Annotated in this window: 189 protein-coding genes, 4 tRNA genes, 1 pseudogene and 1 riboswitch (1 of these 195 running past the window's edge); of the genes and pseudogenes, 113 read left to right on the top strand and 81 right to left on the bottom strand. The window is 39.9% G+C overall.

What is annotated here, in order from left to right:
* Positions 1-1,091: 1,091 nt before the first annotated feature.
* The 3 genes from uvrB (at position 1,092) to C9J45_RS03865 (ending at position 5,324) form a co-directional block, all read left to right on the top strand.
* A complete protein-coding gene (gene uvrB, locus C9J45_RS03875; protein WP_107206153.1) occupies positions 1,092-3,119 on the top strand; it encodes an excinuclease ABC subunit UvrB in 2,028 nt (675 codons plus the stop codon).
* Positions 3,120-3,521: 402 nt separating this feature from the next.
* Positions 3,522-4,964, top strand: coding sequence for a quorum-sensing sigma-54 dependent transcriptional regulator LuxO (gene luxO / locus C9J45_RS03870; RefSeq protein WP_107206154.1), 1,443 nt, complete (start codon positions 3,522-3,524; stop codon positions 4,962-4,964).
* Positions 4,965-5,324, top strand: coding sequence for an Hpt domain-containing protein (locus C9J45_RS03865; RefSeq protein WP_107206155.1), 360 nt, complete (start codon positions 4,965-4,967; stop codon positions 5,322-5,324).
* Here C9J45_RS03865 and yvcK read toward each other — a convergent pair.
* The 3 genes from yvcK to C9J45_RS03850 form a co-directional block, all read right to left on the bottom strand.
* Positions 5,286-6,182, bottom strand: coding sequence for a uridine diphosphate-N-acetylglucosamine-binding protein YvcK (gene yvcK / locus C9J45_RS03860; protein WP_107245893.1), 897 nt, complete (start codon positions 6,180-6,182; stop codon positions 5,286-5,288). The genes C9J45_RS03865 and yvcK overlap by 39 nt on opposite strands.
* A gap of 106 nt (positions 6,183-6,288) precedes the next feature.
* Positions 6,289-6,864 (bottom strand): LON peptidase substrate-binding domain-containing protein, encoded by a 576-nt coding sequence (locus C9J45_RS03855; protein ID WP_107206157.1) that lies wholly within the window; start codon positions 6,862-6,864, stop codon positions 6,289-6,291.
* Between the two features lie 212 nt (positions 6,865-7,076).
* A complete protein-coding gene (locus C9J45_RS03850) occupies positions 7,077-7,304 on the bottom strand; it encodes a hypothetical protein (protein ID WP_107206158.1) in 228 nt (75 codons plus the stop codon).
* Positions 7,305-7,488: 184 nt separating this feature from the next.
* A riboswitch (molybdenum cofactor riboswitch) is annotated at positions 7,489-7,657 on the top strand.
* Between C9J45_RS03850 and moaA the strand changes: the two genes are divergently transcribed.
* From moaA to C9J45_RS21715, 11 genes are all read left to right on the top strand, one after another.
* Positions 7,631-8,635, top strand: coding sequence for a GTP 3',8-cyclase MoaA (gene moaA, locus C9J45_RS03845; RefSeq protein ID WP_158259265.1), 1,005 nt, complete (start codon positions 7,631-7,633; stop codon positions 8,633-8,635). Its footprint overlaps the riboswitch before it by 27 nt.
* A gap of 90 nt (positions 8,636-8,725) precedes the next feature.
* The gene (gene moaC / locus C9J45_RS03840) at positions 8,726-9,205 is read left to right on the top strand and encodes a cyclic pyranopterin monophosphate synthase MoaC (protein ID WP_005368821.1); all 480 of its coding nucleotides are present in this window, start codon (positions 8,726-8,728) and stop codon (positions 9,203-9,205) included.
* On the top strand, positions 9,202-9,447 hold the full coding sequence (gene moaD / locus C9J45_RS03835) for a molybdopterin synthase sulfur carrier subunit (RefSeq protein WP_107206160.1): 246 nt from the start codon (positions 9,202-9,204) through the stop codon (positions 9,445-9,447). Before moaC ends, moaD begins: the two co-directional genes overlap by 4 nt.
* Before the next feature lie 3 nt (positions 9,448-9,450).
* Positions 9,451-9,894 carry a molybdopterin synthase catalytic subunit MoaE gene (gene moaE, locus C9J45_RS03830; RefSeq protein ID WP_105059821.1) on the top strand — a complete coding sequence of 148 codons (444 nt, stop codon included), beginning with the start codon at positions 9,451-9,453 and terminating at the stop codon, positions 9,892-9,894.
* 529 nt (positions 9,895-10,423) lie between these two features.
* Positions 10,424-10,588, top strand: a complete 165-nt coding sequence (locus C9J45_RS03825) for a hypothetical protein (protein ID WP_199187014.1) — start codon at positions 10,424-10,426, stop codon at positions 10,586-10,588.
* A 458-nt stretch (positions 10,589-11,046) separates the two neighbouring features.
* Positions 11,047-12,678: an ABC transporter substrate-binding protein gene (locus C9J45_RS03820; protein ID WP_107206162.1), complete on the top strand. Its 1,632-nt coding sequence runs from the start codon at positions 11,047-11,049 to the stop codon at positions 12,676-12,678.
* A gap of 84 nt (positions 12,679-12,762) precedes the next feature.
* Positions 12,763-13,683, top strand: coding sequence for an oligopeptide ABC transporter permease OppB (gene oppB / locus C9J45_RS03815; RefSeq protein ID WP_107206163.1), 921 nt, complete (start codon positions 12,763-12,765; stop codon positions 13,681-13,683).
* Positions 13,684-13,699: 16 nt separating this feature from the next.
* Entirely contained in the window at positions 13,700-14,611 is a 912-nt protein-coding gene (gene oppC, locus C9J45_RS03810) for an oligopeptide ABC transporter permease OppC (protein ID WP_107246055.1), read from the top strand.
* Positions 14,612-14,687: 76 nt separating this feature from the next.
* The gene (locus C9J45_RS03805; RefSeq protein WP_107206164.1) at positions 14,688-15,653 is read left to right on the top strand and encodes an ABC transporter ATP-binding protein; all 966 of its coding nucleotides are present in this window, start codon (positions 14,688-14,690) and stop codon (positions 15,651-15,653) included.
* A complete protein-coding gene (gene oppF, locus C9J45_RS03800; protein WP_107206165.1) occupies positions 15,653-16,642 on the top strand; it encodes a murein tripeptide/oligopeptide ABC transporter ATP binding protein OppF in 990 nt (329 codons plus the stop codon). Before C9J45_RS03805 ends, oppF begins: the two co-directional genes overlap by 1 nt.
* A 375-nt stretch (positions 16,643-17,017) precedes the next feature.
* Entirely contained in the window at positions 17,018-17,245 is a 228-nt protein-coding gene (locus C9J45_RS21715) for an OmpA family protein (protein ID WP_370445777.1), read from the top strand.
* A gap of 74 nt (positions 17,246-17,319) precedes the next feature.
* On the opposite strand, the gene purB is transcribed toward C9J45_RS21715, so the two are convergent.
* The 4 genes from purB to C9J45_RS03775 all read right to left on the bottom strand — a co-directional run bounded on the left by purB (position 17,320) and on the right by C9J45_RS03775 (position 21,543).
* Complete coding sequence (gene purB, locus C9J45_RS03790) at positions 17,320-18,687, bottom strand: adenylosuccinate lyase (protein WP_107206166.1); 1,368 nt, start codon at positions 18,685-18,687, stop codon at positions 17,320-17,322.
* A gap of 97 nt (positions 18,688-18,784) precedes the next feature.
* Entirely contained in the window at positions 18,785-19,402 is a 618-nt protein-coding gene (gene hflD / locus C9J45_RS03785) for a high frequency lysogenization protein HflD (protein ID WP_005368793.1), read from the bottom strand.
* A 12-nt stretch (positions 19,403-19,414) separates the two neighbouring features.
* Positions 19,415-20,530, bottom strand: coding sequence for a tRNA 2-thiouridine(34) synthase MnmA (mnmA, locus tag C9J45_RS03780; RefSeq protein ID WP_107206167.1), 1,116 nt, complete (start codon positions 20,528-20,530; stop codon positions 19,415-19,417).
* 362 nt (positions 20,531-20,892) lie between these two features.
* Complete coding sequence (locus tag C9J45_RS03775; RefSeq protein ID WP_107206168.1) at positions 20,893-21,543, bottom strand: pseudouridine synthase; 651 nt, start codon at positions 21,541-21,543, stop codon at positions 20,893-20,895.
* A 140-nt stretch (positions 21,544-21,683) separates the two neighbouring features.
* On the opposite strand from C9J45_RS03775, the gene icd reads away from it, so the two are divergent.
* The gene (icd, locus tag C9J45_RS03770) at positions 21,684-22,937 is read left to right on the top strand and encodes an NADP-dependent isocitrate dehydrogenase (protein WP_107206169.1); all 1,254 of its coding nucleotides are present in this window, start codon (positions 21,684-21,686) and stop codon (positions 22,935-22,937) included.
* Positions 22,938-23,407: 470 nt separating this feature from the next.
* On the opposite strand, the gene cspD is transcribed toward icd, so the two are convergent.
* Positions 23,408-23,629 carry a cold shock domain-containing protein CspD gene (cspD, locus tag C9J45_RS03765; protein WP_005368784.1) on the bottom strand — a complete coding sequence of 74 codons (222 nt, stop codon included), beginning with the start codon at positions 23,627-23,629 and terminating at the stop codon, positions 23,408-23,410.
* 224 nt (positions 23,630-23,853) lie between these two features.
* On the opposite strand from cspD, the gene clpS reads away from it, so the two are divergent.
* On the top strand, positions 23,854-24,174 hold the full coding sequence (gene clpS, locus C9J45_RS03760; RefSeq protein WP_006646582.1) for an ATP-dependent Clp protease adapter ClpS: 321 nt from the start codon (positions 23,854-23,856) through the stop codon (positions 24,172-24,174).
* Between the two features lie 47 nt (positions 24,175-24,221).
* Positions 24,222-26,489 (top strand): ATP-dependent Clp protease ATP-binding subunit ClpA, encoded by a 2,268-nt coding sequence (gene clpA, locus C9J45_RS03755; protein WP_105059833.1) that lies wholly within the window; start codon positions 24,222-24,224, stop codon positions 26,487-26,489.
* Positions 26,490-26,630: 141 nt separating this feature from the next.
* Here clpA and infA read toward each other — a convergent pair whose 3' ends face one another.
* The 6 genes from infA to trxB form a co-directional block, all read right to left on the bottom strand.
* Positions 26,631-26,849 (bottom strand): translation initiation factor IF-1, encoded by a 219-nt coding sequence (infA, locus tag C9J45_RS03750; RefSeq protein WP_005368778.1) that lies wholly within the window; start codon positions 26,847-26,849, stop codon positions 26,631-26,633.
* A 200-nt stretch (positions 26,850-27,049) separates the two neighbouring features.
* Positions 27,050-27,739: an arginyltransferase gene (locus tag C9J45_RS03745; RefSeq protein WP_107206170.1), complete on the bottom strand. Its 690-nt coding sequence runs from the start codon at positions 27,737-27,739 to the stop codon at positions 27,050-27,052.
* Between the two features lie 3 nt (positions 27,740-27,742).
* Positions 27,743-28,456 (bottom strand): leucyl/phenylalanyl-tRNA--protein transferase, encoded by a 714-nt coding sequence (gene aat / locus C9J45_RS03740; RefSeq protein ID WP_107292155.1) that lies wholly within the window; start codon positions 28,454-28,456, stop codon positions 27,743-27,745.
* A gap of 122 nt (positions 28,457-28,578) precedes the next feature.
* Positions 28,579-30,300 (bottom strand): cysteine/glutathione ABC transporter ATP-binding protein/permease CydC, encoded by a 1,722-nt coding sequence (cydC, locus tag C9J45_RS03735; protein WP_107292154.1) that lies wholly within the window; start codon positions 30,298-30,300, stop codon positions 28,579-28,581.
* On the bottom strand, positions 30,293-32,065 hold the full coding sequence (gene cydD / locus C9J45_RS03730; protein WP_107259657.1) for a cysteine/glutathione ABC transporter permease/ATP-binding protein CydD: 1,773 nt from the start codon (positions 32,063-32,065) through the stop codon (positions 30,293-30,295). Before cydD ends, cydC begins: the two co-directional genes overlap by 8 nt.
* A 117-nt stretch (positions 32,066-32,182) precedes the next feature.
* Positions 32,183-33,133 carry a thioredoxin-disulfide reductase gene (trxB, locus tag C9J45_RS03725; RefSeq protein ID WP_107292153.1) on the bottom strand — a complete coding sequence of 317 codons (951 nt, stop codon included), beginning with the start codon at positions 33,131-33,133 and terminating at the stop codon, positions 32,183-32,185.
* Positions 33,134-34,018: 885 nt separating this feature from the next.
* On the opposite strand from trxB, the gene lrp reads away from it, so the two are divergent.
* The 5 genes from lrp (at position 34,019) to serS (ending at position 41,656) form a co-directional block, all read left to right on the top strand.
* Entirely contained in the window at positions 34,019-34,513 is a 495-nt protein-coding gene (gene lrp / locus C9J45_RS03720) for a leucine-responsive transcriptional regulator Lrp (protein ID WP_005368765.1), read from the top strand.
* A 427-nt stretch (positions 34,514-34,940) separates the two neighbouring features.
* Positions 34,941-38,060, top strand: coding sequence for a DNA translocase FtsK 4TM domain-containing protein (locus C9J45_RS03715; protein ID WP_107245904.1), 3,120 nt, complete (start codon positions 34,941-34,943; stop codon positions 38,058-38,060).
* A gap of 98 nt (positions 38,061-38,158) precedes the next feature.
* On the top strand, positions 38,159-38,776 hold the full coding sequence (gene lolA / locus C9J45_RS03710) for an outer membrane lipoprotein chaperone LolA (protein ID WP_107206176.1): 618 nt from the start codon (positions 38,159-38,161) through the stop codon (positions 38,774-38,776).
* Positions 38,777-38,864: 88 nt separating this feature from the next.
* Positions 38,865-40,220, top strand: coding sequence for a replication-associated recombination protein A (locus C9J45_RS03705; RefSeq protein WP_279615362.1), 1,356 nt, complete (start codon positions 38,865-38,867; stop codon positions 40,218-40,220).
* Between the two features lie 128 nt (positions 40,221-40,348).
* A complete protein-coding gene (gene serS / locus C9J45_RS03700) occupies positions 40,349-41,656 on the top strand; it encodes a serine--tRNA ligase (RefSeq protein WP_107206177.1) in 1,308 nt (435 codons plus the stop codon).
* Between the two features lie 45 nt (positions 41,657-41,701).
* On the opposite strand, the gene C9J45_RS03695 is transcribed toward serS, so the two are convergent.
* The 3 genes from C9J45_RS03695 to metG all read right to left on the bottom strand — a co-directional run bounded on the left by C9J45_RS03695 (position 41,702) and on the right by metG (position 46,556).
* Positions 41,702-42,595, bottom strand: a complete 894-nt coding sequence (locus tag C9J45_RS03695) for a hypothetical protein (RefSeq protein WP_233217624.1) — start codon at positions 42,593-42,595, stop codon at positions 41,702-41,704.
* A 150-nt stretch (positions 42,596-42,745) separates the two neighbouring features.
* Positions 42,746-44,059, bottom strand: a complete 1,314-nt coding sequence (locus C9J45_RS03690) for a dicarboxylate/amino acid:cation symporter (RefSeq protein ID WP_107292152.1) — start codon at positions 44,057-44,059, stop codon at positions 42,746-42,748.
* 451 nt (positions 44,060-44,510) lie between these two features.
* Positions 44,511-46,556, bottom strand: coding sequence for a methionine--tRNA ligase (metG, locus tag C9J45_RS03685; RefSeq protein WP_107245905.1), 2,046 nt, complete (start codon positions 46,554-46,556; stop codon positions 44,511-44,513).
* 243 nt (positions 46,557-46,799) lie between these two features.
* Here metG and apbC point away from each other — a divergent pair, with 243 nt between their 5' ends.
* The 5 genes from apbC (at position 46,800) to yhjD (ending at position 52,948) form a co-directional block, all read left to right on the top strand.
* The gene (apbC, locus tag C9J45_RS03680) at positions 46,800-47,891 is read left to right on the top strand and encodes an iron-sulfur cluster carrier protein ApbC (protein WP_107292151.1); all 1,092 of its coding nucleotides are present in this window, start codon (positions 46,800-46,802) and stop codon (positions 47,889-47,891) included.
* 143 nt (positions 47,892-48,034) lie between these two features.
* Positions 48,035-48,679, top strand: a complete 645-nt coding sequence (udk, locus tag C9J45_RS03675) for a uridine kinase (RefSeq protein WP_107206182.1) — start codon at positions 48,035-48,037, stop codon at positions 48,677-48,679.
* Between the two features lie 124 nt (positions 48,680-48,803).
* On the top strand, positions 48,804-49,397 hold the full coding sequence (gene dcd, locus C9J45_RS03670) for a dCTP deaminase (protein WP_107206183.1): 594 nt from the start codon (positions 48,804-48,806) through the stop codon (positions 49,395-49,397).
* A gap of 230 nt (positions 49,398-49,627) precedes the next feature.
* The gene (locus C9J45_RS03665; RefSeq protein WP_107292150.1) at positions 49,628-51,820 is read left to right on the top strand and encodes an AsmA family protein; all 2,193 of its coding nucleotides are present in this window, start codon (positions 49,628-49,630) and stop codon (positions 51,818-51,820) included.
* Positions 51,821-51,988: 168 nt separating this feature from the next.
* Positions 51,989-52,948, top strand: coding sequence for an inner membrane protein YhjD (yhjD, locus tag C9J45_RS03660; RefSeq protein ID WP_107206185.1), 960 nt, complete (start codon positions 51,989-51,991; stop codon positions 52,946-52,948).
* A 42-nt stretch (positions 52,949-52,990) separates the two neighbouring features.
* Here yhjD and C9J45_RS03655 read toward each other — a convergent pair whose 3' ends face one another.
* Positions 52,991-53,317, bottom strand: coding sequence for a hypothetical protein (locus C9J45_RS03655; protein WP_107206186.1), 327 nt, complete (start codon positions 53,315-53,317; stop codon positions 52,991-52,993).
* A 206-nt stretch (positions 53,318-53,523) separates the two neighbouring features.
* On the opposite strand from C9J45_RS03655, the gene C9J45_RS03650 reads away from it, so the two are divergent.
* From C9J45_RS03650 to C9J45_RS03635, 4 genes and pseudogenes are all read left to right on the top strand, one after another.
* The gene (locus C9J45_RS03650; RefSeq protein WP_107292149.1) at positions 53,524-54,567 is read left to right on the top strand and encodes a metal-dependent hydrolase; all 1,044 of its coding nucleotides are present in this window, start codon (positions 53,524-53,526) and stop codon (positions 54,565-54,567) included.
* A gap of 59 nt (positions 54,568-54,626) precedes the next feature.
* Positions 54,627-55,038 (top strand): annotated as a pseudogene (locus tag C9J45_RS03645) (anaerobic C4-dicarboxylate transporter family protein); the annotation flags it as partial.
* A 385-nt stretch (positions 55,039-55,423) separates the two neighbouring features.
* Positions 55,424-56,665: a cytosine permease gene (gene codB / locus C9J45_RS03640; RefSeq protein ID WP_107206188.1), complete on the top strand. Its 1,242-nt coding sequence runs from the start codon at positions 55,424-55,426 to the stop codon at positions 56,663-56,665.
* Between the two features lie 9 nt (positions 56,666-56,674).
* Positions 56,675-57,952: a cytosine deaminase gene (locus C9J45_RS03635; RefSeq protein WP_107206189.1), complete on the top strand. Its 1,278-nt coding sequence runs from the start codon at positions 56,675-56,677 to the stop codon at positions 57,950-57,952.
* Between the two features lie 67 nt (positions 57,953-58,019).
* Here C9J45_RS03635 and C9J45_RS03630 read toward each other — a convergent pair whose 3' ends face one another.
* The 6 genes from C9J45_RS03630 to rne all read right to left on the bottom strand — a co-directional run bounded on the left by C9J45_RS03630 (position 58,020) and on the right by rne (position 66,328).
* Positions 58,020-58,454, bottom strand: coding sequence for a phosphate-starvation-inducible protein PsiE (locus tag C9J45_RS03630; RefSeq protein ID WP_107206190.1), 435 nt, complete (start codon positions 58,452-58,454; stop codon positions 58,020-58,022).
* Between the two features lie 154 nt (positions 58,455-58,608).
* Complete coding sequence (cobO, locus tag C9J45_RS03625; protein WP_107206191.1) at positions 58,609-59,214, bottom strand: cob(I)yrinic acid a,c-diamide adenosyltransferase; 606 nt, start codon at positions 59,212-59,214, stop codon at positions 58,609-58,611.
* Positions 59,215-59,223: 9 nt separating this feature from the next.
* Positions 59,224-60,051: an adenosylcobinamide-GDP ribazoletransferase gene (locus tag C9J45_RS03620; RefSeq protein ID WP_107245916.1), complete on the bottom strand. Its 828-nt coding sequence runs from the start codon at positions 60,049-60,051 to the stop codon at positions 59,224-59,226.
* Positions 60,048-61,076, bottom strand: coding sequence for a nicotinate-nucleotide--dimethylbenzimidazole phosphoribosyltransferase (cobT, locus tag C9J45_RS03615; RefSeq protein WP_107206193.1), 1,029 nt, complete (start codon positions 61,074-61,076; stop codon positions 60,048-60,050). Before cobT ends, C9J45_RS03620 begins: the two co-directional genes overlap by 4 nt.
* Positions 61,077-61,236: 160 nt before the next feature.
* A complete protein-coding gene (locus C9J45_RS03610) occupies positions 61,237-62,793 on the bottom strand; it encodes a SulP family inorganic anion transporter (RefSeq protein WP_107292148.1) in 1,557 nt (518 codons plus the stop codon).
* Between the two features lie 241 nt (positions 62,794-63,034).
* On the bottom strand, positions 63,035-66,328 hold the full coding sequence (gene rne, locus C9J45_RS03605) for a ribonuclease E (protein ID WP_107245919.1): 3,294 nt from the start codon (positions 66,326-66,328) through the stop codon (positions 63,035-63,037).
* 436 nt (positions 66,329-66,764) lie between these two features.
* On the opposite strand from rne, the gene rluC reads away from it, so the two are divergent.
* Positions 66,765-67,709 carry a 23S rRNA pseudouridine(955/2504/2580) synthase RluC gene (rluC, locus tag C9J45_RS03600; protein ID WP_107206469.1) on the top strand — a complete coding sequence of 315 codons (945 nt, stop codon included), beginning with the start codon at positions 66,765-66,767 and terminating at the stop codon, positions 67,707-67,709.
* A gap of 77 nt (positions 67,710-67,786) precedes the next feature.
* Here the strand turns inward: rluC and C9J45_RS03595 are convergent, their stop codons facing one another.
* A complete protein-coding gene (locus C9J45_RS03595; protein WP_107206196.1) occupies positions 67,787-68,368 on the bottom strand; it encodes a nucleoside triphosphate pyrophosphatase in 582 nt (193 codons plus the stop codon).
* A gap of 459 nt (positions 68,369-68,827) precedes the next feature.
* Here C9J45_RS03595 and yceD point away from each other — a divergent pair, with 459 nt between their 5' ends.
* The 16 genes from yceD to C9J45_RS03515 all read left to right on the top strand — a co-directional run bounded on the left by yceD (position 68,828) and on the right by C9J45_RS03515 (position 84,474).
* Complete coding sequence (gene yceD / locus C9J45_RS03590; protein ID WP_005368721.1) at positions 68,828-69,346, top strand: 23S rRNA accumulation protein YceD; 519 nt, start codon at positions 68,828-68,830, stop codon at positions 69,344-69,346.
* Between the two features lie 20 nt (positions 69,347-69,366).
* Complete coding sequence (gene rpmF, locus C9J45_RS03585; RefSeq protein WP_005368719.1) at positions 69,367-69,537, top strand: 50S ribosomal protein L32; 171 nt, start codon at positions 69,367-69,369, stop codon at positions 69,535-69,537.
* 9 nt (positions 69,538-69,546) lie between these two features.
* Positions 69,547-70,572 (top strand): phosphate acyltransferase PlsX, encoded by a 1,026-nt coding sequence (gene plsX, locus C9J45_RS03580; protein ID WP_199187011.1) that lies wholly within the window; start codon positions 69,547-69,549, stop codon positions 70,570-70,572.
* A 5-nt stretch (positions 70,573-70,577) separates the two neighbouring features.
* Positions 70,578-71,534 carry a beta-ketoacyl-ACP synthase III gene (locus C9J45_RS03575; RefSeq protein ID WP_107206198.1) on the top strand — a complete coding sequence of 319 codons (957 nt, stop codon included), beginning with the start codon at positions 70,578-70,580 and terminating at the stop codon, positions 71,532-71,534.
* Between the two features lie 120 nt (positions 71,535-71,654).
* On the top strand, positions 71,655-72,584 hold the full coding sequence (gene fabD / locus C9J45_RS03570; protein WP_107259653.1) for an ACP S-malonyltransferase: 930 nt from the start codon (positions 71,655-71,657) through the stop codon (positions 72,582-72,584).
* 26 nt (positions 72,585-72,610) lie between these two features.
* Positions 72,611-73,345, top strand: coding sequence for a 3-oxoacyl-ACP reductase FabG (gene fabG / locus C9J45_RS03565; RefSeq protein ID WP_107206200.1), 735 nt, complete (start codon positions 72,611-72,613; stop codon positions 73,343-73,345).
* A 157-nt stretch (positions 73,346-73,502) separates the two neighbouring features.
* Positions 73,503-73,736: an acyl carrier protein gene (gene acpP / locus C9J45_RS03560; protein ID WP_005368712.1), complete on the top strand. Its 234-nt coding sequence runs from the start codon at positions 73,503-73,505 to the stop codon at positions 73,734-73,736.
* Between the two features lie 89 nt (positions 73,737-73,825).
* Positions 73,826-75,064 carry a beta-ketoacyl-ACP synthase II gene (fabF, locus tag C9J45_RS03555; RefSeq protein ID WP_107259651.1) on the top strand — a complete coding sequence of 413 codons (1,239 nt, stop codon included), beginning with the start codon at positions 73,826-73,828 and terminating at the stop codon, positions 75,062-75,064.
* A 111-nt stretch (positions 75,065-75,175) separates the two neighbouring features.
* Complete coding sequence (gene pabC, locus C9J45_RS03550; RefSeq protein WP_107206202.1) at positions 75,176-75,985, top strand: aminodeoxychorismate lyase; 810 nt, start codon at positions 75,176-75,178, stop codon at positions 75,983-75,985.
* Positions 75,979-76,998: an endolytic transglycosylase MltG gene (gene mltG / locus C9J45_RS03545; protein WP_107245924.1), complete on the top strand. Its 1,020-nt coding sequence runs from the start codon at positions 75,979-75,981 to the stop codon at positions 76,996-76,998. The genes pabC and mltG overlap by 7 nt, the downstream gene beginning before the upstream one ends.
* A complete protein-coding gene (tmk, locus tag C9J45_RS03540) occupies positions 76,995-77,624 on the top strand; it encodes a dTMP kinase (RefSeq protein ID WP_107245926.1) in 630 nt (209 codons plus the stop codon). The genes mltG and tmk overlap by 4 nt, the downstream gene beginning before the upstream one ends.
* Before the next feature lies 1 nt (position 77,625).
* Positions 77,626-78,588, top strand: coding sequence for a DNA polymerase III subunit delta' (holB, locus tag C9J45_RS03535; RefSeq protein ID WP_107206205.1), 963 nt, complete (start codon positions 77,626-77,628; stop codon positions 78,586-78,588).
* A gap of 56 nt (positions 78,589-78,644) precedes the next feature.
* Complete coding sequence (locus tag C9J45_RS03530; protein WP_107206206.1) at positions 78,645-79,421, top strand: TatD family hydrolase; 777 nt, start codon at positions 78,645-78,647, stop codon at positions 79,419-79,421.
* A 618-nt stretch (positions 79,422-80,039) separates the two neighbouring features.
* A complete protein-coding gene (locus tag C9J45_RS03525) occupies positions 80,040-81,548 on the top strand; it encodes a PTS transporter subunit EIIC (protein WP_107206207.1) in 1,509 nt (502 codons plus the stop codon).
* 831 nt (positions 81,549-82,379) lie between these two features.
* Positions 82,380-83,996, top strand: coding sequence for a PTS transporter subunit EIIC (locus tag C9J45_RS03520; RefSeq protein WP_107206208.1), 1,617 nt, complete (start codon positions 82,380-82,382; stop codon positions 83,994-83,996).
* Between the two features lie 7 nt (positions 83,997-84,003).
* A complete protein-coding gene (locus tag C9J45_RS03515; protein ID WP_107245931.1) occupies positions 84,004-84,474 on the top strand; it encodes an RDD family protein in 471 nt (156 codons plus the stop codon).
* Positions 84,475-84,515: 41 nt separating this feature from the next.
* On the opposite strand, the gene C9J45_RS03510 is transcribed toward C9J45_RS03515, so the two are convergent.
* The 3 genes from C9J45_RS03510 to C9J45_RS03500 all read right to left on the bottom strand — a co-directional run bounded on the left by C9J45_RS03510 (position 84,516) and on the right by C9J45_RS03500 (position 87,273).
* A complete protein-coding gene (locus C9J45_RS03510) occupies positions 84,516-85,415 on the bottom strand; it encodes a lysine exporter LysO family protein (protein WP_107245933.1) in 900 nt (299 codons plus the stop codon).
* Positions 85,416-85,637: 222 nt separating this feature from the next.
* A complete protein-coding gene (locus tag C9J45_RS03505) occupies positions 85,638-86,561 on the bottom strand; it encodes an HDOD domain-containing protein (protein WP_107206211.1) in 924 nt (307 codons plus the stop codon).
* A 124-nt stretch (positions 86,562-86,685) separates the two neighbouring features.
* Positions 86,686-87,273 carry an LON peptidase substrate-binding domain-containing protein gene (locus tag C9J45_RS03500; protein WP_107292147.1) on the bottom strand — a complete coding sequence of 196 codons (588 nt, stop codon included), beginning with the start codon at positions 87,271-87,273 and terminating at the stop codon, positions 86,686-86,688.
* A 305-nt stretch (positions 87,274-87,578) separates the two neighbouring features.
* On the opposite strand from C9J45_RS03500, the gene C9J45_RS03495 reads away from it, so the two are divergent.
* On the top strand, positions 87,579-88,178 hold the full coding sequence (locus tag C9J45_RS03495) for a TfoX/Sxy family DNA transformation protein (protein WP_107206213.1): 600 nt from the start codon (positions 87,579-87,581) through the stop codon (positions 88,176-88,178).
* Positions 88,179-88,266: 88 nt separating this feature from the next.
* A complete protein-coding gene (dsdC, locus tag C9J45_RS03490; protein WP_107206214.1) occupies positions 88,267-89,172 on the top strand; it encodes a DNA-binding transcriptional regulator DsdC in 906 nt (301 codons plus the stop codon).
* 80 nt (positions 89,173-89,252) lie between these two features.
* On the opposite strand, the gene C9J45_RS03485 is transcribed toward dsdC, so the two are convergent.
* A complete protein-coding gene (locus C9J45_RS03485; RefSeq protein WP_107206215.1) occupies positions 89,253-90,245 on the bottom strand; it encodes a 2-hydroxyacid dehydrogenase in 993 nt (330 codons plus the stop codon).
* A gap of 213 nt (positions 90,246-90,458) precedes the next feature.
* Here C9J45_RS03485 and C9J45_RS03480 point away from each other — a divergent pair, with 213 nt between their 5' ends.
* From C9J45_RS03480 to udp, 8 genes are all read left to right on the top strand, one after another.
* On the top strand, positions 90,459-91,775 hold the full coding sequence (locus C9J45_RS03480) for a DUF945 family protein (RefSeq protein ID WP_107292146.1): 1,317 nt from the start codon (positions 90,459-90,461) through the stop codon (positions 91,773-91,775).
* 226 nt (positions 91,776-92,001) lie between these two features.
* On the top strand, positions 92,002-92,418 hold the full coding sequence (locus tag C9J45_RS03475; protein WP_105059872.1) for a CBS domain-containing protein: 417 nt from the start codon (positions 92,002-92,004) through the stop codon (positions 92,416-92,418).
* Positions 92,419-92,528: 110 nt separating this feature from the next.
* Complete coding sequence (locus C9J45_RS03470; protein WP_107206217.1) at positions 92,529-94,046, top strand: MATE family efflux transporter; 1,518 nt, start codon at positions 92,529-92,531, stop codon at positions 94,044-94,046.
* A gap of 337 nt (positions 94,047-94,383) precedes the next feature.
* On the top strand, positions 94,384-95,799 hold the full coding sequence (locus tag C9J45_RS03465; protein WP_107292145.1) for a DASS family sodium-coupled anion symporter: 1,416 nt from the start codon (positions 94,384-94,386) through the stop codon (positions 95,797-95,799).
* A gap of 36 nt (positions 95,800-95,835) precedes the next feature.
* A complete protein-coding gene (locus tag C9J45_RS03460; RefSeq protein WP_107292144.1) occupies positions 95,836-97,161 on the top strand; it encodes an ATP-binding protein in 1,326 nt (441 codons plus the stop codon).
* Between the two features lie 10 nt (positions 97,162-97,171).
* A complete protein-coding gene (locus C9J45_RS03455; protein WP_107206220.1) occupies positions 97,172-97,645 on the top strand; it encodes a response regulator in 474 nt (157 codons plus the stop codon).
* A 130-nt stretch (positions 97,646-97,775) separates the two neighbouring features.
* Positions 97,776-100,355, top strand: coding sequence for a zinc/cadmium/mercury/lead-transporting ATPase (locus C9J45_RS03450; protein WP_107292143.1), 2,580 nt, complete (start codon positions 97,776-97,778; stop codon positions 100,353-100,355).
* Positions 100,356-100,750: 395 nt separating this feature from the next.
* Positions 100,751-101,518: a uridine phosphorylase gene (gene udp / locus C9J45_RS03445; protein WP_005368660.1), complete on the top strand. Its 768-nt coding sequence runs from the start codon at positions 100,751-100,753 to the stop codon at positions 101,516-101,518.
* Positions 101,519-101,645: 127 nt separating this feature from the next.
* On the opposite strand, the gene C9J45_RS03440 is transcribed toward udp, so the two are convergent.
* Complete coding sequence (locus C9J45_RS03440; RefSeq protein ID WP_107206222.1) at positions 101,646-102,125, bottom strand: hypothetical protein; 480 nt, start codon at positions 102,123-102,125, stop codon at positions 101,646-101,648.
* Between the two features lie 282 nt (positions 102,126-102,407).
* Here C9J45_RS03440 and C9J45_RS03435 point away from each other — a divergent pair, with 282 nt between their 5' ends.
* The 4 genes from C9J45_RS03435 (at position 102,408) to C9J45_RS03420 (ending at position 105,480) form a co-directional block, all read left to right on the top strand.
* Positions 102,408-103,271 carry a hypothetical protein gene (locus C9J45_RS03435; RefSeq protein ID WP_107206223.1) on the top strand — a complete coding sequence of 288 codons (864 nt, stop codon included), beginning with the start codon at positions 102,408-102,410 and terminating at the stop codon, positions 103,269-103,271.
* 102 nt (positions 103,272-103,373) lie between these two features.
* Positions 103,374-103,628, top strand: coding sequence for a hypothetical protein (locus C9J45_RS03430; protein ID WP_107206224.1), 255 nt, complete (start codon positions 103,374-103,376; stop codon positions 103,626-103,628).
* Positions 103,629-103,741: 113 nt separating this feature from the next.
* A complete protein-coding gene (locus C9J45_RS03425) occupies positions 103,742-104,401 on the top strand; it encodes a hypothetical protein (protein WP_107292142.1) in 660 nt (219 codons plus the stop codon).
* A 170-nt stretch (positions 104,402-104,571) separates the two neighbouring features.
* Positions 104,572-105,480, top strand: coding sequence for an aldo/keto reductase family oxidoreductase (locus tag C9J45_RS03420; protein WP_107206226.1), 909 nt, complete (start codon positions 104,572-104,574; stop codon positions 105,478-105,480).
* A gap of 65 nt (positions 105,481-105,545) precedes the next feature.
* Here C9J45_RS03420 and C9J45_RS03415 read toward each other — a convergent pair whose 3' ends face one another.
* Both C9J45_RS03415 and C9J45_RS03410 read right to left on the bottom strand, forming a co-directional pair.
* Positions 105,546-106,718 carry a Card1-like endonuclease domain-containing protein gene (locus tag C9J45_RS03415; RefSeq protein ID WP_107206227.1) on the bottom strand — a complete coding sequence of 391 codons (1,173 nt, stop codon included), beginning with the start codon at positions 106,716-106,718 and terminating at the stop codon, positions 105,546-105,548.
* Between the two features lie 276 nt (positions 106,719-106,994).
* Positions 106,995-107,645, bottom strand: a complete 651-nt coding sequence (locus C9J45_RS03410) for a LysE family translocator (protein ID WP_107206228.1) — start codon at positions 107,643-107,645, stop codon at positions 106,995-106,997.
* 278 nt (positions 107,646-107,923) lie between these two features.
* Between C9J45_RS03410 and C9J45_RS03405 the strand changes: the two genes are divergently transcribed.
* Positions 107,924-121,039 (top strand): retention module-containing protein, encoded by a 13,116-nt coding sequence (locus C9J45_RS03405; RefSeq protein ID WP_107292141.1) that lies wholly within the window; start codon positions 107,924-107,926, stop codon positions 121,037-121,039.
* 86 nt (positions 121,040-121,125) lie between these two features.
* Here the strand turns inward: C9J45_RS03405 and C9J45_RS03400 are convergent, their stop codons facing one another.
* Positions 121,126-121,320, bottom strand: coding sequence for a hypothetical protein (locus C9J45_RS03400; RefSeq protein WP_107206230.1), 195 nt, complete (start codon positions 121,318-121,320; stop codon positions 121,126-121,128).
* Between the two features lie 260 nt (positions 121,321-121,580).
* Here C9J45_RS03400 and C9J45_RS03395 point away from each other — a divergent pair, with 260 nt between their 5' ends.
* Both C9J45_RS03395 and C9J45_RS03390 read left to right on the top strand, forming a co-directional pair.
* Positions 121,581-123,854: a peptidase U32 family protein gene (locus C9J45_RS03395; protein WP_107245947.1), complete on the top strand. Its 2,274-nt coding sequence runs from the start codon at positions 121,581-121,583 to the stop codon at positions 123,852-123,854.
* A gap of 21 nt (positions 123,855-123,875) precedes the next feature.
* A complete protein-coding gene (locus C9J45_RS03390; protein WP_107206232.1) occupies positions 123,876-124,304 on the top strand; it encodes a GNAT family N-acetyltransferase in 429 nt (142 codons plus the stop codon).
* Positions 124,305-124,374: 70 nt separating this feature from the next.
* Here C9J45_RS03390 and C9J45_RS03385 read toward each other — a convergent pair whose 3' ends face one another.
* Positions 124,375-125,145: a hypothetical protein gene (locus C9J45_RS03385; protein ID WP_107206233.1), complete on the bottom strand. Its 771-nt coding sequence runs from the start codon at positions 125,143-125,145 to the stop codon at positions 124,375-124,377.
* An 11-nt stretch (positions 125,146-125,156) separates the two neighbouring features.
* Positions 125,157-125,453: a hypothetical protein gene (locus C9J45_RS03380; RefSeq protein ID WP_107206234.1), complete on the bottom strand. Its 297-nt coding sequence runs from the start codon at positions 125,451-125,453 to the stop codon at positions 125,157-125,159.
* A gap of 332 nt (positions 125,454-125,785) precedes the next feature.
* Between C9J45_RS03380 and C9J45_RS03375 the strand changes: the two genes are divergently transcribed.
* Entirely contained in the window at positions 125,786-126,880 is a 1,095-nt protein-coding gene (locus C9J45_RS03375) for an efflux RND transporter periplasmic adaptor subunit (RefSeq protein WP_107245952.1), read from the top strand.
* Complete coding sequence (locus C9J45_RS03370) at positions 126,877-129,954, top strand: efflux RND transporter permease subunit (RefSeq protein ID WP_107206236.1); 3,078 nt, start codon at positions 126,877-126,879, stop codon at positions 129,952-129,954. The genes C9J45_RS03375 and C9J45_RS03370 overlap by 4 nt, the downstream gene beginning before the upstream one ends.
* 110 nt (positions 129,955-130,064) lie before the next feature.
* Here C9J45_RS03370 and C9J45_RS03365 read toward each other — a convergent pair whose 3' ends face one another.
* Positions 130,065-132,707 (bottom strand): molybdopterin-dependent oxidoreductase, encoded by a 2,643-nt coding sequence (locus C9J45_RS03365; RefSeq protein ID WP_107206237.1) that lies wholly within the window; start codon positions 132,705-132,707, stop codon positions 130,065-130,067.
* 575 nt (positions 132,708-133,282) lie between these two features.
* Between C9J45_RS03365 and torC the strand changes: the two genes are divergently transcribed.
* The gene (torC, locus tag C9J45_RS03360) at positions 133,283-134,461 is read left to right on the top strand and encodes a pentaheme c-type cytochrome TorC (RefSeq protein ID WP_107206238.1); all 1,179 of its coding nucleotides are present in this window, start codon (positions 133,283-133,285) and stop codon (positions 134,459-134,461) included.
* A gap of 311 nt (positions 134,462-134,772) precedes the next feature.
* On the opposite strand, the gene yccS is transcribed toward torC, so the two are convergent.
* Positions 134,773-136,956, bottom strand: coding sequence for a YccS family putative transporter (gene yccS, locus C9J45_RS03355; protein WP_107206239.1), 2,184 nt, complete (start codon positions 136,954-136,956; stop codon positions 134,773-134,775).
* A 470-nt stretch (positions 136,957-137,426) separates the two neighbouring features.
* Between yccS and helD the strand changes: the two genes are divergently transcribed.
* The gene (gene helD / locus C9J45_RS03350) at positions 137,427-139,508 is read left to right on the top strand and encodes a DNA helicase IV (protein ID WP_107287127.1); all 2,082 of its coding nucleotides are present in this window, start codon (positions 137,427-137,429) and stop codon (positions 139,506-139,508) included.
* 80 nt (positions 139,509-139,588) lie between these two features.
* Here the strand turns inward: helD and glpD are convergent, their stop codons facing one another.
* From glpD to torT, 7 genes are all read right to left on the bottom strand, one after another.
* On the bottom strand, positions 139,589-141,133 hold the full coding sequence (gene glpD / locus C9J45_RS03345; RefSeq protein ID WP_107287126.1) for a glycerol-3-phosphate dehydrogenase: 1,545 nt from the start codon (positions 141,131-141,133) through the stop codon (positions 139,589-139,591).
* A 175-nt stretch (positions 141,134-141,308) separates the two neighbouring features.
* Positions 141,309-142,091, bottom strand: coding sequence for a DeoR/GlpR family transcriptional regulator (locus tag C9J45_RS03340; RefSeq protein ID WP_107206242.1), 783 nt, complete (start codon positions 142,089-142,091; stop codon positions 141,309-141,311).
* Between the two features lie 173 nt (positions 142,092-142,264).
* Positions 142,265-143,782, bottom strand: coding sequence for a glycerol kinase GlpK (gene glpK / locus C9J45_RS03335; protein ID WP_107206243.1), 1,518 nt, complete (start codon positions 143,780-143,782; stop codon positions 142,265-142,267).
* Positions 143,783-143,831: 49 nt separating this feature from the next.
* Complete coding sequence (locus C9J45_RS03330; RefSeq protein ID WP_107245958.1) at positions 143,832-144,689, bottom strand: MIP/aquaporin family protein; 858 nt, start codon at positions 144,687-144,689, stop codon at positions 143,832-143,834.
* Between the two features lie 312 nt (positions 144,690-145,001).
* The gene (locus C9J45_RS03325) at positions 145,002-145,982 is read right to left on the bottom strand and encodes a zinc-binding dehydrogenase (protein ID WP_107206245.1); all 981 of its coding nucleotides are present in this window, start codon (positions 145,980-145,982) and stop codon (positions 145,002-145,004) included.
* 182 nt (positions 145,983-146,164) lie between these two features.
* On the bottom strand, positions 146,165-146,623 hold the full coding sequence (locus C9J45_RS03320; RefSeq protein ID WP_107206246.1) for a methylglyoxal synthase: 459 nt from the start codon (positions 146,621-146,623) through the stop codon (positions 146,165-146,167).
* A 164-nt stretch (positions 146,624-146,787) separates the two neighbouring features.
* Positions 146,788-147,858 (bottom strand): TMAO reductase system periplasmic protein TorT, encoded by a 1,071-nt coding sequence (gene torT, locus C9J45_RS03315; RefSeq protein WP_107206247.1) that lies wholly within the window; start codon positions 147,856-147,858, stop codon positions 146,788-146,790.
* A gap of 221 nt (positions 147,859-148,079) precedes the next feature.
* Here torT and torS point away from each other — a divergent pair, with 221 nt between their 5' ends.
* Complete coding sequence (gene torS, locus C9J45_RS03310; protein ID WP_107287125.1) at positions 148,080-150,995, top strand: TMAO reductase system sensor histidine kinase/response regulator TorS; 2,916 nt, start codon at positions 148,080-148,082, stop codon at positions 150,993-150,995.
* A 466-nt stretch (positions 150,996-151,461) separates the two neighbouring features.
* On the opposite strand, the gene fusA is transcribed toward torS, so the two are convergent.
* The gene (gene fusA, locus C9J45_RS03305; RefSeq protein ID WP_107206249.1) at positions 151,462-153,549 is read right to left on the bottom strand and encodes an elongation factor G; all 2,088 of its coding nucleotides are present in this window, start codon (positions 153,547-153,549) and stop codon (positions 151,462-151,464) included.
* Between the two features lie 416 nt (positions 153,550-153,965).
* Here fusA and C9J45_RS03300 point away from each other — a divergent pair, with 416 nt between their 5' ends.
* Both C9J45_RS03300 and C9J45_RS03295 read left to right on the top strand, forming a co-directional pair.
* Positions 153,966-154,415 (top strand): RNA-binding S4 domain-containing protein, encoded by a 450-nt coding sequence (locus C9J45_RS03300; RefSeq protein ID WP_107259619.1) that lies wholly within the window; start codon positions 153,966-153,968, stop codon positions 154,413-154,415.
* Between the two features lie 67 nt (positions 154,416-154,482).
* Positions 154,483-155,403 carry a M15 family metallopeptidase gene (locus tag C9J45_RS03295; RefSeq protein ID WP_107259617.1) on the top strand — a complete coding sequence of 307 codons (921 nt, stop codon included), beginning with the start codon at positions 154,483-154,485 and terminating at the stop codon, positions 155,401-155,403.
* Here the strand turns inward: C9J45_RS03295 and C9J45_RS03290 are convergent.
* The 3 genes from C9J45_RS03290 to C9J45_RS03280 form a co-directional block, all read right to left on the bottom strand.
* On the bottom strand, positions 155,393-155,611 hold the full coding sequence (locus tag C9J45_RS03290) for a hypothetical protein (protein ID WP_107259612.1): 219 nt from the start codon (positions 155,609-155,611) through the stop codon (positions 155,393-155,395). The two genes, C9J45_RS03295 and C9J45_RS03290, sit on opposite strands and share 11 nt — an antisense overlap.
* 220 nt (positions 155,612-155,831) lie before the next feature.
* Complete coding sequence (locus C9J45_RS03285) at positions 155,832-157,100, bottom strand: rhodanese-like domain-containing protein (protein WP_233217627.1); 1,269 nt, start codon at positions 157,098-157,100, stop codon at positions 155,832-155,834.
* A 243-nt stretch (positions 157,101-157,343) separates the two neighbouring features.
* Complete coding sequence (locus tag C9J45_RS03280; RefSeq protein ID WP_107292139.1) at positions 157,344-159,134, bottom strand: amidohydrolase; 1,791 nt, start codon at positions 159,132-159,134, stop codon at positions 157,344-157,346.
* 231 nt (positions 159,135-159,365) lie between these two features.
* Between C9J45_RS03280 and C9J45_RS03275 the strand changes: the two genes are divergently transcribed.
* The gene (locus C9J45_RS03275) at positions 159,366-160,565 is read left to right on the top strand and encodes an META domain-containing protein (RefSeq protein ID WP_233217623.1); all 1,200 of its coding nucleotides are present in this window, start codon (positions 159,366-159,368) and stop codon (positions 160,563-160,565) included.
* A 62-nt stretch (positions 160,566-160,627) separates the two neighbouring features.
* Here the strand turns inward: C9J45_RS03275 and C9J45_RS03270 are convergent, their stop codons facing one another.
* Together C9J45_RS03270 and mobB are read right to left on the bottom strand one after the other, a co-directional pair.
* On the bottom strand, positions 160,628-161,140 hold the full coding sequence (locus C9J45_RS03270) for an NUDIX domain-containing protein (protein ID WP_107290528.1): 513 nt from the start codon (positions 161,138-161,140) through the stop codon (positions 160,628-160,630).
* 4 nt (positions 161,141-161,144) lie between these two features.
* Complete coding sequence (gene mobB, locus C9J45_RS03265; protein WP_107245969.1) at positions 161,145-161,675, bottom strand: molybdopterin-guanine dinucleotide biosynthesis protein B; 531 nt, start codon at positions 161,673-161,675, stop codon at positions 161,145-161,147.
* 279 nt (positions 161,676-161,954) lie between these two features.
* On the opposite strand from mobB, the gene C9J45_RS03260 reads away from it, so the two are divergent.
* From C9J45_RS03260 to C9J45_RS03250, 3 genes are all read left to right on the top strand, one after another.
* The gene (locus C9J45_RS03260; protein ID WP_107292137.1) at positions 161,955-162,446 is read left to right on the top strand and encodes a hypothetical protein; all 492 of its coding nucleotides are present in this window, start codon (positions 161,955-161,957) and stop codon (positions 162,444-162,446) included.
* A gap of 103 nt (positions 162,447-162,549) precedes the next feature.
* Positions 162,550-163,689 (top strand): endonuclease/exonuclease/phosphatase family protein, encoded by a 1,140-nt coding sequence (locus tag C9J45_RS03255; RefSeq protein ID WP_107292136.1) that lies wholly within the window; start codon positions 162,550-162,552, stop codon positions 163,687-163,689.
* Positions 163,690-163,809: 120 nt separating this feature from the next.
* Positions 163,810-164,889, top strand: coding sequence for a DUF3541 domain-containing protein (locus C9J45_RS03250; protein WP_107287121.1), 1,080 nt, complete (start codon positions 163,810-163,812; stop codon positions 164,887-164,889).
* 136 nt (positions 164,890-165,025) lie between these two features.
* Here the strand turns inward: C9J45_RS03250 and amrA are convergent, their stop codons facing one another.
* Positions 165,026-165,643 carry an AmmeMemoRadiSam system protein A gene (amrA, locus tag C9J45_RS03245; protein ID WP_107206261.1) on the bottom strand — a complete coding sequence of 206 codons (618 nt, stop codon included), beginning with the start codon at positions 165,641-165,643 and terminating at the stop codon, positions 165,026-165,028.
* A 445-nt stretch (positions 165,644-166,088) separates the two neighbouring features.
* Here amrA and C9J45_RS03240 point away from each other — a divergent pair, with 445 nt between their 5' ends.
* The 3 genes from C9J45_RS03240 (at position 166,089) to C9J45_RS03230 (ending at position 168,796) form a co-directional block, all read left to right on the top strand.
* A complete protein-coding gene (locus C9J45_RS03240; RefSeq protein WP_107206262.1) occupies positions 166,089-166,406 on the top strand; it encodes a glutaredoxin domain-containing protein in 318 nt (105 codons plus the stop codon).
* Between the two features lie 58 nt (positions 166,407-166,464).
* Positions 166,465-166,671 carry a hypothetical protein gene (locus C9J45_RS03235; protein ID WP_105059910.1) on the top strand — a complete coding sequence of 69 codons (207 nt, stop codon included), beginning with the start codon at positions 166,465-166,467 and terminating at the stop codon, positions 166,669-166,671.
* A gap of 550 nt (positions 166,672-167,221) precedes the next feature.
* Positions 167,222-168,796 (top strand): BCCT family transporter, encoded by a 1,575-nt coding sequence (locus C9J45_RS03230; protein ID WP_107206263.1) that lies wholly within the window; start codon positions 167,222-167,224, stop codon positions 168,794-168,796.
* Between the two features lie 64 nt (positions 168,797-168,860).
* Here C9J45_RS03230 and C9J45_RS03225 read toward each other — a convergent pair whose 3' ends face one another.
* A complete protein-coding gene (locus tag C9J45_RS03225; protein ID WP_107206264.1) occupies positions 168,861-169,610 on the bottom strand; it encodes a 3'-5' exonuclease in 750 nt (249 codons plus the stop codon).
* Positions 169,611-169,622: 12 nt separating this feature from the next.
* Entirely contained in the window at positions 169,623-171,500 is a 1,878-nt protein-coding gene (locus C9J45_RS03220; protein WP_107206265.1) for a DUF294 nucleotidyltransferase-like domain-containing protein, read from the bottom strand.
* Positions 171,501-172,234: 734 nt separating this feature from the next.
* Between C9J45_RS03220 and C9J45_RS03215 the strand changes: the two genes are divergently transcribed.
* The 5 genes from C9J45_RS03215 (at position 172,235) to C9J45_RS03195 (ending at position 173,835) form a co-directional block, all read left to right on the top strand.
* Complete coding sequence (locus tag C9J45_RS03215; RefSeq protein WP_107206266.1) at positions 172,235-173,149, top strand: PfkB family carbohydrate kinase; 915 nt, start codon at positions 172,235-172,237, stop codon at positions 173,147-173,149.
* Positions 173,150-173,322: 173 nt separating this feature from the next.
* Positions 173,323-173,396: transfer RNA gene (locus C9J45_RS03210), tRNA-Cys, on the top strand.
* A 20-nt stretch (positions 173,397-173,416) separates the two neighbouring features.
* Positions 173,417-173,492 (top strand) — tRNA-Gly (locus C9J45_RS03205).
* Between the two features lie 66 nt (positions 173,493-173,558).
* Positions 173,559-173,645 (top strand) — tRNA-Leu (locus tag C9J45_RS03200).
* 103 nt (positions 173,646-173,748) lie between these two features.
* Positions 173,749-173,835, top strand: a tRNA-Leu gene (locus C9J45_RS03195).
* 90 nt (positions 173,836-173,925) lie between these two features.
* Here the strand turns inward: C9J45_RS03195 and C9J45_RS03190 are convergent.
* Positions 173,926-174,108: a DUF3012 domain-containing protein gene (locus tag C9J45_RS03190; RefSeq protein ID WP_005368573.1), complete on the bottom strand. Its 183-nt coding sequence runs from the start codon at positions 174,106-174,108 to the stop codon at positions 173,926-173,928.
* 246 nt (positions 174,109-174,354) lie between these two features.
* On the opposite strand from C9J45_RS03190, the gene C9J45_RS03185 reads away from it, so the two are divergent.
* The 5 genes from C9J45_RS03185 to C9J45_RS03165 are packed head-to-tail and all read left to right on the top strand — an operon-like array spanning position 174,355 to position 177,631.
* Positions 174,355-175,110, top strand: a complete 756-nt coding sequence (locus C9J45_RS03185; RefSeq protein ID WP_107292135.1) for a 5-oxoprolinase subunit PxpA — start codon at positions 174,355-174,357, stop codon at positions 175,108-175,110.
* Positions 175,111-175,119: 9 nt separating this feature from the next.
* Complete coding sequence (gene pxpB, locus C9J45_RS03180; protein WP_107206268.1) at positions 175,120-175,818, top strand: 5-oxoprolinase subunit PxpB; 699 nt, start codon at positions 175,120-175,122, stop codon at positions 175,816-175,818.
* Positions 175,806-176,771, top strand: coding sequence for a biotin-dependent carboxyltransferase family protein (locus tag C9J45_RS03175; RefSeq protein ID WP_107287119.1), 966 nt, complete (start codon positions 175,806-175,808; stop codon positions 176,769-176,771). Before pxpB ends, C9J45_RS03175 begins: the two co-directional genes overlap by 13 nt.
* A gap of 4 nt (positions 176,772-176,775) precedes the next feature.
* A complete protein-coding gene (locus C9J45_RS03170) occupies positions 176,776-177,342 on the top strand; it encodes a gamma-glutamylcyclotransferase family protein (protein ID WP_107206270.1) in 567 nt (188 codons plus the stop codon).
* A 37-nt stretch (positions 177,343-177,379) separates the two neighbouring features.
* Positions 177,380-177,631, top strand: coding sequence for a hypothetical protein (locus C9J45_RS03165; protein WP_107259608.1), 252 nt, complete (start codon positions 177,380-177,382; stop codon positions 177,629-177,631).
* 49 nt (positions 177,632-177,680) lie between these two features.
* Here C9J45_RS03165 and C9J45_RS03160 read toward each other — a convergent pair whose 3' ends face one another.
* On the bottom strand, positions 177,681-178,475 hold the full coding sequence (locus C9J45_RS03160) for a DUF3108 domain-containing protein (protein WP_107206272.1): 795 nt from the start codon (positions 178,473-178,475) through the stop codon (positions 177,681-177,683).
* A gap of 400 nt (positions 178,476-178,875) precedes the next feature.
* Between C9J45_RS03160 and C9J45_RS03155 the strand changes: the two genes are divergently transcribed.
* Together C9J45_RS03155 and C9J45_RS03150 are read left to right on the top strand one after the other, a co-directional pair.
* Entirely contained in the window at positions 178,876-179,097 is a 222-nt protein-coding gene (locus tag C9J45_RS03155; protein WP_107206273.1) for a hypothetical protein, read from the top strand.
* A gap of 168 nt (positions 179,098-179,265) precedes the next feature.
* Complete coding sequence (locus tag C9J45_RS03150) at positions 179,266-179,742, top strand: DUF2947 domain-containing protein (RefSeq protein ID WP_107206274.1); 477 nt, start codon at positions 179,266-179,268, stop codon at positions 179,740-179,742.
* Between the two features lie 53 nt (positions 179,743-179,795).
* Here the strand turns inward: C9J45_RS03150 and C9J45_RS03145 are convergent, their stop codons facing one another.
* Positions 179,796-180,635, bottom strand: a complete 840-nt coding sequence (locus C9J45_RS03145; RefSeq protein ID WP_107259606.1) for a pirin family protein — start codon at positions 180,633-180,635, stop codon at positions 179,796-179,798.
* A 239-nt stretch (positions 180,636-180,874) separates the two neighbouring features.
* Here C9J45_RS03145 and C9J45_RS03140 point away from each other — a divergent pair, with 239 nt between their 5' ends.
* The 3 genes from C9J45_RS03140 to C9J45_RS03130 all read left to right on the top strand — a co-directional run bounded on the left by C9J45_RS03140 (position 180,875) and on the right by C9J45_RS03130 (position 187,209).
* Positions 180,875-182,323 (top strand): NAD-dependent succinate-semialdehyde dehydrogenase, encoded by a 1,449-nt coding sequence (locus C9J45_RS03140; protein WP_107245986.1) that lies wholly within the window; start codon positions 180,875-180,877, stop codon positions 182,321-182,323.
* Between the two features lie 94 nt (positions 182,324-182,417).
* Positions 182,418-183,932, top strand: a complete 1,515-nt coding sequence (locus C9J45_RS03135; protein ID WP_107292134.1) for a phosphatase PAP2 family protein — start codon at positions 182,418-182,420, stop codon at positions 183,930-183,932.
* Positions 183,933-184,146: 214 nt separating this feature from the next.
* Positions 184,147-187,209 (top strand): FAD-binding and (Fe-S)-binding domain-containing protein, encoded by a 3,063-nt coding sequence (locus tag C9J45_RS03130; RefSeq protein WP_107292133.1) that lies wholly within the window; start codon positions 184,147-184,149, stop codon positions 187,207-187,209.
* A gap of 72 nt (positions 187,210-187,281) precedes the next feature.
* Here the strand turns inward: C9J45_RS03130 and aqpZ are convergent, their stop codons facing one another.
* The 3 genes from aqpZ to C9J45_RS03115 form a co-directional block, all read right to left on the bottom strand.
* Positions 187,282-187,971: an aquaporin Z gene (gene aqpZ / locus C9J45_RS03125; protein WP_199188050.1), complete on the bottom strand. Its 690-nt coding sequence runs from the start codon at positions 187,969-187,971 to the stop codon at positions 187,282-187,284.
* A gap of 362 nt (positions 187,972-188,333) precedes the next feature.
* On the bottom strand, positions 188,334-188,858 hold the full coding sequence (locus tag C9J45_RS21710) for a UDP-2,3-diacylglucosamine diphosphatase (RefSeq protein ID WP_233217622.1): 525 nt from the start codon (positions 188,856-188,858) through the stop codon (positions 188,334-188,336).
* 211 nt (positions 188,859-189,069) lie between these two features.
* A complete protein-coding gene (locus tag C9J45_RS03115) occupies positions 189,070-189,954 on the bottom strand; it encodes a LysR family transcriptional regulator (RefSeq protein WP_107206280.1) in 885 nt (294 codons plus the stop codon).
* 158 nt (positions 189,955-190,112) lie between these two features.
* On the opposite strand from C9J45_RS03115, the gene C9J45_RS03110 reads away from it, so the two are divergent.
* Positions 190,113-190,793 carry a cation transporter gene (locus C9J45_RS03110; protein ID WP_107206281.1) on the top strand — a complete coding sequence of 227 codons (681 nt, stop codon included), beginning with the start codon at positions 190,113-190,115 and terminating at the stop codon, positions 190,791-190,793.
* Positions 190,794-190,864: 71 nt separating this feature from the next.
* Here C9J45_RS03110 and C9J45_RS03105 read toward each other — a convergent pair whose 3' ends face one another.
* Positions 190,865-191,344: an NYN domain-containing protein gene (locus C9J45_RS03105; RefSeq protein WP_005368538.1), complete on the bottom strand. Its 480-nt coding sequence runs from the start codon at positions 191,342-191,344 to the stop codon at positions 190,865-190,867.
* Between the two features lie 221 nt (positions 191,345-191,565).
* Between C9J45_RS03105 and C9J45_RS03100 the strand changes: the two genes are divergently transcribed.
* Positions 191,566-192,309 (top strand): YggN family protein, encoded by a 744-nt coding sequence (locus tag C9J45_RS03100; protein WP_233217620.1) that lies wholly within the window; start codon positions 191,566-191,568, stop codon positions 192,307-192,309.
* Between the two features lie 176 nt (positions 192,310-192,485).
* A complete protein-coding gene (locus tag C9J45_RS21620) occupies positions 192,486-192,641 on the top strand; it encodes a hypothetical protein (RefSeq protein WP_198038405.1) in 156 nt (51 codons plus the stop codon).
* A gap of 61 nt (positions 192,642-192,702) precedes the next feature.
* On the opposite strand, the gene C9J45_RS03095 is transcribed toward C9J45_RS21620, so the two are convergent.
* Together C9J45_RS03095 and C9J45_RS03090 are read right to left on the bottom strand one after the other, a co-directional pair.
* On the bottom strand, positions 192,703-193,668 hold the full coding sequence (locus tag C9J45_RS03095; protein ID WP_107206471.1) for a phospholipase A: 966 nt from the start codon (positions 193,666-193,668) through the stop codon (positions 192,703-192,705).
* Positions 193,669-193,879: 211 nt separating this feature from the next.
* A complete protein-coding gene (locus C9J45_RS03090; protein WP_107287112.1) occupies positions 193,880-196,246 on the bottom strand; it encodes a YgiQ family radical SAM protein in 2,367 nt (788 codons plus the stop codon).
* 236 nt (positions 196,247-196,482) lie between these two features.
* On the opposite strand from C9J45_RS03090, the gene C9J45_RS03085 reads away from it, so the two are divergent.
* Together C9J45_RS03085 and C9J45_RS03080 are read left to right on the top strand one after the other, a co-directional pair.
* Positions 196,483-196,707, top strand: coding sequence for a YhfG family protein (locus C9J45_RS03085; protein WP_233217621.1), 225 nt, complete (start codon positions 196,483-196,485; stop codon positions 196,705-196,707).
* Between the two features lie 2 nt (positions 196,708-196,709).
* Positions 196,710-197,300: a putative adenosine monophosphate-protein transferase Fic gene (locus C9J45_RS03080; RefSeq protein WP_107292132.1), complete on the top strand. Its 591-nt coding sequence runs from the start codon at positions 196,710-196,712 to the stop codon at positions 197,298-197,300.
* 86 nt (positions 197,301-197,386) lie between these two features.
* Here the strand turns inward: C9J45_RS03080 and C9J45_RS03075 are convergent, their stop codons facing one another.
* Positions 197,387-198,646, bottom strand: coding sequence for a mechanosensitive ion channel family protein (locus C9J45_RS03075; RefSeq protein WP_107206284.1), 1,260 nt, complete (start codon positions 198,644-198,646; stop codon positions 197,387-197,389).
* A gap of 118 nt (positions 198,647-198,764) precedes the next feature.
* Here C9J45_RS03075 and C9J45_RS03070 point away from each other — a divergent pair, with 118 nt between their 5' ends.
* Entirely contained in the window at positions 198,765-199,532 is a 768-nt protein-coding gene (locus C9J45_RS03070) for a ribonuclease H family protein (RefSeq protein WP_107245992.1), read from the top strand.
* A 13-nt stretch (positions 199,533-199,545) separates the two neighbouring features.
* On the opposite strand, the gene C9J45_RS03065 is transcribed toward C9J45_RS03070, so the two are convergent.
* The 3 genes from C9J45_RS03065 to C9J45_RS03055 form a co-directional block, all read right to left on the bottom strand.
* Entirely contained in the window at positions 199,546-199,884 is a 339-nt protein-coding gene (locus tag C9J45_RS03065) for a hypothetical protein (protein ID WP_107292131.1), read from the bottom strand.
* Positions 199,885-199,993: 109 nt separating this feature from the next.
* Positions 199,994-201,361, bottom strand: a complete 1,368-nt coding sequence (gene dcuC, locus C9J45_RS03060) for an anaerobic C4-dicarboxylate transporter DcuC (protein WP_107206287.1) — start codon at positions 201,359-201,361, stop codon at positions 199,994-199,996.
* Between the two features lie 320 nt (positions 201,362-201,681).
* Positions 201,682-202,560 (bottom strand): LysR family transcriptional regulator, encoded by an 879-nt coding sequence (locus C9J45_RS03055; protein ID WP_107206288.1) that lies wholly within the window; start codon positions 202,558-202,560, stop codon positions 201,682-201,684.
* A gap of 158 nt (positions 202,561-202,718) precedes the next feature.
* Here C9J45_RS03055 and C9J45_RS03050 point away from each other — a divergent pair, with 158 nt between their 5' ends.
* Positions 202,719-203,927 (top strand): MFS transporter, encoded by a 1,209-nt coding sequence (locus C9J45_RS03050; RefSeq protein ID WP_107206289.1) that lies wholly within the window; start codon positions 202,719-202,721, stop codon positions 203,925-203,927.
* Between the two features lie 54 nt (positions 203,928-203,981).
* Here the strand turns inward: C9J45_RS03050 and C9J45_RS03045 are convergent, their stop codons facing one another.
* Complete coding sequence (locus C9J45_RS03045; protein ID WP_107206290.1) at positions 203,982-204,398, bottom strand: hypothetical protein; 417 nt, start codon at positions 204,396-204,398, stop codon at positions 203,982-203,984.
* 183 nt (positions 204,399-204,581) lie between these two features.
* Between C9J45_RS03045 and C9J45_RS03040 the strand changes: the two genes are divergently transcribed.
* The gene (locus C9J45_RS03040) at positions 204,582-204,764 is read left to right on the top strand and encodes a hypothetical protein (RefSeq protein WP_107206473.1); all 183 of its coding nucleotides are present in this window, start codon (positions 204,582-204,584) and stop codon (positions 204,762-204,764) included.
* A 6-nt stretch (positions 204,765-204,770) separates the two neighbouring features.
* Here C9J45_RS03040 and C9J45_RS03035 read toward each other — a convergent pair whose 3' ends face one another.
* Positions 204,771-205,127: a hypothetical protein gene (locus C9J45_RS03035; RefSeq protein ID WP_107206291.1), complete on the bottom strand. Its 357-nt coding sequence runs from the start codon at positions 205,125-205,127 to the stop codon at positions 204,771-204,773.
* A 289-nt stretch (positions 205,128-205,416) separates the two neighbouring features.
* On the opposite strand from C9J45_RS03035, the gene C9J45_RS03030 reads away from it, so the two are divergent.
* Together C9J45_RS03030 and C9J45_RS03025 are read left to right on the top strand one after the other, a co-directional pair.
* A complete protein-coding gene (locus C9J45_RS03030; protein WP_107292130.1) occupies positions 205,417-206,085 on the top strand; it encodes a hypothetical protein in 669 nt (222 codons plus the stop codon).
* Positions 206,086-206,219: 134 nt separating this feature from the next.
* Positions 206,220-206,408, top strand: coding sequence for a DUF4250 domain-containing protein (locus C9J45_RS03025; RefSeq protein WP_005368511.1), 189 nt, complete (start codon positions 206,220-206,222; stop codon positions 206,406-206,408).
* Between the two features lie 51 nt (positions 206,409-206,459).
* On the opposite strand, the gene metR is transcribed toward C9J45_RS03025, so the two are convergent.
* The 9 genes from metR to C9J45_RS02980 all read right to left on the bottom strand — a co-directional run bounded on the left by metR (position 206,460) and on the right by C9J45_RS02980 (position 215,086).
* Positions 206,460-207,371 carry an HTH-type transcriptional regulator MetR gene (gene metR, locus C9J45_RS03020; RefSeq protein WP_107206293.1) on the bottom strand — a complete coding sequence of 304 codons (912 nt, stop codon included), beginning with the start codon at positions 207,369-207,371 and terminating at the stop codon, positions 206,460-206,462.
* Positions 207,372-207,751: 380 nt separating this feature from the next.
* Positions 207,752-208,201: an META domain-containing protein gene (locus C9J45_RS03015; protein ID WP_107206294.1), complete on the bottom strand. Its 450-nt coding sequence runs from the start codon at positions 208,199-208,201 to the stop codon at positions 207,752-207,754.
* A gap of 335 nt (positions 208,202-208,536) precedes the next feature.
* Positions 208,537-210,189, bottom strand: coding sequence for a mechanosensitive ion channel family protein (locus tag C9J45_RS03010; protein ID WP_107290539.1), 1,653 nt, complete (start codon positions 210,187-210,189; stop codon positions 208,537-208,539).
* Positions 210,190-210,433: 244 nt separating this feature from the next.
* Positions 210,434-210,769 carry a DUF1971 domain-containing protein gene (locus tag C9J45_RS03005; RefSeq protein WP_045084364.1) on the bottom strand — a complete coding sequence of 112 codons (336 nt, stop codon included), beginning with the start codon at positions 210,767-210,769 and terminating at the stop codon, positions 210,434-210,436.
* Between the two features lie 25 nt (positions 210,770-210,794).
* The gene (locus C9J45_RS03000) at positions 210,795-211,430 is read right to left on the bottom strand and encodes an alternative oxidase (RefSeq protein ID WP_105059943.1); all 636 of its coding nucleotides are present in this window, start codon (positions 211,428-211,430) and stop codon (positions 210,795-210,797) included.
* 177 nt (positions 211,431-211,607) lie between these two features.
* Complete coding sequence (gene pstB, locus C9J45_RS02995) at positions 211,608-212,357, bottom strand: phosphate ABC transporter ATP-binding protein PstB (RefSeq protein WP_107206297.1); 750 nt, start codon at positions 212,355-212,357, stop codon at positions 211,608-211,610.
* Between the two features lie 16 nt (positions 212,358-212,373).
* A complete protein-coding gene (gene pstA / locus C9J45_RS02990) occupies positions 212,374-213,261 on the bottom strand; it encodes a phosphate ABC transporter permease PstA (protein ID WP_107206298.1) in 888 nt (295 codons plus the stop codon).
* Between the two features lie 5 nt (positions 213,262-213,266).
* Complete coding sequence (pstC, locus tag C9J45_RS02985) at positions 213,267-214,178, bottom strand: phosphate ABC transporter permease subunit PstC (protein WP_107206299.1); 912 nt, start codon at positions 214,176-214,178, stop codon at positions 213,267-213,269.
* 86 nt (positions 214,179-214,264) lie between these two features.
* The gene (locus C9J45_RS02980) at positions 214,265-215,086 is read right to left on the bottom strand and encodes a phosphate ABC transporter substrate-binding protein (protein WP_107206300.1); all 822 of its coding nucleotides are present in this window, start codon (positions 215,084-215,086) and stop codon (positions 214,265-214,267) included.
* 450 nt (positions 215,087-215,536) lie between these two features.
* Here C9J45_RS02980 and C9J45_RS02975 point away from each other — a divergent pair, with 450 nt between their 5' ends.
* From C9J45_RS02975 to C9J45_RS02965, 3 genes are all read left to right on the top strand, one after another.
* Positions 215,537-216,451, top strand: coding sequence for a LysR family transcriptional regulator (locus C9J45_RS02975; protein WP_107206301.1), 915 nt, complete (start codon positions 215,537-215,539; stop codon positions 216,449-216,451).
* A gap of 310 nt (positions 216,452-216,761) precedes the next feature.
* The gene (locus C9J45_RS02970; protein WP_107292129.1) at positions 216,762-218,027 is read left to right on the top strand and encodes a NupC/NupG family nucleoside CNT transporter; all 1,266 of its coding nucleotides are present in this window, start codon (positions 216,762-216,764) and stop codon (positions 218,025-218,027) included.
* Positions 218,028-218,128: 101 nt separating this feature from the next.
* Positions 218,129-218,404, top strand: coding sequence for a hypothetical protein (locus C9J45_RS02965; RefSeq protein ID WP_107287107.1), 276 nt, complete (start codon positions 218,129-218,131; stop codon positions 218,402-218,404).
* A gap of 82 nt (positions 218,405-218,486) precedes the next feature.
* On the opposite strand, the gene C9J45_RS02960 is transcribed toward C9J45_RS02965, so the two are convergent.
* The gene (locus C9J45_RS02960; RefSeq protein WP_107292128.1) at positions 218,487-221,027 is read right to left on the bottom strand and encodes an Ig-like domain-containing protein; all 2,541 of its coding nucleotides are present in this window, start codon (positions 221,025-221,027) and stop codon (positions 218,487-218,489) included.
* A 270-nt stretch (positions 221,028-221,297) separates the two neighbouring features.
* Here C9J45_RS02960 and C9J45_RS02955 point away from each other — a divergent pair, with 270 nt between their 5' ends.
* From C9J45_RS02955 to C9J45_RS02945, 3 genes are all read left to right on the top strand, one after another.
* Positions 221,298-221,681, top strand: coding sequence for a DUF805 domain-containing protein (locus C9J45_RS02955; protein WP_107206305.1), 384 nt, complete (start codon positions 221,298-221,300; stop codon positions 221,679-221,681).
* A 186-nt stretch (positions 221,682-221,867) separates the two neighbouring features.
* The gene (locus C9J45_RS02950) at positions 221,868-222,110 is read left to right on the top strand and encodes a hypothetical protein (protein ID WP_107206306.1); all 243 of its coding nucleotides are present in this window, start codon (positions 221,868-221,870) and stop codon (positions 222,108-222,110) included.
* 416 nt (positions 222,111-222,526) lie between these two features.
* Positions 222,527-223,702 (top strand): amino acid permease, encoded by a 1,176-nt coding sequence (locus C9J45_RS02945; protein ID WP_107206307.1) that lies wholly within the window; start codon positions 222,527-222,529, stop codon positions 223,700-223,702.
* A 286-nt stretch (positions 223,703-223,988) separates the two neighbouring features.
* Here the strand turns inward: C9J45_RS02945 and C9J45_RS02940 are convergent, their stop codons facing one another.
* Positions 223,989-224,555, bottom strand: coding sequence for a C40 family peptidase (locus C9J45_RS02940; RefSeq protein ID WP_107287105.1), 567 nt, complete (start codon positions 224,553-224,555; stop codon positions 223,989-223,991).
* 371 nt (positions 224,556-224,926) lie between these two features.
* On the opposite strand from C9J45_RS02940, the gene C9J45_RS02935 reads away from it, so the two are divergent.
* Positions 224,927-226,102 carry an extracellular solute-binding protein gene (locus C9J45_RS02935; RefSeq protein ID WP_233217619.1) on the top strand — a complete coding sequence of 392 codons (1,176 nt, stop codon included), beginning with the start codon at positions 224,927-224,929 and terminating at the stop codon, positions 226,100-226,102.
* Positions 226,099-228,165, top strand: a complete 2,067-nt coding sequence (locus C9J45_RS02930; RefSeq protein WP_107206309.1) for a GGDEF domain-containing protein — start codon at positions 226,099-226,101, stop codon at positions 228,163-228,165. The genes C9J45_RS02935 and C9J45_RS02930 overlap by 4 nt, the downstream gene beginning before the upstream one ends.
* A gap of 122 nt (positions 228,166-228,287) precedes the next feature.
* Here the strand turns inward: C9J45_RS02930 and C9J45_RS02925 are convergent, their stop codons facing one another.
* Together C9J45_RS02925 and C9J45_RS02920 are read right to left on the bottom strand one after the other, a co-directional pair.
* On the bottom strand, positions 228,288-228,755 hold the full coding sequence (locus C9J45_RS02925; RefSeq protein ID WP_005368466.1) for an RNA methyltransferase: 468 nt from the start codon (positions 228,753-228,755) through the stop codon (positions 228,288-228,290).
* A 111-nt stretch (positions 228,756-228,866) separates the two neighbouring features.
* Entirely contained in the window at positions 228,867-229,202 is a 336-nt protein-coding gene (locus C9J45_RS02920) for a PBPRA1643 family SWIM/SEC-C metal-binding motif protein (RefSeq protein ID WP_107259588.1), read from the bottom strand.
* A gap of 603 nt (positions 229,203-229,805) precedes the next feature.
* Here C9J45_RS02920 and zwf point away from each other — a divergent pair.
* Positions 229,806-230,686: the 5' portion of a glucose-6-phosphate dehydrogenase gene (gene zwf, locus C9J45_RS02915; protein ID WP_107206311.1), read on the top strand. 619 nt of this gene lie beyond the right edge of the window; the window shows 881 of its 1,500 coding nt (coding positions 1-881); the start codon lies at positions 229,806-229,808; its stop codon lies beyond the right edge, outside the window.

Genomic DNA, 230,686 nt, shown 5'->3' with positions numbered 1-230,686 from the left:
GCTTTCATTTTACAAAATTGCTCCCAGATGCTTATAAAATAATGCTTGATTTTTAGAATAGTAGATTTGACCAGTGTTTAACTTAGTTATCCACAAAAACTGTGGATAAGTGTGTTGATTTCATCTTGTAAACGTATTGGAGAGTGGTAGTTTGCATTCATCACTTTGTTATGTTTGAGAGGGATGATGATAAAAAGGTACTAATTTCAAATACTATTATTGACTAGATGCATATCTATAAGAGCCATTGTTAAGCAGACAGATATTACTGATGGTTGCTTTTCATTGAGCTAAAAAATTGAACAGAATAGGTATAAGCTGTGGATGTAAACGTTAATGTTTAATTGTTTTTTAAAGGTTAACGGTATGAAGCTTAGATGTTTCTTTGAAGGGGAGAGCATAATACGTGTTACAACATGGTCGGTCAATTGATCTGGATTCATTTTTCTGCTTTATATTAATATTTAGGTAATAATTTCATAAAAAGAGATAAAAAAAATCATATATTTTTTAATTTTTTTGCTCATTGTGAAATTCACCATTTAATAATATTAAATACAATATTGTTATTAATTAATGAGTTATGGTTTTATTTCTGCGGTGGTAAACATCAATATTCTGAAATTCAGAACGACATATAACCCTGGCTTATTTATCCTTCATTTATATTCACGTGGTAACTTTTACCTTGCCTGCCCTTCGCTTTATGATTCATTCCACATTAAGTTCCTGGATTCGAGTCAGGCATTTAAACTTATGATTTAAGATAAGGGTACTTAATGCCTACACGTCAAATTTAGCTTAACGTTTTGCTTATAAGTTGAGTTAGCTTTTTACAATATAATGTTGTTTGCTTCAATATTAGTTAGTTAAGACCCAAAGGGGGCTATTTACAGACTGTTGTAAATAGTTGTGGTCTTTTATTCTGTGAGTCATGTTTGGTGTTCAAACTCTTAGTATTCACTTAACTAATATTGAAGCTATTTTTTTATCTGCAATTTAGTTTCTTCATCGCAAGTATTTCCAGTAGTTGACATTACTAATGGTCTATCCACAATGTAAACAGTAATTTATTGCTGGATATGTAATTTATGAGCGACTTATTTTCTCTTGCTTCTGAATATTCACCATCAGGCGATCAACCTACCGCTATTGCTCAATTGGTTGATGGTTTAGATTCAGGACTAGCGCACCAAACGTTACTTGGCGTAACAGGTTCAGGTAAAACTTTTACCGTGGCTAATGTTATTGCCCAAGCTAATCGACCGACTTTGATCCTTGCACCAAATAAAACGTTGGCAGCACAGTTATATGGTGAGATGAAAGAGTTCTTTCCAAATAGTGCTGTAGAATACTTTGTATCCTACTATGACTATTACCAGCCCGAAGCGTATGTGCCTACAACGGACACATTCATTGAAAAGGATGCGTCGGTTAATGCGCATATTGAGCAGATGCGACTATCAGCAACCAAAGCATTAATGGAACGACGCGATGTTATTATTATCGCTTCTGTGTCTGCGATCTATGGTTTGGGTGATCCTGATTCTTACCTAAAAATGATGCTACATGTTCGGCGTGGTGATTTTCTTGATCAGCGTGACATTCTTCGTCGTCTGGCTGAGTTGCAATATACCCGTAATGATATGGCCTTTGAGCGCGGTACTTTTCGAGTTCGTGGGGAAGTGATTGATATTTTCCCTGCAGAGTCAGAAAAAGAAGCGATTCGTCTTGAGTTATTTGATGATGAAGTGGAATGTATTTCATCCTTTGATCCCCTGACTGGCAGTATCACGCATCGTGATATGCCGCGTACTACTATTTACCCTAAAACACACTATGTGACGCCACGAGAGAAAATCTTAGACGCGATTGAAGGGATAAAAAAAGAACTGGTTTTGCGCAAAGAGCAGTTTTTAGGAAACAATAAACTCGTCGAAGAGCAGAGAATTAGTCAGCGCACACAATTCGATATTGAGATGATGAATGAGCTAGGTTTTTGCTCTGGTATTGAAAACTACTCACGTTATCTTAGTGGGCGTGCTGAGGGTGAGCCACCACCAACATTGTTTGATTACTTACCTGCTGATGGCTTACTGATCATTGATGAATCACACGTAACTGTGTCGCAAATTGGCGCGATGTACCGTGGTGATCGCTCTCGTAAGGAAAACTTAGTTGAATATGGATTCCGTCTTCCTTCTGCGCTTGATAACCGACCGATGAAGTTTGAAGAGTTTGAATCGTTAGCGCCTCAAACGATTTATGTGTCAGCCACACCGGGTAATTATGAGATTGAAAAGTCGGGTAATGATATAGCAGAGCAGGTGGTACGCCCAACGGGATTACTTGATCCTGAAATTGAAGTACGCCCTGTTGGTACACAAGTGGATGATTTGCTTTCTGAAATACATATTAGAGAGAAAAAAGGTGAGCGAGTATTAGTTACAACCCTTACTAAGCGTATGGCAGAAGATCTCACTGAGTACCTTACAGAGCATGGTGTGAAGGTGCGTTACTTACACTCTGATATTGATACCGTAGAGCGGGTGGAAATTATTCGCGATTTACGATTAGGTGAGTTTGATGTGCTAGTGGGCATTAACTTATTGCGCGAAGGGTTAGACATGCCCGAAGTGTCATTAGTTGCGATTCTAGACGCTGATAAAGAAGGTTTTTTGCGATCTGAACGTTCATTAATACAGACGATTGGTCGAGCTGCTCGTAATATAGAGGGTAGAGCGATTCTGTATGGTGACCGTATTACAGGTTCAATGGCGCGTGCAATTAACGAAACCCAGCGACGTCGTGAAAAGCAAATTGAATATAACCTTGAGCACGGTATTACACCTCAAAAGTTGAATAAGAAAATTGGTGACATTCTTGAATTAGGCGCTCCAAGTTCACGAGGAAAGTCGCGAAATAGAGCGGCAGATCTTCACAAAGTGGCAGAAAGCAAAGGAACGTATTCAGCGCTTTCGCCACAAGAGCTCGAATCACAAATTCAAGTACTGGAAAAACAAATGTACGACTTTGCACAAAATCTTGAATTTGAACAAGCGGCAGAAACACGCGATAAGATCCATAAACTAAGGCAGCAATTTATCGCCAATAGTTAATTGGTTATTGGCTATTTTTCTTGTGGATCTTGAATTTTGGGTAAAAAAAAGCCAACCGATAAAAAAGGTTCGGTTGGCGTCATTGTTTTAGTGAAAAAAATCCACAAACAACGTCAGTTGGCTAGGTTGACTCTTAAATTAAGAGTCACGTTATATAAAGCATGTAGTGTGCCAACTTTTAAAAGTCGTATTTTTTTATACAATCCAGCGTGTTTTCTGTCTTTGGGTAGCACTTATTTGCTTGTGCTACAGCACAAATAAAAACAAATATTCGCAATTTGCGAATCAATTTGCGAGTCAATATGAGATAATTGAAAAAAAAGAAATCTATCCCCCATATTTTTTTCTATTGATTACAATTAGTTTAAGGGGCTTGTTTTAGGAGGAGCAATGGAGAGCAGAATGCAGCAACGCCAAGTATTAATGGTTGAAGATACAGCGTCAGTTGCGGCCTTGTACAAATCTTACTTAAACCCTCTTGGACTTAATGTAAGCATTGTTGGTACAGGGAAGGAAGCACTGAGCTTTATTCAAGATATAATTCCTGATCTAATTTTATTAGATCTCCGTTTACCTGATATGACGGGAATGGAAGTGCTTGAACGTGTGAGAAAAGAGCACGGTAATGTTCCTGTTGTAATAATGACTGCACATGGTTCGATTGATATAGCGGTTGAAGCTATTCGTTATGGCGCACAAGACTTTTTAATTAAACCTTGTGAGGCTGATCGATTACGAATTACGGTAAACAAAGCGCTTAAAGCCGAAAGTAAATCGAATACCAGTACTCAATCCAAGCAATCAGATGGAGCACAATACCAAGGATTTATTGGTAATAGTTTACCAATGCAGGCGGTATATCGCGTTATTGAATCTGCAGCTTCAAGTAAAGCGACGGTATTTATCACGGGTGAAAGTGGTACGGGTAAAGAAGTGTGTGCAGAAGCGATTCATGCAGCCAGCCCACGTCATGATAAACCGTTTATTGCTCTAAACTGTGCTGCTATACCTAAAGATCTCATTGAAAGTGAATTGTTTGGCCATGTAAAAGGTGCCTTTACAGGAGCTTCAACGGAGCGACAAGGTGCCGTTGAAATGGCACATCATGGTACGCTAATGCTTGATGAGCTATGCGAAATGGATCTTGATTTGCAAAGTAAATTGCTACGATTTATTCAAACTGGAACCTATCAAAAAGTCGGCTCATCAAAAATGAGTAGTGTTGATGTCCGTTTTGTTTGTGCAACTAACCGAAACCCTTGGGAGGAAGTGCAAGAAGGCAGATTTCGAGAAGATCTTTACTACCGTTTACATGTTATTCCTATCTCTTTACCGCCGTTACGGGAGCGTGGCGGAGATATTATAGAGATTGCTCATGCATTATTAGGTTTGATGTCGTTGGAAGAAGGTAAAAGCTTTAGTCGTTTTTCTGAGCCAGTTTTACGGTTATTTGAGTCCTACTCTTGGCCTGGTAATGTACGTGAATTACAAAATGTGATCCGTAATATTGTGGTTTTAAATACTGATGATGAAGTCAAACTTGAAATGGTTCCGCCGCCTATTAATTCAATTAACGGTGTAGAAATTGCATCTTATCCTAAGGCTCTACCTGAGAAAGTACAGAGAGAAAGCCTTGCTGATGAATCTATTTATTCACATGATCATCATAAAAATAAAATTGAGCCGCTCTGGGTTGTAGAAAAAAGAGCGATACAATGGGCGATTGATGCTTGCGATGGCAATATTCCAAGAGCCGCAGGCTTACTAGAAGTCAGTCCATCAACGATATATCGTAAATTGCAATCTTGGCAAGACACTAATACCAGTGCTAGGGAGATGGATTAAATGCCAACAACGATAAATTCTGAGACAATTAAACGCCTTGCTGATGAAGTTGGTGAGGACACCGTGTCATTGCTATTAAATGTTTTCAGTGATGAATTAGAACAGTATTCAAAGCAATTATCGGCACATCCTTCCGTTGATCAAATTGGCGAAATTAGCCATGCAATAAAAAGTAGCGCCGCAAGTTTTGGCGCGGACGATTTAGCATTAATGGCACAAGAATGTGAATATCGAGTAAAACAAGGACAAGATGATTGGATGATTGACCATTTGCCTGAATTTAGACAAATGGTCGAAGGTATGGTGGTTGAATATAAGCAACTAGCAGGAAACAATGAGCTTATCAACCGCATGCTTTAACTTGTCTCGGTCATGTCTCCACTCATGATTACTGGATGCAAGATCTTCAATTTGCAGATTAAATTTATTGTTTAAATCTGTATGAAGTTTATCGGTCAAGATTGTATCTATCTTGCGTCCATTCATTGCTCTTTCACACCAATGTAACATGGTCTCTAGTGACATTTTCCCAGCAGGGCCATGTTCCTTATCTAGGTTAGTAATAAACACGATTTGTGCGTTACTGTTTTTTAACGCGATACCTAAATCACGTAACAGTAAGATAGGCATAACGCTTGTTAAGAAACTACCAGGGCCGAGTAATATCAAATCAGCTTGATTGATTGCGTTTAAAGCTTCTTTTGTTGCCGGCACTGCGGGCTCAAGATAAAGACGTTTAGGTACTTCTTGTAATTCATCAACACTGGTTTCACCATTTATAATCTCGCCACTGTAGGTAATGGCAGCGAGATCTGATGGGTGTTCTGACATTGGAATGATCTGAGTTTCAACATTTAGCATATCTCGGATCAGATTAATGGCATCAAGTGGGCGAATTGAGAGGTTATCTAATGCTGTAAGCATTAAGTTACCGAGGTTATGACCATTCAACTCACCATTACCTTTAAAACGGTATTCAAAAATCATCGAACCAATCGATGGCTCTGTAATTAATTGATTAATACAGTTACGCATATCGCCCCAAGCAATACCGCCTTGGCAAGCTCTAATACGACCCGTTGAACCACCATTATCGGTTGTTGCGACAATACCCGTTACTTTTGAACCGTAACAAGAAAGCGAGGATAAGATCCGTCCTAGGCCATGACCGCCACCGATGGCAACAATATTCTTTTTCAATTTATCTGCCTTAAGTATAGTGTTGGCTTTTTAATATTGCTTATAAGCGTTCAGGTTATCAAAAAATGTATTGTATTGCATTTTTTGCTGTGTAAATTACCTGTGGTATCTCACTTAAAATAGATTAGTGGCTTGTTTTAATCATACTCATTAAATAATCGTAAGTATTCAAACAGGTTGGCTTATTGAGTAAATGCTGCTTATCGATAGTAGGTAACGGTAATATTTCTAACCAACGTTGACATAACCAGCTGAGGTTATTGAAGTCTTTGGATTTGTATAGCTCATCAAGATCAGGGAATTTTTCAAACATTTTCTTCAGCCGAATCGCAAGTAATTGTTGCTCTTTATTGATTGCGATTTCTTCCCAGCAGGGTAAAGGCGTCGTTTCTCCCCAAAAAACACCATCGGTTGTTTGTTTTATCGACTGGATCTTAAAGTTATTATGACCTGAAACGGTGAGTTTTATAAACGGGGAGCCTTGCTCTTGGTTGAAATCATCAATCGTGACACGAGTACCGATATGAAATAAATGTTGAGCTTCCTTTCGATTGCTATACATACAAATACCTAACCCATCTTTTGAAGCGAGTGCCGCTTTCAAGGTAGGTGTTTGATCGACTGGCGAGATATAGATTTGCATCCGACCAGTAGGAAGAACATGGCGCTTTTGAAAAAGTAGCGGTAATACTTTAGCCATAAGGAACTCCATAGTAAGATTAGCAATGCCTAGCTATGTAGACAATGCAAAACTAATGCCGACTAAAAGTTAAGGCGTTCACGTGGCTTTATCATTGAGTTCATGAGCTTTTAATCAAAGTGTGTCTGCTTTTGACTTAATTTTAAGTTAATCAAGCTTAATGTTGATTGCAGTTTGAAAATCAACATTTGCAAAATAACATTAGTTCAGTGTTATTTTTGACGCTCAATTATTGATAATGCCGTGTCGGTAGGAAGCAGTTCTAAATGCCCTAACTCATCAAAATACCAACCTTTTATGAGCCCTTTATCACGCATATCTATAAAACCATCAATGACTTGCTGAGCAGCATTTTGTGCTGACTCTGCATCAATACCGTCTTCTCGCTGTAAATAGAGAGCGATATCTTCGATTGAAGCCGATTCCATTATATTTGCCATAATACCCTCACTTTTATTGGTAAATTGTGGCTTAAATTATTAACTAGTATTGTCGTGATCTTACTCGAAAGGTAGAATACAGAGTGTTTTTTTCCAATATTTGTCAAATACGGAAAAACTCTGATACTTTTATATTAAGAAATGCTGTTGTGTAATATTATTTCAAGGAATGATTTGCTTTGCATAACTGCCATAACTCCGAGCATTTTTCACTAAGTTACTAAGTGATGTTGGACATTATATATACGTCCAAAAGTTGATAGGTGATTAATGCCAGTGACGATTTGTCACCAGGGTTTATTTAGAAATGAATTGACCTCCCGTATTTGGAAAGGTGTTCCGTGGCGAAACAATTAGAAGATAGTTTCCATCGTAAGTTTTACTACTTGCGACTCTCTGTTACAGATGTCTGTAACTTCAAATGTACCTATTGCTTGCCAGATGGCTATCATCCAACAGAAAAGAAAAAACCTTCTTTTCTAACATTGGATGAGATTCAGCGAGTTGCATCAGCGTTTGCTGAGTGTGGCACCAGTAAAATACGTATCACAGGTGGTGAGCCGAGTTTACGTCGTGATTTTACTGATATCATCAAAACGGTAGCTGAAATTCCTGGGATCAATAAAGTAGCGACAACCACTAATGGTTATCGTATGGCTAAGCACGTCCACGAATGGCGCGATGCTGGCTTAACGCATATCAATGTGAGTGTTGATAGTCTTGATCCTAAAATGTTTTATCAAATTACCGGTGAGAATATGTTCCATCAGGTAATGGATGGCATTGATGCGGCTTTTGATGCTGGCTTTGAGCAAGTTAAAATCAATACGGTACTTCTTAAAGACCTTAATTCACAAGAGTTACCTAAGTTTTTAGAGTGGATTAAAACTCGTCCAATTCAATTACGTTTTATTGAATTGATGCAAACTGGCGAAATGGACAGTCTTTTTCAAAATCATCACCTTTCAGGGGTGAGTATTCGTAATCATTTGATCGCTAATGGTTGGCTACTGAAAATAAAAGGTAGTAATGACGGCCCAGCACAAGTTTTTTGTCACCCCGATTATATGGGCGAAATTGGCTTGATCATGCCTTACGAAAAGAATTTCTGTCAAAGCTGCAACCGTTTACGAATTTCTGCGAAAGGTAAATTACATCTTTGTTTGTTTGGTGAACAAGGTGTTGAGTTGCGTGATTTACTGGCAAGTGATGATCAAAAAGAATTATTAATTGCACGTATTCAAGCAGGGCTAGGTGAAAAAGCGGTAAGCCATTTCTTGGATGAAGGCAAAACAGGTATGACGCCAAACCTAGCATCCATTGGCGGTTAATTCTGTCTACTTTTCCTAATTTTAGAGAACCTAGTTGAGATAAATATCTCTACTAGGCTTCGTATCGCTTCGTTGAGGAACGATTAAATAATGAATCAATTTACACACATTAATGCATCAGGTGAAGCCAACATGGTTGATGTTTCTGCTAAAGCGGAAACCGTTCGTGAAGCACGTGCAGAAGCTTTTGTTCATATGGCAGCAGAAACGTTAGAGCTGATTGTGTCAGGTCAGCATCATAAAGGTGATGTGTTCGCAACAGCGCGCATTGCTGGCATTCAAGCGGCCAAAAAAACATGGGATCTGATCCCACTTTGTCATCCGTTGCTACTTTCGAAAGTTGAAGTACAGTTAGAAGCGATTCCAGCTGAAAACAAAGTCCGTATTGAGTCTTGCTGTAAGCTAGCAGGTAAAACGGGTGTAGAGATGGAAGCATTAACTGCTGCTTCTGTTGCTGCATTAACGATTTATGATATGTGTAAAGCGGTACAAAAAGATATGGTGATTAGCCAAGTGCGTCTGCTAGAAAAAACAGGCGGTAAATCAGGTCACTTTAAGGTAGAAGCATGATTAAGGTTCTCTTTTTTGCTCAAGTAAAAGAGCTTGTAGGTACAGATAGCCTTGAAATTGATATGGTTTATTCTACAGCTGATGCGCTACGTGAAGCATTGGCAACACGTGGCGATAAATGGCAATTGGCATTAGAATCAGGCAAGTTACTTGTTGCTGTCAATCAAACTATTTGTTCACTAGATACGCCATTAACTGATGGTGATGAAGTCGCATTTTTTCCACCAGTAACAGGGGGATAAGTGATGATTTCTGTTCAGTTTGATGATTTCTCGGTTGCTGATGAATACGAAAAGTTAGCAGAAGGCACAGAAGCTGGTGCCGTTGTAACTTTTATCGGTAAAGTACGTGATTTTAATCAAGGTGATGCTGTGACGGGACTATCTTTAGAGCATTATCCTGGAATGACGGAAAAATCGCTTCAAGAGATCGTTGATCAAGCACACCAACGTTGGCCATTGCTTAAAACACGTGTCATTCACCGTGTAGGTGATTTGGCATTAGGTGATCAGATTGTGTTTGTGGGTGTAACAAGTGCCCACCGTGGCGCAGCTTTTGAAGCGTGTGAGTTCATCATGGATTTTTTAAAAACCCGTGCACCTTTTTGGAAAAAAGAACAAACACCAGAGCAAAGCCGTTGGGTGGATGCTCGAGAAACGGATACATCAGCCGCTGATCGCTGGAAATAGCAAATGAATAAAAGAAAGGAGCCGCAAGGCTCCTTTTTTTTACTTATAAAGCAGTAGATGGTTCTAGGTTATTGCGATTGATCATTCTTCTTGTTTTTATCACGTGTTATCACGCTAGATGGTACGTAATTAGGGCGAAAACGTGATGGGCTTGGGCGTGACGCACAACCTACTGGTCTCATAGAATACTCTTTAAAATGGAATTAAGTGGGTTATTCTTTAATATTTTTTAAATAAAGCATAAATACTTTACATTAATAATATTACCCCTCTTTTTTATGTTTTGTATGTAAAATCATGGATAAACATGTCGATATAATAAAACTATCTATCAGTGAAATTGTTAATCATTTTTAGTTATTTAAAAATAAGAAATAAAGTTTTATGGCAGATTAGAGGCGAACTGTGTAGATGTGTGCCATATTTTAAATGCGGTTAGTTATTAAATAGAAATTAGTTGCTGGTGTTAGACCAAGCAGGATAAGTGGTAATTGAGGTCTACTGGCATAGCTTGACAGCGGAGGGTTCAATGAAGCACAGACGCGTATCTAATAAAAAAATGAAACAAATTATGCATGATATTGGTATGACAGATCAGCCAGAGGATAATGAGTCGCAATTGTTATTAGAGCAAAGAGAGCAATCAGTAAGTGACGATAAACAATTGATTCAGTTAGATAGCGAAAATAAGTAATTTCCCCATATTTCCTATAATAGTTGAATAAAAAAGCATCGATAGTATCGATGCTTTTTTGTGCGTGAAACAAAAATGTAAATATAATGTTGCTTTAGTGTTTAGTTTTTTAGGTTTCATAAGCTGCATTTTGGGTTTTTATTGAGTTTATTTACTGCTTATTTGGTTATATGTTGGTTTTATATAGTGTTATTTTCTATTTTTTGAGTGTTTATAGAAATGAAACGTTAATTACATTGTTATTAATAGTATTAAAAACTGATGAATAGTGATCTTATTAGCATAAAGAAGCTTTTAATTGTTAAAATATGGTAAATATATTTATATTCTGGTAACGTTTTGAATAATTCTTCGGTTTGATCGGCCTGTTTTAGGATAAAAACTAGCCAATAAAGCTATTTAGAGTAGCCAAATGAAGAACGTCACGGACGTAATAAACTGATGTATTGGAGTAATGCATGTACAAGAATAAAATCACTCAAGCACTCATGATGAGTGCAAGTTTTGCCGTAGCCGCCACTTCTTTTTCTTCTTTTGCGGCACAAGTACCCTCTGATGTAAAACTTGCTGATAAGCAAGAGCTTGTTCGCGGTAATGGAACCGAGCCAGAATCGCTAGATCCGCAAAAAGTATCAGGTGTACCTGAATCAAATGTTATTCGTGATTTACTTGAAGGGTTAGTAAACCAAGATAGTAAAGGTAACTTAGTACCAGGTGCCGCTAAGTCGTGGGATACAACAGATAATAAAACTTGGATCTTCCACCTTCGTGAAGATGCAAAATGGTCTAATGGTGATCCTGTTACGGCGGATGATTTTGTTTATACATGGCGCCGTTTAGCGGATCCAAAAACAGCATCTCCTTACGCGTCATATATTCAAATGACAACAATGGCAAACGCTGAAGATATCATTGCAGGGAAAAAACCAGCAGATACATTAGGCGTTGAAGCGGTTGATACACATACTTTAAAAGTAACATTGGATAAGCCAGTGTCTTACTTCGCATCCATGCTTGTTCATACTTCAATGAAACCTGTAAATCAAAAAGCAGTGGAAAAGTTTGGCGATGATTGGACGAAAGTAGGTAACTATGTATCTAACGGTGCATACAAGTTAGATAAGTGGGTGGTTAACGAGCGTATTGTACTGACTCGTAATGAGAATTACTGGGATAACAAAGATACCGTTATTAACAAAGTAACGTTCTTACCGATTGAAAACCAAGTTGCTGCAATGAACCGCTTCTTAGCGGGTGAGCTAGATATGACGTACGAAATGCCAAACGAGCACTTTAAACGTCTGCAAAAAGAATACCCACAAAATGTGAAAGTTACGCCATATCTATGTTCGTACTACTACGAATTTAATATGACACGTAAACCTTTTGATGATGCAAACGTACGTAAAGCACTGTCATATGCCATTGATCGTGATGTATTGGCGAAATTTATCGTAGGTAAAGGAGAAACGCCGGCTTACAACTTTACACCATTGGCAACCAATGGCTTAGACGTTGATATGCCTGAGTACTCGAAGCTTGATCCCAAGCAACGCTTAGCGAAAGCAAAAGAGTTATTGAAAGCGGCGGGTTACGACCAAAATAATCCTCTGAAATTTAGCCTGCTTTACAATACATCTGAAAACCACAAGAAAGTGGCTGTTGCGATAGCTTCAATGTGGAAAAAAGGCTTAGGCGTTAGTGCAACGCTAGAAAACCAAGAGTGGAAGAGCTACCTCGATGCTAAACGTCAGGGGAACTTTGATGTTTCACGTGCAGGCTGGTGTGGTGACTACAATGAAGCATCAACATTCCTAGCTATTATGCGAAGTGATCATTCACAAAACTACCCGAAATATTCAAGTGCTGATTACGATAAAGCGATTGATGATGCGGTACTAGCAACAACAGATGCACAGCGTTCTGCTGATTATAAACAAGCTGAAGCAAAACTTGCTGCAGATATGCCTATCATGCCTATCTACCATTATGTCAATGCGCGCTTGGTTAACCCTCAATTAGGCGGTTACCCAATGGAAAACCCAGAAGATAATATCTACTCAAAAGATATGTACTTCACAGCGAAATAATTCGCGCTAAATAAAAATAATAATATGCAGCCTTCGGGGAATGAAGGCTGCTTTTGCACTCACAGCAATTACACGGTAGCGTTTATGTTTAAATTCATAGCTAAACGGATTTTAGAAGCCATACCGACTTTATTGGTATTGATCACAATTTCTTTCTTCTTGATGCGCTTTGCACCAGGTAATCCTTTTTCAAGTGATCGTCCTCTTCCACCTGAGGTTATGGCAAATATCGAAGCGAAATACGGCTTAGATAAACCAGTTTTAGAGCAATACACCACCTATCTTGGCAATATTGTCCAAGGTGATTTTGGTCCGTCTTTTAAATACAAAGATTTCACTGTTAACGAGTTGGTGGCAAAAGCCTTACCTGTATCGGCAAAAATTGGCTTCTTCGCCTTTATTTTTGCGTTAGTGATGGGGGTAGCTGTTGGCACTATTGCGGCGTTGAAACAAAATACCTGGCTCGATTATACAATTATGTCGACAGCGATGGCGGGGGTGGTTATGCCGTCCTTCATTCTCGCACCGGTTCTTATCTACATATTCTCGATTAAGCTGCAGTGGCTACCTGCGGGTGGTTGGCAAGACGGCTCTACAAAATTTGTATTGCTACCGATGTTTGGTATGGCGCTTCTCTACGTCGCCACGTTTGCCCGTATTACTCGTGGTAGCATGATTGAAACGTTAAACAGTAACTTCATTCGTACTGCGCGTGCGAAAGGGTTAAGTTACCCTTACATCGTCATTAAACACGCTTTAAGGCCTGCACTTCTTCCTGTTGTTTCTTATATGGGGCCTGCTTTCGTTGGCATCATTACGGGTTCTGTCGTTATCGAAACCATTTTTGGTTTACCGGGTATTGGTAAGCTATTCGTAAATGCAGCGTTTAACCGTGATTATTCGTTAGTACTTGGTATTACTATTTTGATTGGTTCATTAACCATTATCTTTAACGCCATTGTGGATATTGTTCTCGCAACAATTGACCCTAAGATCCGTTACTAAGAGGCTAATAATTATGATGTTAATGAAAAAAGATAGTGTAGAAGCCTTAGAGAACTTTTCAGAAAACTTGGAAATTGAAGGCCGTAGTCTTTGGCAAGATGCGCGTGTGCGTTTCATGCGAAATAAAGCGGCAATGATTTCTTTAGCGATTTTATTGTTAATTACCTTTGCTGTTATTTTCGGTCCAATGTTTAGCCAGTATGCGTTTGATGATACTGACTGGTATGCGCTACATGCCGCGCCATCACTCGGTGCTGAAGGGCACTTTTTTGGTACTGATAGTTTAGGCCGTGACTTATATACTCGAACCCTGATTGGTGGGCGGATCTCACTGATGGTCGGTATTTTAGGTGCATTAGTCGCGGTGGTGATTGGTACGCTATATGGTGCCGCATCGGGATTCATAGGCGGTCGAACTGACCGTGTGATGATGCGTATTCTAGAGATTTTATATTCAATCCCATTTATGTTCTTCGTGATTGTTTTAGTGACGTTTTTTGGTCGTAACATCATGTTGATATTTATTGCGATTGGTGCCATTTCATGGCTCGACATGGCCCGTATTGTTCGCGGTCAAACCCTGTCTTTACGTGGTAAAGAGTTTATTGAAGCAGCCCATGTTTGTGGCGTGAGTCGCTGGCGTATTATCACTCGCCATATTGTGCCTAACGTCTTAGGTATTGTGGCGGTTTACTCAACGTTACTTGTTCCGTCAATGATTCTGACTGAATCTTTCCTTAGCTTCCTAGGCTTAGGGGTACAGGAACCAATGACAAGTTGGGGTGCTTTACTACAAGAAGGTTCACAAACAATGGAAGTGGCTATTTGGCAGTTGATATTCCCTGCAAGTTTCATGGTTGTGACACTGTTCTGTTTTAACTACGTGGGTGACGGCCTACGTGACGCATTGGATCCAAAAGATAGATAACTGGATGAAGCTGGTTGGCAACACATGCTGCTAGAACAATAAAGTTGATCAGCTTGCTTCATTATAAGGACGTAATATGAGCTTATTAGATGTAAAAGATCTGCGTGTCGAATTTACCACGCCTGACGGTATTGTTACTGCGGTTAACGATCTTAATTTCTCGCTGAACCTTGGAGAAACCTTGGGTATTGTAGGTGAATCAGGTTCAGGTAAAAGCCAAACCGTTTTTGCCATCATGGGGTTACTGGCGAAGAACGGTAAGATCAGTGGTAGTGCTAAATTTGAAGGTAATGAAATTTTAAATATGCCTGAAAAGGCGCTGAATAAAATTCGAGCAGAACAAATCGCGATGATTTTTCAAGACCCGATGACATCGCTAAATCCCTATATGAAAGTGAGCGATCAGCTCATGGAAGTATTAATGCTGCACAAAAACATGAGTAAGTCTGAAGCGTTTGAAGAGTCTGTTCGCATGTTGGATGCGGTTAAGATCCCAGAAGCACGTAAACGGATTGGCATGTACCCGCATGAATTTTCAGGCGGTATGCGCCAGCGTGTGATGATCGCAATGGCGTTATTGTGTCGTCCTAAGTTGTTGATTGCTGATGAGCCGACAACAGCACTTGATGTAACCGTTCAAGCACAGATCATGGAATTACTGAATGATTTGAAGAAAGATTTTAATACTTCAATCATAATGATCACTCACGATCTTGGTGTCGTCGCGGGGAGCTGTGACAAAGTACTTGTGATGTATGCCGGTCGAACGATGGAATACGGTAAGATCAATGATATCTACTATCAACCAAGCCATCCTTATACCGAAGGTTTATTGCGTGCTATCCCTCGTTTAGATACTGAAGGGGAGGAGTTACCAACTATTCCTGGAAATCCGCCGAATTTATTACGTTTACCTACGGGGTGTCCATATCAAGATCGATGTCATCGTGTATCAGCACGTTGTAAACAAGAGTCGCCGATCTTAACTCCGTTCGATGATGGTCGTTTACGCGCGTGTTTTTCTGATATGAGGGCATGGTAATGAGCACAGAAAAGAAATTATTATTAGATGTAAATGATCTTAAAGTTCACTTCAACATTGCAGCAAAATCTGCTTGGCCATGGACACCGCCACTTAAATTAAAAGCCGTTGATGGCATTAATATCCGTATTTATGAAGGTGAAACACTCGGTGTAGTGGGTGAGTCTGGCTGTGGTAAATCCACTTTTGCTCGTGCTGTTATTGGTTTAGTTGAAGCAACGGATGGGCAAGTGGTCTGGCTTGGTCAAGATTTGACAAAGTTGAAGCGTGAAGCTTTGCGAGAGAAGCGTAAAGAAATTCAAATGATCTTTCAAGATCCATTAGCATCATTAAACCCACGTATGACGGTGGGTGAAATTATTGCAGAGCCATTAAAAGCGTTTTATCCAAAGCTTTCAGCTGATGATGTAAAGCAGCAAGTACAAGCGATGATGACTAAAGTGGGTTTATTACCTAACGTGATTAACCGTTATCCTCATGAATTTTCTGGCGGGCAGTGTCAACGTATTGGTATTGCGCGGGCATTGATCTTAAAACCTAAAATGATCATTTGTGATGAGCCGGTATCAGCACTTGATGTATCGATTCAGGCTCAGGTAGTTAATCTACTTAAATCGTTACAAAAAGAGATGGGTCTTAGTTTGATTTTTATTGCTCATGATCTTTCGGTTGTGAAGCATATCTCTGATCGTGTGTTGGTGATGTACTTAGGTAATGCGGTTGAGATGGGGGAAAGTGAAGCCCTGTTTGCCGAGCCTCAGCACCCTTATACCAAGGCATTAATGTCTGCTGTGCCAATCCCAGATCCAGAATTGGAACGTAACAAGCATATCGAATTGCTTGAAGGGGATTTACCGTCACCAATGAACCCCCCTTCAGGCTGCGTATTTAGAACCCGTTGCCCAAATGCCACATCATTGTGTGCAGAGCAACAGCCGCAACTAAAAGGTAACGATGTTCATGCGGTGTCATGCTTACATGTAGCGTAAATTGTGTTTAATTACAAAAAGCGGCTTTCTATATAGAAACCGCTTTTTTATTGGTAATTTTTCAGTTGCTCTGTGATGTTCTTATTTTGATACAGAATATACACAGCGCGTTTTAACGCATTGCTTAAGCTTTCATTCATTGTGACTTCAATGCAATCTGCCGTGATATTCTTCTGTACATTATGCTCGCAAACACGACGTTGATTGATAGTAATGAAAACCGATTGGCCATTAAATTTCAGTACTTAAACCGCAAGCAATAGCGGAAGATAAGAAAATATATTTGTCTTTGATCTCGCTAAAGCGGTTTTAAAATCAGAAGACATTAAATAGTTAGATGTTTTTTTTACTAAAATTCAGTCACTTTAAGAAGATATCTTAATTACAGGTCATACCGATTATCAAGGGAGTGATAGCTATAATGAAGCTTTATCGCTGCCTCGTTCACATGCGATTGAAAGCTATATAAAAGTGCGAATTGATGAAAGTCATTATCAGTTTGAAGTGAAATATTTTGGTGAGAAGAATCCCATCGTGAAAGGACACTGTTTAAAAGCTAATGTATTGAACCGACGTGGTTTGGTGATGTTCACGGAAGTCTAATGGATAAATTCGAGATAAAGAAAAGGCGAGAAAGGTCACCCTTCTCGCCTTTTTTAATCCCGTTTAGAACGACATTATAGCTTGTCAGTTAGCTTAACAGCATCACCAATGTAGTTTGCTGGTGTTAGCTCTTTTAGACGTGCTTTTTCATGCTCAGGTAGGTCAAGACCATCGATGAATACACGCATACCTTCGCCATCAACACGCTTACCACGAGTTAGCTCTTTTAGCTTCTCGTATGGCTTTTCGATACCGTAACGACGCATTACTGTTTGTACAGGCTCTGCCAATACTTCCCAGTTCTTATCAAGCTCTGCTGCTAACGCATCAGCGTTAACTTCTAGCTTGCTAATGCCTTTCAGTGTTGATGTGTAAGCAATAATTGCATAACCACAACCTACCCCTAGGTTACGAAGTACTGTTGAGTCAGTTAGGTCGCGCTGCCAGCGAGAAACAGGCAGTTTTTGTGCTAGGTGACCGAAGATAGCATTCGCTAGGCCAAGGTTACCTTCAGAGTTTTCAAAGTCGATTGGGTTAACTTTGTGCGGCATGGTTGATGAGCCGATTTCACCTGCAATCGTCTTCTGCTTGAAGTGACCTAGTGCAATGTAGCCCCAAACGTCACGGTCAAAGTCTAGAAGAATTGTGTTGAATCGTGCGAATGCATCAAATAGCTCTGCGATGTAATCGTGTGGTTCAATCTGTGTTGTGTAAGGGTTCCAAGTGATACCTAGAGAGGTCACGAACTCTTCACTGTATTGGTGCCAATCGATTTCAGGGTAAGCTGAAAGGTGAGCGTTGTAGTTACCTACAGCGCCGTTGATCTTACCAAGAATTTCAACGTTTTCGATTTGCTTGTATTGACGTTCCATACGATACGCCACGTTAGCCATTTCTTTACCCATTGTAGATGGAGAAGCTGGCTGACCGTGAGTACGAGTAAGCATTGGAATATCACGGAATTGATTTGCTAGATCTTTGATCGCATCAATCACGTTACGTACTTCTGGTAGCATCACTTTTTCACGTGCTTCTGTCAGCATAAGCGCGTGAGAAAGGTTGTTAATATCTTCAGAAGTACATGCAAAGTGGATGAATTCGTTAACAGCGTGAAGCTCTGGCACTTCAGCTACTTTTTCTTTTAAGAAGTATTCAACCGCTTTAACATCGTGGTTTGTTGTACGCTCAATCGTTTTAATGCGTAATGCATCTTCTTCACTAAACTCAGCGGCAACACGATCTAAGAATGCGTTAGCTTCAGGGCTGAATGCAGGAACTTCCACAATAGCGTCAGTAGCGGCTAATTTTTGTAACCAACGGATTTCAACGATTGTGCGGTACTTTAGCAGACCAAATTCACTGAAAATGCTGCGTAGTGCGCTTGTTTTACTTCCGTATCGGCCATCTACTGGGGAAACAGCAGTCAATGCTGACAGTTCCATATTGGGTCTCTCCTGATTTATAAGGGTTAAAACAATTTGTTCATCTAGCTAAGGGATTAGCCAAAGCTAGATGTTATGAATATTTACATCGTCGCTTTTAGTTTCGCGCAAGCAAGATTTTTGCTTGCTCGATCATTTGTTTACGACCAAACAATAGGTGGCGACGTTTGCCGCCGACTTGACGCCACAGTACCGCACCACGAACAGCCGCTAGTAATAATGCACGGACTTTATGCTGTACGTGAGATTGTTGTAATTGCGCAGGTGTGCCTGATACTTGGATACGAGGGCCAAGTGGGCTAATAATATCGAGGTAAACACTCGCGATATTACTGAGCATTTGCTCGTCAAGTAGCTCGAAGTGATCACGCTGGCGTTTAAGCATATCAATGCGATCACCAAGCTGAGACATACTATCTCGACGACTTTCCAACTTACGTTCTAATGCCATCACACTGACTAAGTAGCGAGTAATTTCACTACCTGACGTGCTATTGTCGATATCACGCACCATGGACTCTAAGCCCATGCGTAGGTTTTCTTCATTTCCATAGACAGCAATAGTATTGTTTGGTGTTGTTTCAACAATACTATTTAATGTTGCGGCTAGAATATCGTTGTCACAGCTACCATTCTTGGCAACTTCCTGAACCAGTTTTACCGCTTGGCAAATACCAGCAAAGGCGATTGTTCGATCATAAACAGTGTAAGCCACGGTGAAACTCCTTTAAATTCGCTCTTCAATAATGCCGCCACCTAGGCAGATTTCACCGTTGTAAAATACCGCGGATTGACCTGGAGTAACTGCAATTTGAGGCTCATCAAAAATCACTTTAATGGTTTCATCATCCACAGGAATGATGGTGCAAGGAATGTCTTGCTGGCGGTAACGTGTTTTCACCGTACAAGCCATTGTTTCACGAATTGGTTGACGATCAACCCAGTGCAATTGCTTCGCAATTAAACCGTTTGACTTTAGGCGCGGGTGATCTTTGCCTTGGCCAACAATCAATAGGTTGTTTTTAACATCTTTATCAACCACATACCATGCATCTTCGTGACCATTACCACCTTTTTGACCACCAATATGTAAGCCTTTACGTTGGCCTAGGGTGTGGTACATCAAGCCTTGGTGTTCACCAATTTCTTTCCCTTCGTCAGCGGTAACAATTTTACCTGGCTGAGCGGGTAGATATTTGCCTAAGAACTCAGTGAATTTACGCTCACCGATAAAACAGATACCTGTTGAATCTTTTTTCTTCGCTGTAATTAAGCCTTGCTCTTCTGCAATGCGACGAACTTCTGGTTTCTCGAGTTCACCAACAGGGAATAAGCTACGTGCGATCTGCTCGTGACTTAAGGTGTACAAGAAGTAGCTTTGGTCTTTGTTGTTATCTACACCACGTAACATTTGTGGTTTATCGCCTTCCGCTGTCGGGAAGCTACGACGGGTGTAGTGACCCATAGCAATGTAATCAGCTTCAAGTACTTCGTCTGCAAATTCAAGGAATGCCTTAAATTTGATTTCCTTATTACATAGAATATCTGGGTTTGGTGTACGACCGGCTTTGTATTCAGCTAGGAAGTACTCGAAAACGTTATCCCAGTATTCTGCTGCAAAGTTAATGGTGTGCAGAGGAATACCCAGCTTGTCACATACAGCTTGTGCATCAGCGAGATCTTCTGCAGCAGAGCAGTATTCGTCGTTATCGTCTTCTTCCCAGTTTTTCATAAATAAGCCTTCAACTTGATAACCCTGTTGAAGGAGTAGGTAAGCGGATACCGATGAATCTACGCCGCCGGACATGCCGACAATGACTTTCTTTTGGCTGTTATCTGACATATTTCTCTTCAGTCGCTAATTTAGTGTTAAGAGCGTAATTCTAACAGAAAGCATTGAGCTGAAACAGATCGAGAGCAGAATCACACTTCAATAAATAAGTGACATAGCGCAATGCGCTGTCTTGTATCATTGCTGAAATTAAAAAATCACTACTAATACAATGGGTAATAGCCAAATAAGCCGTGAATATAAAGTATAAGTAGACTGTTTTTCTAGTTGCGCAAACGTTTGCTATTTAGGTCGATAATAATAGATATAGTGATGAATGTGTAGTTTTTTTGAAGAGAAAGAGTGTTTTACATTTTAGTTGGTAATCTGTGTGATTTGAGAGAAGAAACAATCACACAGATAAATAGCAGCGTTTACAATTGTTCACTGGTGGCTAATGTGACCTCTCGCCACTCACCAGGTGCAAGATCATTGACCGTCCATTGTGCCATTTGATGGCGAATTAGGCGTAATGTTGGATGGCCGATATGCGCGGTCATACGGCGAACTTGGCGATTACGCCCTTCTTTTAGTGTAATAGCAAGCCATGTCGTTGGAATGTTTTTACGTTCGCGAATGGGGGGATTACGATCCCATACCATTGGTGATTCAATGACTTCAACACCTGCAGGCAGTGTCATGCCGTCTTTTAATTCTACGCCATCACGTAAAGCTTGCAGATTAGCTTCTGTTGGTGCGCCTTCAACTTGTACCCAATACACTTTTGCTTGCTTTGATTTGGGCTGCGTTAACCTAGCTTGTAACACACCATCATTGGTTAAAACTAACAAACCTTCACTGTCTTTATCTAAGCGTCCAGCAGGGTAAACATCTTTTACTGGAATAAAGTCTGCAAGTGTACTGTCACCCGGTTCACCAGAAAACTGGGTCAAAGTGTTAAAGGGTTTGTTAAATAAAATGATCTTTTGTGGACCGCGAGCTCGCTTCGGTTTATTTAATTTTCTTGATGCCCTGCGCTCATTATTGGCACGTTTAGGTTGACGAATCATGGTATTTGGCTTCATAAATACTGCCGTAATGGAGATTTGTAGTATAGACAGGTCTATTATACGTGAAAATAACACAATTGGCGTACCGTTAAAATTTCAAGTATGATTTGCTCGCATCTTACAAAAAGATAACAAATGGACGCTAGGAGATTAAAATGGATAGTAAAGTAGTTGTACCAGTTGAAGGTCAGAAAATTACCCTAGATTCTGATGGTAAATTGGTCGTTCCTAACAACCCAGTCATTCCTTACATTGAAGGTGATGGTATTGGTGTTGATGTAAGCCCTGCAATGATTAAAGTTGTCGATGCAGCTGTAAAGAAAGCCTACGCTGGCGATCGTAAAATTGAGTGGATGGAAATCTACACAGGTGAAAAGTCTACACAGATTTACGGTGAAGATGCTTGGTTACCTCAAGAAACATTAGACTTTATCCGTGAATATAAAGTAGCGATCAAAGGCCCACTGACAACACCTGTCGGCGGTGGTATTCGCTCACTGAATGTAGCATTACGTCAAGAGCTAGATTTATACATCTGTGCTCGTCCTGTTCGTTACTTTGATGGTGTTCCAAGCCCACTTAAGCAACCAGAGCTAACTGACATGGTTATTTACCGTGAAAACTCTGAAGATATCTATGCGGGTGTTGAATTCCAAGCGGGCACTGCTGAAGCGGATAAAGTAATTAAATTCCTACAAGAAGAAATGGGTGCAACTAAAATCCGTTTCCCACAACAATGTGGTGTAGGTATCAAGCCTGTATCTGAAGAAGGCACTAAGCGTTTAGTTCGTGCTGCAATTCAATACACAATCGATAACGATCGTGACTCACTAACGTTGGTACACAAAGGTAACATCATGAAGTTCACCGAAGGTGCCTTCAAAGATTGGGGTTACGAAGTTGCGCTACAAGAGTTCGGTGCTGAACTACTTGATGGTGGCCCATGGATGACTCTAAAGAATCCAAATACGGGTAAAGAAATCATCGTTAAAGATTGTATTGCTGATGCATTCTTGCAACAAATCCTACTTCGCCCTGCTGAATACGATGTTATTGCAACGATGAACCTAAACGGTGATTACGTTTCTGATGCACTTGCAGCACAGGTTGGTGGTATTGGTATCGCACCTGGCGCAAACATTGGTGATGGCATTGCATTATTTGAAGCAACGCACGGTACTGCACCTAAGTACGCAGGTCAGGATAAAGTAAACCCTGGTTCACTTATCCTTTCTGCAGAAATGATGCTGCGTCACCTAGGTTGGGTTGAAGCTGCAGATCTAATTATTAGTTCAATGGAAGCTGCGATTAGCAACAAAACAGTGACTTATGATTTCGAGCGTCTAATGGATGGCGCAACATTACGTAAGTGTTCTGAATTTGCTGATGATATGATTGAACAAATGTAATTTAATCATTACATATAGATATGAGCCCAGCACTGCTGGGCTTTTTTGTATGCAAAAAACACAGTTTGTCTGCTTGTTAGGCATTCAGAGTAATGGTTCGTGCTTAACTTCTCAAAGGTGATATTTGGCTATGAGTCAATGGTTTTCATCGCTGATTATTTCGCATATGATGAAAACAGAGCAGGAAAATTGTTAAAAATATGTTTGTATTTGAGCGGTAGGGAGTGCTTTTTTAGTCATGCACTTTTTATTCATAATATGTTGGTATATTTCTCTGGTACAGAACAAGATTAGCGAATAACCATGTGGTGGGTGTACTTTTAATGTCCATTGAGGCATTGGATCATAGACAAGTAAACACATTATTATTATTGTCTGTTAATAATGCGGTAGATGTTGAGATAGAAGGGACTAAAAATTAAAGGCGAGAGAAACTCACCTTTATTATACACAATGTGGTAGATACAAGATTACTTAGCTTCATCACCTTCAGCGAGGATGATTTCGCTAGCATGATAGCCTTTGGGGCCTGTTTGCACTTCATAGTTAACTTGTTGTCCCGCCTTAAGTGTTCTATATCCTTCCATCTGGATTGTAGAGTAGTGGGCGAAGATATCATCTTCTCCATCCTCAGGGCAGATGAAACCAAAGCCTTTGGCGTTATTGAACCATTTCACTGTACCTGTTGCCATGCTATTACATCCCTCTTGCATTCAACTTCCATTTGGCATTAGCTATATACCAATACATTTGAATATTTGCATACTAATGCGTTTTGATGCAGATTATATCTACTACAGGTAACACTTTAGTAAAAAGAGCAAGTCAGTCAAGTGTTCTTTGTAACATTTTGATAAAATCTTTTTTGTTGGCTTCTCTATAGCCAGCTTGTGAACTAATGAACTAAGATGAAACTATGAGTAAGTTATACGAATGGATTAGCCCTGACTCCGATATTTTAGAAGAGGAAGAGATTCAGGTTAAGCCACCATCGATGTACAAAGTAATTTTGAATAATGATGATTACACACCGATGGATTTTGTGATAGAAGTGTTACAAACTTTCTTCTCCATGGATCTGGAGAAAGCTGCTCAGTTAATGCTAGCTGTACATTATGAAGGCAAAGCTATTTGCGGAACTTTCACGGCAGAGGTAGCAGAAACAAAAGTAGCGCAAGTAATGATGTACGCACGCGAACATGAACATCCGCTGTTGTGTACTATGGAAAAAGCATAATCTTTTTCCGGCACGCCATTTTTAGTGGTTTTTAGGGGAGGTGCCTTATGCTAAACAAAGAACTTGAAGCGAGCCTAAACGGTGCATTCGCCCGTGCGCGAGAAAAGCGCCATGAGTTTATGACTGTAGAACATCTATTGATGGCTCTATTAGAAAATGTAGCAGCTCAAGAGGCTTTATTAGCGTGCCGCGCTGATTTAGACCAATTGCGTCGTGAACTTGATTCCTTTATTGAACAAACTACGCCATTAATTCCGGTTGATGACGAAAGCCGTGAAACACAACCTACGCTAAGTTTCCAGCGTGTCTTACAACGTGCAGTTTTCCATGTTCAATCATCCGGACGTAGTGAAGTTACGGGTGCTAATGTTCTTGTTGCTATTTTTAGTGAGCAAGAATCTCACGCCGCTTACTTACTTAAGAAAAGTGATATTAGTCGTCTAGATGTCGTTAACTTTATCTCTCACGGCACTGTAAAAGACAGTGACAACGATGATGTTAATTCATCAGATATGGGAAATAACGAAGAGCAGCGCGCAGAAGCAAATTCTGAAGATAAGCTTGAGAACTTTGCAACTAACCTTAATCAGCTTGCAAAAGCGGGCGGTATTGATCCATTGATCGGGCGAGATAAAGAGCTGGAACGCACCGTTCAAGTGTTATGCCGTCGTCGTAAAAATAACCCATTACTGGTTGGTGAAGCTGGGGTCGGTAAAACAGCGATAGCAGAAGGGTTAGCATGGCGTATTGTTGAAGGACAGGTGCCAGAAATTATCAAAGATTGCGTGATCTATTCCCTGGATATTGGCTCGCTACTCGCGGGAACTAAGTATCGTGGTGACTTTGAAAAACGTTTTAAAGGAATTTTAAAGCAGTTAGAAAAAGAAGATCATGCAGTGCTATTTATCGATGAGATCCACACTATTATCGGTGCGGGTGCGGCATCAGGTGGTCAAGTTGATGCTGCAAATTTAATTAAGCCGTTGCTAAGTAGTGGCAAGTTACGTTGTATGGGATCAACCACGTACCAAGAGTACAGTAATATTTTTGAGAAAGAGCGTGCACTTTCACGCCGCTTCCAAAAGATTGATGTGATTGAACCATCTCTTGATGATACAACCAAGATATTAATGGGCTTGAAGCCGAAATATGAAGCGCACCATGAAGTACGTTTTACCAATAAAGCAATTCGTGCAGCGGTAGAGCTTTCAGCTAAATACATCAATGAGCGCCATTTACCAGATAAGGCGATTGATGTGATTGATGAAGCGGGAGCTCGTTGTCGTCTCGCTCCAGCTAATCGCCGTAAGAAAACGGTGAACGTGGGTGATATTGAAGCCATGATTGCAAAGATGGCACGTATCCCTGAGAAGTCGATTTCATCAAGCGATCGAGATGTACTTCAGCATCTTGATGACAAACTGAAGATGCTAGTCTTTGGTCAAGATAACGCCATTGATGTACTCACAGAGGCCATTAAGCTCAGTCGTGCAGGCTTAGGTGCTGAGAATAAACCTGTTGGTTCTTTCTTGTTTGCAGGCCCTACAGGTGTTGGTAAAACAGAAGTGACCGTACAACTTGCACGTACGCTAGGCATTGAACTATTACGTTTTGATATGTCAGAGTACATGGAGCGTCATACTGTTAGCCGTTTAATCGGTGCTCCTCCTGGTTATGTGGGTTATGACCAAGGTGGTTTATTAACGGACGCTGTGATCAAAAATCCACATTCAGTAGTGCTACTGGATGAGATTGAAAAAGCGCACCCTGATGTATTTAATCTACTACTACAAGTAATGGATAACGGTACGTTAACAGATAACAATGGTCGTAAAGCGGATTTCCGTAACGTGATTTTTGTTATGACGACCAATGCGGGTGTGACCGAGACAGTACGTAAATCGATTGGCCTTATTCAACAAGATCATAGCCATGATGCGATGACTGAAATCAAACGTGTATTTACACCGGAATTCAGAAACCGTTTAGACAATATCATTTGGTTTAACCACCTAGAGAAAGATGTTATTGGTCAAGTGGTAGATAAGTTTATTGTTGAACTGCAAGCCCAACTTGATGCGCGTGGTGTATCGATGGAAGTCTCTGAGCGTGCACGTAACTGGATGTCAGATAAAGGTTACGATAAATCAATGGGTGCTCGTCCGATGGCGCGTGTAATTCAAGATAACTTGAAAAAGCCGCTGGCGAATGAATTACTGTTTGGTTGTTTAGTGAATGGTGGTTCTGTACGTGTTGACTTTATCAATGATGAGCTTGATTTCCAATTCAGTAGTGAGATGGAACCTGCGCATTAGTGATGAAATGCGATAAAACTAGAACGCCGCAGGCTACTAAGTCTGCGGCGTTTTTTTATCTACGCAAAAAGATTATTTGATAGATAAAATAAAACCCAGCATTTAGCTGGGTTTCACTGCATCGTTAATTTTGAAAGAAAATTAACGTGCGCGGAAGACGATGCGACCTTTAGTTAGATCGTAAGGAGTCAGTTCCACAGTTACTTTGTCACCAGTAAGAATACGAATGTAGTTTTTACGCATTTTACCAGAGATGTGAGCAGTAACAACGTGACCGTTTTCCAGCTCAACACGGAACATTGTATTAGGTAGTGTATCTAGTACAGTACCTGCCATTTCAATTACGTCTTCTTTTGCCATTGAATCCTCTTAGGCTACCAGCCATTCATCTTGATCGGGCTGGATAATGCCTCGAAACTGTTTAAGTGTAAAGTTTAGGTGCTAATTTTACCCTTGCCAGTTGTCTTTGTCAGCTTTTGTTCGCGATTAATACGTATTTTCTACGTAAATTGACTTTTGTTTGATGTGTTCAGTTTGTATTGCTTTAGATTTAAGCAAACTTATTGCCATATACCATCGATAAGTTTTTGATGAGGGACAAAACGTGTTTTGTAATTCATTGCCTTACAAGCATCGATTTGAAATCCAGGATATAGCCATTGACGTTTTGATTGACGACAGAATGCTATTTGAAAAAGTACACATAAGGTTCCGAGTGAGAGAGAGTGCTCTGGTTCAAAAAAGCTATACACTGCGCTCAATGCGTCAGGAAATACATCCGTTACAGCAATGGCGATAAGTTTTTCATCTTCATAAACATGCAAAAACGCGGTTGCCATCCAAGGTGCTGTTACAAATTCAAAAAATTGTTCTTTATTGGCTGGAAACATGGATCCTGTGGAATGACGAAGACGGATGTATTTTTCATATAATACAAACCAGTTTTCATCTAGCTCTGTTTTAAATTCAAAGCGCAGCTTTCGCATTTGAGCTTGCTGACGCTTTTGACTTCTTGATGGTGTGAACCTTTGGCAATCAATACGTAAAGGTGTACAAGCTGAGCAAGCAGCACACATAGGTTTGTAAATGGCACGACTACTGCGACGGTAACCTGAGGCTATTAATACGTCGTAGCCTTCGGGTGATAGCCACTGTGGCTCTATTACTACCCCTAAGCGTTCTGTTTGATTAGGTAAGTAACTGCAATTAGATTCTGGTGTTAGACCGATTTGTAGTGATAACTGATCCATTGGTTAGGCCTGTGCAATCGGTAAAACGTGAGAAAGATAGGTTTCTACTGGCAGTATAATATCTCGCTGCTGGTAAAGATGGTCTAAAAATAGCGAACGCTCAAAGGTTTCTGCGCCTAAGGATTCAAGGTGTGGATTCATCATCTGGCAATCAATTAATGTACCGCCAAGCTCAGAGAAATAACGACAAAACTGCCATAATGCAATTTTAGATGCATTATCCGCCAATGAAAACATCGACTCACCACAAAAAACAGTTCCTATTGCAACACCATAAAAACCACCTATAAGTTTTTCATTAAACCAGACTTCCACGGAATGACAAATACCTAATGTATGTAGTTTTTGATAGGCTGAAATCATTTCTTCGGTGATCCATGTTTGTTCAGGCCCTCGGCAACTTGCACAGTGGCGAATCACATCATGGCATGCCTTGTTAATCGTGACGGTATAGCCTGATTTACGGAAAAACTTTTTCAGGCTCTTACTTGGTATAAAGGCATGTGGATGAAAAACGCCACGAGGGGTAGGACTCCACCAGAGAAGAGGTTCACCTTCCGAAAACCAAGGGAAAATACCTTCACGATAGGCGGTTTGTAAGCGTTTGGGGCTGAGATCTCCTCCCATTGCCAATAACCCATTAGGTTCTGATAAGGCGTTTGACGGGTGAGGAAACTGGTAAGTGCTGCTATCGATCTCTGGTAAATAAATAGTCATACTTTACTGATAGTAGTGGTAAATCTTAAATGATTATATCGCAGTTGATGGTGAGATGAGACAGATAATAAAAAGGCGATATAGTCAGATATCGCCTTTATTTATTTTAGCTATTACAGTACTTAGATACGATTACACAATTCTGCATAACGACCGTTTTGTGCCAGTAATGCTTGGTGTTTACCGCGTTCGATGATCTCACCTTCATCCATTAAACAGATTTGATCCATTTGATCGAGTCCCACTAATCGGTGGGTGATAAAGAGTACGGTTTTATCTTTTGCATGTTCGAGTAACAAGGCTAATATTTGCTGCTCAGTTCGGCGATCAAGACCTTCTGTTGGCTCATCCATTAGTAGGATAGGCGCATCATGAAGTAGTGCGCGAGCGATACCTAAGCGGCGTCTTTCACCACCAGAGATTTGACGTCCACCTTCACCTAACCAAGTATCTAATCCTTTCTCTTCAAGTAGGGTTGATAGGCCGACTTGAATTAATGCCTCGGTAAATTCAGCATCAGTGCCGTTGGGTTTTGCTAACACAAGGTTTTCACGCAATGAACCATTGAAGATATCAACACGTTGGCTAACCACGGTAATTGCTTTACGTAGAGCACTTTCACTCCATGTTGGAAGTGGTTTGCCATCAATGGAAATTTGACCTTGTTGAGGATCCCAACTACGCGTGAGCAGTTGAAGTAAGGTTGATTTACCACAACCTGTTCGCCCTAGTAATGCCAGTTTTTCACCTTGTTTTAAGTCTATTGATACATTCTTCACAACAGTCTGAGTGCTACCGTAATAGGTGTAGCTGACATTTTCAATCTTTAGCTCACCTTGTGCATCACCGTGGTAACCGTTTGGATCAAAGATCGTATCAGGTGTCGCTTCAATGATTTCATTTAAGCGTTTTGCTGACGTTATGGTTTGCCCTAGGTATTGGAAAGCACCAGCAACTGGTATCATCATCTCAAAGCTTGCCATGGTTGCAAATGCGACCATAGCTACAAATGGATCGGGCGCATGGCCACCAATACCATCAGCAGCAATCCACAGAATGACCACTAAGGTCCAGCCTGTGGCTGCCATCAACATACCATTCGCTAAGCCTGTTAAACTCGCCATTTTGCGTTGAGCTGCAAGCAGTTGGTCTTGCTCTGCTTCTGCTTGTTGGCGGTAACGAGGTTCTGCATTAAACAGCAAGAGTTCTGCATGGCCTTGCAACCAATCGAGTAGTTTTACACGGTAGTTCGCTTTTGCAACTGTCAGTTGCTCACCGTTACGTTTACCTAAGTGGTAAAACAAAATAGGCAATATAAACATTAATGAGAGCAATATCCCACCAAGCGTTAAGCCAATCGTTGGATCAAACCATGATAAAAATGCGGTAATTGCAGCGATACCTAATACGCCAATCACTAAAGGACTAACCAATCTTAGATAGATGTGATCCATCGCATCAACATCAGCAACTAAACGGTTCAGCAAATCAGCATCACGTAGGTTCGCTTGACGGCCAGGGATCAGTGGTGTGAGTTTCCTAAAGAAAAATAAACGTAGATCAGCAAGGAGCTTAAACGTTGCGTTGTGGCTAACAACGCGTTCCCCCCAGCGCCCTGCGGTACGAGCCATAGAGAAACCACGAACCCCAGCCCCTGGTAACATGTAGTTGAATGTTTCTCTCGCTATGGTTAAACCCGCAACAGCAGAAGCGGCAATAAACCAGCCGGATAGGGTTAATAGACTAATAGCGGCAAGAATTGTAGCTAAACCTAAGAGCATACCGAGTGTTAAGCCAAACCAGTGCTTACGGTAAAGTTTTAGGTAAGGGATTAAATCACGCATCGAGATCCCTCTTATCTGTATGGCTTAGCATATCTGCCAGTAAGCCATGTTGACTGATTTCTACGAACGAACCGTTTTGAACAAGTTTGCCATTCTCCATTACAAGAACACGATCCATAGCATGTAGTTGATCTAAACGGTGGCTAACCATCAATGTGGTGTGTTGCTCAACAGCACGACCTAAACTTTCAAGGACTAAGCGTTCACTGTTAGCATCAAGGCTGGCTGTGGGCTCATCTAAAATCCAAAACGCACCTTGTTGTAACATGGCGCGAGCAACAGCAATACGCTGCGCTTGACCTACAGATAAACCACCGGAACGATCACCGACATGATGTTGATAACCTTTTTCTAAGCGATTAATGAATTCGTCAGCGTAAGCTTCTTTTGCTACTTGAGTCACTTTGGCTTGTTCCGCGAATTGATCACCTAATGTGATGTTTTCATAAATCGTACCGTGAACAAGTAACGGGTTTTGACCAACCCAGCTAATCGCTTGACGCCATTCACTGTGGTTAAGCTCTTTCAATTCAATCCCATTAACTTTTATACTGCCGCGATAGGGTAGGAACCCCAATAAGGCGTTTAATAAACTGGTTTTACCTGCACCACTAGGGCCAACCAATGCCACATGCTCATTGGCATTAATATCAAATGTCAGTGGACCTGCAAGCTTTTGACCTTCAGGACTTAATACTTCTAATTCGGTCACTGATATTTGTATTTTCTCTGGCGTTGTTAATGTTTTAGTGCCATCCGTCATTTCGTCTGCTTCAATATTTAGAAACTCAACGATAGATTCTGCCGCACCAATAGCTTGTGCCTTGGCATGATAGAAAGTACCAAGATCACGTAGCGGTTGGTAAAACTCGGGTGCAAGAACCAGAATGAACAAACCAGTAAATAAAGTAATAGGGATACCGTAGTTACCGAAATTTAATTCACCGATAAAAGCAAAACCGAAGTAAACCGCAACAATAGCAACAGAAATAGCAGAGAAGAACTCTAATACTGCTGAAGATAAGAAAGCAAGACGAAGGACTTCCATTGTTCGTTTACGAAGTACGTGTGAAGCGGCATTCAGGTTCTCTGCTTCAGCCTCTGCACGATCAAATAAACGCAGGGTAGATAGCCCTTGAAGACGGTCGTAAAAGTGACCAGATAAGCGTTGTAATGCCTTAAAATTTCGGCGGTTAGCATCTGCAGCACCTAAGCCAACCAGTGCCATAAATAAAGGAACAAGTGGTGCGGTGAGTAAGAATATTAACCCCGCTGCCCAGTTTAAGGGGAAAACGACAAATAAAATAACGACAGGAATAAGAACGGATAGTGACATCTGGGGTAGATAGCGAGCAAAGAAATCTTGCATTTCTTCTACTTGCTCAAGAACAAGACTTGCCCATGTGCCAGCAGGTTTCCCTTTAATATAAGCGGGGCCTAAGTTTTGTAAGCGGTTAAGAATTAATTGGCGTATATGTAACCGTATTTGTTCGCCGCAACGGTAACCAAAAATTTCTCTTCCCCAACTACATAGGGAACGCAAACCGATAATAACAAATAAACCAATAAATTGATTAATAAGAGAGTATTTATCAGTATGTTCAATAATCAGTTGATGCAGAATACTTGCAAGTAATGCTGCTTGTCCAACAAGCAGTAAACCAGACAAAAAGCCTAATCCAATACTTAGCATAAGCCAGCGTTTTGCTAACTTGCTTTGGGATTTAAGCCATTTGGTTAAATCGCGATGTAATTGTTTATCCATATAAGGGTTTCATTACGGTATTAACGGTGGGTAGCTCATAGTTAAATGGTGAGCATACATTTAACTATGAGATAAACAAACCGCGACTTCATGAGTGGCGGTTTGGACGTTTACTGATTATTGGGCGTCAAGGTAACGTTCTGCATCAAGCGCAGCCATACAACCAGTTCCTGCAGAGGTAATTGCTTGGCGGTAGTTATGATCCATCACATCACCAGCGGCAAAAATACCTTCAATGCTTGTCTGTGTTGCATTACCATTTAAGCCTGACTTCACTTTAATATAGCCATTTTCCATGTCTAATTGACCTTCAAAAATAGCGGTATTTGGCTGGTGGCCAATTGCAATGAACACACCCATAACCTCTAACTCTTCAGTGGCGTTAGAATGAGTATCTTTAAGACGAAGACCAGTAACCCCCATATCATCACCAAGTACTTCGTCTAAAGTACGATCTGTATGCAGTATGATATTGCCATTAGCGACTTTATCCATGAGACGATCAATCAGAATTTTTTCTGAGCGGAAAGAATCACGACGGTGGATAAGGTGAACTTCAGAGGCGATATTTGATAGATAAAGCGCCTCTTCAACAGCTGTATTACCGCCACCGACAACTGCTACTTTTTGACTGCGATAAAAGAAACCGTCACAAGTCGCACATGCAGAAACGCCACGGCCTTTAAATGCTTCCTCTGATTCTAAGCCAATGTATTTTGCTGAAGCGCCTGTTGAGATAATTAGCGCATTACACGTGTAAGTATTGCTTTCACCTTTTAATAAAAAAGGACGTTGGCTGAAATCCGTTTCAACAATGTAGTCGGTAATAATTTCCGTATTGAATTTTTCTGCGTGTGCTTTCATGCGATCCATTAGCGCAGGACCGGTGAGATCATCAGCATCTCCAGGCCAGTTTTCTACTTCTGTCGTCGTAGTTAATTGACCGCCTTGCTGCATACCAGTGATCATCACAGGGTTTAAATTTGCACGTGCTGCATATACTGCAGCGGTGTAGCCCGCAGGACCAGAACCAAGGATGAGCAGTTCACAATGTTTTACGTTACTCATTTCTTCTCCAGGCTGAATGAGATTATTGTTATTGAGAATTGATTGTAGGTAAATTGCAGACGTAAAGGAAGAGTCGAATTAAGAATAGGTTATTGCTAATTTGTCGTTATATATGAAAAAAAAACGTTAAGTAAAGACAAAGAGGTTAATAAATAAAACGTTACATAGGTCACAAAAAAATACGAAAGAAAATGAATAAGTAAAAAACATAAAATTGAAAAATCAGATTATATTTTTATCGCGTCATTTTTTTATTATCAATTGTTTTATATTTAACCGCGTTAGCTATGTCGAATGTACAGGTTGATGCATAATTTGTTTTTAATTATTTGATTTTTAATGATAATTTTATTGTTTTTTATTGAGAATAAAAGAAAGAACGTTAGCAAAGAAACCTTGATTAAAAAATGGTCGACTAGATATTAGGTGTTTTTATATGGTTAATTATTCATATGATAATGCTCTTTGTCGCAAATAGAATGGAGTCAAAGATACATGTTTTAGGTGTTTTTTATGCGTTTTCGTAGTGATTAATACGAATTTTACTGCTGTTTTACTTTGACAATCATTTCTTATCTGGTAAAAATTTCTATAACTACATAATGATGCGCACCTGAAATTATAGGATAGGCGGGTGATAAATATTCAATTTTTAGCATGCGGCAAGACTGTAGCTGGCAATATTGTGCAAGGAACATGAGCGGGTAGTGAATTATAAAGATCAAACTGCCATGAAAATAATGTTAAGCAGTCAATTTGTCTAGGTTACATGTCAATTTATAGGTGATTATTGATCATTAATTTTGACTTTTGGCTTATTTGATTCTAAAAATAGATAAAATGTAGTATATTTTTTTGCAAGGAAGTAAGAAGGTGGAATAAAAAATGGTAGATACCAAAAAGAAACCATCCAAGGAATTGGATCGCATTGACCGTAATATTTTGAATGAACTTCAAAAAGACGGCAGAATTTCAAATGTTGAGCTATCAAAGCGTGTTGGTTTATCCCCAACACCTTGTCTTGAGCGTGTACGTCGTTTAGAGCGTCAAGGTTATATCAGTGGTTATACTGCATTGCTTAACCCACAGTTTCTTGATGCTTCATTATTAGTGTTTGTAGAAATCACACTAAATCGCGGTGCACCAGATGTATTTGAACAGTTCAATAAATCAGTTCAAGAGCTTGAAGATATTCAAGAATGTCATCTTGTTTCTGGTGATTTTGACTACTTATTAAAAACACGTGTATCTGATATGTCAGCATACCGTAAGCTCCTTGGTGAAACCTTGTTGCGTCTACCGGGTGTAAATGACACGCGTACGTACGTTGTAATGGAAGAAGTTAAACAGTCAAATAATCTAGTGATTAAAACACGATAAGTGTATTTCTGAGTATAAGCAGAATAAATAAACGAGCGGCTATTTAGCCGCTCGTTTTGTTTGTACGATATGTTAATTTATTCATAGTGGTGGTTAATTGGACAAAAAGTGAATCAAATTGACATAGTGATGAATTTTTTTATCTATTGGGCGTCTAAAATAGCTATCTGTACCTTATTATCTGGGGCGAGAGAAAATTTTTCACTAAAAGCTTTTTCGGTACACAGACAATGCACGCATTTAGTATAGAATAGTGGCATTGAGACAATGACATTGTATTTCTTATATTTAGCTAAACTTTATAGCGCATTTGGCTATAGATATTAGTATTATTCGATGAATGTCTTAGATTTCTGGCAAAATTTTGAGTTTTATAGAGACATCGGAGTTATCCTTGAGGAAAATTAAAGGTAAAAAACTGTCCCAGATGCGTTTGTCAGGTACACAACGCATTGTTGAAGGTTTTTTAATCATCAGTATTTTAGCTGCTATTTATATTATGGTGGCATTGGTAACATTTAACCCTGCAGATCCATCATGGTCACAAACTGCTTGGGAAGGGGTTGTTCAGAATAAAGCTGGCGCGTTTGGCGCTTTAGTCGCTGATACATTCTTCTTCAGTTTTGGTTCATTAGCCTATGTTTTTCCTGCCTTAATAGTCTTACTTGGCTATTATTTATTTCGTCGCCGTTCAAAAAGTTTATCTCACGATTATATGGTTTACGGCACTCGTCTTTTAGGTCTAATTTTATTGCTATTAACTAGCTGTGGTCTTGCTGATTTAAACTTTGACGATATTTGGTACTTTTCATCGGGTGGAGTCGTGGGAGATGTTGTTTCAAACATCTCTATGCCATTGCTTAATGTGCTTGGTACAACATTAGTATTAATGTTTATTTGGGCTATTGGCTTTACATTGTTCTCGGGTATTTCATGGATATCAATTGTTGATACATTAGGTGAGAAGACGCTTGCTTCGTTAACATGGTTTTTAAATAAATTCCGCTCAGATAAACATGAGGTTATGCGACCTTTTGCAACCGAAATCCCTGATGAATCAGAAATGCCTTACATGGCACACATAAGTGACGTTGATGATGAAGATGACCCGTTATTATCATCTTATGTTAATAACGAACCATTAGATAATAATGCAAAAGAAGTCGAATCTTCACCTTATAAGATTGTTCGACCGAATTCTGATGTGACACGTGACCCGTTGTTAGAAACGAGTGAACCTGTTGTCAGCCCGCCCGCGGCACAACCGCAACCAGCTGTTCAACAACCTGTTGTAAGTCAGCCAGTGGTACAACCGCAAACTGCTGTTCAACAACCTGTTGTAAGTCAGCCCGCGGCACAACCGCAACCAGCTGTTCAACAACCTGTTGTAAGTCAGCCAGTGGCACAACCGCAAACTGCTGTTCAACAACCTGTTGTAAGTCAGCCAGTGGTACAACCACAAGCAGCTGTTCAACAACCTGTTGTAAGTCAGCCAGTGGTACAACCGCAAGCTGCTGTTCAACAACCTGTGGTAAGTCAGCCTGTTCAACAGCAACAAGAGACAGTTCAGCAGCCAGCTACTCAGCCTCGTGGTCTTTCGATTGAGGATTTAGAACGTGAACTGGATAAAAATGAAGATTTTACTGTTCCAGTGGATGAGTATACGCAAAGTGCAATTGAAGCGGCTGAATCAGCAGTAACTGCTGCTCCTGCTTATCATTCTTCACAGCAGAATGTTGCTGAACTAAGTCAAGCTGAAGAATCTATGGCTGTTCAACAGACAACACCAGTAGCGTCGCAAGTTGTCGCTCCACAACCAACAACATCACAGCCAGTTCCTGGAAGTGATATTGAAATTGGTGTGCAAGATGGTATGTCTGAACTAGAGCGTGGTGAAGCGGTAGCGTTAACACCAGAACAAAAAGAAAAAGCCGATCAGGAAGCGTTTTTACAAAATATTCGTGATTTACAAAAAGAACAAGCGCATTTGGCTGGATTAGATAATCCGTTTTTAATGCAAACAGAAGTTGATCTTCCGGCGCCAACGTCACCAATGCCGACATTAGATTTATTGCAACCAGCGCGTCGCACTGTGGAGCCTGCTTCTGAAGAAGAGCTGCAAGCGACAGCTGCGTTAATTGAATCTAAGTTAGTTGATTATAAAATTAAAGCGCAGGTGAAAGGGATTTATCCGGGGCCAGTTATTACCCGCTTTGAATTAGATTTAGCGCCAGGTGTGAAAGTCAGTCGCATCTCTGGTTTAGCAAAAGACTTAGCGCGTGCGTTGTCTGTGATGGCTGTACGTGTCGTTGAGGCTATTCCGGGTAAACCATATATTGGTTTAGAGCTGCCGAACAAAGGTCGAGAAACGGTATACATGTCTGAAGTGGTCGCCAGTGAGCGTTTTCAGAATATGGATGGTCCATTACCGATTGTTTTAGGTAGCGATATCGCTGGTGAAGCTGTTGTGGCTGATCTAAGTAAAATGCCTCACTTACTGGTCGCGGGTACGACGGGATCGGGTAAATCAGTTGGTGTAAACGTCATGATCTTGAGCTTACTATACAAGTGTAAGCCTGAAGATTGTCGCTTTATTATGATCGATCCAAAGATGTTGGAATTATCTATTTATGAAGGTATACCGCATCTATTAACGGAAGTCGTAACTGACATGAAAGATGCCGGCAATGCCTTGCGTTGGTGTGTTGGGGAAATGGAACGTCGTTATAAGCTCATGGCGAAATGTGGAGTACGTAACCTAGCGGGCTTCAACGATAAGTTAGAGGAAGCGGCAGCGGCGGGTTTCCCTATTCATGATCCATTATGGCAGCCAGGCGATACCATGGATGAATACCCACCATTACTTGAAAAAATGCCGAGTATTGTGGTTATCATCGATGAATTTGCTGACTTAATGATGGTTGTTGGTAAGAAAGTTGAAGAGCTTATCGCGCGTCTCGCTCAAAAAGCACGTGCGGCAGGTATCCACTTAGTACTTGCTACTCAGCGCCCATCTGTAGATGTTATTACCGGCTTAATTAAAGCAAATATTCCTACGCGTATGGCATTTACGGTATCGACCAAAACAGATTCACGTACCATTCTTGATCAAGGTGGTGCAGAATCCTTGCTTGGTATGGGTGATATGCTGTACTTACCACCAGGTCAAAGCCATACAACACGTGTTCACGGTGCATTTGCATCGGATGATGATGTACATAACGTGGTGAATGATTGGAAAGCGCGTGGTAAACCACAATATATAGATAGTATTCTAAGCTCAGACCAAGGTTCAGAAAGTCTATTGCCGGGTGAAACATCCACTGGTGGTGATGATGATATCGATCAACTGTTTGATGAAGTAGCTGCATTTGTCACTGAAACGCGTCGCGCATCAGTATCGGGTGTTCAGCGCCGCTTTAAAATTGGTTATAACCGCGCAGCGCGAATTGTTGAGCAATTAGAAGCGCATGGCATTGTTAGTCCGCCGGGGCACAATTCAAACCGAGAAGTACTAGCACCTGCGCCAGTACAGATCCACGATTAATGAATAAACCGACACCTTGCTGTCAGTAAATTTATAGCGTAATTTAAACCGCTGCGCATAGTATGTTCGGCGGTTTACTTTAATAGAGGTAAGCGAATATGATGAAAAAGTTATGGCTAAGTATATTAGTTGCCGTTCCAATGCTTGCAACAACAAGTGCTTGGGCTACGCCACAACAAGCATTAAGTAGCCGACTTGATAAAGTTAATGCCTTTAGTGCTAACTTTACTCAGAAAGTGATAAGTCCTGACGGTGAAATATTGGTTGATGGGACTGGCGATTTATCCATTAAGCGCCCTAATTTATTCCGTTGGGATACTAAAACACCGGATGCAAGCTTGTTAGTCTCCGATGGTAAAACAGTATGGTATTACAGCCCATTCGTTGAACAGGTCACGGCAATGTGGCTAAAAGATGCAACAGAACAAACACCGTTTGTTTTGTTAACACGTAATAATGAAAAAGACTGGTCGCGTTATAATGTGAAGCAATTAGTAGATACTTTTACCTTAACGCCGAAAGATAAAACTTCTTCGATGAAAGAGTTTATCGTGACAGTATCTAAAGATGGTCAAGTGCGTAATTTCTCTGTAGTTGAGAGTGACGGGCAACGCAGTAACTACACATTATCTAAATTTACACGTACTACACCAGCGGCAGACTTATTTAAGTTTACGCCACCGAAAGGGGTAGAACTGGATGACCAACGTCAATGAAAAAACAATCGATATGATGCTATGAGTTAGCGTGTATGTATTGTTTATCTAAATTGTATAGGTGGCTGTTAGCCACCTTTTTCTGTTTATGGGAGTGGTTATTTTGAATAACTTCAGCCTTGATTTTTCTTCTGATTTCAGGCCGCTAGCCGCAAGAATGCGACCTCGAACAGTAGAAGAATATATCGGTCAGCAACATATTTTGGGACAAGGAAAACCCTTACGTCGAGCCTTAGAAGGCGGGCAGCTACATTCAATGATTTTGTGGGGGCCACCGGGTACAGGAAAAACGACATTAGCAGAAGTCGCTGCACATTATGCCAACGCTGAAGTAGAGCGTGTGTCTGCTGTAACATCCGGTATTAAAGATATTCGAGCTGCAATTGATAAGGCTCGTGACAATAAAATGGCGGGACGTCGCACTATTTTATTTGTTGATGAGGTGCATCGTTTTAATAAAAGTCAGCAAGATGCGTTTTTACCGCATATTGAAGACGGTACTGTAACATTTATTGGTGCAACGACGGAAAACCCATCGTTTGAGCTTAATAATGCATTACTCTCTCGCGCTCGAGTTTATAAGTTAAAGTCACTTGAGGATGATGAGATCTTGCAAGTGATTGAACAAGCATTAACGGATAAAGAGCGAGGGGTAACTGAAACGAATTTACACTTTGCGGATGATATTAAAGAAAAATTAGCTGAGTTTGTTCGTGGTGACGCGCGTATGTCTTTAAATTATCTTGAGCAGCTTATTGATATGGCTGAAGAAGATGATGAAGGCATTAAGCAAATAACGGTCGAATTATTGGCGGAAGTCACAGGCGAAAAGGTTGCGCGCTTTGATAACAAAGGTGATCTTTGGTACGACATGATCTCAGCGGTGCATAAATCAATTCGAGGTTCTAATCCTGATGGTGCTTTGTATTGGTTTGCACGTATGCTCCAAGCAGGCTGTGATCCGCTATATGTGGCTCGTCGCCTATTAGCTATTGCTTCAGAAGATATTGGTAATGCTGATCCTCGTGCGATGCAAGTCGCGGTTTCTGCGTGGGACTGTTACACCCGTGTTGGCGCTTATGAAGGTGAGCGAGCCATAGCACAAGCGATTGTGTACTTAGCTTGTGCGGCGAAAAGTAATGCGGTTTATGTGGCGTTTAATCTTGCCAAAGCTGATGCGCGCGAATTTCCCGATTTTGAAGTCCCTCATCATTTACGTAATGCGCCGACCAAGTTAATGAAAGAATTAGGTTATGGTGAAGGATATCGTTATGCCCATGATGAAGCAGGGGCTTATGCGGCAGGTGAAGTGTATCTACCGCGTGAAATCCGTGATCGGGTTTATTACCAACCATCAAACCGTGGTTTAGAAATGAAAATATCCGAAAAGTTGGATTATCTTGCTTCATTAGATGCAAAAAGCCCGTTAAAGCGCTACCAATAATAAGGCTTTTTGGGTATCGTTAAACGACTGGCAGTTCCATGTGAGAACTGCCTTCCTAATTACAGACTATTTTGATAAAAATCGTCTAAATAACGTGCATTTCAGAATATTAAGAGCACAGGATTAGCATGCTAGATTCTAAATTACTTCGAACAGAGCTGGATGAAACAGCTGAAAAACTCGCGCGTCGTGGTTTTAACCTTGATGTAGAAACTTTACGTAACCTTGAAGAGAAGCGTAAATCCCTTCAAGTGAAGACAGAAGAGCTTCAAGCTCAACGTAACTCGCGATCGAAGTCGATTGGTCAGGCAAAAGCGAAAGGTGATCACGAAGAAGCCGAGCGTATTATGGCTGAAGTGGGTAACCTAGGTTCTGAGCTTGATGACGCGAAAAAAGCGTTAGCTGAGTTACAAGCGGAGCTTGATGTTATTACACAATCTGTACCAAACATCCCAGATGATTCTGTACCTGTTGGTAAAGACGAGTCTGAAAACGTAGAAATTTCTCGTTGGGGTGAACCAAAAGCTTATGACTTCGATGTGAAAGATCACGTAGATCTGGGTGAAATGGCGGGTGGTCTTGATTTTGCGAGTGCTGTAAAAATTACCGGCGCACGCTTTATCGTTATGAAAGGTCAATTTGCGCGCTTACACCGTGCAATTGCACAGTTTATGCTTGATCTTCATACCGAAGAGCACGGCTACACAGAAATGTATGTACCGTACCTAGTAAATGCAGATAGCTTATTTGGCACAGGTCAGCTTCCGAAGTTCGGTGAAGACTTGTTCCATACACAGCCTTTAACTGAAAAAGTAAATGATGAAGAACCTCGCGTTCTATCATTGATCCCAACAGCTGAAGTACCTGTAACAAACATGATGCGTGATACCATCACTGATGAAGCGGATCTTCCTGTTAAGATGACGGCACATACACCATGTTTCCGTTCTGAAGCAGGTTCTTACGGTCGTGATACTCGTGGCCTTATTCGTATGCACCAGTTCGATAAAGTTGAGCTTGTACAAATTACGAAACCTGAAGATTCAATGGCTGCACTAGAAGAGTTAACAGGTCACGCTGAGAAAGTACTACAGCTTCTAGAGCTTCCATACCGTAAAGTGGTTCTTTGTACTGGCGATATGGGCTTTGGCTCATGTAAAACCTATGATCTTGAAGTATGGGTTCCTGCTCAAGAAACGTACCGTGAAATTTCTTCTTGTTCTAACATGTGGGATTTCCAAGCTCGTCGTATGCAAGCACGTTTCCGTCGTAAAGGTGAGAAGAAGCCTGAGCTTCTACACACATTAAACGGTTCTGGTCTTGCTGTTGGTCGTACAATGGTTGCTATTTTAGAAAATAATCAGCAGGCTGACGGTCGTATCGAGATCCCTGAAGTACTTCGTAAGTACATGAACGGTATGACTCACATCGGTTAATCACTGATTTGTCGTTTGAAAACCCAGCCATCGTGCTGGGTTTTTTTATGTCTGCTTGTTGTGATCAAAATTAATGGCACATGTCGTTATGTTTGGAACTGTTATAGCAAGATCATCAGCAATATCATTGATAATAAGATCGAAGAACTGGAAAATAGTGTCTGAGATCTGAATTGAATAAAGATAAAGCTCTTCTTTAAGTTTATTTTTATCTTGGTTATGAAATTGTATTTCATGAAATTTTTGTAGGAGCTTTTCAATAGGCCAAACAGGTGGCGTCTGTTGGCTTATCATCGATATCTGCCCAAGCCTTCGTTGGATCATTTTTACATGCATTTCTAACTCGCGCGCATAGCTTTTGCTTTCTAAAGGACAGTGTTCAATCGTCCAGCGGAATCTATTTAAACTATCCAGTGAATTTAATGTAATAGGCCAAGCGGTTTGATAATGTTCGAAAGTGGTGTCTTTTTCGGCTGTAAGCAAGCTAGAACTAATAACATCATCAATCAGATACATAATGTGTCGAATAATTCTGCCATGTACGGCTTGGCTGCGCTGTAAAGAGTAGTGAGGACAATCTGTAAATAAACGCTGTATTTCTTGTCTCAATATCCGAAACATCGGTTTGTGATTGGTGTCAGCTTGATAAATTAATATTGAGAGTGTTTGCTTTAAAGCATGCCTTTTACGCTTAACAGATTCATGGATCTTATTATCCATATTGTTACTTATAATTTTTTGATGGCAATAGCGGCGGTGATAACGAATGAATTGTATCAGTTCTCTGAGCTGCATTATTTGATCAAATTGTAGTTGTAATTGGGTGTTATTTTTATTTGTTTTCCAAGTGATATATCCAATCGTTAATAGTGAAATAATGGCAGCTATGATCAACCACATAAATAGCCCTTTAATTACTCTTATTCTTTTAGTAAGCAAGCAATCGTCATGCCGTTAATATATTTTAATTAAAACAACAAGTTAAATATGGTGTAACGGTGTCTTGTGAGCTAACTTGGTTCAAGTGCACCAAAATAGTGAAATAAAAAAGGCGCCATAAAGGCGCCTTATACAATGAGAATTACCGAATTATGAGCTTTGCTTTAGAGGATGAAATTTAACTTCTTCATCTTTAACTGCAGCAGCAGGATCATTGAAGCGTTCAATATCAATCTCGTTTTCACTCTTAGCAACAATACATGTTACTACAGAGTCACCAGTAATATTGACAGCGGTACGGATCATATCAAGTAGGCGGTCAACACCCATGATGATTGCAATACCTTCAACCGGAAGACCGACTTGGTTTAGTACCATGGCCAGCATGATCAAGCCGACACCAGGAACACCCGCAGTACCAATAGAGGCTAGTGTTGCAGTTACAATAACGGCAATGTAGTCACCCATGCTTAGGTCAATGTTGAACGCTTGAGCAATAAATACTGTCGCGACACCTTGCATGATAGCCGTGCCATCCATATTAATGGTTGCACCTAGCGGTACTGTAAATGAAGCAATCTTATTATTTACGCCAAGACGTTTGGTTGCTGTTTCCATGGTAACTGGAATCGTTGCATTTGATGATGCCGTTGAGAAAGCAAACATCACCACATCTTCCATTTTCTTTAGGAAAGTAATAGGGCTTAGACCGGTAAAGATCTTTAGCATCGCACTGTATGTTACTAAACCGTGGATAAGTAGCGCTGCAACAAGGACTAAGAAGTAGTTAATTAGGTTAAAGATTGCATCTAGACCTAATCCTGTAAATAGCTTAGCCATTAGGAAGAACACACCGAATGGTGCAATGTTCATTAGCAACGCTACAAGCTTCATGATCACTTCATTAAGATCTTTGAAAACTTCAGCAATACGTTCACCTGGTTTACCCGCAGCGCTAATTGCGATACCGAATAATACGGCAAAGACAATAATTTGCAGAGTATTACCATTTGCCATAGAGCTTATTGGGTTAGTTGGGAACATACCGACAATAACGCTACCTAGCGTTGGTGCTTCTTTTGCGGCAAATGTTGTTGCTGCGCTTAAATCTGCACCAGCGCCTGGTTGGAAAACATTAGCAAGGAAAAGCGCTAGGGTAATAGCAATGGCAGTTGTTGCAAGATAGAACAAGACTGTTTTACCACCAAGGCGGCCTAATGTTGCAATATCTTTTAATGAGCTAGTACCACAAACCAGTGATACAAAGACAAGAGGTACTACAAGCATCTTTAAGCTGGCAATGAAAATTTTGCCACCTACATCAAACAAACCGTTAACGATGTATTCGTGGATAAAAGAGATATCAGCTAAAAAGGTGCGAATTAAAAATCCTGTTAGAATACCCAGTACCATACCGAGGATCACTCGGGAGGTGAGGGACATTTTTTTCTTTGTCGTTGACATTGAATTTTCCTTATAATTATTCACTCTGTCCATCTATATATCAGAGCCACAAAGAGACTATCAGCACTTCAATGTTTCAACCAAAGCAAAAATACGATCAAATATTAACTATATGGCTTGAGTCACGTTTTTTATATTTATTTAAAGTTAAATAAGGGTAATATTAACTATATTTTAACATTTGAGTGGTTTTTATATCGGGTTGGTCACGCTTTTATCTTATATATAACTCTACCTAGTGGGCGTTGTTTACTCTCATTCTGTAAGAAAATAGTACTACTTCAGAGGATTAAGCTATTTCACTAATATTTATTTTATAAAATTAAAATGTTTTATTGGCTCTTGTTTGAATTTTTATTCTAAAAATATGAGTTTATATCCGGTAGTAATGGGGCGGCGACAATAAAAAAGGGCACATACAGTGCCCTTCTATATATAGGTGAGGTGTAAATTACATTACACGCATACCTGGCTGCGCACCTTCATGTGGCTCTAGGATCCAAAGATCTTTACCACCAGGGCCCGCTGCTAGGATCATGCCTTCAGACATGCCGAATTTCATTTTGCGAGGCTTCAGGTTAGCTACCATAACAGTCATTTTGCCCACTAACTCTTCTGGTGTGTAAGCTGACTTAATACCAGAGAATACTTGGCGCATTTCACCGCCAATATCTAATTGGAATTTAAGCAGTTTGTTTGCCTTTGGTACTTCTTCACAAGATACAATCTTAGCGATACGCATATCAACTTTAGCAAAATCGTCAAATTCGATTTCAGCTTCAATTGGTTCATCAGCTAAAGGGCTTGCTGGCTTTGCAGCGGCTTCAGCAGCGGCTTTATCTGCTGCAGCTTCTTCTTTCGATGATTCAACCATTGCTGCAACGTGTGCAGGATCGATACGATTAAATAGAGCTTTAAACTTCGTTACTTCGTGAGCTGTTAGCGGCTTGGCAATTGTTTCCCAAGTTAGTGTTTCGTTTAGGAATGCTTCACTACGCTCAGTCAGTTTTGGCATGACGGGCTTCAGATAAGCCATTAGCACGCGGAATAGGTTGATACCCACAGTACAAATTTCTTGTAACTCTTGGTCTTTACCTTCTTGTTTCGCAACAACCCAAGGTGCTTTTTCATCAACATATTGGTTTGCTTTATCAGCAAGTGCTGTGATTTCACGAATTGCACGACCGTATTCACGGCTTTCGTATAACTCACCGATACGATCAGCGGCTTCAACGAATTCTGCATATAGCTCAGGTTCAACGAAATTATCAGATAACTTGCCATCGAAACGTTTAGCGATGAAGCCTGCATTACGAGATGCAAGGTTAACAATCTTGTTTACTACATCACTGTTAACACGCTGTGTGAAGTCTTCTAGATTTAAATCCAGATCATCAATACGGCTGTTTAGTTTGGCTGCGTAATAGTAGCGTAGGCATTCTGGATCTAGGTGTTTTAGATAAGTGCCGGCTTTGATGAACGTGCCTTTAGACTTAGACATTTTCGCACCGTTTACTGTTACGTAGCCGTGTACGAATACATTGTTTGGTTTACGGAACCCTGCACCATCTAGCATCGCAGGCCAGAATAGGCTGTGGAAGTAAACAATGTCTTTACCGATGAAGTGGTATAGCTCTGTTGAGCTATCTTTATTCCAGAACTCATCGAAGTTTAGATCGTCGCGCTTGTCACATAGGTTTTTAAATGAACCCATATAGCCAATTGGTGCGTCCAGCCATACATAGAAGTATTTGCCGGTCTCACCTGGAATTTCAAAGCCGAAGTAAGGAGCGTCACGAGAAATATCCCACTGTTGCAGTCCTGACTCGAACCACTCTTGCATCTTGTTCGATGTTTCTTCTTGAAGAGCACCAGATTTAGTCCATTCTTTTAACATGCTTTCAAATTGAGGCAGGTCGAAGAAGAAGTGCTCAGAATCTTTCATGACTGGTGTAGCACCAGAAACGGCTGATTTTGGATTGATTAAATCTGTTGGGCTGTATGTTTCACCACAGTTATCGCAGTTGTCACCGTATTGGTCTTCGGCTTTACACTTAGGGCATGTACCTTTTACGAAACGATCAGGGAGGAACATTTCTTTCTCAGGATCAAAAAGCTGAGAAATAGTACGGCTAGTAATAAAGCCATTGTCTTTTAGCTGGGTATATACAAAAGATGCTAACTCACGGTTTTCTGGTGAGTGTGTGCTGTGGTAGTTGCTAAAATCAATATCAAAGCCAGCAAAATCAGCTTGGTGCTCTTTGCTCACTTCGGCAATCATTTGCTCAGGTTCCATACCCATCTGCTGGGCCTTAAGCATGATTGGAGTTCCGTGTGCATCGTCGGCACAAATGAAATGAACTTCGTTGCCGCGTAGGCGCTGATAGCGAACCCAAATATCCGCTTGTACATGCTCAAGCATGTGACCTAAGTGGATAGAACCGTTAGCATACGGTAGGGCACAGGTAACCAGAATTTTTCTTGGATTGGCAGCCATAATTACTTATTTCGCTCATGATGGGTAAAAAACGTAGCTGTAAATACTACCTGATGGTTGTCGTTATTCCTAGCATCAGATACGGTTTTATCTGCTTAAAAGCTTGTGAAATCGGGCAGTTTTTATGCTTTGGTGGTAGCATTAAGTAAAACAAGTAAAATTAGCGCAGCAACAAGCTCTTAAATGACTAACTAAAGGTTAAATTGTTGCTCGTTTGATAATAATTATGTGGAGCGTTAACTTATGACTAACGATGTAACTCATCGTTTTCAGAATGTTGCTGATATATGCCAATGGCTAAATCATTTTGAGCATTCTCTTTTGAATTCAGAGTGGGCGGATATGCCCAATGTTGTCTCTATCTCTGCAGATGGTTTAATTACCATCACGATTCCTTTTGCTGCGGCTACATTGGTTAATGAGCTTGAACAGTGGATTGCCAGCGAGCAACATACTAGTGTTATTCCTTCAAATGCGACGTTTAATGTACGCGCAAAAGTGGCTACCTTGGCTGTTGAAAATAAACAACCATTACGTGGTGTGAAAAATATTATCGTAGTAAGTTCGGCGAAAGGTGGTGTGGGTAAATCAACAACGTCAGTTAATTTAGCTTTAGGTCTTCAGCAACAAGGAGCTAAAGTTGGATTACTTGATGCAGATATCTATGGCCCATCTGTTCCTATGATGTTAGGCACCATGGATCAAAAGCCACAATCGCCAGATGGCAAAATGATGCTGCCAATTGAATCATGCGGGTTATATACCAATTCAGTGGGGTATTTGGTGCCAGCAGAAAGTGCAACGATTTGGCGTGGTCCTATGGCCTCAAAAGCGTTAGCACAAATTATTAATGAGACATGGTGGCCTGATCTTGATTATCTTGTGATTGATATGCCACCGGGTACTGGTGATATTCAACTGACGTTATCTCAGCAAATTCCTGTTACAGGGGCGTTAGTGGTTACTACACCACAAGATTTAGCCCTAGCTGATGCCATTAAAGGTATTAGTATGTTCAATAAAGTGGATGTGCCAGTACTGGGTATTGTTGAGAATATGAGTTACCACGTTTGTAGTAACTGTGGTCATCAAGAGCATATTTTCGGTACTGGTGGTGCAGCAAAAATGGCACAAGAATATTCAGTGCCATTATTAGCGCAGCTACCACTTGATATTAAGGTACGTCAAGATATTGATAACGGTAAACCAACTGTGGCAGTATCTCCTAACTCTGAGCAAGCGATGGCTTATATTGAATTAGCCGCGACTGTTGCGAGTCGTTTGTACTGGCAAGGTGAAACGGCGGTAGAGCAGATTACAATTCGTACTATGTAACAAAAATATGAGACGATCTTTGTCCGTTCTCTGTTCAAACGTGCTAGATGTCTCATTTTTGTTGGCATCTGGCATAACAACGGCTTATAATCAGGCGGTTTAATTATTTATCTCGCCACGTGGTCTAACAGGTGCCTTCTGATATGTCTGAAAATTCACACCAATGCGTTATTATTGGTATTGCAGGTGCTTCTGCATCCGGTAAAAGTCTGATTGCCAGTACTGTATACAAAGAGCTAAAAGAAAAAGTAGGCGATCATCAGATCGGTGTTATTACGGAAGATTGTTATTATAACGATCAAAGCCACCTGACCATGGATGAGCGGGTCAAAACTAACTATGATCATCCGAATGCGCTTGATCATGATTTACTTTGTGATCACCTAGAGCAATTAATAAAGGGTGAAGCAGTAGAAGTACCTCAGTATAGCTATAGCGAACATACTCGCCTGAAAGAAACCACGCAAATGACACCAAAGAAGGTGATCATTTTAGAAGGTATCTTACTGCTTACAGATCCACGCCTTCGTGAGATCATGCACGCTAGCGTATTTATGGATACACCACTTGATATCTGTCTACTTCGTCGTCTACAGCGTGATGTTGCAGAGCGTGGTCGTACTATGGAATCAGTACTCGTTCAGTATCAAAAGACGGTACGCCCTATGTTCATGCAATTTATTGAACCGTCAAAACAATATGCTGATATCATCGTTCCTCGCGGTGGTAAAAACCGAATTGCTATCGACGTACTTAAAGCGCATATAGCGAAGTTGTTACGTTCTTAATTTTTTATAAGGCTGGCCTTTGCCAGCCTTATTTTTATCTTTCGGGAAACCCTGTTAAGATTTGCCTACACAGGTATTATTTTATTGATAATACGTGTGTTTTGTTATTCAGGAGAAAGCTCAAATGAGACTTTGTGACAAGGATATCAAGGCGTACCTTGATGAAGGAAAAATCAATATCGAGCCACGTCCAGCAGATGACTGTATTAGTGGTTTAACGGTTGATGTGACCCTTGGTAATAACTTCCGTATTTTTAATGATCATGGTGCACCCTTTATCGACCTTTCTGGAAAGAAAGAAGATGTAGCAACGCAACTTGATAAAGTTATGAGTGATGAAATTGTTGTTGAGGAAGGAGAAGCCTTTTTCCTTCATCCAGGACAACTCGCTTTAGCTGTAACGCATGAATCAGTGACATTACCTGCCAATATCGTAGGTTGGTTGGATGGACGATCATCATTAGCACGTTTAGGTCTAATGGTACACGTTACTGCACACCGTATCGATCCAGGTTGGTCTGGTCGTATCGTACTTGAATTTTATAATTCAGGACGCTTACCACTGGCATTGCGTCCACATATGCCAATTGGTGCGTTAAGTTTTGAAACCTTATCTGGTGAAGCTGAAAAACCGTATAATAAACGTGTTGACGCTAAATATAAATATCAGCAAGGTGCAGTAGCTAGTCGTATTAATGAAGATGATAAAGAGAGTTAATTTCAATCATCAATAATCTATATTTTAAGAGGCAATCCATAGTGATTGCCTTTTTGTTATGTGTGATATTTTATCGCCTGATGGTATTACTATGATGTTTAGGGCGAAACTATCATTATAAATCATTGTCATAACGCAGAGCTTAATAACATTAAGCTTATATTTTAATTGTTTATATTTCTTATGCAGATTCCTCATAGTGATAATGGGTGCAAGGGAAAGAGGGTAGTATGAAAAAATTACTGTATGTTTTAATCGGTATTATTATCGTCGTTGTACTTGGGATCACAGCCCTTGTCACGTTAGTCAATCCCAATCAGTTTAAAACTGTGATTGCAGAGCAAGTAAAAAAGCAAACTGGGCGTGAATTGGATATTCGCGGCGATATTAACTGGCGTTTTTTCCCAACATTAGGCTTAAGTGTGGGGGAAACAACGTTAAATAACCCTCAAGGCTTTGCTCAGCCAAACCTGATTCAATTTAAGCAAGCTGAGTTGTCTGTTTCCGTATTACCGCTTTTATCTCATGAGCTTGATATTGGTAAAGTGCGTTTAGATGGTGCGCATGTTTTTGTGCAAACATTGAAAGATGGTCGTAGTAATTTAGATGGCTTAACTGAAAAGTCATCAACTAAAGAAGTGAATGACTCTACATCATCAAAAGCTAATAAAGATGCTGTTAGTAATGTTCAGGATGAGAAGTCAACGGCATCAAAGGTAACGACACAACCGTGGAAAATATCTCTTGCTGGGGTTGAACTTATCAATGCTAGTGTTGATATTATAAATGACAAAACCGGTTCGAATATCGCGTTAAATAAGGTGAATTTCACCTTAGATAAACTGACACCAAATACATGGACGAAAGCGACATTTGATATTTCGGGCAGTGCAAATGCGCTAAAATTTGCAGCTAAAGGCAGTACCGAGTTGAATCTGTCTTCTGCATATCAATTGGCTGAATTAAAAAATCTAGATGTATCTCTGACGGCCCAAGATGGAAAAACAGAGATAAAACATGCTCAAGTAACGCTGGATCATTTTCAGTATGGTCAATGGGCAACGGTTAATTTAAATATAGATGGTCAATTACCTGAGTTGGCTTTTGTTACCAAAGGGCAGACCCAGTTTAAATTGTCGTCGGATAGAAATATTCTAACGTTAGAGAATCTTTCAATAGATAATGCATTGTCAGGAAAAGCGTTACCTCGCCCTAAGATGCAGGTAAACATAAAAACCAATGCTAGTTATGATATAACGACAAAAACAGCGACGTTATCAAAACTCAATGCAAATGCAGATGAACTAGCGTTAATGGGAGATGTATCTTTTATCAACCGTGATGTTCCTGTGATCCGTTTTAATTTATCTAGCGATAATATTAATCTTGATAACTGGCTAAACAAGCAGCACGGCCAGGTTTCATCGGAAAAGCCTGCAGTATCAGATCAAGCTGCGAATAACACATCAACCGAAGTTGCTTCGTCAACGTCACAACAAACCTCTTCACCATCGGTATCAAATACTTCCTCTGCAATACAAGAGCCGGATCTTTCAGTACTAAAAGGTATTGATGTTGACGGAACGATAATGGCGAAAAAGTTCACTATCTCACATGCACACTTGTCTGATGTGAAACTGTCGGTTGTGATTCAAAATGGGATTGCAAAGTTAAATTCGTTCACGGCAAATTTATATAAAGGCACTGTGAGTGGAACAGCACAATTGAACGTTAATACACCTTTGGCTAGCTATCAATTACATAATCAAATAAAAGGCGTTGAAATCCAGCCATTATTGGAAGATGTTGCTAATAATAAGCAGTTAGCAGGACGTGCAAATATTATCGCCAATCTTGCAGGTAAAGGCTTATCTTCACAACATTTGAAAAATAACAGTACAGGTACGATTAATGTGAATTTAACCGATGGCGCTGTTTATGGAGTGAATATATCAGAGATGATCCGTTCAGCAAAAGCCCGTCTAAAAGGTGAAAAGTTATCTGATAGTCAGAAGCAAAAGAAAACAGATTTTTCTTCTTTAACGGCATTGTTGCAATTAGGGCAAGGCCAAGCAAAGATCGACAATCTTCACCTTGTTTCACCATTACTTGATATCAATGGTCGTGGTACGACTAATTTAAATAATGAGTCATTAAACTTTTCTGTTGATACTGCTATTGTAGCAAGTGGTAAAGGGTTAGATGAATTGAAAGGGATTACTGTTCCTATTAAAATAAAAGGCACATGGCAGCAGCCTAAATACCAATTAGATTTAAAAAATCTCTTTAAGCAAAATAGCGAATTAGAGCAAAAAGCGAAGAAAGAGCTAAACCGAGGTCTTGAAAAGCTATTGGGTGATAAAGCCAAAGACGAGAAGATTAAAAATGTAGCGGATCAATTGCTTAAAGGTTTGTTTAATTAACAATATTTTTATATTGGTCACGTTATTATTGAAAAGGTTTGCTTATTAAGGCAAGCCTTTTCTATTTTATATGTATTTGATACTAAAAAGTAAATGGCGACTTTATAGTAAGACGGTGAGCAGTGATTACTGTCACTTGATAAATGAATGACGCCATGATGATGAATTATGATAGATAAACCGACGTCGACAGATGAAAAAACAACCTTGATGTCAAAAGTAATGGCGATTGTTACTTTTGTGGTCGATAAAATAAAAGCCTTGCCTCCTATTGATCACTTGATCCGTGCTGCGGATCGCTTTAATGATCGTTTGGGGAGTCAGTTTGGTGCAGCAATCACTTATTTCTCTTTTTTATCCCTTATCCCTATTTTAATGGTGTTGTTTGCAGCAGCGGGTTTTATATTGGCCTCTAATGCCTCATTACTAAATAGCATTATTGATAAAATAGTTGCAGGTGTTACTGATCCAAGCTTAGCAACGACATTAAAAAACACTGTTAATATTGCTATTAGTCAGCGTACAACTGTCGGTTTAAGTGGTTTAGCCATTGCTTTGTATTCTGGTATTAGTTGGATGGGGAATTTACGTGAAGCCATTCGAGCACAAACCCGTGATGTATGGGAACGCAAACCTGAAGATAAAGATCATTTTTTACTGCAATATGTGAAAGATTTTGTCGCACTGACAGGGTTAGTGGGCGCATTAATTTTTACTGTTGTACTAACGTCAGTGGCAGGCTCTGCACAAGCAACAATTGTTAATGCGCTAGGTTTAGAAAATATTACTTGGTTACGCCCTGCTCTTACCGCAACAGCTTTAACAATATCGATCTGTGCTAACTATCTTATGTTTTTATGGATCTTTTGGATGTTACCTAAGCGTCGTTTTAATCGTAGGGCACTGATGAAAGGAACATTACTTGCCGCGATAGGCTTTGAAGCAATTAAGTTTGCTATGACATTCATGTTACCTAAACTGGCAAGCTCACCATCAGGTGCCGCGTTTGGTTCAATTATAGGCTTAATGGCATTTTTCTATTTCTTTGCGCGTTTGACATTATTTTGTGCCGCTTGGATTGCGACAGCGAATGAACATCGTATTACGCCGATCACTGATGAAGAATAACGGCTTTATTCTGTGATGAATACAAGAAAGGATGACGCTATATCATCCTTTTTTATTACATTGTGCAATATTGAGTTGTTTTAGGAAATGACTGATTTGGCTAACTTGAAGACCAATTCTTGGTTCAATGAACTTACGGCGGATCATGGCATAGCTGACTGTTGCAGTAGCGATGGCAATAAAGGCATTGATATTGAGTATAAGTAAAACAAGGCTAACAATACCAATATATGCGATGCTATAGCCGAACACTTGGTTTTCATTATGTTGTAGATGGATGCCACAGCTCTCACAGGTAAAAGAGAGGGTATCTTGGTTGAGTGTTGGTACTGAGGTTTTATGCTGACAGCAAGGACAAGTTTTTTTCATTTTATTACCTTTAATAGACTGACAACGCCAGATATGCGAACTACATCCCTGTCTATATCAGTAGTGTCATATTACTGAAGGTAGAAGTACCGTTTGACTGCGTAATGTAATAACTTTGTCATGGTATAGTTAACTGATTAATATATTAATAATGATTATGTATTTATATTTCATGCTAGATATGAAGCTAAATACAAGGAGTGTATGTGGATTCAATAACTCAAGCTGCACTAGGGGCATCTGTTGCAGCAGGACGCCACTGTAAGCCTAAAACATTATTGATTGGTGCTGCGTTAGGGACGTTACCTGATTTAGATGTTTTTATTGATTATGGTGATCCTATTTCAGATACGGTGAAGCATCGTGGCTTTAGCCATTCACTTTTTGTGTTGTTACCGTTCTCTTTATTACTCACTACATTATGGCATCACTATCGACCTACGGTATTATCATTTGGTCGATTATGGCTCTTAGTTGCCGCATGTTTGATCACTCATCCATTACTTGATTCATTTACTACCTATGGCACGCAACTGTTTTGGCCTTTAGATAACAGCGTTGCGGTATCGAGTCTCTTTATTATCGATCCACTCTATACATTGCCTTTGCTTATCATGCTGATTGCAAGCTTGATGTGGCGAGAGAAAATGGCAAAACTCTGTAGTATTGGACTAATCGTTTCAACGATTTACTTAGCATGGTCAGTTGTTGCTTATAAGGTTATTGAGCACCGTATTGAACAAGAGTTAAAGCACACACCGTTAGCCAATCAGCCCATGTTTATCAGCCCAACCCCGTTTAATACGGTACTTTGGCGGTTTATTATTCTTGATGATGATAAATATTATGAGGGCTTTTCATCTTTGCTCGATCCAAAAGATGATGATGGTTACCCTATACAATGGGTGCAACGAGAGCGAGGCAGGTTACCGTTAAAACAGCCCTCAGAGCATGTTGCAATGCTAACTAAGTTTGCTAGTGATTTTGTTCAGTATCAAACGATTGATGATCAATTAGTGGTGACAGATCTGCGGTTAGGATTAATCGAATATTTGCCATTTCGTTTTATCGTTGCCAAGCAGTCACCGCAGCAAGGTTGGCAATTAATAGCACCGATAAAAATGGAGGAGCGAAAAGTGCAACCCAAACACCTTTCTGCATTATGGTTACGGCTATTAGGCAGCCAAGATGTGAATGCCGATCTATGCCAGATCAATGAATGCCCCAGTAACATTGTTATAAAAACGTAACTATAACGTTTCTTTCACTGTTTTCTTATGTGTTGATGTAGTAATGCTAATCGGCTTTTTTCGCTGTGCGAGTTACAGAGCGTATTCTACGTAGCAATCCATAGCGTGTGACTATCGTAGGTCTATTAGTCTCTTACGTGATGACATTCATGCTAGGTATTGGTTACGCAGTGTACTCATTATGCCAATCATTGGTGATGTTGCCTTGAAAGATGGCATTCGTCCTGAGCGACCTTGGTCGATACGTTATTACTGTCACTGCATAGCTTGCGTCGAGGTAAAGAAATCGCTGATGATCCTGAGTATCAACGTCGTTTAAACGATCCTGTTTGGCGCGATCAAATTCTTCATACGACTTCAACATCATTAAATGAAGAGTTACCTAAAACTGCAATGCATGCGGTGATACTTTTAATTTTAGTGTTAATCATGATTGTCATTGTCGCGATGGTGTCGGAAATTCGTACTATTGGTGTTGTATCAGCTTGCTGTATTGGTTATGCCATTGCACAAGTGCTTATTTAATAAGAGGTTATGATATTTTAAAGGTATCCGATGGGTCCCTTTTTTTATTAAAGATTGCCTTAAAATATTACCGCTGAATTATAGATTCCCATAAGGCATGATTAATTTGTAAATTGAATAATTAATGTTGAGCTGATAATTAAGTGTTTCAAATTGTACGATCTAATTCTTATGTTTTGTATTTAACTTTTTGTATTTAAATGTTTTTATTGTTTATTAGTTATTTTTCGATTGTTTGTTTGAATTTATTGTTCTTGATTGCTTTTTTATTATCAGCATAATGCGCGCCGTTTAACTTGGATTTACGAATTTATTCATATCGGAGATGAAAATGGCTGCTGATAATAATTACAGTTTAGGGCCTGTACCCCTTACTGCTCGAAAGGGTGTCGCTTCACTGACAATGGTCATGTTAGGTCTCACTTTTTTCTCCGCCAGTATGTGGACAGGTGGTTCACTTGGTACTGGACTTTCATTTGACGACTTCTTCCTTGCTGTTCTCATCGGCAATCTTATCCTCGGTATTTACACTTCTTTTCTTGGCTATATCGGTGCTTCCACCGGACTCTCTACTCATCTTCTTGCTCGTTTTTCTTTTGGTACTAAAGGCTCATGGCTACCGTCTGCATTGCTTGGCGGTACACAAGTTGGCTGGTTCGGTGTGGGGGTTGCAATGTTTGCGATCCCTGTTCATAAAGCCACTGGCATTGATACCAATGTATTAATTGTCGTATCCGGTATATTGATGACGGTTACTGTGTACTTTGGTATGTCGGCATTAATGATCCTATCAGCCATTGCTGTACCTGCAATTGCAGTGTTAGGTAGTTATTCTGTAGCTGGGGCTGTTGAAAGTATTGGTGGTGTTGATCAATTAAAGATGATGAAGCCTGTCGATCCTATCGATTTTCCGGTTGCACTGGCGATGGTTGTTGGCTCGTTTGTGAGTGCGGGAACGTTAACCGCAGATTTTGTTCGCTTTGGTAAGAAGCCTAAATCAGCAGTACTCGTGACCATGGTTGCTTTCTTCTTAGGTAATTCTCTGATGTTTATCTTTGGCGCAGCAGGTGCTGCAGTAACAGGGCATTCTGATATTTCTGAAGTGATGATTGCACAAGGGTTGTTGATCCCTGCCATTATCGTATTAGGTCTTAATATTTGGACGACTAATGATAATGCGCTTTATGCTTCAGGCTTAGGCTTTGCAAATATCACTGGATTGCCGAGTAAGTATTTGTCAGTCGTGAATGGTTTGATCGGCACACTTTGTGCGCTATGGCTTTATAACAATTTTGTGGGTTGGCTAACATTCCTATCCTTAGCGATTCCACCGATTGGCGGCGTGATCATTGCGGATTTCTTTATCAATCGTAAGCGCTACCAAGATTTTACTAAAGCAGAGTTTAAAACGGTTAATTGGGCTGGCATGTTAGCGATTACTGTCGGTGTTGCGGCAGGGCATTTCTTGCCAGGTATCGTACCTGTGAATGCGGTGTTAGGTGGTGCGATAAGCTACGTGCTATTAAACACAGTAATGAATAAAAAGACACATGCAGTAAAGCAAGTGGCGTAAGGGAAAATGATGACAAGTTTATTGATTAATAATGCGACGTTGCAAAATGAAGCAGGCTTAAAGCAAATTCTGATTGAGAATGGTGTTTTTACACAAATTGTAGATAACCATACCATCACAGATCACCAAGGTGAGACGCTAGATGCTGCTGGTGGCTTAGTGGTAACGCCATTTTGTGAGCCACATATTCATTTAGATACCACGCAAACAGCAGGTGAGCCGAGCTGGAATATTTCAGGCACCTTATTCGAGGGCATTGAGCGTTGGGCTGAGCGTAAGCAGTTACTTTCGATTGAAGATGTAAAAACACGTGCTAAGCAGACCTTGAAGTGGCAAATCGCTAACGGTGTTCAGCATGTACGTACTCATGTGGATGTTTCCGATCCGACGTTGATTGCATTAAAAGCGATGCTTGAAGTTCGTGAAGAAATGAAGCCTTGGGTGGATATTCAGATTGTCGCTTTCCCACAAGAAGGGATTTTGTCTTACCCCAACGGTAAAGAGCTACTTGAACAAGCAGTACAACTTGGTGCTGATGTTATCGGTGCTATTCCACACTTTGAATTTACTCGTGAATACGGTGTGGAATCGCTGCATTACGTGTTTGAATTAGCACGTAAGTATGATCGATTGATCGATGTGCATTGTGATGAAATTGATGATGAACAGTCACGTTTTGTTGAAACAGTAGCCGCACTGGCACATAAATATAATATGGGCGAGAAAGTCACAGCAAGCCATACCACTGCAATGGGATCTTATAATGGTGCTTACGCATCACGCTTGTTCCGCTTATTACGTATGTCAGGGATTAACTTTGTTGCTAACCCATTAGTGAATATTCACCTACAAGGGCGTTTTGATGATTATCCTAAACGTCGTGGTGTAACACGTGTTAAAGAGATGCTAGGGGCTGATATCAACGTATGCTTTGGTCATGATGATGTGTTTGATCCTTGGTATCCGCTAGGTACAGCCAACATGCTACAAGTGCTTCACATGGGTCTGCATGTATGCCAAGTGATGGGTTATGATCAAATCAATCAATCGTTAGATTTGATCAGCAAAAACTCAGCACGTACCTTAAACATTCAAGATAATTACGGCATTGAAGTGGGTAAGCCGGGCAGTTTATTGGTTTTACCTGCAGAGAATGGTTTTGATGCGGTGCGTCGCCAAGTGCCAGTTCAATACTCAGTGCGTCACGGTAAAGTGATCGCCCAAACTCAACCTGCAGAAACGCAAATTCATTTAGATGAAACAGAACGTGTTACCTTTAAACGCTAATTAGTTTAAAAGATAGCAATAGAGAAAAGGCACGATAGAGTGCCTTTTTGATATTTAAATCATAATATTAGCTATCTGCTTGTTTTTTGCTTGGATCCTCTGGCGTGTCATAAGGCCAGTAATGATGACCGATACGAATAAGTACTGTTGCTGCAGCTAAAACAAATGCAGCTAACGATAGCCAAATAATAACCGTGCCATCTAACTCTTTCATTCCCAGGGTGATGTAGCGAGCAATCGCCATTATTGCAATATAGATAGGATAACGAACTGGAATTTTACCATTAACAACAAATTGTTGAACCATGGCTAATATTTCCAAATAGATGAACATTAAAAGAATGTCCGTTAGTAGAATATTTCTCTCTACGATGACATGTATAAATTCATTAAACATGGCAACGACGGTAGAAAGTGTTATCCCCACCAAAAGAATGGCTTCTAAGGTATGAAATATTTTAAGAAAAGGTTTGCTAAACGCTTTTGGTAAATGGGACGGCATAATTGCTCCAAAAATAGCATTACTGGCTGATAAGCATGTGGCTATTATATGAAGCTATAGACTCTGTGATAGTAATAAATGTAAAAAATTAATTGGTTGTTGGTTATTTAGCCATTAAAAGTAAGGTTTATTACTTTTAATGGCTTATTCGCATTTACCAATCAATCCCTTTTCGCGCTTTTATTCCGCTTTCAAAGGCATGCTTAACATTACGCACTTCTGAGACAGTATCGGCAATTTCGAGTAATTGTCGGTGTGCAGCTCGTCCTGTAATGATCACCGATTGTGTTGTAGGACGCTTTTCTATAGCCTCAATTACGTCATCTAACGCAATATAATCATAGGTAATCATATAGGTCAGCTCATCGAGTAATACAACATCATAGCTATCATCAGCTAGCATTGCTTTACATTGTTGCCATGTTTCTTTTGCAGCGGCGGTATCGGCTGCTTTATTTTGGGTTTCCCATGTAAATCCAGTCGCCATGACTGCAAAGTTGACACCGTGTTGCGCTAGTAAATTACGCTCACCACAATCCCATGTGCCTTTTATAAATTGTCCGACACCACAGCGCTGACCATGACCGACGGCTCGCGCAATCATGCCAAACCCTGAAGTAGATTTTCCTTTACCATTGCCAGTGATTACCAGAACCAGTCCTTTTTCGTGTTGGGCGGCATCAATACGAGCATCGACTTGCTCTTTTAATTTTTGCTGACGCGCCTTATGGCGATCATCCTTGTTGGTTGTATCTATCATCTGAAATCCTTAAAAATGATAATGGTTCGCAAAGGTTAATAATGTCAGGTATCCGGCTATCTCTGCAAGTTGTTGTGTCGCTCCTAAACAATCACCGGTATATCCACCGAGTTGATGGTTGAACCAATAGCCACAACTTTGGCGAATCAAGATGGTTGTTATAAGACAACTTAATGCGAGAGATAGCGGTAATATTGAAAGTACTAGTATTGCTGTTGTTAGTAAGATCCCAATATCGAGTAAAGATTGCTGATTGGCTAAAGGTTTAACCTTACTATCCTGATCTGCGCGAACATAAGGGTAAGAGAAGATAATACTTGCTGCAGCGACTCGGCTTATACAATGAATAACAATGAAGGCATAAACAGGGAAGTAGAGGTTTATATCAGCCAATGAGACCAGTGCAATCCATTTTAAACCCAATGCCATGACTAGTGCAGAAGCGCCATATGTACCTAGGCGAGAATCTTTCATTATGTTGAGCTTTGATTCAACCGTCCAACCACCACCAAAGCCGTCAAATACATCAGCCAGTCCATCTTCATGGAAAGCTCCCGTGATTAACAGACCTGAAATCATTGCAATACCAATCGCAATTGTAGGGGGAAAAAGCAGAATAAATAATAGGTATATTAAGCTACATATTGCTCCCACAATAAGACCAATAACACCAAAGTAGCGATTGGCATGATTTAATCGCTCAGTACTAAATGGAGTACTGGTTGGTATAGGAATACGAGTGAAAAAGGCTAATGCGACTAAAAAGAGTTGCCATTGATATCGATAGCCACTTTCCGTTAGTGATGCTTTGCTCTGTGTTTGATGATCGGTGCTCACACAGTAACTCCTGCATCATCAAAACTCGCCATATCATTGTAAAAGGCACACGCAGCTTTAATTAAAGGCAATGCTAATACAGCACCAGTCCCTTCACCTAAACGTAAGCCTAAGTTAAGTAATGGCGAGGCATTAAGATGTTGAAGCATACGATGATGTCCGGCTTCCTCTGAATGATGACAGAAAACAAGGTAATCGATAACATTAGGGTTAATTGCAACAGCCAGCAAGGCTGCTGCTGTTACAATGAAGCCATCAACCAATACAATCATTCGGTTTTCAGCCGCTTGTAGTATACCGCCTGTGATTTGTGCAACTTCAAACCCACCAACAGCGGATAACACTTTTAACGGATCGCCTGTCGCACTATAGTGATGTTTGCAGGCAAGACGAATAAGCGCTAATTTTTTTTGATATTGGCTGTCATCAATACCTGTACCATGTCCTGTGCATGCATCAGCAGGAAGATTAAGCAGCAATGCCATAATTGCGGCAGCACTACTGGTATTGCCTATCCCCATTTCCCCAAACGCAACAAGGTTGGTACCTGATTGATGCAGCGAATCAACAACGCTCGCTCCTGCGGATATTCCTTGTTTCACGGTATCAAGCGACATTGCATTCTGAGTGGTAAAATCTTGAGTGCCTTTGCCTAATGGCTGTCTGATTAAATCTGGATGGTCATTAACATCGCCTAAAATCCCAGCGTCAACAATTTTAAGCGCCATATTATTGCTATGACAAAAACAGTTCGCTGCCGCACCGCCGGCTAAAAAATTATGGACCATTTGGGTGGTGACTTCTGCGGGCGCAATACTTATTCCATGTTGTGAAATGCCATGATCTGCCGCGAAAATAAGTAGATGAGGATTATCGATGGTCAGTCTATCGCTTTGTTGTATTAATGCGAGTTGTTCAGCAAGTGGTTCTAATTGGCCTAACGCACCAATGGGCTTCGTTTTATTATCAATGCGTTTTTTAATGTGGACAGATTGAGTTTTATCTACAGGATAAATGGTAAACACAGTGCGAATCCTTTGCCGAATGTTTGAAATATTAATCACTTAATACAGTGATTGTTTCAGAAAACCTGACATAAGGGGAGCCGGAATGAGAAAAACAAACGTAAAATATGATCTACAGGTAGAAAAAAGCCCACCTTGTCAGTGGGCTTGTTAATATCTCTTAGCCGAGTACGTCAGAAGCAACTTTATAGGTTGGATCTTCAAGAACGTTCACTTCAACCAACGTTCCTGCTTTTTTCAGCAGCTTACTGCACTCAGGGCTTAAGTGACGCAAATGAATGGTTTTATTACGATTAGCATAACGTTCTGCAATCGTATCTATCGCTTCGATAGCGGAATGATCGGCAACACGTGATTTAGCAAAATCAATGATCACTTCTTTTGGATCATTTTGAGCATCAAATAACTCAAGAAAATGTGATACTGAACCAAAGAAAAGTGGACCATTTACTTGGTAAACTTTTGCACCATTATCATCAATGTGGCTTGCGGCATAAATTTCTTTAGCGTGATTCCAAGCAAATACGAGTGCAGAGTAAATAACACCGACAAGTACAGCAACCGCGAGATCTGCAATTACCGTCACGCAAGTTACTAAGATAATGGTAAAGAAATCGTGCTTTGGCACTTTACGCATCATTTTGAAACTTGCCCATTCAAACGTCCCGATCACAACCATAAACATTACGCCAACAAGCGCAGCAAGTGGGATCATTTCAATAAATGATGAACCGAATAAGATGAACAGTAGAAGGCCAATGGCTGCTGTAATACCGGATAAACGACCACGACCACCTGAGTTAATATTGATCATGGATTGACCAATCATGGCACAACCGCCCATCGCACCGAATACTGAACAAGTAACGTTTGCAACACCTTGACCAACACACTCACGGTTACCATGACCACGTGTATTTGTCATTTCATCAATCACAGTTAGCGTTAGTAATGATTCGATTAAACCAACCGCAGCAAGGATTAATGAGTAAGGCAAAATAATTTTTAGGGTTTCGAGGTTAAAGCCAACATCCGGTAAAGCGAATGTTGGTAAAGAGCCTGCCAGTGTTGCATTTGCGTCACCACTCATGGTACGAACAAAATCGACGACAGTGCGAGAGTCTAAACCTAAGATATGAACTAATGCTGTAACAGTTAAAATGGCAACAAGTGAAGAGGGAACTGCTTTAGTTAGTTTTGGTAAAAAATGAATGATAAACATGGTTAACGCAACCAAGCCTAACATGATGTAAAGCTGTGTGCCGTGCATCCATTCTAAGCCACCATTAAGAGCCGGAACTTTGAACTGACCTAACTGAGCTAAGAAAATTACAATCGCAAGACCGTTAACAAAACCGATCATGACAGGGTGAGGCACCATTCGAATAAATTTACCAAGACGGAACACCCCCGCTAGGATCTGAAGTAAACCTGCAAGCATGACGGCAGCAAAAAGATATTGAATACCGTGCTGGGCAACAAGGCTAACCATCACAACGGCCATTGCACCTGTAGCACCAGAAATCATACCTGGGCGACCACCGAAAACGGCAGTAATTAAACCGACAATGAAGGCTGCGTATAAGCCAACCATCGGGTCAACGCCAGCAACGAATGCGAAAGCAACGGCTTCAGGAACCAGTGCAAGTGCAACGGTTAAACCTGAAAGTACGTCGTTCTTGACGGATTGATGAGTTTTTTGGGGAAAATCTAACATGTTAGTTGAGGATTCTTCTATTATTTGCTGTATTTAAAGCGCATTTTGGTTAACAGAATGCTACAGAAAGTTGTAATTAGCTTCAACTTTTGTTGGCTAATAACGGCATTTACTCCGCTTACAAGTGAAAAATTAGAGCTATATGTAATTATTAAACATAAAGTGCGCTGGTTTTGACTCATAATTAGATAATAAAAAAAGCCATGCAAGAGCATGGCTTTTTCATTGCTAAACTTAACTTTTAGTCAAAAGAGGGTTTAGTCATTGGTGCTGTAGCACTGTTTGTTGCTGTTTGGCTACCCGCTGCGCGTGTATTGGTACGCTCGCGTAATGGTGCCGCTTGAACAACAGAGCCTGAAACATGCTCTTCAGGTGCTGGCGCTTTTGTCATTGCAGAAGCAGCATGGAAACCACGAGGTGAGGTTGCCATTACCGCCGTTGCTACAGCAGGTAAATCAACAACTGGAGTTACAGGTGATTTCATTTCAACTGTCTCTTCTGTTTTGATCACCGGAGCTGCGACTTCTTCGACAATAATAGGTTGCTCGATCACTTGTTCTTCAGCAGGCTCAGACTTTATTTCTACTGTTGTTTCTTCTGCTGTAAAGCGTGGGAAGACTTTACCCATCGCCATTTCAGGAATAGCAACACCAGAAAGTGTCGTTGTTTCAACTGCAACTACTTCAGATTTAGCTTCTACTACTGGTGCATTAATGATGATGTCATTTGTTTCAACTTCATCAATCACATCTGCAGCATCGACTTTCTCTTCTGTGATGTTTTTCTCAACAGGTGCTTCAACGGCTGGTTTGATACGAGACCAAACTTTGCCCATTGCCATTTCAGGAATTGCAACCCCTGAAGTAGGACGCATTGTTTTTGGTTTCTCAACGATAGAAACAACATTGACCATCTCGCTAATACTATCAGCAGCATCAATAGCTGCCTGCTCAATAGCATTTGCTTCTTCATTGGTAACAAAGTCAGATTTCTCTACGCGTGTATCACGCATACGGCGACGGCGTTGACCACTTGCACGTAAGTGACGTGGTGAGCGGCGATTACGGCGTTGAGTGCCTTCTTGCTCTTCATTATCAGCTTGCTCGTCAGTCACACCCTGAGTTTGTTCAGGTTTGTCTTGTGCTTCTTTAGCAATGCTAGTTCCCAATGCCATTAATGGTGATGGTGTTTGCTCTACAGCAGTTTCAACAGCTTCAACTTTTTCGACAGCATCAACGGTTGCATTTTGTTGTTCAACTGATTTTTCAACATTATCTGTGATACGTACTTTTTTACGAAGTTGACGACGCTGGCGGCGTTGTTTCACTTTTACCGCTTTTTCTTCGCTATCACGTTGTGCATCAACAGGCTGTTCAGTTGTTGCTTTTGCTGTTTGCTCGTCTTGTTGTTGACGTTGCTGTTTTTGCGCTTGAATTTCTTCTTTACGAGACTGACGCTTCTGCTCTTTCACTTCATCGTTATTACGGTTTTGGCGAGGAGCTTTGGCAGCCTTATCGTTTTGCTGTTGACGGTTTTTGTCATTACGGTCATTGCGGCGACGATTTTGGCGTTGCTCGTTATTACGTTCTTGACGCTCGTCATTGTTCTCAACATCGTTGTTATCACGACTGTTGTCACGGTTATTACGACGGTTGTTATCACGACTGTTGTCACGGTTATTACGACGGTTGTCAGAACGATCGTTGCGACGATTATTGTTGCGACGATTATTTTGATTGTTGTTTTGTTCTGTTTTTGCTTCAACAGGTTTCTCTTGTTGCTGTTCAGGGCTACCAGAGAAGAATGACGCTAATACAGAGAAGAAGCGGCTCAACAGACCAGGTTTATTGGCTGATGCAGTGGCAGGCTTAGCCGTTACTTTTGGTGTCGGCTTAGTCGCAGGCGTTGCAACAGGTGCTGGTTGTTTTGGTGCAGTGAACCCTTGAAGTATTGGCTCTTCACGCTTTTTGATGACGCGCTCAGGTTGTGGTGCTTCAATGGCTTCTGCTTCTTTTAACGCTTCTAACGTTTTCGGAATATGGTAAGAAAGGGTGTCTTGCTCTTCACCTTCACGAATACGCAGAACTTCAAAGTGCGGCGTTTCCATATCAGAGTTAGGAACGATAACAACACGTACACCATGATACTTTTCAATGTGTTGAACTGATCGACGCTTCTCGTTTAAAAGGTACGAGGCAACAGGTACAGGTACAATAGCAAGTACTTGTGAGCTGTTATCTTTAAGCGCTTCTTCTTCAATCAGTCGTAAGATTGATAGTGATAGTGATTCATTGTCACGTACAACACCAGTACCTGAACAACGAGGACAAACATGGTGGCTTGCTTCTGCAAGAGAAGGGCTTAAACGTTGACGAGACATTTCAAGTAGACCAAAACGTGAGATTCGACCGATTTGAACTCGTGCGCGATCCATACGAACAGCTTCACGTAAACGGTTTTCAACTTCACGTTGGTGGCGAACAGGTGTCATATCAATAAAATCGATAACAACCAGACCACCTAAGTCACGTAGACGTAATTGACGCGCAATTTCATCAGCAGCTTCTAAGTTTGTCTGTAATGCTGTTTCTTCAATATCGCCGCCCTTCGTTGCGCGAGCAGAGTTGATATCGATAGACGTTAATGCTTCTGTTGGATCAATAACAACAGAGCCACCTGAAGGTAAACGAACTTCGCGCTGGAACGCAGAGTCAATTTGGCTTTCAATTTGGTAGTGGCTAAATAGTGGAACTTCCCCCTCGTAACGCTTCACGCGAGACAAGAAATCAGGACGAATTAATTTAATATGATCACGTGCGCGGTCAAAAATTTTCGGGCTATCGATAAGAATTTCACCGATGTCACGACGTAAATAATCGCGGATTGCACGAACAATCACATTACTTTCTTGGTGAATAAGAAACGGAGCTGATTGTGAATCGGCTGCTTCTTTTACTGCATTCCAGTGGTTTAGTAGAACGTTTAAATCCCACTCAAGCTCTTCACCTGATTTACCCACACCAGCTGTACGTACAATCAGACCCATACCTTGGGGTAAGTCTAATGTGCTTAATGCAGCTTTAAGTTGGGTACGCTCTTCACCTTCGATACGGCGAGAAATACCGCCAGCACGAGGGTTGTTAGGCATTAAAACAAGATAACTGCCAGCTAGAGAGATAAAAGTAGTAAGGGCTGCGCCTTTGTTTCCGCGTTCTTCTTTATCAACTTGAACGATAACTTCTTGGCCTTCTTTTAGGACTTCCTTGATATTAGGACGACCTTGGTAAGAATAATTGGCAGGGAAGTAATCTTTCGCAACTTCTTTAAGAGGAAGGAAACCATGACGCTCAGCACCATAATCAACGAACGCTGCTTCCAGACTTGGTTCGATGCGTGTGATGCGGCCTTTGTAGATATTTGCTTTTTTAGATTCGTGACCAGGGCTTTCGATATCAAGATCAAATAGCTTTTGGCCATCAACTAATGCGACGCGCAACTCTTCCTTCTGAGTTGCGTTAATCAACATTCTTTTCATTATATTGTACTCATTTATTGTCGTTGTATTAGTACGCTAGTTACATCTGTTTTTTGATGGCGCCGGACTCCAAGTCTGATGTACGGTTGCAACCTCACGGTTGGAATGCAGGAGTGCTTTCTGGCCACACTTATCAGCCAACTGTATGTGAGATGGTTAGATCTAAAAAATACAGCTGGTATCACCACATTGAAGTGGTTGTATCTGTCACATCAAAAAAAAATGTAATTTGACGCACTAAAAAAAACTCCGATAACCCTAACGTCTTACGCCATTTGCTGCGTTGATTATCTGAGTTGTATAAAAAATAGCCATAAAGATGATTATATGCTCATCTTGTCAATGAAGTAGACAAAAAAACCTACCTCAGCACACAATGATAGCAGGCTCACTTTTTTGCGGCAATCTGCTTTATTTGCATGATACAATCAAACCTATGACAGAAGATAAACCTAAAGTGCAATTCATCGACATTAGCGATGACTTTGCAGGCCAGCGGATTGATAATTTTCTCCGCGCTAGGCTTAAAAACGTACCAAAAAGTATGATTTACCGCATTTTGCGTAAAGGCGAGGTGCGAGTAAACAAAAAACGTATTAAACCTGAATATAAATTGCAGGATGGTGATCTAGTACGCGTACCGCCGGTTTTTGTTCCTGAAAAAGAAGAACAAGCGCCAGTCAGTACCAAGTTGAATAAAGTCGCTGAATTAGAGCATTGCATCATCTATGAAGATGATCATATGTTAATTCTGAATAAACCATCAGGGACAGCAGTTCATGGCGGCAGTGGCTTAAAATTTGGTGCTATTGAAGCATTACGAGCGTTACGCCCTGATGCGCGATTTTTGGAACTCGTTCACCGAATTGACCGTGATACCTCGGGCATTTTGTTAGTGGCAAAGAAGCGTTCAGCTCTTCGTCAATTGCAAGAGCAATTTAGAAATAAAACGGTGCAGAAATATTACTTCGCTTTAGTAATGGGGGAATGGAAAGCGAATTGCCGAAAAGTCACTGCACCTTTGTTAAAAAATGAAGTAAACAGCATTGTACGTGTTAACCCACAAGGTAAAGCATCCGATACGCGTTTTAAAGTATTAGAGCGATTCTCACAGGCAACATTGGTACAAGCTAGCCCTGTAACGGGTCGTACGCATCAGATCCGTGTGCATTGTCAGTATGAAGGCCATCCTATTGCTTGGGATGATCGATATGGTGATCCACGTTTTGATGCTTACACTAAAAAAACAGGTTTAGGGCGTTTGTTCCTTCATGCTGCAAATATCAAATTTACGCATCCAAGTACGGATGAAGCGATGGATATTAGCGCGCCAATGGAACCGGTTTTAGAACGTTGTTTGGAAAAGCTACGTCAAATGTAACCAAAGTGAAAGGCGAGGAAATCGTCTCGCCTTTTGTTTTGCACGACTTTTTTTTCACGAATGTTAGTGAGTAAGTCTTATAAGACCGAAACGCCCTCATTAGCTAACATCTCAGTTAATGCAATTAAAGGTAATCCTACGAGCGTGTTAGGGTCACGCCCTTCAAGTTTATCAAATAGTGCAATTCCTAAACCTTCACTTTTAAAACTCCCTGCACAATACAAAGGTTGCTCTTTTCTCACGTAATTTTCAATTTGTTGTGGCGTAAGTGTTTTAAAGTGAACATGAAAAGGTTCACAAATGACTTGTGTTGATTGTGTTTTTGCATTGTAAACACATAGCCCTGTGTAAAAGGTAATGGTTTTTCCACTTGCGGCTTGTAATTGCTTACAAGCATTTTCTTCAGTATGGGGTTTGCCTAAGATTTTCCCATCAATCACACAAACTTGATCTGATCCTATAATAAGAGAATCTGGGTAAGTGCTGGCGCAAGCTTTGGCTTTTAATTGTGCAAGTCGACAGACTAACTCTTGGGCAGATTCTGTGGCTAATGCCGTCTCATCAGTTTCAGGGCTTGCTGTTTCAAAAGGGATCGCTAACTTTTCGAGTAGCATTTTTCGGTAAGGGGAGGTTGATGCCAGTAATAATGGTTGTGTCATAACAATGTTCTACACATCTAGAATGAATTTTAATACAGCAATGATATAGCAAGTTTCACTATGATTGCTGCAACTTTTATTAGGATTATATTGAATTGAGATTGTTGTATTACGGTTGTTTCATTCCACAATTCGGTGTATGTTCCGCATAATTTGTTAGATCCCCAATGTGGCCAATGACGAGACTTATATTGTTCAAAATATATGAGAGTTATTGACAGCGACTGCATATGATCATACGGCTATGTTAGTTGCTTTGTGCGTTATATTGGGTGTTATTTCATCGATTGTTCCGACACGATCAAGTGATTGAGTAGCAGACATTTAAACTTTTATTACTGAGATGTGGTGTCGAAGCGTTTTGTAATTTTCATCACAGCATGAGAATTGGTCAAAAGCTGTTAAATCACACACATTTCCTTTGACTCAAACAGACTATAAGGCTAATATTCGCGCCCTATGCAAAAGGTAAAATTGCCGCTAAAGGTAGATCCAGTACGTACAGCACAAAAAAGACTCGATTATGATGGCATCATCAAAGCCGATCTTTTGTCTCGCCTAGCTGAATCAACCCAGAGCGTAATAAGTGATGCAAACGTCAACTTGTCTTTTGACCTTGACCAACGTCGTATTCCTTTCATCCGCGGTATCGCAGATGTAGACGTGATGTTGACCTGCCAGCGATGTCAGGGAGAATTTCCACACCATATTCATGTGGAATTCTGTTATAGTCCGGTTCGCAACGAAGAAGCCGTAGATGAGTTACCGGAAGCCTATGAGCCGACAATCGTCGACGAAAATGGCGAGATCAACCTGATTCAACTTGTTGAAGACGAATTGATTCTGGAATTACCACAAGTCGCAATGCACGACGATGCTGATTGTAAAATTGGCTCGAAGAACATGTCTTTTGGTGAGATCCCCGTTGCTGATGAGCGTCCGAATCCGTTTGCAGTATTGAAAAATCTTAAGAGTTAAATTTAACAGGAGTAGGGTTAATGGCCGTACAAAAGAGCAAAAAATCACGTGCAGCACGTGGTATGCGTCGTTCACACGATGCCCTAACTACAGCAGCAGTTTCTGTAGATAAAGCATCTGGTGAGACTCACCTACGTCACCACGTGACAGCTGACGGTTTCTACCGTGGCCGCAAGGTTATCAACAAGTAAGGTTGAACCTTGATGGGTCTTACCGTTGCACTTGATGCAATGGGCGGGGATTTCGGTCCTCAAGTAACAGTGCCTGCCGCCGTGCAGGCACTGTTGCATTCGCCTGAGCTCAAACTTATTCTTTTTGGTGATCTAAGTGCAATCACTGCGCAGTTAACTCTCCTTAATAAGCTTAACCATCCTAGGCTAACGATCGTGCATTGCGATACCGTTATCGCTAACGAAACACGCCCATCACAAGCCCTTCGACATAGTAAAGGCTCATCTATGCGTATGGCATTAGATGCAGTTGCAGCAGGCCAAGCAGATGCATGTGTCAGTGCCGGTAATACTGGCGCACTCATGGCATTATCACGCTTTGTGTTGAAACAACTTCCGGGGGTTGAGCGTCCTGCATTAATTTCAGCGATACCCAATCGTGGTGCAAATCCAACTTGGCTCCTTGATCTTGGCGCGAATGTGTCTTGTGATGCTGATACTTTATTCCAGTTTGCAGTTATGGGCTCTGTTCTTGCTGAACAAACCTTAGGTACTACACCACGTGTCGCATTATTAAATATTGGTGAAGAAGAGATCAAAGGTAATGATTTGGTTAAACGTTGTGCTGAAATGTTGATTCAATCTCCGGATATCAATTATGTTGGCTACGTTGAAGGTCACCAACTTTATTCAGATAAAGCCGATGTTATTGTGTGTGATGGTTTCGTTGGAAATGTGAGTTTAAAGACCAGTGAAGGGGTCGCAAACTTATTTATTGAACGGATAAAACATGCAATAGGTCGTAACCCTATTCGACGCATTATTGCTAAATGGCTGTTTAGTGAGCTCTTTGAAGGCTTGCAACAGTTGAACCCCGACCAGTATAACGGTGCAAGTCTGTTAGGATTGCGCGGTATTGTGGTGAAAAGCCATGGAAGTGCTGATACTGTCGCTTTTGCCAACGCGATAAGCGAAGCGGTTTACGAAGTTAAACGACAAATACCGAATAAAATCAGTGACCGTTTAGAAGAGGTCCTACTCGAGAGGCACTATTAGTCTTCATGAATAGCAAAATTCTAGGAACTGGCAGCTACCTGCCACAACAAGTACGCTCGAATGCGGACTTAGAAAAAATGGTAGAAACAAGCGATGAGTGGATTGTGACACGAACAGGTATTCGTGAGCGCCGTATTTCGTCTGAAGATGAAACTGTTGCCGTAATGGGCTACCAAGCCTCGTTAAAGGCAATTGAGATGGCGGGGATTGATAAAGAAGATATCGATCTGATCATTGTTGCCACCTCTAGCGCCAGTCACACATTTCCATCAGCAGCTTGCCAAGTGCAAGGTATGCTAGATATTAAAGGCTGTCCTGCATTTGATTTATCAGCGGCATGTACAGGCTTTGTTTATGCGTTAAGTGTTGCTGATCAGCATATCAAAACGGGTATGGCGAAAAATGTACTTGTTATCGGTTCTGATGCACTTTCTCATTGCTGTGATCCAGAGGATCGCTCAACCATTATTTTATTTGGTGATGCGGCGGGTGCGGTTGTGATTGGTGCGAGTGAAGAGCCTGGCATTATTTCAACGCATTTATATGCTGATGGCCATTTTGGTGGTTTATTAAGTCTCGCAGTACCAGAATATGGTAAAGATTTTGATGCTAACAAATGGCTTTACATGGCAGGTAACGAAGTCTTTAAAGTAGCGGTAACCCAGTTATCGAACTTAGTGAAAAGTACGCTGGCTGAAAATAACATGGATAAGTCTGAGTTAGATTGGCTTGTACCTCACCAAGCAAATATGCGTATTATCTCAGCGACGGCGAAAAAATTATCAATGTCGATGGATCAAGTTGTGGTTACGCTTGATCGTCATGGTAATACGTCGGCTGCAACAGTCCCAACAGCATTAGATGAAGCGGTTCGTGATGGCCGTATTCAACGTGGTCAAACATTATTACTCGAAGCGTTTGGTGGCGGTTTTACTTGGGGCTCAGCATTAGTGAAGTTTTAATCAAGTGATTAAACATTACTGATTTGCTTTTATTTTTAGTGCATTAAAACTAATAAGCAATATATTAGTTTTAATGCATATTAATCGACTAATGATTAGTCAATAAAGAAGGATTCTCGAATGTCTAAGTTCGCGATTGTTTTCCCAGGTCAGGGCTCTCAAACCGTTGGTATGCTAGCTGAATTAGCAGAACAATTTGATGTGGTTAAAGAAACGTTCTCTGAGGCATCTGATGCGCTAGGTTACGATCTTTGGGCGTTAGTTCAAAACGGTCCAGCAGAAGATTTAAACCAAACACAACGCACTCAGCCTGCATTGTTAACAGCATCTGTTGCAATCTGGCGTGTATGGCAGCAGCAAGGTGGTGAACAACCAACGGTTCTTGCAGGTCACAGCCTAGGTGAATACTCAGCACTCGTATGTGCTGGTGTTATCGATTTTAAAGCAGCGGTTAAACTGGTTGAGCTACGCGGCCAACTTATGCAGGAAGCAGTACCGGCTGGTGTTGGTGCTATGTCTGCAATTATCGGCCTTGATAACGATGCAATTGCGAAAGCATGTGAGGAAGCGGCACAAGGTGAAGTTTGTTCTCCTGTCAACTTCAACTCACCAGGTCAAGTTGTTATTGCGGGTAATAAAGAAGCGGTAGAGCGTGCAAACGTATTATGTAAAGAAGCGGGCGCTAAACGTGCACTTCCTCTTCCTGTATCAGTGCCTTCTCACTGCGCATTGATGAAACCTGCGGCGGATAAACTTGCAGTAGCATTAGAAGCTATCGCATTTAATGCGCCGTCTGTACCTGTTATTAACAATGCTGACGTGGCAACAGAAACTGATCCTGCAGCAATCAAGTTTGCACTTGTTAAACAGCTATACAGCCCGGTACGTTGGACTGAATCAGTTGAGCGCATGGCTGCTGAAGGTATCGAAGAATTATTAGAAATGGGGCCTGGTAAAGTATTAACTGGTCTAACCAAGCGTATTGATCGCGCACTTAGCGGTGCTGCAGTTAATGATATTGCTTCATTAGAAGCGGCTGTGGCTAAGTAGTCATTAAGCTTTAAAGAGGATTTACAATGAGCCTGGAAGGTAAAGTTGCACTAGTTACAGGTGCAAGCCGTGGTATCGGCCGTGCAATTGCTGAAATTTTAGTAGAGCGTGGCGCAACAGTTATTGGTACTGCAACATCTGAAAGTGGTGCTGAAGCTATCAGTGCATATCTTGGTGATAAAGGTAAAGGTCTTGCTCTAAATGTGACGTCACCTGAGTCTATTGAATCAGTTTTAAAACAGATTAAAGCAGATTTTGGCGATGTTGACATTTTGGTGAACAATGCTGGTATCACTCGTGATAATCTATTGATGCGCATGAAAGATGATGAATGGCAAGATATCCTTGATACGAACCTAACATCTATCTTCCGCCTTTCTAAAGCGGTACTGCGTGCAATGATGAAAAAACGTAATGGTCGTATCATCAGTATTGGCTCTGTTGTGGGTACTATGGGTAATGCGGGTCAAACGAACTACGCAGCAGCAAAAGCTGGCCTATTAGGTTTCACAAAATCCATGGCACGCGAGGTAGCTTCTCGTGGTATTACAGTTAACGCAGTCGCTCCAGGTTTTATCGAAACAGATATGACTAAAGCGTTAAATGATGACCAACGTGCAGCAACACTTGCAAATGTACCTGCTGGTCGTTTAGGTGATCCGCGCGAAATTGCAGCAGCGGTTGCATTTTTAGCCTCAGATGATGCTGCTTACGTAACGGGCGAAACTTTGCACGTTAACGGCGGTATGTACATGATTTAATCAAAAGATTTGCAATACTTAATGACGCAAGTCAAACTGACCTAGTTTTATGATAAAATCGTGGTTTGACCAGCACTATGAGTGTTGCAACTTTTGTCGTAATGAATAAACTACAGCAAATCGCATTAGCGAATTCTTGTTAAGGAAATATATTAGTATGAGCAACATCGAAGAACGCGTAAAAAAAATCATCGTTGAGCAACTAGGCGTAGACGAAGCTGAAGTTAAAAACGAATCATCTTTCGTTGACGATCTAGGTGCAGACTCACTAGATACAGTTGAACTAGTAATGGCACTTGAAGAAGAATTCGATACAGAGATTCCAGACGAAGAAGCTGAAAAAATTACTACTGTTCAAGCTGCAATCGACTACGTAAACAGCGCACAGTAATATAAAAATGAATATATCCAGGCGGTCTTTATGACCGCCTGTTTTTTTTTAATTTCCTGTTTTATCCTCAATTCCCGGAGAAATTAATCGTGTCTAAGCGTCGTGTAGTTGTAACTGGCATGGGTATGCTTACCCCGGTTGGTAATTCTGTTGAATCTTCTTGGAAAGCTTTACAGTCAGGCACTAGTGGTATTAGTACTATCCAACATTTTGATGCAAGCGCATTTGCTACTCAATTTGCCGGCATGATCAAAGACTTCAATTGCGAAGATTACATGTCCAAGAAAGATGCACGCAAAATGGATTTATTCATTCAGTATGGCATTGCTGCTGGCGTACAAGCTTTCAAAGATTCAGGTATTGAAGTTACTGAAGAAAATGCAGCACGCATTGGCGTTGCTATCGGTTCTGGTATTGGTGGCTTAGGTCTAATTGAAGTTGGCCATCAAGCTTTAATGGAAAAAGGTCCGCGCAAAATTAGCCCGTTCTTTGTTCCTTCAACAATTGTAAATATGATCGCTGGACACATGTCTATCATGTACGGTCTACGTGGTCCAAATATCGCAATCTCTACCGCATGTACGACTGGCCTTCATAACATTGGTCATGCAGCGCGTATGATCGCTTACGGCGATGCAGATGCGATGGTTGCTGGTGGTGCAGAAAAAGCATCAACGCCATTAGGTATGGGCGGTTTCGCAGCAGCAAAAGCACTATCTACGCGTAACGACAACCCTCAAGCGGCTTCTCGTCCATGGGACCAAGATCGCGACGGTTTCGTACTAGGTGATGGTGCGGGTGTTATCGTGCTAGAAGAGTATGAACACGCAAAAGCCCGTGGCGCTAAAATTTATGCTGAGCTTGTAGGCTTTGGTATGAGTGGTGACGCTTACCACATGACTTCACCAAGTGCAGATGGTTCAGGTGGCGCGTTAGCAATGGAAGCATGTATCCGTGATGCGGGTATTAATGCAGACCAAATTGGCTATATTAATGCGCATGGCACATCGACACCAGCAGGTGACGTTGCTGAAACATTAGGTATCAAGCGTGCTATGGGTAGCGCAGTTGATAACGTTATGGTTTCTTCAACAAAATCAATGACAGGTCATCTATTGGGTGCTGCAGGTTCTGTAGAATCAATCATCACTATTCTAAGCTTAGTAGATCAAGTGGTTCCACCAACAATTAACTTGGATAATCCAGGTGAAGGTTGTGATCTTGACTATGTTCCAGGTGAAGCCCGCCAAGCAAATCTAGAGTACGCATTGTGTAACTCATTTGGTTTCGGCGGTACTAACGGTTCATTATTATTTAAGAAAATGTAGTTACATTTGTCTCTAAATGGCATCAGGAAAATCGCTTAATAACCTGATATGATTAGCAGCCCGATATCTTTGTAGGTATTGGGCTGTTTTTTATCATAAAAAGGATAATCGATGGCGTTTATTAACAGTCAGAAACAACGAGAGTTAGCAATAACGGATCGTGCTATACAATATGGAGATGGCTGTTTTTCGACAATAGGCGTTAAACAGGGAAAGCTGTTGTTATGGCGGTTTCATCTTGAACGATTACAACAAACGTTGCGCAGGTTAGCGATTAATGAACCTGATTGGGATCAAGTCTTTCTACAGGCTAAAAAACTCGCTCAATCTTTCACTGATCGTGGTGGGATAAAAATATTAATCAGCCGAGGTGGCGGCGGTAGGGGGTATAGCCCAACGGGCTGCGATGACACGACAGTTATTTTTAGTGCTTTCAATTGGCCTACCCATTATAAGCAATGGCAGAAAGATGGCATCATACTGGGGGTTTGTCAGCAGCAACTGGGTTACAGTCCAATGCTTGCGGGGATGAAGCACTTAAATCGATTAGAACAGGTACTCTTAAAACAAGAAGTCGAACATAAACAATGGTTGGATGCTGTGGTGCTCAATACCAATGATCATGTTATTGAAACAACAGCATCTAATATCTTCTGGCGTAAAGGGCGTGTTGTTTATACGCCAGAATTAATAGGATCTGGAGTTGAAGGTGTCATGCGTCGACATGTCATTACATTGCTTTCAACGTTGCCATATACGTTAGAATTAGGTGATTATTCTCTGGCAGATTTGCTTTGTGCTGATGAAGTATTTATAACCAATGCGTTAATGGAGTTAGTGCCAATAATGGCGATTGACTCTACCTATTATCAACAACAGTCACTACTCGACGTATTACAAAAGAGGCTATATACGTGTTAAAGAAGTTGATTCTTATTGTTTTCATTCTTGCTGCCCTAGCGGCAGGTGCTGCTGGTTGGGCGTATACTCAAGTGAAGAACGAGCTAAATCTGCCCGTTATTAATACTGAGCAGGTAATGATAACAGTTAAACCAGGGACATCGTTTAGAGGGTTAATCAATCAGCTTGTACAAGATAAAGTGATCAAGGCATCACAATGGACGCGCTGGGTCGGAAAGTTAGATCCCTCTTTAACGGATATTAAGGCAGGAACTTACGGTCTAGAGCCACATAAAACATTGCAAGAAGTATTGGCATTGATTGCTTCTGGCAAGGAGTTTCAATATTCAATCACCTTGGTTGAAGGTGAGCGTTTTAGTGAATGGTTAAAAAAAATCCAAGCTGCGCCTGAATTAAAGCATATTACTGATGGCATGACAGAGCCACAAATTGCGAAAGCGATCGGCATTGATAACGTTAAAATTGAAGGTTATTTACTGCCTGATACGTATCATTACACAGCGGGTACTACCGATATTGCAGTACTGAAACGTGCTTATCTAGCGATGAATAAAGAGTTAGCCACTGCGTGGGAGCGACGTGAGAAAGATCTGCCTTTAAAAGATCCTTATCAAGTATTGATCATGGCTTCTATTATTGAAAAAGAAACCGCTGTGCCAGCAGAACGAGGTTTGGTTGCGTCTGTCTTTATGAATCGTTTGCGCAAAGGGATGCCTTTACAAACCGACCCAACCGTTATTTATGGCATGGGTGATAAATATAAAGGCAATATTAGTAAAAAAGATCTTAGAACCCCAACGCCTTATAACACCTATACCATGAAAGGTTTACCACCTACACCGATAGCAATGCCAAGTAAAGCATCAGTATTAGCAGCCGTTAATCCTGATAAGAGCAATTACTATTATTTCGTGGCCGATGGTAAAGGCGGGCACAAATTCTCTACAACTTTGGTTGAGCACAACCGTGCGGTTCGTGCATACCTGAAAACATTAAGAAAACAGTCACAATGATCGGTAAATTTATTGTCATCGAAGGTCTTGAAGGGGCCGGTAAAAGTACTGCGATTAAGCAAGTTATCGCGACCTTGGCACAGCATGGTATTCATGATCCAGCATCAACGCGAGAGCCTGGTGGTACACCTTTAGCAGAGCAAATGCGGGCACTGGTTAAAGAAGGGCATCCTGATGAGCCATTAACCGATATGGCTGAATTATTACTGCTTTATGCGGCACGTATTCAATTGGTTGATAACGTGATTAAACCTGCATTGAACCAAGGTCAGTGGGTTGTTGGCGACCGTCATGATATGTCATCCCAAGCATACCAAGGTGGCGGACGTGGTTTTGATAAAGCATTAATGGAAAATCTACGTGATACGGTACTGGGAGATTTTCGTCCTGATCTGACTATCTATATGGATATCGAGCCTGAACTGGGGTTACAACGTGCCCGTGGTCGTGGTGCGCTAGATCGTATCGAACAAATGAATGTCGATTTCTTCCATCGTGCGCGTGCGCGTTTTCTTGAATTATCAGAGAATCAACCAAACGTCATTATTATCGATGCAAGTCAGCGTTTAGAAAAAGTGACTGAAGATCTACAGTCTGCGCTGAATGCATGGTTGGAGCAGCAATAACATGTTGTATCCGTGGCAAGAATCGTTATGGCAGAATTGGCAACAGTTGTTAGAGCAAAAGCGGCTTCATCATGCCATTTTGTTGTTGGCGGTAAAAGGCAGTGGCCGTGATGTCCTCGCGCGCCAGTTAGCTAAAACCGTTTTATGTCAAAACAATGAAACAGAACCATGTGATGTTTGCCATAGCTGTAAATTATTTGAAGCTAACAGCCATCCTGATTTTCATGTTATTAAGCCTGAACAAGAAGGAAAACAAATCGGTGTTGATGCGGTTCGACAATGTAACCGCTGGGCAACGGAAACCTCTCACTTAAATGGTCAGCGTGTTATTTTAATTGAACATGCCGATGCAATGGGAGAAGCGGGCTCGAATGCGATTTTAAAAACGCTTGAAGAGCCACCGCAAGGTTGTCAGTTTATTCTAACGGCGCAAAGTTTAGATAGTTTATTACCGACTATTGTTAGTCGTTGTAATAAATGGCGTTTGCCAATACCTGCTGAGTCAAATGTAAAGCAGTGGGTTGAGCATAAATTAATGCAATCGATTAACGTTGAATCTATTCGCCTTAATAGTGGGGCGCCATTGTCAACGTTAGCGTTTGTTGAAAGTGGTATGAATATTCGTCATGCTAATTTGATCAAAGCATTTGCCGAGTTTTTACAGCCACCAAATATTGGTATCTATGATGTTACCGCGATGTGTACTGCAGACGGTATTGTTACATTAAAATGGCTAAGCTATTTTTTAGTCGACTGTATTAAGTATCAGCAAGGTGTAAGCAATAGTTTTGTGCACAACGAATCTTTAGTGGCAGTACAACAGGTTGCTACACAGGTTTCGGGGGCTTTGTTACTTGAGCAATCAAGAAAAATTAATACGCTATACCGTAAATTAGAGCAGCATACAGGATTGAATATTGAGCTGTTAGTTGTAGAGTGGCTAACTGGTTTTATTCAAGATTAAGCGTAGTATTGAGATTTGTATTTATAGTCATATTCAGAGATAAAAGAGGAACGCCCGTGTTAGTTGATTCACATTGTCATCTCGACAAACTTGATTACGATAAGTTACATACAGGGATTGATGATGTACTTAATAAAGCCAAAGAAAGAGGTGTAGAGTACTTTCTTTCTGTTGGTGTAACGTTGGCCGCTTTTCCTAAAATGATGGAAATGATCGCCCCTTACGAAAATATTTTTGCTTCTTGTGGTATTCACCCTTTAGATGTTGAGTCTGGTTATAACTACGAACAGTTTAAGGCTTTTGCGCAACATGAAAGAGTTGTGGCTATTGGTGAAACGGGGTTAGATTACCATTACCAGCCTGATACGGCAGAGCTTCAGCAAGAGATCTTTCGCCAACAGGTTCGTGTCGCGGTTGAATTGAATAAGCCACTTATTATCCATACTCGTATGGCACGTGAAGATACAATGCGTATTCTTCGTGAAGAAGGGGCTCAAAAATGTGGCGGTGTTTTACACTGTTTCACTGAATCGCTTGAAATGGCATTAGATGCGATTGAACTTGGTTTTTATATTTCGATTTCAGGGATTGTAACATTTAATACAGCAAGCGATCTGAAAAATGTGGTGAGCCAATTGCCACTGGATCGTTTGTTAGTTGAAACGGATTCACCGTTCCTTGCGCCAATGCCATACCGAGGTAAGCAAAATCAGCCTGCGTATACACGTGAAGTTGCTCAATATATTGCGTTGCTAAAAGGTGTTTCCGTTGAAGAGGTTGAACGAGCAACCACTGAAAATTTCTTTACGCTATTTCCTTTAGCGAAGAAATAACTTTGATAGATTGGTCGTGAAAAAAGAGAAGCGCTGGCTTCTCTTTTTTTTTGGTTAGAAGTGTTGGCGAGAGTAAATATATATAAATCGTTACTTTTAATTATTACAAAAGTAACAAAGGTAACTGAGTATATATTCAGCATAGAATGAAACGTAATTAATAGTACTTATATGGATATATAGAAGTAGGATATTTTATTGATTGATAAATATCACAGATCTTTTAATGATGACTATTGGTTAAAGCATTGTATCCATCCCGTTTTAAATTTGTCATTGAAACTTAATAAAAAGTGAATTTTTATCTTTACTATCAGCAATTTAATGCTTTTTCTTTAATTAATGTGATCAATGTTCTATATTTTTGATGTTATTTAAGTATATTCTGGCGAAAATGGGTAAAAACGCGCAATATTGATTATTGGGGGTAATGCTTTCAAGGAATGCTTTAATCAGTTTATTATTAGAAGATGCTAAAGATAAATTAATTAAAGCAGACAGCATTTATTATTGAATCCTAATTATACCAATTAAATTAATGAGTTATTACAGGTGTCTCTGTCGGTGTCAATGACATTCTGCAGTTATACATTTGGATATATCAAAGGGTAAAAAATTATGTCGAATGGCAATAAGTCTTCAGCAGAGAAGATCCTTGAAGGAGTTGGTGGTGCAGGCAATATAAAATTCTTGTCTTGCTGCGCAACTCGCTTACGTTTTGAATTAAATGATAATTCTATTGTTGATAAAGCAGCATTAGATGCCATTCCTGATGTGATGGGGTGTATTCCTCAAAGCGGTGATCGCTACCAAATTGTTATCGGTGGTGGTGTTGCGACTATGCATAGCGCATTACAGCAACTGATGGAAAGTCAAACGGGTAGTGGTACAGCAAGCACGAATGAAGTGAAAGCTGATAATGCATCAAATGATGATATTAAAGCTTCTATGCGCTCTAGTGGTGTAAGAGGGAAAGTTGCTTGGGTTGATGGTTTTTTTGAATACCTTTCAGATTCGTTCCGTCCAATTTTAGGTATTTTATTAGGTGCGTCGTTAATTATTGCACTATGTGCAGTATTAGACGCCCTTCATATTGTTGACTTTAGAGGTGATAAGTCTGCAGGTTGGGTTTTTGTTGACTCAATGTGGCATACAGTATTTTACTTCTTGCCTATTATGGTTGCTTACAATGCCTCGAAAAAACTGAAGGTTGATCCTTGGTTGGGCGCTGCAATCATGGGCGCACTTATGACGCCTGATTTCCAAAAACTAACCTCACTTGCATCAACAACATCGATTAAAGATACGACCTTAGGGACTGTCTCTCATGTTGCCCATGTGTTTGGTTTACCAATGCAGCTTAATGATTATTCTGGTAACGTATTTGTACCGCTAATCATGGTTGCTGTATTAGCTGTGGTTTATCGCTTCCTGAAGAAGATTGTTCCAGATAATTTGCACATGGTATTTGTGCCGTTCTTATCTTTGATTATCATGATTCCGCTTACAGCGTTCCTAATTGGTCCTCTAGGTGTTTGGATTGGTACTTACTTAGGTCTTGGTTTAGCTTGGCTTAATACACATGCACCATTTGTGTTCGCGATTCTAATTCCATTACTGTACCCATTCCTTGTACCTCTTGGTCTTCACTGGCCTCTAAATGCATTGATGCTAATGAATATTCAAACATTGGGTTATGACTTCATTCAAGGTCCTATGGGTGTTTGGAACTTTGCATGTTTCGGTGCAACAGCGGGTGTGCTACTAATTTCATTACGTGAAAAAGATAAAACCATGCGTCAGACAGCTTCTGGTGCGTTAGCTGCTGGTTTATTCGGTGGTATTTCGGAGCCTTCACTATACGGTATACACTTACGATTTAAGAAAGTTTACTCACGTATGCTTCCTGGTTGTCTAGCTGGTGGTTTAACAATTGCAATTCTAGGTTCTCAATACGGTGGTATTAAAACTAAGGCGTTTGCATTTACTTCGTTACTAACCATCCCAGTATTCCACCCAATGTGGGTATATGCAGTATCAATTGCAGTGGCATTCATTGTGCCAATGCTACTTATTTTCTTCTTTGACTATCGTACTCCAGAAGAAAAAGCGGCTCATAAAGAATAAGTTTATTCTTATTCGTTGAATGCTCATAATCCCGTAATGAAAATTACGGGATTTTTTTTAACCGTTTTGAAATAATTAGGTGTTATTTCATTTAATTTAAAATTGTGATAAAGATCTGCACGTGAAATCGCTTAGCTATAAAGTGGACTGTATATCAAAAACAAGAACCTCTCAATCATCCACAACACTGGTATTTTTCTCATTTACATTACTTTTAATGAAAATAGTCGTTTAATCTCATTTTTATTTATAAGTAATCATATTAGGCTATTCTAATTAAAATAGGTGTGCGAAATACTCAACCCATATTAACTTATGCTAACGATAAATAGTTTTATTTACTTAACGAATGTTACATTGGTTACATAAGTTACTTTTTAGAGATTAATCTATTGGCATTAATAGATTGATTGGTTTAAAAGTTATTTATTATCAATTGGTTATTGGTTTGTTTCTGCTTTTTAATATATTTATTTTGATGTGATCGCCATTATATATTCTGAATCTTTCATCACTATCTTTTAGTAAATATGACAATCATCAAGTTATATTAATTATCGAAATTTATACTTATGCCGAAATAACAAAGAATGAATACTAACATTATGACTACGGGGGTATGTCGTTAGTGTTTATGTTATTTCAGGTAAATATAGTACTCAGGAGCTAAATGTTCACTATCACAATCAATTACCTCGGTAATTTGAGCTTGTCTCGTGTGAGTGTGCATTACTACGCTTATTGAATTAATAAAAATAATGGTTACAAAGACAAATAAAGTCTGAATTATTTTTGATACAAGTTTAGATCCCATATCGAGGAGATAAGGTAATGAAAGCCTTCTTTAGTAAACTATCGCAAGCAGTAATGCTACCGATAGCGCTATTACCAGCTGCTGGTATTATGCTTGGTCTTGGTGGTAGCTTTACCAACCAAAGCATGATTGATGCGTACAATATTGGTATTTTGCAAGACGGAACACTTTTAAATAGTTTCTTACAGGTTATGACTGCAGCGGGCGGTATCGTTTTTGCAAACCTACCATTAATGTTCGCATTAGCAATTGCGATTGGTTTTGCACGTGCTGAAAAAGGTGCAGCAGCACTCGCTGCAACAATTTCTTACTTGGTAATGAATGTTGCGATTGCGAAAACGCTTTCTGTTGCTGGCATGGTCGACACAACTAACAACACTGTTGTGTTAATGGGCAACCATTACGCGGGGGTGTTAGAAAACGTATTAGGCATTCAAAATACGCTAAGTATGGGTGTGTTTGGTGGTCTTATCGCTGGTGGTATTACTGTTATTCTGCATAATAAATACCATGATGTTAAGCTTCCTGAGTTCCTAGGCTTCTTTGGCGGTGCTCGCTTTGTTCCTATCGTTAGTGCGTTCTCTGCATTGTTCTACGGTATTGCGCTAGTATTTATTTGGCCTTACATCGGTGCAGCATTTGGTTCTATCGGGGCAACACTGGGTGAAATGACTGCATCTGGTCACGGTTATATTGCCTCTTTCATCTTCGGTATTATTGAACGTGCGCTTATCCCTGTTGGTCTACACCACGTATTCTACCTTCCACTATGGCAGACAGAGATTGGCGGTACTGTAGAAATTGCAGGTCATGTTTATAAAGGGACACAAAATATCTTCTTTGGCTCTTTAGCTAACGGTGATTATTCTCAGTTCTCTTCAACTAACTTCATGACAGGTAAATTCCCATTCATGATGTTTGGTCTACCTGCTGCTGCATACGCGATGTATACATTGGCAGATAAAGAGAATAAGAAAGAGGTTGGCGGTTTATTGTTCTCTGTTGCGCTAACAGCGTTCCTAACGGGTATTACCGAGCCGATTGAATTTACATTCCTTTTCCTATCTGCGCCGCTTTACTACTTTATTCACGTACCACTAGCTGGTCTATCGTTCATGATCATGGACTTGCTAAATGTGAAAGTGGGCATGACGTTCAGTGGTGGTTTCATTGACTTTGCACTGTTTGGTATGCTTCCTGGCCTAACCGGAACTGAAAACCACTGGTACTACATCCCACTACTAGGTTTAATTTATGGTCCTGTATACTTCTTGTTATTCCGCTGGTTTATTCTGAAGTTTGATATCAAGACACCGGGTCGTAAAGGGAGCGCTGTTGCGGTTGTACGTAAGAAAGATTACCAAGCAGCAAAAGCGAATGGTTCTGATGACAGCCAAATCGATGAAATGATCGAAGCGCTAGGCGGTAAAGATAACATCGTTGACGTTGATGCATGTATTACGCGTTTACGTATCACAGTTAAAGACGGTGAGCTTGTTAAAGATAATAAATACTGGACTGAGAACTTAGGTGCTAAAGGTTTAGTAAAAGTCGGTGGTACGGGTATCCAAGCTATCTACGGTGCACAAGCGGCTGGATTTAAAGCTCAAATCAATTCAAAACTTGGTAAGTAATTAGGCAATGAGCAGCTTTTCGTTGAAATACAGACGTGTCGGTACATTTATGATTGATATGGCTATCGTGCAGATGTTTGCAATGATCGTCAAAGATATCTTCCTTGCAGTGGTTGGTTATATTACCAATGGTGCAGGAGTATCGTTATCACTTAACGATACGATGGCGCTACCAGTATTGTTACTGTTAATTATCGGCATCATGGCTTTATTTATTGGTGTCTTTATGGGGTATCACTGGTTGTGTTATCGGTTACTCGGCACTTCACTATCACGTGCTTTGTTAAGTGTGAAAGTGATATCTAGCGATGATGAGCTGCTAACAAAGCAACGTTATTTAAAGCGTGAGTTTAATAAGATTTATCTATGTATTGCCACATTAGGATTATATCCCCTCTATGCTGGTGTGCAATATCTTACGTTTACCAATCCACCTTGGCATGACAAAAAAAATCATACAACAGTGGTAGAGCGATAAATAAAAACCGCAGTGAAAACTGCGGTTTTTTTTTATCACAGTTATAGTGATAAGAAGAATAAAATGAAAACGGGGACTAACAGGCTAAGAATAAAGCCACTGACAATAGCGATAGGTACACAGCGCACACCTCCTGTACTTTGAATTACGGGGAGGGTGAAATCCATAGCAGTTGCCCCAGCATAACCAATAGCTGTATTGGGATAACGATGGATAAGGAGTGGGATTAATATTAGCGCAAGTATTTCACGTAGTAGCTCGTTAAGAAAAGCGGCACCACCAAATACACTTCCTAAACCGTCGCCAATTAAAATACCCGCGAGAGAATACCAACCAAATCCCGATGCCATAGCCAAGCCATGGTTAAGTGGAATATCGAGAATAAATGCAGCGATGATCCCACCAAGAAAAGATGTGCTAATAATAACCGCAGCTATAATCATCCCTTTTTTATTGAGCACTATTTGTTTTAAGGTCATACCACTATTACGTAATTGGATGCCAATAAAAAACAGTAATAGTAATAAAATAGCTTCACTAGCTTGATCAACCCATGACAAATCGACATTGAGTAATAGACCTACGATCAACCCTGCTGCAACAACAAAAACCAATTTAACCGATTCCATCATCATTTTTGCCATCGGTAAATGATGGTGTCCATCAAACGTTTGTGTTGGCCATAAACGGTCTAAAAAAGGGAGTGCAGCAAGGTTACATACACTGATTGAGATGAAAAATGTCATGGTGTAGATAAGGATTTGGTTTAAGTTTTGGCTGAGATTATCTAGCGCAGCTAAGCTTAATCCCATTAATGTCAAAATGACCAAGACTAAGCGGCTAGTTTGAGCATTAATAAAATCGAGGTGCTTTTTATTATGAATAGGGATGAGGTAGCCAATAATAAGCGGCAAAAAGATAAGTAAAATCCCAGACAACATATTAGTCCTTAAATATATTCAGAGGGTGAGTAATTTATTTGCTAGAGGATTTGGTTCAATAACACAAAATAACCAGCAATAATGAATTCATTTATTTATATTTTTAACAGAAAGTGAATGTAACACAGCGATAAAGAAGGAGTATATAGGCAAGTGGGGAGCTTATAGATGGATGTTTCCCCTTCTTTTTAAGTAAGAAAAAAGAAGGGGGTGGGGATTAGGTCAGAATCCACTTTCACGAACGATGTTTTTCACTCGTTGATTAAATTCGTGAGTAGGTAAATTAGTCAATTCATACATAACTTCAGCCCCTACAAGGTCAAGCTCAACATCATTTTCGTCGATAGCATCATCGTTATTCTTAAATAACAATAAATGGTGTGCCATACGGGCGATATCAAGATAACTCAACGTATCGTTATTTTCTCCATAAGGCTGTCGTTTATTAGAGGCGATTTCAAGATAATCATTATCAAATCCCCATTCTTTTAATACGATCAAACTTGTTTTCATGCAGGTTTCTTTGAAAATATATTTGGCAATATCGATATCGAGGTAATTATCGTTTTCAATATAATTAAGATATTCGTAGATTAAACTAAAGATACCAATATCAGCGAGCAAGCCTGTTAATAACGCTTTTTCTGGTTCTATTTTTAAGGGGGTGTCACTGTGCTTTATCAAGCTTTGACAAATCAGAGCCATCGTACCTGCAAATTGGCGTGAGCGAATCGCACTTTGACTGAGCAGTTGATTACACGCGAAGTTTTCAGTTTTTACTTTTCGTAATTCGGCAACTGCTTGAGCGGTGGCTATATCACGGACCCGTAACAATCCAAGGCGAGAGACCGCAGTAAGAAGATCGTTACAGACAACATTACGGCGGTTAAATAATACCGTATTAGAGGTTCGAATAATGGTAGCGGTTAAAACGGGATCATCAAGTAGTAAATCAGCCACGTCATGAATGGTGCTTTCATCATCATTACATAACTGATGTAGCTTCATTAGCACATCAGGGATTGGAGGAAGCTCCAGCTTATTTTGCTGCGCAGATTGTTTTACTAAGTTACAAAACTCAGATTCCAACGCTTTTATTTGATGATCACGGCTATGTTTTAACCAAAAAAAAGATAAATGCGACATGTAAAACTAATCTTATAAAGTAATAATCAAATTCTATCGTTTCATAGCCTTATCGAGTAGTTTATCACGTAATTTATTTGAAGTGAGTAGGTTATAAATTAATAAAGAACTGATATTAATCCCACTAATGGTTTAAATTTTTATCTTGAAGTAACTTTATTAAAAAACGAATGGCCAGATTGGGCGTTTTTTGATGAATCAGCATTTGCTTATATTTTACTTCTATTGGTAGAACTTCTAACCAGCGTTGACAGACCCACGTCATATCATCAAACAATGGTGTTGGATATAAATTTTCCATTTCTGGTTGAGAAGAATAAAGTTGCTTTAATCGTTGAGCTAAACACTGGTTACTCGTTGTCGTTTGAGAGGGGGCCCAAGTGCTAACAGGCATACATTCAGCAACCAAAAGCTTATCATCCTCAATCTTAATTTGTTCTATTTTTAGAAGATCGATACCTTCTACCGTAATACCCAATAAATCGCCTTCGAGTCGGTTGAAGTCAATAATTTTAACGTGCGTACTTAAGGCAGGAACATCTTTAATTTCACTGTGCTCACGTTCGTTATCTATCATTGCCATGACAAACCCTTTTTTAGAAATAAGGGCTTCTTTCACCATACGAATATGACGAGCTTGTGCAATTTTTAGTTGCGTCCTTCCATCGGGAAGAATGTGGTTTGCATATGGGAACAATGGGATTTTTTTCATATCTCCAGAGCATACTCTTTTTGCTGTAAATACCTTAAAGATAGTCGGTGCTGATAATAATGATGATAGATATGCAATTCATTATTGATTCTTGCGTGATAAATGCTGCAAATCTAGTTTGATTACATTATTTTGCGACAAAAAATATGCGAGTAATCTCATCTTTGGCTGCTGCTTATTTAATCTACAATGCTTAAGAGCATACAATTGCTCTGTCGAATAATTAACAATCTAATCTATTGTTTGGCTAGGTTATTTGACGTGTTTGGAATAATTGATTATCACCACATTATGGAGAATTAGTTGTGACATCACCAAAGGAAGATTATTTAAATTATTTAAACAAATTCGGAGAACAAGAAAAACGATCCATGTTTGGTGGAACAGGAGTATTTATAGACGGTGCGATGTTTGCGATAGTTACACCGGCGTCTATGTATATTCGAGGTGGCGAAAAACTGGATCCTGAGTTAATAAAGTTAGGTTGTGCGAAATTTAAACATATAAAGAAAAGCAAAACGGCAACAGTTAATTATTACGAAATAAGAGATCTTTTTGAAAAAGATCCGCAGGTTTGTAATCAATTGGTCGCTAAATCGATTGAGTTTTCATGTAAAGATAAGGCATTTAAACAGTCTGGTGCGAATAAACGTTTACGTGATTTACCCAATATGCGATTAACGCTTGAAAGAATGGTGAAACGAACGGGTGTATTAGATGTATCTACTTTTCTAGAGTTGGGTGCAGTCAATGTTTATCGCAAAGTATGTGAACACCATGGAGAAGAAGTCAATCGTAATTTGTTATGGATTTTTGCTGGTGCTGTCAAAGGATGTCACTGGCAGTTATTAACTGACGAGTATAAATCAGGCTTGCTTGAGCAATACCGTAGTACAACTAATTAATTGACGTTATTCGGGGAGTAGTATTTATAGCTGAGCCCCGATCATTTTCTTGTTATGCTTGCTACTAGATTTTTAATGTGGCGGTATTATGCAACTTTCTAACCTTTCTGGTTCTGTACTTTCAGGTTTACACTGTTTTCTTATCGCAGCTGAACAAATGAGCTTCACACGTGCTGCTGAAGTTCTATTTTTAACTCAAAGTGCAGTTAGCCATAAAATTAAAAACCTTGAAGAAGCATTAGGCGTCCAGCTCTTTATTCGCCAGCCCCGCAAGCTCATCCTCACAGATGAGGGATTTCGTTTAAAACAAGTGCTAGCTGCGAACTTTGGCGATATTGCACACGAAATACGTGATTTGAAAAATGTTGAGTTAAGCGGCGATATAAATATTTCTGTACCCCCAACGTTTGCTCAAACTTGGTTATTACCCCGCTTAAAATCCTTTATAGATCTTTATCCCATGCTACGTATTCATTTGCGAACCCGTAATGAACTTGTTGATTTTCAAACGGAAAGTTTTGATTGCGCGATTTATTTTGGTAAAGGGGAATATCAAGGTTTGCATTCGTGTAAATTAATGGATGAAGCGATGCAGCCCGTTTGTAGCCATGATTATGCTATTACAAATGATCTTTATGATAACCCTGAAGGTTTAATGCAATGTTTATTACTCCATGATGCTGCGCCATGGGCTAGAGCTGGGCGGAATGATGAATGGCAGCTATGGGCAGAGCAATACGGTACGCAATTACCTGAATCGGAATGTACATTTGATCGTTCCGATTTGGCTTTACAAGCGGCTGAATGCGGGATCGGTGTTGCCATGGGGAGGCACTCATTTATTGCTGAAAGGTTAGTGGAAAAACGGCTAGTTACACCTTTTGATATGATGGCACCTTCACCTTTTAGTTATTATGTCGTGTGTCGACATAACATGCAAAATACCCCTAAAATAAAAGCTTTTAGTGATTGGTTATTTAGTGAGATTGGTTAAGATCAGCTAAATATTATTTATTTAAATCAATTTCATAAATAAAAATGCCGCTAAATTTTTATATTTAGCGGCATTATTTATTAATCTAACACTTCATTTCCTGATACTTTACCTTGATCAAAATCAGACAGATTTTGCAGCGTAGTTTCAGCAATATTGCCCAAAGCTTCTTCTGTTAAAAAGGCTTGGTGTCCAGTGAAAAGTACGTTGTGGCAAGATGATAAACGACGAAATACATCATCTTGAATCACATCATTCGACTTATCTTGGAAGAATAAATCTTTCTCATTTTCATATACATCGACACCCAACGCACCAATACGTTGTGATTTTAACGCTTCAATAGCATCACTTGATTTAATTAAACCACCACGACTGGTATTAATGATCATTACGCCATCTTTCATTTTGTCAAAGGCGTGTTGATTTAACATATGATAGTTTTCCTTCGACATCGGACAGTGCAGAGTAATTACATCCGATAAACGATAGATTTCATCAAGGCTAGTATAAGTTACCCCTAATTCAATCGCAGCAGGATTTGGGTATGGGTCAAAGGCTAGAATATTCATGCCAAAGCCTTTTAAAATACGAATCGTTGCTAAGCCAATTTTCCCCGTACCCACAACACCAACGGTTTTACCGTGGAAGTTATAACCTGTTAGGCCATCAAGCGAAAAATTGGCATCACGCGTGCGTTGATAAGCACGATGAATATGGCGATTAAGGCTCAACATTAAGCCCAAGGTATGTTCCGCAATAGACTCGGGTGAATAAGCGGGAACACGTACAATTTGTAGCCCTAACTTTTTGGCTTCCTCTAAATCAACAAGATCGTAGCCTGCACAGCGCATCGCAATGACTTTAACCCCTTGTTTCGCTAAACACTTTAAGACTGGCGCACTAAGATCATCATTAACAAATGCACAAACAGCATCAAACCCTTCACTCATTTTCGCTGTTTGTAGATTCAGCGGGAAATCGAAGTAAGTAATATCATGGCTAAAGGATTTATTTACTTTAGAAAAAGATTCTTGGTCGTACTTTTTTGAGCTAAATAGAGCTATTTTCATAAGACTAAATTACCTTATTTATTCATTATTATATTCTGTGCTGTTAATACCATATCAAAATACTCTGGTATTGATAGGAAAAGTATCAAAAATAGACATTGCAAGGATGATCTGTTTTTTTCGTTATCAGTGAGTTCTAGTTGACGTCAACCCTTTAAAAAGTTGATGATATAGTCATATGTTTGCACTTAAATTTATTAATTAGGATTCAATATGTTGTTGAAGAACGTTGCAGCAGGAGCGGGTGCGGTTGCCGTGATCCTTTGTTGGCCATTAGCCACAGGACAAATAGGTCAAAGTTTATATATGGGGGCGATTAAAAATTATCACAGCCCTTATATGACCATTACGAATCAAAGTTTTGAACGCGGTTATCTTTCTTCTGATGCAGTTTCTCGTATTGAATTAAAAGATAGCTTAAAAGCAACATTTGAAGAAGAAGGCTTACCCACCACGTGGTTAGTTAAGCATCATATTCAAAACGGATTTTTAGGCGTTAAGTCGAGCAGTGAATTAGAAATTGATAAACAAGTCGCGCCGTTGATCAGTAGTATTTGGGGCAAAAATGTTCAACCGGTAACCTTAGTGATAGACTCCTCTTTAACGGGAAATACCGATTTTACGATGACGATTAATCCGATTAATTATAATCAGTCGGGCGCATTTGTAAAAAGCCAAGCTTTTGTGTTGACGGGGAGTGCAAATGCGGATGGTGCAGGTGATTTCAATTATACGTTACCCTCTTTAGATGTGAAAACTGATAGTGGCGAAACTATGCAAGTGAATACCTTTGCAGGTCAAGGTAGTGGTCAAATGCAGGGTAGTTTCTGGATTGGTGATCAGACATTCAATTTAGGTAAAGCAAATTTCGCATCGGCAGATAATCAGCATCATGTTGAGTTAGAAGGCATGAGTGTGATGATGAAAAATGCGTTAAGTCAGCCGAAAGATGAAAAAACACCGACAGACGAAACACAGCAAGTAACGAATACGAATAATATTTCAATTAAGAAAATTGTGACCCTTGATGGTCAGCAATATACAGATTTCAATTTTGCACTGGCATTGAAAGATCTTAACTATAAAGCGATTAGTCGTTTAGCTGTCATGGAAGAGTCTACAACAGCAGAGCAGCAACAAGCGCAGATGCAAGATGCAATGCTTGCTCTAGATTTATTAGTCGCTAAAGGTGCTACTGTTGATTTATCTGATCTCAGCATGATGACCGAGCAAGGCAAAGTGAATGCATCTCTTTTACTTGAGCTTAAACCGGGCTTAGCACGTGCGTCAGAAAACTTAGCAGCATTACCAAGCAAATTAGTGGGTAACATTAATATCTCAATGCCAAAAGCTTTTGTGTCTAATGAACCACAGCTTGCAGCGAAAGTGCCAGAGTTACTGCAACAGAAGATTATTACAGAAGATCAAAATAGCTATAAATTAACTGTAAAAGTGGAAGGCTCACAGCTTGTCTTTGGTTCAGGCTTGAAAATCCCGCTAGCAATGCTGTCTATGCTGATGATGCATTAATCAGAAACATTGGCTGAATGTGAAAGCGTCTCTAATTTTGAGGCGCTTTTTTGTATCAATGTATTAATTATGAGTCAAATACCCTTAACCGTTGATAAAAATATAAATTCTAATTTAGTAAATTTGAAGAAATAGACTTAACTTTAATAAGGGACAGGTTTTTAGCTATCAACAATAACCATAAAGCTTGTCAGGTGAATATACTCAAAGGTAATTTGGGGGATACATGGAATCATTAAAAGTAAAAGATTATATGAACGTCCGCCCAGTGACATTCAGTGAATCAATGTCATTATCTGTAGCGCTAGACAAGTTGTTGACAGCAAAGCAAATTGGTGGGCCTGTTATCAATGAATACAAGCAGGTTATCGGTTTTTTATCTGAACAAGATATGATCCATACATTATTGAAAGTCGGTTATCACTGCCAAGACTCTCATACTGTCAAAGATTGTATGCGAGATGATGTATTAACGGTATCAAGTGATGATTCAATTATTGAGTTAGCACAAATTATGACGGGGCAAAAACCTAAGATTTATCCCGTGGTTGATAATGGGCAATTACTGGGTGTGATAACCCGTCGTGATGTACTTACCGCTATCAGTACTCAAATAGGGGATAGCTTTAAACATCCACTTTAATGCTATATATTTAAGTATTATTCGATTATGTAGAGGCGCTAATTAGCGCCTTTATTTTTTTGGTTGTAAATATGGATATTCGAGCCGTTTTATAAGGTATAGAGGTTTTAGTGAAACAGCACTCATCAACAGAAATAACAGAAAACCAACAAGCTAAATTTGTTACAGGCTCACCAATGCGTCACATTGTTGTGATGTCTGGAACGGGTGCAATCGGCTTGATGGCGCTGTTTTTGGTTGATTTATTAGATATGTTTTTCATTAGCCTGTTGGGTGAAGTGGAACTGGCAGCGGCTATTGGTTTTGCTGGTACGTTAGTCTTCTTTTCTACCTCTATATCGATAGGGACATCCATTGCAGCTGGCGCACTTGTCTCGCGCGCTTTAGGTAAAAACGATCGAGAACAAGCCAAAAGTATGGCGACAAATGTGATGTTGTTTGCTGTCTTTATTAGCATTGTAATGGTTGCAGCGATGCTGTGGAATTTGCCCTTATTACTTGATGCAATTGGCGCAAAAGGATATGTCGCAGAAGCCGCTAGCCAGTATCTGGTTATTCTACTGCCAAGCGCACCGTTAATGGCGGTATCTATGGCGGCAGGCGCTGCAATGCGTGGTGTGGGTGATGCTCGTCGTTCAATGATGGCAACGCTGATTGGTGGTGGTGTTAATGCAGTACTTGATCCATTATTTATTTTTGGATTTTCAATGGGGATGCAAGGGGCTGCGATATCTTCAGTTATTGCGCGCCTAGCTGTGACCCTTTTCTCGTTATATGTTGTAATTTATAAACATCAATTATTAGCAAAACCTGATTTTTCTCAGTTTAAACTAGCGATGCCAACCATTGCTAAAATTGCGTTTCCTGCCATCTTAACTAATACTGCGACGCCTATCGGTAATGCGGTCGTTACCAGTAATATCGCGCAATTTGGCGAGAGCTTTGTGGCAGGTTATGCCGTTATTGGGCGTATTATGCCAGTTTGCTTTGCTTTAATCTTTTCGTTATCAGGTGCCGTTGGCCCTATCATTGGGCAAAACTTTGGTGCGGAACGCTGGGATCGTATTCAACAAATTCTACGTGATGCAATGCTCTTTACGGCGATATATTGCGTTTTCGTGTCTATCGTTTTATGGCTAGGGCAAAACCAGCTCATTGCTATCTTTAGTTTAACGGGAGATGCCGCAGAAATTGTTGGTGTGTTCTGTACCTTCATCGCGGTGACCTTTATTTTTAATGGCGCACTCTTTGTTGCCAATGCGGCATTTAATAACCTTAATCGCCCTACATGGTCAACGGCATTGAACATGGGGAAAGCAACAATAGGTACGATCCCGTTTGTACTTATTGGCGGACACCTTGCAGGTGCGAGCGGGGTGTTAATCGGTCAAGCGGTTGGCTCTGTTGTCTTTGGTTTACTGGGTTTTTACTTGGTATTAAAACAAGTGAAGAAAATGGGTTTAGCGCATGAACATCAAGACGTGGCCGATAATGAAATATTAACGCCATCTGTGCCAGTGACACCGTTCTGCTCATCTCGTACATATATGGGAACCGAAGGGGTACTGGAAGAAGCACTGAATAGTGAGCACCTCGACGATGATGTAAAAGCTGAAAAAAACAAATAATAAATATGCTCTGAATTACCATATTAATAGTATCTGTGATTCAGGGCATAGTTTATGTATCTTCTTGTTTGATTAGGGCTATAAAACGTCGCATCTAGCCGTTGAATTTTCTGTAAGAAAACTTTAATTTCATCGCTTTATTGATCTAACGCTGTGAAATTAACCGATTAGCATTACAAAATAACCTTGCATCTAATCAGGGTGTTATATCGAGATGTTCAATCTTTATCTCGCAAAGTTACAAAGAATAGCATCTTGATTAAGACACTCAACTTCATCTTTTATATTCGGAATAAAAAAGGTGATGGCGTAGTTATTGTTAAGGGAATAATGCTATATGCGTCAAAGTCTTCGTTACATCATACCGATTTTACTGCCTTTAATTATTTTATTATTACCGGCTTCTGCGTTTCCCATTGAAGGGTTAACTGTGATTCAGCAACGGGTTATTGCTATCTTTCTATTAGCAGCACTGTGTTGGGTGCTCGAACCTATCCCCATTTATGCTACCTCTGTTGTGATCATTGTTTTAGAGCTGTTATTACTTTCAAATAAAGGACTATATCAGTTTCGTATTGATCATGGTCAGCCACACTTTGGTGAGTTACTGGATTACAACGCCATTATGGCTACCTTTGCTAGCCCAATCATCATGTTGTTTTTGGGGGGCTTCTTCCTAGCGATGGCGGCAACTAAATACCGTTTAGATGTAAACTTAGCGCGAGTATTACTTAAGCCGTTTGGGCATCAACCTAAATATGTGATGTTTGGTTTAATGCTAATTACTGCCACTTTCTCAATGTTCATGTCAAATACCGCCACGACAGCGATGATGCTTTCGATATTAGCGCCAGTCATTGCACTTTTTGGAGCGAAAGATCCGGGTAAAATTGCGTTTGCATTATGTGTGCCTGTTGCTGCCAATATAGGTGGTATTGGTACCCCAATTGGTACACCGCCAAATGCGATTGCACTTAAATACCTATCAGAAGATAACATGATCACTTTTGGCGAGTGGATGTTTTTTGGCGTGCCATTTGTCGCGGTTTTATTGGTTTTTTCATGGTTTTTAATTAATGCAATTTATCCAGCAAAACAGGAGAAAATTGAATTAACGATCCAAGGCAAGTTTCTTAAAACACCTAAAGCAATCACGGTTTATGTCACTTTTGCACTAACGATAGTGCTTTGGTTAATGGGGTCAGTGCATGGTATGAACTCGTATACTGTGGCGCTTATTCCGGTCGCTATTTTCTCGTTAACCGGCATTATCAATAAAGAAGATTTGAAAAAGATTTCTTGGGATGTGCTGTGGTTGGTCTCTGGCGGTATTGCGCTGGGTTTAGCGCTTGATAAAACGGGGCTGGCTCAACGGGTGGTTAATAGCATTCCGTTTGATAGCTTCTCACCGTACTTGGTGCTGGTGGGCGCGGCTATGTTGTGTTTAGTGATGGCAAACTTTATGTCTCACACTGCGACAGCAAACTTACTGTTGCCAATTATGGCAGCACTGGGTATGTCTATGTCGTCGTTGGTACCACTTGGTGGTGAAGTAACATTAATTCTTGTGGTGACGTTCGCGGCCTCTTTGGGTATGTCGCTACCAATTAGTACGCCGCCCAACGCATTAGCTCATGCAACGGGGCATGTTGAAAGTAATCAAATGGCAAAAGTAGGGGTGATTATTGGTGTCGTCGGTGTCGCACTTAGCTTTGCTATGATTGGGTTATTGCATGTGATTGGCCATATTTAAGCATTAATGCTATCGCCTATAGACAAGGACACGTTCATGGTTCAACCAAAAGCCTTAAAGCGGATTATTGATACGTATTTTCGCGATTCTGCGCGTACGATGTCTGTTACATCAGGTACGCATGTGCTGCGCCAGAATGACTATAACGACAAACTTTACTGGGTAAAAAGTGGTGAATTGTCTGGGTATCTTAAAAATAAAGAGAATGGCTTAAGTGCAAAAGTGTTTGTCGTCAAAGAAGGCATGTTCTTTGGCGTGCATAGTTTTTTTGCGCAAACATTAATGGCATCAACGACGGTGGTCGCAGAAAAAGACAGTGAAATTGCTTGGATTGATTTGCTAACCCCAGTGGAAGATCCAGAAACATATGGCTCTATGACTGAGCAGTTTATGCCTGTCATGGTTCATGAACTTGCTCGTCGACAAATGCTTACTGGTATGGAAGCGCTTGAAAAAGAAAAAGCACTGCAAAAGCTTTATGCCACTGAACAGATGACAACTCTTGGACAACTTGCGGCGGGTATTGCCCATGAACTGAATAATGCGATAGGCGTTCTCAGTAGCAAAACAGAAAATCTTCAAACCAATATTATTGATTCTATTTCAACAAGCAAACCCGAGATGCTTGAATTTATGCTCCAAGGAATTAACGTTGGGCAAACCACGGGATCGCAACAGGTACGAGAACGGGCAAAGGTGTTAATCAAGCAACATAATTTGACTCGTGAGCAAGCCAAAACATTAGCGAAAGCTATTCCGCAAGGTGATGTTCCTAAGCAATGGTTCACTCAATTAGATGAAGCATTACGCTATTGGGACTATGGGCGTGATTTACGCGATATGCGCTTAGCTGCCAAACATTCTGCCAGCATCGTCAAATCGGTAAAGCAATTAGGGGGCAGCGATCATGTGCGGCAAAACGATGTTGATATCAATGAAACCTTACACAAATCGCTAGCTTTACTACAGAGCAATCTACGCCCTGTTGAAGTGGTATTGCGCCCCGCAGTCTTGCCACCGATTAATGCGAGTTCAACAGAGTTAGTGCAGGTATGGATTAATCTGATTAAAAATGCCTGTGATGCTATGGAGAATACAGCATCACCGAAAATTGAAATTGTGACTCGACATGTAAAGCAAAAAATCTTAGTCACTATTACTAATAATGGGCCGATGATTGATGAGCCGACACGACGAAAAATATTTCAACCTAATTTTACGACCAAAAAAGGGGGATTATCGTTTGGCTTAGGTTTGGGCTTATCAATTGTACAACGGATCATACAAAGTTATGACGGTACGGTCGTGGTTAAAAGTGATGAAGAACGCACCACGTTTAGGATCAAGTTACCGACACTCTAAGGGATGAGTTATGGAAAAAATAGTCGTTATCTGTGTTGATGATCAACCAGAAGTGTTAAATGCGGTATTAAAAGATCTGTCACCATTACAATCGGCTTTTATGATAGAAGAGTGTGATTCTGGTGATGAAGCCTTAGTTTTGATGGATGAGTTAGATGCTGAAGGGCATTATATTGGTGTCGTTATTTCAGATCATATCATGCCGGGTAAAAATGGCGTAGAGCTACTGACTGATGTGACCCACGATAGCCGTTTCATCAAAACTAAAAAAGTATTACTGACAGGGCAAGCAACTCATCAAGATACTATTGCCGCGATTAACCAAGCACGTATTGAAAGTTACTTTGACAAGCCGTGGGATGCAGACTCGTTGGTTAATTGCGTTAGAACATTGCTTACGGAATACATTTTCGATATGGGGTTCGATTACCAAGCCTGGGGTGAGGTGTTAGACAACACAACGGTACTACGTCGATTACGTTAGGTATGCTATGCGTAGTAGAAATTGATTGCCAAAGCCAAACGATAAAAGTTTGGCTTTTTTTATTGACCTTAGACATTACTCCAAGGTTTATATTAGTTACAGATAATCAAAGCACTCAAGGAGAATGATTATGTGTGCTCAATGTAATAATAAAAAAATGCATGTTCATGCTGCAAAACCAACGGCAGTAACCAAAGCCACAGTGACAGTTGAATCTTGTGAGTCAGCGACATGCTGTTCATCAACCCCTTCTGAGAGTGTGCAAAAACACACCGAAGGGTGTGGTGAATCTGATACCGACGGCCCTGCTTCCTGCTGCTCATCTAAAAGTGACACAGCACTTAACGCTGCAAAACTATCAGCAATAGATGCCATCCATCCAAATAAAAAACCATCAACCTTTACAGTATCTTCTATTGGTCCATCAGACACTGAAATCGCTTCTCAACACGCGCACGTAGAGTCAGAGCACCAGCATTCAGGACATGACGACTCAAGTCATTCATCTTCAGTAAAAAGTTGTTGTTCAACGTCAACCTCATCAAAAGAACAAGATCAAGCGATTGAAGCGTCTTTAGCACAATCGGCTCATGGTCAAACATTTAGCTGGAAAGTGATTGGCATGGATTGTCCAAGCTGCGCGGCTAAATTGGAAAAATCAATTTCAAGTCTTGCTGAAGTTGAAACGGCAAAAGTGATGTTTGCGACGGAAAAGCTCATCGTCAACATGCAAGCCAATCAGCAAGCTGATAACAATAAATTAAAAAAACAGATTGAAGATAAAGCACAGGCAACGGGTTTTACCTTAGTTTCTAATGCTGCTGCGGCTGAAGCGTTACCAAAAAAATCATTTATTCAAGAACACTTAGAAGTCCTTGTGATTGCGGCAATGATGATTGCCTCTTTCTTAATTGATAAAGTGTCACATTCATGGGGTTTAGCGGCATTTACTTTAACCACAATTGTTGGCTTAGTACCGATTGTGAAAAAAGCCATTAGCTTAGGTAAATCAGGTTCACCATTCTCGATTGAAACCCTAATGAGTATTGCGGCTATTGGTGCATTGTACTTAGGGGAAACCGCAGAAGCGGCAATGGTGATTTTACTGTTTTTAATTGGTGAGCAATTAGAAGGGTATGCCGCATCACGTGCACGAAGTGGTGTAAAAGCATTAATGGACTTGGTACCTGAAGATGCCAATGTTGTGCTGCCAAACGGCGAGAAGAAAAAAGTTCCAGCAAGCGAGTTAAAACCCGGTGATGTGATTGAAGTCGTACCCGGCGAGCGTTTACCTGCTGACGGTCAAGTTTTAGATGTGGTTGCGAGTTTTGATGAAAGCGCACTAACAGGGGAATCTGTGCCTGTTGAAAGAACACCGGGCCAGAAAGTCATGGCTGGTAGCATGGCATCAGACAAAGTTGTTCGATTAACGATTGTCTCTGCGCAAGGTGAAAATGCGATCGACCGTATTCTTCATCTCATTGAAGATGCAGAATCACGTAAAGCACCGCTCGAACGTTTTATTGATAAATTCAGCCGCTGGTACACTCCAGCAATGATGCTATTAGCAACACTTGTTATCATTATTCCGCCGCTTGTATTTGGTCAATCATGGGATGAGTGGATTTATAAAGGTCTAGCGCTATTACTTATTGCCTGTCCTTGTGCACTTGTTATTTCAACGCCAGCAGCGATCACTTCAGGTTTAGCGGCAGCAGCGCGTCGCGGTGCATTAATCAAAGGTGGTGCAGCATTAGAACAGCTTGGTCATGTTGAAACTGTCGCGTTTGATAAAACAGGTACGCTAACGGAAGGTAAACCTGTCGTGACGGATTTAATTAGCTGGGATAACAATCCCGAACAATTATTACGTCAAGCAGCCGCTGTTGAATCCGGTTCGTTACACCCACTAGCAACGGCTGTGGTTAACCTTGCTCGAGAAAAATCATTATCTGTTGTTGAAGCAGAAAATCGTGAAGCACTAGCAGGCCGCGGTATTCAAGGTGTTACCGAAGGCGATAACTTTATGTTATGTGCTGCCGATCGCCTACCAGAGCACATTGTGCTAACGGATAACCAGCAACAGCAAGCGTTAGATCTAGAAAGCGAAGGGAAAACGCTGGTGGTTGCCGTTCGTAATCAGCAAGCGGTGGGTTTAGTTGCATGGCGTGATAATTTACGCAGTGATGCTTTAGAAGCGATCACTAAGCTGAAAAGCATTGGCGTGAACTCAGTGATGCTGACGGGTGATAACCCACGAGCAGCAGCTGCGATTGCTAAAGAAATTAATATTGATTTTCGTGCAGGGCTATTACCTGAAGATAAAGTGACAGAAGTACGCAAGTTAAGTGAGCTACATTCTGTTGCCATGGTGGGTGATGGTATTAACGATGCACCAGCAATGAAAACAGCAACAATTGGTGTGGCGATGGGCGGTGGTACAGATGTAGCATTAGAAACTGCCGATGCAGCAATTACCCATAACCGAGTTTCAGAATTGCCAGTGATGATTGAATTGTCTCGTGCGACATTGAGTAATATTCGTCAAAACATCAGCTTAGCATTAGGTTTAAAAGCGGTGTTCCTTGTTACAACCTTATTTGGTTTTACAGGGCTTTGGGTTGCAGTACTTGCAGACAGTGGCGCAACAGCGTTAGTAACACTGAATGCATTACGTTTATTACGCTTTAAACCGCAAAGCGAAAAGTAAAAACTAATCGCTCTGAGCATTAGTGATTAGTCTAAACGGCATGATACGAACAATGATGTATTGTTTATCATGCCGTTTTTTTTCGCTATAAGGCAGGTAAACAGAGTAAAGAGTACATGCGCGAGAAAACGAATTTTTGTGATTCCGGCAATAAGATATCGTTTTCGCGTGATTAATATCAGACTTTTATGTAACATATTTTTCAATTGCTTTTTATTGGTGTGACCATGCTCACTAAAAGTAATTGAATCATTGGTTATTGTTACCACATGTTTTTGATAGAGCATGTTGCAGTATGTTTGACTCTTTCTATCAAAAAATTGATTAAAATAGTAATAACTCATAAGAATCACTCTGAACCTACAACAGAGCTGTTTAAATTAAAGGGTAACATTATGTCTGATAATAAAGTCTTCCACTTAGGTGTTAATAAAGCTGATCTTAATGGTGCAGAATTAGCGATTATTCCCGGTGATCCAGCACGTGTTGAGAAAATTGCAAACTTAATGGATAACCCTGAGTTTTTAGCAAGCTCTCGTGAGTACACTGTATTTCGCGCTAAATTAGACGGTAAATCAGTGGTTGTGTGTTCAACGGGTATCGGTGGTCCATCAACCTCTATTGCTGTTGAAGAATTAGCACAGTTAGGTGTAACAACTTTCCTACGTGTAGGTACTACAGGTGCAATTCAGCCTAACATTAACCCTGGCGATATGATTGTAACGACAGGCTCAGTACGTTTAGATGGTGCAAGTCTGCATTTCGCACCAATGGAATTCCCAGCTGTTGCTGATTTTGGTGTTGCAACTGCAATGAAGCAAGCATGTGATGATGAGCATGCTGTAGTACACACGGGTGTAACAGCATCAAGTGATACGTTCTACCCAGGTCAAGAGCGTTACGACACATTCTCAGGTCGCGTAGTTCGTCGTTTCCAAGGCTCAATGAAAGAGTGGCAAGAAATGGGCGTGCTTAACTTTGAAATGGAGTCAGCAACGTTATTAACCATGTGTGCAAGCTCTGGTTTACGTGCAGGTTGTGTCGCAGGTGTTATTATTAACCGTACACAAAAAGAGATCCCTGATCACGCAACGCTAAAAGAAACTGAAGCGAAATCAATTAAGATCGTGGTAGAAGCGGCACGTAAAATGCTGGCTGAATAAGATTTAAGTCTTAAATGTTTATATTAGAAAGCCGCTCTTAGGAGCGGCTTTTTATTTGTCTAAAAGGTCATGAATAAAAAGGTTTAAATAAAAAGGGTTATGACATGACCAGTAAATTATTTTTAGATTAAACGGCAAAGTCTAGAGAAATATAAACAGTATCAAGTTGCGACATATTACGCTCTTTCCAAACACTTCTTGTATCATGAACTCTGTACCCCAATTCAGTATTAAAGTTCTTATTGATTCGATAATTAATCCCTGTTTGCGCGCCTAAAATAAGATCATCTTTGCTCGATTCTGCAATTTGTATTCCTGAGCTGGCTCCAATAAAGAAACGCCAATTCTTACTATTAGTTAGCGGTATAAAGTAATCATAAGAAGCGACAAAATTGTATGCATCCTTTTGAAATTCCAGGTAGCTGTATAGTCTATGATAATCGTTAAAGTTAGCACCGATCCTTACACTTGGATTAAATTCCCAACGATTATTGATACTACTGACACCGTCATTGATACCGACACCAATAAAGGCTTGTGGCTCTGAGGCCTGGGCAGACAGACTGGCAAATAAGCCAAATAATACAGGTGCAAATTTTAATTTCATTTATCCTCCAAATTGTTTCGTGGACAATACATTATTCTCTAAAGGGATGTTGTAGGTTTCTGTAAGATAATGTTAATGCGATGAATTTCAGAACAGTATTTAGATTGTTTAACTACTTGTTATTTCAGGTAACCTTGTAATCGTTCGCTTTTATCGTGTTATCTGGATTGATTCGGTAGTATTAAATATTCGTTTGACCTCAATATAACTTGAGGTTTTATCCTTGCATTATATCAATCTCGTTGGTGACGAAATTACAGAAATTAAAGCAAGGAGAAAACAATGGAACAGTTTATTGATAAAGGGATGTTAGCGTTAGCCAATGTGGTGGAAGTTGACAGTACCGCATGGTTTCAAGGGCATACGGGGGCGGCATTATTGGCAGGTGATGCATTACTTAATGGCGGAGCACTCAACAATGTATCTAAAAAGAGTTTACAAGCAATGTTAGTGCAGTTTACCGATGATAATCAGCATTTAATGAATCCATTATCCAATAGCCCTGAAACAACCGATTATAGTGAAGTTGTAAATGCTATAGCACTTAACGCGCAGCAATTATGTCATTCAGGTCATGGGATCATATATGGTGCATTATTTTTAAATGCTGTCGCTAATAATAACGTTGTTGTTACTCAGCGTATGGTTTCGAATATCGCTAAGCTAATTGTTAATTGTATGGATGATAATTGGGGACGTTATTACGGTTTAGCTGATTATCGTCAATATCAGCCATCCAGTTTATTAAATAAAGGTGAGATAGATATTCAGCAACATTGTGTTATTGCCGTTGAGCGAAGTACACAAGATATTTACCATAATAATGATGAGCATTTTTTCGCTGGCGATAAACTTCATGGTATTACTCATGCCCATGCAATATCTTTACTCGATAAACTGGGCCATAAAAAATTAGCGCAACAAGCGGCACAACAATCGCTTATTCAGTTAGAGCTTAATGATCGCAAACCCGAGTCAGGACTAAAAAAGGTAATACCCCAACATTTTGACTTATCAGATCCAAATATTTGGGGACATGACTTTAATGAGCACAAAATTAAGCTGGTACACAGTTATGTGGAATTATCGGCACAGAGTCATCAACCATTAGCGAAATTAGATAATTTATGGGGGGCAGTGGTGTAGCTTCATTGCTTTTACTTACACATTCCCCAACCACAATGTATTGGCGCAAATCTTGTTCAGAGCTATGATGTAATGATTACGGATTAAAGAAAGGGATTGATTATGTTGTGGTTTTTAATGATTACGTTACCACTGATTTTGGTGGTAGCGCATGTGGTGTTACTGGCTACTAATCTTTATTCTTCAGTAAAACCTGCCTTGATTATTCCTGCCATTATTGTGGTGTACTGTGGGTATTCCATCATCAGTGTGTCCGATCGTGATGCATTACCTGCCATTGTGTTAGCGGCATATTATTTAGCGTTAACCATGTTTACACTGCGACGTACTTACCGTTGGTATCATCAATTGAGTTGAAAATACGACGTAGTAAAGTTGTTACTGTTATGATAATTATCACTTAAATATTTTTTTCTCTATGTTAACTTGCTTGCTCTATTTTGCTTGTAAATCTAAGGATGGAAGTTGACATGATTAAAATGAAGCACTTTTTGTTATTATTGGTAACGTTCTTTATTACTGGCTGTGTAAGTCCTATTCCCTTACATGAACAAGCGCCAGATACTAACTATAACGTTACGAAGAAAGTATTAATTTCTGTCAATGACCAACGTGAGCGAGTAAAAGAAGGCAAGCCAGAAGATTTTGTTGGTGTAGCTCATGCGACTTTTGGGATTCCCGTGGATTGGCATGTATCTCAAGTTTTAGCGACTGAAGAAGGCGATAAAGAAAAAACATTAGCAGATTTTCTTGATCATCGAATTTTACATGGCTTACAAAAACAGGGTTGGAATGTTGAAGCTGTTAAGGTTCCTTCGGGTGCAAGTGATAGTGATATCATGGTGTTATTAGCTGATAATCAAGCAGATAAACTAATGCAATTAAACATTAATGAATGGTTTTTCAGTATTAATTTAAACTGGGTGTCTGCTTTTAATTTTGATACTGATACGTTAGTTAAAATTTATGAAGTAAATGATGGGCAGATCTTAGAAAAACAAATTGCAGGGCGTGATGTAATTGAAGAAAAAAGTGATGAGTCACCACAGAATAATGTACTTCGAGCCTACCGAGAGCAATTAGTTGAAATCTTCAGTGATCCTGAAGTGAAAAGTAAATTAACGGATTAATTTGCGAGTTAGATAGTTATGAAAAAGCACTGTTATCAGTGCTTTTTCTCTATTAACAGCATGTCGAACTATTCTCATTCTTTGAAACCTGTCACTTTAGTCATTGTATCCCTGTGTTACGTTCGGTGAGCGCAAATTGTGCTGACGATAAATACAAGATGGATGTAAAGATGACTGAGAAGAACCAACAACCACTTAATGACGCTTTGTTCTCTAACTTTATTCAAGGTTACTGGCGAATGGCTGAGTGGGGAATGACGGCGCAGCAGCGATTATCATTTATCAAGCAACATGTAGCACTTGGTGTAACGTCTGTTGATCATGCGCCTGTTTATGGTGCCTCAGCGTGTGAATCTTTATTTGGTGAAGCATTACAATTACAGCCAAGTATTCGTGATGAATTAACGATTATTTCTAAATGCGGCATCGTTGGCGGTAAAGAGGTCAACGGTACGTCGCAAGTGGCGTATTACGATAGCCGAGCAAGCCACATTCTTGCTTCAGTCGAGGGGTCTTTACAGCGTTTAGGTATCGAGCAACTGGATATATTGCTGATTCACCGTCCTGATCTATTAATGGATGCTGATGAGATCAATAGCGCTTTTGAGCAACTGCATCAGACGGGAAAAGTAAAACATTTTGGGGTGTCGAATTTCTCAAAAGATGAATTTTCATTGTTGCAATCTCGGGTAGAGTTTCCACTGATCACTAATCAAATTGAAATTAATCCATTACATACTGATGCGATTGAAGACGGTACATTAGCGCAGCTACAGCAGCATAGAGTACGACCAATGGCGTGGTCTTGCTTAGCTGGGGGCGATATTTATAACAGGACTTCAGAACAGGCTCATCGAGTACGTGAAACATTAAATGTATTAAAGCAAGAGCTCAATGCTGATTCTATTGATCAGGTGATTTATGCTTGGTTAATGCGTCTGCCTACACGTCCTGCTTTGCTATTGGGCACGGGTAAAATTGAGCGAGTGAAAACGGCAGTTGCTGCCGAGCAGTTACAATTAACTCATGAACAATGGTATCGCTTGTTAGAAGCGTCTAAAGGGCATGGTGTGGCGTAACCGTGTTATAAACAGAGAATAAAAAAGACCTCAATTGAGGTCTTTTTAAATAGTAACGTTATGCTTTAGGCTGGGTTATGAGAGTGATCTTCACCACCCGCACCTTTTAGCCACTCGTACAGATGGATGCGTAAGTCACCTAACTGATCAGGGCCAATAATCGCGAGGCCTAAATCTTGTGCTCGAACTAAATCGTGATGACGCAGGGGACGGAAACTGACAAGCATCGCACGTGCTTGTAAGCCACCTAATAAGTCACGTAGTGATTCTAGTTTGTAGAGTGTATCGTCACCATCATCACGCATACCTTTCGTCTTACATTCAATGATATGCAGCTTATTATTAACGATAGTTGCAACATCCAATTCATTACGTACCTCACGCTCACCAATTTTACGGTAAACCTGCACACCTAATGAGTGATCTTGAATTGTAGGCAGTTCATTTTGAATAGCGCGAACGGTGCTATGAACAAGGTTTTCTAACCATTCCCCATTTGCAAAACGGCGAGCTTCTTCGTGTTTAAAGGTTAAAACACCGTCATGGTACGTTGCTAAACCTGTTTCTTCTAAGTCTGATAGCAATGTGCCGAGCTCTTTGTAGCCTTGCTGTTTATCACTCAGCTCAACATGAAGAACTTGTTCTTTACGGCATGTGGTCGCGAGGTAATTCAAGGTTGCGAGGCCTGGACCTAATTCAAGTGCAGAACTTGCCCAGCGTTGACCTAACTCCCAAAGCTGATCGTTAAGTGATTCAGGCATAGGATTATCAGAAAGCTCGCAACGGGCACCGAAAATAGTTAAATAGTCGGTAATTTGGATCCGGTCTTGAACCTGTTGTTGCTCACGGTCAGCTGGGAACAACCAGCACATTTCATCACTGTAAGGTTCGATAACATAAATTGGCCAGTGATAAGAGCGGAAAACTTCGTAAGCAGAAAGAAGACGGTGACGTAAACCACAGCTTGCGTTAAACCAAACTTCGCAGCCTGTTGCTTTAATATCTTCTGCGAGTTGATGAATCTCGCTTCTAATCAGCGTGATATTAATGCTGTCAGGGATCACAAAAAAATCAACATCTATGTTACGTGGCGTCAAAATAGACGCTAGGCGGTCATACTGTTCTCGCTGAAGCTCAGTACCAATAAATATCATTTTTGTAGCCGGAACGGCTTCATCTAGCAAAGGGGTGATCAAACGGACAGGGTCCTGATCGATAATACCAACATGAATAATCATAATAATCCTTAATGCGCCAAATTTGTTATGGGGCATATTATGTCTGCGCATTAATTAATAAGAAGTGAATCAAAGAGTGTACGCAACACTTATTATTAAGATATATGAGGATATTTAGGGTGAAATTCAAGGTGAAAATGGTGAGGGATTTTATATTTCACTATTAGATAGACATAAATGAGAGGTGTATTTTCATTATTGATAGTTAACAGACAAATACTTTTAAAATGATGATAGCGTCACCAAAATAGGTAACGCTACTAAACAGGGGGGGAATTAGTGTGTTACAGGTGTTGGAAGTTGGGATGCTAATAGCCAAATGGCTAAAACAAAGAAGATCAAACCCATAAATTTATGCTGATTTGCACGGAATTTTTCACTTTTCAATAGTGATTTACCAAACGTGCCAACAGTGGTGACCAAGAATAAATTAAACAGTAAACCTAATACATTTAGTAACAAACCAAGCACTAACATTTGTTGGCCAGATGTTGCAGCAACGTGAGTCGAAACAAATTGAGGCAAGAATAGAACAAAGAAAATAAGTGCTTTTGGGTTAAGTAAATTAGTGAACACGGCACGACGGTATAGCGTCGCTGCCATTTTATTACTTTTAGTGAGCTCTTCCGGCGCATCGGCAGGTTGTGTTCGCATGCAGTCCCATCCCATCTTTAATAGATAAGCGCCACCAAGTAAGCGAAGAATTTGCAATGCTATAGGGTTAACGGCAATTAAGGCTGAGACACCTAAAGCTGCCAAAATAGTTAATAAAATACCCGATGTAGCATTACCTAAACTTGCAAAAATACCCACCTTGCGACCGTAACTGAGGCTTGAACTGGCAATCAGTAACATATCTGGCCCTGGAATTAATAATAAAGCGATAACAGCAGTGAGGTAGAGAGGTAATACATTTAAATCAATCATGGTTCTTTAACTAAATAGAGCAGAGAGGATGTGTATTTTACCTACTGAGTAATATTAAATCATTCATTTTGTATCTTTATTGGTTTATATCTCTGTAATGTTATTGCTTTGTAATTGTTATGTTCTGTACTTTGTGCTTTGTAGTTTGTTTTAATGCTTTGTTTCTTGGGGCAAGGTGAAAAATACACAACATTCTTATATTTAAGACGCCCAGACGTGCCGAAATTTATACCGTTGATTAATACTTAAGGCATCCTTTTTGCTGAGGGGAAGAGGCTGTGTTTAAGATTTATGTGGATCAAGCCATTGTCGTTGAACAAGTAAAAGGGCAGGTGTTTGTTCTTATGCCGGTAGGGGAATATTTTCCTGTTAAGGTAGGTGATGATCTTGCGATAGGAACAACGTTACTTTTTACTGATCGTAGTGAAGTGTTAGTGCATGTCGATGGTACGAATATATGGCTTAATCAACATTGTAAGGCATGCCTTTCTAATAATAAATTGGTTCATTTGCCCTTACCTGAATTGGATTTAGAGCCCAGTATTGCAGCTTTACAAGCAGCAATATTATCAGGTGAAGATCCGACTAAAATTCAAAAAGCAACAGCGGCTGGTATTACAACGGCTGGTATTAAGGATATTAGTTCATCAATTACTGATGGCTTAGTTATTCTTTATGACAATGACCAATTACTTGCAACCGCGGGTTTTAACACTGCATATAATCCAGAAATTAGACGACAAGACGATATCTCGCTTCCTATTTTATCGCCAGACGGTGGTGAATTTTATAATGATGTTTACTTTGTTGAAGGCGATCTGGTTCCTATTACTTATCCCGTTTCTGCTAGTGGTAGCGTTTCAGTTGAAGCTGCCACACTGCCACTTGATAGCAACACGGTAGCCTTCGATAGTTTACAAATTGATAGTTTACTCGCCACGATGAATCGTGAATTATCATCTAACGATCGCCCCATTATTTTTAGTTACGATATTGAAACGAATCAAATCATTGGTCGAAGTGATAAAGGCATTAGCCGTAGCGATGAAAGCATTGTTTTAACCATTGGATTAAGTGCTGAATTATTCAATGGTCGAGATGCTAATGTGATAATGACAGTGACACAGTTTCTTCCTTTAGATCATTTTGCAGGGGAATCTAACCGTGCACCGATTGTGATTAACGGAGAACAAATCCGCCTATCGCTTCCTGTTCAAATTGCAGATACCAACGGTAATCTAACCCAAACCCCAATTAATTTTTTAGCCGTGATAGAAGATGGAAAAATTCCTGGTTTAGGCATTGATAACGGCACTGAATTTACAGAACAAGATAGTGATATTACTACGCCACAAAGTGTTACTGGTGATATTCCTGTTTTTATCGGAAGTGATGAAATTGGTGTAATGACATTCGCCGAGCAGCAACCGTCATTGATTGGACTATTAAGTAATGACGTAGCAACAAGCTTTGCAGTACTAGGGAATAAAATCACAGTAATCAGAGTTGATGATCAGTCACCGGTTTTAGCAATAGAAGTCAGTACTAATGGTCAATATCGTGTGACTCAATATCAAGCACTCAATCAAGATAACGCGCTAGATCAAACACAATTATCCTTATTATTAACGACGACGGATCGAGATGGTGATATCAGTAATGAGGGTGAATTAGTCATTAAGATTAATGATGGTGTTGATCCTGTTTTAGGCATTGATAGCGGTACTACGATCATTGAACAAGACAAAGATATTGCTACGCCCCAAACCGTTTTAGGCAGCATTCCTATCAACGTGGGAAGTGATCAAATCAAGGCGATGTTTTTTGAACCTCAACAGCCTACCCTTGATGGGTTATTGAGTAATAGTAAACCGACTGTCTATCGCATTGAAGGTAATAAAATCATCTTGCAGTTGGCAGATGCACCACAGACTGAAGTATTAACGATTGAGATTAATACGTCTGGCGAGTATAGCGTTACCCAGTATCAGGCACTAAACCAACCTGTTAAAACGAATATAGATAAACTGACTTTAGGCGTTATTGCGATTGATACCGATGGCGATAAAAGTAATGTCGGTGAATTAAATATTACCATTGTTGATGGCCCAGATCCCATTTTAGGTAAGGATATTGCTACTAGTTTTATTGAAACCATGTCACCACAAACCTTTACCGGACAAATTACGGTCGATGTGGGTAGTGATGATATTGCTAGTGCAACTTTCAACCTCGAACAAACCACACTGAACGGTCTAACCAGCAATGGACAAGCAACGAATTATAGTACTGTTGGTAACAAGTTGGAGTTGTTTGTTCCTGCGCAAGGATCATCACCAAAACAACCCGTATTAACTGTGGTATTTGAAATTGATGGTCGTTACACAATAGAACAAAGCCAACCACTAGATCAGAATTTTACGACTAATGTAAATAATCTCGCTCTTGCTGTTATGGTCACGGATGCTGATGGTGATAACAGTAACGTAGGACAACTCATTATTAATATCACTGATGGTGAAAACCCAACAGGCGCGGGCATTACAGCACAAGTAAGTTTAACTGAAGGGGATCTGTCTCCTAAAAATATCGCTGATGCCTACCCTGTTGATGCTTCAAGCTCGTTTACTATCCCTGCGGTGAATGATGATTTGGTTGCGTCAAGTTTGAATATATCATCAAGTGTACAAACAGAATTAATCAGTGAGTTAGAGCAGCTCACGGCGACTGGATTAGCCCTACGTTTTACTCTTACAACCAGTAGCGTTGGCCTTGTTACCCTTATAGGGAAAGACAGTACTAATGCGGATGTGTTAATTGTTACTTTTTCACCAACTCAAGACAGCCATAACGTTAGTGTCACTATGAATGTCGAGCAGTTAAAGCCGTTAGATCATGATCCAACGGTGTATTCAGGGGGAGAGTATGTCTCTCTTACAAGTAACGGGATAAATATTCGCTTACCACTAGAAATGCATGATAGCGATTTTGATCCTTTAGTCGAACCTGTGAATGCGTTAGTGATATTAGAAGACGGTAAAGCCCCCGTTATCGAAAGCCAAATCAAAACATGGACGGAAGCTTTCTCAGGTACCGTGGCAGAGCCACAATCTATTTCGGGGCAATTAGAGTTTGATGTAAATAGTGATGTGATCAAACAGGTTGTCATTGGTGATATTACAACAGCTTTTGCTGGCTTAACCAGTGATAGTATCGCGCTTGATGCGAAATTTGATGATGGCAAATCCAATCAAATAATGGTGTTTTTAACTGGCACGACAACCCCAGTTTTATCGCTGTCTATAGCCACTGACGGGTACTATAACATCACGCAATATTTACCGATTGATCAACCTGTCACACCTAATACCAATACGATTAGTCTGCCATTTCATGTGGTGGATTTTGATAACGACAGCAGCAATGATGCAACGTTAACTTTAGTGATTACCGATGGTCAAAATCCGACTGGTACGAATATTACTCTTGAAACGGTTGAAGGAGATCTCGCTTTACCTATCCGTGAACCGTCAACTTCGTTATACCCGGTTGAAAGTGAAAAAACCTTATCAATCATTGCGGCAAATGACAGTTTAGTTGCGACGTCATTGGTGATATTACCCGATGTATTAACGGCATTAATCACGGAGTTATCGAGTTTAACGTCATCTGACCAAGCACTAGAAATCAGCCACATCGCAGATCCTATCACTGCGGCGCAAACCATCACCGCAATAGATTCAGTTACTAAGCAAGATGTTTTTATCATCACCCTGACGCCAGCACAAATGGGGCGTGATGTTGATGTGAAAATAGCATGGCAGCAATTACTGCCGCTTGATCATCAAATTGATAGTGGTGGAACATACGTCTTACTCAATAATGATAAGCTTGCTATCGACATCCCATTGATGATGAATGACGGGGATGACGATCCGTTTTCTCAACCCGCCATCGTCACTATCAGCGTTGAAGATGGTGCCGATCCGCTATTTGAAATCGATACTGGAACAACGATAACCGATCCTAAAAAAGGCGCGGTAGCAACAGTGGCAGAAGGTGAAATAGGCTTAGAACTCGGTAGTGATGAGATTAAAACACTCACTTTTGATAGTACGCAAACAGGATTAATCGGTTGGTTAAGTAATAGCGCACCTACCTACGTGGAAGTGCTCGGTAATGAGCTAAATATACGTTTATCTAGCGATGATTCAGTGGTACTGAATGTTGTTATTGAGCTTGATGGTAAATATACCGTCACTCAGCATTTACCTTTAAATCAACCCATCGTATCAAACGAAGATCGCTTAACGTTAGCCGTTACCGCGCAAGATTATGATGGTGATAAAGCGCAAGGTGAGTTGCTTATTATCGTTAAAGACGGTGTTGATCCTGTGTTAGGCACAGATACCGGCACTGATTATACCGAGATCATGACAACCCAAATAGAGCAGGGGCACATTCCTGTTGATGTCGGCAGTGATGATATTGCTAATGCTTATTTTGCTATTGAACAACCTAGCTTGGCTGGCTTAACCAGTAATGCCGAAGCAACAGACTATCGCTTTAACGGAAATGTTTTACAGCTTTATGTTCCGGCTATTGGCAGTACACCTGAGCAAAATGTATTAACCATAACCTTGGATATAAATGGAAGTTATACCGTCGAGCAAAATAGACCTTTAGATCAGAACTTTACAACCAACGTTAATAATCTCGCTCTTGACGTTTTTGTCGTCGATAAAGATGGTGACGACAGTAATATTGGCCAGCTGATTGTCGATATTAATGATGGTGAGAACCCTACTGGTCAAGGTGTCATTGCAGAACTCGATATTATCGAGGGAGATTTAAACCCACCTGTGGGTGGGCAAGGTTATCCTGTTTCATCATCAAGTAATTTTGTTGTTACTGCTGTTAATGATGCTTTGGTTGCTAGTAGTTTAAATTTAACTGATGCCGTGTTTTTTAAATTAGGGGCAGAGCTGCTCAAGCTTACGACAGGTGGAAAAGGCGTTAGATTTGATATCACTAATGCACTGAGTGGTTTAATGACTTTAGAAGTAAAAGAAGCATCAAATAGCGCTGAGGTATTTGAGTTAGTGCTCACACCGATTCAACAAGATGATGATGTCAAAGTAGAAATGACCTTAACTCAATTTCAACCTTTAGATCATGATCCTTCTCATTTTGTCAGTGGAGAATATATTTCATTAGATGACGGAAAAATTGACATTACCATTCCGATCATTATGCATGATACTGACTTTGATCAATTAGTGGATCCTGTTGAGGTAAAGCTGGTTTTTGAAGATGGTGTTATCCCTATTATTAATGAGCAATCCATAACATGGACTGAAGGGTTTGATGGTGCTATTACAGCGCCTCAAGAGGTAACGGGAAGTTTAGTCTATGGCAGTCATAGTGATGAAATAAAACAGGTTCAGTTTATCGAACCAAGTCAGGCGTTTACAGGGATAACCAGTAATGGCACAGCATTAGAAGTGGTATTTGATCCGTCCATACCGAATCAATTTGATGTTCAGTTAGCAGGAACATCAACCCAAGTGTTAAGTATCGCTATAGATCCTGATGGGCAATATACGATTCAGCAATATTTGCCGATTGATCAGCCGCTATTGCCGAATCAAAATGTGGTGAATCTTGATGTTCAATTGATGGATTTTGATGGTGATAAAAGTAATGTTGCGAATCTGCAATTAATCATCAAAGATGGGCTCGATCCTAATGGAATTAATGCTGAATTTAACGTGGTTGAAGGTGACTTAGTCCCACCGACTATTGGGCCATCAACATCGGGAAACCCTGTTACTACAAGCAATACCACAACCATTCCTGCAACTAACGATATATTACTGGCCGATAGTGTATTACTGAGTAGTGACAATATCACGGCAATCAAAACGGCGTTAGAGCAAGTCACATCACAAGGTGATAATACACTTGCTACTATTGTCCAAGATCCCACCAGTAAGATAATTTCAATTACGCTGACTAAAGATAATCTTGCCCAAGACACCATTTTTGAGCTGACTATTACACCTAGTCAAAATGGCCGAAATGTTGAATTACAATCGCAATTAGTTGAATCATTACCCATTGATCACCTTAACGGAGTACTGACAGCAGGGGTAGTGACGATGACCCAAGCTAATTTAGCGATAGGGATTCCGCTTCAGATGCATGATGCCGATGATGATCCATTATTAAGTCCTGCAATATTTACCGTGAATATTGCAGACGGTGATTTACCTAGTTTTGATATTGATGTTGGAATTGAATTTACTGAAATTGATAGCGACAGCGGAAAAATAGCAACCAACATTGGTAGTGATGAAATTATCCACATTGATTTAACAGCGCTTCAGCCAAATTTAACCCACTTAACCAGTAATGGTTACGCAACGGAATATAGCGTAGTCGGCAATACGGTTACTGTGGTAAGGCAAGATGATCCTACGCTTGAAGTATTAACTATTGAATTACTACAAAGTGGTGATTACAACGTCGTGCAATCACAGCCGTTGGATCAGTCTGACACCACCAATAAATTAGCGATTACCTTAGCTGTCACTGCAACCGATCAAGATTTAGATATAAGTCCAACCGATGGTGAAATTAATATCACTATTATTGATGGACTCGATCCTACGGGGAATTTTACCGGCATAACTGATTTAGATGTGATTGAAGGTGATATTAGTGCACCGACAGGTTCGCTTACTGGCTATCCAGTTTCTGATTCGACAACCTTTACATTAACCGCAGGTGTTGATCGTCTAGATCCCGATAAAGTTGGTTTTAGTGCTAATTATCTTACTGATTTACTCGCAGAGTTACGTGCAGAAATCACAGCATTGGGGGGGCAGACACTCGATTATAATTTTGATCCTAGTACCCATGTTTTAACGGCTTCGTATAACAGCCAGACTTATTTCACACTAACCTTATCAGCCGTTAATGTCTTGAATTCTAAAGATGCTGATGTGACGGTAACGTATGAGCAATTCTTACCACTTGATCACAATAGTGGAGGAAATAGTAGTGGCTATATCAATGTTTCAGGTGCTCTCATTAGTATTGATCTCCAAGTCCAAATCCAAGATACCGATGGTGATTATTTAGAAACCCCAGTGGCCGTTATGCTTAATATCAGTGATGGGTTTGATCCGGTAATTATTAATACACAAGATATCACTGTTGAAGAAAGTGATATTCGTGCCGATGGCCCTCATCATCAAGGCTCAACACCTGATGAAGATGGGGACCGCGCGACGGGAACATTAACGATTGATGAAGGCAGTGATTTAGTTCATCAGTACCGTTTAGATACCACGCAATTTACCACTTTAAATTCAACCTTAACAAGCCAAGGACAGGCGGTTACCTTATTTGAGCATTCTGTCGGAACGTACTCAGCATTTGCTGATTCTCGTACGATTTTTACTGTGGCATTTACGGCGGCGGGTGAATATACCGTAAACCTCTTTGGTGCAATTGATCACCCCGATCCCGGTAAAGACAGTAAAGATGTTTTTTTACCTGTGATTGCGATTGATGATGATGGTGATGAAAGTACATTTTCAACCATTAAGCTAACCATTGTTGATGATATTGCCGATGGTCGAAATATCATTATTCAAGCTGATGAAGGACAAGCAAATGTCGTTGGAGAGTCGTTACTGACACAAGCATTAGAAGGTGCAGATGGTGCGACTGTAGTGAGTGTTGTTGATCTTGCAGTAGAGCAACCATTAGTGGGTAACGGTTTTACGGTTATTCCAATTCATCAAGGAGGAGATACCATTTCTCCTGGCCAGCTATTAGGCGAGTTATCGATTAAGCCTAATGGTGAGGTTTCTTTCTCGGCAGCCACTGAAATAACACAGACAGATGAGGTACTGGAATATACGTTTAACTATCGGGTCACAGATGGTGATGATGATACAGAATTACGGACGATTACATTACAAATTGATGATCAAGAAGCCAAGATCATTATCGAGCCCGATCCGATTGTCACTTATGAAGATGTAGGACGAGTCGAAGATCCTGATGAAACGATCATTGCTCCACCAAGTGGGGCGCCTGTATCACTTAAAATTGATATTGGTGATGATGATCGCGGTGAGTTTTTACAACAAGTATTGATCACGATTCCGACAGAGGTACACGGTTCATTTTATTTAAACGGTACCGCACTTGCGACCAGTGGAGATGGGTTATCTTACGTTGTGCCTGTCGGCGATTTCACCACGACAGATAATATAGTACACGAGTTAGTGGGACTCACTTTTATTCCCGATGCTGATTTCTCTACGGCAAATGGCAATTTAGTGTTTGAAGTTAAAGCGCAAGTTGGTGTGACTAGTGGTGCTCCATTGCCTGAAGCGATCACGTCGTTTGAAATTATTGTGGAAGGGATTGCTGATATCCCAACGTGGGATGATACTCAAACGCAAGTACATTACACCATTGATGAAGATTCAACAGGTGTTGATTTGCAGCTTAAAGCCGATCTTAATGATATCGATGGCTCTGAAACATTATCTTATATTATTACGCTAGAGCCAGATGCTGGTGGCAAGATCAATGGTGAGTTGAAAGGAAATAATCTTGTTGATCTTGGTGGTGATCAATATCAAGTATCAGCGGCAGATGTGGGGAGTTTATCTGTCACACCGACAGCGAATTACAGTGGTGACATAAAACTCACGGCCGTGGCGCAAAGTAAAGAAGACGTGGTTTTTGTGACGGGCAAGCAAACCGCTGATTCTGTTGAGCGTGAGATCATTATTAATGTTGAACCTGTTGCTGATGAAACCACATTAAAAGTTACCCGAATTAGTTCTGATGAAGATGTGTTAATTAATCTAAGCGATCACGTGACGTTAACAGAAACTGTAGATAAGGACGGCTCAGAAATAGAATGTGTTCGTTTTTCTAATTTACCCGTGGGGGCACAAATACTACTCAATGGCGCTGTTGTAGTTGAAAGCCCGTCAGGCTCCGGTGTGTATGAGGTTAACTATGCAGATATTGCTAATGTTCAGCTAAAACCAACACCTGAAAGCAATGTTGATTTTGAAATTACAGTGCAAGGTGTTGTGAAAGATAGCGCGAGTTTTACCAATAGCAGTAATGTCGTGGTTAACGCTAATGATGAATATGTCACGGCAACGCAACAGCTTGAAGTAAGCTTAAAAGGCGTGGCTGACGTACCGATATTTGATATCGATATTGATAGTAATGGTAATGGTGTGTTAGATGTCGGTGAGTGGGCTTATATCAACAACGATCCGACACAAGGTATTGAAACCTTAATAGATGAAGACAGTTCAGTCATTTCTGGAATCAGTATTATTAGTGGTGAAACGCCTTTAAAGCAATTAGATGATAACTCTGAAACGTTAAGTGTAGTGTTATCGGGTATTCCCGCAGGGGTCACATTAAAAGACGCTGAAGGTAATGATCAAAGTTTAGTGTTTACTGGTTATGATACTGAAGGTAAGCCTGTTTATGAGATTGAACTTTCGTCATTAAAAAATATTGAAATAATACCACCATTAAACAGCACTCAAGATATTGAACTAGAAGCTAAAATATTAGTCACTGAAAATGATGGCGATGTACATAGTTTTGATCGAAAAATTCTGATCAATATTCAGCCAGTTATTGATGCAGATAATTACACCTTAGTCAGTGATAACAATATATTAGAAGATCAAAATAATACGGTGCAATGGCGACCAACTGCAGCACAAGGATTTACTGATAGTAGCGAAACGATTACTCAGATACGTTTTGGTGGTATTCCTTCCGATTACACCTTATTGATTGATGGCACTCCTTTAACATTGGTCGCTGGAGAGATCACATTAACGGATAGTCAACGTGATGAGTTACTTGCTGGTAAACCATTACAACTTCGCGCGCCTCAAAATTCTGATCGTGATTTAACCTTTCAATCTTATTTAACGGTAGCGCAGACGGATAGTGATGGTGAAAATACTGCGATTAAAGAAATCACAGGACAGCTCGTTGTTGATATTCAAGCCGTGGTTGAACCTGATGGTATTCTTGCTGTTCGAGATTCAAGTGACGCGGTCTTAACCATGTTAACCAGTACCACTGGTGGCGTGATTGATCTATCAACAGATGCAGCATCGCTTGGACGTGTCTCCTTTACAGGAGAGAATACCCCAGTTGCTATTGATCATAGTGATGAAGTGATACGGCGTATTGTGGTGAAGTTTCCTCAATCAGTAGCAGAGCCTGGTGATTTTGTTGTGATAGGTGGTATCAGTGATGGAGCTGGGGCATGGACAATACCTGAATCGCAACTCGATAACTTGAAAATCACCGCACCAACGGGCTTTAACTCCACTATCGATATTACCATTAGCGCTGAAGTACAAGATTTAGGTGATAACGGTGAAGGTGATGTTAGTGCACTTGTGCCATTTACCACACCCATCACATTAGATTTTACCCCGAATACCAGCATGATCACTGAGCTTGCAGGGGATATTGTTTTCAATCCTGACGTGGTAACTGGCACTGAAGATAATGTTATTAATCTTGGTGACCAAATTGAAGATGATATCGTTATTGGCTCTGTTAATGGCGAACAAAATCATGACTCAGTGACGATTGTAATTAAAGCGGCGGATCTGCCTAGCGGGGTCACCATCTTAGGGACTAATTTTGACTTCATCGATGGTGAATACGTCATGATAGTACCTGTTGATGGGGCAGGAAAAGTTGATGTAAGTGGTATCTCATTAAATCCTGCAACCGACTTCGCGGGTGATTTTCAATTTGATCTTCACATTGTCAACACCGATACCACCAGTGGTAATACTAAAAATCTGATTAAGCCCGTTACAGTTCGTATAGAGCCTGTAGTTGATGTCCCACCTCATGGCGATCCGACGTTATCACTGGAAGTACTGCGCACAGAGAAACTCGGTGATGACGATCAACCGATTACCAATACAGGTAAGCCTGAAGTCATTAAAAATAATCATGCCTATGAAGATGGCTCGGTTATTTTAGGAATATCAGCGTCGTTAAAAGATATCAGTACCTCATTGACATCAGGGCTTGAAAGCCTAAAACACGTTGAGTTAACCGTTAATGCCAGCCAAGGTTCCTTCCTTCAAGCAGATGGAACGGCAGTACAAACGATCACCGTTAATAAAACGGAATTGGATAATATTCCATTTCAACCGGTAAAAGATTTTAGCGGTAATGTATCAATATCAGCGGTTGCTACCGTTGAAGATGATGTGACCTATACCTTAACGACACCAGCAACCGCGCAAGCGACAGGTACGTTTACTGCAACAGTCGATTTTGATGTGATCCCAGTCGATGACCCGGTCAAATTTACAGGTGTTGATACCACCATTAAAGGTAATGAAGATCAGGCGGGTGGTATCAGTCTTGGTAGCATCAGTTTTGATGTCGGAGATACTGATGGCTCAGAGCAAATTATTTCAGCCAAGATCACCAACGTACCTGATGGCTTTGTCTTAACAGGGCCTGTAGGTAATTTAGGGAATGGCGAGTGGAGTGTTACGTTACCTGTCGGTATGCAAACAGGCAGTCTTACTGGGGTTAATATTGTACCTGCTGAAAATTACAGTGGTACATTAGCATTGGGAGTGTTGGTCTTTACCAAAGAGGATTTATTGGATGATATTGCACAAAATACCGCAACCATAAATGTTGATATTCTACCTGTAGGCGACAAAATTGATTCTGATGTAACAACCTCTTATACAGGACAAGAAGATCAGCCTATTACACTGACACTTGATTTAGCAGTACGAGATAATACGGATAGTATTGTACCGTCACATTCGAATGCAACAGAAAATGCCCCAGAAAAATTGCATGTAGTCGTCACTGATGTGCCCGATTCCAGTCTTTTTGATGCACCAGTCGGCGGCAGTGCAGAAAAGCAACCTGATGGCTCATGGATTATTATTTCAGGTGATACAACGTTAGATACTTTGGTGTTTCACCCCGGTGATGCGAACGGTAATTTCACCATGAACTTTGACATGCGCTCATCTGATAATGGTGTGCTTGCGACCAATAGTCTTGCTGTGATTCAAACCCTGTCATTTGATGTAGCTGCCGTCAATGATGCGCCAGTAAATACGTTGCCTGCTGGTATTAGTGCCGAAGAGGATATAGGCGTTATTATTTCGGGGATCAGTGTAAAAGATGTCGATGCAACGGAAGATAATGGCAATATGACAGTTAACTTATCGGTTGATCATGGTGCATTGAATGTATTGAGTACCACAGGGATCACGGTTGATAACAACAATACATCGGATGTTATGTTAACGGGTAAATTAGATGACCTTAATGCAGCATTAGCGGCTGGAATCCATTATCAAAGCGATCCTAATTTTTACGGTGATGATACGTTAAGTATGTTAACCAACGATAACGGTAATTCAGGCTCGGGAGGGGCTAAAACAGACAGTACCCAAACCAGTATTACTGTTGCGCCCAAACCGGATGTACCGATTATTGAGCTTGAGAGGCCGCAAACAGCCTCTATTCATACCGTACTTGGAACCATGCTGCCATTAATTGGCATTATGGCGTCGGTGGTTAACCCCGCACCTAATGAACTATCGATTGTGGTGAGTGGCTTAAATGATGGCGATCTTGTTGATAGTAATGGCACAATCGTTGGCGATCTAATGGCAGCTGGCACCTATCGTGTGCCTGTTAGCCAATTAGATGATTTGTATCTCACTGGGTTATCAACGGGCAGCACCAGTTTAATTGTTGAAGCAGAATCGACCATCGACAGTAATAGTGTTTTATCAGCAACCTCTATTACACTTAATATCAATGTTGGTGAAGATACAACAACTGAGATTGATGCCAGCATTTCACCTAGTGGTAGCGGTGAATTGATTGTTGATGATGATCAAGACCGTACGCTTATCGGCAGTGATGATGATGATATATTTTATGCTGGTGGCGGTAATGATATTTTAACTGGTAATGCAGGGGATGATTTGTTCATCTGGGAGCTGGATAATATTGATGGCAGTATCGATGTCATCACCGACTTTGCATTAGGTGAAGATAAAATAGACTTAACGGATGTACTGGATGATAGTGCTGGTGATGGGTTAAAACTCGACGATTTATTAGCAGGTATTAGTGCTGATGCTTCAAGTGGCAAACTAGAATTGATGATCACCGCATCTAACAGCAATACGCAAACCATCACCTTAGATAATATTCAAGCTGCCGATCTTGGTTTAGCGAGCTCAGCATCAAGTACTCAATTGGTGACGGAATTGTTTAACCAATCAGGGTTTACCACAAGCTAAAAGATAATCCCGTTTTCTTATTTTAAAAAAGAAAAAGACCACTATAACGAGTGATCCTTTTTGAAATTCAATAACAAATAGACGTTTTATGCTTTATTGCTGTGAAAATGAAAACGCTTATGAAAATATTCTTTTAGGTGTTCTTCCATTTCATGTACTTTTGCATCAATCGCATCACACAATACTTTATCGTTATTCATGGCATTAATACGATCAGTTACCATTGCTTCAATCGCTTCTTTTTGCGCATCTGTTAGTTCTACTGGGTTTGCATTTGTCATTATTTTTTATCCTAGTTATAGCTCGATAGAGCGATAGCAGAAGGGCTAAGTTGCCAAATTTTATTCATAATAGCGATATTGGTCTGGGGTTGGAATAACTGTAATCAGAAATTGCTTATCTGTACATTTCGATTAGTTGTGATTTCAATATCCTCTCAATCCATTGTGTGATTTAACTCTCACTATTGGACTTTATTGAAAGCTTGCGCGTAAAATAGCCGTCCTCACATTTAATGCGGTTATACAAGGTACAATTGTTGATGAGCAATGTTGCGAAAACTAAGAATTTTGAGTTATTGGCACCCGGTGGCGATATCGAATCTATTAAAGCTGCCATTGCTGCTGGCGCTGATGCAATTTACTGTGGTTTAGATAGCTTCAACGCTCGAAATCGAGCCACTAACCTTACCTTTGATGTATTAAGTGGCATTATTCGTTTAGCACATCAGAACAATTGTAAGATTTTTCTTACCTTAAATATCGTCGTATTAGATAGTGAAATTCCTGCGGTTATTCGCTTATTGAATAAGTTGGTGAACACCAAAGTTGATGGTGTGATTTTGCAAGATTTAGGCTTGTTCCACATCATTAAAGAATATTTTCCAACTTTAGATGTCCATGCTTCAACTCAAATCAATACCCATAACGATGGTCAAATTCTGTTTTTAAAACAGCTTCAAGCAAGCCGTGTTAACTTATCTCGTGAATTGAACATTCGTGAAATTAAGCATCTGGCTCAATTTGGACATCAACATGATGTCCTTATGGAGGTGTTTGTTCATGGTTCTTACTGTATCGGTTTCTCTGGTTTGTGTTACATCAGCTCAGTGAAAAATGGTAACTCGGGTAACCGTGGGCGTTGTAGTCAACCATGCCGTGATCAATACCAAACCACTGCCGCGGGTAAAGATTTCCCATTGAATATGAAAGATAACTCAGCTTTTTCGAATATGGTTGAGCTGGCTGATGCTGGGGTATATTCACTGAAAGTGGAAGGGCGAATTAAGAAATCACACTACGTGTATACCGTGGTCGATCAATGGCGTCAGCAGATCGATCGTTACTGTGAGCAAAAGCCGTTACTAACTGATACAACGTCACTGTTTACGGTCTTTAACCGCGATTTTTCTAACTCGTATCTCCAAGGTGATATCAATAAGAGCATGTTTATTGATAACCCTCGTGATAACTCTGTGAGTCATTTTACTCAGGTCTATCAAGCAACCACAATTGATGCAGTAAATGGCGTAAAACAGAAATTGTACGATGACAAAACAGCGATTATTAATACCGTTGAAGATGTCACGAAAGCCATGGATGTTAGCTCGCTACCCATGACCATGATTTTTAGCGGTAAAGAGGGTCAATGTTTAACGGTAATAGTGACAACGCCTGATCAAACGATAGAGTTACAATCAGAGTCAGCACTTATTGGTGCACAAAAACACGTATTAACTCATGAGTTATTAGAAAAACGTTTTCAAAGTTTGGCTAATGAAGGTGAGTATCAGATCACCCATGTTGATATTTCAGGATTAGCCGAAAATACGTCAGTTCCTTTTACGGAATTAGCACAATTAAAAGAACAAATTGGTTATCAGTTAAATGGTGAAAAAGCGTTAGTAGCGCCGATTGATACGCCAAAGCCACGTAATAGTATCAATCACCGTAAACCAACAGGGATCACGCCAGAGCTGGCGATATTGATTTCTGATCCAAGTGATGTGGTATTAAATCAAGATAATAATGCCGTGCTGTATTATACCATTCCTGAAGGTTTAGCGATGGAATTGGAAAAAACGGTAGCATTATTTGAAGCACATCCTCATCTTGTGCCATGGTTCCCTGCGATCTTAATTGGTGAAAATTACCAAGCGGCAGTGGCGTTTATTGAGCGTGTGAAACCTAATTGTATTGTGACGAATAACAGTGGTATTGCGCATGTGGCTTATCAGCAGGGTATTGATTGGATTGCAGGGCCTTACTTGAACTTAACTAACTCATTTAGCCTACAGTGCATTGCTGATGAATTTAATGCGAAGGGGGCATTCGTTTCTAACGAGATCAATCGTAAGCAAATTAACCCAATGGTATGCCCTGAAAACTTTGAATTACATTACAGTATTTATCATCCATTAATGATGTTAATGAGCCGCCAGTGTTTATTCCATCAAACCGTAGGTTGTAAGAAAAAGCATTTTGATAATAAGTGTCTACGTAAGTGTGATAAGTCAGCGTCTATCTTGAGTTTAAAAGACGCCTCGTTTGTATTGGATAAACAAAGAGGCGCGCATAATGCGCTATATAGCCAGCAAAACTATATGAATTTACAGGCGGTTACAGATTTTCCTGATAAGTTTACTCGCTTTATGATCGATCTCCGTGATATTAAAACGGAAACGGAAGTAAATGCTGATAAAGCAATGTTAGTCTCTTTGTTTAATGCGTATATTCATGGTGATATCAATGCGAGAGCAACATTAGAGCAAACCATTATTGGCACTATTTCTCAGCAATATAAAAAAGGTCTGTGATTCAGATAAATAGGATATTTCATGGTAGATGTAAAAATTGTTGCTTTTGATGATGCGAATAAAGAGAGTATTCGCTTAGTACGTGAGCAGGTGTTTATTAAAGAGCAACAAATTGATCCTGAAATTGAGTTTGATGGCTTAGATACACAAGCGGTGCATGTACTTGTGGTCGATGGTGAACAGCCATTAGGCACGGGGCGCATTCTTGCTGATGGTCATATCGGTCGTATTGCTATCATGAAGGCTGCACGTGGGCAAGGCTTGGGTGTCAAAGTCGTCCAAGCTTTAGTGAACTATGCTAAACAGCAAGGTTATCCCCGAGTGGACCTAGGCGCGCAAACCCATGCTGTCGATTTTTACCGTAAACTGGGTTTCACTCCATACGGTGATGAATTTATGGAAGCCAATATTCCTCATCAGGCAATGGAGCAGAGGTTAAACAATAACTAACGTTATAATGTTTTGTTTAAGAAAATAAAAACGACCTTAAATTAAGGTCGTTTTTTTTGCATTAAAAGTATTATTCAGCAGATTGCGCTGTAAAGTTTCCAAATTGTACTAAGCCGTAGCCTTTACAGAAAGTACGAAACTCATCCACTAGTTGTAGTGTTTTTATTGCTCCCCATTCTAGCTGAATTGCGTGGTTTCGCCATGAAGCGTTATAAGTAACGATAATACAGTCTTCAACGGTAGTATCGCCCATTTTAAATGATGTTTTATCAATAACCGTTAGCTTTTGATAATCTGACTTATTTGTAATTTTGCCAACTTCGATTTTTGGATCGTTAGTGCTAAGAACTGTACTTGTGTAGATATCAGCACGAGACATACTTACGCCAATTTGTGCTAATGGGTATGAAGACGATGTAGTAAATTCATTTTTGTAAGTGGTAATAATCGGCGCTTCACCCCAGTCACTTAAAACAGTACGTTTATGTGCTAATGGTGAGGTTGTGCGATCTTCCCATGTTGTTGACCAAACAAGTTTTTCATTCGAGAACTCTTCTTCCTTATATTCTCTTCCAGTTTCGTCATAAGATATTTTATACGTGCTGGCAATGCCATTTTCATCCACAGGAGCGGCTAAAGTTACAACACGATTAGGTACTGCATTAGCATAATCATCAATGTTAATAAGATCGCTCTGATCTTGGATTAGGTTACCTTTATCATCAATAACCGTTTTACCGTTAATTTTAATCTCGCCATGAACATCGAGTGAAGCAGCAGAAGCGGCAGTTGATAATCCTGTCAGCAGAGCAATTGCAGAAAGAGGAAAAAGTTTAGTCATTATCAATGTCCTTATTTGATGATTAAATTGCCTTTAATCGTTAAATCCTTGTTTAAAACGTATGTCTCACCATCGGCAAGATCTAGTGTTATGGTTTGATCTTCTTTTATCTCTCCATTTTCAGCTATGTATTTGTCAAAGCCTTCAACTGAAGAGAATGTCTTATCTTTTTCAACTGGGACTTCAACTGGTGTCTCGGTTGGTGTCTCGGTTGGTATAGTGGTTGTGGATTCAGAACTTGAACCGTTACAACCTACGAGCAACAAAGTTGATAAGATGAGAGCGTATTTATCACGCTTACTGAACATGGCGTACCCTTATTAACTTAATGGTCTTGATAAGATAAATGTTAAAGAGTACAAGTAAATATGCGCTATTTACACATTGTTAACTATGTCATAACTTTTAATTTTCATTATTTATAAATTCGACACGTACAAAAAAACATACTGTAAATAATTGTTATTTTTCATTTATTGATGGAGTGCTGAATGTAAATAACTGTAAAGCAACATAGCTCTGACTTACCCTCACAAATATCCTTGTTAATATATAATTCTTTATAGGTATGTTTAGAGGTGCTGGCAATTAAGATAAGCGCCTTGCTTATATTGTTTAATTTCCAGATAAGTAGATGATAATGAAACATAAATACATTCCAGTCATAGTCTTCGCTGCTGTAAGTATTATGCTTATTGGTTGTAACCAAGAGATCCTGTCCGACTCTTCTCCTCATAAACAGCATTCATCGAAGGTCGTTCAAGTAGAGACCCAGCCCGTAACAGCTCGCACGTTGACGGAGCAGGTCATGGGCTATGGGGTAGTGAAAAGCCATAATTCGGTTGCGCTAAAAAGTTTAGAGACGAGTCAAATAACCGCTATCTACTTCAAGGCTGGGGAAGCAGTTAAGAAAGGCCAGCTATTAGTGCAGTTTGATCCTTCGTCGGCTAAAGCAAAAGTTGCACGAGATCAGGCACAACTTAACGCCACTAAACAAACATGGCTACGACAAAAAGAGTTAGTGAACAAAGGTGTCGTTGCGCGAAGTACTTATGATGACAGCGAAAGTGATTATAAACAGGCCTTAGCGCAACTAGAGCAAGATGAATCTCAACTTACAGAGTTGGCAATCAAAGCGCCATTTGATGGTGTGATCAGTCAAACTGATTTTCATGTTGGCGACGTGGTAACTGTGGGTAATACCCTTGCAACCTTATACACCCCAGATCAATTGTCGATTGAATATCAACTGCCAGCAGCACAAAAACAAGATTACCGTCTTGATCAAACAGTGACGGTTTATTCAGAGCTTACACCTTCTAAATATGCTCACGGCACGGTAAGTTACGTGTCTCCAAATATTGCAATGGGCCTTGTGACTTTAAAAGCGCAGTTACCTGACGCGAAACAGTTTTCACCAGGGCAAAACGTGAAAGTTGTTCAGCAAACACGACAATTACTTCAGCAAGTTACGATTCCCACCTCATCACTTATCACCAATATTCAAGGCGCACAGGTATTTATTGTTGTGAACAATAAAGCCAGATTACGCGATGTTAAAGTCGGTCAGTACTACGACGGTTATGTACAGATTCTGTCTGGGTTAGCGGTAGGAGATCAATTAGTGATTAATGGACAAAACTACCTACGAACTGACCAAAAAGTGGAAGTCACGTCCGCGCAACAGCCAACGACACAATCATCATTACAGTCAGTAACGGCAGGTAAAAAATGAAATTAACGGAGCTGTGTTTACGCCGTCCGGTGTTATGTACTGTATTGTGGTTGATCCCTGTATTCATTGGTCTGATTTTTTGTCAAAAGTTGCCTTGGCGCTATACCCCACAAATTAGCCAATCCAAAATTCAAGTGACCGTCCATGATAGTGCGTTAGCGGCACAAAATATGATGACTGAAGTGTTGATCCCGATTCAAAATGCTATTGCTGGTACAGAGGGAATCAGCCATTTATCAGCGACTGCACGTCAAGGGCGAGGCAATATCATTATCGATGTCGCATCGAGTGTTGATGACAGTGAAATCGATACCTTAGTCAGTGAAATTCATAATGATATTGGTAATATTGAAAACAAGTTACCTGATGATATTTCGCCGAAAGTGACCAAATCAGACGATCAGGGAATGCCTGCGATGTTGATTGGTTTAACACCTGGCCCCCATCAAGCGGAATATGAATTTCACCAGTATGGTATTGATACGCTATTACCACAGTTAGAACAATTACCTGCCGCAGGCGCGGTAAGTGTAGCGCCAAGCTCTAGTCAATCAGTGTTGATCACCCTAAATCCCGATAAAGTGTATTACTATGGTTTGACGCTGAATAATGTGATTAACAAAATCACTGACGTAAACAGCATTACAGCGATCAGCGGAAAAACATCCGGTACAGAAAGCCAGTATCAGTTGGTCTCAACTGGGGCGATTTCAAGTCTTGATGATATTAAAAAGACCATTATTGCGACTTATCAGCAGCAACCTATTCGATTAGATCAAGTGGCAGATATCACGATTGGTACACCAAGCAGCCAACGTGAAGTGAAACCGCTGGTGGATTTCTCGAAGAAAAATGCCATGCTGTTTGTGTTAAATCCTCAGTACACCGCAACGGCAAACCCACTGGTACTCTCTGAACAAGTTCACGGCTTGTTAGATTCAATGACCTTACCAAGCGGCATGCAAGCGAAAGTCTTGCTGGATAAATCGACCTTTATTATTACCGCACTAGAAGATGTGTATATTGCGATCGGTCTAGCGGTAATACTGGTTGCGGGTGTTATCTGGTTATTCCTTGGTAATTTGCGTATTGCCTTGATTCCAATTGTGACTATTCCTGTCTGTTTATCCTGTTCGTTCATCATTCTTAAATTGGCAGGTTTTAGCATTAACTCTTTGACACTCCTTGCGATGCTATTGGCGGTAGGGCTGGTGGTGGACGACGCTATCGTAGTGGTCGAAAATGTCCACCGTCAATTACGTTTCCATGATTCCGTATTTAAGGCAACAGCCATTGCTTGTCGCCAAATCGGTTTCGCTATTATTGCAACAACCTTAACCCTAGCTGCGGTTTATATACCGGTAGGTTTAGTCGATGGGATTACTGGACAATTGTTCCAGCAGTTCGCTTTTACTTTAGCGGGAACGGTGATTATTTCTGGTATTGTAGCGCTGACATTATCACCCATGATGTGCAGCAAAATGATGAATCATAAACCTGCAGGGCGTTTTGAAAATGGAGTGAATAAACAATTAGATCGCTTATCTAATGCTTATCATCGAATGTTATCAGTCACCATTGATTGGCGAAAAACGACCTTATTAGTGATGGTCGTTGTTTTGGCTAGTAGCTATTGGCCATTTACCCAAACGCCATCAGAAATGCTACCAGATGAGGATTCAGGGCAAATATTTTTATTTCAGCCCTTGGTGGGAAGTAGCGACGACACCAGTCAGCAAAAAATGATCGATAACATGAATACGCAGCTTAAGCATATTCCTGATATTGCGCATGTTGCGATTCTTGCTAGTACTGATTTTATTCGTGGTTTTGTGACCTTAAAACCGTGGCAAGAACGTGATTTATCAGCACAGAAAATCAGTGAAATGATCAATGCGCGATTAAAAGCAGGTGGCAACCGTGTTTATACCGGCGTTATTCCTGCAATTGAAACAGGTGGTGGCCGTCGTGGTAACAGTGGCGGTATCGATATCAATGTCAGTAGTAGTGTTGATGAGCAAGTGCTGGCAAAAGAGCTGACCGAAGTGACTTATAAAATCCAACAGTCACCGTTATTTTCTAATGCGCGTAGTAATCTTAAATTCGATCAGAACCAATTTAAGATTAATATTAATCGCGTATTAGCTTCACAATATGATGTGCCGCTCCGCAATATTCAGCAAATCCTCAAGTTGGCAATGAGTGGTAAGAGTTTCAGTAATGATATGAGCTATCAAGGAACCAATTATCCGCTGCATGTACAGTTGGAATCCTTGTTTACTCTGACGCCTGATTCATTAAAACAGCTGATGATTGCTAATAAGAAAGGGCAATTAGTGCCGATGTCTGCGTTGATTAGTATAGAGAATGAAGTAGGGCCACGCTCACTTGAGCAATATGACAGGGCGACCTCTGCCTCACTGGCTATTCGATTGGCTGATGGTGTCAGCATGGGCGAGGGCATTGCTGCCTTAAACCGTATGCTGCCAGATATTTTACCCACGAATGCTAATTACACCTATGTGGACGAAGCCAAACAGTACCTTGATGCAAACCAACAAATGCTGTTTGTATTTATCGCTGCATTAATCTTCATCTATATGGTATTGAGTGCGCAATTTGAGAGTGTCGTCGATGCGTTAGTGGTCATGCTATCACTCCCCATTACATTATCAGTGGCGCTATGGGCGTTGTATTTTAGTGATTTCACCTTAAATGTGTATTCACAAATAGGCTTAGTGACACTGATAGGTTTGATTTGTAAGCACGGTATATTAATCACTGAGTTTGCTAATGAATTACAAGCCGAAGGGTTAGCACCGCGAGAAGCGATCCTCAAAGCGACCAAAACCCGTTTGCGTCCAATATTAATGACTTCACTGACAATGATATTAGGCTCGTTACCATTATTGTGGGAATCAGGGCCGGGAGCTAATGCGATGGGCTCACTGGGGATCATTATTATCGCTGGTATGGCACTAGGTATTGTTGATCCATTATTTGTCGTGCCAAGTGTGTATTTGATGGTGCAAAAATTAAAGCGCAAAAAGAACATTAACGCTCACGAATCTTAACGCATCAGTGGTGCGTTAGAGATAAAGAAAAACGCAGCCAAGTTGGCTGCGTTTTGTTTTTATTATCTTGTCACCGAAAATATTTCAGCGTTTAAAGTGAATGGGTTCAATCACTCTTTTTTTGCATTCTCTTTTAAGAAATCAAGTACAAGCTTACGGTCTTTATCGTTTAGACCTGCGCGTGGGAACATACTTGTTGTAATACCTTTCCACTGCTTGTAAGTGAAGTCACTTGGGTGTGGTGCTGCGTGACATAGAGTACAGCTACCGTAGAACAGTTTCTCACCCGGTGATTGCTGTGGACCTTGCTCTGCTGCAACCGCTTTTAAGCGCTTACCTAATTGTAGTGACCAAATATCCACTTGGAATTTAGACTTAACAATTTGCGGTGGCTCATACGCTTTGTTTGGTGTTAGTACATCAGTACATTTCTTGAAGTAAGCCAAACAGGTATTAGCACTGGTTGCCTGTGCTAAACCACTACTTGTTTTACTGCTGGTTAGCATGTTGATAGAGCCGGAGTTACAACGGCCTTTCTCATCAAGCTGTAGCCATGCACCTTCGTGAATGTAAATAACACCTGGCATTGCTTCATCAGTAATGCGTGCACCCGCAAGTAGCGCACCACGGTCGTTGTACACTTCAATCACATCGCCATCTTTCACGCCACGTGCTGCCGCATCATCTTTGTTGATAAGCACAATCTGACGACCATCAACAGACTCGTAGCTATTCACATCAGCGTTAGCCATTTGTGAGTGTAGACGCATCCATGGGTGTGGGCTTAGTACGTGAACCTGATCTTTCTTCGCATTACCTAACCATTCAAATGGGGGCATCCATTGTGGCATGGGTGGACACTCAAAGGCTTTAAACTTCGCAAGTGTTTCACTGTAAAGTTCGATCTTACCACTTGGCGTATGAAGTGGGTTTTTCTCAGGATCGGCGTAGAAATCACCATGACGAACAAAGCTGTTAGCATCAGCAGGTGTTGATAGGTGAGTAATGCCGTTTTGCCAGAATGTTTTGAAGTCATCTGTCGCATCAGAAGCTTCGTAAGAGGCTCTAATGTGTTGGTACATGGTTTTACCGTCAGTAAACTCTTTATGTACGTTAAACATGAAGGCAAGACGAGAGAAGATTTCGTAATCGTCTAGGCTTTCACCTACAGGCTCAACCACTTTACGCATCGCATAAATTTTGTTGTTGCTGTAAGTACCACCAGAAGTGATGTCGTCACGCTCTAGTGTTGTTGTTGTTGGGAGCACGATATCTGAGTATTTCGCCGTTGCACACCACCAAGGGTCTTGACAGATAATGGTGTCAATATTCTCGTTAAGCGCTTGGATTAACTCATTAGTATCTTGCTGGTGCGAAAGAAGGTTGTTACCTGCGTTATAGATCAATTTCGCTTTTGGTAACGTTAGGTTCGCGCCATCACGGGTGTAGGCTTTACCTGGGTTTTTCAACATATCTGAAATCATAACAACCGGACATGTTTTAGTGATTGGGTTACGACCTTGAGATAGACCGATAGGCATACGCTTACCAGACGTTGGCATACCACCGTTACCATAGTGCCAGCTAAAGCCTGTCCCTTCACCCGGCTTACCAATCTTACCTGCAATCGCAGCAAAGTTGATGATAGACCAGTGGATCATTTCACCGTGATCAGCACGTTGTAGTGCCCAACCCGCTGCGATTTGAGTACGTTTAGTTACACAAAGCTCTGCAATTTCAACGATTTTAGCGGCAGGAAGACCAGTGATCTTTTCTGCCCACTCTGGTGTTTTCTCAATACCGTCTTCTTTACCCATTAGGTAATCAAGGTACTTATCAAAACCTACAGTGTACTTATCTAAATAAGCTTGATCGTTCTTACCTGTTTTACATAGGTGGTAAGACATCGCAGTAAATAGCGCAGTATCCGTGTTAGGACGGATATTGATCATTTCACTGTCAAGAGCTTTGTCCGTTTGGGTTTTCTGAGGGTTAATAGAGATAAACTTAATGCCTTTCTCTTTAAACGCTTCCCAGTGCTTTTGCATTGAGTGGTCTGCAACACGGAATTCAACACGGTTTGTTTTCCAAGGATCACAACCAATGAATAGAACAGCTTCTGTATTATCTTCTATGATTTTCCACGCGGTTTGTGGTGAGTACACTTCCATATCACCAATAACGTGAGGAAGAATAACTTCAGATGCACCAGCGGAGTAATCACCCGCACAGATACTTTGACCGCCAATAAGGTTAAAGAAACGACCTTGTAGGGTTTGTGGACGGTTAAGGCCACTGTGAGACCAACCACCGTAAGAAGAACTGAATACCGCTTCATTACCGTGATTTTCGATTGTACGCGCAATACAGAAAGCCGCTAGGGCAATTGCCGTGTCCCAATCAACACGAACAAACGGTTCTTTACCACGTAAATGCGGATTGTGATTGCCTAATGGATCTTCAAGCAGAGACTTACGCACCATAGGGTATTTAATACGTGTGTCAGAATAAGTACGGCTTAACACACCTTTAGTCAACATTTCTGTTGGGAATGGGTCAACGTCGTTCAGTGGTTGAACGCCAATTAACTTACCTTCTTTAACAACCGCTTTAAAAGGACCATAGTGAGATGCAGATGGAATAACTTGCGTGTCAGCCGCAAATACCTTGCCTGCAGGAAAAAGTGTGAGTCCGTTGGCAGCAATCGCGGTTGCTACCGAACCTTTTAAAAAGTTTCGACGTGATAGGGTCATGATTATATTCCGAAGACAGTCCGAGTTATAAAAAATTAAGGCAAAATATGCGCCCAATATTTATTCGGTATTGATGCCTATTTTTTTAATAATTCTTGATAGGCTACACGGAAATGAGAAATATATTATAGGGCCAAATGGAAAGTAAGTTTTCAAAAAAGATCACCTAAGTTTAATATGTTTAATGGTCGATATAAATCCTAGAATATTTAGCGCATTAAGCAAAGGTTAATTGAAAATCATTATCAATAGCGACCTTGTTAAGATGGTATAATAATAATTGTGACAAGCATTAACCTGACAATTAGTTGATTATTAATAGATAAATGTGATTTTGTTTCAATAATTCTTGATTGTGTTACAAATAGTAAAAGACTATTGACAGATAAAAAACATTTAGAGCTCTAAATAATTCAAGTTAATAATCAATCACAAAATCAACGTAATGAATTATATTAATAAAAATTTATTTTTTATTAATAACTCGCATTGCCGTATTCATATTCGACTGCTATTTTTGTACGTAACATTTTCTTTTAACGTCATTTTGACGTTTAATTCATTTTGGAACATCAATGAAGAAGCTCTGGCACTTTCTTATAAAGCCAAGCAGTCGCTATTCCGTTTTAGCAATTGCTGTTGTTTGTGTATTAATTACACTTGCAGGCGTATTTACTTTCCACAAATCGATTGAATTCACTTCTACTAACGAGTTTTGTACTGCTTGTCACTCGATGAAGGAAAACTACAACGAATATAAAACAAGCATTCACTTTAAGAACGCTTATGGTGTTCGTGCACAGTGTCGTGATTGTCATATTCCTGAAAATAACCCAATTGCTTTCATGAAGGCGAAATTGGGCGGTATTGGTGATATCTATAGTGAGTTCATTAGTAAAGATATCGATACACCGAAGAAATTCGAAGAAAATCGTCTACGCATGGCACAGAATGTTTGGAAGATGATGAAAGAGACCAATTCAGCGACGTGTAAGAGCTGTCACTCTTACTCTGCGATGGATCATGCTAAGCAATCACCAGCAGCAGCGGCTGCAATGACAGGCGCTGCAGCGAAAGATATGAACTGTATCGAGTGTCACAAAGGTATTGCTCACCAGTTGCCACATATCAACAACGATTTCCAAGCAACGTTTAAGCAATTAAGCATTAATGCAGCGAAAGCGCCTGAAGCGACAACACTTTACTCTCTAACATCTAAGCAGTTGTTTGTGAAAGATGCAGCTTCTGATGATGCACAAGGTCAATTGTACCCAGCATCAGAAGTGAAAGTTGTTGGCCAAAGCGGTGACATGCTAAAAGTTGAACTAACCGGTTGGGAAATCAAAGGTTCAACAACTGGTATGTTAGTTCAAGATATGGCGAAACAAATCCAAACCGCGTCTATTGATCCTGAACTACAAAAAACACAGAAAGTGTTGAACACACAAACAGCGACTGATGGTCAAGTATGGCAGCAAGTTCAAGTTGAAGCGTGGATGACACAACGTGATATGCTTGCAAGCATCAAGCCTATTTGGGGTTACGGTAAAGAAATCCTAGATGCAAGCTGTAACCAGTGTCACGCAACGCCAGAACCAAAACACCTAACTGCAAACGCATGGGTTGATGGCCTAAAAGCAATGCAACAGTACTACACACTTGATAAGAACGAAGAGCGTGTATTACTTAAATATCTACAAGCTCACGCTAAAGATGCACCAGCAGAATCAGCGGCAGAGCAAGCAACTGAGTAAGATCACTTGCTAAAAAATAGATAGCTTGCGGTAACGCAACACCGAAAGGGAATCTGAGAAATCAGGTTCCCTTTTTTAATATATTGATTATTTTCTCTGTTGACCTTGTCTCTTGAGACAATACTTTTATTTTTAGTGTTAAGCCTTTTGTTTCCTCAACAACACTAAATTGAATTTAGTGCCTATAGGGCTTCTTATTAAGCATGTGTACAAACGTTAACGCTGGCTTGAGAGTTGAATAAATAGTAAACATTAAAAAAGGACTGAATGTTTCCACTCAGTCCTTTTTGTGTTTTTCACAATATTAAATACTACGCAGGCACTTCTTGTTTTTTCTCTTTAGGTGCTAGCTGCTCCGCCAGTTTGTGCATTTCAGGGAGCATACGGTGGATCAAGTGAAGTTGCTGTAACACCATACGTACCGAGGTGCAGTCTTCATCACGCCATTGTCCTAAACGCTGATCCAAATCGAGATCTAATGCGGGTGCCTTTTGACATGTGTTACCTGTCAGTTGTGCCGCTAAACATTCTAAGTGGGCGTGAATAATACGGTGCGCTTCAGACACTAACTGATGGGTTTTATCGTCATCGAGCTGTGTTCGGTGTGCACCTAATGCCGAGATATAACTGAGCATGGCATGGTTTAAGGTTAAGAATCGGAAACTTTCATTAGCATCAATTTGGTAACGCTCAGGCTCTGCTAACATATTACTGATCGCCGTATTTAAATGGGCATCAGTATTGTGGGCGTCACGACGGGCGATACGATAGCTTAAACTGTCTTTTTTACCGATTCGGTACTGACCAATAATTTGTGCTAAGTAATCTTTATTGGCATTGATAGCGCCTGACATCGATTTGTGTAATCGCTTAGATTCCCAATCTGGCAAAATAAAGGTAACGGCTAAAACGGCTAATAAACAGCCAATTAAGGTATCGCCTAAACGCGGCAGAATAACAGCATACCCTTCACCTAATTGGTTAAAACAGAATAAGACGAGTAAGGTAATAAATGCCGTTGCCCAGCCGTATTTCACCATTCTAAAGGCAAAGAAAAGCACGCCTGCAGCAACCATCAATACCAGTTGACCTTCTTGTCCTGGGAATAAATAAAGCAGCGGAATACCTGCGAAGATACCTGCCAAAGTGCCAATAACACGTTGGCGTAGTTTTTGGCGAGTCGCACTGTAGTTTGGCTGACAGACAAAAAGGGTGGTCAGCAATATCCAATAACCCCGTTGCAGATCGAGTGCTTGAATACAGCCGTAGCCCACCGTTAACGCTATTGCCATACGTATCGCATGACGAAAAAGTATGGAGTCGGTATTGAACTGGGCGCTGATACGTTTACCTAATTCTTTAAAACCATGCGCTTCGTTATCTGATAACTGAATTTCGTCATTGTCCTCATTATAGGTTGCATCAGGGTTATTGATGTTCATTAACTGACGTTCAACCGTGGCGAGGTTGTTGAATAGGAAATCGAGTTGGATTAACAGCATTTTCCATTCTGGTTTATTTTGGCTATGGAGGTACTGTAATGAATCTTGCAGCTCATTTAAGGCTTTCATGCTTTTTTCATCGTGGGTGTACGATTTCCCCATTGCTAATGCAGTTGAAATATCACGGCAAGCAACGGCTTGAGAACGTAATAAACGTTGGAAACGAAATAGCACATCACTACGGTTAAAGTTGGCTGCTAAATCTTGGTAACGATAATGCGAAGAACTGGCACGTTCATGAATATCTTGTGCCATAAAATAAATTGTTAAGAATCTATCGCCTGTCGTGTTGGGTTGTCCGCGTCTTGCTCGATGTAACAGGGTGGCTTTTGCTGAATTTAGCGCGTTAACGACTCGTGCGTTTTGGCTTGCAGCTTTTAATCGAAGAGGTTGCGGCACTAAGTCGGCAACAGGTTCAAAGAGTTGGCTTTTATGATCTAAATAATCGGCAAACTCGCTAAACACATTAGCAAGGCTGCGTTGTACGGGTTGGTTAGGCCAAAGGATGTGCCATGCTAAGGATAAACAGCCATACCAAAATGCACCGCCTAGTAACAACATCGGCTGGGACCATAAATCGACACTATGATCAGCACCTAGCATGGTGTAAACCGCCAGCAATAATGAAGCAAATGCAATACTTGCGTAGCGTGATCCCATTGCACCTAACATGATGAAACAAAATGTTGACGTGAACAGTCCTAATGCAAAAAAGAGAGGATAAGGGAATAGGACTTCAATCGAAACAGATGCAATTAAAAAACAAAGTAAAGTGAGCGAAAGCGCTTTAATTCTACCGAGAAAATTGTCATCAGTTTCAGCTAGCGCAGCAGCAATAACCCCTAGTACTAACGGTGTCACCTCGCTATTTGAATTGTAATACCAGCAAGGGAGTACGACGCCAACTAACGCAATGAGAACACGAATTGAGTAGTTTATTCTATCGTTCACCCAGTAACGGCGAAAATTTAGATGTAACTTGTTAGTTTGCATATAGATATTAACAATCTTCTGATAAATAATTACAGCGAACGGCTAGAATAACCTTGCCGTAAATTTGATCCAATGGAAGTTCTATAAAGACTTAAATTATTGGGTTATCTAGCTTAGAAATCGGCTTAACGATAACAGAATTTGGTGATAGATACTGCATCGACATCTCATGAAAGAACGTTCGTTTGATAAAAACGAGCAAGTTTTGTTCATTGGTTGAACTTTACTATTGAAGCTGAATCCAAAAATACATTTGTTTGTTCTGCTAGTGGAATTAATAAGTAAATAAATCTTAGAACGCTATGGCATAACAGGAGTTATTGGTACTCTATAGCGATATAAACCCAAGAAACTTGGGTAGACATCCGATCATAGGGTGATTGGACCTTTTCTATTTTAGCTGCACGTTTTTTTACGCGGCTATGTTCAATATTACGCCCATATAAGAATATGGAAAAGTTGGTGAGATAATGCAATTAAGTGCCAGTTGGTTAGCACAATGGTTAGTGCAGGGTGATTATTACAGTATCGCTTTAGATGACAATGCATTGGTTTTAGATAGCCAAGTTGGCTCAGAAGTGATCTCGTTTGACGATTGGGATGGCTCAATTGAAATACATCGTGGTGTGTTATGGGGAGCGTTAGAGCTAACTTCTTCTGATCAGCAATATTGCTGGACTATTCATGGTTTGCCTTGGAGCGAATGTAAGCCGTTTGCCGCTTTTCTTATCCGCACGTATCAAGATTGGGCAAGAAATCGCGTTGATAAATTAGACGCTGTTTTACCTGAAATCTTACAGCGTATTGGCAAATTTTCATCACAGCCGGGCTATTTACGTGGCTCTGAGCATGAATCGTTACATACTTTCCTTCATCAATCGCTTGCTGATACAGATTTAACACCAGAGTTAGCGGCATCATTCCGTCCTCGTAGCTTTGAAAAAATTTCGCCTTGGCTAGAAGAACATCAAGATTGGGTTGAAGAACACAATAAGACTTGGATTAAGCAGCAATCTGAAAAATGGGGATCATGGTTTGATAGTTTTGAGCGTTCACCATTAAATGACTCTCAACGAGAAGCGGCGTTAATCAACCAAGATCATAACTTAGTACTTGCCGGTGCAGGTACGGGTAAAACCAGTGTTTTGGTGGCTCGTGCAGGCTACTTAATTGCGAGTCAGCAAGCCGTACCTGAAGATATTTTGATGCTGGCATTTGGCCGAAAAGCGGCAGAAGAAATGTCGGAGCGTATGGGGGAGAAAGTCAGCGATCGCGTGAAAGTTGCTACCTTCCATAGCTTAGGTTCGCAAATCATCGCAGAAGTAGAAAAAGAAAAGCCTAATGTAGCAGGTGTCGCTATTGATGCACGTGTTCGTTCAGCATGGATTGCCCGTATGTTGATTGAACAATGGAATAAATCAGCGTCAGCGAGCAAATGGCAACGTCACCTTACGCAATGGCGAGTTCCGGGTTTTAGCAAAGAAAACACGATGGAACAGCAGGCTGAAAATGAGCAATTGCAAGCTTGGGTTTGGCGCCATATTGAATTATTAGGTCAATCGACATTGTCGAAAGAAGCGCTAATAGAAGAAATTCAAAATAACAATAACCCAGCGATGCGCCCGCGCATGAAGAGCGAATTAGAGTTATTGTGGCCTTGCTATCAAGCTTATCAGCAGTACTTAAAATCAAAGAAACAAATCGACTTTAACAGTATGATTGATGTGGCAACTCAATATGTTAAAGAAGGTAAGTTTGTGTCACCTTGGCGCTTTATTATGGTGGATGAGTACCAAGATATTTCGCCACAACGTTTAGCGCTAATTGAAGCATTATGCGGCCAGAAAGTAGAAGGTAAGTCGACACCAACCTTGTTTGCCGTTGGGGATGATTGGCAGGCTATTTACCGCTTTGCGGGGGCTGATGTTAACCTAACGACTGACTTTGAAGGGCGTTTTGGTTCATCTCATATCACTGAGCTATCAACAACGTATCGCTTTAATAGCATGATTGGTGAAGTGGCAAACTTATTTATTCAACAAAACCCAAGCCAAATTAAAAAGCAGTTAACCAGCTTTACGAAACAAAATAAGAAAGCGGTTACCTTGCTTGATAGTGATTTAATGCTGCAAGATTTAACCCGTTTAGCCAAACTTTATGATAATAAAGAAACGAGCGTGATGATCTTGGGTCGTAACAATAAGCAGAAACCAGCAAAGTTTGAAGACTGGAAAGCACAGTGGCCACAACTTAACTTGAAATACATGACATGCCACGCGAGTAAAGGGCGTGAAGCTGATTATGTCTTTATTGTTGATGTTAACAAAGGTATTTTCCCGTCTCCAGATCGTGAAACAGGTTTAGCTGCTGTGATGCAACCACGTACTGAAAACTATACTGATGCAGAAGAACGCCGTTTGTTCTATGTGGCGTTAACACGTGCGCGTAAACATGTATGGGTATGTGCTGGTTCACATAATACATCTTCTTTTATCAATGAGTTAATCGAAGATAAGTACCCTGTAAATAATAAGATTAAACGCATTAAGTAATGATGTGATTGTTAAAAAACCGACCTATTAAAGGTCGGTTTTTTTATTTCTGTAAAAGTAAGTTGTGGCTTTTATCATTATTAGCCGACTTTATGGAAACTAACGATGTTGTTTGATGGAGCATTGGCATCGATGTACTCTTTGACCTGTAATTGCTGCTCATCGGTTAGGTATAACCCCAATTTAGTTCGGCGCCATAAGAAGTCTTCGACCGTTTTTACATGTTCATGTGCGATAACATAATCAATTTCTTTTTGGTACACACCATCAGCAAATTGAATGCCCATATCGTCAATACAAGCAACATCTGCCAACATCTTATAGCAGTAACTTCCAAATTGTTTTACATAACGTAGTGCTTGTTTATCACTTAGCCATGGGTAACGGCTTTGTAAGCTTTCTGCGAGTTGTTTTCGTGAACAGCTAAAATTTCCACCAGGTAGGGCTTGATTGGCTGTCCATGATTTGCCCATTTGCGGGAAGAAAGGTTCTAGGTGTTTCATCGCCGATTCTGACAGCTTTCGGTAGGTCGTCAATTTGCCACCAAAAATTGAAAGCAAAGGTGCTTGGTCGAGTTCTTGCTCAAGTTCTAGTGTGTAATCACGTGTGATTGCTTGTGGTGAATTTGATTCATCATCACACAGTGGACGAACGCCGCTAAACGTCCACACCACATCTTCTCGGTTGAGTTGATCAACAAAGTGTTGATTTACAATATCAATTAGGTAGTCGATCTCAGTCTCATCAATCGCGACATGACGAGGATCGCCTTTGTATTCCAGATCTGTGGTGCCAATGATTGAAAAGTCATCAAGGTAGGGAATAACAAAAACAATTCGGTTATCTTTGTTCTGAAGAATATAGGCTTGCTCTTCATTATGAATTTTTGGCACGACAATGTGAGAGCCTTTGATCAAACGAATGTTACGAGGCGATGGCGTTTCTAAACCGTTATCAAAAAATTGTTTAACCCAAGGTCCTGCCGCATTAACAAGCGCTTTGGTTCGTCGCTCAAAGCGCTCACCTGTACGTTGATCAACCATGGTAACGCGCCAAATATCCCCTTCTCGTACCGCACTTTCAACTTTGCAGTAGTTAGCAACCTCGCCGCCATTTTCTTCAATAGCCATAATGTTTAATAGCACTAAACGCGCGTCATCAACCCAGCAATCAGAGTACTCAAACCCCACTTTCATTTCTGGTTTAAGTAAACCAGATTGTGCCAGATTAATTTTTTTACTCGCAGGTAAGGTGGTTCGTTTGCCTAAATTATCATAAAGAAATAGACCACTGCGGATCATCCAAGCTGGGCGTAAAAAAGGACGGTGAGGAAGGCGGAATCGCATCGGCTCGGCAACATGAGGCGCTTTTTTTAAGAGCACCTCACGTTCAGCGAGTGCTTCGGAAACAAGGCGAAATTCATAATGTTCAAGGTAGCGTAGACCACCATGGATGAGCTTTGAACTTGCAGATGATGTGGCAGAGGCAAAATCATTTGCTTCGTATAAAGCAACATTTAAGCCTCGACCAGCCGCATCTGCTGCAATACCAGCACCATTAATACCGCCACCGATGACGATGATATCGAGAAGAGGGGTTGCGCTATTGTTTTTAGTGATATCCATAAAACGACCTTAAAAAATGAGCAAACGAACATAAGAGAGCATAATGTAAGCATAACTTAAGTTTCGTTTGTGATCATTTATTGTTTTCGTTTGTTGTTCGTTTTTGCTCGTTTATGTGATTTGTATAAAAAAATGCGCTTTTATATTGAATGAGTTTTGCGATTGTTAGCATGTTTTACTCATTATGGTCATGCTCTGAAACCACCTCAATTTGTAATTGATGTTCATTAATAATTGAAAGAATATTTTCAGGTGGTTGCTGATCGGTAAAGAGTGCATCCACTTGCGAAATACAGCCCAGTTTGACCATCGCATTACGTCCAAATTTAGAGTGATCCACAGCAAGAAATACTCGGCGGCTATTTTCAATAATGGCTTGCTTTACGCGCACTTCATGATAATCAAAATCAAGTAACGAGCCGTCATTATCGATACCACTTATGCCTAAGATGCCGAAATCTAAGCGAAATTGTTGGATGAAATCGAGCGTGGCTTCTCCAATGATACCGCCATCATGATCACGAACTTCACCGCCGGCGAGAATCACTTTAATTTCTGGGTTTGATAACAAAATCGTGGCAGCATTTAAGTTGTTGGTTACAACACGTAGTTGTTTGTGTTGGACACACAACGCACGTGCGACAGCTTCAGGTGTAGTGCCGATATCAATAAACAGCGATGCACCATCAGGGATATGTTTAACAAGACTTGCAGCGATTAAGTCTTTCTCGCTGAAATTAAGTGATTTACGGGTAATGTAAGAGGTATTTTCAGAGCTAAGTGGCGTCGTAGCTCCACCGTGATAGCGACGAATTTTATTAGCGTCGGCGAGTTCGTTCAGATCGCGGCGAATCGTTTGAGGGCTGACGTTAAAACGTTCGACTAACTCTTCTGTACTGACATAGCCTTGTTTTTTCACCAACTCTATAATTTCTTGGTGTCTTGGTATTTGTTTCACTAAAAATTTCCCTGTCTTACTTGGCATTGCCAGATATACATTTAAATATAATGTTATCTATTGTGCTTTAATTTTCCTTTCCATAGAAGTGATTCAATTCTCTTATCTGTATTCAAATAAAAAAGAGCGTTACAAAGAACGCTCTTTTTCTCTTTTATTCGTTTTATGAATAATTAATCTTCGCAATCATGCATTTCTGCCCATGTTTGCGCGCATTTAACTGCGCGTTTCCAACCTTTATAGCGTCGCTCACGCTTATCATCACAAGCGTGGGGACTGAAAGTGCGGTTAATTACGGCTTTATCTTTAAGCTCATCAATATTACTCCAGAATCCGACAGCTAAGCCTGCAAGATAAGCGGCACCTAATGCAGTGACTTCGGTGACTTCTGGGCGCTGAACTTCGGTATCTAATACATCAGACTGGAATTGCATTAGGAAGTTATTGGCTACGGCGCCACCGTCAACTTTCAATGTGGCAAGCTGAATACCTGAATCCGCTTTCATGGCGTCAATAACATCACGGGTTTGATAAGCAATACTTTCAAGCGTCGCACGAATAATATGGTTTGAGTTCACACCTCGGGTTAAGCCAACAATTGTGCCGCGTGCGTAAGCATCCCAATATGGCGCACCTAACCCCGTAAAGGCCGGTACGACATAAACACCGTTTGAAGTATCAACCTTAGTGGCAAAGTACTCGGAGTCTTTGGCATCAGCTAATAGTTTCATTTCATCACGTAGCCATTGAATGGATGCGCCCCCCATAAATACAGCACCTTCAAGTGCGTAGGATGCTTCACCTGATGGGCCACAGGCTAATGTAGTGAGTAGACCATGAGTTGATGATACTTTTTCTTGTCCTGTATTCATTAACAAGAAACAGCCCGTTCCGTAGGTGTTTTTAGCTTGCCCTGGCTCAACACACATCTGACCGTAGAGAGCGGCTTGTTGATCTCCGGCAATACCCGCAATTGGAATACGTGTGCCGCCTTTACCACCAATATTGGTTTTACCGTAGACTTCCGATGAGCGTTTTACTTCTGGCATCATAGAGGCAGGAATACCTAACTCATCGAGCAGCTTTTGATCCCACTCAAGGGTATTGATATTAAATAACATGGTACGAGAGGCGTTGGTGTAATCTGTTACGTGAACGCGGCCTTGAGTCATTTTCCATACTAGCCAAGTATCAACAGTACCAAACAGTAATTTACCAGCCTCAGCATCTTCTCGCGCGCCATCAACATTATCTAAAATCCATTTTACTTTGGTACCAGAGAAATAAGGGTCAAGGACAAGACCTGTATTCTCGCGTACATATTCTTCTAATCCACGTTGCTTTAATTCTTCACAGATCTCTGCGGTACGACGACACTGCCATACAATGGCGTTATAAACTGGCTTACCTGTTTCTTTATTCCAAACAATAGTAGTTTCACGTTGGTTTGTAATACCGATCGCTGCAATTTGATCGCTACGAATACCTGACTGGCCTAATACTTCGACTAAGGTTGAACTTTGGGTGGCATAGATCTCTAGTGGATCATGTTCAACCCAACCCGCTTGAGGATAAATTTGGGTAAATTCTCTTTGTGCGACACTTACGATATTGGCATCGTGGTCAAGAATAACTGCACGAGAGCTTGTTGTGCCTTGGTCTAACGCTACGATGTATTTTGGATCGTTCATGTTTTTGTCCTTTGTTTCAAACTATTATAATTATACTAGGTAGTAGAGGTTAAGCTTGCGTGCGAGCTTCTTCTTCTGTGTTTTTGTCACATTGATTTGGAATTGTACAACCTTGTCCTTGTTGAGGCAGATGCGCTGCAACAACTTTAGGGTATAACCAGCCACCAAAACAGGCGCCAGCAATGGGAGCTAAAATCGGCACAATAAAGTAAGGAATATCAAGGCCACCTGTCAGTGCTTTATCCCAACCGGCGAAATAGGCGAACAACTTAGGGCCAAAATCACGCGCTGGATTCATAGCAAAACCTGTTAATGGACCTAAAGAGCTACCAATTACGGCAATTAAAATTCCGATAAGTAATGGATTTAAAGCACCACGGGATGCGCCATTATTTTCATCACCAAGGGCTAAGATGGCGAACATCAATACTGCTGTGATCACAAACTCGACAGCAAATGCGCCGAAAAATGACAGACTGGCATGTGGGTAAGTCGAGAAGATCCCTGCGGTTGCCAATGCTTCATTACTGCTTCGTACAAATTGATGGGTAATTTCATATTGGGTAAAGAGGTTGCTATATAGGGCATAGATAAGCGCAGCAGAGCAGAAAGCACCAAGAAGTTGACTAATAATGTAAGGTGCGACTTTCTTTTTATCAAAACCGTGAAATGCAGCAAGAGCAATAGTAACGGCTGGGTTAATGTGAGCGCCAGACACGCCTGCAGTACAATATATGGCTATAGTGACACCTAATCCCCAGATAATACTGACTTCCCATTGACCAAAATCAGCGCCTGTTAATACTAAAGCGGCGACACAGCCGACACCAAAAAAGATTAACAAGCCTGTACCGATAAATTCAGCGATACATTCGCCGAGTAGTGAGGGGGCTTTCGTTATTGTCATTTTAATTATCCTTATTATTCACATCGAATGTTATTGTCTGGGAGCACGGCATATCTTCTACAATATTCGACATTTCGAAAACAAAGAAACATTAAAAGTGAGCGTTCGAGCATTAAATGAAAATAAAATGTATTTGTTTTGTTAAATGGCTCATATTTTTTAAACGAATAAATCCATATAAAAATATAAAACGAAAGGTGTTATGCGTATTTATATCTTTTATGAAGGTATGAAGTGGCGAGTATTGATGAGTTGTCGTCATAAAAAAGGACTCATATGAGTCCTTCGTTTTTGTTCTATTTGAAAGCTTAGTTAGGGATTAACATACACAATCACTTTACCGCTATGTTTTTTATTTTGAATATTAGTGAGTGCGTCAGGAAGTTTGGGAAAAGGGACGATTTTTTCTACCATACTTTTAAGCTCACCGTCAGCAACAAGTTCACTGAGTTTATTACCAATATCTGCAAGATGAGCAATATGTTCTGGTGCTCCGTGGGCATAGGTGCCATGTAAAGCCACTTCATGGATACTTAATGCTTTAGTCGTCGCTAATAGCGGCACTTGAGTAAACTGATCGGCGACCATCACAATATGTCCGTTATAACGGATTAGCGCGCTCATAAGGCTACCGGAACGTGCAGAGACACAGTCGATGACACCATGCAGCATTTGATCTTCAGTTAGATTGATTATCTCGAGGGCAATATTTTGCTCTGGCGAGAGTACTGCATCAAGTCCATAGCTTAATAAGCGTTGGTGGTGTTGACGTTCAGCAATCGCATAAACTGTCGCCCCTGCTTTTTTTGCAAGTTGCGCTGCAAATCCACCGACTCCGCCACCGGCTCCTGTAATAGCAATACGTTGGCCTTTCTGGACTTGTAATTTGTCGTGAACGGCTATCCATGCACTATATCCAGCACAGGGTAAAGCGGCGGCGTCAGTGAAAGATAAGGTAATAGGAATACGACTTGCGGCAGAGGCTTTGATGCAGGCATATTCGGCAAATCCACCTGCAGTTCGAGGATCGGCAAAGAAGATGACCCTGTCACCGATTGAAAATTGTTTTACATTCTCGCCTATACTTTCAACCGTTCCCGCAACATCTAATCCGATTATCTGAGGATAATTCCATGTTGCGTAACCCCATTCTGTTAATTTGTAATCCATGGGGTTTAACCCTACAGCCGCGACTTTTATGCAAATTTCGTCTGCGCTAGGAGTAGGCTTATCGGTTTCTTCGAGAGATAGTGCGCTTATTCCATTTGGCTGTTTTAACATCCACGCTTGCATTGGCAACTTCCTCTACTACATATAATCTATTTAACAATATAACGTATTACATGTATTTTCGTCATTTAGTTGAAGCAATTGTGCCAAAACGGAAGGGATTTCAATTAATTGTTACTTTCTCGCAAAGGTGAGGCTAATTGAGCCTTTTACGATGAAGGCAAAAGGCTAAAAGTAACCAAGGATTAATTGATACGCTCTGCTAGGTAAGCATCGTAATCAGGAACTTCAATACTGACTTCTTGATCGAGAAGCGGTGAGGTGATCATGAAGTTTGCGCTAGCACGGTTAGTCGCAACAGGGATATTCCATACTGCTGAAATACGGAGTAACGCTTTTACATCTGGGTCATGAGGAACGGAATTGAGTGGGTCCCAAAAGAAAATCATCATATCGATTTTTCCTTCAGAAATCAGTGCGCCTAATTGTTGGTCTCCTCCCATTGGACCACTGATTAAGCAAGTGATCGGTAAACCTATTTCTTTTGATAAGAGGTGTCCTGTTGTACCTGTAGCGTATAGCTCGTGAGATGCCAGTTTATCTTTATGTTCTTTAACCCAACGAAGTAGATCAACTTTACAGTTATCGTGTGCAACGAGGGCGATATGTTTAGAGGATGCCATTGTGCGGGTTGTTCTGTGCATCATATTTCCTTGCTAAGATGTTCTGATCGTAATGATGAAATAAATAGATATCAGAACCTTATAAATGAGTAAAACACAATAATCTAATTCTTAGCGGTGATACAAATATTATATTTGAGAACAAAATATCCTGCGTCAAAGAACCTAGGACGCAGGACAAAGCATTATTGTTTTACATGGTGGTCTTTAACATAAAAAGAAGGGCGGAACTCAGCGGGTGATAACGACTCTGCAATCACTTTTTTAGGTAAATATTCTGGTGTGAGATTGACAATTGAAGGTGCAATATCGAGTACGACTGGCTTATGTTCAAGATAACGAACAGCTTGGTCGATAGATAGCATGGCTTGTTCCGCCATTTTATCGGTAGGGGCAAATAATATGCGATGACGTCTTAAGCCTCGATAAACACCATGACTGAGGTAAGTTGATACAATTTTTATGTTGTGAATATCGTGAGTACGTAACTCACTTATTGCTACTTCTGCCGCCACAGCGCCACCAACAATGTAGTTAATATCTTCTTTCGATGCGAGGATTTGCTGAATCAAATTTCGTTGTAATTCTTTACTGTTATCGGCCCATAAGGTTGTCACAATTTCTACATCGCTGTTTTTAATCGCGTCTTTAAAACCACGAGATACAGGTTTGGTACCACCTTGGAGTTGAGGGCCTGGTAGCCAAGCGACTTTTACCACACCTGAACCTTTCGGGTGACGTTTAGCCAGGTATTCACCTGCAACTTTACCCATGTCATACCAATTTACGCCTACTTTGGCTTTCACATGTTGGCGAATATCAGGATCGGTAAAATCAATATTGTTCGTCATTAAAAATACAGGCGTATTACCAATAAGTTTAGAGAGTATTCCGTTATAGGCTTCGTCATCTACAGTGCCTAGAATAATCGCATCTGCACCCCATTGATGGCATTTTTGTAGCTGCAATGTTTGCTTATCTAAATTGGGATAACCGCCAGCTTCCATCACTTTTAATGTAATGCCTAATTTTTTTGCTTGTTTAACCATTCCATAATTGATCGATAACCAATATGAATCTTTTAAATGCGGGTAAACTGCACAGATCTTCCATGGCTTAGTAACGGAAGTTAAAAAATTATATTGGACTTCAGTTGCTTTTTTATCTGCCTGAAAAGGAGGTTGATAGGAGATCACTTCTTGTGCAGAAGCTGTTTGGATGGAAAGTAAAAACAAAACAAAACAAAAAATGCGCATTTATACCAACATTATTTTAGGTTTAAAGTCATATCGCTGGCAAAATAGTAGCGCTTTATTTTCTCTTGTGAAATAGCGAGCATACTGAGCAACGACAGATATACGATATTATATACCTAAGTAACCTTGAGATGTTCAATTGAGTGACAACACGCGGCATTAAATGCTTGAAGTCACTTTGGTATATATGGGTTGCAAACATTTTGATGTAGAGATTATTTATGACGTTTACCCTAAAAGGTATCGGAACGAAATTGTTAATAGCCTTTTCAGCAATGGCTAGCTTGATGATTATTGCAGTAATGATTGGTGTCGCAGGTTTTTCATTAGTGGCTAAAACTGAGCGTACGGTAATTAATTCTGCCGTGCCTGCATTAGCAGAAGCGCGTCAGTTATCAGATTTAAGTTCTCGTATTATTTTTAATGCACAAGTATTGGCAAAATCTAAAGCAGAATCTGAACGTATGCGACAAGGGCGTGCGTTAACCATTCATATTGAAGCGTTGAATCGAAGTTTGCATTCACTTGAACAATTTTCTTTTGATCAACCGTTAATGGTCAAATTAGAACAAGATGTAAAGCGTATTGTTGATAATTTAGCATTATTAGGTTTATTGGTAGGGCGTCAGATCGATCTTCAAAGTCAGTTAGATAAGTTAACGACAGAGATGACGAAAGCCACTCATCAAATTGATAATTTATCCCAATCTCAGGTTTCAAATGCCAATACTATTGCGGTAGCTAATGTGTCTCGCATTTATGATTTAGTCGCAGATGGAAATAAACCTGCTGTCTATAAAGCATTAGATAGCCTCGTTGAAGTGGATATGGACTTATCTGAACGTTTATTTGAACTGCGATTTTTATCGTTACAAGTGATCAATATGCTGGATGATTCTAGTCGTATTGTTGATATTAAATCTCTCGTGGCGCTTAAAAAACGCTATAACGACGCGGTAGGTATCATGAGTCAGCGAGTTAAATCCGTAGAAGATCCTAGCCGTTCAGAACAATTAGTTGAGCTAACTACTCAGCTTAATCGTGGCCGTTTGTTGTTTGGGGTTATTGAGCAACTAATTTATGCAAAGCAAGATGTCGAGCGCCTTGATCAACAAAATTTGGTGTTATTCCAGCAGTTAAATAATACCGTTGATGACATTATTGATGTTGCTAATGTGAATACTCAGCAAGCGGTTAAACGTGTTGATCATACTTTAACACTTGCCCGAAATACGTTAATAGTGATCTCTGCGGTTGGTTTATTGGCGTTAGTGCTCATTATGTGGCGATTTGTTTATGCAAGGGTGATTTGCCGTATTAACGAATATAGCCGTGCATTATCAGCGTTAACCCGAGGGGATTTAGGGGTCAGAATTAACGTTAAAGGGGATGATGAATTAGCGCAAATGGGTCGCGCTATTTTAGTGGCCCGTGACACCGCTAATGAGCGATATCGTTTAGCGCAAGCAGAGTCAAAAGCTCGGCAGGAATTACAAGAACACAAAGCTAGCCTTGAACGATTAGTCGCAAAACGTACTGGCGAGCTTGAGAAAATAAACAGCCGCTTGAATGAAGAAGTTTATAATCATTATAAAGCGCGCGATGAAGCCGAAAAAGCAAACCGCGCGAAGTCTTCATTTCTTGCAACTATGAGCCATGAGATCCGAACACCAATGAATGGTGTCTTAGGTACTGCATCGTTATTAGCAGATACACAATTAACATCACAACAGAAACGCTATCTCGATGTGATAAACCGCAGTGGTGAAACCTTACTTGATATTTTAAATGACATTCTTGATTACTCGAAAATTGAAGCTGGGCATTTAGATATAAGGCCAAGTAACTTTTCCGTTGTTCGGATGGTTACTGATGTGTCTAATATGTTAGAAGGGCGAGCGTTTGCAAAACGTATTGGTCTTGAGTGCCATATTTCACCACAAGTTGAAGGAATATGGTTTGGTGACGAGAGTCGCATACGTCAAGTGCTAGTAAATCTCGTAGGTAATGCGATTAAGTTTACAGATACGGGCAAAGTTTCAATTTTTGTCGAGCCTCATCCCGACATGCCAGATGAATTGCTGTTTTCTGTAAAAGATACGGGTATTGGTATTGATGAAGAAGAGCAAAACCTTTTATTTAGTGCTTTCCAGCAAGCAGAAGCAGGACGAAAATCCATTGAAGGTACAGGTCTAGGCTTAGCAATTAGCAAACACATTGTAGCGGCAATGGATGGTGAAATTGGTTTAGAATCAGTAGTTGGTGAAGGGAGTTGTTTTTGGTTTGCATTGCCTCTTGAGCATGGCGAAGGGAATTTAGAAACCGATGATAAAAGAGTGATTATGCGTTCTGCTCATATTTTGCTGGTAGAAGATAACCCAGTAAACAGTATGGTTGCTGAAGGTTTCTTAACTCGTTTAGGCCATACTGTTGTCACGGCTGCTGATGGTGCTGAAGCTGAAGAAATATACAAAAAACAACGTTTTGATATCGCGTTATTAGATATTAACTTACCTGATACTGACGGTGTTCAGTTACTCAGTCGTTTACGCCGCTTAGAAGATAATAGCCATGAAGCATGGGAAGAGCCGACGCCGATGGTTGCGTTTTCTGCTCATGTTTTTCGTGAAGAAGTGGAGTTATATTTAAATGCTGGTTTTGCAGGATTCTTACCTAAACCGTTAGTTGAAAAGCAGTTGATTGATACAATGAGCAGTATCTTAAAAGGTGAGAAACGCGTGATTATCGAAAAAGGTATTGGAGAAGAGAGCGTGGAAGTGAAGCCAACAGAGAATACGATTCCACTATTAAAAGAGTCCGTATTAGGTAGTGATCTTCAAGTATTGGGCGAAGCGCAAGTGAAGCAGCTTATTCACTTATTTGGAGAATCATCGAGCTTAACGTTATCAAAACTACATCAGGCTATTGATGATAAGAATTTATCTGAAGTGGCTAAACAAGCGCATACCTTAAAAGGTGCAGCTGGAACCATGGGGCTAATGCAACTTCATCATATTTGCTCTGAATTTGAAAAAAATGCGAAAGAAGGTTCAATTAAAAGTTTAGATCTGAGCTCGCTACAAAAAGTCTTTGATCAATCTGTCGCGATATTAGAAACCACCTTTATCAGTGCATAATCAAAGCTATTTAGATGAGAAAAGGGCATATACAGTGCCCTTTTTTAATGTCTATGAAACGTTCAGTACTATTTAGTTCCTATTTGAAACGATATCTAGATCAGAAGAGATAGCAGCGCTAGCTGATCAGCATCTTCAACAAGGTCAGACAGAATGTTATACCTGTAGCGGAAACAGCGGTTATTGCGACACCGACAATAGTGAGAGATCGCGATAGGTGGTGTTGAGAGAATAATCGTAACTATTCTAATTAGAGTAAAGTTATAGCCTTGCTGTTTTTCATACACGATTACTTGTGATTGTTATCAATAGCGTTACAAGGTGTGCAAGATGCTCAACCTTTAAAGACGAGGAAAGATGAAATGATAGGAGGTGTATAGTGATGTGGAATGATTTTTACGTGATAAAAAATAACCCCGAGAGCAAAGCCCTCGGGGTTAAAAAGATTACTTAGAGTAATTAAAAATTACTTCTTAGCGTTCTTTTCTTTCTGCTCAGCGATTACTTTTTCAGCAACGTTTGCAGGACATGGTGCGTAGTGTGCGAACTCCATAGAGAACTGACCACGACCAGAAGTCATTGTACGTAGAGAACCGATGTAACCAAACATTTCTGAAAGAGGTACATCAGCCTTGATACGAACGCCAGTTGTACCAGCCATTTGGTCTTTGATCATACCACGACGACGGTTAAGGTCACCGATAACATCACCAACGTGATCTTCAGGAGTGAACACGTCAACGTGCATGATTGGCTCAAGAAGCTGTGCACCAGCTTTAGGCATAGATTGACGGAATGCGCCTTTCGCTGCGATTTCAAATGCTACAGCAGATGAGTCAACTGCGTGGAATGCACCATCAACAAGCTCAACTTCAACATCAAGAACAGGGAAACCAGCAAGAACACCAGTATCCATCATGCCTTTGAAGCCTTTTTCGATTGCAGGCCAGAATTCTTTAGGAACGTTACCACCGATTACAGATGATGAGAACGTAAAGCCTGAACCTACTTCACCTGGCTTCATGATGTAGTCGATCTTACCGAACTGACCAGAACCACCAGACTGTTTCTTATGCGTGTAGCTATCTTCAACAGGTTTAGTGATAGTTTCACGGTAAGCAACCTGAGGTTGACCAACGATAAGGTCTACACCGTATGTACGCTTAAGGATATCAACCTTAATGTCTAGGTGAAGCTCACCCATACCTTTAAGGATTGTTTCACCTGAATCTTCATCAGTCTCAACTTGGAATGATGGATCTTCTGCAACCATCTTACCGATCGCGATACCCATTTTCTCAGAACCGCCTTTATCTTTTGGAGATACAGCGATTGAGATAACTGGTGTTGGGAAGATCATTGGCTCAAGAGTACACTCGTGCTTAACATCACATAGAGTGTGACCAGTTTGAACGTTCTTCATACCAACGATAGCGATGATGTCACCAGCTTGCGCGTAAGTAAGTTCGTTACGATCGTTAGCTTGCATCTCAACCATACGGCCGATACGCTCAGTCTTACCAGTTGCACTGTTAAGAACTGTGTCACCTTTGTTCAGTTTACCTGAGTAAATACGAACGAAAGTTAGGGCACCAAAACGGTCATCCATGATTTTGAATGCTAGCGCTTTGAATGGTTCGTCAACAGAAACTGTTGCAACTTCACCAGTTGGCTCACCAGTTTCTGGATCTGTTAGTGGCTGTGGATCTACTTCTGTTGGAGAAGGTAGGTAATCAACAACAGCATCTAGTACAAGCTGCATACCTTTGTTTTTGAATGCAGAACCACAGAATGTTGGGAAGAAATCACAAGTACGAGTACCTTTACGGATACAACGCTTGATGTCTTCGATAGAAGGCTCTTCACCTTCCATGTAAGCTTCCATTAGGTCGTCATCTTGCTCAACAGCAGTTTCAACAAGCTCTTCACGGTAAGCTTCAACATCATCAACCATGTCAGCTGGGACGTCTGTGATTTCGTAGTTTTCTGGAAGACCAGTGTCATCCCAAACGTACGCTTGACGGTTTAGAACGTCAACAACACCAACGAAATCATCTTCACGACCGATTGGAAGTGTCATGATTAGCGGCGTTGCGCCAAGTACACTTTTAACTTGGTCTGTAACGCGGAAGAAATCTGCGCCCATACGGTCTAGTTTGTTAACGAAGATGATACGTGCAACTTCAGATTCGTTAGCGTAACGCCAGTTTGTTTCAGACTGAGGCTCAACACCACCAGAACCACAGAATACACCGATACCACCATCAAGTACTTTAAGAGAACGGTAAACTTCAACTGTGAAGTCAACGTGTCCAGGAGTATCGATAACGTTGAAACGGTGATCTTTCCAGAAACAACTTACAGCTGCTGACTGGATAGTAATACCGCGCTCAGCTTCCTGTTCCATGAAGTCAGTAGTAGATTCACCATCGTGAACCTCACCAGTTTTATGGATTTGACCAGTTAGCTTAAGGATACGCTCGGTAGTAGTAGTTTTACCCGCATCAACGTGGGCGAAAATACCAATGTTTCTGTATTTAGATAAATCTGTCATTGTTTTTCTCTATCAACAATTACGGTCACATGTGAGGTCGCGGATTATAGCACTACTTATATCAACCAGAACATAGCTATGCGTAATAAAATCGTTATTCGCTTGCTTTTTACTCTAGCTGTTAGGCTTGTTGCCCATTTACACAGCAAATCAAGCTACAAAAAACAAGGTTAGTTCAGGTTTTTAGGAATTGTAAGTTGCTAAAGTTATATTTTTGTCATGTTTTTTGGGATGAGATTCTTATTCTTTATTTTCTTTTCTTTCAGAATTTGTGAACATTTAGATCTTTACTATCAATGATTTTTATCACTTTTTTACGAAGTACTGTTCTATTCGCTCATTTTTTTCCTTCATATTGTAATGTGGGGTAGAATTAGAAATATATTCCTTTTTGTTCTCTTATTTGAGTTATCGACATGTCTGAAGAAATTGAAGTTGAAGCAATTGGTGTTGAAGTTTCAGCTCAACCTATCGAATTATATAAAGTGTTAAAGATAGCCAACTTAGTCAGTGGTGGCGGTGAAGCAAAATATGCCATCTCTGAAGGTTATGTTGCAGTAAACGGTGAGCTTGAATTACGTAAACGTTGCAAGATATATGACGGTGATGTGATTGAGTTTAATGGTGAGTTTTACGTTGTGTTGTGCGACCAGCCAGTACAAGAAAAAATGATGCGTGTTGCAGAGGAAAAACCAAAAGCATCTCCTAAAGCGGCGTCAAAAAAAGCAAATAAAGCTGCTGATAAGAAAAAGAGTACTAGCAAACCGAATACTGCAGGAAATCGTTCTGTAACCAAAAAAGCGGCCAACAAAGCTGCTGATATAAAGCCAGATACAGCGACTGGTCGTAAGCCAATTAGTTTTTAAACTAAAACATTCTTATAAACAAGGCGCGCAATGACGCGTCTTTTTCTTGCCTGATTAATGAGAAGGGATGATGAATAAACAATTTATTACGCTAGGTTTAGTGATTAGTTTTAGCTGTTTGAGTGGAAGTGTGTTGGCTGCAACTGTTTCATCGTTAACAACTGCTGAATGTCAGGCAATGTCAAAAGTTGGCGTGATGTCGAGCTCGGCACCAGTACAGTGCCAACGTTTGAAAAAAGTGACATTTAAATATCGTGATTTTTCTAATCGTATTCACACTAATGGTCAAATTATTGTGATGGATGCTACAGCACCTTATGTAGGTAAAATTTTTGATGAATTATATCAACAAGGTTTTCCAATCCATAAAGCGGTTCCGATTGAAAAATATCGTGGTGATGACACGACATCGATGACAGATAACAATACTTCTGCTTTTAATTATCGTCCAGTAGAAGGAACGAGTAGTTTATCGCTTCACGCTTATGGTGCAGCGATTGATTTAAATCCGGTGCAAAATCCATTTGTGACTTTTGCGCGTGCGGGTCAGGCAAAATATAGCCCCGTAGAAGGAACAAAATACGCTAACCGTGAAATCTATCGTTATGGTAAACCAGATAGAAAAGGGATGGCTGAAACAGTCGTAGATATTTTTGCACGTAATGGCTTTTTATATTGGGGTGGTTTTTGGAATTCGCCAATTGATTATCAGCATTTCCAATTATCGAAAGATATGGCAGTAATGATGTCGAAGATGACGGCACAGCAAGCAACACTGTTCTTTAAACGTTATGTTGAGTGGTATAACAGTTGTAGTCGTATGTATCCCAAAGCGTATAGCCAGTATAAGTTTAATGATTACACTAATTACCTGAAACATAAGCTGGGTGTGTCTTCGATAAGTAAAGCGTATCTGGCGAATCCAAGTAAGGTCATGGCGCAGATCGAGCAAGTCCCTTTGCGTTCAGAGATTTGTGTTAAACGTTAATATTAATCGTACAGCCTTTAGTTGGCGCTTTAGGCTGTATTTCTCCACGATTATCGTAACCACTGAAAGTCATAATAGTAGAGATTCTTTTCTCTGAGTTTTCTTGGTTAACCCGAGGTTGGGTCGGTGGTATCTCGGCTTGCGCATAACGCATTTTTTTTGCGTTGTTATTTACTAAATATACGGGAGCGATAGTGAACGTTGACATATGGCCTCCACAACTTAGGTTTATTTAAGATGTACAAGGTTAATAGGTGGTTAGATGTCATTCAACGTAGTGGTTGTTAGGATATGGTCATTTGTTGGTCAGAGGAATGTTAGCTCCTTGTTCTTTAAGTAAATAAGCACAGTCTTGTGAAACGATTAAAGCTTGAATAAAAGTAAACGGCAGCCAAGGGCTACCGTTTTATGGCAGGGCTTTAACTATGTTATTTAGGTAAGCCTTCTGCAATAGGGTTGTTTTTATCTGCGCTCCATTGATACCACCCACCATCAAAGACACTGATATCTTTCCATCCCATAACATAAGCATAGAAAAATGCCTCAGATGCTCGCCAACCAGTACCACAGAAAAAGGCGACTTGTTGGTTTGGTTTAATATTCCATTTCGCCCATTGTTTCGCGATGAGGTAACCACTTTTCATTGTGCCATCTGGGTTATTAAAATCTTGCATATGGTAAGAGTCACTACCAGCGTGTCCCCATTTAGCCCCTTTGATACGACCTTTAGGCTTGATGTAATCATAGCCACTGGTTTTTCCAATATATTCTTGCCAAGTACGAATACTTACGAGTGAATGGGTACTTTGGGGTTCTTTTAGTATTGTTTTTGCTTGCTGGAGATCCGTCAGGTATTGAGGGTTTGCTGGAATCGTTTTACCAAAACTCACATCGTCGTGGTTTTCATTAATGAAAGCTTGGGTCGGGTAATGTGCGTTTTCCCACGCATTCCAGCCGCCATTGAGTAGTCTTACATCCTCAACGCCAGCATACATTAGAAAGTTAGCAAAGCGTGCTGCTGACATATTATTACGAGCATAGACAATGACAGTGGTGTTATAACGAATGCCTAAATCAGTAATGACTTTTTTAAGATCATTATTACTGACTTTATTCCACCAAGGCTTGCTTTCAATATCATTGGTATTGACATACAGCGAGTTGGGGATATGTGAAAGTAAATATGTGGACGGTGGACCCCATTCAACTTCAACAATTTTATAGCCGTGCTGTGGTGCGTACAATGGCTGCTGGTGATTGATTAGCTGATCTAACCATTGTGCAGATACTAAGTGTTTAAAGTTTTTAAGTGCTTTCAGTTTGCCTACATAGTCCGTAACGGGCTGATTAATTGTAGATATAGCGCTAAAACCTTGTTGTTTGAGTGCTTCACTCATTGCCGTCGTTGAGGTTTTATCGCCATACAGGACGGTTGGTACTTTCGGAGATAGCTGACGATTTTTAAGTAAGCTTGATAGCTGAATCGGTGTTAAAAGAGTGAGCCATTGACTATTAATATTGACAGCGTTAGGGATATGACCACCTCGAGTTGCATTTCGCTTTGGCCAACCGTTGAAGTAATTGCTGTCTCGACAATCAATAATTTGTATTGCTTGTTTCGTCTGCTGAGCTTGAGCTAGTTGCTCAAAGGTTTGAATAGGAGGTGTGACAGTGTTTGCTGCCGCTAAACATGGCATGCTAATCACAAAAAGGCACGTAATAAAAATTTGATTTAAAGAGCGCATATAGAACCTGTTTGATCTGCCATCAGGGCAAACGAGGCGACATTCTAGCGAAAATAATTTGTAAGACAATTGATGGCGATTAATTAAATCATCATCTGATTATAAAAATAGATGATGATGGGATAAAAAGTAAGTGGAATATAGAACAAAGCGAAGACACCAGTTCTAGTTTCAATTAAAGCTGGTGTGCATGAATTACTGAGTTATTTGGTACACTGTTTTGCCATCGTTAATCGTAGCTTGGATTTTAATATCTTCGATTTTTAATGGATCTATTTTCAGCGGATTATCTGATAATATAACGAAATCAGCTTCTTTCCCTACTTCAATTGAGCCTTTTTTATCTTCTTCAAAGTGTTGGTATGCAGGCCAAATTGTCATCGCTTTCAATCCAATTAATGGGCTTACACGTTCTGTAGGACCAATAATATCGCCTGTACGAGAACGACGATTAACTGTTGCAGATAATACGCGCATTGAATCAGGCAGAGCGACTGGCGCGTCATGATGTGACGAGAATTTAATTCCTTTATCGTAGACCGTTTTTGTCGGTGAAATAAATTCAGCGCGCTCAGGACCTAAAACAGAATCTCGGTGCCAGTCTCCCCAGTAATAAGTATGCATTGGGAATAACGATGGGAAAATTCCTAGCTCTTTTAAGCTATTGATTTGATCTGGACGAATGGTTTGTCCATGGATTAGGACTGGGCGACGATCTTTCTTGCCGTATTTATCTTCAGCTTGTTTTACTGCGGCGATAAAAACATCAATGGCAGCATCGCCATTGGCGTGAGCAAGTATTTGCCAGTTATTTTCAAAGGCTTGATCGACGTATTTGAAGGTATCGTTATTTGAAATAGCAGAATAACCGACGTAAGAGCCATCTTTGCCTTTAGGAGGCTCAAAGTAAGGCTGAGTTAACCATGCTGTTTTACCTTGTGGTGATCCATCAATCGTGAGTTTTGCACCACCGATACGGAAGTTATTCTTGTAGTCATTACTTAGGTAAGGGCCAGAAATGGTTTGGCTTGCGATCACGATATCAGGATAGGCAACGACATCAATTGGGGAATTACCTTCTTCCGAGACTTTTTGCATGATCGGCATAATGTTAGGAAATGCACGTCCTTCTTGGCCTGTGGTATAGCCAAATTGACTATAGAGTTCCATTCCCGCTTTGAAGATTTTTTCATTATCTTCATTACTCATATTAGCAAGTACTTTACCTAATACATAATAGAACGCATTTTCTTCTAACGTCCCATTAGGTTGTTGAGATCCTTTTTTACGTACAAAAATACCACCTTCAGGATCTTCAGTTTTATCCGTGACACCAGCAACTTCCAGCGCTTTATTATTTACTGCTGCAAGGTGGCCTGATTGGTGGATCAGAATAACGGGTAATTCTGTTGAGATTTTATCTAAATCTTCAGCTGTAGGGTGACGTTTTTCGGTTAGTTGTGAATCATCATAGCCAAAGCCAATAATCCAGCCTACTTTATCACTACGCTCAGGAAAGTCTTTATGCCATTGATTGGTTAATTCAATCAGGCTATTAATGTCACGACCTTCACCATCTGGTGGGGGTAGTAAGTTAGCGGATAATGCTTGTAAGCCTACATTGAAGACATGACCGTGTGCATCAACAAACCCTGGAATTAGTGTATTACCCTTTAAATCAACAATATTTGTTTCTGCATTCTTGTGCTTTTCAATATCAGAAAGACTACCTGTCGCCAGTATTTTTCCATTTTTAACTGCAACGGCTTCAACTTCAGGCTGTTTATCATTGATTGTAATAATATCGCCGCCGGAGTAAATCGTATCGGCATGATGCACTAATTTTGCTGGTAAAGTGGTTACAGCAGCAGAGGTAGGTTTAGTAACTTGCTGTGGTTCAATACTTTCAGTTTTAGTTTTTTGGTCGCATCCAGAAAGTGCCAAAATAGCTGGGATTGCCAAGCTGAGATAAGAGCGTTTAAACATATAATTTCCTTATAATTATCCGCAAAATAAAGTTTTTTTTACTTTAGGATGCAAGCATAGACGATGAGGTTACTGATTTCACAATTAATGTAACAATTCGTGATGTTATTATTTATTTAGTAACTTATTGAGAGTAAGGAACTAATTAATAAAATGTCGGTCGAATTAATCCAGTAACTGTTTATCTGATAACAGTAAGTGGAAAATAGAGGAATGAAAATGAGATGTTTGGTGCTCTTATTTGTAGGAGCTATCGCAACATTTAGTACAACGCTCATGGCAGCCGATAATGCCGGCTCAGATTGCCATTTAGTGACCTCTAATGTTGATATATTAATTTGTAAAGATCCTAAATTATCACTGTTACATAAGCTGATGGTAGACATGTATCAGCAAGTTTTAACCCAGTCGATGGTAAGCGAAGCTTCTGTGATAAAGGAAACACAGAAAAACTGGTTAGAAACAAGAAAAGGTTGTTTACATCAATCTGATGCTCAACGTTGTTTAGTGTCAACTTATCATTCTCGCTTAGATAATCTTACCGCTATTAATGCCACCGTTCTGGCACCACTTGCCACATATAGTTTTCACGATTTAAAAGATGCTCGCTATAACGGTATCGAAGATATTGGTACACCGATTAAATTACAGCATGGTTTATGGGCAGGAGAACCGTATCAACCTGGTGGTTCAGTCATGCCACAAGTCATACTGCTTGATGATATTAAAGCTGTGGGTTCAATGACGGAAAGTAATAACAAAATGGCAGTGGTTTTATTAAATTACTCACCGGGTGGAACAGGGCAATATTTGTATATAGCTGTTGTTGACAAAGAAAGTGGCCATTTAAAAAATATTGCGACTCAGTTTGTCGGCGATCGTTTTCGAGTTAAAGATCTAAAAATATTGAATAAGAAAATTATTTTAGATGTTATTCAGCCGGGTAAAAACGATTCAGCTTGTTGTCCTGGTGATGTGGTTCAACATGTCTGGCATTTAGATAGTCATAATCAATTAATAGAAGAGCCGAACACACGAAAAATTGTTCGTTTAACCCCAGATATTTTATCTAATACTGAATGGAGACTAGAAAGCTGGCGTTATGGCGATCCGGTGAGTGCCGAAAACGATATTCGATTACGTTATATTAATGGACATTTTACTGGTTCAGTTGCCTGTAATAATTATACGGTTTCCGTTACATCAGAGCCGCGTCCGGGCTTTATTAATGTATTAAAGCAGCATACATTGGTGACTGAAAAACAGTGCAATAATCCTTTAGCTGCAGAACAACAACAACGATATTTAGAGCAATTAGGTGGGGTGAGTCAATTCACTTATTTCGCGGGTAAATTAGCGCTTTCATATCAAGTCAACGGCCAGTTGGGGGTAATGATCTTCTCCAAAGAGCCATCCTCATATAATCAATAATCTTTTGTAACCCATTGATAAGAAGTATCAATAGACGTTGATACTTCTTATTTTATAACTTATTACTTATTCAACCATAACTCAACAGCGCGTTGCGTTGAGGGAAAAGCAAAATTTTCTAGTTTGATATCTTGTTTTTTTACCCACAGAATATCAGCAACATCATCCTGTACCGTTAGTGTTGGTTTATCTAATAATTGATGACTAAAAAAAGTATCACAGGTTTTATATTCAATATTTTTGTAGCAATACGTATTACTGAATGAGCCTTGGTATGTGAAATCAGTCAGCGTTAAGTTGAGTTCTTCCTGTATTTCTCGTATTGCTGCTTGCTCTAAGGATTCATTAGGGTCAACAAATCCGCCAGGTAAATCCCATAATCCTAATCCTGGATTTCTACCTCTTATTGCTACCAGTAACTCATCTTCATATGACAGCGCAACCATAACAGCAGCCGCTGGGTTGTGAAAATAGGTAAAATTACAGGCGCTACAAGTAAATTGCTTATCGGTTAAACGGGTTAAGCTTGATTTGCCACACTGCGGACAAAAACGGGCTGTATTTATACTGGTCATCTTTCTAGTGACCATCTTTTTCTAACCAAGTAAGAATAAATTGCGCAATAGACTCAGGATCATTGATATTTAGCTGCGGTAGCGGACATAGTTGAGTATCTGCGTCAGTAGCAAATGCGATAATGTAAGGATCGTTAGGATACAATAAGGGTTTATTGTAAGACGGACGATGAATTTCTATTTTAGGAAAAGCTTGCTCTCTGAACCCCTCAATTAATACAAGATCGAGCTTGCTGTGATCGAGTTGCTCTAAACAGTCGTTAAGTTCAGGATCTTTACGTTCATCTTCTGGGTATTCAAAATAAAGCATGTGGCGTGATTTTGTTGCCAGTAATGTTTGCCCGCAACCCGCATGACGTAATCGATAAGAGTCCTTACCTGGTACATCAGGTTCAATGTCATGATGACTATGTTTTATTAGACCTAATCGAATACCACGTTGCTTGAGTAACGGGATTACTTTTTCTAATAACGTTGTTTTTCCTGAGCCACTAAAGCCCGCAAAGCCAATCAGAGGAGTGGGAGAAGTAATCATAACTATTTTTAGGTCAAAATACAGTGTCAGTAATTATATCGTTAAATGATGGGGAAATGCAGCAATGCGCTGTATTTACTAACGATTAATTAAAGTAAGTCTTTTATTACTTATGTGTAGTGTGTCTTAAAAGTAATCCTTATCTATGAAAGTTTTGTTGTGTTATGAGTGACGGTCTAAAGTTAAAAGGTGTGGGCATTCTTTAAATAGTTATTGGGTTGTTGTCACAGTAGGGACATTGATGATTAACAGCATAGTTATAAAGACAGGGAGTGTGAAATGTGGGCAATACTTGATTTTGAGGCATCAGGTTTATCTGAACATTCATATCCGATTGAGGTTGGGTATTCTTTACCAGATGGAACAAACAGTAGCATGTTAATTAATCCGCTATCTGCATCCGATAACTGGTCTCATTGGGATAAAGATGTTCAACACAATATCCATAAGATATCTCGGTCAATGATTGAAGAGACTGGGATGCAAGTGGTGGATGTTTGCCAACATTTAAATACGACTTTAGGTCAATATGATTTGGTTTTATGTGACAGTGAATGGGATCTATTCTGGCTGGGGCGTTTGTATCATGCCGCACATATGCGCCCATCTTTTGTTCTTACAGAGGTAAGCCATTGGTTAAAAAATCAAAATGGACTGGGTCAGGTACACTTTAAATTGGCTTTAAAGAACTTAGGTGCGATGAGACATCAAGCAGGATATGATGCAAAACAAATCCGCTTAGCGATAGATACATTGGTTAAGTCATCTTAATTAATCTTTTATATTTAGAAAAATTAAGTTACGTGGTTTGTATTTGTAAACGTGGGTTGGGTGTTTACAATGCCGTTTTCAATTATTGATAACGAGATAACGTGTGGCAGAGTTTTTACCAACCGTTTTAGAAACTAAACAATCCTTGCGTGTGGCAATGTTTAATGTCGCGATGTCTGAGCCAGAACAAGGGCGTATTTTTCAGCAAACATCGGGTTTAACTAATCAACGATTTCAGCGACTCGCCGCTATTATTCAACATGTTAATGCTGATGTTTTGTTACTGTGTGAATTTGATCACCCTGGTAATGGGGGCGATGATGGTAGCCTTGATAATTTTTGTCAGCATTATTTATCTCATTCTCAATATCAACAACCAGTGATAGATTACCCTTATCGTTATTGCCCTTCATCCAATACCGGCCTAATAACCGAAATAGATCTAAACGGTGATGGTCTCTGCACGTTACCAGAAGATGCCCAAGGTTACGGTGAATTTCATGGTCATTTTGGTTTTGTTATTTTATCTAAATGTCCACTGCAGCAAGAGAATATTCGAACGTGGCAGCACTTTCTTTGGAAGGATATGCCGAATAACTTGATGCCTGTCGATTATTATTCAAAAGAAGCTCAGCAGATATTACGTTTATCTTCTAAAAATCATGTTGTTGTGCCTATTGTTGTTGAAGATAAAGAAATTAATTTACTGTGTTGTCATCCAACCCCTCCTGTGTTTGACGGTAACGAACGTCGAAATGCAAAACGTAATCATGATGAAATCCAGCTTTTAATCGACATCATTAATGATGAATCCTATTTAGTTGACGATAATGATCAAGTTGGTGGATTAAAACCTGATGATGCCTTTATTGTAATGGGGGATTTAAATGCTGATTTAGATGATGGCGACGGATTTAAGGACGCGATTAAACACCTACTGAAACTCGATAAAATAAATACAAGGGTTAGTAGTGGCAAGCAGACGCCTAAAAGTGAAGGTGCAAGGCATTATTATCCTTGGCAAAAGCGTACTGGCCGTAAAAATGAGTGGACGCATTTAGCTGGGTTGCGGTTAGATTATGTATTGCCGTCAAAAAATTTAGATGTGATAAAAACGGGGGTTTTTTGGCCGGATAAACATGATTTATTACGTGAACTTATTTTAGATTGTAAAGGTAGAGAAAAGCCTTCTGCAGGATCAGATCATCGAATGGTGTGGGTTGATATTAATATTGCGGACTAAATGACGATGTGATCATGTTGGCATATTTATATTATAACAATTATTTAGAGATAAAAGTTAACAGAGATAGTAATACCTAATGTTACTCTTCACCCTGGTTATTTTTCGGGGGGAGTCATTATGCGTTTGGTACTTAGCCGCTATTGGTTTTTCTGTCTTTTATTTTGTTGGTCTGTTGCGGCAAATAGTTTACAGCTTAATCCGACATATCGACAAAGCGCTAATCAGATCCGCCAAACCTTTGAGCCTCAGTTATATACATTGCCAGCCTATACAGCGGGGCATTATGGCTTACGTATGTATCGGCAGTCGTTAGATCCTAAATACGCAGCCGCGATATGGCAGGACATGGCGCGAGTTGCGAGTAACTTAAATCGCTATTCAACAGAAGTTGTGACACCTGAGCAAGTACAGCGATACAGTTTAGCGCGATTAGCGAATTATAAAACATCACCTAAAGAGCGTAGCCAACGTCGATATAAAGCGACTCAAACGATGCCTGAATATGTATATTTAGGCGTTGGGTTGCTCGGCTCAATGGCGCGTGCCGATGAGTATGGATTAAAGCATCAAAATGATGCGCAATTAAGGCAGGTTCTTCGCCGTTATGATTTTAAAAAATATGTTACTGATCCTGAAATGATCCAAGCGTGGGCAGCACAACTTGCAAATCAAGTCTATTGGTTAAGACAACTGGGTGAACAAGATGTGGTGAATGATTTCATTATTGCTTTTCGTGAAACTTATCCTGATAGTCAAGACAATCAATTATCTTCTCTGCAATACAGCAATAAAATTTATGGGTTAACGCATATTATTTTTGCGGCATCGAAATACTATCAATTACCGCTCCATGAAAAAGATCATCAATGGATTTTTGATTACTACCGCAAAAATATCGATAAGATTATTGCTGAAACGAAAGAGGATGTTATTGCAGAGGTCGGGATTAACTTTTTATTGGCAGGGTTAGAGGCAGATCCCGTAGTAGAGAAAACCCGCAAGGTGATTCAGCAAGCAATAAATCCTCAGCATGGAATGATCCCATCAGTAACGGGTGATATAGATTTAGTCTCTGGTGAGCACCGCAATGTACTTGCGATAATGTTACTCGATTGGAAAGAAACGCATTTAGCGCCGACGCTAAGCGACCATCCTCAAATGTTCAAGCATATACCGTATGGATTGATTGCAAAATAGCATAGGAAGGGTAAAGGTATATTTACGCATAATAGAATTGATTGAGAATCAAACAATATCAATTAAATATTTTGACAAAGTACCGGAAAGGTTTGAATAAGCAAGCAACAGCAGTTACTGCTGCTTGCGTAGGCTGTTAGAAATATTTACTACGAATTTTGGCGTATTTTTCTTTCAGTGCGCTAGTTGTGAAGGTTTTAACAACCATATTGGGTGACCAATAGCTTGGTGACCACCCCGCTTTTTGTTTCAATTGCTGAATAAAATGATCTGGTGTGATCCCTTTTCTCCACGCACTTGGTAGCATTGTTGTTTGCGTGTAGCGATCAATTAATACAATACCTTGGCGATTGCTAGGTATTTGTAAGTGTTCGACTAAGGCCTGATGAGAGTGAATTGGCAACGTTTCAAGTGGCGATAATACTTCGATTTCGATTGTTAATTCATCAAGTTGTTCTTCAGAAAGAGGCATAAAGCGACGGTCTTCGTATGCACTAGCCACGGCTTTATTATGAACTTCTATGACTAATGGACGCGAAGCAATAGTTGTCCCCATAGAGCCTTGCAATGCATTATTCACCTCTAAGGTAACAAAACATGCTGCATGTTGTTGCATCTTTCGCGTGTAATGATTAAGCCGAGGTGCATTTATCGGACGATCAGAAAAATGGTCATGAATAGCATTGCGTGCAATATCCAGTAATTGAGTTAACTCACCTTTATTATATGTTTGTGGTGTAGCTATTATATCCACAACTCTCTCCTTAACTCTGTAATGACAGAGCAGTTAAATTCCGTGATAAAAGCGATTTATTATTGTTCATTGGGCTGCTTTTGATTATCCGTTAGTGTTTGAATGCAAAAGGACTGACGAAACAGTTAACGGTAGTGAGGTAATTAATATCATCTATTTTCGATGAATGTTCAACATGTGAAAGGTTAAAATTTGTTAACTTTTCTATCGTTATTTTATTCAGTATTTGTATTTTAATTTCTTATAAAACAAATTGTTATATTTTATCTGTTGGAAAGGGGGTTTTACTAATTGACTATCAATGAGTAATTGCGAATAGAAAGTGAACAGTGCAACTAAAATTAAATATTGTTTAGATCGTAAACAGGTGTGAAGTAGATGTTTTACTATTAAGCAAGTTTCAATTATCTTGACCAACTTATCTTATAGAAGAAGTGGCATTGTGATGACTGAAGTAAAAAACCTAACAATCGAACAGCTTGAGCAATACGACAATTTAGTAATTACGCAGCCGAATTGTCCGTTTTGTGTGAAAGCAAAAGCACTACTTGATGAGCGTGGTATCGAGTATACAACACTTGTTTTAGGGCTAAATTTATCAAAATTAGTGATGGTTGATTTCATCGAACAAAAGGCAGGGCTAACGGTTCGTACTGTACCTCAAATTATTTTAGATGATAAATATATTGGCGGTCATGACGATTTAGTCGCTTTTCTTGAGCGCCAAGTTGAAGCAACTGAGTTTGATGATTTTGAATTATAAAAATGGGCTGAAAAGCCCTTTTTTATATCTATTAATAGTACATGTATGAGCTGATCTTATGAAACTCGATTTTTCTCAATTAAACAAACAGGCCAAACAATCGTTTGGTGACCAACAAGCTATTATTAAAAAAGTGATGCAAGGTAAAGTAGTTAACTGTAAAGAATGTGATCAATCATTATTCTTAGTTCCACCTGAAAAAAGCGAACAACCAGGGATTGCATGTAAAAAAGGCTGTACTCATATTCATTTAGATTTCGCCTAGTTAAGGGGATATTTTAATTGTAGGGTGTATAAAAAAGCACCATTGAATTGTTTTTTTTAGATAAGTATTCCCACATTACTGATAACGAGTGTTACGGAGTTGCACACTATTTCTGGCAAATCGGCATTCTCAATTTCTATTTTTATATTGCTAGTTAATGCAGTGATTAATAATAAAAAGCTATTTACGGAAGTGAGATAACTTTGATAGCTGATAATTTTATAAATTTAAGCTTAAGTTATAACATCATGAATTAAAGTATAAAAATAACTACGATGATAAAATTATATTTATCAGCCAACGATAAAAAAACAGTCTAAAGTTGATAGGGTAGTAGTTAGAGTACAATGAAAAGCATTATTAATTTTACACACTGATATCATTATTTTTTATGGGATATGGTGTTTTTTATAACAAATGAATTGTTTTTAGACGATTAAGCCATCTATTGACAGTTATTATGATGAAATGGTTATATATTGCCGCTCAAATTTTATTTACAGGACTAAGTATTGATGGTTTGAGTTGTAATCATAACGGGACTTTATAAATGAGTAAGCACGATAAATATAGTATTCATAATACCGACTATACAATTGGACAAGATAATGTCCAAAAATGGGGCTTTGATGTCCATAATGCGGTATTTGGTGTTAGTGCAGGATTAATTGTTCTCTTTTTAGCAGCAATTCTTATCAGCGATCCTGCAACAGCAAAAGCAGCGTTAGATAGTGTTAAAAATGCTATCGTAAATAAATTCGATACCATGTTTCTTTTGGCGGGAAACTTTTTTGTTATTTTTTGTTTAGGACTCATCATTTCTCCTTACGGCCGTATCCGTTTGGGCGGGAAAGACGCAGAAGCTGAACATTCCACCATGTCTTGGTTAGCGATGCTCTTTGCTGCGGGTATGGGGATTGGTTTAATGTTTTGGAGTGTTGCTGAGCCTGCCGCGTATTATACCGGATGGGGTGGTTCAACACCGCTAAGTGTGACCCCTGAAACGCCAGAGGCCTTTAAAGTCGCGATGGGTGCAACTATGTACCATTGGGGTTTACATCCATGGGCTATTTACGGTGTTGTTGCGCTTTCAATGGCATTTTTTGCTTATAATAAAGGTTTACCTCTTTCTATTCGTTCGGTGTTTTATCCTATCCTTGGCGATCGTACTTGGGGTTGGGCTGGGCATATCATTGATATCCTTGCTGTGCTTGCAACATTATTTGGTTTAGCAACATCACTAGGACTAGGGGCTCAGCAAGCAGCAAGTGGTATTAACCATGTATTTGGTACTCATGGTGGCTTGGGGTTACAAATTGGTATTATTATCGGTGTAACAATCATTACCATATATTCTGTTGCTCAAGGCATTGATTCCGGTGTTAAGTTATTAAGTAACATTAACATGTTAGTCGCCCTGACCTTATTAGTGTTTGTCGGTGCTGTTGGTTTCTCTGTGTCTATGCATACGATCCCAACGACGATTGTGGGTTACGTAGAAAACTTTATTCCATTAAGTAACCCATTTGGTCGAACAGATCAGGCTTGGCTTCATGGTTGGACTGTAGTGTACTGGGCGTGGTGGATTTCATGGTCTCCATTTGTAGGTTCATTTATTGCTCGTATCTCAAAAGGTCGAACTATCCGTGAATTCTTAATTGCTGTCTTGATTGTGCCTACCGTGGTTACCACTGTTTGGATGTCAGTATTCGGCGGTCAAGCAATTCACCAAGTGATGGATGGCATTGGATCTTTAGGTAAAAATGGTATTACTGAAGTTTCACTTGCTATGTTCCAAATGTTTGATGCCTTACCACTCGGTACTATCTTATCTTTTATTGGTATTTGTTTAGTTTTAGTTTTCTTTATTACTTCTTCAGACTCAGGTTCTCTGGTTATCGATAGTATTACTGCAGGTGGTAAAGTTGATAATCCAGTAACGCAACGTGTATTTTGGGCTATTATAGAAGGTTTAATTGCGATTGCATTGTTGTGGGTAGGAGGTACCCAAGCAATTCAAGCGCTTCAAGCGGGTACCATTTCAACGGCACTTCCGTTTACCATTATATTGTTGCTGATGTGTGTCAGCTTAATGCTTGGCTTTAGAACCGAAAAGTACAAGTAATTATCAAGGGTGATTTAGCCTAAAATGGTAATAAAAACCGCAGTGTTCATACTGCGGTTTTTTTTTATTCCCAAATTTGATCAATTGGCGTATCGGGGGGGAAGTGATATGCGATTTGAGCTTGTAATAGCTCAGCTGTCGCTAAGGCATCTGTTAACGCGTGATGAGGTTGGTAAGCGGGTAATCCATATCGAATTCTACATTTCCCTAATCGAACTGAACCTGGCTTTTTCCCTTTTAATCTCGCCCAAATACCACTGTATTGCTGGTTTTGGATAAATGATTCAAGCGCTAAAGTATCAACAACAGGAAACTGGATACCTTCGTTTAATCGCACTCGTAATGCCTTATCCATAAACTGTCGTTCGATGGCTTTGTAATGCACCACTACGACTTTACCTGCTAAAGAATCTAATACCGCTTCTAAAATTCGACGTATATCTGGCGCCGTTTGTACATCTGAGTGTGTAATACCATGAATGATGACGGAGTCTTCATCTAGTTTTGCTTTTGGCTTTACCACCCAATGCTGTGATTGTCTGCAATAAATACGATTGATGGTGAAGGGAACAAGCCCGACACTAATAATGTCATCTTTGTTAGCATTGAGCCCTGTTGTTTCAAAATCTAAAGCAACAAATTCAATGTCCTTTAATGGGGTATCACCACTAAAAATACCATGTTGATAATATTGTTTAATTCGTTGGTCTTTAGCATCATGGGCAAGTTCCGCAAACTTTGTTTGCCAATCCACTATCGGAGTATTACGAATGAAGTGGGTTGATGATGTTTTTTTGAATACTTCTCTAAACATGCTTTCTCACCCTTATCGTGTTGCTTGATAGCGATATTTCACGAAGTTTTGGGCTTTACTTAAAATTTGAAAAGCATCTTTAAGATTACGGCGTTCAAAATCGGACATATTTTCAGGCTCAATACTATTATCAGGCTCTTGCCCTTCTTCAACATCCAACGCTTGATGGCGAATACGGACTAATGAAATATATTCCATGGCATCGCGAAGATCTTGAGCCCGTCCAGGTGGTAAAATTCCACTTTCAATAATATCGTCCAAACGTTCGAGCGAATTTTGTGAACGTGAACCTACCGCAAGGGCATGGACACGAATCAAATCTGCTAATGGCGCTGTACCACGACGTTTTAGATTAATCGAGTTATTATGACGTCCATCTTTTTCCATTACGAAATCTTTAAAGAAGCCTAATGGTGGCGTGCGATTGATTGCGTTGCGTGCAAGGCAAGCTAAAAAGCGAGGGCTGTTACGGGCACGACGAACAATAAAACCATTAAGTTGTTTAGCCCAACGTAATCTGCCCCAAACACCGCCTAAGTCAAAAAAGATAGAGCTATTTAATAACGCTTGAGGTTTTGGATTATCAATCCAATCAGCAAAACATTGTTCCCATTCATGTCGGGTTTTTCGCCATTCTGGATTTGTCGCCATAATGCCGCCAGTACAATAGGCATAACCACATGCAGCAAGGCCATCACAAACAAAAGTCGCAAGTGCTTCAAAGTACGCATTATGTTTATCATGATCGAAGGAATTATCTAAAATAATGGCGTTATCTTGGTCTGTGACGATGAGTTGTTCATCTCGTGCCATAGAGCCTAAGGCCAAGAAACAGTATTGAATAGGTGGTGGACCGAGCTTTTCTTCTGCTAATTCTAATAAACGCTGTTTAAAGCTGCGTCCAATTTCTGCCATTGCGCTGCCAATCATGTGCGAGTTAGCGTCTTCATTAACCATGCGCACAAAGCAGTCTTTAACTTGTGCTGATAATTGAATGAGCTCTTCTACAGATTGCTGCTGATAAATACTACTAACGAGAAGTAAGCTATTTTGCGATTCATAGCGAACAATATCAGAAACGCTAATAACACCTATTGGTTGTTTGTTTCTAAGTACAGGCAAATGGTGAATGTTATAACGCAGCATAGTCAGCATCGCTTCAAATACATAGGCATTATGATCGAGTGTAATGGGTTCTGCTGTCATGACTGAAGAAACAGGCTTTGAGGTTGAAATACCTTCGGCTAATACTCGGGTACATAAATCACGATCAGTAATAATTCCCGTGACATAATCGTTTTCATCATCGTCATCGGTAGCATTACTGTCACTGAGTAATAATGCAGAAACGCCTTCTTCAGCCATTGTTTGTGCTGCCGTTTGAATGGTTTCGTTTTGATCAATGATGACGGCATCACGAGTGATCAAAGTTCTTAGTTTTGATGTCGTCAGATCATTTTCATCATGTTGGCTTGATACGGCATGACGTAAACGAGCCCCATCTTCAACTTCAACGAAATCCGCAAAGCTATCGTATTTATCGCAAAGTTCAATAAATAGAGTATTGGGAATACAGTAGAGTAGAGTATCTTCTAGCGCTTTTGCTGGCATTCGGACTCGGTTGTTCATCAACAAGCCCATTTGGCCGAAAATATCACCTTCATCAAGACGATTGTAGAGCTCGCCCTTACGGCGGTATATTTCAACAGCACCACTTCGAATTAAAAACAGATCATGAATGCTATCGCCAGTATTCAATATCATGGTGCTCGCACGGTAATAAGCGACTTCGACTTCAAGAGCAAGTTGATGAAGTTGCTCTTCTGGCAAAGTATCAAAAGGCGGATACTGTGAGATAAAATTGAGAATTTCTATTTGTTCCGCTTCCATTACATCTTCCGTTATTTAAGGCAAGTATTTAGTTGGCGTTGGGTATTCAATGATCTATTGCTTATTAAAGCTAAGAAAGCGATTAAGTAATAGATAGATGAAAGTTTAACGTATAAATGAGGTTAAAGCATACGGAAGAGGAATTAAACGCTTGTCACGGCTACAAGCGTAAAAGATAGGTCAAATTATTCTGAAAATTGAATTACATCAAGAGATAAGCAATACAGCCGCTACCGATAAGGCGCGCCCCAGAGAAAAAACACGCTTCAATTTTGCTTTCAATTACCTCATCAATCTCATCATATTTTACTGTTAGAAACGAAACGGCAAAACCTACCGACATTGCAAAAAGAAGAACAGCAAGATCAAATAAAAAGGCTTGAATCCATGTACATTACATACCTTAGTTAAATAACGTAATAATATATAATGATGAGATCTTGCCGACAAAAATAGCATAGATAATCATCAGTATTTAAGTCGTTTCTTTTAAATAATGAGACAAAAGTATCTTCGCAGTAGCTATCTATTTTCATCGAAGAGAGCTGATAAAACGTCATTAATAACGTTAATCATGGAGATTGCATTTATGCCATATAATGAACTGAAAATACTTTAAATCTAGATGATTGTATTATCAATATTCGTCGTATTTGTATTAGGCTTTAATAAACAACATAACGATGAATATGAATGGAAGCATAATCTTAGATATCTGACGATGGGGTATCCGTGTGAGAATTGTTTTCTTTGGTGAAGCGCTTGTTGAAATAAATAACACGACTAAGTATGCAACGTATGGTGGAGATGTACCCAATACAGCCTTGTATTTGTCTCGGCTTGGACAATCTCGAGCTATTTCTGTCAGTTATGCGACTGCCGTAGGGACTGATAAGTTATCACTATCATTATTATCGTGTTGGCAGCAAGAAGGCATTGATACGAGTTTAGTCCGGTATCTTTCGACTAAATTCCCTGATCTTTGTTATATCGAGACAGATAGAGAAGGGCACTGTTACCGCCATTTTTGGAATAAAGATAATGCTGCTCGTTATTACTTTTCAAGGGAGTCATCACCACTTGAAATAGCATTAAGTAACTATAACTATCATGCTATTTATATCAGTGCAGTAAGCTTTGCATTATTAACCGATGAAGCAAAAGCAGCGTTATTGGTACTGTTAGAAAAATATAAAATAGATGGCGGCAAAGTCTATTTTGATAATCGATATCGGCCTCATATGTGGACACCACAGCAAGCAAGATACTGGATATGTCAGTTATTACCATATATAGACATTGCTTTCATTGAGATAAAAGACGAACAACGAATCTGGGGCACTAGCTTTGACATTATTGAACGCTATAGTCACTCGAACTGCTGTGAATTAGTTATTAAACAATATAGCGACCACCCGATAAGCGATCTTAAAGCCCTTCATACTCAAATGAAGATATCTGTGATCCAACCAATAGGGCAGACGACGGATTATATTGCAGATAATGCGTTTATTGCAGGATATCTGGCCGGAAGGATTAGCGGTAAAAGCATTCGCCATTCACTTAATCTTGGAAAAGAGCTGACTTTAAAAGTACAGACTCATTCTAAAGCAGTGATCCCTGCTGCAGCAATGCGAGATATGATGTAACGCAATGATGTTTTTACATCTTATGATGACCAAATCACAGGCTGAATCATATAATTTGGTTGTAAAATAATCGCTTAGCATTATTTTTTAAAAAATAGTATTGACTCAAAAGCTACATTACGTAGAATGCACCCCATACCGAAGAGCAACTCACTTCTCGGTGTGAACAAAATGGCGCGTTGGCAGAGTGGCTATGCAGCGGATTGCAAATCCGTGGACCTCGGTTCGACTCCGGGACGCGCCTCCATTCTCTTTTGAGAATATTATGCGACACTAGCTCAGCTGGTAGAGCGCAACCTTGCCAAGGTTGAGGTCACGAGTTCGAACCTCGTGTGTCGCTCCAAATTAAAAGATATGGCGAATAAGCGGTATCTATAGATGGTGTCTTACCCATCGCAAGTAATTGCGTGCCCTGGTGGTGGAATTGGTAGACACAAGGGATTTAAAATCCCTCGGCGTTCGCGCTGTGCCGGTTCAAGTCCGGCCCGGGGCACCATCTTTATTTTACCTATTAGGTAAAAAAGAAAAAATAGAATTAAAAGATATAGCGAATAAGCGATATCTACAGATGGTGTCTTACCCATCGCAAGTAATTGCGTGCCCTGGTGGTGGAATTGGTAGACACAAGGGATTTAAAATCCCTCGGCGTTCGCGCTGTGCCGGTTCAAGTCCGGCCCGGGGCACCATCTATAAAGAAAGCTCATCATTAGATGAGCTTTTTTTTCGTCTGTAATGTGAGTACATCAAATAAAAAAGAGCCGAAAGGCTCTTTTTTGTTATTTATCGCTATCAGTGCCGAAACGAATGATGCAACTTTTAGCAAATTCGGTTGCTTCGTTCGCTGTCCAATCACCTTTTGGTTTTTCTTTTAATTGGTTACACCAATCTTCACTGCCCACTTCCGGTGTACATGCAGAAAGTAATGTTACAGCACCTAATAAAATAAATAACTTCTTCATAAACATCCTTTATTACTGATTAATTATCAGCTTCAGCGTTAAATTTCTGCGATTACTCACAATGCCGTAAGAATGGCTGAAAGGTCACGTATTAGCAAATTTTAAAAAGTGTTTTATGTGATAATTATGTAATATTTCAATAACAAAGGAAAAGGCTGGTTTGCTAAATACCAATACTCTGATGCTTCGGAGGGCTAAGATAATTATTGATAGTCCGTGATTTGGCATGATTGTAAGGAGGGCATGATGAAATTAAATTGTGATATGGGCGAAAGTTTTGGTGCTTGGAATATGGGGGATGATGCAGCAGTGATGCCATGGATCAATATGGCGAATATTGCGTGCGGTTTTCATGCATCCGATCCGACAGTGATGGCAAGAACGATTGCTTTAGCTAAAAATCATGATGTGATCATAGGTGCTCACCCTGGGTATAATGATAAAGAAGGGTTTGGACGACGGCCTATTCCCCATACGTTGGATGAAATCAGTCATAGTGTGGCTTACCAAGTCGGGGCGCTAGATGCGTTATGTCGGCTGAATGCTGTATCTATTACGTATGTGAAGCCTCATGGCGCGTTATATAACCAAATGATGCAAGATCCTGAAATTTTCGAAGTCATTGTTTCAACGATCGCAAAACTTAATACTTCCCGTGTTCTTCCTCTTTCTCTTATGGTCCTGTCACGAGCAAATAATGAGGCATATATTCAAATAGCCAGACAAAAAGGTGTTTCTTTACTTTTTGAAGCGTTTGCAGATAGAGCTTACACAGCCGATGGATTATTAGTTCCACGACATGAAGCTGGTGCAGTACATCACCATCCTGATTTGATAAAAGCGCAAGTATTACAACTCGCTCAAGGTAAAGTGAGAACCCAGAGTGGGAAATTATTAACATTACAGGTTGATACCATTTGTGTGCATGGTGATAACCCTGAATCAATTGCAACAATTAAAGAGATCGCCCTGTTATTAAAGTCAGCAAATGATAATAAATAGGACGTTATTATGCTTATTAGTCGATTAACTGAATCAGCCATGATGGTGGAATTTGGGCAGAAAATTACTGCTGAAACAACAGCCATGATTGCTGATTACGTGACGTTTATTAAAACACAATATAGTCGTGAATTAATCGATGTTACTCCCTCGTATACTAAAGTGATGTTACATTTTCGGCTGGACTGTAATTGTTATTCTTTATTGGTTGCGGCAAGTGAGCAATGGTTTGCTGATCATCGACTAAGTTATAAAGGCTCTCGCCATTTAACATCAAAACTGCATCAATTACCTGTTTATTATCATTCAGATGTTGCGCCAGATTTAGCTACTGTCGCCGCTCATAGCCAGTTAACAGAGCAACAAGTCATTACTCGACATAGTGATAAAATCTATCAGGTAGGTGCAATAGGTTTTACTGCTGGTTTTGCTTTTTTATCTTCGGTGGATGCTGAAATCGCAATGCCTAGACTGTTGTCACCTCGGCTTCAAATACCAGCAGGAAGCGTCGGTATTGCCGATAACCAAACCGCAATATATCCCGATCAAAGTCCAGGAGGTTGGCATATTATTGGTAATTGTCCGCAATCCTTATTTTTAGCTGATCAGTACCCGTTATCTATTTTTTCAATTGGCGATCAGGTGCAATTTTTTGCGATCACCAAACAAGAATTTTTAGATCTAGGAGGGCAGTTATGGAAGCGTTAGAGATCATTGAATCAGGGATGCTAATGCAGTTGCAAGATCTCGGTCGATATGGTGTGGCAGAGCATGGATTAAGCCAAGGTGGCGCAATGGATCTTCATGCTTTCTGCTGGGGGAATTTATTGTTAAATAATGATCCTAATGCAGCTCAAATAGAGATCACATTAGGGCAAGTCAGTTTTAACGTTCTTACCGATTGTACTATCGCTCTCACTGGTGCTGATATGCAAGCCAAGATTGATGGGAAAAAGGTTATGCCCTGGCAAACAGTACGCTTATTGCGTGGGCAAGTATTGCAGTTAGGCTATGCACGTCAGGGGTTAAGAGCATATTTAGCCATTGACGGTGGATTTTGTGTTAAAGAAAGTCTAGGTAGTGTATCGACAGTCGCTAGGAATCATCTGGGCGGTTTTGATGGTACGGGGCAGTCACTAAAAGAGGGGCAACGACTTTCTAAATATGGTGGAAATAACGTTTATCATTTTCAAGCAGTACCCGCACGCTATATACCCCATTATGCCGAAAAGTTAACGGTATCTATTATTGAATCATATCAAGCAGAGTGGTTTTCTTCACAGCAAAAGCAGCAGTTTTATCAGTCAGAATATCAAGTGAGTCAACATAGTGATCGCATGGGCTATCGGCTTGTAGGGGAAAAGATCCTCCCCAATAAGACGACATTGATCTCTCAACCTATAGCAAAGGGAGCGGTTCAATTTCCTGCATCAGGAGAGCCCATTATTTTACTCAATGATCGACAAACGTTGGGAGGATATCCTATTTTAGGTTGCATTACTCAGCGTGATCTTAATTTGGTTAGTCAATTAAAACCGGGAGATTCAATCCGATTTTCACCATTAAGCCCAGAGCTATTTGAACTTGAGTTACAGAAATGGTTTACTTTCTGTCGATTCTTTAATGTTTTCAATTGTGGTAACGAAAAGAAAGAAAGGTGATTGGATGTATATTTTCGGCTATGGAAGCCTGATCAATAAATACTCGCGAAACCGTACAGGTAATACTGGTAAATCTTATCCTGCATTAGTGCATGGTTTACAGCGTTCATGGGGTAATGTTGATGGCAGTTATCCTATCGCGCCTTTAGTCGTAAAGCCGGGACAAGGTGTCTGTAATGGCGTGTTAATTGAAGTTGATGAAAAAGGTTTGAGAGACTTTGACCAAAGAGAACATGGCTATCAACGTATTCAAATTACTGCACAACAAATTGAATTGTTAGAAAATACGAAGCTCACATTATCAGAACCAGTTTGGGTATATATCAATAATAGTGCTTTACCGCCTTGTCAGCAGTTTCCTATTACACAAACCTATGTTGATACGGTTTTAGCGGGATGTTTATCTATTTCACATCAATTTGCAGAGATGTTTATCGCAACGACGACAGGCTGGCAATACCCTTATCAAAATGATCGTCATTCGCCTAAATACGGCAACTTGGCTGGCGTTTATGATACTGATAGAAAGCAGATTGATATACTCATTGAAAATACGATTTCAGGTAATTAACGATCTGCTTATCGTTATCATTTAAGCGAGATCTACGGTGGCAAAACCGAATAAAAAAGGGCCGACAAAAACAGTTGATATCTTTTGTGCTAAATGTAAAACGCTCTTATTTAAATATCGAAAAGGTGGAAAAGGGGCGTTAGTAAAATGTTTTAAAGAAAGAATTGTAAAAGATTTTACGATTGAATCTGCAATATGCCCTGAATGTGGTGTGGTATTCGCACGAGATGCATTAGTAAGAGGTACACCTGCATTTAAAATCATTGGTGGCAAAGTGACGATGAAATAAATAAGAAGCCGAGTTATAAGTCAACTCGGCTTCTTGCTACCAATGAGGATTACTTTTTGAATAACTGCTTTGGTGGGCAATCAATCTTTTTACTCATAAGTACCGCTTCTAAATCGACAATTTTACGGTGATAAGTTGCCTTTACGAGTTGATAATCAAGTGATGGCGCAAACCATAATGAAAGTTGGCGATCGCTTTTTCTCGTTTGATTAACCCTAATAGTATTTAGAGTACCAAAATTAGTATCGATTGTTTCATTACCCACGACTGCAAAGTAGTAGTGGCTAGTTTCGTCACTATTTTGCATGATGAAATCAAAGTTCTTTTTACCTTCAATTAAATCAAGACGCATTTGGCTACCAATTGTGTCTCCATCAAGAATAGGCGCGAAAGCATTGGTATATTTCTGCGTTTTTCCATCATCAGTCACTGTAGAGTTATGGCCATCGTTACTAAACGTTACACTGACATTTCCTGCCATTAGTCCAGTGATCGTTCGTTGAAATTTATCCGTGATGAAGCGTTGAGCAGCATCTGACCAATGTAATTGAGTATGAGAGTGCATTTTTGATTTAGTGATTAAAACATCAACCTCACTGTTGGTATAAATATCAGCGTTATCACCTTTCCAAACAATGTGACGTTGATAATGACCAATTTTCTGACCTTTAAAAAAGATATTGTAATTTAATGTCTTTTTACATTGATGAAATTGGTTCGGAAAAGAATAGGTGGCATGACTTACTTTTTGTAGTGCTGTTGAAGGATTACTTGTCGGTGCTGCAATGGCTGTTACACTCAATAAAGATAAAACCGACGTAGTAAATAAAGACAATAAACGCACAGGTACTCCTAAACATTTAGATATAACGAACATTAGCGTTTTATAGTTTAACAGGTTTGGTAACAAGATGATCAAGTAGCATGTTTTTTATGCACCAAGCCACTTCGATTATATAGATCATTCTGCAAATGTCTTTTTCAGCGTAATAATTAATAATAGGACTGAAATGAAATAAAAAATTAATCTATTATTAATTCCTTTTAAATCATGTGGTTATGATTTTGATTGTAAACGGTCGTAAAGATCATCTTTTAATTAAAAAATAACGTGTTGTTATTTAAGAAATTTTATCTCGAGGTCTATACCTGTCTGTTGTGACACTAGTAATACAGTTATTTGACGTTTAGTGTTAGCGCGCCTATTTTTTATACGTTTATGTCTAAAGAAAGAGGAGTGTGTGATGAAAAAAATGAACTCGTCATATCGATTACAAATTATCAAAGAAGTTGCAACTCGGCATCAAATGAAATCGACAGGTGATCCTATGGCGATGCACATATCACAGCTACTAGAAAGTCATAATAATGAACACCCCATAAAGCCAATAACAACATTTGATGATAGTCATTATGATGACAATGCAGGCGGTTGGGTAAGCAATTTATGGGGTAACGAAAAATAAAACAGGATAATTATAATCACGGGAAGTGATGGATGAAGTACGATGATGATCGTAGCTTTTTTGATACATTGAGATCATCGATGAAGAATGCTTTTTTCTTAGTCTGTAACTGGAACAAATTTTGTGTCTGATGTACATTGCGGTGTCATTATATATTTAGGCTAATTGATGAATTACACCGAACTTGATAATTACACGCGTAAGTGGATTTTTACCCATGCTTCGATGCCTGTTCCTACGACAGATCTTGAGCAAATAAAACCGTTAACCCAAGCGCGTTCTTCGCAATTGTGGCAGGAACATATTAGTAAACAGAGTCCGGATTCTGATCACTTTGAGCACGGTGATTGGGCGGCAGATACAAAAAACTGGTCAGAGCCTGAAGATTGGCAAGATGCTTGGGATAACGATGATGATGCATCATTGCCAGCTGCTATTTTGACAGCTTTGCAATGGGAAGATAATACAACGATTTATTTTTGCTACGAAAAGTACAATATTGTAGAAACTAAATGGGGTGTATTTAAACGTAATTGGAAAAACTTTTTGTTTTTTGATGATGGTCCAATTCTATTGGGTCGCAAACAAAAACAAGCGCTGTGGTTTCAATCCAATGGTACTTATCAGTTAGCATTACGCCCATAATTTTCTAACGCCCTGTAATATTTATTTCTTTTTAAATTACAGGGCGTTGTTATTTATGTTTTTTCTTCAATGGGCTGTAATTGTTTTATGATCTGTTGAATATTTTTTAATGCGATGTGTAAATTATTGCTTGAAGAATGAACCGAGCCTTCTTTTGTTATTAAAGGTTGGTTTAATGGCTCGCCTAACGCAATAAAAAAACGTGCACTGTGGTTTGTGGTTGTGACGGTAATGGGTAATTGCGAGTGAGCAAAAATTCCCATTTGATTCGGATGTAGTTGATTATTTGCGATATAGGCGTGCCCTGAGCGTAAATAAATAAAACCTGCAACATGGGTCTCTGGTGGTGTAAACGTCCAACTACCGTATGACGTGACAATAATATCAAGATAGATAATATTGCAGTTGTGTTTTATTGGGCTTTCAACACCATTGTAGTGACCAATGAGTACTTTTGTTGTCGCGTGTGTGCCTTCAACGAGAGGTAGTTTTTTACTGGCAATATGAGTGCTTGATGGCGCAGTCATTTCTCCTTCTTTCTCTGAAGGCGAAGCGGTCCACATTTGAAACGCTTCTGCGATCCCATTGTGTGGTTTCATCAGTGATTTATGTGCCATACCATAACCACAGGTGGTGAGATGAATATCACCCGTTTGAATGTGATTTTTACCGTTAATACTGTCATCGTTTAGGATTGATCCGATAACGGGATAGCTGACAGCATCGATACCTGAGTGGCCATGAAAGCCTAGTTCATTATGTGATCGGTTAGTAGATAAAAAATGATCCCAAAGGATAAAGGGGTTGGTATCAGGAAGATGCGGGGTATCGATATAGGTGACGATGGCACCGTGTTTTATGCCGTGCCGAATTACTGCAATTTTTCTAGTCATTGCTATTGTTACCTGTTTTCGTAAGGCTAGAAAACAAGCCTATGTATCATGCCATTACAAATTAATATTCAACTCTTCTTTAGCCTAGTTGCTTACTCGCCGATCTGCCGCATTATTAGCAACAAAAATTTGGTTACTGGTAAAATGAAAGTTGAATATTAAACGTTTAACATTTATTTGTATTACAATAATCAACATTAAATAGATACTCAATATTGACGAAATAATAGGAAACACGAATGACTTTTTCTTTTGGTGGCTTGTTTAAACAGCAAGCATTTATTAATGGCCAATGGAGTGACGCCTTTTCTGGTAAAACGGTAAATATTACTAATCCGGCGACAAATGAAGTTATTGGTCATGTTCCACTTATGGGTGTAGAAGAAACCAATATTGCGATTGATGCGGCAGATAAAGCGTATCGATTGTGGTCAAAAACAACAGCGAAACACCGTTCGATGATCTTACGTCAGTGGTATGAGTTAATTGTTTCACACCGTGATGAATTAGCTCATATTCTTACTGCCGAACAAGGTAAGCCACTGGCTGAAGCGAAAGGTGAAATTGCCTATGCGGCGAGTTTTGTTGAATGGTATGCCGAAGAAGCTAAGCGTCTAAACGGTGAGATCATTCCAAGCCATAAAGAAGACGCCCGTATTTTAGTTTCTCGCCAGCCTGTTGGTGTGGTTGCTGCCATAACACCCTGGAACTTTCCTGCAGCAATGATCACACGTAAATGTGGTCCAGCTTTTGCTGCGGGTTGTTCCGTGGTATTAAAACCAGCCCCTGATACCCCTTATACTGCATTCGCCTTTGCAGAGCTCGCGCATCGGGCGGGCATTCCTGCTGGGTTGTTTAATGTTATTACGGGAGATGCCGTTAAAATTGGCGCAGAGCTTATGAGCAATAAGCGAGTTCGCAAAGTTTCATTCACAGGCTCAACGGCAATAGGTAAGCTTTTGATGGCACAATCAGCCGCTACTGTTAAGAAAGTGTCTTTAGAGTTAGGGGGGAACGCGCCATTTATTGTGTTTGATGATGCTGACTTATCTCGCGCGATTGATGGGGTAATGGTTTCTAAGTTTCGTAATGCAGGGCAGACATGTGTGTGCACTAACCGTATTTATGTTCATAGTGATGTGTATCTGCAATTTGTAGAAAAGCTAGCTGAAAAAGTGTCAGCACTAACGGTTGGCAATGGTGTTGATAATGGCGTAACTATTGGCCCGTTGATAAACCGAGCTGCGGTTGAGAAAGTCGAAAAACACATTAACGACGCCATAATGAAAGGGGCAAACTTAGTTATAGGTACACGAGAGCCTTCAACAAGCTGCTTTGTTCAGCCTACGGTGCTAAGTAATGTAACCGATAATATGTTAGTGGCGAGTGAAGAAACCTTTGGTCCGTTAGCTGCTGTGTTTAAGTTTACGGATGAGCAAGATGTTATTGCACGCGCTAATAATACCGATTCTGGGCTTGCAGCTTACGTTTATACTCAATCATTATCACGCGCTTTTCGTGTTAGTGAAGCGCTGGAATATGGCATGGTCGGAGTTAATGAAGGGGTAATTTCTACTGAACTCGCGCCATTTGGTGGGGTAAAAGAATCAGGTATTGGCCGAGAAGGTGCGCATCAAGGTTTAGAAGAATATACTGAGATGAAATACACCTTAATGGGTGGCTTATAGCATTTTGTTATTTTTTTTGCGCTATGTCTAGCGAGCTGAGTTACACTGCGTTTCTCAGCTTTCTTCTTTCTATTCTTCTTGGATACTATTTTCCATGGTACGTATTAGTACGACGCCTTCATTGTCTGCAATAAAGCCTTACAGGATTATTTTCACTTTATTTCTTATTCTCTTTTTTTCGTTCCCAGCTCAGGCTGTTCCATTGGTTGGCTCAGCATGTTTGATCCGTCACGGTAATAAAGTTGTCGTTATAAAAGAAGAAATATCAGGGAAATTGGCTTTACCTGGTGGTCGAATTGATCCTATGAATAGCCCTGAGCAGGCTGCTGTACGTGAAGTCTATGAAGAAACTGGCATTCATGTTGACGCGGTGAAGTTGCTAAAATTACGGGGTAACACAACGTTATTTGCGTGTGTAGCGAAGCAGCCCATTCCAACAACAGTGATCTCGCCTTATAACCAACCGTTAACAACGACAGAAAATGATGATTTGTTAATTAGTACTTGGCAAGCGAAGCATTTTACCAAAGAGGTGAAGTGTGCATATTTACTGTCAGCTGAAAACATTACGCCAAAGGATTATCGCTATCCTAATGATGTTCCACTGATCCAACACTTATTATCACAAGTACCCAATAGTGAAATTACGACCAATGCCGCAGATTACCAAGCGGTGAGTAGGTTACATCAATGGGAGCTGACACAGATTCAGTCATTTCAACAAGAAATCAAATCGCTGCCTGATAGTTACCAATCACTTTTTCAACGAGTGCTATCTGTGTTTAACTTACCCGGTGAAAAGCTGTTTATTGGCTTGTTATTGCTCGTTGTTACCGTCGGTTTTGGTGTCACAGCAATGTTGTATTTATCAAGCGTACTTGTGACTGTCACTTTTATTGCTTCGGTAATGAAATTAGCGCTAGCATCACCTCGTCCATTTTATATTTGGCCAGAGTTACAACAAACAGCAGCCAGTGGCTTTGGTTTGCCGAGCGGCCATACATTAATGGCAACGGTACTATGGGGATTACTTTGGTACAATTTGCCGTTGTTGATTCATCGCTATCGACCCCACTTGACTTCAAACCTAACGACGTTTCGCTTTAAGACACTGCCGCTGTTGATTATTGCGATTAGTTTACAAGCTATCGCAAGGGTTTGGCTCGGTGTGCATTTTATCTCAGATACCGTACTTGGCTTGAGTGTTGGGATAGTGCTTTTAGCTTTGTTTATTTGGTGGCAACGTTCAGGCTCAGCCTATCTGCATGTGCGTAATTGGCGGTTTTGGGCGCTACTTAGCGTGATAATTGCTGTGGGTGTGAGCTATTTTCAAGTCCCTCAGCAAGTGTATTTATTAGCCTGTACGCTTGCAATGAGTGCCGCTGTCTTTATTGATAGAGGTCGATCACGACAGACAATTACTTATACTCAAAAATTGAAATTAGCAGTGATGCTACTTGGTTCTGTATTGGCGATTGGATTTTTGAGCTCATTATGGGTAGAGATCGTAATAAGTACAGTCGCTATATTATTGATAAAAACATTAGCTATTGTCGTCATGGTTATGGCGTGCGTATTGATGACTGCGCATAGCTATCGTTTGAAATAAGCACCTTCAAGGCGGAAGCGGAAGTGACAAGCAAGGATTGTTTGTTTTGTTCTATCGCGTTGTAAGGTAAAGTAAAGTGATAATAATATCTACAATTGATGTGCCGATGATCGAATTTATAACGATCAGGCTATAAATATTAAATGAGAGAAGGCCAGTAGTCGTAGGACACGACTCCGCTATAAGTGATAGCGTACACTGGAGAAGGAGCACAATGTTACCAGCATTAACCCATCAGCACAGTATCAAGCAACTGGTGCTTTCATTCCTTGACGATTTATCCGCGGCCGGTTTTCGAGGCGAGATAGAGAAAACCTATGCGAGTCGACTCGCTGTTGCAACAGATAATAGCGTTTATCAAGTTATTCCTCAGGCGGTTATCTTACCTAAAGATATCGATGATCTGGTGTTAATTGGTCAAATTGGTCAACAGAAAAACTATCAAAAAATCACCTTTTCTCCTCGTGGGGGCGGTACGGGAACCAATGGCCAATCATTAACGCCTGGTGTGGTTGTCGATATTTCACGCCATATGAATAAGGTACTGGAAGTTAATCCTGAACAAGGTTGGGTTCGAGTACAAACAGGTGTCGTAAAAGATCAACTTAACGATGCGTTACGTCCTCACGGTTATTTTTTCTCTCCTGATTTATCGACCAGTAACCGCGCTACCGTAGGCGGTATGATTAACACTGATGCCTCGGGTCAAGGGTCGTTAAAATACGGAAAAACGTCTGATCATGTATTGTCGTTAACGGCAGTCCTTGTTGATGGTTCAGTATTAAAAACCGAAGCGTTAGATGAAACGCAAATAGAGTCGATATCAGGTGATGACCTTGCTGCAAAAGTGGTTAAAACCTCTGCGCAAATATGTCGTGAAAAACGCCAACAAATTATCGATAAGTTTCCCCCTCTTAACCGCTTTTTAACGGGTTATGATTTAAAAAATGTTTATGACGATGAACTAACACAATTTGATATTGGTCGATTGTTGTGTGGGGCGGAAGGTTCGCTTGCGTTTATTGCAGAAGCGAAACTGAATATTACGCCGATCCCGAAATCACGAACGCTTGTAAATATTAAATACGATAGTTTTGATTCAGCGCTACGCAATGCGCCAATGATGGTTGAAGCTAAAGCGCTATCGGTAGAAACCATCGATTCCAAAGTATTGAATCTCGCAAAACAAGACATTGTTTGGAACACTGTTAGTGATTTATTAACCGATGTCCCTGGCAAAGAAATGCTTGGGATTAATATGGTTGAGTATGCAAGCAACGATATTGCCGAGAACCAACAACAAGTAAAAGCACTATGTGAACGACTTGATGCCATGATAACGGCGAATGAAGCAGGCATTATTGGCTATCAAGTTTGTGAAGAGTTGGCGAGCATCCAAAAAATTTACACCATGCGTAAAAAAGCCGTGGGTTTATTGGGGGCGGCAAAAGGGAGTCAAAAACCTATCGCATTTGCTGAAGATACCTGTGTACCTCCTGAAAACTTAGCTGATTTTATTGCTGAATTCCGTCAGTTGCTTGACGATAAACAATTAAATTATGGCATGTTTGGTCACGTTGATGCGGGGGTTTTACACGTTCGTCCGGCACTTGATATGTGCGATCCAGAGCAAGAGCGCTTGATGAAAGAAGTCTCTGATCAAGTTGTTGAGCTGGTGGCAAAATATGGCGGATTGATGTGGGGCGAGCACGGTAAAGGCTTCCGCTCTGAATATGGTCCGGCTTTCTTTGGTGATGAGCTATTCACAGAATTACGTCGAATAAAATCAGCGTTTGATCCCCACAATCGCTTAAACCCAGGAAAAATTTGTACGCCATTAGAGAGTGATGATCAATTAGTGAAGGTTGATGATCGAAAGCGAGGTTTTTTTGATCGTCAGATCCCTATAACAACGCGAGATAGCTTTAAACAAGCGATGGAATGTAATGGTAATGGCTTGTGTTTTAACTATGACACCAGCTCACCTATGTGCCCATCGATGAAGATCACCGCAGATCGTCGCCATTCTCCAAAAGGGCGAGCAGGACTGGTTCGTGAATGGCTACGTCAATTAGCAGAGCAGGGCGTTAATGCAGACGAGTTAGAACATAAGTTATTGACCACGACACCGACGATTAAACAGATCATCGATCGTCTCAAAAATACCTATGGCGAACGTCGTAAGCAATATGATTACTCTCATGAAGTGATGGAAGCGATGAATGGCTGTTTGGCATGTAAAGCTTGTGCAAGCCAATGTCCAATCAAAGTGGATGTTCCAAGCTTCCGCTCTCGCTTTATGAATATCTATTACAGTCGCTATCAACGACCAGCGAAAGATTATTTAGTCGCGTATGTTGAAAACTATTTACCGTTAATGGCTAAAGCGCCAGGGGTGATGAATGCCTTAACACGTCCGGAGTGGTCGAAAAAACTCACTGAAAAAGCGATTGGGTATGTTGATATGCCGTTATTGTCCTTGCCGACATTAACCGAGAAACTCGATGGACACCATGCGCTGCGTTTTGATCTGCAATGGTTACAAGCGCTGTCAGAGCAAGAGCGTCAGAATTATGTGCTGATTGTTCAAGATCCGTTTACCAGCTTCTATGATGCTGAAGTGGTAAAAGATTTCATTATTTTGGCTGAAAAACTGGGTAAAAAGCCAATTTTGGTGCCATTTAAACCAAATGGTAAAGCGCAGCATGTAAAAGGTTTCTTGCGTCAGTTTGCGAAAACCGCTCGTAACACGGCTGATTTCTTGAATCAATTAGCCGTGCTCAATATTCCAATGGTGGGTGTCGATCCAGCGCTTGTACTTTGTTACCGCGATGAATACGCTGAAGTATTAAAAGAAACCCGTGGTAACTTTGAAGTGTTAACCGCACATGAGTGGTTATTACCCTTATTGCCAGAGTTAAAGCAATATAAAGCGACAGAAGAACAACCTTGGTATTTATTTGCTCATTGTACTGAAAAAACCAAGATGCCTAATGCTGAAAAGCAATGGGAGACGATATTTAGTCACTTTGGTATAGCGCTTCAATCTGTTGCGGTGGGTTGTTGTGGTATGGCTGGTACATTTGGTCATGAAAAAGATAAGTTAGAGACCTCTAAAGGGGTGTATAACCTAAGCTGGAAACCCAATATCGATAAATTAGATCCTTCACGTTGTCTGGCTACGGGATACTCTTGTCGAAGCCAAGTGAAGCGCTTTGAGCACATTAAATTTCAGCACCCTGTACAAGTGTTATTAAAAACGGTGCAAGAAGCTTAATTATTGATAAAGCGAAGACACTAAAAAAGCGAGCTGATGCTCGCTTTTTTAGTGTCTGATGTAATAATGATATTAGTCGTTATTTGGTGCTAACCAACGGTATACCCAACCAGCTAGAACCGCACCGATAAGAGGCGCAACCCAAAACATCCAAAGTTGAGATGTTGCCCAGTCGCCAACGAACAAAGCAGGACCTGTACTACGTGCAGGATTAACCGATGTGTTTGTTACAGGAATACTGACTAGGTGAATAAGTGTTAGCGCAAGACCAATAACTAAACCTGACATTTGTGGTGATGCTAGCTTGTGGGTCGCACCTAAAATCACAAACAGGAACATAAATGTCATCACTACTTCAGTAACGAAAGAAGATAATAATGAGTAGTGACCAGGTGAATGCTCGCCATAACCGTTTGATGCGAAACCGCCAGCGAGATTGAAACCAGCGTGGCCACTTGCGATAACGTAAAGGACAGCAGCACCAGCGATAGCACCAAGTACTTGAGAAATAATATAAGGGATAACTTCACCTGCAGGGAAGCGATTACCCGCCCATAGGCCAACAGTTACTGCTGGGTTTAAATGGCAGCCAGAAATATGACCTATCGCGTATGCCATAGTTACAACAGTCAAACCGAATGCTAATGCTACACCGAGAAAACCGATGCCTAAGTCAGGATAAGCAGCAGCCAAAACCGCACTACCACAACCACCAAGCACTAACCAGAATGTACCGATAAACTCGGCAACCAACTTTCTCATCATATTTCTGTTCCAGATATTATAAAAACGACGCACATAATGGATTAAAAACACCGTTCTATCTAGCTGTGTCCATTTAATTTAAAGATAAATTATCATTATTTATCTGAATTCACAGAAGTGAATGACTAACTATAAGTGTAATTAAGTGTAGTGATTGATTTGTGATTAAACATTACAAATCAATGAGTTAATTGCGAGTTATAGCATTGATTACTATGCGGTATTTTCTTAAGTGGCTGTGTTTTATTCTGATTAAATAAGTTACGACTATCAGCAATTAATTCACAATGGGTCTCTGTCCAGTGTCGTCATTTAATTACACCATCATGAGTTTCAGTTAAAAGGGGGGAATTTTCGCCTCAGTCACCGCAATTGGCATACATAATACCGTCACAATATTGAAGATCTGGCTGGTGGATATGGCCGCATATAATTCTATCAACCGGATTGTTTATTGCGTGACTAATCGCAGCTTGACGAAAACGAGCAATAGCTTGGTGCGCTTTATCGATCCTTTGCTTTAAATATGTAGCTAAGGACCAATAAGGTTTATTTAATTGACAGCGACTATGGTGTAGCCAGCGATTGAGAAAAAGCATGAAGTCATAGCCTTTATCTCCTAAATAATTATGAAAGCGATGAATGGTGATCAAATCATCAAATTCATCACCGTGTAACACCAGTCTTTTGTTTCCAGTCGCAGTGGTATGGGTGTATTGGCGTTCGAGTTGTATATGACCAAAATCGTAGTGAAGAAAGTCACGGATTTTTTCATCGTGATTGGCTGGAATGTAGATGATCTTACAATCGTGGTGTGCTTTATCGAGTAATAGGTTTAGTAATGCATGGCCAATAAGAGCGATTTTTTTGAGGCCATAAATCAATAATATCACCCACTAAAATAATGGTTTCAGCTTGGTTATGTTTAAAAAGTTGAGGAGGTAATCAATTTTACAATCACGGTTACCTAAATGGAGATCAGATAGCCATAAGGTGCGATAGCTATTGATATTCATGATTCCTCAACACTCTGTTTAGGATGAATTTTAACGCTATCGCGGTTTTATGACTTTTAAGTGGCTATTTAATTAATTTCTAATCACTTTCATCAAACAAGTAAGCTTCTATTTGCTCTGAAAGCCATTTAATGACAGGTGTTCGGCGCGATTCGGTTTCTACAACCTCACCATAAGCTTGCCAGTTCATTGCTCGGTTATACTTGATGACTTTAAGTGTGCCGTCGCGCAAGTAATGATTAATTAGAATCGCAGGTAAATAAGACCAACCGGTTTGATCTAGCACCGCATCACGAAGGTGTTCGTAAAATGATAATGCAATGTATTTACCAGCCTTCGGCGTAACAATTTTCAGGTTTTCTTCGTCGATGTATGCTACGGCAATTTCAGTGAAACGCTCAAGATCGGCTGCTGTCACTTTACGTAATTGACTAAGCGGATGATCTTTATGGGCAACGGACATCATGCGAATTTGACCTAAATCGATCTGATTGACGCGTGACAGCTGATGGGTATCTGGTAATAATCCATAGGCGACATCAACAAGATTTTGGGTCACCATTTCTTCTAGTTCTTGTGGCGGAGCACTATAAATAGAGACACTGGTTTGGGGAAATTGTTTACGAATATCACGCAGTAGTTTACGCCACACAGCTTCTGGTAATGAATCATCACGTGCGATACGAATGCTGGATTCAACACCGGCTAAATGCTGATCACAGCGGGTTTCAATATCACGGGCAATGAGTAGCATTCTTTCGAAATCATTAGCAATTGCATCACCGATACTGGTGGGAATTATTTGGTTTCCTGTTCGATTTAAAAGCGCAATACCGAGTTCATCTTCCAGCGCACTTAAAGCGGCACTGACTGTAGTGCGGCTTTTTCCTAATTTTCGTGCGGCTTCTGCAATAGACCCTGTCTTAATTGCATACAAATACATCTCAATCTGATTGGTTCTCATGCAGAATTTTGCCCGTTAAATATACAAACCTATATGCTCATATTAGCGACGAATAACTTGTCGCTCAGAGATTATATTATTAATCTAAGTCACAGTATTATGTACCTAGGATAATTCAACAACAAAAAACGACGAATAATTTGTCGATTGAGGTATATATGTCTAGCAAGATACAACAAGAGCGTGGATTGCTATTGTTGTCAACAATATCATCATTTTCATTTGCAGTAATAGGGATTGTTTTAGGGTCTATTGTTGGCTCGTTAGTAATTGTGTTTGATGGTGCCTATTCACTCGTCAGCTTAGCGTTAACCATGTTATCACTGGGTGCTGCGCATTATATTCATAAGCCTGAAGTGGATAAGACAACCCCTCAATTTGCGATGATTGAGCCTGCTGTTATTGCGATTAAAGGTTCTGTTATTGCCATTATGTGTTTATGGTCTTTTTATTCAGCTGTTGAAGCAATTTTAGCGGGTGGTCGTGATATTAATGCGGGCGTTGCACTTGCATTTGGTATGGTAAGTGTTACTGGCTGTTATGCGACTTACCGTTATATTAAGTTGAAGAGCGAGAATATTGAATCAGCGTTAGCCGATGCTGAAGCAAAACAGTGGATTATGGACACGGTGATCAGTGTTGCTGTACTTGCTGGTTTCTTTATCGCTAAATTATTAATGATGACGCAGTATGCTGGATATGCAGTGTATGCCGATCCAACAATGGTTGTATTAGCGTCGATTTATTTCATTATTGTTCCTGTAAAAATGGTATGGCTTTCAGTACACGAACTACTAGAAATTCATGGTCAGCCAATGGCACATGTAATGAGTAAATAAAGAGAGTAAACGAGATAAGGCCAGCTTTATTGTTTGATAGAGCTGGCCTTATTTATTATGCTATACAACGACTAACGTCCCAGTAAAAGGGTATCTTCAATTTCGCGGTAATGTGTAGCGGTATTGATAAGTGATGTTGCTGTTAAGCCCGGTACGCCATACACTTCAACCTTGGTATTATATTTGGTCTGTACTTTATCAACTAACAAATCAAAGTCACCATCGCCTGAAAGTAAAATAATACGATCAGCATCTTGTGCATGTTCGATAACATCTAGTGTAATACCCACATCCCAATCTCCCTTAGCAGAGCCATCACTGCGTTGGATAAATGGTTTTAGTTTTACTTCAAAGCCAATCGCTCGCAGAATATTTTGAAATTGTCTTTGCTTTTCATCTCCTTTATGGATGGCATAAGCGTAAGCTGCGATGATTTCTCTGTCTTGTGAAACTTCCGCCCAAAAAGCATTGTAGTCGAAGTTAGCACGATACTTTTCTTTGACGGTGTAGTAGATGTTTTGTACATCAACAAATATTGCCACTTTTTCCACGAGAATTCCAAATTGGTTGAATTTAAAAGCTATGTTGAAGAAATGACGAGGATAATTCAACTGTTATTGAACAATGTGTTGTTATTGTTGGTTTTTTATTCAAAGAAACATAACGAGTCGTTACAAGCAACAAATCGCGATGGAATATGGAGTAAAATTGGAAAACTATGGTCTTAATAAAAAGGCAATCACTCGCAGAGATAATTTTAAGAGATAAAGTGATGAACAAGATATTGATCGGCACACTGTTATTAAGTTCAAGCTCAGTATTGGCACAGAGTTGCCCTGTAGATGTGCCACATCCAATTCACATTGATAAGGGGAATATTTCTGTTTATGAGCAAGGTAAGCCTAAGTTACTGATTGATAAAAATAATGAAGTTTATATTAATGGTGAAAAAATTGATTTAACGGCAATGCAGCAAAAAGCAGTCGAGGCCTATAGCCACAATGTTCAGACTTACCTACCGCAGATGGCACAACTAGCACAAGAAGGCGTTGGGATGGCAACGGATGTATTGGGTGAAGTAGCCAATAGTTTTGATTCACAAGATGCTTTTAAAAACGTTGAAACGTTAATTGCTCAGTTTGGTCAGCAGGCTAATGAGAAATTTTATAATCAGCAGGGTGAGTTTGTTATGCCTGCTGATGTGTTTTCTAATATGGATACTAATTGGAAAACCGAGTTTGAATCGGCAATGAAACAAGTCAGTGTTCAATCAATAGCGAGTTTATTTGCGGCGCTTTCTGATGAAATGAAAAACGGTGATGTAGATTTTACGCAGCTTCAATCAAAATTTTCCGAATTAAAAGCACGCTTAGGCGAACAAATGGCCCAACGTAGTCAGCAAATGAAAGTAAAAGCAGATAGTTTATGTGGTTCTATTGAAGGTCTGGCTGAGCAAGAAAAACAACTTCAACAGGTGATACCGCAATTGAAAGGCATTCCAATGTTTGAGATTTAATTCTTTTTATTATTTACTTAAATAGCGCAGTTCTGCGCTATTTTTGTTTGTATGTTTTTTGTCCTAAAGATGAACTATGTGTTAAGCTAAAAAGAGAAAATAAGTAATAATATCGTGTATTTAAAGGAAGATTTTTACATCATTAAATAACGCACTTTGACCAATAGGGGATAAATATGTTGAAGATTGCTGTGATAATTGGTCTGTTACTGTTTGCTTATTGGGTTATGCGCTATATGTCGCCTACGAACCAAAGAAAGGTTGTTGTTGGTCTTTTTTCCATATTAGGTAGCGCTGCAATTATCTTTATGGGGTTCGAGCTGTTCCGCTAGAGCAGCATGACGCTTATTTATTTAAATATGAAAACACTAAGCGTCATGATAGATCCAATAATTACAAAATATCAGTTAGAGCAATACCCACACCAATACGTTGCTGCTTGTGGTTATAATCAATCAGATTTTCGCCGTAGCCTGTTGAGTATTTAGTATAGCCGCGCAGTTTACCCCAGAGCGGGAAAGTTAAACCAACTTCACCATAGCCTTTATGAGAGGCAAAGTTTTCACGTCCAACAAAGCTGAATTCATAGTCATCCCACTTGTAAACCACACCGACTTGGTAATGCCCCATGTAATGTTCGATATCAGGGTTGTCATCACCAGATGGAGAGGTGGGTTCTTTTTTCTTATCTTCAGGAATACGCCACCATGGTCTAAATGAGAAGGCAAAATTTCCCTTTTCAAAGATGAAGTCGGTATATACACGGTTCCAACTACGAGATAACCCTTGAGTTCGACCATTTGATTGATGTTCGATACCTATTGTTGCCCATGTATTACCACCAAGAGGTTTCCATGGTGTAGGCGCTAAGTAAAACATTTCAGGGCGATAGTTGGTTTCTCTAAATGGGCGTGAAATGTCACTAGCATATACCTGCCAGTAAGAATTTAATGTGAAAGCAAGAAATACGCCATCGCCATCAATGAGTAAATCATCGTAGTTTAATGGTGTTTTAAAACTTATCTGGAATTCAGCTTCAGCATTCTTTAAGTGATTATCCCATTCTGTACCGTTATAAGCATCACGATTAATACTGTCAGTGAGGGTAACAGGAAGGAAGTAGTTCATACGGTGAGGTGTAATAACAAACGGATCAAACGTAGTCTCACGTTCACGTTGTAAACGCTGTGAGATCATAGGCTCGTTACTGATTTTTTTAGCCTCAGCTATTAATTTTTCACAACGACTACGGATTTGGCTAAGTTTTAAATCACCGCTTTGATTTTTTACAGCATCCAATAAGCATGCCTCATAGTCGTCATTAGGTGCCGCTGTCACAACACAAGGGGCTGTAAACATCGCTAATAAACAGAAATTATATACTGGTTTCACAAGTAATTGACGTCCCTAATTATAAGTGCAGGCAAGTTACATAACAGTTAAGCAAGCTGATTTTAACAGTTTGTTTTGTATCAATTACTATCTATTATACATACCAAATGTCAATATTTGGTTAAATAAAACGCCACATAGAAGTGGCGTTTTTTGTAACGGGCTATGTTAATGAATATTAAGCGCCAGCTCGACTGCGTGTCGGTTTATTTGGTCGACCTGCCTTTCCGTTGCGATTTTTATTACCTGCAGGTTTGCCATTACGGACACCTGCATTGTTGCCGTTATTTGGGCGCTTATTGCCGTTTGTCTCACTTCGGTTACCTGTCCCTTCAGGTTTACCATTAGCCGTAGGTCTTCCATTGGCTGAAGGTTTACCTTTTACTGTTGGCTTTCCGTTACGGGGTGTTGGGCTGCGCTTTCCATCTTTACGGATATCTGGTTGATTTGGATGCTTAGTCGCAAATCGCTTAGAACCATGGCGACCTGAGCCACGACGCTCTGCTGGGGTTAGCTCAGCTTCAGTTCCTGGTGGTGGAACTAAACAGCTTGAACGATTACCGATTAAGTGCTTTTTGCCCATCGAAATGAGTGCATCACGTATCAATGCCCAGTTAGCTGGATCATGATAACGTAATAGTGCTTTGTGTAAGCGACGTTGACGTTCACCTTTAGCAACAGATAAATCTTCGCGGCCTTTATATTTTACTTTTTTCAGTGGGTTTGTTTCAGAGTGATACATCGCCGTTGCATTACACATTGGTGACGGATAGAAGTTCTGAACCTGATCACACTGGTAATCATTTTGCTTTAACCATAATGCAAGGTTAAGCATGTCTTCATCTGTGGAGCCCGGGTGTGCTGAAATAAAGTAAGGGATCAGGTATTGCTTCTTACCTGCTTCCTGACTGTATTGTTCAAACATTTCTTTAAAGCGATCAAAGGTACCCATGCCTGGCTTCATCATCAGATCAAGGGTGCCTTTTTCGGTATGCTCTGGGGCAATTTTTAAGTAGCCACCAACATGGTGAGTCACAAGTTCTCGAACATACTCTGGTGATTCAACCGCTAAGTCATAACGCACGCCTGACGCAATCATAATCTTCTTAATGCCTTTTAGATTACGTGCTTCACGATACAGATCGATAGTATGTTTATGGTCAGTATTCAGCTTTTCACAGATCTTAGGGAAGATACATGATGGACGACGACAGTTGGCTTCTGCACGTTCATCAGAGCAGCCTAAACGATACATGTTTGCTGTTGGACCACCAAGATCCGAAATAGTACCCGTAAAGCCCGGCACTTTTTCTTGAATATCTTTAATTTCATTCAAAATCGATTCTTTTGAACGGTTTTGGATGATTCGACCTTCGTGCTCAGTGATTGAACAGAAAGAACAACCGCCAAAACAACCACGCATGATATTCACTGAGGTTTTGATCATGTCATAAGCTGGGATCTTTGCTTTGCCGTAGCTTGGGTGCGGAACACGTGCAAACGGTAAGCCGAAAACAAAATCCATCTCTTCAGTTGAGAGTGGGATCGGTGCACGGTTTACCCAAAGCTCTCGATCAGCATGTTTTTGAATTAGAGCACGGCCAGAGTAGGGGTTGGTTTCTAAATGCATCACACGGCTAGCGTGGGCATAGAGAATACGGTCATTAGCTAATTTTTCATATGACGGTAAACGAACAACTGTTGTTTTTGCATCGTGACGTGACGGCTGTACACGTACTACTTTGGCTTCGTTTTTTTGTTCTTGTTTATTAGTGTCACAGTTTTCTTCGGTTGCGTATGGGTTTGGCATTACCATTGCGCGGCCGGGCTTTTCAATACGTGAAGAGTCAATTTCTTTATACTCTTCAGGAACTTCTTTCACCATTACCGCAGTACCAGCGATACGCGTTAATGATTTAATATCTTCGCCATTGCCTAAACGGTGCGCAACTTCAACCAGTGCACGTTCAGCGTTACCAAACAATAAAATGTCGGCTTTTGCATCCATTAATACTGAACGACGGACTTTGTCAGACCAGTAATCATAGTGTGCAAGACGGCGAAGGCTCGCTTCAATACCACCTAATACAATAGGAACGTCTTTAAATGCTTCACGGCAGCGCTGAGAATATACGAGTACTGCGCGATCGGGACGTTTGCCCCCTTCATTGTTCGGGGTGTAAGCATCATCATGACGAAGCTTACGATCGGCGGTATAGCGGTTGATCATCGAATCCATGTTACCGGCGGTAATACCAAAAAAGAGATTTGGTTTACCCAGTTTCATGAACTCATCTTTATTGTCCCATTTAGGTTGGGAAATAATACCAACGCGGAAACCTTGGGCTTCTAATAGGCGACCAATGACCGCCATACCAAAGCTAGGATGGTCAACATAGGCATCACCAGTAACAATAATAATGTCACAGCTATCCCAACCTAACGCATCCATTTCTTTACGAGATGTCGGTAAAAATGGTGCTGTGCCATAGCATTCAGCCCAATACTTAGGATAGCTATCAATAGGTGTTACTTTCGTGTGCATGTTTTGACCTCTATATTTTGAGGCGGGAATTATAACGGTTAGCGGTATCACTGACTAGCCCCTATAAAACCAGAGAATTTTTATGGATAAATCATTCCTGAAACATCATTTTTATAATAGCTAACTATGCTAAAAATATTTCATATAGAGCGTTAAATTAGATGTATTAAATGAACTGTGAATCATAAAACATAAAAATGTTTACAATGGACGAAAAAAGAGAAGTGAGAAAATGGATGAAGACTAATGAGCAGGAGAATAAATCGCTGCCGATATTAACAAGCTTTGAAGATAAGCATGCCTATTGTGAGCAAGTTAAAATGGCTAACTTTACGCAAAGTATGCGGTTAGAAGGCTATGACATTCGTGTGCCTTCACCGATAAAAAATACGCGAGAGCGTAATGCATTGCGCCTGCAACTGATTAGGTATTATCAACAAGAGAACACTGAAAAGGTGTGAATGTGGACGATAAGTACGGTACAGATCAAGATCCTTATACTTACGAAAATTCTTATGTATTGATTAATAAGCTCAATATTAGAGATGAAGCTTTATTTGATGAGGCAGAAACTCAATTTAATATATTGGCGGCGATGGGAATTGAATTTGACTCACCACCTTATGATTTCGCGTATTTTTGTCAGCTACACAAATGGCTTTTTGATGATTTGTTTGAGTGGGCGGGTCAGTGCCGTACGGTTGATATATCAAAAGACGATACACGTTTTTGTCACGTGAGTCGTTTACCGCAAGAAACCACTCGTTTATTCAACCAACTTGAAGCTGAACGTTATCTGGTCGGGTTACCCTTTGAAGAGTTGATTGAGCGATTGGCACAATATTATTGCGATATCAATGTATTACATCCTTTTCGAGAGGGAAATGGGCGGACACAGCGAATACTGTTTGAACACATAGTAATTAATTGTGGCTATAACATTAATTTTAGTGGCGTAACCGCAGAGCAGTGGCTTAATGCGAATATTCAAGGGGTCGTGTGCAATTATAAGCCGATGCAGGATATATTTAGGCGCTGTGTGGTAACGCCTTAATGTATTTGTAACTGTCGGAGTAAAACAGCAAGCTATAAACGCTGAGAGTATAGCGTTATATCGCTTGCCATTTCTAAGTTCGATAATTAAAAGTTTTGTTTTTCAGCGATAGACTGTTGTTCAATTGCCGTAAGTGGTTGCAAACTTCTAACATCTGATGCTGCCGGGCTTTGGTAAACCGCTAGACCGAATTTAGGGATCATTGCAAAGATATGGTCAAAAATATCTGATTGCACATCTTCATAAAAAGCCCATCGCGTATCATTCACAAAAACATAAATTTGGATTGGTAATCCATTGGGGGTCGGCTCTAATTCACGTACAAGAAAAGTCATATCTTGACGTATTTGAGGATGTTGTTTGAGATATACATCAAGATAACCACGAAATATCGCAACATTGGTTAAGCCAGTATTTGGTGGTAGGTTTTGTTTTTTCTTTGTCAGAATTGCAGGTACAAAATTTATTGTTGCTAACTGTGCTTCATCATTGCTGTCGATAAACTTGATGGTATCAATATCGATTAACACAGAGCGCTTAATGCGACGACCACCTGATTCTTGCATTTGGCGCCAGTTAATAAAAGAATCTTGAACCAGCGCATAAGCGGGAACATTGGTTACGGTGTTATCCCAGTTTTTCACTTTTACCGTGGTTAATGAGACTTCTTCAATACTGCCATTAGCACCATATTTATCCATTTGGATCCAGTCACCTACTTTTACCATTTGGTTTGCTGATAACTGGATACCAGCAACAAAGCCTAAGATAGTATCGCGGAAGACTAATAACACTAAACCTGTCGCAACACCTAAACCACTTAAGAAATAAACGGGAGAGCGATTGGCGAGTACTGAAATAGCAATGATAAAACCAATTAAAAAGATGATTAACTTAAATAATTGAACAAAACTTTTTATTGGTAGATCACGGCTCATTAATTTGATATCGGCAATATCATTACTGGCATCTAAAAAAGCATAACTACTTCGAATAAGAGCCAAAATAAGCCATAAACTTAGAAGACGGTCTATTAATCCACTAAGAATAATATGTTTATCAAGTACTAGTGGGATGAGTAAGTTAAGCACAACGGCAGGAATGATCAGTGACAGTTTTTCAAACACCGCATGTTTGACGATTACTGAACCCCATGAGGCCTTTGATCGCCTGAGCATGGTATTGACAATTTTCAGTAATCCCCAGCGAACGATCACATAAGTAAAAAAAGCGACTCCAACACATAACACTAAGAAAAATACTGTTGATATATTGTCATGCGGTTCAATATTGACACCAATTTCGGATAAAATGTGCGCGATATCAACTCTAACTTCTTTGCTCACAGACTCACTCCATTTGATTACATTTAATAATAAACTATTAGCGCATCATACCTGAAAAAAATAGCTAATGACTGTTAGTATATAACTGAATATTCAATGATGTGTGTTGGAGATTGACGTGGCGAAAAAGTTTTATGTTGTATGGCAAGGACGAGAGCCGGGAATATATACCGATTGGGCGAGTTGTAAACAGCAAGTGGACAAGTTCACTGGTGCTAAATACAAGTCATTTCCTAGCCAAGAAGAAGCGCAAGTTGCTTTTGGTGGTAAAGTTCCCACATATAGAGCATCCGCTGCCACAAAAAATACCGCAAAAGCCGTTAAAACGAGTAAAGGCTCTTTGACCGCAGAGCAAGTACTTGCAGTAAAAGCAGAGATTAAAATCTTTACTGATGGCGGTTGTGATCCTAATCCCGGTAAAGCAGGTTCAGGTTTAGCTCTGTATCGAGAAAACCAATTAAATGAATTGTGGTTTGGTTTATATAACCCGCAAGGCACCAATAATACCGCTGAGCTAAATGCGTTATATCAAGCCTTACTCCAAGCTGAAAAGTATATTGCAGGTGGCATAAGTGTCGCGATATTTTGTGATTCACGTTATTCGATTCAGTGTATTACTCAATGGGCGGTATCGTGGAAAAATAATGGTTGGAAAAAAGCAGGGGGGGAGATCAAAAATCTAGATTTGATCCAACCAATGTTTGAGCGCTATCAGACAATTAAAGATATGATCCAAATTTACCATGTGAATGGACACGTCGGCATCGAAGGCAATGAATTAGCTGATAGGATGTCTATTCTCGCAGTAGATGAGCGCGAGGTTGCGTTTTCACTATATCAGCAACCCTTAGATATTAAAGTGATTTTAGCCCTAAGAGCGGGCTAAAATCGGTGATAAATTATTCTTGATAACTGAGTAAAGCGAGCATACGTTCAATGTTCGCTTTTTTATTTCCGTGATTTCCCATCATTTCTTGATTGCCTAACGCAAAGAGCCAATCTTCAATCGCATCGCCATTAATATCGTCACGAAAATTGATCAAATTCGCCCATTGTTCAAGATCGTCATCATCAATCTCTTGCGTTAAGTATTTATTCAGTACTTGAATGAGCAAAGATTTAGTAACAATAAATGGTGTGTCTTGAGCCGATGACTCTGCATTAAGGTAGACAGAAAAGGCATTGTCACGTTCAGGGCCAAAACTCATAATTTGATAAATAGCTTGTTGTTTATCCACTGTAGTTAACTTTAATCGATGGTTGAGTGGTTATTCTGCCGTTTTAGAAGCAATAAAAAAAGCCTGTAGAGCGCTCTACAGGCTTGAGTATTTATCATATTAATTTCGATTAAGCGTACATAGGTACAAGCACGACAGTACCTAAAATGACGGTAATTAAGCCACACACCACAGGTACAACAGTACGTTTAACCACATCGAATGGGCTGATTTTCGCCATACCAGAGGTTGCAACAATAACACCTGATACCGGTGAGATAGTACGACCTAAGTTTGATGCTTGAAGCATAGGGATGATAAGGAATGCAGGGTTTAAACCTAACTTACCCGCAAGTTGAGGTGCAAGTTCAACAAAGGCATAGAAAGGCGCATTACCTGAGCCTGTTGCAATAGCAGCGGCAACCGTTAGTGCTGTTAGTAATAGCATTAGCGCGACGCCACCGGCACCCGCTTTATCAGCCAATGCGAGTAGGTTATCAATGGCACCAACAGACATTAAGCCTTGCGCAAACACACCAGCTGCGACCAATAGCATCACTACGCCTTTGAATGCATCACCCATACCTGCGTAGCAAGATTCTAGATTTTCAAGTGTAACTTTGCCGTTTAAGCGATTAGTCAGAAAATCGACAATTGCACCAATGGTAATAGATAACACAACAATGGTGTAAATATCGATTTTTAGGCCAGGGATAGTTTCACCATTAAATAGGAATACCCCAATGATTGGCATGAAAGGTAAAATTGAGTAATACCCAGGCGCTGTCACTTCCATTTCAGAAATATCAACACGCTCCATTGGTGTGTTGTTTTTCTTATCAAGATATTTGTTCCAGAAGAAAGCAGCGACCGCCATTACAATAATGGCACTGATAGAAACTGGTAATACGGTTTCAACGGCAAACACGTGTAATGGTAAACCTGCTTTTTCCGCAGCAACCACCACATCACCTGACGTTGGCGATAGGATGATCGCAGCAGGGGAGGCACAGACTGCCGCTGCCGCTGGGCGAGAAATACCCATAGCAGTCATCATTGGGAATAGTGTCGCCATTAATAGCACACCAAGACCAGTTGCAGAGCTCACGGCAAGAGACATTAAACAAGCAACAATATAAGCAGCAACTAATAGTACGTAAGGCGATTTAATTAATGACAAAGGTTTTGAAAATTGTTTTACCACGACATTATTAGCACCAATGTGGGTCATGTATGATGCGAAACCGCATAACAACATGATTTGTAGACCTAAGCCGCCACCACGGTACTGCAGCATGTATTTTACATACTCAAGAGAATCGGTGAATAAATTACCTGTTGATGCAACTTTTGCAGGTAAAACAGAATGACCTAATAAGCCTGCAATAATTAATAACGAAACTCCCGCGGTGAGTAATACTCCTGCAGCTTTATATCCTTTAACAATGTAATAGCCAACGGCGATGGTGATCACCAAGCCTATTAATAGCTCCGTCATGAAGACTCCTTATTTCATTTTAAATCTAATTGTAAAAAGTTGTTACTATGTGGTGGTATTTGCTGCTAGTAATGTAACTAAAAATAAAATTATTAACGAGATTTAATCAGATAAGTTATGATCTAAAACAGTATTTACTGTTGATTGTTAATTTTATGATAAATAATATAGTGATTAATTGAATGTTGTTACTATCTAACTGTTAAATAACAATATTCATATTGTTTTCTATTAAGAGATAATAAGATTTAATATCAACTCGATTAATAAGATAAAGCGACTTAACTATTGCAGTGTTGAATGATATTTATAGAATGCAATTATTGTTGGCAGCAGTGCTGCTTTACATAATCAATAAATGCTTGATCAGCTAATGATAAATATCCTGTTTTACGCCATGCCATCACGATATCAAGTAAGATCGGTTGTTCAAAAGGAATTGGGACAAGCTTTGGTTCATACTCTGTCACCATCTCTAGTAATGTAGTGATGGCGAAATCTTGTCTCACGATTTTAAAAATCATCGCCAGTAAGTTAGTTTCAAATGAAATGTTAGGTGTGAAATGGTATTTCTCACAGATGCTATCGATTGTTTCTCGATGAAAATAGCCATGTTTAAACATGACTAGCTCTTGGTTGAAAAAATCAGAAAAAGAAAGGGATTTATATTTTGAGAATTCATGATTCTCTGAAACTACAGCAACCATTTGTGATTTCAATAGCGGCTCTGGATGCAATGAATCAGGCAGTTCATGATTAATGATCACACCAAAATCTAACTCACCATCAATGATCATCTTTCTGATTGATTGAGTGCCAGCCTCTACAATACTCAGTTTTAAATGTGGATATTGACTCTTAAAGCCCATAATGATTTCTGGAAAGAAATATGAGCCTAACATGCTTGGAATACCGACACGCACTTCTCCTTTTTCTAATCCTCGTAATTCAGCCATTGCGGTTTGTGCATCATTAATTTTCTGAATAATCGCTTTGGCGTGAAGAAGTAATACTTTTCCTTCATCGGTTAATTCTACTTTGCGTTCATTACGTGAAAATAAGCACAAGCCCAGTTGTTGCTCTAGTTTTTTGATTGTCATGCTGAGCGCGGGTTGAGCAATGTGTAACTTTTCAGCTGCTCGCGTAAAATTATTTGTTTCTGCTAGTGCGACAAAATAGGTAAGTTGTCGAGAATCCATAGCTATAAACCAAAGTTATTATGATTATATATATTATATATTTTCATTATTGCATGGCAATTGATACCGTAACTGCTCTTTGATAGATAATTCTTCCCACGTTAATGCTTATCTCAATGATATGGGTAATGTATTGAGCATTATTTTCTGGTGAATATATGATTGAACTCCATTCGTCTCATTATAAAAAAGCTTGTTTTGCATTGGCATTAGGTTCTTTTATTGTGTTTTGTAACCTTTATTTATTTCAGCCTATGCTGCCACTTATGGCACAAGAATTTGGTGTGAGTGCGACAGCTATTAATTGGATACTAGCGGCAACGACATTAATGTTAGCCGTGTGCTTGATCCCTTGGGCGATTGCTTCTGAAATTGTCGGACGGCGTGTGATTATGTTAGTGAGTTTGTCATTATTACCCGTCGTTGGAAGCATCATGGCTTTTAGCAATAGTTTAATCACTCTTACCATTTTAAGAGCTGTAATGGGGATTTCTGTTGCTGGCTTTATTGCTGTTGCTGTTGCTTATATGGCTGAAGAATTTACACCTAAAGCACTTATGGTTGCGGTGGGAAGCTATATTAGTGCGAATTCACTAGGGGGGATCGTTGGGCGATTATATGGCGGTATTGTCAGTGAGCACTATAGCTGGCATCTCGCCGTATTAGGATTGGCTGGTTTTAGTTTGGTTGGTGCAATCATTGTGATCAAGTTATTACCTAAACAGCAACACTTTAAGCCTAATCGCCAAGGCTTTCGCGTTCATGGCAAGCATTTGGTACAGCATATAAAGCAACCTATATTATGGATCGCTATGTTGATTGGCGGTATTAACTTTGCGCTATTTGTTAACCTTTATTCGGTATCTGGTTTTAGATTGGTCGCGGCACCGTTTAATTTACCATTGAGCTGGGCTGCTTTAATCTTCCTTTGCTATTTAAGTGGCACATTTACATCAAGATTCAGCGGTAAATGGGCTAACAGATTTAGTCCTGTGAGTGGCATATTATTAGGTGGAGTGATTAGTTTTCTAGGAATGTGGTTAGGTCTAATTGAATCACGTCCAATGATCATCATTAGCTTATTACTGATTAGTTCTGGCGCTTTCTTTACTCATTCACTTGCTTATGCATGGGTCAGTAAACACGCACAAGTTGCTAAAGCTACAGCAACAGCGATGTATTTAGTGCATTACTATGTGGGCGGTAGTGTAGGGGGCTTCTTATTAATTTACTGTTGGCAGCATGGCCGATGGGAAAGTGTCGTTGCTGGTGGAACGGTACTTTATAGTGCAATGTTTATTTTATGTGGATTATTAGCCCGAGAAGCCGGAAAAAGTAAAGCGCAAATAATAGAACAACTTGGATAATGATCTAGTGGATATTGATAGTACGTTATAGACAGGATCTATAACGTACTTTAACTATTTTATTTCAATCAATAATGTGAAATCACTGTGCTCACCACGACGAGCAAAAGCACGATATTGACCAACTCGAATGGTGTATTTACCGCTGTATGGCAGAATATAAGCGCCTTGTTTATTGAGTGCTTCAGAGTATTCACTGAGATCAACGCCTGATTCTAAGTGCTTATTAGATAGGTTAATCCACAACTTCGTACTTTTTGTCAGAAGTTTTGCCGTTAGTGCCTGCCCTTTTTTTGCATAAAAAACATAATCGTTAAAATCGTAACCTTTTATTTTTGCAGGATATTCAGCGCTAGTTGCACCTTTTTGAAAATGTACGTCCTGTGTTTTATTTGCAGCCAAAGCAAGAGATGAAAATAAGCTGATACATAAAATACAAATAGTGAGTGATAAGCGGGAAAAGAATTTCATAGCCTTGTCCAGTAAAGTAAAGTAAAGAGAGATAGACCTTATTTTATTAGTATATCAGGCTATTAGAATGATGATAAATCCATTCATAGTCAGTGATACTGATATTTAAAGTTTTATATATATTTTATACGTGATTTAAGGTATCTTATATAAAACATGGTGTATATGGATGGTGCATTAAAAATGGAAAATAAAATAAAAGATCTAACCGTAAAGCAGCGCTTGCTACTGGCTAAGCAAGGACGATTTATTCACATTTTATCGACAGATCCTGATCGCCGAGTTAGAGCCGCAGCAACAGAATATAATCTTGATATATTGATTGATGATGATGCTGCTTTTGATGCGCTTATGGAGTTAGATTAAAAACGATCATTTTATTTTCTCAATGACTGAATCTAATAATGTTGAACCATGATATATTTTAAAACTGAGAAAATTAACAAAAGGATATTGTTTATTTAAAATCGCTTTATCTGAGTGCATATTTTTTATCATTTCTTTCGCTAAACCATGCAACTGTTCTGAGTTAAAAGAAGCTGGGTTATATTGGTAACTATAGGTTAAGGTTTGATCAGAACAATTAATGACATAAAAGGCATTAATTTCTGAGTTATTGGTTTCTAAGGTATTTCTTCCTGATGGTATGTCAGCACAAGAATAAATAGCGGAAAATACGGGTGAACTGCTAAGTAGCAATAACAGTGGGAGAAGTTGTGATTTTCTCATATAAACCTCCTGCAGTTTGAATAATTATGATGATAAGAAGTTAAAGACTAAATAGCTAAACTTCTTTTTAATTTTATCGCTTTCACTATGAAAGATGGCTTAATTATTAAAAATTCTTATAGTTAAGAAGTTTTTAATAAAATATGCAAAATGCGTCTCAAATAGAATAAATGACATTATTGGTTTATTTTAAAATGTAACCTCAATTTAGAAAATCTAGCCATATATTCACATCACAGAATAACTCGGTATAATCGCTGTACTTTTTATCTACTCAATGACGTTTATTATGGCAGGCTACTTAACCTTTCTTGTGCCCGCGCTACTTGGTGCGCAACTTATCCTTACCATTGTTTTGATGAAGGGCGAAATTTGCCCAGGTCAACGTGGTCGTGTTCATAAAATGTTACCAGTATTGCTTGTTGGTTGGTTACTCGCCGCTATAGCACAGCCTTTAGCCGTGTTACCTTTACTGTCATTAGCGTTCTTTACGATGAAAGTGAAAACAGGGAAAACACGTGATGCTGGGCCTATTAAAGTTTTATATGGCAGTGATGTATTAGCCTTTATTTGTTGGCTTGTATTATTACCCACCTTAAATATGCCTGAAATTGCGATTAGCCTAGTTGCTATCGCATTATATGGTAGTGCATTAGCCCATGTTTTACTGACTTTTGCGCGTACGCGTTTACAGGCATTTCACCGCATATTACCGTTTGTCGGTTTTATTAGTGCAATATTAACGATTTTATTTATGATCTGGCAGATCATGACTCTCGGTCAGGCAACAACAAGCCACCATATGATAGAAATTATTACGGCATTAGCATTAATGGTGATTGGCTTGGTGATTTGGTCTGGTCACATCTTATTAAATAAAAAAGTGAATAATTGGCAGTTAGTGATTGCGCTTGTAGTGTTGATGTTTTCTGCGGGCTTACAGTTAGTTTTGTTTTAAAACTATCGATATTAAAAACAATGAAATAGAGCCGCTTTTATAGCGGCTTTTTTGTATTGGTTATCTACGTCTATGCTTAATGAGTAACATGAATACTTTTTAATTAAGCCATTATGTAGGGAGCTGGAAGGTGTATGGAAATTAATAATCTACTGAGTATGGATGGCAATATTGTCATTGGGATAGTGAATGAACGCTTACGTTTAGAATGCAGTAGCATGTCTGAATTATTAAGTCGTTATGAACTAGATGAAGGCGAATTGACAGATAAGTTGGCACAGCTAGGCTATCAGTATGATCCAATAACCAATCAATTCCGATAATACATTAATCTATAAATTAGCCTCATAAGTGAGGCTTTTATTTTGTCTAAATTATGCCGACTTAATACCTTCTAAATGGAGCTGGCATTGTTGCCTTGCCGTTGCGAAAAAAGCTTGTAGATAGTGACGTTGCTGTTCTGATGCTCTAATCGCAGCAAATAAACGTCGCCATAAGCCTTGCTCTAACGGCTTACTTACGACTAACCCCTGTTGCGCAAAATCATGAATAGCCCAATTAGGTAGTACGGCAACGCCTAATCCAGCCGACACCATTTGCACAAGCATCAAAGTATTATCCGCCTGTTTCCAAGCTTTCGGCTCTATGCCAGCAGGTTGTAGGAAATGTTTCACGACATCTAAACGATTTTTTTGTACGGGATAACTCAGCATGGTGTGAGCGGCAATATCTTGCGGTGTGATAAAAGGCTTTTCTGCTAAAGGGGAATTAACACTAACGATTAATCGCATTTCAAAATCAAATAAAGGTTCATAATGGATCTCGCTTCGTGGCTGAATATCAGACGTGATCACTAAATCGAGCTCACCGCAAGCAAGAGCAGGTAATGGTTCGAAGCCAAAGCCTGAAGAGAAGTCTAGTGTTACAGCCGGCCACTGCACCTGATATTCCTTCAATGCAGGCATTAGCCATTGAAAACAGGAATGGCATTCAATCGCCATATGTAAGCGACCATTAGCATCTTGTTTTATGTTAGCAAGTTCATGTTCTGCATGAGTGATTTGCGGAATAATTGTATCTGCAAGGTTTAATAAAATATCACCTTCTGCAGTAAATTTTACAGGTCGAGTTTTTCGTAAAAATAGCTGACCACCAAGACGTTGTTCCAGATCTTTTAATTGATGAGAAAGAGCTGATTGGGTCAAACACAATGTATTAGCTGTCGCGGTTAATGAGCCAGTATCTCGTAATACTGATAATGTTCTAAGATGTTTTAATTCAATCATGCTTGTCTACGTCCTTGTGAAAGCGTGTTCTTTTATCAACTTATCGTTTTTTGCTATAACCCAAACATCTAGATGGCTACACGTCCATATTAGCGTGGATGAGTTTATATCGCCATACTATCAACATGAGAAATATTCATAATCAAAGTGAATATTTGGATGTCAACGTGTAGACAACAGAAAGCAAATCAAAAATTTTGCAACTCTGATTGTGGTTTGAAAACACATAACTAGGTTGAAACGGAAGCAGCACTTGAAAATATGGTCAGTACAGAAATTACTACGTCAATAGTTTATTAAAACAGTAGGATAAATAAGTAAAAGAGAGAAATAAAAAAGGCAGCTTCAAGGCTGCCTGTCTGTTTTTCTAAAGTAAATGCTTATTTAGTATCAGCAACTTTTTTCGTGAACGTTAATGTGTGTTTTGCATTTGTTAGTGTCAGCGTGTCGCCAGAAATAGCAACTTTGTTCCAGTCTGATAATGATTTTGAAAATGTTTGCTCAACTTTCATTGCATCGTCAGGACAAAGCATCATTGTCATCCCCATTTTTTCAATGCGTAGTTGTCCATCTTTAAGCTCTGCTTGACCAAAGTAACGGTTGCACCCTGCGTTACCGTTAGCGGCAAGATCCGAAGATAGTTCTAGACTAGGGGCTTGGAAAGGTGCTTGTAATGCAAGAGCTTTGTGATCGATTTGAACTAATTCCCAATTGCCATTGCTAATTTCGTTTGCAGTGACTTTATGTGGCGCTGAGTTCATAGCACTGTTACCTGCACAAGCGGTTAGCATCAAAGGAAGTACCAAAACTGATAAAAGACGCTTTTTCATAATAATCATTCCTGAATAAATTCTATTTTTAAGTCGGCGTTATTGTACACTGTTTCATTATATAAATAACTATAGCTTACATAACTCTACCAGAGTATTACTTTACATTTATTTACGTAACCAAATGTAATTCGTTATGCTAAGTATAAGATTATTTGAAGATTTAATTATTCCAAATCTCTCATATTGTAACGTGTTATTGCTGATGAATCATGTTTTAAGAGAGAAGGCATGGATATAACGTGATGGTTATAAAATGACGAATATAGCTAGCGCTAAAAAGGGCAGGTATTACAGAGATGAGGTAATACCTTGCCCATACTTATTTGGTCTATTTAAGCTTTTTTAGATTCAATTGCTTTTTCAACCATATGAAGATGCACATCTTGCTGTGGGAATGGGATTGAGATATTTTCACGGTCAAAGCGCATTTTTACTTCGCGTGTGATATCCCAGTAAACATCCCAGTAATCGTCTGTTTTCACCCAAGGGCGCACGATAAAATCAACAGATGAAGAGTTTAGAGTGTGTAATTTAATTGTTGGCTCTGGGCTACGTAGTACTGCCGGATGCTCAGAAACAATGTCATTTAACACACGTTCTGTTTTTTCAATGTCATCGCTGTAACCAATACCAAAGATCATGTCTACACGACGGACTTTTTCGTGCGTTACGTTCTTTATGATATCACCCCAAATTTTACTATTTGGGATCATTAGCATCTCGTTACTGAATGTTTTGATTGTGGTGTTTACAAGACTCATATGACTTACTTTACCCGTAATACCACCAGCTTCAACCAGATCACCGACATCAAATGGACGGTAAATCAGTAGCATCATACCTGCAGCGAAGTTTGATAGCGTATCTTGTAATGCGAAACCAACAATAATACCGGCAACACCGAAACCCGTTAGAATAGGGGCTAGGTTTAGGCCAATTTGAGATAAAGCAATAAGCAAACCAATAGCAAAAACGGCTTTCCCTGACATAGAGATAAAGAACTCTTGCATCAAGATAGACATGTTTAAGTTCTTTGTAGAAACTGCACGCTTTACCATTTTTCTTACAATGTTTTTCAATGTTTTGAATGCAAAGATGATCAAAACAAAAATAAACACTTTAAATAGCATTTGTGGCAGGTTGCTTAGTAACCAATCTTTTAGATCTGTTGTCCAACCCGATGCGATAGACCAAATAACTTTGCTATTTAGCAAATCATCAGTAACGTTACCGGTTTGTTCGAATAGTTGTTTTTTGTACTCAGCAGTATCAATACCTACCGTATCTGCAATCTCAATCAGATTTTCTAAGTTAGTCGTATCATTATCAACTTGACGTTGAGCTAGGATCTGGGAAAGTTGAAGTGTACTTTTTTCACTTTCACTGGCTGATTTTAATTGCTTATTAGCAACATCTAATGCTTGGCTATCAAAAGTTAGAGATGTTGAAGTAAATGCTAGGCGGTGCTCAATTTTGTCGGTTAATTCTTTTACAGCTTGTGGGGCTGGTTTTCCTAGCTTTTCTAGCCACTGATAATTTTGCCATTCTTCTTTTAGAATTGAAGTTGAAAACTGACGTGTTTCAGCTATTGTTTTTAAAGCAACAAGTTTGTCAGCATCTTTAGCTTTATCGAGAACTTCCTGATCTCGTGTTAATTTTTCATCAAGAAATTTATTGGCTTCTCTAACAAATACAACTTGTTTATCTACTTGTGTTAACAGCAACTTTTTATCGACATCGTTGCTTTTAATCATACTCGCGAGAATATCACGAAGTTCGTTATTTTTATTTAGTATTTGTAAGCGGACTACATCGAGAGAAGATCCCGTTAATGTAGTTGTCTCCTTAGATAAGGTTACTATTTCACTATTGAGTTGAAGTAGTTGCTCTACTTTAGGATTAACGGTTTGCTTGGACGTATCGGTCTTACTCTCGGCAAAGCTAAGAGAAGACACAAGTAATAATATTAATACCAGAAAGCGCATAATGCGGTTAACTCCTACTGGTGTAAACATAATCAAAGAAAAGCCATATATACAATTCAATTAATGCATATTTTTGCTGGCTAGAGAAAATAGGCGCAGATTATATATTAGTTTTAAAGCGGAAAGTTAGAAATTTGCAAGTAATCAACAAGAAGAATGGATGGTACAAATAATCGTTTAAGTTGATATGAAAAATAGAAAACCACGACAATTTAGTGACTTGTCGTGGTTTATTGTAACTTTATTATGAACGTTCATTTAAGTTTTGGCGCGCTATCTCACTGTCTTTGTCTGCATAGAAATGGACTTGAAATTGAGTATCAGGTGTCATTAATTCAACTTTATGCCAGTATTGAGGCGGGCTGATGAGTGAGTCATTTGCCTGAATAACAACCTCTTGTTCGATTTCTCCTCGTCTTTCTGTAAAGCCATAAAATTTCAGAGTCCCAGATATAACACTAATTTTTCCGTATACACCTTCACGGGTGTTGTGCTCATGAACTAACATTTTCGGCACAGTGTCACGATTAAATACTGAGGTTGATTTGTAGTTAATAAAGCTATTAGGAATAGATGCCATAAGTTCTCTCCAATATTATTTTTGATTAGGCTTGGTGAGCTGGTAAATCCTTGTTTTGATAACAATCAGCAAAGTTATGATTACGATCGCGATGTTTAGCTTCATCTTCTCTGATTCTTAATACAACATCTCGCAGTTTTGCATCATCATGTAACTCATAGTAGTTAATTGCAATTTGTGGCGCTGCGACATTTTCAAGTTCACCACTATCAATTTTTTCTAAAAATTCGGTATAGCTTTTACAAGCTTCCTCTTCAAAGTAACCCACGACACGGTGCGCAATCTTTGATGAAGTGAGGTAAATAATACTGTATACACAGATGAAAACGGCTTGCCCTAATAAGACAAGTCCACGTTCAACCCAGCTTGGTTTAGCGATATCTAAAAAGATCATTAAGTGCATACGTTCATTATCTGCTTCACTTAATAACTCTTTGATCCACCCCTCATCATCTTTCATTCGGCGAAGGGCTTTTAAATGGTTAAACATACCGGCAACCATACCTGGTACGGCAGCAATGGTTTCTAAAATCACAGCACGTTTAGCGTATTTTTTGCCATAGAAAATATTAAGAGAATACTTGAGAAGCTGTGTGATTTTATACGCTAGGCGCTCAGAAAATTTAGTGGTTTCTCTGTGTGTTAAAGCAAAATCTGACATTGGACTACTCGCTCTTTCTTAAACATGTATTAATAATACATGTTTAAATTATTAAAACAAGTATTTAAAATGCAACATATATAAAAAAGCCTCTTCACAAGGAAGAGGCAAAAAGTACCATCGCTATTATTATTCTAAAAAATGCGAAGAGGAAGAACGTTAATTAACTTCTATTAATTAACCAAAATCACCATTTACATAACCACGAGTGCGTTCATCTTGAGGGTTATTAAATAGGTTTTGCGTTTCATCATGTTCTACTAATTCACCCATAAGGAAAAATGCAGTACGGTCAGAGATACGACGTGCTTGCTGCATTGAGTGAGTAACGATAACAATGGTGAAATCTTTCTTCAGTGACTCCATTAAATCTTCAATTTTTTTGGTCGCAATAGGATCAAGTGCAGATGTTGGTTCATCCATCAAAATAACTTCAGGTTTCATTGCGATTGTACGTGCAATACATAAACGTTGCTGCTGACCACCTGATAGGCCAAATGCGTGTGATTTCAAACGATCTTTTACTTCGTCCCATAATGCGGCACCACGAAGAGATTGTTCGACAATCTCATCAAGGGTCTTTTTATCTTTAACCCCTTGTGCACGTAGACCATAAGCAACGTTTTCGTAAATGCTCATTGGGAATGGATTTGGTTTTTGGAATACCATGCCGACTTTAATACGTAGCTGAGCGACATCAATATTGCCATAAACATCTTCACTATCCATGGTCAATGATCCTTTGATGTTTACGCCTTCAATAAGATCATTCATGCGGTTAAGGCAACGAAGTAGGGTAGATTTACCACAACCTGATGGACCAATAAGAGCCGTTACCTGACGATTAGGAATCGGTAAGTTAATTTGTTTTAGCGCTTGGTTCTGACCGTAGTAAAGATCTAGGTTTTCAATATTAAATTTATTCATTTTATCTTCCTCAAAATTAGTAAGTCGCAGTGTTGAAACGGCTCGCAATTAGTTTGGTAATTAAGTTAATGATAAGAACAATCACAATAAGAACAGTGGCAGTACCGTATGCCTGATTCCATTCATGAACGGTGTAAAGTTCTTGGGTTAACTTATAAAGGTGCACGGTAAGCGTTCGACCAGAGTCAAAAACACTTTCAGGTATACGTGCAACCATACCTGCGGTCATAAATACCGGTGCGGATTCGCCAATAACACGACCGACACTGAGGATGATAGCTGTTACAATTCCTGGCATTGCACTAGGAAGAATAAGTCGCCAGATGGTGTAAATTTTAGATGCGCCTAAACCATAAGAACCTTCACGGTAGGTTTGAGGAACAGCCATTAGTGCTTCTTCTGTGGTTCGAATAATAACAGGCAGAATCAAAATACTGAGTGTTAATGCACCCGATAAAATTGAATAGCCAAAACCCATAACAACCACGAAGAATGTCATACCGAATAAACCATAAATAATTGATGGAATACCAGCGAGTGATTCTGTACAGAATCGAATAACTTTAACTAAACGACTGCCTACTTTTGCGTATTCAGTTAAGTAGATAGCCGTCATAATACCTAACGGTGCTGCAACTGAGATAGAAGCAATAACCATATAGATAGTTGAGACGATCATTGGCCAAATTCCTGACTCTTGACCAATAGTGGTATAGCCAGAAGTAATAAAGGACCAATTAACATGGGCTAGACCATTACTTAAAATGTACCAAATCACCCAAAGTAAAAAACCAACCGTGATACCTGCTGATAACCAAATTAAAAATAAAGCGATCTGATCTTTACGTTTTTGTGCTTGCGGGTTGGCTTTGGCCAATACCGATGTATTTGCTGTTAATGACATAACTTTTACCTCGCACGCTCACGGTTTAAAAACAAAAGCGCGCCGTTTAGCATCATGATGAAAACCAGAAGGACAATACCTGTAGCGTACAATGCACTGGCGTGAATACCGGTTGCGTAAGACATTTCGATAGCAATATTTGCCGTTAGTGTACGTGCCGACTCTAATAGACCATCAGGCATAGCAGGGGAGTTACCCATCACCATAATAATTGCCATCGTTTCACCTAGAGCACGAGCAACACCTAAGATGACGCCAGTCATGATGCCTGAGCGAGCTGCCGGAACCAGTAGTTTGAAAATGGTGAACATCGATGATGCTCCCAATGCTAAAGACCCTTCTTTATACGCACGAGGTACAGCGCGAATAGAGGTTTCAGATACCGTAATAACTGTTGGTAAGATCATGACGGCAAGCACGATGATACCCGCCAGAATAGTGTTACCGGCAGGGACATTAAACACTTCTTGGATAAGCGGCACGATAATAACTAAGCCAAAGAAACCATAAACGACAGAAGGAATACCAGCTAATAGTTCGATCATTGGACGAATTAAATCGGCTAGACGTTTTGGGGCTACTTCTGCAATAAAAATAGCAGTTAAAACACCAATGGGTACACCTAACACAACAGCACCAGCCGTTGAAACCAGTGATGCAACGATCATTGGTGCAATGCCGTATAGCGCTGGTGGTAACCAATCAGTACCAAGGACGATACCAGCTACACCAGCTTGCGCAAAGGCAGCATAACCTTCGCGGAAAATAAAGTAGCCAATGGTAATAAGAGATAAAATGCCGATAGCGGCACTTAGCATAAATAGATTTTTAAAGACTATTTCTCGCCAATCAATTCGTTTTTTTGATTTTAGCGAAGAAGTGCTCTTTGCTGTTTTTTCAATATTCGCGATGGTCATTACTTACTCCAGAACCAGTACAAAAGTGACCGGTTACTGACAAACAAAAAACGCTCAGCCCTAATGAGCTGAGCGTAAAATACTAATTAATGTGTAGAAATGAAGCCTTTGTTTTCAACAATTTTCTGTGCGTCTGCTGATTTCATCCAAGATAGGAATTTTAGCGCTTCAGCAGATGGACGGCCTTCTTTGAACACAACAAGGAATGGACGTTGAACTGTGTAGTCACCAGACTTGATTGCAGCAACAGAAGGTTTGTGACCGTCGATCGCTAGCGGTTTAACAGTATTATCTACTGAACCTAAAGAGATATAACCAATAGCAAATGGGTTGTTTGCAACGGTTGTTTTCAGCTGACCATTACCACTAGCAACTTGTGCTTTCTGTGAAATAGCTGAAACTTTAACGCCATTGATTTTTTTCTTTAGTTTCATGATGTCTTCAAAAGCACCACGAGTACCTGATGCTGTATCACGTGTAGCAACAACGATTGGCTTATCTTCGCCGCCAACTTGTTTCCAGTTAGTTACTTCACCTTTATAGATTTTTGCAACTTGCTCTTTTGTTAGGTCAGAAACCGGGTTGTTGTTATTAACAACAACAGCGATACCGTCACGAGCAATAACCACTTCTTGTACTTCAGGCGATTCTTCTGATGCTTTAAGTGCACGAGAAGACATACCAAAATCGGCTGAGCCATCGTGTGCAGTACGAATGCCAGCTGATGAACCTGGGCCTTGAACCTCTACTGTTACATCGTTTCCTTTCGCGTAAGTCTCACCAAAAACTTCCATAAGCGGTGTTACTGAGCTTGAACCTACAACAGAGATAGTTTCACCTGCAATTGCTGCAGTGCTAGCTACCATTGTTCCTGCTAAAGCGATTGCACCGATAATCTTTGTTTTCATTTTCCTAGTCCTTCGTGGTTGCTTATTACTGTAGATATAAATGAACGTGACAAAGATTAGGAAAGTTGTGTGACACTTATGTTTCAGAACTTTGAACACTCTATGAATGTTGTCACAAATACTTAATAGGGATTAATTGAGGCGTTAATTGAATGTTATTAAAGCGGTAAGCGTACTTTATCGCTATTTGGTATCTTGTTTTTATGGGGTAATTTATATAGTTACAGCTGCTTGTGAGCGATTTTTCACCTATTTATATGCTCAAAGATTGAATGTTACGATGCGTAGAACTTAATCGTTGTTAGATGAAAGCTTATTTACGATATGAATATGAGCCTCTATATCAGAAAGTTGTTTGACACTTTATCTATAGTAAAATGAACGGTTGTAATGGATAGTTAAATTGTAATGACTTCCTAACCAGACTTTTTATGTTAATAAAGGCTATCGATGTTAAAAAAAGCGCAGCAAATGGTGGTGTTTAATGCTCTAACCAAGCAGAAGAGTTTTACAAAGGCTGCTCAATTACTGGAAATTTCGCGTACTCAAGTGAGTAAACTGGTTCAACAATTAGAAGAACGTCTAGGTGTACAACTCGTACAGCGAACAACACGTTCTTTTGCGTTAACAGAATCAGGGCGAATTTTTGCGAAACATTGCGAAGTTGTTGTCGATGAAATTAATGAAGCTGAGAGTGAGCTGTTGATTTTTGGTGATAGCCAGCAAGGATCATTACGGGTGGGTATTGCCCAGTCATTTGCTTCAAATCATGTGGCGCCTTATATCAATGAATTTCATGAACAAAACCCATTAGTTAATCTTGAACTCAGCTTATTTGATCATCGTGTTGATTTGATCTCAGAGCAATTAGACTTATGGATAGGTTTTATGGATTCTCCTCCTCAAGGTTTTGTTGCTCGCCACTTAACTAATTGTGATTTTGTTTTAGTCGCGAGCCCTGATTATTTAGCAAAATATGGTGTGCCTTATCATCCTGATGATTTACAACATCACAATTGTATTACGTATTTTAGTCGTGAGCGTAAAGACAATATTTGGAATTTCAGCTTAGGTAATGAAGAACAACAGGTGAAGGTAACGGGCAATTATCGAGTGGATTCTGCTGATGCAATACGCGATGCAACCATTTCTGGTAATGGAGTAGGGTACTTAGCGACGTATTTATTAAAAGATGAAATCCGCCAAGGTAAATTAATTCGGTTAATGCCTGATTGGCAGTTAACACAACATATGCCATTGTATGCAGTTTATCCTCGCCATAAGTATTTACCCTCGAAGGTGAATCTTTTTATTGAGTTTATTCGTGAACATATCGCGTTAGGGAATATCTCATGTCAGGTATAGTGAGCCATTAAACTTTTCATGTTGGTAAGTCTTTATTTTCATCAATCATATGATGTAAAAAACAGCAGCGTGACGCAAACGGTTAGCTAAACGCTGTTTTAAATGTTTCTAATTGTAAATTATGGGAACAATACTATCCCATATAAGAACCAATCAAACGCTTTTCGTTTGCTTAGCTTGAAAAGTAGCCGTTTCCTGTGTTTTTTGTTTCTCGATTGTTAATTGTAATAACAATTTGATCCTTGTCACGTTTTTATTTCTCAATAGAATCCCCCCGCAATCGTTTACTACTTCACATTGGAGATTGACCATGCATTATTTGGTCGGCATCTTAGGCATTATTGTTATTTTTGCCGTTGGTTTTTCATTTTCAGAAAATCGTCGTGCAATTAATTGGCGTAGCGTGTTGGGTGCATTTTGTATTCAAGTTATTTTTGCGGGCTTCATTTTATACATTCCTATTGGTCGTGTAGTTTTAAACAGCATATCTGGTGCCGTATCCGGTATTCTTGAATATGGCCATGAAGGTACGGAATTTCTGTTCGGTCAATTAGCACAATTTAAATTAGGTTTCATTTTCGCTGTTAACGTTTTGCCTTCAATTGTGTTTTTCTCTGCGCTAATTTCTGTACTGTATTACTTAGGCGTTATGAAATGGGTGATCAGTACGATTGGTGGCATATTACAAAAGCTACTGGGTACAACACGTACAGAGTCAATGTCTGCAACGGCTAATATTTTTGTCGGTTCAGTGGAAGCGCCTTTAGTTGTTCGACCATTTTTGGATCGAATGACACGTTCAGAATTATTCGCAGTAATGGTTGGCGGTTTAGCATCTGTTGCTGGTGGTACCATGGTGGGATATGCGGGATTAGGTGTTCAGCTTAAGTACCTTATCGCAGCAAGCTTTATGTCTGCTCCTGCAGGTTTGATGATGGCAAAGTTGCTTGTTCCTCAGACTGAAGGTGTTCACACCATGGAAGAAGAAGACGATGGTGAAGAAGACGAACCAGTTAATATGGTTGATGCCGCTTCTCGTGGTGCGTTAAGTGGTTTACAAATAGCTATGGCAGTCGGCGCAAGTTTACTGGCGGTTATCAGTTTAATCGCGCTTGTGAATGGCGGCTTAGGTCATATTGGTAACTGGTTAGCCTCTTTGGGTCAGTGGTTAGGTTTTAACTGGGATGGTTTACATCATTTAAGCCTTGATATGATCTTTGGCTATCTATTTGCGCCTGTTGCATGGTTAATTGGTGTGCCATGGTCAGAAGCAACAACGGCTGCAAGTTTGATCGGTACTAAAATTGCCGTTAATGAATTTATTGCATTCGCTGATTTAATGAAGCCAGAAACTGTCGCTAAATTAAGTGAGCACTCCCAAGCGATTGTGACCTTTGCATTGTGTGGTTTTGCTAACTTAACCTCTATTGCAATGTTAATGGGCGGTTTAGGTGGTATTGTCCCACAACGTCGTCCTGAGATTGCACGTTTAGGTATGAAAGCTATTTTTGCTGCAACACTTGCTAATTTAATGAGTGCGACATTGGCAGGTTTATTTATTCCTCTTTCACTGTAGTATAGAAAGCAGAATAAAATACAAAAACAGAGAGCCGAGGCTCTCTGTTTTTGTATATGTGTTTCAAGTCGCGATTAAATAACAAAAAGGAAACGAATATCATGAAATCTGATGTGGATAAGCTTGTAGCAAAACATGCTGAACTCATTCATAGCGATGGATTGAAAGTTCGCTCACATACTCAGCGAGAAGACGGTGAGTGGATCCTGCATACGTTGATGATTGAAGGTTACGACGTCCCATTTAAATTTAAACGAAAAAAAAAATATCAAAGTTTAAATGGCTGTAAGGTGAATATGACCTATTACCCTGAAGTGATGATGGTGGCAGGGTTTGAAGTTGAAACGATGAAAGTGGTTCGAATTAAGCGCTATTAATGATTTTCCTTATTTCAAAGAAAAACGCCAAGATGCATAAATAGCAACCTTGGCGTTTTTTTATCACGTATATGGATACGGGTTAACGTTGACTATTCATTTGTTGAAGCTTATCTCCGATAGGACCTGAGAAATTAAAGCCATCATGAACATCCCAGTTAATTGACCACGTCATTACACCGCCAAAGTTAGGATACAGTTTAGTCGGTACGACCGAGCCACAGCTACTGCCTTTGGTGACACAATCTAGTGCATCAATAATATTTTGTGTTGGTGCTTGTCCAGAGTTCGCAGAACTTGGTCCTGACGGCAAGCCAATCGCAACTTGATCATCGCGAAGTGGTGCAAATTGACTGCCATCTGCCAGTTCAAACCCTTCTACTAACATTTTGACTGATGCCACCATCATATCAACCGATCCTTCAGGGGCGACTCCTGACGTATATGGATTTGCTAAACCACCGTTGTTATATAGTTGTACATGCAGCAGATTTAGCATGTCACGTAACTCATTTATCATCGGGATGTAAGCGCCCCAAATTCCTGAGTAAGCAATCATGCCGCCTTGAACATAAGGGTGTTCTGGTGCCATGGTTAAATACATATCACCACCAATGTTGGCTTCGATTTGTTTTAACGCAACGGGTAAACGGGCTTGGATCTCTGTGCCATGGAGTAAGTTTGACCCACTTTCTAAGTCAATATCGAGTCCGTCAAATCCCCACTCATTAATAATATCAGTCAAGCTTGAAACAAAGTTTGCTTGGTCGGCATCGTTATTTAAAGTGATAGTACCCTCAGCACCACCCAGTGAAAGAACGATGATTTTACCTTGTGCGCGTAATTCACGAACATCATCTTTAAATTGTTGTGGATCAAGCGGCTCACAACTACTGCGAATGTCACCGTTGTATAAATTAAAGTGAACAGTACCGTCGCTGTTGCGATCATTATCAGCAAATGCGATATCGATAATATCCCAAGCGGGTGAAATATCACGAAGACGTATTGGACAGCCAGAGCCATTAACGAAGTTATGCCAATAGCCAATTAAGTTATGTTGAGTCTCAATCGGTTCTTGAACTTTTACACTGGCTGCGGTTGATAGTGCGGTTTCACCGTTACCATTCGTAGCGAGGGCTGTGACAGTGTAATTACCTGCAGATTGCGCCGTCCAAGAACTGCTATAAGGTGCAGTTTTATCGGTTGCAACAACATTGCCGTTAATAATGAAATCAACTTGTCGAACATCACCGGTTAGTGCTGTCGCTGTTGCTGAAAGGGTGAGTGCTTTACCTAGTGTGACAACAGAGCCACTACTTGGAGATGTTAAGCTAGTAACAAGAGCCTGATCGCTTACAGTAACCGTAGCGCTAGCTTCATTCGTGTTCGCTTCATTATCAGTGGCAACGGCTTTAATCGTGGTATTACCTAAATCTGATGCTAACCACTGTGTGCTATAAGGGGCTGTAAGAACGGTGTCAATAAGTTGTTCGTTAGCATAGAAACTGACTTGTTCGATAGTACCATCGGCATCAGTAGCATCAGCATCAATCGTCAGAGTCGTTCCTGCTAATACCGTTTGTTGATCACTAAGAGAGGTGATCTTAACGTCAGGAGCAATGGCGCAAATTCCTAAATCTGTCCATGCATCTGTCCAATACTGTCCCTCACCAGGCTTATAAGCCCAATCAGATGATGATGAACACCAACCTGCGATGTCACAACGGTATTTATGATTATTACTTTCTACCAAATCACCTGCTAGATAATCAGTACCAGATTTAAAGGTTGGAATATCACCACAACCACCACCAACAATAACGTCATCAACAGTAAGAGTTATCGCACTTGATGTGGTTGTACTATTTTCATTGTCTGTTGCTTTGGCTGTAATTTGATGATTACCCGCCGTTGATGTCCATTGCGCTGTAAATGGGGCTGAAGAACTTGTTGCGATTAGTTGGTTATCAACAAAGAACGCTACCTGAGTGACGGAGCCATCTTTATCTTCGGCATTGGCTGTGATCGTTACCGTATCGCCTTCAGAAATAGGAGTATCAGATGTTGGTGAACTAATTGAAATACTTGGCGCAAGGTTTTCACTCGCTGAAACGACACTAATATTCACAACATCTGTTTTAGTGGCATTTTCATTATCCGTTGCTGTGGCTGTAATGGTGTAGTTACCAAGCACCGTTGTCCAATTAATTTGGTATGGGGCTGTATCGACAACTGCAATAGATTGTTGGTTTATGAAAAACTCAACATGTTGAATAGAACCGTCTTTATCACTTGCGTTGGCAGCTAACGTAATATCTGTTTGCGCGGTTAATTGTGCATTATTAAGCGGTGAGATCAGTGTTACGGATGGATCTTGATTCCCACTGCTCATGCAGCTGTCTACTAATGTCCATTCTTGCCAAGGGCCTGAGTGATTTGAAGGCTGATTGCCTTGAGACCACCAATTTGCATTATAGATGTTGTTGTCTTGTTGGACTTGGCTACCGCCATTATAGGCTATATTTGCTTGCCATTTGGCGATATTAGAACAATCTGCCGCGTAAGCATGTGATGTGCTAAAGGCGACGGCTAACGCACAGGTAAGAAGTGTCTTTTGCATTGTCTATCCCTATTGCAGTTAAAATTCCTCGAAAGTGAGTAGAATAATAATGCGAGAGAAAGTGAATAAATGTTAAAAACAAGGTGCTTAACTTTTAAGCTTTATTAAGTCACTCACAGTGTAAATAGAATACAAAGTGAATGTCATTTTTATTTTTGAGCGGTCTCACAACAAAGAGATAGTTAAAATTGCTTGGCTATGATTGTAAAAAGGAATACATTTTGTGTAAGAGGTTTATTAGCCTAGAAATATCGGACTAAAGGAAGAAAAATGGATTGGTATCTTGCTGTTTTAAAAAAATATGCACAGTTTAATGGTCGTTCACGCCGTAAAGAGTTTTGGTTTTTTACGCTTTTTAGCGCTTTGATCAGTATGGCACTAGGGTTTGCTGATAGTCTTTTAGGTTTACCAACCATTGGGGATGACTATGGCGTATTAGCGGCATTATATTCACTGTTTATTGTTATCCCTAATATTGCCGTGATTGTCCGTCGTTTACATGATCAAGATCGTACCGGTTGGTGGGCACTGATCATGTTTGTTCCGATTGTTGGTATCTTAGTGCTGATCTATTTTATGGTACAAGACAGCAAGCCAGGTGATAACCGATTTGGTCCCAACCCAAAACAAAATGAAGGTTCATTCACGGTGTAAATACCAATTAATCATTATATTGAACGTAAAGCTCAGACAAAAGTTCTGGGCTTTTTTATGTGTGAAATTTAAGCAGCCAATGAAAAAAAGTATAAATTGATAAACGTCCCCTTGCATATCTTAGTGTGTTTGGTAAAAAGAAATGAGCGAATATGGAAAGCGCGGTTATTTTTGTAGGAGGCAACGATGCTTATTGCTGATAAATTATTAAGTAAAGCAATTCAAGAGCAAGTAAAGCGTGAAGGTGCGTTGAACGCTTTAGAAACCGTATATTCAAAAGCGCGTTATGCACACTTTAAGCGTGTGAAATGGGGTACTCAGTTCTTTGATGGTATTCAGTTTGGCGACGGTAGCTTAATTGCTGTAAAACCAGGTTCATTTAACCGCTTAACTCTCGTTAGCCTTGCTTCAGAAAAGCACGTGGGGTGATAACCCATTATTCTGAGTAGTGCTCTCGTTAAAGCATTCTATAAGCCTATTGGTGGCAAGCCCTGAAGGCTTATATAAGCAGATTGCTGGTCTGAGGATATAATCTATTATTTCATTCTTTAGAAATGTGTTTTAGTATTGCAACAGATGAGTGATGTTCGTTTTGACCGAAATGAAACATCATGACCACTCATCATTATTAATATCGTTTTTGGAGTACGATTAATGTTGTGTAACTTTTCTATTCATCAAGTTCAACGACAATGCTCGTTGGCTGTCTTTTCGAACCTATCTTTATATTCATCTCGATTTAGTCACGGCTATTAATTAGCCGACAATCTAAAGATTAAAATCATTTGATAATACGCAGCCATAAGCTGAGGCTTTGTGTTGCATATATAAAGTAAGGGTATTGTGTGAATTTAAAATTAATAGGTAGCTCGCTGATTATTGCGGGTACAGCACTCGGTGCAGGAATGCTCGCTATTCCAATGGTATTGGCTCAGTTTGGCTTATTGTCAGGCACAATTTTAATGTTGATTATTTGGAGTGGTACAACGTATTCAGCATTATTATTACTTGAAGCCAGTATTAAAGTTCGCGGTGGTTTAGGTATGAACACTATCGCGAAACAATCATTAGGAAAGGGTGGACAGTTAATCACTAATGGCTTGTTATACGCACTATTAATATGTTTATTAATGGCTTACATCATTGGTGCCGGCGACTTAGTGCATAAAATGGTACTGAATTTAGATTTAGATATCTCGTTAGTTCAAAGTCAAATTTTGTTTGCTGTTATTGCTGGTGGTATTGTCGCGGCTGGTACTGGTGTGATTGACAAGCTTAATCGTGTGTTATTTCTCTTAATGTTAGCAGTGCTTATTATTACGCTCTTTGCCTTAGTGCCAAATATGTCACTAGCACACTTTTTCACTGCAACAAATGACAGTAGTATTGATCTAATCAAAACCAGTGCTGTGTTATTTACCAGTTTTGGATTTTTTCCTGTTATTCCATCATTAGTGTCTTATAACGACAAAGCGACACATGCGCAATTACGCAATATGGTTTTACTAGGCTCGTTTATTCCACTTGTGTGCTACTTATTGTGGCTTTACGCTGTTGTGGGAAGTTTATCGTACGAGCAATTAACACAGTTCAATAATGTTTCCGAGCTAATTAATGTGCTGGCCACTCGATTTGAAGGAATCCATGTCATTCTTTCATTATTTACGGGACTAGCGTTGCTGACTTCATTCTTTGGTGTAGCTCTTTCATTATTTGACCAAAATATTGATTTATTTAAACAAAATCGTGCGGTGACGTATGTTTTAACCTTTATTCTTCCATTATTAGGCGCCATATTTGCTGCAGATAAATTTTTAGCAGTATTAAGTTATGCGGGCTTAATTATGGTGTTTATTGCAGTGTTTATCCCTATGATGATGGCTCTTAACTTAAGAAAAGCAGAGGGTAAGACACAAACAGCAATAAGTAATGATGCGTATTACGAAGTTGGAGGTGGGCAAATTGCAATGATGGTTTGTTTTGGCTTTGGTTTGTTCTTGATTGGAGCGCAAGTTATTTAAACTAAGCGTAATAGTAAAAGTGTGGGGCTGATAGATTGACCGATCTATCAGCCCCTTATTCTAGGTATGTATTAAGTGACCGACTTAGACATACCAAACAGAGAGTGACTATTGGAGTGCGATAGGAGTATCGCTAGCACACACTGTTATTTTTCCAAATAATACAAAGTTTCTGGTAGTAGGGCTAGATGATGAGAATTTTAGGAAATCTTACAGTGTAAAGAAATGATTACAGATAAAGGGAGCATGGTGCTCCTTTTATCGCTAAATTGCTCGATTATCTGTGCTACATTTTGATTACTGTTAAGTAACGCTTTGGATAACCACTTTTGTAATAGTCGGTTTCAGTCACACCAAAATGCTTTTTAGATGAAGAGCTATGAACAAATTTCAATGTGTTTTTACCCACTTCAGTAATAATACCAGCATGACCTGGTTTACGAATCTTCGGATTTGTTCCTGTGAAAACAATAAGATCACCTACTTTGGCGTTTTTTAGTGATACTTTTTTATCATAAAGATTAGGGTAAGCCGCTGTTGTACGAGGTATTGAAATATCGTACTTGTTATAAACATATTTAATGAAACCTGAGCAATCAAAACCTTTAGGCGTTGTCCCACCCCACACATACTTTGTACCAAGATACTTACGTGCGAAGTTGATCATGTCTTGTTCTTTTTTTAACTCAGTGTTTGAGATAGGGGTAACGGATGGCTTAATAACTGTTTTAGCTACCATAGGTTGTTTTGAGAGCGCTTCGGGCTGTGGTGATGCATTTACCGTTGATTCACAAGCAGTAAGAAAAAAAAGAGAACAGGTGATAAGTGCCACTGAGGATTTAGGTAATGTCATAACTTTATGTGCGCTTGCTGTTTAAAAAAGGAAAAGATAGCTCATCATAACGGTTAGATGAAAGTTGTGTTAATTTTTTACTTGAATCCCTTCACATCAAGGTGATTAAGTTATCGATGATCAACAAAAATAAAAATTAATTATGTAACCTATTGTATTTTATTTAAATATTAGTGCTTTTAGGGAGTAAAACGAAATACATAATCCGTTTTGTTACTATAAGTTATTGATATGTCACATAAGGTTTTACTGGTAGGTGTTTGATTCTTTTTGGGAATACTCTATCATACCGATTATATCGATAGGTGTGTATTATATTTATAATATTGTTCGCGCTTTATCGATATCCTAAAAAGGTATTTGGTGTGGTTATGTTAAGAAGTGTAGTATTTTTTCTGATGATGTTTCTTTCTTTATCTGCGAAAGCTGAAGAGAGATTAACGCTTTGGTATTCGCATCAAGATAATAGTTTTATTGAATTATTGGTAAGTGAATTTCAAAAAGAAAATAATATAAATATCTCTCTTGTTCAATTTGATCCTGAGAAGATAAAAGCTGAAATTTTACTGGGCGCACAATATGGTGGTTTACCTGATCTTGTCATTTTTCCCTCTGATTTTGTTGGCCTACATAGTTTAATGAAACTATCAAGTATTCCTAAAAGTTGGTTATCACCAGAGCTTTCTCGAACGGCGATGATGACAGCGTACGTTGATGATAAATATTGGGGAGTTCCTGTTATTCAAGGGAATAACCTATTGTTATATTATAATAAAAAGCTAGTTTCTCAGCCAGTGAGTAGTTGGCATGACATTATCGATACCAAGCAAAAGTGGCTTGATAAAAATATTTTGCCTATTGGGTGGAATTACCTCGATATGTATTACTTTATACCATTTTTATCTGCGTTTAATGGTTGGCCCATTATTGATGGTGAAATATCACTTAATACACCAGAAATGGTTAAGGCTTTAAAATATTATCGTTATTTATCAGAGCAAAAAATTGTAAATCCTGAATGTAATTATACTTGTTCACAAAGTGATTTTATTCAAGGTAAAGAGGCGTATGCGATTAATGGTGATTGGGCATATCAAGATTTAAAGAAGGCAATGGGCAATGCTCTAGGCGTAGCCTTATTACCTACTGTTGATGGTAATGTAATGCACCCAATGAGTAGCACATTTCTTCTGTCATTACCTAATTACAATAACCACACGGTACATAAAAAAGCCTTAATTAAAAAGTTTGCTAAGTTTATTCAACGCTTAAGTATTCAACAATTGGTCTATAAAGAGACACGTTTATTACCTACGTCAGAGAAATTATTGAATCGCTATCAGCAGCAGGCTACAGGTGATGAGCAAATATTGTTTAAGCAATTTGAATTATCTAAACCAATGCCATCAACAATAAAAATGTCTATAGCATGGCAAGCGATGGCTATTGGCTTTAAGCGTTATGAAGATGGACTATCAGCAGAAAAAACGGCTGAATTTATGCAGCGTATCGCTATTCAGCAATGGAAGCGGTTGAGTAAAAAATGAAACTAAAATTAAAGTCATCACTGGCGCTATTAATGGTTTTCGTTGCGGTTTTACCAGCATCTATTATTGGCGGTTTATTAATAAAGCAGCAAACAGAAGTTGAAACTAATTACCGAATTGATCTCATAGAGCGTTTATCCACAACGTTAGCACAAGAGTTTAATTATCGCTTTTATCTATTATCTACTGCGCTAGATGTGTTATCACGAGATAGGTTGTTAGTGCAGGGCATTGATGACTTCTTTCTGACTAGCCATGTCGATGCCACATTAGCAAATTTAGTTGATAACACGCCATTAGCACAAGCGGCTTATTTGGTTGATGCTAACTGGGATGAGGTAGAAAATTATAATGGTATTAATGGAGTAAAATCCTTCTCCAGTTTGAAAACCTTGTTGAGTAAGAGTGTGGGTACGAGTAAAAGTACAGGCAATCAATGGGTGTTTAATTATGGTGATGAACATTTGATGCCTGATAAATTTAACCCTAGTCATAAAGGCGTTGCCATAGGTGTACCTATATATCAGTCAACGCTGACGGAAGGGCTAAAGCGTAAACCGTTAGGTTATTTAATTGTTATAGTGCCTGTGGAAAATATTGTTAAGGTTCTTCGCCCTTATTTAAAAGATGGAGAGCACGTTATTTTTCATCATAATGGCATGGATAATATTGCGGTTTATAAAGGTAAACTTGATCCCTTAATGCCGACGGTATCAAAAACGGCTGAAGTGACGATAGATAATAAATATATTGCAGAGCCAATGTCTTATGAAGCTCAAGTCTTCATGAATAAATATTTGGGAGAGAATCCCTTTACTAATTCATTAAAGATATTAACTATTGTCGCTATTATTGTAATTATGTTTACGTTATTAACGGCGACAATATCGTATCGTTGGTTCGCAAAACCTTTAACCTATCTTATGGACAGTGTAAGGGGGTGTTTAGGTGGCAATTATAATATATTAGATAAAGATTTAAGATTTTCTGAATTAATCATGGTGAATAATCTTATTCAGAAAATGTCGACCACAATAAAAGCCCAGCTTAGTGACTTAGAAGATAAAAATGTAAAGTTGATGACTTTTAATGATCAACTAGAGCAGAAAGTACATGAAAAGACGTTAGAGTTAACTCACTCATTACAGCGCGAAGAAAAACGTCGAACCATGCTTCAGTCACTCTTGTTATTTAGTAATAAATTACAACATGGTGATATTCACTCTACGGTTATGACGCAGTTAGTGAGTCTGTATCCTTATTCAGGATGGGGGATGCAGTTATTTATAAACAAGAATACAAATTGGTTTAGTGAAGGCTTGTCTAACATTAATTTAGAGAGTATTGATGCAGATGCGCATTGCAGTGATTACTTTCGTATTAATAGTGGCGATAAAGTGCTTCAATGTTTCAAAATTGTCGATACACATGGTGTGTTATTGGGGATTATTGTGATGGAGCACCCTAATATTGCACGAGATGACTATGAAATTATTTCATTATTTATTCGTCAATTATCTGCAGAACTTGAAGGTCGATTACTGAATGAAGAGTTGGAAAGAAGCGCAATCACAGACCCATTAACGGGGCTAAGTAATCGTAAAGCGTTTGATGTTGATCTTGATGAGTGGATAAAAATTGCACATCGATATCCAGAACAATACTTTGGTTTGTTTATGATCGATGTGAATGGTTTAAAGCAAGCCAATGATGAATATGGGCATCATATGGGTGATCAGCTGTTAATCGAAACGGGCAGGCTTATTCAAAGTGTTTGTCGTAGTACCGACAAGGTATATCGTCTCGGTGGAGATGAATATGCGATTATTATCAAAGGTGGTGATAATGTAGGCTGTGATAAGTTAACGTTGCGTTTACAACAGTTAGTTATAGATAAGCATTATGCACGCCTAGCTTCAGGAGAGAAAGTGGCTATTCACTTTGCTATGGGCTGTGCTAGCACTGAAAATATTGATGCACGTGCACTTTATCAAGTAGCAGATAAAGCAATGTATTTAGATAAAAAAGCATATTACGAACAAATTGGTAAAATGCCAAGGTAGCTTTAGATCACTCTAATAAAAAGAGTAATGCACAAAACAAGGAAGCTAACATCAGAAAATGCATAAAATTAAGCCACGATAGCTGATGATTCAGTTATCGTGGCTTTTTATGATTAATCGCGTTATTTGTGATTTGAAAAGTTATCGCCTTTAGCTAAACGATCATAAAGAATCACATTAACGGCAGCGGCAAGATTCATTGAACCATTCGTTGGTACATAAATCGTTTCACGACAAAAATCAGTAATTTCTTTTTTTAAGGTGCCGTCTTCAGGGCCAAAGATATAGAAAGCACGTTTTGGATGCTTATAGTCAGGTAATGCTTTTGCACCTTCGATTAAATCAACAGCAACGGGTACACAGCCGATAGGAATGATTTTCTTTAAGTCTTCAACACCTATTAGCGGTATATCAAGTGATGCTTTTTTTGTATCAGTACAAAACTGTGCGGCATGATCATAACGCGTTCCCGTATAAAACACAGAGTTAACACCATAACAGCCAGCTGCGCGCATAACAGATCCAACATTCTCCGGTGTTTTGGGATTAAATAGGCCAATACAAGAATAGCCTTGGCTTTTTTTGCTCATACTTCTATCTACTTTAAATTACAGATAAATAAATGTTTAACCGGTGTCAGTTAGACATGTATTTGAAGCTAAAAACAAAGCAGGTACGAATACCTGCTTTTTTGTTTGTTACTACTTACCACAGCACTTTTTGTATTTTTTACCACTACCGCATGAACATGGGTCATTACGGTTGGGTGTCTTTTCAAACACAGTGGTTTTGGGTTTATTTAAAACACTGTCTAGCTCTGCAATATCTTCTGCAATGTCAGCATTGATCGTGATATTTGCAAACAGTTGGTTGTCATTAACTTGCTGCTGTACTTCTTGTTGACGTTCTTCGCTGTTCACAATCAATGTGAGTGGGTTGGTTTCCGTGCCCAGTTTGGTTTCGCGTTTCGTGTTGTAACCAAAGCTTTCATATTTTGGTTTCTTTTCGATACGACCTTTGAAGAAGAATTTAGACATGGGATAACCTATTTACCATGAATTAACCCAAACCATAATCGTGGGTTAATTGTTACGAATAAAAAACCACCGCGTGGGTGGTTGAAATTGCGGGCATAATAACCGCCATTAGTGAGCTTATCAATAGTAACCCATATGCGGTATAAGGTATTTGAACGGCTAAGTGAGAGATGAAGTATGATTGAGAATGTGAATTGGTGAACGTTTAAACGTTTGCGTCAGTCTGGGTATCTTTTAGATTGACGATCGTTTCTAATAATGAGTACTTTAAAGAAAAGCGCAAGAAGAAACGGCGCTCAAAGGCTTAGCCTATTGGCATAATAGAAAATTTCGACTGGTACTGATAACAAATGTTGTTAACATAAGCCGTAATAATTTTCTGTATTAGTGATTTATCGCTGTCTAGTCAGCGATTTATGCATCGAGTTGGTGTTAATAGTCATTATACTTTTTAACAAAAATAATAAGGTATAACGAAATTTTTTTATTTTTTTCATATTTATTCGTAACGAATGAAAAAAATACGGCATAATAAGGCCCCGTTATACCAAGCAATTGATTGCTGTCGCAGGTCTGAAGATCTGAAATTAATGGGAAAATGATATGGTTCAACCAGAAAATAACTCAATTGTAATTTTTGGTGCGTCAGGTGATTTGACACACCGAAAGTTAATACCTGCGTTTTATCACCTTTATGCTAATGGTTTATTGCCTGAAGATTTTGCAATTTTAGGGGTAAGTCGTACATCATATAGCGATCAAGAATTTCGTGATAAGTTAAAGCAATCTTTGACAGAAAATGAAAAAACCGATGACGAAACATTGGTTAATTTTTGTCAGCATCTTTACTACCAAGCATTAAATACGTCTGATAAAGATGAATATGCAGTCTTGAAAGAACGCTTAGATACTTTCAAAGTAACGCACAATACCCAAGGTAACGCTGTTTTCTACCTCGCGACACCACCAAGCCTTTACGGCGTGATCCCAGAATGTCTAGCCGCTCATGGCCTAAATGATGAGACAGAAGGTTGGAAAAACCTGATTGTTGAAAAACCATTTGGTTATGATCTAGCGTCAGCGATCTCATTAGACAAGCAAATTCATGCTTGTTTTCAAGAGCACCAAATCTACCGTATCGATCACTACTTAGGCAAAGAAACGGTACAGAACCTGCTTGTATTCCGCTTTGCAAATGGCATGTTTGAGCCGCTTTGGAATCGTAACTTTATTGATTACGTTGAAATCACTGCGTCTGAATCATTAGGCGTTGAAGATCGTGGTGGCTACTACGACGGTGCCGGTGCTGTTCGAGATATGTTCCAAAACCATTTGCTGCAAGTATTGGCAATGGTTGGTATGGAATCGCCTGCTGCAATTAATGCTGATTCTATCCGTGATGAAGTGGTTAAAGTGATGCAAAGCTTTAAACCATTATCAGATGATGATCTTAAAAATAACTTAGTGTTGGGTCAGTACACGGA

It is taken from the genome of Photobacterium sp. GB-1, assembly GCF_003026165.1.
Taxonomy (GTDB): Bacteria; Pseudomonadota; Gammaproteobacteria; order Enterobacterales; family Vibrionaceae; genus Photobacterium.
The sequence above is the reverse complement of the archived record's forward strand: the minus strand, read 5'-3'. Positions and strand labels throughout refer to the sequence as shown.

What these genes read in the sequence shown, in the direction of transcription:
- C9J45_RS03150 (WP_107206274.1), top strand. Translation starts at nt 179,266, where the DNA reads ATGAATTACACCGAACTTGATAATTACACGCGTAAGTGGATTTTTACC.
- C9J45_RS02950 (WP_107206306.1), top strand. Translation starts at nt 221,868, where the DNA reads ATGCTTATTGCTGATAAATTATTAAGTAAAGCAATTCAAGAGCAAGTA.
- acpP (WP_005368712.1), top strand. Translation starts at nt 73,503, where the DNA reads ATGAGCAACATCGAAGAACGCGTAAAAAAAATCATCGTTGAGCAACTA.
- C9J45_RS02920 (WP_107259588.1), bottom strand. Translation starts at nt 229,202, where the DNA reads ATGTCTAAATTCTTCTTCAAAGGTCGTATCGAAAAGAAACCAAAATAT.
- C9J45_RS03820 (WP_107206162.1), top strand. Translation starts at nt 11,047, where the DNA reads ATGTACAAGAATAAAATCACTCAAGCACTCATGATGAGTGCAAGTTTT.
- C9J45_RS03055 (WP_107206288.1), bottom strand. Translation starts at nt 202,560, where the DNA reads ATGGATTCTCGACAACTTACCTATTTTGTCGCACTAGCAGAAACAAAT.
- glpD (WP_107287126.1), bottom strand. Translation starts at nt 141,133, where the DNA reads ATGGATATCACTAAAAACAATAGCGCAACCCCTCTTCTCGATATCATC.
- C9J45_RS03400 (WP_107206230.1), bottom strand. Translation starts at nt 121,320, where the DNA reads ATGACAAATGCAAACCCAGTAGAACTAACAGATGCGCAAAAAGAAGCG.
- yhjD (WP_107206185.1), top strand. Translation starts at nt 51,989, where the DNA reads ATGATAGATAAACCGACGTCGACAGATGAAAAAACAACCTTGATGTCA.
- metR (WP_107206293.1), bottom strand. Translation starts at nt 207,371, where the DNA reads ATGATTGAATTAAAACATCTTAGAACATTATCAGTATTACGAGATACT.
- C9J45_RS03185 (WP_107292135.1), top strand. Translation starts at nt 174,355, where the DNA reads ATGAAATTAAATTGTGATATGGGCGAAAGTTTTGGTGCTTGGAATATG.
- C9J45_RS03145 (WP_107259606.1), bottom strand. Translation starts at nt 180,635, where the DNA reads ATGACTAGAAAAATTGCAGTAATTCGGCACGGCATAAAACACGGTGCC.
- C9J45_RS03095 (WP_107206471.1), bottom strand. Translation starts at nt 193,668, where the DNA reads ATGTTTACAGCCCCTTGTGTTGTGACAGCGGCACCTAATGACGACTAT.
- C9J45_RS03225 (WP_107206264.1), bottom strand. Translation starts at nt 169,610, where the DNA reads ATGTTTAGAGAAGTATTCAAAAAAACATCATCAACCCACTTCATTCGT.
- C9J45_RS03510 (WP_107245933.1), bottom strand. Translation starts at nt 85,415, where the DNA reads ATGTTGTCTGGGATTTTACTTATCTTTTTGCCGCTTATTATTGGCTAC.
- C9J45_RS03635 (WP_107206189.1), top strand. Translation starts at nt 56,675, where the DNA reads ATGACAAGTTTATTGATTAATAATGCGACGTTGCAAAATGAAGCAGGC.
- C9J45_RS03390 (WP_107206232.1), top strand. Translation starts at nt 123,876, where the DNA reads ATGGTAGATGTAAAAATTGTTGCTTTTGATGATGCGAATAAAGAGAGT.
- C9J45_RS03460 (WP_107292144.1), top strand. Translation starts at nt 95,836, where the DNA reads ATGGTTCAACCAAAAGCCTTAAAGCGGATTATTGATACGTATTTTCGC.
- C9J45_RS03850 (WP_107206158.1), bottom strand. Translation starts at nt 7,304, where the DNA reads ATGGCAAATATAATGGAATCGGCTTCAATCGAAGATATCGCTCTCTAT.
- C9J45_RS03010 (WP_107290539.1), bottom strand. Translation starts at nt 210,189, where the DNA reads ATGCGCTTTCTGGTATTAATATTATTACTTGTGTCTTCTCTTAGCTTT.
- infA (WP_005368778.1), bottom strand. Translation starts at nt 26,849, where the DNA reads ATGGCAAAAGAAGACGTAATTGAAATGGCAGGTACTGTACTAGATACA.
- pstA (WP_107206298.1), bottom strand. Translation starts at nt 213,261, where the DNA reads ATGTCATTAACAGCAAATACATCGGTATTGGCCAAAGCCAACCCGCAA.
- dsdC (WP_107206214.1), top strand. Translation starts at nt 88,267, where the DNA reads ATGCAACTTTCTAACCTTTCTGGTTCTGTACTTTCAGGTTTACACTGT.
- oppF (WP_107206165.1), top strand. Translation starts at nt 15,653, where the DNA reads ATGAGCACAGAAAAGAAATTATTATTAGATGTAAATGATCTTAAAGTT.
- C9J45_RS03280 (WP_107292139.1), bottom strand. Translation starts at nt 159,134, where the DNA reads ATGTTTAAACGCTCTTATCTCAGCTTGGCAATCCCAGCTATTTTGGCA.
- C9J45_RS03520 (WP_107206208.1), top strand. Translation starts at nt 82,380, where the DNA reads ATGAAAGCCTTCTTTAGTAAACTATCGCAAGCAGTAATGCTACCGATA.
- C9J45_RS03140 (WP_107245986.1), top strand. Translation starts at nt 180,875, where the DNA reads ATGACTTTTTCTTTTGGTGGCTTGTTTAAACAGCAAGCATTTATTAAT.
- C9J45_RS03025 (WP_005368511.1), top strand. Translation starts at nt 206,220, where the DNA reads ATGGAAATTAATAATCTACTGAGTATGGATGGCAATATTGTCATTGGG.
- C9J45_RS03865 (WP_107206155.1), top strand. Translation starts at nt 4,965, where the DNA reads ATGCCAACAACGATAAATTCTGAGACAATTAAACGCCTTGCTGATGAA.
- yceD (WP_005368721.1), top strand. Translation starts at nt 68,828, where the DNA reads ATGCAAAAGGTAAAATTGCCGCTAAAGGTAGATCCAGTACGTACAGCA.
- tmk (WP_107245926.1), top strand. Translation starts at nt 76,995, where the DNA reads ATGATCGGTAAATTTATTGTCATCGAAGGTCTTGAAGGGGCCGGTAAA.
- C9J45_RS03440 (WP_107206222.1), bottom strand. Translation starts at nt 102,125, where the DNA reads ATGAAATTAAAATTTGCACCTGTATTATTTGGCTTATTTGCCAGTCTG.
- torC (WP_107206238.1), top strand. Translation starts at nt 133,283, where the DNA reads ATGAAGAAGCTCTGGCACTTTCTTATAAAGCCAAGCAGTCGCTATTCC.
- C9J45_RS03285 (WP_233217627.1), bottom strand. Translation starts at nt 157,100, where the DNA reads ATGCCATGTTTAGCGGCAGCAAACACTGTCACACCTCCTATTCAAACC.
- pabC (WP_107206202.1), top strand. Translation starts at nt 75,176, where the DNA reads ATGGCGTTTATTAACAGTCAGAAACAACGAGAGTTAGCAATAACGGAT.
- C9J45_RS03045 (WP_107206290.1), bottom strand. Translation starts at nt 204,398, where the DNA reads ATGAAATTCTTTTCCCGCTTATCACTCACTATTTGTATTTTATGTATC.
- glpK (WP_107206243.1), bottom strand. Translation starts at nt 143,782, where the DNA reads ATGAACGATCCAAAATACATCGTAGCGTTAGACCAAGGCACAACAAGC.
- cydC (WP_107292154.1), bottom strand. Translation starts at nt 30,300, where the DNA reads ATGCGTGATTTAATCCCTTACCTAAAACTTTACCGTAAGCACTGGTTT.
- C9J45_RS03665 (WP_107292150.1), top strand. Translation starts at nt 49,628, where the DNA reads ATGAAAAAATTACTGTATGTTTTAATCGGTATTATTATCGTCGTTGTA.
- C9J45_RS03325 (WP_107206245.1), bottom strand. Translation starts at nt 145,982, where the DNA reads ATGCAAGCGTGGATGTTAAAACAGCCAAATGGAATAAGCGCACTATCT.
- C9J45_RS21620 (WP_198038405.1), top strand. Translation starts at nt 192,486, where the DNA reads ATGTTGAAGATTGCTGTGATAATTGGTCTGTTACTGTTTGCTTATTGG.
- C9J45_RS03040 (WP_107206473.1), top strand. Translation starts at nt 204,582, where the DNA reads ATGGAAAATAAAATAAAAGATCTAACCGTAAAGCAGCGCTTGCTACTG.
- C9J45_RS03410 (WP_107206228.1), bottom strand. Translation starts at nt 107,645, where the DNA reads ATGATTGATTTAAATGTATTACCTCTCTACCTCACTGCTGTTATCGCT.
- clpA (WP_105059833.1), top strand. Translation starts at nt 24,222, where the DNA reads ATGCTAAACAAAGAACTTGAAGCGAGCCTAAACGGTGCATTCGCCCGT.
- C9J45_RS03425 (WP_107292142.1), top strand. Translation starts at nt 103,742, where the DNA reads ATGATTAAAATGAAGCACTTTTTGTTATTATTGGTAACGTTCTTTATT.
- C9J45_RS03155 (WP_107206273.1), top strand. Translation starts at nt 178,876, where the DNA reads ATGAAAAAAATGAACTCGTCATATCGATTACAAATTATCAAAGAAGTT.
- C9J45_RS03015 (WP_107206294.1), bottom strand. Translation starts at nt 208,201, where the DNA reads ATGAAAAAGCGTCTTTTATCAGTTTTGGTACTTCCTTTGATGCTAACC.
- C9J45_RS03450 (WP_107292143.1), top strand. Translation starts at nt 97,776, where the DNA reads ATGTGTGCTCAATGTAATAATAAAAAAATGCATGTTCATGCTGCAAAA.
- udp (WP_005368660.1), top strand. Translation starts at nt 100,751, where the DNA reads ATGTCTGATAATAAAGTCTTCCACTTAGGTGTTAATAAAGCTGATCTT.
- oppC (WP_107246055.1), top strand. Translation starts at nt 13,700, where the DNA reads ATGTTAATGAAAAAAGATAGTGTAGAAGCCTTAGAGAACTTTTCAGAA.
- serS (WP_107206177.1), top strand. Translation starts at nt 40,349, where the DNA reads ATGCTAGATTCTAAATTACTTCGAACAGAGCTGGATGAAACAGCTGAA.
- C9J45_RS03135 (WP_107292134.1), top strand. Translation starts at nt 182,418, where the DNA reads ATGGTACGTATTAGTACGACGCCTTCATTGTCTGCAATAAAGCCTTAC.
- C9J45_RS03220 (WP_107206265.1), bottom strand. Translation starts at nt 171,500, where the DNA reads ATGGAAGCGGAACAAATAGAAATTCTCAATTTTATCTCACAGTATCCG.
- moaC (WP_005368821.1), top strand. Translation starts at nt 8,726, where the DNA reads ATGAATCAATTTACACACATTAATGCATCAGGTGAAGCCAACATGGTT.
- C9J45_RS03230 (WP_107206263.1), top strand. Translation starts at nt 167,222, where the DNA reads ATGAGTAAGCACGATAAATATAGTATTCATAATACCGACTATACAATT.
- C9J45_RS03000 (WP_105059943.1), bottom strand. Translation starts at nt 211,430, where the DNA reads ATGTCAGATTTTGCTTTAACACACAGAGAAACCACTAAATTTTCTGAG.
- pstB (WP_107206297.1), bottom strand. Translation starts at nt 212,357, where the DNA reads ATGAATAAATTTAATATTGAAAACCTAGATCTTTACTACGGTCAGAAC.
- C9J45_RS03855 (WP_107206157.1), bottom strand. Translation starts at nt 6,864, where the DNA reads ATGGCTAAAGTATTACCGCTACTTTTTCAAAAGCGCCATGTTCTTCCT.
- C9J45_RS03430 (WP_107206224.1), top strand. Translation starts at nt 103,374, where the DNA reads ATGTTGTGGTTTTTAATGATTACGTTACCACTGATTTTGGTGGTAGCG.
- C9J45_RS03100 (WP_233217620.1), top strand. Translation starts at nt 191,566, where the DNA reads ATGAACAAGATATTGATCGGCACACTGTTATTAAGTTCAAGCTCAGTA.
- C9J45_RS03610 (WP_107292148.1), bottom strand. Translation starts at nt 62,793, where the DNA reads ATGTTAGATTTTCCCCAAAAAACTCATCAATCCGTCAAGAACGACGTA.
- mobB (WP_107245969.1), bottom strand. Translation starts at nt 161,675, where the DNA reads ATGATTACTTCTCCCACTCCTCTGATTGGCTTTGCGGGCTTTAGTGGC.
- pxpB (WP_107206268.1), top strand. Translation starts at nt 175,120, where the DNA reads ATGCTTATTAGTCGATTAACTGAATCAGCCATGATGGTGGAATTTGGG.
- cobO (WP_107206191.1), bottom strand. Translation starts at nt 59,214, where the DNA reads ATGATAGATACAACCAACAAGGATGATCGCCATAAGGCGCGTCAGCAA.
- trxB (WP_107292153.1), bottom strand. Translation starts at nt 33,133, where the DNA reads ATGAGTAACGTAAAACATTGTGAACTGCTCATCCTTGGTTCTGGTCCT.
- C9J45_RS03295 (WP_107259617.1), top strand. Translation starts at nt 154,483, where the DNA reads ATGATGAATAAACAATTTATTACGCTAGGTTTAGTGATTAGTTTTAGC.
- dcuC (WP_107206287.1), bottom strand. Translation starts at nt 201,361, where the DNA reads ATGACGGAGCTATTAATAGGCTTGGTGATCACCATCGCCGTTGGCTAT.
- C9J45_RS03320 (WP_107206246.1), bottom strand. Translation starts at nt 146,623, where the DNA reads ATGCACAGAACAACCCGCACAATGGCATCCTCTAAACATATCGCCCTC.
- C9J45_RS02955 (WP_107206305.1), top strand. Translation starts at nt 221,298, where the DNA reads ATGGATTGGTATCTTGCTGTTTTAAAAAAATATGCACAGTTTAATGGT.
- C9J45_RS02960 (WP_107292128.1), bottom strand. Translation starts at nt 221,027, where the DNA reads ATGCAAAAGACACTTCTTACCTGTGCGTTAGCCGTCGCCTTTAGCACA.
- cspD (WP_005368784.1), bottom strand. Translation starts at nt 23,629, where the DNA reads ATGGCAACAGGTACAGTGAAATGGTTCAATAACGCCAAAGGCTTTGGT.
- C9J45_RS03250 (WP_107287121.1), top strand. Translation starts at nt 163,810, where the DNA reads ATGCGTTTGGTACTTAGCCGCTATTGGTTTTTCTGTCTTTTATTTTGT.
- C9J45_RS03655 (WP_107206186.1), bottom strand. Translation starts at nt 53,317, where the DNA reads ATGAAAAAAACTTGTCCTTGCTGTCAGCATAAAACCTCAGTACCAACA.
- purB (WP_107206166.1), bottom strand. Translation starts at nt 18,687, where the DNA reads ATGGAACTGTCAGCATTGACTGCTGTTTCCCCAGTAGATGGCCGATAC.
- C9J45_RS03525 (WP_107206207.1), top strand. Translation starts at nt 80,040, where the DNA reads ATGTCGAATGGCAATAAGTCTTCAGCAGAGAAGATCCTTGAAGGAGTT.
- C9J45_RS03090 (WP_107287112.1), bottom strand. Translation starts at nt 196,246, where the DNA reads ATGCACACGAAAGTAACACCTATTGATAGCTATCCTAAGTATTGGGCT.
- metG (WP_107245905.1), bottom strand. Translation starts at nt 46,556, where the DNA reads ATGGCTGCCAATCCAAGAAAAATTCTGGTTACCTGTGCCCTACCGTAT.
- apbC (WP_107292151.1), top strand. Translation starts at nt 46,800, where the DNA reads ATGACTAACGATGTAACTCATCGTTTTCAGAATGTTGCTGATATATGC.
- C9J45_RS03715 (WP_107245904.1), top strand. Translation starts at nt 34,941, where the DNA reads ATGCGTTTGTCAGGTACACAACGCATTGTTGAAGGTTTTTTAATCATC.
- udk (WP_107206182.1), top strand. Translation starts at nt 48,035, where the DNA reads ATGTCTGAAAATTCACACCAATGCGTTATTATTGGTATTGCAGGTGCT.
- C9J45_RS03775 (WP_107206168.1), bottom strand. Translation starts at nt 21,543, where the DNA reads ATGAAGCCAAATACCATGATTCGTCAACCTAAACGTGCCAATAATGAG.
- oppB (WP_107206163.1), top strand. Translation starts at nt 12,763, where the DNA reads ATGTTTAAATTCATAGCTAAACGGATTTTAGAAGCCATACCGACTTTA.
- uvrB (WP_107206153.1), top strand. Translation starts at nt 1,092, where the DNA reads ATGAGCGACTTATTTTCTCTTGCTTCTGAATATTCACCATCAGGCGAT.
- C9J45_RS03395 (WP_107245947.1), top strand. Translation starts at nt 121,581, where the DNA reads ATGAGCAATGTTGCGAAAACTAAGAATTTTGAGTTATTGGCACCCGGT.
- C9J45_RS03130 (WP_107292133.1), top strand. Translation starts at nt 184,147, where the DNA reads ATGTTACCAGCATTAACCCATCAGCACAGTATCAAGCAACTGGTGCTT.
- clpS (WP_006646582.1), top strand. Translation starts at nt 23,854, where the DNA reads ATGAGTAAGTTATACGAATGGATTAGCCCTGACTCCGATATTTTAGAA.
- C9J45_RS03475 (WP_105059872.1), top strand. Translation starts at nt 92,002, where the DNA reads ATGGAATCATTAAAAGTAAAAGATTATATGAACGTCCGCCCAGTGACA.
- moaE (WP_105059821.1), top strand. Translation starts at nt 9,451, where the DNA reads ATGATTTCTGTTCAGTTTGATGATTTCTCGGTTGCTGATGAATACGAA.
- C9J45_RS03370 (WP_107206236.1), top strand. Translation starts at nt 126,877, where the DNA reads ATGAAATTAACGGAGCTGTGTTTACGCCGTCCGGTGTTATGTACTGTA.
- luxO (WP_107206154.1), top strand. Translation starts at nt 3,522, where the DNA reads ATGCAGCAACGCCAAGTATTAATGGTTGAAGATACAGCGTCAGTTGCG.
- C9J45_RS03420 (WP_107206226.1), top strand. Translation starts at nt 104,572, where the DNA reads ATGACTGAGAAGAACCAACAACCACTTAATGACGCTTTGTTCTCTAAC.
- C9J45_RS03825 (WP_199187014.1), top strand. Translation starts at nt 10,424, where the DNA reads ATGAAGCACAGACGCGTATCTAATAAAAAAATGAAACAAATTATGCAT.
- C9J45_RS03375 (WP_107245952.1), top strand. Translation starts at nt 125,786, where the DNA reads ATGAAACATAAATACATTCCAGTCATAGTCTTCGCTGCTGTAAGTATT.
- C9J45_RS03005 (WP_045084364.1), bottom strand. Translation starts at nt 210,769, where the DNA reads ATGGCATCTATTCCTAATAGCTTTATTAACTACAAATCAACCTCAGTA.
- C9J45_RS02975 (WP_107206301.1), top strand. Translation starts at nt 215,537, where the DNA reads ATGTTAAAAAAAGCGCAGCAAATGGTGGTGTTTAATGCTCTAACCAAG.
- C9J45_RS03595 (WP_107206196.1), bottom strand. Translation starts at nt 68,368, where the DNA reads ATGACACAACCATTATTACTGGCATCAACCTCCCCTTACCGAAAAATG.
- mnmA (WP_107206167.1), bottom strand. Translation starts at nt 20,530, where the DNA reads ATGTCAGATAACAGCCAAAAGAAAGTCATTGTCGGCATGTCCGGCGGC.
- C9J45_RS03175 (WP_107287119.1), top strand. Translation starts at nt 175,806, where the DNA reads ATGGAAGCGTTAGAGATCATTGAATCAGGGATGCTAATGCAGTTGCAA.
- moaD (WP_107206160.1), top strand. Translation starts at nt 9,202, where the DNA reads ATGATTAAGGTTCTCTTTTTTGCTCAAGTAAAAGAGCTTGTAGGTACA.
- C9J45_RS03380 (WP_107206234.1), bottom strand. Translation starts at nt 125,453, where the DNA reads ATGTTCAGTAAGCGTGATAAATACGCTCTCATCTTATCAACTTTGTTG.
- C9J45_RS02935 (WP_233217619.1), top strand. Translation starts at nt 224,927, where the DNA reads ATGTTAAGAAGTGTAGTATTTTTTCTGATGATGTTTCTTTCTTTATCT.
- C9J45_RS03290 (WP_107259612.1), bottom strand. Translation starts at nt 155,611, where the DNA reads ATGTCAACGTTCACTATCGCTCCCGTATATTTAGTAAATAACAACGCA.
- rpmF (WP_005368719.1), top strand. Translation starts at nt 69,367, where the DNA reads ATGGCCGTACAAAAGAGCAAAAAATCACGTGCAGCACGTGGTATGCGT.
- rluC (WP_107206469.1), top strand. Translation starts at nt 66,765, where the DNA reads ATGACAGAAGATAAACCTAAAGTGCAATTCATCGACATTAGCGATGAC.
- C9J45_RS03485 (WP_107206215.1), bottom strand. Translation starts at nt 90,245, where the DNA reads ATGAAAATAGCTCTATTTAGCTCAAAAAAGTACGACCAAGAATCTTTT.
- C9J45_RS03110 (WP_107206281.1), top strand. Translation starts at nt 190,113, where the DNA reads ATGTCTAGCAAGATACAACAAGAGCGTGGATTGCTATTGTTGTCAACA.
- aqpZ (WP_199188050.1), bottom strand. Translation starts at nt 187,971, where the DNA reads ATGAGAAAGTTGGTTGCCGAGTTTATCGGTACATTCTGGTTAGTGCTT.
- C9J45_RS03505 (WP_107206211.1), bottom strand. Translation starts at nt 86,561, where the DNA reads ATGTCGCATTTATCTTTTTTTTGGTTAAAACATAGCCGTGATCATCAA.
- C9J45_RS03745 (WP_107206170.1), bottom strand. Translation starts at nt 27,739, where the DNA reads ATGGATCAGTTATCACTACAAATCGGTCTAACACCAGAATCTAATTGC.
- codB (WP_107206188.1), top strand. Translation starts at nt 55,424, where the DNA reads ATGGCTGCTGATAATAATTACAGTTTAGGGCCTGTACCCCTTACTGCT.
- C9J45_RS03270 (WP_107290528.1), bottom strand. Translation starts at nt 161,140, where the DNA reads ATGACCAGTATAAATACAGCCCGTTTTTGTCCGCAGTGTGGCAAATCA.
- C9J45_RS03240 (WP_107206262.1), top strand. Translation starts at nt 166,089, where the DNA reads ATGACTGAAGTAAAAAACCTAACAATCGAACAGCTTGAGCAATACGAC.
- C9J45_RS03300 (WP_107259619.1), top strand. Translation starts at nt 153,966, where the DNA reads ATGTCTGAAGAAATTGAAGTTGAAGCAATTGGTGTTGAAGTTTCAGCT.
- fabD (WP_107259653.1), top strand. Translation starts at nt 71,655, where the DNA reads ATGTCTAAGTTCGCGATTGTTTTCCCAGGTCAGGGCTCTCAAACCGTT.
- helD (WP_107287127.1), top strand. Translation starts at nt 137,427, where the DNA reads ATGCAATTAAGTGCCAGTTGGTTAGCACAATGGTTAGTGCAGGGTGAT.
- C9J45_RS03385 (WP_107206233.1), bottom strand. Translation starts at nt 125,145, where the DNA reads ATGACTAAACTTTTTCCTCTTTCTGCAATTGCTCTGCTGACAGGATTA.
- C9J45_RS02930 (WP_107206309.1), top strand. Translation starts at nt 226,099, where the DNA reads ATGAAACTAAAATTAAAGTCATCACTGGCGCTATTAATGGTTTTCGTT.
- C9J45_RS03435 (WP_107206223.1), top strand. Translation starts at nt 102,408, where the DNA reads ATGGAACAGTTTATTGATAAAGGGATGTTAGCGTTAGCCAATGTGGTG.
- dcd (WP_107206183.1), top strand. Translation starts at nt 48,804, where the DNA reads ATGAGACTTTGTGACAAGGATATCAAGGCGTACCTTGATGAAGGAAAA.
- cydD (WP_107259657.1), bottom strand. Translation starts at nt 32,065, where the DNA reads ATGGATAAACAATTACATCGCGATTTAACCAAATGGCTTAAATCCCAA.
- aat (WP_107292155.1), bottom strand. Translation starts at nt 28,456, where the DNA reads ATGACTATTTATTTACCAGAGATCGATAGCAGCACTTACCAGTTTCCT.
- C9J45_RS03330 (WP_107245958.1), bottom strand. Translation starts at nt 144,689, where the DNA reads ATGACAATAACGAAAGCCCCCTCACTACTCGGCGAATGTATCGCTGAA.
- yccS (WP_107206239.1), bottom strand. Translation starts at nt 136,956, where the DNA reads ATGCAAACTAACAAGTTACATCTAAATTTTCGCCGTTACTGGGTGAAC.
- icd (WP_107206169.1), top strand. Translation starts at nt 21,684, where the DNA reads ATGGATAGTAAAGTAGTTGTACCAGTTGAAGGTCAGAAAATTACCCTA.
- C9J45_RS03365 (WP_107206237.1), bottom strand. Translation starts at nt 132,707, where the DNA reads ATGACCCTATCACGTCGAAACTTTTTAAAAGGTTCGGTAGCAACCGCG.
- lrp (WP_005368765.1), top strand. Translation starts at nt 34,019, where the DNA reads ATGGTAGATACCAAAAAGAAACCATCCAAGGAATTGGATCGCATTGAC.
- C9J45_RS02970 (WP_107292129.1), top strand. Translation starts at nt 216,762, where the DNA reads ATGCATTATTTGGTCGGCATCTTAGGCATTATTGTTATTTTTGCCGTT.
- torS (WP_107287125.1), top strand. Translation starts at nt 148,080, where the DNA reads ATGACGTTTACCCTAAAAGGTATCGGAACGAAATTGTTAATAGCCTTT.
- pstC (WP_107206299.1), bottom strand. Translation starts at nt 214,178, where the DNA reads ATGACCATCGCGAATATTGAAAAAACAGCAAAGAGCACTTCTTCGCTA.
- C9J45_RS03170 (WP_107206270.1), top strand. Translation starts at nt 176,776, where the DNA reads ATGTATATTTTCGGCTATGGAAGCCTGATCAATAAATACTCGCGAAAC.
- lolA (WP_107206176.1), top strand. Translation starts at nt 38,159, where the DNA reads ATGATGAAAAAGTTATGGCTAAGTATATTAGTTGCCGTTCCAATGCTT.
- C9J45_RS03465 (WP_107292145.1), top strand. Translation starts at nt 94,384, where the DNA reads ATGCGTCAAAGTCTTCGTTACATCATACCGATTTTACTGCCTTTAATT.
- C9J45_RS03500 (WP_107292147.1), bottom strand. Translation starts at nt 87,273, where the DNA reads ATGAAAAAAATCCCATTGTTCCCATATGCAAACCACATTCTTCCCGAT.
- rne (WP_107245919.1), bottom strand. Translation starts at nt 66,328, where the DNA reads ATGAAAAGAATGTTGATTAACGCAACTCAGAAGGAAGAGTTGCGCGTC.
- C9J45_RS03050 (WP_107206289.1), top strand. Translation starts at nt 202,719, where the DNA reads ATGATTGAACTCCATTCGTCTCATTATAAAAAAGCTTGTTTTGCATTG.
- C9J45_RS03190 (WP_005368573.1), bottom strand. Translation starts at nt 174,108, where the DNA reads ATGAAGAAGTTATTTATTTTATTAGGTGCTGTAACATTACTTTCTGCA.
- fabG (WP_107206200.1), top strand. Translation starts at nt 72,611, where the DNA reads ATGAGCCTGGAAGGTAAAGTTGCACTAGTTACAGGTGCAAGCCGTGGT.
- C9J45_RS03085 (WP_233217621.1), top strand. Translation starts at nt 196,483, where the DNA reads ATGAAGACTAATGAGCAGGAGAATAAATCGCTGCCGATATTAACAAGC.
- C9J45_RS03705 (WP_279615362.1), top strand. Translation starts at nt 38,865, where the DNA reads ATGGGAGTGGTTATTTTGAATAACTTCAGCCTTGATTTTTCTTCTGAT.
- C9J45_RS03035 (WP_107206291.1), bottom strand. Translation starts at nt 205,127, where the DNA reads ATGAGAAAATCACAACTTCTCCCACTGTTATTGCTACTTAGCAGTTCA.
- C9J45_RS02965 (WP_107287107.1), top strand. Translation starts at nt 218,129, where the DNA reads ATGAAATCTGATGTGGATAAGCTTGTAGCAAAACATGCTGAACTCATT.
- C9J45_RS03480 (WP_107292146.1), top strand. Translation starts at nt 90,459, where the DNA reads ATGTTGTTGAAGAACGTTGCAGCAGGAGCGGGTGCGGTTGCCGTGATC.
- C9J45_RS03415 (WP_107206227.1), bottom strand. Translation starts at nt 106,718, where the DNA reads ATGATTATTCATGTTGGTATTATCGATCAGGACCCTGTCCGTTTGATC.
- C9J45_RS03575 (WP_107206198.1), top strand. Translation starts at nt 70,578, where the DNA reads ATGAATAGCAAAATTCTAGGAACTGGCAGCTACCTGCCACAACAAGTA.
- C9J45_RS03115 (WP_107206280.1), bottom strand. Translation starts at nt 189,954, where the DNA reads ATGAGAACCAATCAGATTGAGATGTATTTGTATGCAATTAAGACAGGG.
- C9J45_RS03235 (WP_105059910.1), top strand. Translation starts at nt 166,465, where the DNA reads ATGAAACTCGATTTTTCTCAATTAAACAAACAGGCCAAACAATCGTTT.
- fusA (WP_107206249.1), bottom strand. Translation starts at nt 153,549, where the DNA reads ATGACAGATTTATCTAAATACAGAAACATTGGTATTTTCGCCCACGTT.
- C9J45_RS03260 (WP_107292137.1), top strand. Translation starts at nt 161,955, where the DNA reads ATGTGGGCAATACTTGATTTTGAGGCATCAGGTTTATCTGAACATTCA.
- C9J45_RS03455 (WP_107206220.1), top strand. Translation starts at nt 97,172, where the DNA reads ATGGAAAAAATAGTCGTTATCTGTGTTGATGATCAACCAGAAGTGTTA.
- C9J45_RS02940 (WP_107287105.1), bottom strand. Translation starts at nt 224,555, where the DNA reads ATGACATTACCTAAATCCTCAGTGGCACTTATCACCTGTTCTCTTTTT.
- C9J45_RS02980 (WP_107206300.1), bottom strand. Translation starts at nt 215,086, where the DNA reads ATGAAAACAAAGATTATCGGTGCAATCGCTTTAGCAGGAACAATGGTA.
- holB (WP_107206205.1), top strand. Translation starts at nt 77,626, where the DNA reads ATGTTGTATCCGTGGCAAGAATCGTTATGGCAGAATTGGCAACAGTTG.
- C9J45_RS03805 (WP_107206164.1), top strand. Translation starts at nt 14,688, where the DNA reads ATGAGCTTATTAGATGTAAAAGATCTGCGTGTCGAATTTACCACGCCT.
- C9J45_RS03515 (WP_107245931.1), top strand. Translation starts at nt 84,004, where the DNA reads ATGAGCAGCTTTTCGTTGAAATACAGACGTGTCGGTACATTTATGATT.
- C9J45_RS03630 (WP_107206190.1), bottom strand. Translation starts at nt 58,454, where the DNA reads ATGCCGTCCCATTTACCAAAAGCGTTTAGCAAACCTTTTCTTAAAATA.
- C9J45_RS03690 (WP_107292152.1), bottom strand. Translation starts at nt 44,059, where the DNA reads ATGTCAACGACAAAGAAAAAAATGTCCCTCACCTCCCGAGTGATCCTC.
- C9J45_RS03030 (WP_107292130.1), top strand. Translation starts at nt 205,417, where the DNA reads ATGGCAGGCTACTTAACCTTTCTTGTGCCCGCGCTACTTGGTGCGCAA.
- C9J45_RS02925 (WP_005368466.1), bottom strand. Translation starts at nt 228,755, where the DNA reads ATGAGCAAAAAAAGCCAAGGCTATTCTTGTATTGGCCTATTTAATCCC.
- torT (WP_107206247.1), bottom strand. Translation starts at nt 147,858, where the DNA reads ATGCGCATTTTTTGTTTTGTTTTGTTTTTACTTTCCATCCAAACAGCT.